At 50.1% G+C, this 230686-nt stretch carries 192 protein-coding genes and 1 tRNA gene (2 of these 193 running past the window's edge); 73 read left to right on the top strand and 120 right to left on the bottom strand.

Annotated features, from left to right (window positions below):
- Positions 1-22 carry the start of a SixA phosphatase family protein gene (locus ACNA05_RS00790; RefSeq protein WP_415809462.1) on the bottom strand. Its footprint begins 521 nt before the window's first position, so 22 of the gene's 543 nt are visible here — the first part of the coding sequence; it begins with the start codon at positions 20-22; its stop codon lies off the left edge, out of view.
- A 288-nt stretch (positions 23-310) separates the two neighbouring features.
- Here ACNA05_RS00790 and ACNA05_RS00795 point away from each other — a divergent pair, with 288 nt between their 5' ends.
- Entirely contained in the window at positions 311-730 is a 420-nt protein-coding gene (locus ACNA05_RS00795) for a BLUF domain-containing protein (protein ID WP_415809463.1), read from the top strand.
- 16 nt (positions 731-746) lie between these two features.
- Here ACNA05_RS00795 and ACNA05_RS00800 read toward each other — a convergent pair whose 3' ends face one another.
- From ACNA05_RS00800 to ACNA05_RS00815, 4 genes are all read right to left on the bottom strand, one after another.
- Complete coding sequence (locus ACNA05_RS00800) at positions 747-1613, bottom strand: alpha/beta hydrolase (RefSeq protein WP_415809464.1); 867 nt, start codon at positions 1611-1613, stop codon at positions 747-749.
- A 362-nt stretch (positions 1614-1975) separates the two neighbouring features.
- On the bottom strand, positions 1976-2320 hold the full coding sequence (locus ACNA05_RS00805) for a gamma-glutamylcyclotransferase family protein (protein WP_415809465.1): 345 nt from the start codon (positions 2318-2320) through the stop codon (positions 1976-1978).
- A gap of 67 nt (positions 2321-2387) precedes the next feature.
- Complete coding sequence (locus ACNA05_RS00810; protein ID WP_415809466.1) at positions 2388-2945, bottom strand: hypothetical protein; 558 nt, start codon at positions 2943-2945, stop codon at positions 2388-2390.
- Between the two features lie 19 nt (positions 2946-2964).
- Entirely contained in the window at positions 2965-4614 is a 1650-nt protein-coding gene (locus ACNA05_RS00815; RefSeq protein WP_415809467.1) for a hypothetical protein, read from the bottom strand.
- A 278-nt stretch (positions 4615-4892) separates the two neighbouring features.
- Here ACNA05_RS00815 and ACNA05_RS00820 point away from each other — a divergent pair, with 278 nt between their 5' ends.
- The 4 genes from ACNA05_RS00820 to ACNA05_RS00835 all read left to right on the top strand — a co-directional run bounded on the left by ACNA05_RS00820 (position 4893) and on the right by ACNA05_RS00835 (position 9729).
- On the top strand, positions 4893-6056 hold the full coding sequence (locus tag ACNA05_RS00820; protein ID WP_415809468.1) for a phosphoserine transaminase: 1164 nt from the start codon (positions 4893-4895) through the stop codon (positions 6054-6056).
- A 3-nt stretch (positions 6057-6059) separates the two neighbouring features.
- The gene (serA, locus tag ACNA05_RS00825; protein ID WP_415809469.1) at positions 6060-7634 is read left to right on the top strand and encodes a phosphoglycerate dehydrogenase; all 1575 of its coding nucleotides are present in this window, start codon (positions 6060-6062) and stop codon (positions 7632-7634) included.
- A gap of 86 nt (positions 7635-7720) precedes the next feature.
- Positions 7721-8320 (top strand): acyloxyacyl hydrolase, encoded by a 600-nt coding sequence (locus ACNA05_RS00830; protein WP_415809470.1) that lies wholly within the window; start codon positions 7721-7723, stop codon positions 8318-8320.
- A 116-nt stretch (positions 8321-8436) separates the two neighbouring features.
- Entirely contained in the window at positions 8437-9729 is a 1293-nt protein-coding gene (locus ACNA05_RS00835) for an adenylosuccinate synthase (RefSeq protein ID WP_415809471.1), read from the top strand.
- 20 nt (positions 9730-9749) lie between these two features.
- Here the strand turns inward: ACNA05_RS00835 and thiD are convergent, their stop codons facing one another.
- The 11 genes from thiD to tolQ all read right to left on the bottom strand — a co-directional run bounded on the left by thiD (position 9750) and on the right by tolQ (position 20284).
- Positions 9750-10628 carry a bifunctional hydroxymethylpyrimidine kinase/phosphomethylpyrimidine kinase gene (thiD, locus tag ACNA05_RS00840; protein WP_415809472.1) on the bottom strand — a complete coding sequence of 293 codons (879 nt, stop codon included), beginning with the start codon at positions 10626-10628 and terminating at the stop codon, positions 9750-9752.
- Entirely contained in the window at positions 10621-10962 is a 342-nt protein-coding gene (locus ACNA05_RS00845) for a TM2 domain-containing protein (protein WP_415809473.1), read from the bottom strand. The genes thiD and ACNA05_RS00845 overlap by 8 nt, the downstream gene beginning before the upstream one ends.
- Positions 10955-11779 (bottom strand): dihydropteroate synthase, encoded by an 825-nt coding sequence (folP, locus tag ACNA05_RS00850; RefSeq protein ID WP_415809474.1) that lies wholly within the window; start codon positions 11777-11779, stop codon positions 10955-10957. Before folP ends, ACNA05_RS00845 begins: the two co-directional genes overlap by 8 nt.
- A gap of 50 nt (positions 11780-11829) precedes the next feature.
- A complete protein-coding gene (gene ftsH, locus ACNA05_RS00855) occupies positions 11830-13761 on the bottom strand; it encodes an ATP-dependent zinc metalloprotease FtsH (RefSeq protein WP_415809475.1) in 1932 nt (643 codons plus the stop codon).
- Between the two features lie 81 nt (positions 13762-13842).
- Positions 13843-15117 (bottom strand): tRNA lysidine(34) synthetase TilS, encoded by a 1275-nt coding sequence (gene tilS / locus ACNA05_RS00860; protein ID WP_415809476.1) that lies wholly within the window; start codon positions 15115-15117, stop codon positions 13843-13845.
- 29 nt (positions 15118-15146) lie between these two features.
- A complete protein-coding gene (locus ACNA05_RS00865) occupies positions 15147-16058 on the bottom strand; it encodes a tetratricopeptide repeat protein (RefSeq protein WP_415809477.1) in 912 nt (303 codons plus the stop codon).
- A 109-nt stretch (positions 16059-16167) separates the two neighbouring features.
- Positions 16168-16731, bottom strand: a complete 564-nt coding sequence (pal, locus tag ACNA05_RS00870; protein WP_415809478.1) for a peptidoglycan-associated lipoprotein Pal — start codon at positions 16729-16731, stop codon at positions 16168-16170.
- A gap of 155 nt (positions 16732-16886) precedes the next feature.
- Positions 16887-18218 carry a Tol-Pal system beta propeller repeat protein TolB gene (tolB, locus tag ACNA05_RS00875; protein ID WP_415809479.1) on the bottom strand — a complete coding sequence of 444 codons (1332 nt, stop codon included), beginning with the start codon at positions 18216-18218 and terminating at the stop codon, positions 16887-16889.
- 42 nt (positions 18219-18260) lie between these two features.
- Positions 18261-19094 carry a hypothetical protein gene (locus ACNA05_RS00880; RefSeq protein WP_415809480.1) on the bottom strand — a complete coding sequence of 278 codons (834 nt, stop codon included), beginning with the start codon at positions 19092-19094 and terminating at the stop codon, positions 18261-18263.
- 4 nt (positions 19095-19098) lie between these two features.
- Positions 19099-19554 (bottom strand): ExbD/TolR family protein, encoded by a 456-nt coding sequence (locus ACNA05_RS00885; RefSeq protein WP_415809481.1) that lies wholly within the window; start codon positions 19552-19554, stop codon positions 19099-19101.
- Between the two features lies 1 nt (position 19555).
- Positions 19556-20284: a protein TolQ gene (gene tolQ / locus ACNA05_RS00890; protein ID WP_415809482.1), complete on the bottom strand. Its 729-nt coding sequence runs from the start codon at positions 20282-20284 to the stop codon at positions 19556-19558.
- A 316-nt stretch (positions 20285-20600) separates the two neighbouring features.
- Here tolQ and ACNA05_RS00895 point away from each other — a divergent pair, with 316 nt between their 5' ends.
- Positions 20601-20966: a hypothetical protein gene (locus ACNA05_RS00895; protein WP_415809483.1), complete on the top strand. Its 366-nt coding sequence runs from the start codon at positions 20601-20603 to the stop codon at positions 20964-20966.
- A gap of 11 nt (positions 20967-20977) precedes the next feature.
- On the opposite strand, the gene ACNA05_RS00900 is transcribed toward ACNA05_RS00895, so the two are convergent.
- The 4 genes from ACNA05_RS00900 to ACNA05_RS00915 are packed head-to-tail and all read right to left on the bottom strand — an operon-like array spanning position 20978 to position 25055.
- Positions 20978-21292 carry a hypothetical protein gene (locus ACNA05_RS00900; protein WP_415809484.1) on the bottom strand — a complete coding sequence of 105 codons (315 nt, stop codon included), beginning with the start codon at positions 21290-21292 and terminating at the stop codon, positions 20978-20980.
- Positions 21293-21300: 8 nt separating this feature from the next.
- Positions 21301-22380 carry a peptide chain release factor 1 gene (prfA, locus tag ACNA05_RS00905; RefSeq protein WP_415809485.1) on the bottom strand — a complete coding sequence of 360 codons (1080 nt, stop codon included), beginning with the start codon at positions 22378-22380 and terminating at the stop codon, positions 21301-21303.
- A 38-nt stretch (positions 22381-22418) separates the two neighbouring features.
- On the bottom strand, positions 22419-24449 hold the full coding sequence (locus ACNA05_RS00910) for a TonB-dependent receptor (RefSeq protein WP_415809486.1): 2031 nt from the start codon (positions 24447-24449) through the stop codon (positions 22419-22421).
- A 39-nt stretch (positions 24450-24488) separates the two neighbouring features.
- Positions 24489-25055 carry a TetR/AcrR family transcriptional regulator gene (locus tag ACNA05_RS00915; RefSeq protein WP_415809487.1) on the bottom strand — a complete coding sequence of 189 codons (567 nt, stop codon included), beginning with the start codon at positions 25053-25055 and terminating at the stop codon, positions 24489-24491.
- Positions 25056-25170: 115 nt separating this feature from the next.
- On the opposite strand from ACNA05_RS00915, the gene ACNA05_RS00920 reads away from it, so the two are divergent.
- Positions 25171-26367: an alkane 1-monooxygenase gene (locus ACNA05_RS00920; RefSeq protein WP_415809488.1), complete on the top strand. Its 1197-nt coding sequence runs from the start codon at positions 25171-25173 to the stop codon at positions 26365-26367.
- Positions 26368-26382: 15 nt separating this feature from the next.
- On the opposite strand, the gene ACNA05_RS00925 is transcribed toward ACNA05_RS00920, so the two are convergent.
- Positions 26383-29976 (bottom strand): mechanosensitive ion channel domain-containing protein, encoded by a 3594-nt coding sequence (locus tag ACNA05_RS00925; protein ID WP_415809489.1) that lies wholly within the window; start codon positions 29974-29976, stop codon positions 26383-26385.
- Between the two features lie 250 nt (positions 29977-30226).
- Between ACNA05_RS00925 and ACNA05_RS00930 the strand changes: the two genes are divergently transcribed.
- Complete coding sequence (locus ACNA05_RS00930) at positions 30227-32053, top strand: ABC-F family ATP-binding cassette domain-containing protein (protein WP_415809490.1); 1827 nt, start codon at positions 30227-30229, stop codon at positions 32051-32053.
- An 8-nt stretch (positions 32054-32061) separates the two neighbouring features.
- On the opposite strand, the gene ACNA05_RS00935 is transcribed toward ACNA05_RS00930, so the two are convergent.
- Together ACNA05_RS00935 and ACNA05_RS00940 are read right to left on the bottom strand one after the other, a co-directional pair.
- On the bottom strand, positions 32062-33447 hold the full coding sequence (locus ACNA05_RS00935; RefSeq protein ID WP_415809491.1) for a TadE/TadG family type IV pilus assembly protein: 1386 nt from the start codon (positions 33445-33447) through the stop codon (positions 32062-32064).
- Between the two features lie 80 nt (positions 33448-33527).
- Positions 33528-34145, bottom strand: coding sequence for a YceI family protein (locus ACNA05_RS00940; RefSeq protein ID WP_415809492.1), 618 nt, complete (start codon positions 34143-34145; stop codon positions 33528-33530).
- A 69-nt stretch (positions 34146-34214) separates the two neighbouring features.
- Here ACNA05_RS00940 and ACNA05_RS00945 point away from each other — a divergent pair, with 69 nt between their 5' ends.
- The 6 genes from ACNA05_RS00945 to ACNA05_RS00970 all read left to right on the top strand — a co-directional run bounded on the left by ACNA05_RS00945 (position 34215) and on the right by ACNA05_RS00970 (position 40427).
- Complete coding sequence (locus ACNA05_RS00945) at positions 34215-35021, top strand: PPK2 family polyphosphate kinase (protein WP_415809493.1); 807 nt, start codon at positions 34215-34217, stop codon at positions 35019-35021.
- 1 nt (position 35022) lies between these two features.
- A complete protein-coding gene (gene pgi, locus ACNA05_RS00950) occupies positions 35023-36594 on the top strand; it encodes a glucose-6-phosphate isomerase (RefSeq protein ID WP_415809494.1) in 1572 nt (523 codons plus the stop codon).
- A 30-nt stretch (positions 36595-36624) separates the two neighbouring features.
- Positions 36625-37230: a peptidylprolyl isomerase gene (locus ACNA05_RS00955; RefSeq protein ID WP_415809495.1), complete on the top strand. Its 606-nt coding sequence runs from the start codon at positions 36625-36627 to the stop codon at positions 37228-37230.
- Positions 37231-37268: 38 nt separating this feature from the next.
- On the top strand, positions 37269-38750 hold the full coding sequence (hisS, locus tag ACNA05_RS00960) for a histidine--tRNA ligase (RefSeq protein WP_415809496.1): 1482 nt from the start codon (positions 37269-37271) through the stop codon (positions 38748-38750).
- 179 nt (positions 38751-38929) lie between these two features.
- Positions 38930-39475 (top strand): peroxiredoxin, encoded by a 546-nt coding sequence (locus tag ACNA05_RS00965; RefSeq protein WP_415809497.1) that lies wholly within the window; start codon positions 38930-38932, stop codon positions 39473-39475.
- Positions 39476-39716: 241 nt separating this feature from the next.
- Positions 39717-40427 (top strand): MBL fold metallo-hydrolase, encoded by a 711-nt coding sequence (locus tag ACNA05_RS00970; protein WP_415809498.1) that lies wholly within the window; start codon positions 39717-39719, stop codon positions 40425-40427.
- A gap of 18 nt (positions 40428-40445) precedes the next feature.
- Here ACNA05_RS00970 and ACNA05_RS00975 read toward each other — a convergent pair whose 3' ends face one another.
- A complete protein-coding gene (locus tag ACNA05_RS00975) occupies positions 40446-43640 on the bottom strand; it encodes an intermembrane phospholipid transport protein YdbH family protein (RefSeq protein ID WP_415809499.1) in 3195 nt (1064 codons plus the stop codon).
- Between the two features lie 192 nt (positions 43641-43832).
- Here ACNA05_RS00975 and ACNA05_RS00980 point away from each other — a divergent pair, with 192 nt between their 5' ends.
- Positions 43833-45245, top strand: a complete 1413-nt coding sequence (locus ACNA05_RS00980) for a M23 family metallopeptidase (protein ID WP_415809500.1) — start codon at positions 43833-43835, stop codon at positions 45243-45245.
- An 89-nt stretch (positions 45246-45334) separates the two neighbouring features.
- Positions 45335-46081 carry a DUF4282 domain-containing protein gene (locus tag ACNA05_RS00985; RefSeq protein WP_415809501.1) on the top strand — a complete coding sequence of 249 codons (747 nt, stop codon included), beginning with the start codon at positions 45335-45337 and terminating at the stop codon, positions 46079-46081.
- A 41-nt stretch (positions 46082-46122) separates the two neighbouring features.
- Here the strand turns inward: ACNA05_RS00985 and clpB are convergent, their stop codons facing one another.
- The 4 genes from clpB to ACNA05_RS01005 form a co-directional block, all read right to left on the bottom strand.
- Positions 46123-48702, bottom strand: a complete 2580-nt coding sequence (gene clpB / locus ACNA05_RS00990) for an ATP-dependent chaperone ClpB (protein ID WP_415809502.1) — start codon at positions 48700-48702, stop codon at positions 46123-46125.
- Positions 48703-48859: 157 nt separating this feature from the next.
- Positions 48860-49510, bottom strand: a complete 651-nt coding sequence (locus ACNA05_RS00995; protein ID WP_415809503.1) for a DUF4167 domain-containing protein — start codon at positions 49508-49510, stop codon at positions 48860-48862.
- A 231-nt stretch (positions 49511-49741) separates the two neighbouring features.
- Complete coding sequence (gene prmC, locus ACNA05_RS01000; RefSeq protein WP_415809504.1) at positions 49742-50563, bottom strand: peptide chain release factor N(5)-glutamine methyltransferase; 822 nt, start codon at positions 50561-50563, stop codon at positions 49742-49744.
- A 59-nt stretch (positions 50564-50622) separates the two neighbouring features.
- Entirely contained in the window at positions 50623-51369 is a 747-nt protein-coding gene (locus ACNA05_RS01005; RefSeq protein ID WP_415809505.1) for an alpha/beta hydrolase, read from the bottom strand.
- Between the two features lie 24 nt (positions 51370-51393).
- Here ACNA05_RS01005 and ACNA05_RS01010 point away from each other — a divergent pair, with 24 nt between their 5' ends.
- The 4 genes from ACNA05_RS01010 (at position 51394) to rplT (ending at position 53967) form a co-directional block, all read left to right on the top strand.
- The gene (locus tag ACNA05_RS01010; protein ID WP_415809506.1) at positions 51394-52539 is read left to right on the top strand and encodes a glycosyltransferase family 4 protein; all 1146 of its coding nucleotides are present in this window, start codon (positions 51394-51396) and stop codon (positions 52537-52539) included.
- Between the two features lie 81 nt (positions 52540-52620).
- Positions 52621-53160 carry a translation initiation factor IF-3 gene (gene infC, locus ACNA05_RS01015; RefSeq protein ID WP_415810099.1) on the top strand — a complete coding sequence of 180 codons (540 nt, stop codon included), beginning with the start codon at positions 52621-52623 and terminating at the stop codon, positions 53158-53160.
- Positions 53161-53361: 201 nt separating this feature from the next.
- A complete protein-coding gene (gene rpmI / locus ACNA05_RS01020) occupies positions 53362-53562 on the top strand; it encodes a 50S ribosomal protein L35 (RefSeq protein WP_121099558.1) in 201 nt (66 codons plus the stop codon).
- Positions 53563-53592: 30 nt separating this feature from the next.
- Positions 53593-53967 (top strand): 50S ribosomal protein L20, encoded by a 375-nt coding sequence (rplT, locus tag ACNA05_RS01025; RefSeq protein ID WP_415809507.1) that lies wholly within the window; start codon positions 53593-53595, stop codon positions 53965-53967.
- Between the two features lie 82 nt (positions 53968-54049).
- On the opposite strand, the gene ACNA05_RS01030 is transcribed toward rplT, so the two are convergent.
- The gene (locus ACNA05_RS01030; protein WP_415809508.1) at positions 54050-56128 is read right to left on the bottom strand and encodes a TonB-dependent receptor; all 2079 of its coding nucleotides are present in this window, start codon (positions 56126-56128) and stop codon (positions 54050-54052) included.
- Between the two features lie 1028 nt (positions 56129-57156).
- Positions 57157-58050 (bottom strand): AraC family transcriptional regulator, encoded by an 894-nt coding sequence (locus ACNA05_RS01035; RefSeq protein ID WP_415809509.1) that lies wholly within the window; start codon positions 58048-58050, stop codon positions 57157-57159.
- Positions 58051-58218: 168 nt separating this feature from the next.
- On the opposite strand from ACNA05_RS01035, the gene ACNA05_RS01040 reads away from it, so the two are divergent.
- The 4 genes from ACNA05_RS01040 (at position 58219) to rpsP (ending at position 62517) form a co-directional block, all read left to right on the top strand.
- Positions 58219-59169: an SDR family oxidoreductase gene (locus ACNA05_RS01040; protein ID WP_415810100.1), complete on the top strand. Its 951-nt coding sequence runs from the start codon at positions 58219-58221 to the stop codon at positions 59167-59169.
- Positions 59170-59186: 17 nt separating this feature from the next.
- Entirely contained in the window at positions 59187-59999 is an 813-nt protein-coding gene (locus ACNA05_RS01045; RefSeq protein ID WP_415809510.1) for an SDR family NAD(P)-dependent oxidoreductase, read from the top strand.
- Positions 60000-60359: 360 nt separating this feature from the next.
- On the top strand, positions 60360-61967 hold the full coding sequence (ffh, locus tag ACNA05_RS01050; protein ID WP_415809511.1) for a signal recognition particle protein: 1608 nt from the start codon (positions 60360-60362) through the stop codon (positions 61965-61967).
- Between the two features lie 43 nt (positions 61968-62010).
- The gene (gene rpsP / locus ACNA05_RS01055) at positions 62011-62517 is read left to right on the top strand and encodes a 30S ribosomal protein S16 (protein ID WP_415809512.1); all 507 of its coding nucleotides are present in this window, start codon (positions 62011-62013) and stop codon (positions 62515-62517) included.
- 105 nt (positions 62518-62622) lie between these two features.
- On the opposite strand, the gene egtD is transcribed toward rpsP, so the two are convergent.
- Together egtD and egtB are read right to left on the bottom strand one after the other, a co-directional pair.
- Positions 62623-63570 (bottom strand): L-histidine N(alpha)-methyltransferase, encoded by a 948-nt coding sequence (gene egtD, locus ACNA05_RS01060; RefSeq protein WP_415809513.1) that lies wholly within the window; start codon positions 63568-63570, stop codon positions 62623-62625.
- A complete protein-coding gene (gene egtB / locus ACNA05_RS01065; protein WP_415809514.1) occupies positions 63571-64842 on the bottom strand; it encodes an ergothioneine biosynthesis protein EgtB in 1272 nt (423 codons plus the stop codon). It lies immediately after the preceding gene.
- A gap of 137 nt (positions 64843-64979) precedes the next feature.
- On the opposite strand from egtB, the gene ACNA05_RS01070 reads away from it, so the two are divergent.
- Positions 64980-65708 carry a flavodoxin family protein gene (locus tag ACNA05_RS01070; protein WP_415809515.1) on the top strand — a complete coding sequence of 243 codons (729 nt, stop codon included), beginning with the start codon at positions 64980-64982 and terminating at the stop codon, positions 65706-65708.
- A 19-nt stretch (positions 65709-65727) separates the two neighbouring features.
- Here ACNA05_RS01070 and ACNA05_RS01075 read toward each other — a convergent pair whose 3' ends face one another.
- Positions 65728-66690, bottom strand: coding sequence for an alpha/beta hydrolase (locus ACNA05_RS01075; RefSeq protein ID WP_415809516.1), 963 nt, complete (start codon positions 66688-66690; stop codon positions 65728-65730).
- A 73-nt stretch (positions 66691-66763) separates the two neighbouring features.
- On the opposite strand from ACNA05_RS01075, the gene ACNA05_RS01080 reads away from it, so the two are divergent.
- Complete coding sequence (locus tag ACNA05_RS01080; RefSeq protein ID WP_415809517.1) at positions 66764-67987, top strand: kynureninase; 1224 nt, start codon at positions 66764-66766, stop codon at positions 67985-67987.
- 25 nt (positions 67988-68012) lie between these two features.
- Here the strand turns inward: ACNA05_RS01080 and ACNA05_RS01085 are convergent, their stop codons facing one another.
- The 4 genes from ACNA05_RS01085 to ACNA05_RS01100 form a co-directional block, all read right to left on the bottom strand.
- Positions 68013-68789 (bottom strand): hypothetical protein, encoded by a 777-nt coding sequence (locus tag ACNA05_RS01085; RefSeq protein WP_415809519.1) that lies wholly within the window; start codon positions 68787-68789, stop codon positions 68013-68015.
- A gap of 140 nt (positions 68790-68929) precedes the next feature.
- Entirely contained in the window at positions 68930-69553 is a 624-nt protein-coding gene (locus ACNA05_RS01090) for a thioredoxin family protein (RefSeq protein ID WP_415809520.1), read from the bottom strand.
- A gap of 49 nt (positions 69554-69602) precedes the next feature.
- Complete coding sequence (locus ACNA05_RS01095; RefSeq protein WP_415809521.1) at positions 69603-71693, bottom strand: protein-disulfide reductase DsbD family protein; 2091 nt, start codon at positions 71691-71693, stop codon at positions 69603-69605.
- 142 nt (positions 71694-71835) lie between these two features.
- Entirely contained in the window at positions 71836-72636 is an 801-nt protein-coding gene (locus ACNA05_RS01100) for a SapC family protein (protein ID WP_415809522.1), read from the bottom strand.
- A 178-nt stretch (positions 72637-72814) separates the two neighbouring features.
- Here ACNA05_RS01100 and ACNA05_RS01105 point away from each other — a divergent pair, with 178 nt between their 5' ends.
- Together ACNA05_RS01105 and ACNA05_RS01110 are read left to right on the top strand one after the other, a co-directional pair.
- Positions 72815-73255 carry a transcriptional repressor gene (locus tag ACNA05_RS01105; protein WP_415809523.1) on the top strand — a complete coding sequence of 147 codons (441 nt, stop codon included), beginning with the start codon at positions 72815-72817 and terminating at the stop codon, positions 73253-73255.
- Positions 73256-73263: 8 nt separating this feature from the next.
- Positions 73264-74184 carry a thioesterase family protein gene (locus tag ACNA05_RS01110; RefSeq protein WP_415809524.1) on the top strand — a complete coding sequence of 307 codons (921 nt, stop codon included), beginning with the start codon at positions 73264-73266 and terminating at the stop codon, positions 74182-74184.
- On the opposite strand, the gene ACNA05_RS01115 is transcribed toward ACNA05_RS01110, so the two are convergent.
- From ACNA05_RS01115 to ACNA05_RS01140, 6 genes are all read right to left on the bottom strand, one after another.
- A complete protein-coding gene (locus ACNA05_RS01115) occupies positions 74173-75075 on the bottom strand; it encodes an alpha/beta fold hydrolase (RefSeq protein WP_415809525.1) in 903 nt (300 codons plus the stop codon). The two genes, ACNA05_RS01110 and ACNA05_RS01115, sit on opposite strands and share 12 nt — an antisense overlap.
- Positions 75072-75740 carry a metallophosphoesterase gene (locus tag ACNA05_RS01120; RefSeq protein WP_415809526.1) on the bottom strand — a complete coding sequence of 223 codons (669 nt, stop codon included), beginning with the start codon at positions 75738-75740 and terminating at the stop codon, positions 75072-75074. The genes ACNA05_RS01115 and ACNA05_RS01120 overlap by 4 nt, the downstream gene beginning before the upstream one ends.
- Positions 75741-75761: 21 nt before the next feature.
- On the bottom strand, positions 75762-76463 hold the full coding sequence (locus ACNA05_RS01125; protein WP_415809527.1) for a crotonase/enoyl-CoA hydratase family protein: 702 nt from the start codon (positions 76461-76463) through the stop codon (positions 75762-75764).
- Positions 76464-76619: 156 nt separating this feature from the next.
- Positions 76620-77783: an acyl-CoA dehydrogenase family protein gene (locus tag ACNA05_RS01130; RefSeq protein WP_415809528.1), complete on the bottom strand. Its 1164-nt coding sequence runs from the start codon at positions 77781-77783 to the stop codon at positions 76620-76622.
- Between the two features lie 67 nt (positions 77784-77850).
- Positions 77851-79641: an acyl-CoA dehydrogenase C-terminal domain-containing protein gene (locus ACNA05_RS01135; protein WP_415809529.1), complete on the bottom strand. Its 1791-nt coding sequence runs from the start codon at positions 79639-79641 to the stop codon at positions 77851-77853.
- 32 nt (positions 79642-79673) lie between these two features.
- Entirely contained in the window at positions 79674-80210 is a 537-nt protein-coding gene (locus ACNA05_RS01140) for a MerR family transcriptional regulator (protein WP_415809530.1), read from the bottom strand.
- A gap of 197 nt (positions 80211-80407) precedes the next feature.
- On the opposite strand from ACNA05_RS01140, the gene ACNA05_RS01145 reads away from it, so the two are divergent.
- Positions 80408-83263, top strand: a complete 2856-nt coding sequence (locus ACNA05_RS01145; protein WP_415809531.1) for a peptidoglycan-binding protein — start codon at positions 80408-80410, stop codon at positions 83261-83263.
- Complete coding sequence (locus tag ACNA05_RS01150; RefSeq protein ID WP_415809532.1) at positions 83247-83735, top strand: GNAT family N-acetyltransferase; 489 nt, start codon at positions 83247-83249, stop codon at positions 83733-83735. Before ACNA05_RS01145 ends, ACNA05_RS01150 begins: the two co-directional genes overlap by 17 nt.
- Before the next feature lie 164 nt (positions 83736-83899).
- Here ACNA05_RS01150 and ACNA05_RS01155 read toward each other — a convergent pair whose 3' ends face one another.
- Positions 83900-84178, bottom strand: coding sequence for an EF-hand domain-containing protein (locus ACNA05_RS01155; protein ID WP_415809533.1), 279 nt, complete (start codon positions 84176-84178; stop codon positions 83900-83902).
- A gap of 279 nt (positions 84179-84457) precedes the next feature.
- The gene (argF, locus tag ACNA05_RS01160; RefSeq protein WP_415809534.1) at positions 84458-85384 is read right to left on the bottom strand and encodes an ornithine carbamoyltransferase; all 927 of its coding nucleotides are present in this window, start codon (positions 85382-85384) and stop codon (positions 84458-84460) included.
- A gap of 485 nt (positions 85385-85869) precedes the next feature.
- Here argF and ACNA05_RS01165 point away from each other — a divergent pair, with 485 nt between their 5' ends.
- Entirely contained in the window at positions 85870-86241 is a 372-nt protein-coding gene (locus ACNA05_RS01165) for a UrcA family protein (protein WP_415809535.1), read from the top strand.
- 80 nt (positions 86242-86321) lie between these two features.
- Here the strand turns inward: ACNA05_RS01165 and ACNA05_RS01170 are convergent, their stop codons facing one another.
- The 4 genes from ACNA05_RS01170 to ACNA05_RS01185 all read right to left on the bottom strand — a co-directional run bounded on the left by ACNA05_RS01170 (position 86322) and on the right by ACNA05_RS01185 (position 93437).
- The gene (locus ACNA05_RS01170) at positions 86322-87527 is read right to left on the bottom strand and encodes an aspartate aminotransferase family protein (RefSeq protein ID WP_415809536.1); all 1206 of its coding nucleotides are present in this window, start codon (positions 87525-87527) and stop codon (positions 86322-86324) included.
- A gap of 14 nt (positions 87528-87541) precedes the next feature.
- Positions 87542-88357, bottom strand: coding sequence for an ABC transporter permease (locus tag ACNA05_RS01175; RefSeq protein ID WP_415809537.1), 816 nt, complete (start codon positions 88355-88357; stop codon positions 87542-87544).
- A gap of 127 nt (positions 88358-88484) precedes the next feature.
- The gene (locus ACNA05_RS01180; protein ID WP_415809539.1) at positions 88485-89597 is read right to left on the bottom strand and encodes a helix-turn-helix transcriptional regulator; all 1113 of its coding nucleotides are present in this window, start codon (positions 89595-89597) and stop codon (positions 88485-88487) included.
- A gap of 525 nt (positions 89598-90122) precedes the next feature.
- Positions 90123-93437, bottom strand: a complete 3315-nt coding sequence (locus tag ACNA05_RS01185) for a mechanosensitive ion channel domain-containing protein (RefSeq protein ID WP_415809540.1) — start codon at positions 93435-93437, stop codon at positions 90123-90125.
- Between the two features lie 364 nt (positions 93438-93801).
- Between ACNA05_RS01185 and ACNA05_RS01190 the strand changes: the two genes are divergently transcribed.
- Complete coding sequence (locus ACNA05_RS01190) at positions 93802-94344, top strand: GcrA family cell cycle regulator (RefSeq protein ID WP_415809541.1); 543 nt, start codon at positions 93802-93804, stop codon at positions 94342-94344.
- 63 nt (positions 94345-94407) lie between these two features.
- Here the strand turns inward: ACNA05_RS01190 and ACNA05_RS01195 are convergent, their stop codons facing one another.
- Positions 94408-94866: a VOC family protein gene (locus ACNA05_RS01195; protein ID WP_415809542.1), complete on the bottom strand. Its 459-nt coding sequence runs from the start codon at positions 94864-94866 to the stop codon at positions 94408-94410.
- 74 nt (positions 94867-94940) lie between these two features.
- Between ACNA05_RS01195 and soxR the strand changes: the two genes are divergently transcribed.
- Positions 94941-95414, top strand: coding sequence for a redox-sensitive transcriptional activator SoxR (soxR, locus tag ACNA05_RS01200; RefSeq protein WP_415809543.1), 474 nt, complete (start codon positions 94941-94943; stop codon positions 95412-95414).
- A gap of 73 nt (positions 95415-95487) precedes the next feature.
- Entirely contained in the window at positions 95488-95652 is a 165-nt protein-coding gene (locus ACNA05_RS01205) for a hypothetical protein (protein ID WP_415809544.1), read from the top strand.
- An 11-nt stretch (positions 95653-95663) separates the two neighbouring features.
- Here the strand turns inward: ACNA05_RS01205 and recQ are convergent, their stop codons facing one another.
- On the bottom strand, positions 95664-97472 hold the full coding sequence (recQ, locus tag ACNA05_RS01210; protein ID WP_415809545.1) for a DNA helicase RecQ: 1809 nt from the start codon (positions 97470-97472) through the stop codon (positions 95664-95666).
- Positions 97473-97635: 163 nt separating this feature from the next.
- Here recQ and ACNA05_RS01215 point away from each other — a divergent pair, with 163 nt between their 5' ends.
- Complete coding sequence (locus ACNA05_RS01215; protein WP_415809546.1) at positions 97636-99513, top strand: ABC transporter transmembrane domain-containing protein; 1878 nt, start codon at positions 97636-97638, stop codon at positions 99511-99513.
- An 11-nt stretch (positions 99514-99524) separates the two neighbouring features.
- Here the strand turns inward: ACNA05_RS01215 and ACNA05_RS01220 are convergent, their stop codons facing one another.
- From ACNA05_RS01220 to ACNA05_RS01245, 6 genes are all read right to left on the bottom strand, one after another.
- Positions 99525-100595 carry an SMP-30/gluconolactonase/LRE family protein gene (locus ACNA05_RS01220; RefSeq protein ID WP_415809547.1) on the bottom strand — a complete coding sequence of 357 codons (1071 nt, stop codon included), beginning with the start codon at positions 100593-100595 and terminating at the stop codon, positions 99525-99527.
- Entirely contained in the window at positions 100592-101548 is a 957-nt protein-coding gene (gene glk / locus ACNA05_RS01225) for a glucokinase (RefSeq protein WP_415809548.1), read from the bottom strand. The genes ACNA05_RS01220 and glk overlap by 4 nt, the downstream gene beginning before the upstream one ends.
- Positions 101545-103404 (bottom strand): phosphogluconate dehydratase, encoded by a 1860-nt coding sequence (edd, locus tag ACNA05_RS01230; protein ID WP_415809549.1) that lies wholly within the window; start codon positions 103402-103404, stop codon positions 101545-101547. Before edd ends, glk begins: the two co-directional genes overlap by 4 nt.
- Positions 103405-103407: 3 nt before the next feature.
- Positions 103408-104133, bottom strand: a complete 726-nt coding sequence (gene pgl, locus ACNA05_RS01235) for a 6-phosphogluconolactonase (RefSeq protein WP_415809550.1) — start codon at positions 104131-104133, stop codon at positions 103408-103410.
- 2 nt (positions 104134-104135) lie between these two features.
- Positions 104136-105569 carry a glucose-6-phosphate dehydrogenase gene (gene zwf, locus ACNA05_RS01240; RefSeq protein WP_415810101.1) on the bottom strand — a complete coding sequence of 478 codons (1434 nt, stop codon included), beginning with the start codon at positions 105567-105569 and terminating at the stop codon, positions 104136-104138.
- A gap of 166 nt (positions 105570-105735) precedes the next feature.
- Positions 105736-106761 carry a LacI family DNA-binding transcriptional regulator gene (locus ACNA05_RS01245; RefSeq protein ID WP_415809551.1) on the bottom strand — a complete coding sequence of 342 codons (1026 nt, stop codon included), beginning with the start codon at positions 106759-106761 and terminating at the stop codon, positions 105736-105738.
- A 238-nt stretch (positions 106762-106999) separates the two neighbouring features.
- Here ACNA05_RS01245 and eda point away from each other — a divergent pair, with 238 nt between their 5' ends.
- Complete coding sequence (eda, locus tag ACNA05_RS01250) at positions 107000-107620, top strand: bifunctional 4-hydroxy-2-oxoglutarate aldolase/2-dehydro-3-deoxy-phosphogluconate aldolase (protein WP_415809552.1); 621 nt, start codon at positions 107000-107002, stop codon at positions 107618-107620.
- A gap of 86 nt (positions 107621-107706) precedes the next feature.
- Here eda and ACNA05_RS01255 read toward each other — a convergent pair whose 3' ends face one another.
- On the bottom strand, positions 107707-110250 hold the full coding sequence (locus ACNA05_RS01255) for a glycoside hydrolase family 3 protein (protein WP_415809553.1): 2544 nt from the start codon (positions 110248-110250) through the stop codon (positions 107707-107709).
- Between the two features lie 141 nt (positions 110251-110391).
- Positions 110392-113415 (bottom strand): TonB-dependent receptor, encoded by a 3024-nt coding sequence (locus ACNA05_RS01260; RefSeq protein ID WP_462937952.1) that lies wholly within the window; start codon positions 113413-113415, stop codon positions 110392-110394.
- 346 nt (positions 113416-113761) lie between these two features.
- Here ACNA05_RS01260 and ACNA05_RS01265 point away from each other — a divergent pair, with 346 nt between their 5' ends.
- From ACNA05_RS01265 to ACNA05_RS01280, 4 genes are read left to right on the top strand one after another with little or no spacing between them, the layout of a single operon-like run.
- A complete protein-coding gene (locus tag ACNA05_RS01265; RefSeq protein ID WP_415809555.1) occupies positions 113762-115297 on the top strand; it encodes a tryptophan halogenase family protein in 1536 nt (511 codons plus the stop codon).
- Positions 115294-116613: a tryptophan 7-halogenase gene (locus tag ACNA05_RS01270; protein WP_415809556.1), complete on the top strand. Its 1320-nt coding sequence runs from the start codon at positions 115294-115296 to the stop codon at positions 116611-116613. Before ACNA05_RS01265 ends, ACNA05_RS01270 begins: the two co-directional genes overlap by 4 nt.
- Positions 116603-118120: a tryptophan halogenase family protein gene (locus tag ACNA05_RS01275; protein WP_415809557.1), complete on the top strand. Its 1518-nt coding sequence runs from the start codon at positions 116603-116605 to the stop codon at positions 118118-118120. Before ACNA05_RS01270 ends, ACNA05_RS01275 begins: the two co-directional genes overlap by 11 nt.
- A 10-nt stretch (positions 118121-118130) precedes the next feature.
- Complete coding sequence (locus tag ACNA05_RS01280; RefSeq protein WP_415809558.1) at positions 118131-119669, top strand: tryptophan halogenase family protein; 1539 nt, start codon at positions 118131-118133, stop codon at positions 119667-119669.
- 153 nt (positions 119670-119822) lie between these two features.
- Here ACNA05_RS01280 and ACNA05_RS01285 read toward each other — a convergent pair whose 3' ends face one another.
- On the bottom strand, positions 119823-121544 hold the full coding sequence (locus tag ACNA05_RS01285; protein ID WP_415809559.1) for a GDSL-type esterase/lipase family protein: 1722 nt from the start codon (positions 121542-121544) through the stop codon (positions 119823-119825).
- 38 nt (positions 121545-121582) lie between these two features.
- The gene (locus tag ACNA05_RS01290) at positions 121583-122674 is read right to left on the bottom strand and encodes an NADH:flavin oxidoreductase (protein ID WP_415809560.1); all 1092 of its coding nucleotides are present in this window, start codon (positions 122672-122674) and stop codon (positions 121583-121585) included.
- Between the two features lie 129 nt (positions 122675-122803).
- Here ACNA05_RS01290 and ACNA05_RS01295 point away from each other — a divergent pair, with 129 nt between their 5' ends.
- Together ACNA05_RS01295 and ACNA05_RS01300 are read left to right on the top strand one after the other, a co-directional pair.
- Positions 122804-124006 (top strand): FAD-dependent monooxygenase, encoded by a 1203-nt coding sequence (locus ACNA05_RS01295; protein ID WP_415809561.1) that lies wholly within the window; start codon positions 122804-122806, stop codon positions 124004-124006.
- Positions 124007-124080: 74 nt separating this feature from the next.
- Positions 124081-124171: transfer RNA gene (locus ACNA05_RS01300), tRNA-Ser, on the top strand.
- A gap of 446 nt (positions 124172-124617) precedes the next feature.
- Here the strand turns inward: ACNA05_RS01300 and ACNA05_RS01305 are convergent.
- The 10 genes from ACNA05_RS01305 to ACNA05_RS01350 form a co-directional block, all read right to left on the bottom strand.
- Positions 124618-125550, bottom strand: a complete 933-nt coding sequence (locus ACNA05_RS01305) for a sugar kinase (RefSeq protein ID WP_415809562.1) — start codon at positions 125548-125550, stop codon at positions 124618-124620.
- Positions 125551-125552: 2 nt separating this feature from the next.
- On the bottom strand, positions 125553-126191 hold the full coding sequence (locus tag ACNA05_RS01310; protein WP_415809563.1) for a bifunctional 4-hydroxy-2-oxoglutarate aldolase/2-dehydro-3-deoxy-phosphogluconate aldolase: 639 nt from the start codon (positions 126189-126191) through the stop codon (positions 125553-125555).
- A gap of 4 nt (positions 126192-126195) precedes the next feature.
- Positions 126196-126951 (bottom strand): SDR family NAD(P)-dependent oxidoreductase, encoded by a 756-nt coding sequence (locus ACNA05_RS01315; protein WP_415809564.1) that lies wholly within the window; start codon positions 126949-126951, stop codon positions 126196-126198.
- A gap of 41 nt (positions 126952-126992) precedes the next feature.
- Positions 126993-128309, bottom strand: coding sequence for an MFS transporter (locus ACNA05_RS01320; protein WP_415809565.1), 1317 nt, complete (start codon positions 128307-128309; stop codon positions 126993-126995).
- The gene (locus ACNA05_RS01325) at positions 128306-128665 is read right to left on the bottom strand and encodes a cupin domain-containing protein (RefSeq protein WP_415809566.1); all 360 of its coding nucleotides are present in this window, start codon (positions 128663-128665) and stop codon (positions 128306-128308) included. Before ACNA05_RS01325 ends, ACNA05_RS01320 begins: the two co-directional genes overlap by 4 nt.
- Before the next feature lie 2 nt (positions 128666-128667).
- Positions 128668-130845, bottom strand: a complete 2178-nt coding sequence (locus tag ACNA05_RS01330) for a heparinase II/III domain-containing protein (protein WP_415809567.1) — start codon at positions 130843-130845, stop codon at positions 128668-128670.
- Positions 130842-133097 (bottom strand): chondroitinase-B domain-containing protein, encoded by a 2256-nt coding sequence (locus tag ACNA05_RS01335; protein ID WP_415809568.1) that lies wholly within the window; start codon positions 133095-133097, stop codon positions 130842-130844. The genes ACNA05_RS01330 and ACNA05_RS01335 overlap by 4 nt, the downstream gene beginning before the upstream one ends.
- 120 nt (positions 133098-133217) lie before the next feature.
- Entirely contained in the window at positions 133218-133964 is a 747-nt protein-coding gene (locus ACNA05_RS01340) for a FadR/GntR family transcriptional regulator (RefSeq protein ID WP_415809569.1), read from the bottom strand.
- 168 nt (positions 133965-134132) lie between these two features.
- On the bottom strand, positions 134133-137222 hold the full coding sequence (locus ACNA05_RS01345; protein ID WP_415809570.1) for a TonB-dependent receptor: 3090 nt from the start codon (positions 137220-137222) through the stop codon (positions 134133-134135).
- A gap of 551 nt (positions 137223-137773) precedes the next feature.
- Positions 137774-140929, bottom strand: a complete 3156-nt coding sequence (locus ACNA05_RS01350) for a TonB-dependent receptor (protein ID WP_415809571.1) — start codon at positions 140927-140929, stop codon at positions 137774-137776.
- A gap of 371 nt (positions 140930-141300) precedes the next feature.
- Here ACNA05_RS01350 and ACNA05_RS01355 point away from each other — a divergent pair, with 371 nt between their 5' ends.
- On the top strand, positions 141301-142437 hold the full coding sequence (locus tag ACNA05_RS01355; RefSeq protein WP_415809572.1) for an iron-containing alcohol dehydrogenase: 1137 nt from the start codon (positions 141301-141303) through the stop codon (positions 142435-142437).
- Positions 142437-142868 carry an acyl-CoA thioesterase gene (locus ACNA05_RS01360; RefSeq protein WP_415809573.1) on the top strand — a complete coding sequence of 144 codons (432 nt, stop codon included), beginning with the start codon at positions 142437-142439 and terminating at the stop codon, positions 142866-142868. The genes ACNA05_RS01355 and ACNA05_RS01360 overlap by 1 nt, the downstream gene beginning before the upstream one ends.
- A 6-nt stretch (positions 142869-142874) precedes the next feature.
- Here the strand turns inward: ACNA05_RS01360 and ACNA05_RS01365 are convergent, their stop codons facing one another.
- The 3 genes from ACNA05_RS01365 to ACNA05_RS01375 are packed head-to-tail and all read right to left on the bottom strand — an operon-like array spanning position 142875 to position 145469.
- Positions 142875-143333, bottom strand: a complete 459-nt coding sequence (locus tag ACNA05_RS01365; protein ID WP_415809574.1) for a MaoC family dehydratase — start codon at positions 143331-143333, stop codon at positions 142875-142877.
- Between the two features lie 27 nt (positions 143334-143360).
- Entirely contained in the window at positions 143361-144272 is a 912-nt protein-coding gene (locus ACNA05_RS01370; protein ID WP_415809575.1) for an SDR family NAD(P)-dependent oxidoreductase, read from the bottom strand.
- Between the two features lie 21 nt (positions 144273-144293).
- Positions 144294-145469 (bottom strand): acetyl-CoA C-acyltransferase, encoded by a 1176-nt coding sequence (locus tag ACNA05_RS01375; protein ID WP_415809576.1) that lies wholly within the window; start codon positions 145467-145469, stop codon positions 144294-144296.
- A 220-nt stretch (positions 145470-145689) separates the two neighbouring features.
- Between ACNA05_RS01375 and ACNA05_RS01380 the strand changes: the two genes are divergently transcribed.
- Together ACNA05_RS01380 and ACNA05_RS01385 are read left to right on the top strand one after the other, a co-directional pair.
- A complete protein-coding gene (locus ACNA05_RS01380) occupies positions 145690-146898 on the top strand; it encodes an acetyl-CoA C-acetyltransferase (RefSeq protein WP_415809577.1) in 1209 nt (402 codons plus the stop codon).
- Between the two features lie 25 nt (positions 146899-146923).
- Positions 146924-149146 (top strand): 3-hydroxyacyl-CoA dehydrogenase NAD-binding domain-containing protein, encoded by a 2223-nt coding sequence (locus tag ACNA05_RS01385; RefSeq protein ID WP_415809578.1) that lies wholly within the window; start codon positions 146924-146926, stop codon positions 149144-149146.
- A gap of 73 nt (positions 149147-149219) precedes the next feature.
- Here ACNA05_RS01385 and ACNA05_RS01390 read toward each other — a convergent pair whose 3' ends face one another.
- Positions 149220-150671 (bottom strand): MFS transporter, encoded by a 1452-nt coding sequence (locus ACNA05_RS01390; protein WP_415809579.1) that lies wholly within the window; start codon positions 150669-150671, stop codon positions 149220-149222.
- Between the two features lie 66 nt (positions 150672-150737).
- Here ACNA05_RS01390 and ACNA05_RS01395 point away from each other — a divergent pair, with 66 nt between their 5' ends.
- The 3 genes from ACNA05_RS01395 to ACNA05_RS01405 all read left to right on the top strand — a co-directional run bounded on the left by ACNA05_RS01395 (position 150738) and on the right by ACNA05_RS01405 (position 153501).
- The gene (locus tag ACNA05_RS01395) at positions 150738-152144 is read left to right on the top strand and encodes a flavin monoamine oxidase family protein (RefSeq protein ID WP_415809581.1); all 1407 of its coding nucleotides are present in this window, start codon (positions 150738-150740) and stop codon (positions 152142-152144) included.
- Between the two features lie 32 nt (positions 152145-152176).
- The gene (locus tag ACNA05_RS01400; protein ID WP_415809582.1) at positions 152177-152896 is read left to right on the top strand and encodes a Crp/Fnr family transcriptional regulator; all 720 of its coding nucleotides are present in this window, start codon (positions 152177-152179) and stop codon (positions 152894-152896) included.
- 104 nt (positions 152897-153000) lie between these two features.
- Positions 153001-153501, top strand: a complete 501-nt coding sequence (locus ACNA05_RS01405) for a DUF3598 domain-containing protein (RefSeq protein ID WP_415809583.1) — start codon at positions 153001-153003, stop codon at positions 153499-153501.
- Between the two features lie 269 nt (positions 153502-153770).
- On the opposite strand, the gene ACNA05_RS01410 is transcribed toward ACNA05_RS01405, so the two are convergent.
- From ACNA05_RS01410 to ACNA05_RS01435, 6 genes are all read right to left on the bottom strand, one after another.
- Positions 153771-154673, bottom strand: a complete 903-nt coding sequence (locus ACNA05_RS01410; protein WP_415809584.1) for a DUF1838 family protein — start codon at positions 154671-154673, stop codon at positions 153771-153773.
- A complete protein-coding gene (locus ACNA05_RS01415) occupies positions 154660-155718 on the bottom strand; it encodes a chromophore lyase CpcT/CpeT (RefSeq protein ID WP_415809585.1) in 1059 nt (352 codons plus the stop codon). Before ACNA05_RS01415 ends, ACNA05_RS01410 begins: the two co-directional genes overlap by 14 nt.
- Positions 155718-156032: a DUF1330 domain-containing protein gene (locus tag ACNA05_RS01420; RefSeq protein ID WP_415809586.1), complete on the bottom strand. Its 315-nt coding sequence runs from the start codon at positions 156030-156032 to the stop codon at positions 155718-155720. The genes ACNA05_RS01415 and ACNA05_RS01420 overlap by 1 nt, the downstream gene beginning before the upstream one ends.
- A gap of 66 nt (positions 156033-156098) precedes the next feature.
- Positions 156099-156893: an alpha/beta hydrolase gene (locus ACNA05_RS01425; RefSeq protein ID WP_415809587.1), complete on the bottom strand. Its 795-nt coding sequence runs from the start codon at positions 156891-156893 to the stop codon at positions 156099-156101.
- A complete protein-coding gene (locus ACNA05_RS01430; protein WP_415809589.1) occupies positions 156893-157369 on the bottom strand; it encodes a VOC family protein in 477 nt (158 codons plus the stop codon). The genes ACNA05_RS01425 and ACNA05_RS01430 overlap by 1 nt, the downstream gene beginning before the upstream one ends.
- Complete coding sequence (locus tag ACNA05_RS01435; RefSeq protein WP_415809590.1) at positions 157353-158780, bottom strand: sodium/proline symporter; 1428 nt, start codon at positions 158778-158780, stop codon at positions 157353-157355. The genes ACNA05_RS01430 and ACNA05_RS01435 overlap by 17 nt, the downstream gene beginning before the upstream one ends.
- A 112-nt stretch (positions 158781-158892) precedes the next feature.
- Between ACNA05_RS01435 and ACNA05_RS01440 the strand changes: the two genes are divergently transcribed.
- Positions 158893-159270, top strand: coding sequence for a YciI family protein (locus tag ACNA05_RS01440; protein WP_415809591.1), 378 nt, complete (start codon positions 158893-158895; stop codon positions 159268-159270).
- Positions 159271-159311: 41 nt separating this feature from the next.
- Here the strand turns inward: ACNA05_RS01440 and ACNA05_RS01445 are convergent, their stop codons facing one another.
- Entirely contained in the window at positions 159312-159713 is a 402-nt protein-coding gene (locus ACNA05_RS01445) for a host attachment family protein (protein ID WP_415809592.1), read from the bottom strand.
- An 86-nt stretch (positions 159714-159799) separates the two neighbouring features.
- The gene (locus tag ACNA05_RS01450; protein WP_415809593.1) at positions 159800-160846 is read right to left on the bottom strand and encodes a nitrilase-related carbon-nitrogen hydrolase; all 1047 of its coding nucleotides are present in this window, start codon (positions 160844-160846) and stop codon (positions 159800-159802) included.
- Positions 160847-160927: 81 nt separating this feature from the next.
- Between ACNA05_RS01450 and ACNA05_RS01455 the strand changes: the two genes are divergently transcribed.
- The gene (locus ACNA05_RS01455; protein WP_415809594.1) at positions 160928-162352 is read left to right on the top strand and encodes an aldehyde dehydrogenase family protein; all 1425 of its coding nucleotides are present in this window, start codon (positions 160928-160930) and stop codon (positions 162350-162352) included.
- Between the two features lie 2 nt (positions 162353-162354).
- Positions 162355-163134: an enoyl-CoA hydratase/isomerase family protein gene (locus tag ACNA05_RS01460; protein ID WP_415809595.1), complete on the top strand. Its 780-nt coding sequence runs from the start codon at positions 162355-162357 to the stop codon at positions 163132-163134.
- Here ACNA05_RS01460 and ACNA05_RS01465 read toward each other — a convergent pair whose 3' ends face one another.
- From ACNA05_RS01465 to ACNA05_RS01525, 13 genes are all read right to left on the bottom strand, one after another.
- Positions 163135-164238 (bottom strand): amidase, encoded by a 1104-nt coding sequence (locus ACNA05_RS01465; protein WP_415809596.1) that lies wholly within the window; start codon positions 164236-164238, stop codon positions 163135-163137. It abuts the gene before it with no gap.
- A complete protein-coding gene (locus tag ACNA05_RS01470) occupies positions 164235-165626 on the bottom strand; it encodes a phenylacetate--CoA ligase family protein (protein ID WP_415809597.1) in 1392 nt (463 codons plus the stop codon). The genes ACNA05_RS01465 and ACNA05_RS01470 overlap by 4 nt, the downstream gene beginning before the upstream one ends.
- A gap of 3 nt (positions 165627-165629) precedes the next feature.
- Positions 165630-166991, bottom strand: a complete 1362-nt coding sequence (locus ACNA05_RS01475) for an MmgE/PrpD family protein (protein WP_415809598.1) — start codon at positions 166989-166991, stop codon at positions 165630-165632.
- Positions 166988-168277, bottom strand: a complete 1290-nt coding sequence (locus ACNA05_RS01480) for an MmgE/PrpD family protein (RefSeq protein WP_415809599.1) — start codon at positions 168275-168277, stop codon at positions 166988-166990. The genes ACNA05_RS01475 and ACNA05_RS01480 overlap by 4 nt, the downstream gene beginning before the upstream one ends.
- Before the next feature lie 73 nt (positions 168278-168350).
- Entirely contained in the window at positions 168351-169547 is a 1197-nt protein-coding gene (locus ACNA05_RS01485; RefSeq protein ID WP_415809600.1) for a multidrug effflux MFS transporter, read from the bottom strand.
- Positions 169544-170125: a carboxymuconolactone decarboxylase family protein gene (locus ACNA05_RS01490; protein ID WP_415809601.1), complete on the bottom strand. Its 582-nt coding sequence runs from the start codon at positions 170123-170125 to the stop codon at positions 169544-169546. Before ACNA05_RS01490 ends, ACNA05_RS01485 begins: the two co-directional genes overlap by 4 nt.
- On the bottom strand, positions 170125-171228 hold the full coding sequence (locus tag ACNA05_RS01495; RefSeq protein WP_415809602.1) for a CaiB/BaiF CoA transferase family protein: 1104 nt from the start codon (positions 171226-171228) through the stop codon (positions 170125-170127). The genes ACNA05_RS01490 and ACNA05_RS01495 overlap by 1 nt, the downstream gene beginning before the upstream one ends.
- A complete protein-coding gene (locus ACNA05_RS01500; protein ID WP_415809603.1) occupies positions 171218-172372 on the bottom strand; it encodes a CaiB/BaiF CoA transferase family protein in 1155 nt (384 codons plus the stop codon). Before ACNA05_RS01500 ends, ACNA05_RS01495 begins: the two co-directional genes overlap by 11 nt.
- A gap of 104 nt (positions 172373-172476) precedes the next feature.
- Positions 172477-173676: an acyl-CoA dehydrogenase family protein gene (locus ACNA05_RS01505; protein ID WP_415809604.1), complete on the bottom strand. Its 1200-nt coding sequence runs from the start codon at positions 173674-173676 to the stop codon at positions 172477-172479.
- A 43-nt stretch (positions 173677-173719) separates the two neighbouring features.
- The gene (locus tag ACNA05_RS01510) at positions 173720-174241 is read right to left on the bottom strand and encodes a MaoC family dehydratase (protein ID WP_415809605.1); all 522 of its coding nucleotides are present in this window, start codon (positions 174239-174241) and stop codon (positions 173720-173722) included.
- Positions 174242-174406: 165 nt separating this feature from the next.
- A complete protein-coding gene (locus tag ACNA05_RS01515) occupies positions 174407-175291 on the bottom strand; it encodes a polysaccharide deacetylase family protein (protein ID WP_415809606.1) in 885 nt (294 codons plus the stop codon).
- Positions 175292-175475: 184 nt separating this feature from the next.
- Positions 175476-176309, bottom strand: a complete 834-nt coding sequence (locus tag ACNA05_RS01520) for an SDR family NAD(P)-dependent oxidoreductase (RefSeq protein ID WP_415809607.1) — start codon at positions 176307-176309, stop codon at positions 175476-175478.
- Positions 176309-176620 (bottom strand): REDY-like protein HapK, encoded by a 312-nt coding sequence (locus ACNA05_RS01525; protein WP_415809608.1) that lies wholly within the window; start codon positions 176618-176620, stop codon positions 176309-176311. The genes ACNA05_RS01520 and ACNA05_RS01525 overlap by 1 nt, the downstream gene beginning before the upstream one ends.
- Positions 176621-176751: 131 nt before the next feature.
- On the opposite strand from ACNA05_RS01525, the gene ACNA05_RS01530 reads away from it, so the two are divergent.
- From ACNA05_RS01530 to ACNA05_RS01540, 3 genes are read left to right on the top strand one after another with little or no spacing between them, the layout of a single operon-like run.
- A complete protein-coding gene (locus ACNA05_RS01530) occupies positions 176752-177936 on the top strand; it encodes a class I SAM-dependent methyltransferase (RefSeq protein WP_415809609.1) in 1185 nt (394 codons plus the stop codon).
- Complete coding sequence (locus ACNA05_RS01535) at positions 177933-178295, top strand: hypothetical protein (protein WP_415809610.1); 363 nt, start codon at positions 177933-177935, stop codon at positions 178293-178295. Before ACNA05_RS01530 ends, ACNA05_RS01535 begins: the two co-directional genes overlap by 4 nt.
- A 23-nt stretch (positions 178296-178318) precedes the next feature.
- Positions 178319-179098: an alpha/beta fold hydrolase gene (locus tag ACNA05_RS01540; RefSeq protein WP_415809611.1), complete on the top strand. Its 780-nt coding sequence runs from the start codon at positions 178319-178321 to the stop codon at positions 179096-179098.
- A 20-nt stretch (positions 179099-179118) separates the two neighbouring features.
- Here ACNA05_RS01540 and ACNA05_RS01545 read toward each other — a convergent pair whose 3' ends face one another.
- A complete protein-coding gene (locus ACNA05_RS01545; protein WP_415809612.1) occupies positions 179119-180669 on the bottom strand; it encodes a cryptochrome/photolyase family protein in 1551 nt (516 codons plus the stop codon).
- A 77-nt stretch (positions 180670-180746) separates the two neighbouring features.
- On the opposite strand from ACNA05_RS01545, the gene nadC reads away from it, so the two are divergent.
- Positions 180747-181610, top strand: coding sequence for a carboxylating nicotinate-nucleotide diphosphorylase (nadC, locus tag ACNA05_RS01550; RefSeq protein ID WP_415809613.1), 864 nt, complete (start codon positions 180747-180749; stop codon positions 181608-181610).
- A 67-nt stretch (positions 181611-181677) separates the two neighbouring features.
- On the opposite strand, the gene ACNA05_RS01555 is transcribed toward nadC, so the two are convergent.
- Positions 181678-182442 carry a cell wall hydrolase gene (locus ACNA05_RS01555; protein ID WP_415809614.1) on the bottom strand — a complete coding sequence of 255 codons (765 nt, stop codon included), beginning with the start codon at positions 182440-182442 and terminating at the stop codon, positions 181678-181680.
- 370 nt (positions 182443-182812) lie between these two features.
- Between ACNA05_RS01555 and ACNA05_RS01560 the strand changes: the two genes are divergently transcribed.
- Positions 182813-183562 (top strand): TSUP family transporter, encoded by a 750-nt coding sequence (locus ACNA05_RS01560; protein WP_415809615.1) that lies wholly within the window; start codon positions 182813-182815, stop codon positions 183560-183562.
- Here ACNA05_RS01560 and ACNA05_RS01565 read toward each other — a convergent pair.
- A complete protein-coding gene (locus tag ACNA05_RS01565) occupies positions 183523-184539 on the bottom strand; it encodes a DMT family transporter (RefSeq protein WP_415809616.1) in 1017 nt (338 codons plus the stop codon). The two genes, ACNA05_RS01560 and ACNA05_RS01565, sit on opposite strands and share 40 nt — an antisense overlap.
- A complete protein-coding gene (gene tadA / locus ACNA05_RS01570) occupies positions 184536-185006 on the bottom strand; it encodes a tRNA adenosine(34) deaminase TadA (RefSeq protein ID WP_415809617.1) in 471 nt (156 codons plus the stop codon). The genes ACNA05_RS01565 and tadA overlap by 4 nt, the downstream gene beginning before the upstream one ends.
- A 38-nt stretch (positions 185007-185044) precedes the next feature.
- On the opposite strand from tadA, the gene ACNA05_RS01575 reads away from it, so the two are divergent.
- Positions 185045-186100 carry a pseudouridine synthase gene (locus tag ACNA05_RS01575; protein ID WP_415809618.1) on the top strand — a complete coding sequence of 352 codons (1056 nt, stop codon included), beginning with the start codon at positions 185045-185047 and terminating at the stop codon, positions 186098-186100.
- A complete protein-coding gene (gene rsmD / locus ACNA05_RS01580; protein ID WP_415809619.1) occupies positions 186100-186672 on the top strand; it encodes a 16S rRNA (guanine(966)-N(2))-methyltransferase RsmD in 573 nt (190 codons plus the stop codon). The genes ACNA05_RS01575 and rsmD overlap by 1 nt, the downstream gene beginning before the upstream one ends.
- Before the next feature lie 27 nt (positions 186673-186699).
- Here the strand turns inward: rsmD and ACNA05_RS01585 are convergent, their stop codons facing one another.
- The 4 genes from ACNA05_RS01585 to lspA form a co-directional block, all read right to left on the bottom strand.
- Positions 186700-187140, bottom strand: coding sequence for a hypothetical protein (locus ACNA05_RS01585; protein WP_415809620.1), 441 nt, complete (start codon positions 187138-187140; stop codon positions 186700-186702).
- A 125-nt stretch (positions 187141-187265) separates the two neighbouring features.
- A complete protein-coding gene (gene mutL, locus ACNA05_RS01590; protein ID WP_415809621.1) occupies positions 187266-189161 on the bottom strand; it encodes a DNA mismatch repair endonuclease MutL in 1896 nt (631 codons plus the stop codon).
- A gap of 63 nt (positions 189162-189224) precedes the next feature.
- Positions 189225-189767 carry a DUF3035 domain-containing protein gene (locus tag ACNA05_RS01595; protein WP_415809622.1) on the bottom strand — a complete coding sequence of 181 codons (543 nt, stop codon included), beginning with the start codon at positions 189765-189767 and terminating at the stop codon, positions 189225-189227.
- A gap of 70 nt (positions 189768-189837) precedes the next feature.
- Entirely contained in the window at positions 189838-190404 is a 567-nt protein-coding gene (lspA, locus tag ACNA05_RS01600; RefSeq protein WP_415809623.1) for a signal peptidase II, read from the bottom strand.
- A gap of 192 nt (positions 190405-190596) precedes the next feature.
- Between lspA and ACNA05_RS01605 the strand changes: the two genes are divergently transcribed.
- The 3 genes from ACNA05_RS01605 to parE all read left to right on the top strand — a co-directional run bounded on the left by ACNA05_RS01605 (position 190597) and on the right by parE (position 198671).
- Entirely contained in the window at positions 190597-193968 is a 3372-nt protein-coding gene (locus ACNA05_RS01605; RefSeq protein ID WP_415809624.1) for an autotransporter domain-containing protein, read from the top strand.
- An 11-nt stretch (positions 193969-193979) separates the two neighbouring features.
- Positions 193980-196571 carry a [protein-PII] uridylyltransferase family protein gene (locus tag ACNA05_RS01610; RefSeq protein ID WP_415809625.1) on the top strand — a complete coding sequence of 864 codons (2592 nt, stop codon included), beginning with the start codon at positions 193980-193982 and terminating at the stop codon, positions 196569-196571.
- Positions 196572-196670: 99 nt separating this feature from the next.
- Entirely contained in the window at positions 196671-198671 is a 2001-nt protein-coding gene (gene parE, locus ACNA05_RS01615; protein ID WP_415809626.1) for a DNA topoisomerase IV subunit B, read from the top strand.
- A 499-nt stretch (positions 198672-199170) separates the two neighbouring features.
- Here the strand turns inward: parE and ACNA05_RS01620 are convergent, their stop codons facing one another.
- Together ACNA05_RS01620 and ACNA05_RS01625 are read right to left on the bottom strand one after the other, a co-directional pair.
- Positions 199171-199668 (bottom strand): DUF2155 domain-containing protein, encoded by a 498-nt coding sequence (locus ACNA05_RS01620; protein WP_415809627.1) that lies wholly within the window; start codon positions 199666-199668, stop codon positions 199171-199173.
- Entirely contained in the window at positions 199661-200059 is a 399-nt protein-coding gene (locus ACNA05_RS01625; protein WP_415809628.1) for an NADH:ubiquinone oxidoreductase subunit NDUFA12, read from the bottom strand. Before ACNA05_RS01625 ends, ACNA05_RS01620 begins: the two co-directional genes overlap by 8 nt.
- Positions 200060-200279: 220 nt before the next feature.
- Between ACNA05_RS01625 and ACNA05_RS01630 the strand changes: the two genes are divergently transcribed.
- The gene (locus tag ACNA05_RS01630; protein WP_415809629.1) at positions 200280-201188 is read left to right on the top strand and encodes a pentapeptide repeat-containing protein; all 909 of its coding nucleotides are present in this window, start codon (positions 200280-200282) and stop codon (positions 201186-201188) included.
- Positions 201189-201245: 57 nt separating this feature from the next.
- Here ACNA05_RS01630 and aspS read toward each other — a convergent pair whose 3' ends face one another.
- Positions 201246-203069 carry an aspartate--tRNA ligase gene (aspS, locus tag ACNA05_RS01635; protein WP_415809630.1) on the bottom strand — a complete coding sequence of 608 codons (1824 nt, stop codon included), beginning with the start codon at positions 203067-203069 and terminating at the stop codon, positions 201246-201248.
- Between the two features lie 270 nt (positions 203070-203339).
- Here aspS and ACNA05_RS01640 point away from each other — a divergent pair, with 270 nt between their 5' ends.
- The 3 genes from ACNA05_RS01640 to ACNA05_RS01650 all read left to right on the top strand — a co-directional run bounded on the left by ACNA05_RS01640 (position 203340) and on the right by ACNA05_RS01650 (position 205105).
- Entirely contained in the window at positions 203340-203738 is a 399-nt protein-coding gene (locus ACNA05_RS01640) for a YgiW/YdeI family stress tolerance OB fold protein (protein ID WP_415809631.1), read from the top strand.
- 126 nt (positions 203739-203864) lie between these two features.
- On the top strand, positions 203865-204440 hold the full coding sequence (locus tag ACNA05_RS01645) for a DUF6438 domain-containing protein (protein WP_415809632.1): 576 nt from the start codon (positions 203865-203867) through the stop codon (positions 204438-204440).
- Positions 204441-204703: 263 nt separating this feature from the next.
- Positions 204704-205105 (top strand): hypothetical protein, encoded by a 402-nt coding sequence (locus ACNA05_RS01650; protein WP_415809633.1) that lies wholly within the window; start codon positions 204704-204706, stop codon positions 205103-205105.
- A gap of 156 nt (positions 205106-205261) precedes the next feature.
- On the opposite strand, the gene clpA is transcribed toward ACNA05_RS01650, so the two are convergent.
- From clpA to ACNA05_RS01665, 3 genes are all read right to left on the bottom strand, one after another.
- The gene (gene clpA, locus ACNA05_RS01655; RefSeq protein ID WP_415809634.1) at positions 205262-207598 is read right to left on the bottom strand and encodes an ATP-dependent Clp protease ATP-binding subunit ClpA; all 2337 of its coding nucleotides are present in this window, start codon (positions 207596-207598) and stop codon (positions 205262-205264) included.
- A gap of 122 nt (positions 207599-207720) precedes the next feature.
- Positions 207721-208077, bottom strand: a complete 357-nt coding sequence (gene clpS / locus ACNA05_RS01660) for an ATP-dependent Clp protease adapter ClpS (RefSeq protein WP_415810102.1) — start codon at positions 208075-208077, stop codon at positions 207721-207723.
- 73 nt (positions 208078-208150) lie between these two features.
- Positions 208151-209497: an amidohydrolase family protein gene (locus tag ACNA05_RS01665; protein WP_415809635.1), complete on the bottom strand. Its 1347-nt coding sequence runs from the start codon at positions 209495-209497 to the stop codon at positions 208151-208153.
- 841 nt (positions 209498-210338) lie between these two features.
- Here ACNA05_RS01665 and ACNA05_RS01670 point away from each other — a divergent pair.
- The 3 genes from ACNA05_RS01670 (at position 210339) to ACNA05_RS01680 (ending at position 213228) form a co-directional block, all read left to right on the top strand.
- The gene (locus ACNA05_RS01670) at positions 210339-211595 is read left to right on the top strand and encodes a D-alanyl-D-alanine carboxypeptidase family protein (RefSeq protein WP_415809636.1); all 1257 of its coding nucleotides are present in this window, start codon (positions 210339-210341) and stop codon (positions 211593-211595) included.
- A gap of 21 nt (positions 211596-211616) precedes the next feature.
- Positions 211617-212483 carry a pantoate--beta-alanine ligase gene (gene panC, locus ACNA05_RS01675; RefSeq protein WP_415809638.1) on the top strand — a complete coding sequence of 289 codons (867 nt, stop codon included), beginning with the start codon at positions 211617-211619 and terminating at the stop codon, positions 212481-212483.
- 76 nt (positions 212484-212559) lie between these two features.
- A complete protein-coding gene (locus tag ACNA05_RS01680; protein ID WP_415809639.1) occupies positions 212560-213228 on the top strand; it encodes a glutathione S-transferase family protein in 669 nt (222 codons plus the stop codon).
- Between the two features lie 10 nt (positions 213229-213238).
- Here the strand turns inward: ACNA05_RS01680 and ACNA05_RS01685 are convergent, their stop codons facing one another.
- The 4 genes from ACNA05_RS01685 to mgtE all read right to left on the bottom strand — a co-directional run bounded on the left by ACNA05_RS01685 (position 213239) and on the right by mgtE (position 217830).
- Positions 213239-213670 (bottom strand): DUF1489 family protein, encoded by a 432-nt coding sequence (locus tag ACNA05_RS01685; protein ID WP_415809640.1) that lies wholly within the window; start codon positions 213668-213670, stop codon positions 213239-213241.
- Between the two features lie 64 nt (positions 213671-213734).
- On the bottom strand, positions 213735-214613 hold the full coding sequence (locus ACNA05_RS01690; RefSeq protein ID WP_415809641.1) for a hypothetical protein: 879 nt from the start codon (positions 214611-214613) through the stop codon (positions 213735-213737).
- A gap of 187 nt (positions 214614-214800) precedes the next feature.
- On the bottom strand, positions 214801-216342 hold the full coding sequence (locus tag ACNA05_RS01695; protein ID WP_415809642.1) for a lysozyme: 1542 nt from the start codon (positions 216340-216342) through the stop codon (positions 214801-214803).
- A gap of 102 nt (positions 216343-216444) precedes the next feature.
- Positions 216445-217830 (bottom strand): magnesium transporter, encoded by a 1386-nt coding sequence (gene mgtE, locus ACNA05_RS01700; protein ID WP_415809643.1) that lies wholly within the window; start codon positions 217828-217830, stop codon positions 216445-216447.
- Between the two features lie 145 nt (positions 217831-217975).
- On the opposite strand from mgtE, the gene ACNA05_RS01705 reads away from it, so the two are divergent.
- A complete protein-coding gene (locus ACNA05_RS01705) occupies positions 217976-218449 on the top strand; it encodes a prepilin peptidase (protein ID WP_415809644.1) in 474 nt (157 codons plus the stop codon).
- On the opposite strand, the gene ACNA05_RS01710 is transcribed toward ACNA05_RS01705, so the two are convergent.
- From ACNA05_RS01710 to ACNA05_RS01730, 5 genes are all read right to left on the bottom strand, one after another.
- Positions 218436-218900, bottom strand: coding sequence for a hypothetical protein (locus ACNA05_RS01710; RefSeq protein ID WP_415809645.1), 465 nt, complete (start codon positions 218898-218900; stop codon positions 218436-218438). The two genes, ACNA05_RS01705 and ACNA05_RS01710, sit on opposite strands and share 14 nt — an antisense overlap.
- A gap of 9 nt (positions 218901-218909) precedes the next feature.
- Positions 218910-219635, bottom strand: a complete 726-nt coding sequence (gene gspN, locus ACNA05_RS01715) for a type II secretion system protein N (RefSeq protein ID WP_415809646.1) — start codon at positions 219633-219635, stop codon at positions 218910-218912.
- A complete protein-coding gene (gspD, locus tag ACNA05_RS01720) occupies positions 219635-221530 on the bottom strand; it encodes a type II secretion system secretin GspD (protein WP_415809647.1) in 1896 nt (631 codons plus the stop codon). The genes gspN and gspD overlap by 1 nt, the downstream gene beginning before the upstream one ends.
- 3 nt (positions 221531-221533) lie before the next feature.
- Positions 221534-222421, bottom strand: a complete 888-nt coding sequence (locus ACNA05_RS01725; RefSeq protein ID WP_415809648.1) for a type II secretion system protein N — start codon at positions 222419-222421, stop codon at positions 221534-221536.
- An 84-nt stretch (positions 222422-222505) separates the two neighbouring features.
- Positions 222506-224110, bottom strand: coding sequence for an amidase (locus ACNA05_RS01730; RefSeq protein WP_415809649.1), 1605 nt, complete (start codon positions 224108-224110; stop codon positions 222506-222508).
- Positions 224111-224310: 200 nt separating this feature from the next.
- Between ACNA05_RS01730 and folD the strand changes: the two genes are divergently transcribed.
- The 3 genes from folD (at position 224311) to ACNA05_RS01745 (ending at position 227828) form a co-directional block, all read left to right on the top strand.
- Entirely contained in the window at positions 224311-225198 is an 888-nt protein-coding gene (gene folD, locus ACNA05_RS01735; RefSeq protein ID WP_415809650.1) for a bifunctional methylenetetrahydrofolate dehydrogenase/methenyltetrahydrofolate cyclohydrolase FolD, read from the top strand.
- Positions 225199-225276: 78 nt separating this feature from the next.
- Positions 225277-226467 carry a 2-oxoadipate dioxygenase/decarboxylase family protein gene (locus tag ACNA05_RS01740; protein WP_415809651.1) on the top strand — a complete coding sequence of 397 codons (1191 nt, stop codon included), beginning with the start codon at positions 225277-225279 and terminating at the stop codon, positions 226465-226467.
- Positions 226468-226631: 164 nt separating this feature from the next.
- Complete coding sequence (locus ACNA05_RS01745; protein ID WP_415809652.1) at positions 226632-227828, top strand: M14 family metallopeptidase; 1197 nt, start codon at positions 226632-226634, stop codon at positions 227826-227828.
- Between the two features lie 76 nt (positions 227829-227904).
- Here the strand turns inward: ACNA05_RS01745 and ACNA05_RS01750 are convergent, their stop codons facing one another.
- Positions 227905-230686: the 3' portion of a TonB-dependent receptor domain-containing protein gene (locus ACNA05_RS01750; protein ID WP_415809653.1), read on the bottom strand. 329 nt of this gene lie beyond the right edge of the window; only the last 2782 of its 3111 coding nucleotides appear in the window; its start codon lies off the right edge, out of view — the gene reads right to left on this strand; the stop codon is at positions 227905-227907.

Consider the following 230686-nt stretch of genomic DNA (forward strand, 5'->3'; position numbering starts at 1 on the left):
TAAACCTTAACTTTGGAAACATTTTTATACCCCTGATTGTTTTCTTTGTTTATCCGACAAATAAACGCTCCCAGTGTCAACCTATTCTTGAGCCGCCCCAGCCCATCGGACCGTTTTGGGTAGGGTTTCGGGCCCGATTTCCGGCACAGAAAGGCCAGAGACTTAACTCAGGTTTACAGAATAATTGAAACTTCAATAACCTTCGATTTTATTGGCACTGACAGCGCTATCGTTACACTTTATTCATTCTTCTATGCGACCCAAGGTGTGTGTGGGATTGATAAAGATAAGAAGCCCATAGGACCACATAGTGCTATATCAATTAATTTATACCAGCTACGCAACAGAGGCGTTGACGCCTTCTGTGTTGAACGAAATTGCCGAAGTCTCGCGTACGAATAATCGCGAGGCCGGTATAACTGGCGTTATGCTTTATCATGACGGTTCAATTTTACAGGTTCTTGAGGGCGAAAAAGAGGCCGTTGAAACTCTCTTTGCCAAAATCGAAAACGATAACCGCCACATCCAAATTATGGTTTTGATGAGACGGATATCAAAAAGCCGTGAGTTTGACGGCTGGCGCATGGGCTTCAAACATGCCGCAAACAATGAAGGGGATTCTTCCCTTTTCAAGCTCACTCATAATACGCTCAGACGCGTTATCCCAGCGAACAGCAGCACTGAACTTCAAACTATTAGTCGGACTTATGCTCGGGTAAACGGATTATAAGAACGTTAGCGCATTCCTAACGGCAATATCCCTTTTCCCCTTTGGGCGGTAATGTCGTTATGAACTCCAAAATATCAGTTTTGAGAGTGGAATCACCGTCAAATAGACGGGAAAGATACTTGACCATATCTGTGTGATTATCACCCTCATATATTTTGACGGTCGCCATACCGCCCTTCTCTAAGATCTTCGCCCCCAAATCTTCGGAATTTTTAGGATGAACCGTCTCATCTTCAGATCCGTGAGCCAAAAAGAGAGGCGGCCGCGGGCCTGTTAAATTGTTGATTGGGGCATCTGTGCTGGTAAAACGGTCTGGAAAGATGCTAATATAAGGTTCTTCTTTGAGCTTTACGGCACCCGTTGGGCCGGCCAAGCTAACGAGTCCCGATATATCGGTACAGAGATCGCCGCCTGCCGCTTCCAGATACTCAGGGGCCAGACCGACCATGAGCATATTATAAGCTCCGGCTGAATGACCCATCAAAACAATCTCGCGATCCGGAAATCGTTTCACAGCAAAGTCTACCGCTTTGGCGCTATCTTCTATCATCAAAGGGTAAATGACTTCGGGGTAGAGACGGTAATTCGGCACGACAACGTCAAAACCTTCCGAGGTAAAACCTTCGGCTAGAAACTTGTACAGGTTTTTATCTCCGTGATCCCAACTTCCGCCATGTATAAAAACTAAAACAGGGCTCTCCGCGCGGGGGGTTTCAGATATGTAAATGTCTAGTTTTTGACGTTCTAAAGGGCCATAAGAAATATTCTTGGTTTTTTCAAAACTTCCCGACGGCGTAATCCCGTTGAGGATTTTGACAGGTGCACAAGAAACTGTCCCCATCAGCGCCGCCATAGCGGTTGCCATTAATCCAGTTCGAAACATAATCCTAAGCTCCTGTGAGTTTTTTCAGGTGTGGACGGCAATTCATCCTCCCGTCAACCCTCACTTTATCAGTTCACAAACTGGTTACGAATTACGAACGAAAAAAGTTGCTGAACGAGGTGAAGTTTCGAAGACAGTTTAGACCGTAACAGAAAGGCCGCACCTCGGAAGCGTGCGGCCTTTCGTACTAACCGTGGGAACGGTAAGGGGCTGGGTTTTCAAGTCATTGAAAGGTTCAAACGGCGGAAAATCGTTTGAAAGTAATAATTGAAAATCCGTTAGAAAATAGAGACTTACCAATCGCAAACTGGCCTTACGATTTTGTTAAGACCTGCCCTTAAAAATATATGAATCACCTGTTTTCAGACAGATTTTTCTGATTTGACATAAAGCCAAGCCGCCCGCCCTGACGCGAGATCAACCCGCTCGCGGACATAGTCAGAAACTTCGTAAGAATCCGCCCGTATCAATTCATCTTCGCTTACTTCAAAAACCCTACCGTCTACTCTATCCGAAGCGTTATTCGAACGTCGTGCAATCGGATGAAACCGTTCACCGCTACTGGCTAACACGTCCGGATCAGTAATTTCTATCATTGTGTGAGAAAACCCAACGAGCGCATCCTCCTCCCCGTCAAGCAGCCGACCAAATGTATCTTTCTGAACCTGCGGAAATTGAAGTGTCCCATAGGAAAAAAGAAGCGGCATGTCTGTCCCTCAAGGCTAGCTTAGAAAATATTAAAACCACAAAATGAAGGCAACAAATAAGATAGCTTTATTGTATGGTTTCTTCAGCTTCCATAGAAATTGTTTTGCCGTCCTCAGAGAGAGAGCCGTTTTTTTTCATTGAGTTTTGAATATCGGCCTCGGTGACATCCCCAATTAAAATTCGAGCCGCGTAACTCCGCATCATTTCGGGCCCCTCTGGCAGTTTGGCCGTCGCAAAAATATTTAAATAATACACTCCGCTTGTTTCGGACGTCACATCTAATTCCCATTCATGGGCGTCATCTCCGGAAAAAGGGAAAGTCGTTTCAGCTGTTTCTGTGACCAATCTTAAACCTTCCTCCGGCTGAGCTGTCAAAACTAGCGTGCCTGCCTCATAACTATCGGTCACTTTCACCGTTACAACGCCGTATTGTCCGGGCCGCAAATCTTTGGGCCCCTCATGACTTAAAGTTATAGCGGCGCCTGGTTTAACCGTTTTATTGACCGAGGTATCTGACGTCGTTGCGGTATGGGAGTCGTGGGATGAGACACATCCCAATAGGAAAGCCCCGCTTCCTAATAAAACAGCGCTTCGCAATGCTTTCGAAGCTTGAAGAGTTTTCATTCCCAAAGTCCTCTTACAATTATTGAACTGTAAAATCATAACAGCTGTCCTGACCCGGATCGCTTAAATTATTGAAATCAAATGCTGAGATGAAATAATTCCTGCTTTCTAAGTTAAGTGTGACAGTCTCCACATTATTATCTCCGCTATTACTGCCAGAAAAGAATGTATTGCTCTCGTCAAAGACCCTGAAATCCGGGTCGGTGTTTGCCGCGCCGGACACACGCGACATTTCGAGTGTGTAGCTTCCAGCCGTTGGAACACTCAAAAACAAAAAGTCTCTGTTATTGAGTTTATTAGAAACACCTGCATCGTTTACAGAACAAATTCTTACAGGATTGCCATCGGTGGTCACGGGTTTGTAAACAGGTAATGAGCTCGGAATTGAACCATTATTTGTTTCGCCAATTCCTAAAGGCCCTGTCCCATTAATGGTCTGTCCGGTTTTTAGAGCCGTAATAGCTGCAGACGGAACGCCGGATTGTTGTTCAAGTGAATCGAGCCAAGAGAAAATAGTCGTAGTGGCTATAGAGCTTGTATATTCTGCATCAATGAAAGCCTCATATATTGGCTCCAGTCCCAATGAAACGGAATCAGTCCCGTCGTCTGCGCTATCCCAGATATCGTAAATAATCGACTGAACGGAAAACTCGCTGAACCATCCCGGATTAGTGACATTATTATTTTCTATATCAATCTGGAAGCCGCGGGCTTGCATGGACGTACTACTGTCACGATAGAACTGGTCTTCCAAAATAATGGCAGACATGGCGTTACCCCAGCCTTCTCCCATGGCCACTCTTGGATCTAGACGATCCCCACCTCCATGGGCGCCGCCGATAGAGTCCGATCTAGAAATCTGATCCTCAAAATAATGCGCCGCTTCATGCACGATAACATGAGAGTCATATTCGTCAGTATCGTTATTCTCGTCCCCCAGGATGGAAAGCGTCGGGACACCATTGAACCGTGTGTAATTCGAAGTTCCTATTTCACCAGCCGTAACGTCACCGCTCGCGGCACGGTTATTGACGCTCCAATATACATTGAGCATGGGGAAATCTATATCCGGATCAACAGCCTGATAGGTAGTAACAAATTCGTAGAGATTATCCAGAATGGCGAAAGGCGCAGCCGCACGTGTAGAGGTGTAGGATGTCCCACCCCATCCTGAAGACGCATTGAGGTTACGGGTCGAGTCAGCCGTTCCAGACGACACAAGCGACCCGTTTAGAGTGTAGAGCGCATTGCTGGACGTGTTGTCGACAACTTGAATATCATATTCGGAACCAGTTGTGCTGAGCAGTTGCGCTTTGGTACTGACCCTTACATCTGTATCGGCATCTATATCTGCAAAAGAATAACTCCCGTCGTCGCCCGTAACAGAACTAGCAACAACCGCATTTGAGGCATCCAATAGCTCAATGATAGCGCCTCTCACTGGCTCTTGCCGCGTGGAACTGTAATCCAGTCCATTTGTCGACGTGTTAAACGGGACCCGATCATACGTGATGGTACCGGAAATTGTTACCGAAGACGCTGGAGGCGGTGGTGTGACCACACTGGATCCCCCGCCGCCACCGCCGCAAGCGACAAGACCTGTACTCATAACAAGCGCCAATGCGCTTGCGGCCAATAATTTCCCTGAAATCTGTGTGTATTTGTTCATGAATAACGTCTCGTTTTTTAATCAGTATGTTTTTTCTAGCCTGAATAAGACCTGAATACGACTGAATTTATTACGACAGACAAATTCATTCTGGCAAAACGAGACTTTGATCATACGACCGTTATCGTTTTACTTTTCGACCTTTTCAGAGCCAAGGGGTGCACAAGAGCTATATTGACATCTCCCCCAAATTCATTGCATAGCGCGCTTGGGTCACGTTCCCCCACTGGAACGCACTTTGACGTCTGTACAAAAACTCAGACGATGGAGACAGTCTTATGGCAATCGCCACCGAACCGGCTCAGAAGCCGGCCAAAAAACCTGCATGTCCGCATTTTTCTAGCGGGCCGACAGCTAAACGTCCCGGATGGGACATTTCCAATTTAAACTTAGACGTTCTGGGCCGCTCGCACCGCTCTGCCTTGGGCAAAGAGCGCTTGAAGCTTGCTATCGATCTGACCAGAGAAGTCCTCGAGGTTCCAGAAGATTACCGCATCGGGATCGTTCCGGCTTCTGACACTGGCGCCGTCGAAATGGCGATGTGGTCCCTTCTCGGGCCGCGCGGTGTTGACGTCGCCGCTTGGGAAAGCTTTGGAGCTGGCTGGATTACAGATGCCCAGACACAGCTTCCGCTCGACGACTTAACTATTCTGAAAGGCGATTACGGCCACCTCCCTGATTTCTCCGGTTATGACGGAACGCGTGACCTGGTCTTTACGTGGAACGGCACAACCTCCGGGGTAAAAATTCCAAATGCGGATTTCATTCCAACGGATCGAGAAGCCCTTACGATTTGCGACGCAACCTCTGCTGCTTTCGCGCAGCCACTCGATTGGGATAAACTCGATGTGGTCACTTTTTCTTGGCAGAAAGTCATGGGCAGCGAAGCGGGTCACGGCATGCTCATCCTGTCTCCGCGCGCTGTCGAGCGTTTGGAAAGTTACAATCCGCCTTGGCCGCTCCCGAAAATATTCCGGATGAAAAAAGGCGATAAAATCAATGAAGGCATTTTCGAAGGCGCGACAATCAACACGCCGTCCATGCTAGCCGTTGAGGATTATATCGACTCCTTAAGCTGGGCTAAATCAATCGGCGGTCTTCCAACCCTCCTAAAACGCGCTGATGAAAATGCGAAAGTTATTTGGGATTGGGTAGAGACGACGCCATGGATTAAAAACCTCGCCGCGAACAAAGACGAGTGGTCCAATACTGGCGTTTGCTTGGTCTTTGACGACAAACGAATCGAAGATAATGCAGCCTTTTCAAAGGCTTTTGTAAAACTCCTCGCGCAAGAGAATGTAGCATTGGATTTTGGCAGCTATCGCGACGCGCCTGCAGGATTACGAATTTGGTGTGGTTCAGCCGTTGAAAAATCTAATCTCGAAGCCCTCGTCCCATGGCTTGATTGGGCGTTTGAAACTCTTATTCAGAAGGAGGGCTAATTCATGCCTAAAGTTCTAATTGCTGATAAAATGTCCTCTGCGGCAACTCAGGTTTTCAAAAATCGCGGTGTTGATGTCGATGTTATTACGGGTCTTTCCAAGGAAGAGCTAATTGACATCATCGGAGAATATGACGGACTTGCGGTTCGATCTACAACACGTCCTGATGCTGAAATCATTAAGGCCGCCAAGAACCTGAAAGTGATTGGCCGCGCGGGTATTGGGGTCGATAATGTCGATATCAAAGCCGCCACCGATCAAGGTGTCGTCGTTATGAACACGCCGTTCGGAAATGCTGTCACAACGGCTGAACACGCTATAGCCATGCTCTTTTCCGCTGCTCGCCAGATACCGTCCGCCTCTACCCGTACCCAAAACGGCGAATGGCCCAAAAGTGACTTCAAAGGTGTTGAGCTGTTTAATAAAACCCTTGGCATTATCGGTTGCGGTAATATTGGGGCTCTAGTCGCCGAACGCGCGCTTGGTCTCAAAATGAAAGTCATTGCTTTTGACCCTTATCTGACGGCTGAACGGGCTGTAAAACTCGGCGCAGAGAAGGTTGAATTAGACGCCCTCTTCCAACGCGCTGACGCCATCACATTACACACTCCCTTAGTGGATAGCACGAAAGGCATTGTATCTCGTGAACGTCTTGGCATGACCAAAAAAGGCATCATTATTGTGAACTGCGCCCGGGGTGGACTGGTTGATGAAGAAGCGTTGAAAGACGCTTTAGACGCCGGTCACGTGCGAGCGGCAGCGTTGGATGTGTTTGCTGTCGAACCTGCAAAAGAGCATCCCCTGTTCGGCACACCAAACTTTATTGCGACCCCTCACCTCGGCGCTTCTACACTAGAAGCGCAAGAAAATGTGGCCGTGCAGGTTGCAGAGCAAATGGCGGACTACCTTTTGACCGGCGCGGTAAGCAATGCACTCAACACACCGTCTATTACGGCTGAAGAAGCCCCTCGCCTGAAGCCTTTTGTCAATCTGGCAGATAACCTTGGCGCCATGACAGGCCAACTTCTGCACGCACCGATTAAATCTGTGGAATTTACTTATAAAGGAGCTGTGACGCAGCTGAATACCAATCCGGTAACAGCCGCCGCTCTTGCGGGACTCCTTAAGGCCGCTATGCCGGATGTGAATATGGTCTCCGCTCCGGTTCTTGCAAAAGAACGCGGGATAGAGGTCAAGGAGTCCTATGTTGATGAAGCGGAGCGCGCTGAGTCACTCATTCGCCTAACGGTGACGACAACGGAACGCAAATATGTAGTTGTCGGCACGATCTATCGCGGCGAACCTCGCATTGTTCGTCTTTTTGGGGTACCAATGGACGCCGCGTTCTCTCCGAATATGGTGTACGTCCGAAATGAAGACAAACCTGGATTTATAGGACGTCTCGGGGCCGTCTTGGGAGATAACAAAGTCAATATCGCGACATTCTCTCTAGGGCGGATGAAAAAGGGTGATGAAGCTGTTTGCCTCGTAAGCGTTGATGAACCGATATCGGAGTCCGTCGCCCAACAGATTAAATCTCTCGACGCCGTAAAAATTGTCGACGTTGTCTCTTTATAATCGCTGAATTCACAGCTAAGACTTCAAATGGGGCTCGCGCCCCGTTTTTAATATGAAACAATGATTTTGATATTCAGGGCCGTTTAATGTTACTTCCGCTTCGCATTGTCTCGGCTGTGGTTTTTATTATATCACTTTTCTTTGTTTATTCCGCGGCAGAAGCGCAGACGGCAGAAATGCGCGTCGGCGCAAACATCCATGACATTGAAATACTTGGTTTTGGAACAAATAAAGAGAAAGAAAACAGTGTCGCCATTAATGCCGAACTGGTTTTCGAAGAACCCCAGTTTCTCAAATGGGCGCTCAGCCCGCAACCTTATATCGGAGGCACGTATAATCTCGAAGGTAATACGTCCTATGGCGGCGGTGGACTTTTGTGGCGTCAGGGATTTGGGAATAAATTCTACGGCGACTTTTCTTTTGGCTTGGTCATTCACAATGGAAATTTAGAGTTTGATCGTCCAACCACTCCGGCTGAATCCCTTGTTTTCCAAGAACAAACTCGCGAAAATATAGAATTCGGTTCCCGGATTTTATTCCGTCAACAGATTGCCCTTGGCTACCGCTTCAACAAAACTTACTCGGCGGAGTTTTTCATCGAACACCTAAGCCATGGAAGAATCCTTTCGTCTCGAAGTAATGAGGGGTTAGACGTCATCGGCGGAAGAGTCGCAAAACGCTTCTAAATTGGAGATAACTCCCGACAGAGACTCGCATTGAGAGACTTTTTCAGTTACTCACGCGAGGAATAATTGCCGGCGCAGCTATTCTATAGTGGGCGCCTTTTTTATGCGAGTATGATATGGCCAATGTAGTTGTTGTCGGGTCCCAATGGGGTGATGAAGGAAAAGGCAAGATTGTCGATTGGCTTTCAAGTCGCGCCGATGTCGTCGTCCGCTTCCAAGGGGGGCATAATGCCGGACATACGCTTGTGGTCGACGGGACGGTTTATAAGCTTTCTCTGCTTCCTTCCGGTATTGTTCGCGGGGGCAAGCTCTCTGTCATCGGAAATGGCGTCGTCCTCGACCCTTGGGCCTTTCTGGACGAAGTAAAGCGCATCAAGGAACAAGGCGTTAAAATCACGCCTGAAGACTTACTGATTTCCGAATCTACCGCCCTCATTCTTCCAATCCATTCCGAGCTGGACGGCATTCGCGAAAATCGTGTCGACGGCGTTAAAATTGGGACAACCAAGCGCGGCATTGGCCCCGCTTACGAAGATAAAGTCGCCCGGCGAGCTATTCGAGTTTGCGACTTGGCGGATAAAGAGCATCTATTGGCTCGCGTTAAAAACCTCCTCCACCACCATAATGCGCTTCGCGTAGGACTGGGAAAGCCGGAAACGAACGCCAACGAATTGACGGAGAAGCTGCTCGAAATTGCTCCGGAAATTCTACCTTATTCCGCCCCTGTTTGGCACGCCCTTCACGAGGCTCAACAAGCTGAAAAACGAATTTTATTTGAAGGCGCACAAGGCGCCATGCTTGATATTGACCACGGTACCTACCCTTTTGTCACAAGCTCCAATACCATTGCCGGCCAAGCTGCGGCGGGATCGGGCATGGGCCCAGGCGCGCTGAATTATGTTTTGGGCATTACCAAAGCCTACACGACACGCGTCGGCGAAGGCCCTTTCCCAACAGAGCTAAACGACGACGTTGGGCAACGTTTAGGCGAACGCGGTCACGAATTCGGTACAGTCACAGGGCGGCAACGCCGTTGTGGGTGGTTTGACGCTATTATGGTGCGTCAGGCTGTCATTACAGGCGGGATAACAGGCATTGCGTTGACCAAACTCGATGTACTGGACGGATTGGAAGAGTTAAAAATTTGCATTGGCTATAAACTTGACAGCAAAGAGATTAAACGCCTCCCTGCTGGAGCTGCCAATCAAGCCAATGTCGAACCGATTTATGAAACCATGCCGGGATGGCAAGGCAGTACACAAGGCGCCCGAAGCTGGGCCGACCTGCCGGCCGAAGCCGTCAAATATGTTCGCCACATAGAAGAACTGATCGGGTGTCCGGTCTCTATGGTTTCAACGTCTCCGGAACGCGAAGACGTTATCCTCATGCGGGATCCGTTTAAGTCTTGAGCGAGGACATTTAATTTCGCTTATTTAAGTGACTTGAGCGCGGCAAAAGGATTGTCCGATTTAGGGCTTTCCTCTTCCGCGCTTTCTTCGTTTGCCAAGCCGTGATTGAGCGGGCCATGCCCGTCTTTCGACCCTAATCCAGGAGCGGTGCGAATAGCCTCAAACACAAACTCTCGGGCCACCATGACAGCCGCGTCCAAGGAAAGCCCCTGGGCCATATTGGCCGCTACAGCGCTTGCCAATGTGCATCCTGTGCCATGCGTGTGCCGCGTACGAATGCGCGGGCCGGACATTACGTTCGCCCCCTCTTCGCTCACCAGAACATCAACGACAGACTTGGTCGACAAATGCCCCCCTTTCATCAGCGCTGCGTAAACACCTCGCTCAAGAAGTGCGTCGCCAGCTTTGGTCAAATCATCGACATCTTCAATTTTCACGCCTGAGAGCCATTCACCCTCCGGGACGTTGGGCGTCACGAGGTCAGCCAGAGGCAGCAGTCTCGTCTTCAGAGCCTCCATTGCATTGTCTTTAAGTAATGTGTCCCCCGAGGTCGCCACAGCAACGGGATCGAGAACAATAAAGGCGTCGAGAGGTTCAACCTCTTCGGCAACAACCTCAATAATCTCTTTCGTGCCGAGCATACCAATCTTAACGACATCGACGCCAATATCAGACACGCAGGCTTTAATCTGCGCCCGCACAAGCTCTGCGTCCAAGAATTCGACCTGCTCCACCCCTAAAGTATTTTGAACGGTAATCGCTGTAATTGCCGTCATGGAATAGGCGCCAAACGCGGCGCAAGTTTTGATATCCGCCTGTATCCCCGCCCCGCCAGAGGAGTCGGAGCCAGCGATGATAAGAACGCGGCCTTGGGGCTTGTTTTCTACGTTTTCAGTCATCACATCCCAATTCGGTATTTCTAAGTTTTACCTGTTTGTCCAGGCTTCCCACTTCCAAAAGGAAAACCAGCAGAAAGTAAACACCAATTACAAAAGCCGGATTAGAATCAAAAGCGATCCTATAAAAGATAAAAAGCAAGTGATAGATTACGAATAGCCACCAGCCTTGCTTCATTCTTCCCAAATAGAATTTATGGCCGCCAACACCTCCGGTAAATACGAGGAAAAATAATGCGAGCCGAACTGTTCGGCGCTTTGGTTTTACTGAATGGTATTCTCGTGCAGGCTTCTCCGGATTTTTATACTTCAACCAGGGCTTTCGGCTATTACCCATTCGCCATAGCCTCCCATACCTTTATCGCCTGCACCGTCTCACTCACATCATGCACTCGCACAATATTGGCGCCAGCTTGGGCTGACCAGAGCGCGGCGGCAAGGCTCCCACCTAATCGGTCATCTGCGCTGCTCCCGTCAATGCGCCCGATGAAGCTTTTGCGAGACGCCCCCATTAATAGTGGACACCCTAGCGACTTAAATTCGGAAAGATTGTGTAAGATAGCAAGGTTATCTTCCTGACGTTTTCCAAATCCGATCCCGGGGTCGAGCGTTATATTTTTCTGTTCTACCCCCGCAAAATCGAGCGCGTCTATACGTTTCGCCAGGTAATCTTTTACCTCCGCTACAGCGTTTCCGTAATGCGGATTATGCTGCATGGTTTCCGGTGATCCCTGCATATGCATTAGGATAACGGGACAGCCAAGTTCCGCCGCAATCTTTTCTGATGAGGCGTCGAAAGTCAGCGCCGTCACGTCATTCCAAATATCAGCGCCTGCGAGTATAGCGGCCTGAGCTACCTCGGGTTTGCGGGTATCTATGGAAATTATCGGACCTACTTCTTTGTCTTTTGTCCCTTCGCGCAAGGCCACAATGACGGGAACCGTTCTCATTATTTCTTCAGCAACAGACACTTCTTCCGCGCCCGGACGTGTGCTTTCGCCGCCTATGTCAATAATATCGGCGCCTTGCTCCCAGAGCCGCATGGCGCCTTTTACCGCCAGTTCCAACCCGTCATAAAGTCCGCCGTCTGAGAAGCTGTCCGGCGTGGCATTTAATATGCCCATGATTTTTGGTCGGGAGAATTTAGGGGTCATAGTAATCAAGTCACGAATGAAAAACCCCGCCGAGGCGGGGTGATTTGTAATTAAGCTTCTGCGGCCCCGCCTAACCCCTTGGGCTTTTTGGTCGTTGGGACCGCGGACACAGCCGGCTTGGTTTTCCCGCCATCGGGGCGTTTCGGCTTTATGCCGTCAGAGAGAAGAACTTTGATTTCATCACCGGAAAGCGTTTCATATTCCAGAAGCGCCTCGGCCAAGGTTTTCCAGTCCTTCTTTTTCTTTTTCAGGATATCAAGTGCCTTTTCGTGAGCTTCTGTCACAAAACGCTTAATCTCTGTTTCAATCAACTTCGCCGTTTCCGGAGAAATCGCAGAACCGCGCCCAATGCCGGGCACAAAACTGCCCTGATCGTTGTCTTTATAGGCAATTGGGCCGATCGCGTCAGACAGTCCATATTCTGTCACCATCGCTGTGGCGATTTTGGTAACGTGTTCGATATCCGAACTCGCACCGGAGGTCACTTTGTCATAGCCAAATTTGATCTCCTCAGCCGCGCGTCCGCCCATCGCCATAGCCATGGAAGCGATCATTTCCTGTCGGCTTTGGGAAATCTGATCCCGCTCTGGCAGGTATTGAACCATCCCTAGGGCCCGGCCGCGCGGGATAATGGTTGCTTTGTGGATCGGCAGGCTGCCTGGCATATTCAGACCAACAATAGCATGGCCCGCTTCGTGATAGGCCGTCATTTGTTTTTCCTCATCCGACATGGCAAGTGTGCGACGCTCGGCGCCCATCATAACTTTGTCACGCGCGTCTTCAAACTCGCGCATCGTGATTTTAAGCTTGTTGCGACGGGCCGACAAAAGAGCCGCCTCATTGACGAGGTTGGCAAGGTCCGCGCCCGAGAAACCGGGGGTTCCGCGCGCAATATATTTGACATCCAAATCAGCAGAAATCGGTTTGCCCTTCATGTGGACTTCGAGAATCTTCTCCCGTCCAGAGATATCGGGGTATGGGACTTCGATCTGACGGTCGAAACGACCCGGACGCAGAAGCGCTTTGTCCAAAACATCAGGACGGTTGGTCGCGGCGATAATAATAACGCCTTCCTGACCATCAAATCCATCCATTTCGACCAAGAGCTGGTTCAAAGTCTGCTCGCGCTCTTCATGTCCTCCGGAGGTGCCGACACCGCGGTGGCGGCCGACAGCATCAATCTCGTCAATAAAAATGATACATGGGGCGTGTTTGCGCGCATCGGCAAACATTTCCCGAACACGGGACGCGCCGACGCCCACAAACATTTCAACAAAGTCTGAACCTGAAATGGTAAAGAACGGCACTTCGGCTTCGCCGGCTACCGCGCGGGCCAATAGCGTTTTACCTGTCCCGGGAGGGCCCACCAAGAGTGCGCCCGTCGGAATGCGCGCCCCAAGACGCGTAAAACGGGACGGATCGCGTAAAAACTCCACAACTTCGTTCAAATCTTCTTTAGCGGATTCAACACCCGCAACATCTTCGAATGTCTTTTTCTGGGTATTTTCCGTAAGCATTTTCGCCTTGGATTTCCCAAAGCTCATGGCGCCTCCGCGTCCTCCGCCTTGCATGGACCGGAAGAAAAGGAAGAAGATACCTACGATTAAAAGCAGAGGCAAAACGCTCATCAACAATCCAACGAGAACACTTTGCTCTTTTTTCTCTGCATACTCGTAAGGGATATCTGTTGTAGCGAGGAGGTCTCCGGCCTTGTCGTCGAAAAAGGGAATATTGGCGACGTAATCGCTGCCATCACTGCGTTCACCTGTGACGATACGGGCGTCCTGGTCAATTTTAGCGCTGGCGATATTGCCATGTTGAACTTGTTGAGAAAACTGGCTGAAATTTAGCTCGTTTTCCTCTGGGACGGAATTAAAATTTCCCTGAGTCACTGTAATCATAACGAGAAACATCGCAATGATTAGCCCCCAAACGGCAACATTGCGCATATTGAAATTAGGGGGTGGGTTTTCGTTTTTCATCTGATTGCCTTGTGCATAATCTAGCTATCCTACCACATAAGAAACCCTGCGCCAAAAAAAAGCCTGCGCAAGCTTAATTCTTCATACGTTTTTGTTCATTTTCGGGACTGATTTTCCAAACATTGCTTCGAGACGCTCCCGCGCGAGACACTCAACGGAAAGCCCGTCAAATTTTCCGACTCCGATTCCTAAAACATTGGGACCCGCCCTCCAGACAGGTAAGGTCATTCTGACCTTCGGAGGATGCCGCTTAACTTCTCTCACGAGTTCGTTTGGCAGTTTCGACATTTGCCCGAAAAGAGGCGAAACCATGATGTCCTCTTTCCTTGTTCGCGCCAAAAAACGCCCGTCCCAGATAAAGGGCGAATTTACAGCTACAGCCAAGGAAGTATGTGTTGTCTGTTCTTTATTTCTCCGTCCCTTCGCAGCGACGGGATCCCGGCATAAAAGATACTTATTTTCAAATTTGGATATCTGCGCGCCCGCCAGAGTAACGGCTTTGAAGTCGGGACGCCGCAACTTTTTCAGGACGCGCCGGATTTGTGCGCCGTCAATAGGTCCGCCAGTACCGCTAACCAGACGCAATAAATGCGTTAAAAGTTCAGGATAAGGGACATCTGAGAGTAAAGCATATCCATTTTCATCAACTCTCAAAATATTGGACGCTTGGTTTGCAAGAATTTCCTGTTCTAAAGACTTTGCCTGACGTAAGTCTTGCGCTGTTTCCAAAGTAGCCCCGAGATAGATTGACGATACAGCCAATCGCTGACGTATTCTGACCCGCGTGAAATCACGATTTGTGTTGCTGGGGTCCTCCACCCACTCCAAACTATTCTTTTTCAAATATTTCAGAATTTCGTTTTTTGGGACGGATAACAGCGGACGGCACACGGTAACACAGGCAAGCTCTGGCCAGATTGGAGCATACTTTTCAGAACTCATTCCGGCGGCGCCGCGCCAATCCGTCCCTTTATCATATCGCATAACAAGGGTCTCCGCTTGGTCCCCCAAATGATGCGCTGTCAATAGGGATGAAATTCCGTGCTGGCGACAATAGGCCCCCATCAGCCCATATCTAGCCTGCCGAGCTTTTTTCTGCAGACCTGCCTGTAACGGTTCAGGGACCCATGTCAGGATGTGGGCTTCAACGCCTAATTTCTCAGCCCGCGATTTAGTTTGCCTGGCTTCTTCGGCTGATTCCTTCCTTAAGCCGTGATCCACGATTAAAGCGCAGCGTAATTGCGGAGCGTCTTTTAAGGCATGAAGCAAAGCCATGCTATCCCCGCCGCCCGATAGAGCAACAGCGAAAGCGTCTTTTGTCTTAGAATAATAAGGAGCTACAGCCTCATACAACATGAGGCTGACTTAAGACAAAACTGGAGAGTTTAACATCCTGTACGGGCAGCTTCGATACGGGCCTTTTCTTTCACGGCGTCCCGAGCATTGGGAAATTGTTCCGGGAAGCTCGCCAAAGTCTGACAAGATTCTGATGTATTTCCAAGTTCCCGCAGTGCAGCCGCGAGTCGAACCATAGCGTCAGGTGCTTTGGCGCCGTCTGGATTCTTCCGCATAGAGGTGATGTAAGCATCCGCAGCATCTGCGTAGCCACCCCGAACAAAATAGCTCTCACCCAGCCAGAAACTCATTTCCCCAGCATCAGAAGCTTCGGGGTTGAACTCAAGATATTGGCTGAGAGATATTTGCGCTCCGGCAAAGTCCCCTTCAGCCAGTTTCGTTTTTCCTATCTCACCAAGTTGGCTTACATCTTGCCCCAAGGGCACATCCGGTTCATTCCCAGTAGGTTCTGAAGCATCTGAACCGCTTCCGACCACTAGGTCTCTTTCTTTAAAAACTGGGGCGCCGGGCACAGCGGAGGGCTGCCCCTCCATTTCCGGGCCGTATTCATAGGCTTCCGAACGGCCTTGTGTTTCTTGAGCAACCAAGTCGACTGCGTCCAAATGTATTCTGATGCGGTTGGAGAGCTCTTGCATGGCGCGGATATCCCCCTCCAGCGCGTCGAGTTCTGAGACGAGATTGTCCCGCTCATAACGGAGACGCTCAATTTCGCCCGTAAGGCTACGTTGAGAGGTTTCAAGTGTGTCCATACGCGCCATGAGACGCTCTGCCGCTGGATCTCCGGTCAAGAGGCGTTGTTCTAAGATACTAATGCGTTGCGCCAATTGTGCGTTCTGCGCCGCTAGTTCTCTCTTTGATTGGGCCTGCGCGGACGATGCGGTCAGCATTGCCGTCACGACGCATAAAAAAGCAAAAGATTTTACGGGCAAATATTTAAACATGTGAGTCTCCGATCGCGGTCATCAAATAGACTTAACGCCCATCCAAGAAGAATGAGCGTTAAGAATCAGCCATAATTATTAATCCGTCATGAACGGATTTGGAGGTCGCCTAGGAGACGCCGCCAGATGTCAAATTCGTAAAGCCATTACGATTACGGGCCCAACCTTCTTCATTGGAACGAGCGTCAATTGGACGTTCTTTTCCGTAAGATACGGTGCTGAGACGGTTTGGAGCGATACCTTGAGCCACCAAGAACGCACGAACTGCCTCCGCACGGCGCGCGCCAAGAGCCAAGTTATATTCGCGGGTTCCGCGCTCATCGGCGTGGCCTTCGATAATCGCATTCATGTTGGAGTAATTTGAGAGCCAGTTCGCTTGTTGCATCAATTTATTCCGGGCTTCGTTGCTCAGTGTATATTGGTCATAGCCGAAATAAACACGTGGCTCACCGCCGGATTGATACGCAAAGTCTTCAATTGACCCGGGTGCAGGTTGATCGGGCGCAACATACTGTTCGGTTGGCGCGGGCGCCTGCTCAACAGTCTGAGGCTCAGCAGGTTGCGGGGCCTGCGTAACAGGGCGTTCCTGTACTGGGGCGGGTTTCGGTTTACTTGCACAGGCAGTCAGGCCAAGCACAACGCCGCCTAACAGTAGTAGTTTAAGAGGTTTCATCAGAGTCTCCATATGTATTCCGTGAGGCTGACAATAAAACATGGCCAACACATGACGGTGATTAAGAACGAGATTGCGGCAAAATCAAGGTCGCAGTTCGATTAAACGCTATTCTTACGACAAAGTTACCAAATTTCTCGGCAATTTAGGTTAAGTTATGGCAATAATGGTGACCAAGCAGGGTCTGAAGCCTCTCCGGGCGTCTCAACACGGCGAAGGTTTTGTCCCGTCAGGTCAACGGACCATATCTCGCTACGAGCGCCCCGTCCGCGGGTTTCACGGGTGAAGGCGATGACACGGCCATTCGGCGACCATGTCGGACTTTCATCCAAATAGCTTTCGGTCAAAATGCGTTCGTTTTTACCATCTGGGTCCATGACGCCGATAGAAAATTTCCCTCTTAAAGTTCTAACAAAGGCAATCTTGTCGCCTCTAGGAGACCAAACAGGCGCGTTGTAACGCCCTTCACCGAAGCTGATGCGTTTCTGACCACTCCCATCCGCATTCATGACATAAAGCTGAGGCGAGCCGCCTCTGTCAGAATTAAACACGATACGGCGTCCATCCGGAGAAAAACTTCCCGACACATCAATGGCCGGATCATTCGTCAGGCGGCTCGTTGAGCGGGAGTTAAGATCCATTACGTAAATATCAGAATCTCCGCGTCGCTCCATAGACATAACTAGTTTGTTGCCATCCGGCGAAAATGTTGGCGAATAGGTCATTCCCGGGAAATCACCTAAGAGCTCCCGGCGGCCAGATTCGATGTCGAGAATGTAAAGACGCGGATAGGTATTTTCATATGACAGGAAAACAATTTTCTGGCTGCTGGGGGAAAACCTTGGCGTCAAGACCAAGTCTGACCCGGCCAAGAGATATTGAGGGTTTGCGCCGTCCTGATCCATGATTCCAAGGCGTCTCACCCGATCAACCTTAGAGCCCTTTTCATCAATGAAGACGAGACGACTATCAAAATACCCCTCCTCGCCTGTCAAAGCCTTATAAATTGCATCCGAAGCTTTATGAGCCGTACGGCGCCAATTCTGAGGGGTCGCAGCCAAGCGAATTCCAGCCAGTTGTTTGCCCGCAAAGACATCCCAAAGACGGAACTCAACGCGTATTCTATTGGCGTTTTCTTCGACTACACGACCAGAAACGAGCGCCTCAGCCTTGATAATTCGCCAGTCTGCATAAGTCGGCTCATAATCAATATTGGTTTGAACTTCCAAAAAGCTCGCCGGATTGAGTGATTCAAAAAGCCCTGACCGTTCCAAATCAGCTCGAATAACCTCTGCCACCTGCGCCCCCATTGCGCGGCCGCTATCGGATTGAGAAATAAAATCCGGCACCGCAATCGGGGTCGGTTCTAAATTGCCTTTGGTAATATCAATTTCCAATTGAGCCTGAGCCGCAAGAGGCCAGGCAAAAATCGAGACAGCTAAGGTAAGTAATAATCGGAAAAACAATTTCACAGAGACATCCTTCATAGGTTTGCTTCTTAGGGTTTGGCTATCAGTTTTAGCGTTATCTTACAATTGAGGGGCAAAATTCAATGTGAGGTTTCGCCAATTAGCGTATTTATCATCCGGTAAAAAATCATAAGGCGCGCATTGCGATACGGCCCGAACCGCGCGTTGTTCCGCAACCTCCCAAAAAGGGTTTCCGGGATCATTACGGCGGGCCGCCATACGGTTTTTGACTTTCACATCTTCGACAAAGCCGCCCGGTAAGAGTTTTACATCTAACTTGACGATTAATTTTTCCGGATTTTGAGCATCGGCCGGGATACGCCAGCATTTATACATCGCCGACTGCAGAGCATCTAGTTCCGAAAGAGTCATATCCGTGCCCTCACCTGTTCCGGCGCGGGCAGCATCGGCAAAGCGGTAGGTATTCTGCTCTGATTCAAGAGTTTTTTGTTTGTTCTTCTCCGGAGACGTATCTCGCGTTTTATTGACAAGTCCCGAGAGCTTATCGAGGTCAAATGCAGGTTCATCCGGCTCTTTTGGCTCTTCTTTCGGTTTATCCGGCGTTTCAGTGGGTTCTTTGGCTGGTTCCGGTATGACGGCTTCCGCGGTCTTTTCGACCGGCTCTTCCGTGCGCTCATTTATTTCAGGGGACTCTTCCTCGGAATTTTCCATGGGCGTTTCCAGCATCATGGGCTCTTCCGGTTCAGGTTCCGGCAATGCCTCCTTGGGCTTACGAATGGCCGCAGAAATGTTTGTCGTCTCACTGACTGAAATCAGGTCAATCGGAATGATCCGCGTTTCCTCAAACGGCGTCACATCACCGGAAAAGGTGACGAGTCCCACCGTCACGGCCGCAACATGAAGGCCAATGGATATTGGGAGACCGAGCTTCATAACTCTATTGCGACACCGGATCTGTTACCAAGCCCAGGTTAGAAAAGCCCGAAGCGTTGACCCGCGCCATGACTTTCATCACTGCGCCATAATCAGAGTTCTCATCTGCGCGCAAATAAATGCGTTCTTCATAGCCATTGGCGGCCACGGCAGAGAGCTTGGATGCCAAGTCGTCAAGGCTAACCTCAGCTTCCTGAATGAATATACCGCCATCTTTGTCGACAGAAATTGTAATCGGCTCCGTCTGGCTCGGCAGGCTTTTCGCATCAGTTTTTGGCAGTTCCAATGGAACGCCAACCGAGAGCAACGGCGCCGCGACCATGAACACAATGAGCAAGACCAACATGACATCGACAAGCGGCGTCACATTGATATCTGAATTCAGACGCCCACCGCGATTGCGGCGGCGTCCACTTCCGCGCCCGGTTCGTCCGGCGCGGGATGAAACGGAAGCCCCCATATTACTGCCCCTTGCTTATTTTACGTGAAAGGATGGCAGACAGCTCGTCAGCATAACCTTCAATACGGCCGCCATAGCTGTCCAAATCATTGCTGTATTTGTTATAGAAAACCAGCGCAGGGATCGCTGCAATTAGACCCAAAGCCGTCGCAAACAAGGCTTCGGCAATACCCGGGGCGACAACAGAGAGGTTAGTGTTCTGACTCGCCGCAATCGCGCGGAACGCATTCATAATGCCCCAAACCGTCCCGAACAAACCCACGAAAACAGACGCTGAAGATACCGTTGCCAGTACCGCCATGCCGCGTTCCGCCTTGGCCATTTCGCGGTTGATAATCAGGTTCATGACTGAATCAATGCGTTGGCGAGTGTTTTGCAGGGCGCCTTCGGTGCGAGGAGACGTCCGGCCCTCATTATATTCGCGCATTGCGGCTGAAAAAATTCGTGCCATCGGATCGCGGGTATCATTGCCGAGCGATGCCGACAGATCTTCAAGAGTACGTCCAGACCAGAAGGTATCCTCGAAATCCGTTGCGCGCCGCTTCAGGACAAAGAACATAATCGCCTTGTCTATCGCGACGCCCCAAGACCAAAGGGAGGCAATAGCGAGCAGGACCATTACACCCTTTACCACCCAATCGGCGCGTAAAAACAGTGACCAAAAAGAAAACTCGGTGCTCGAGATGGGTTCCAGAGCCGTTGTCGTCTGAAAGATAAGGTCGATCATCATAATATTGGCCTTCAATTGCCGGGATTCGCGTAGGGGCGACCCATTATAAAAATTTATGTCAATTCAAGGGCAGAATAGGCAGAGCGACACCACTCTTCCAATTAACAGGCTGTAACATCCCATTCCACGCCTTTTTTCGCCTTTACACATAGATTTACGCTTGGAAAGAAAGTCTTAACCTTAACCGCAATTCCTCGGAAAACTGCTTTCCGGGTGTAAAAGGCTTGCTCTTCGCCACCAAATTGGCGCAGACTTGTCATGGTTTTGTCCTGTCAGAGCTGATAACAAGGGCAACAAATCTTTATGGGAGGCCGATATGCGCCGCTTTACTCTACTAGCTTTACTCTGCGGAACTGCTTTTTCCGCCTGTCAAACGACTCAACCAGAAGCTCGGACAACAATTATTGCGCCCGAGCCGGTTCAAACTTGCGTCTCGGTTGAAGGCTTGACCAAAAAAGTCATTCCGGCTGAGACAAAAGTTCAATACGCCATTACACAAATAGAAAACCCGCCTTACGAGCCAATTCAGACTAAGGTGAAACAAATCAAAGTCGTCAAGCCTGCCGAAGTCATTTATGTCAATGAACAAGGGAGCGAAATCGTTGATATTTGCGAGACAAATATTGAAATTGGCGAAGTGGGCCCGGGCGTCGGCGAAATTATTCCTGACCCGGACGCATAATTAAGCCTGTTTTAAGATTTGAGGAGGTCAGCTACGACCTCCCCGGCCCATAATATCTCGCTTGGTTCACATATTTCAGCCCAAACGAGGCGGGTTTTAACGAAGTCTTCTGTCGGTAAAACCTGTTGTGAGGCTTCAAAAGTCGCCTTATCTGGCCACTCTGCATAGGCGTAGAACGCGCCGTCTTCGCCTTTGTGAAGGCGGCTTCCCAGAGCACCGGCATTATTTTGAAAAAACTGGGTAACGCCTTTCCAACACTCGGCAAATTTCTTTTCGTTTTCAGGGGTTGGGGTGCTCAGAGCGAATTTATAACTTATAGCAAACATGCTCTGCCCTAGCCTTGCATTTCCATTTGGGCAAGACGAGCGGCCTGATCTTCAGCCAAAAGTGAGTCGACCACGTCGTTCAATGCGTCGCCAGCAACGATTTTATCCAGATTATATAAAGTTAATCCAATACGATGATCCGTGACACGGCCCTGAGGGTAGTTATAAGTCCGTATCCGTTCTGAACGATCTCCGGATCCTACCTGACCCGCACGTTCTTCGGCGCGTTCGGAATCAAGGCGCTGCTTTTCCATATCATAGAGCTTCATTTTCAGGAGACGCTCGGCATTTGCCCGGTTCATATGCTGGGATTTCGCATCACACACTACGACAACACCTGTTGGGACGTGTGTCATCCGAACGGCTGAGTCAGTTTTATTGACGTGTTGACCGCCTGCGCCTGAGGCGCGCATTGTGTCGACACGAACGTCACTCATGGAGAAGCCAATATCAATATCCTCGGGTTCAGGCAAAACGGCGACAGTTGCGGCAGACGTATGAATTCGGCCCTGCGTTTCAGTCACCGGAACCCGTTGCACCCGGTGAACGCCGGATTCAAATTTCATTTTCCCATAAGCGCCTGCGCCGGAAATAGAGGCAACGATTTCCTTGTATCCCCCCATATCGGCCTCGGCTGCGCTCTCGATTTCGACCTTCCATCCCTGAATGGAAGCATAACGGGCATACATGGAAAAAAGATCGCCAGCAAAAATTGCGGCTTCGTCCCCGCCTGTTCCGGCCCGAATTTCCAAAACGATAGAGGCGTTGTCATCTTTGTCTTTAGGCAAGAGTAAAAGCGAGACTTCTTTTTCCAAACCTGGAAGCGTTTCTTTGAGCGTCTGAATTTCTTCGCGCGCCATGGACTTCATCTCAGCTCCGTTATCCGGATCCGCAACCATAGCTTCGAGGTCAGCCATCTCGGAACGAACGTCGCGAAGTTTTCGAACGCCGTCCGCCACAGGCTTTAGCTCGGCATAGTCTTTACCAAGTTGGACGATTTCATCACTGTCCATAGTTGCACTCATCCGCGCTTCGATTTGTTCGAAACGGTCAAGAACTTGGGCGAGTTTAATATCTGGGATGTGCATCAGGGCGGGTTAGTCCGTTAAAGTGGGTTGGTCAATTCTTAGAAATCAGCGCTCACGCCTAAAAACAGCGTGCGGGGCCGTCCGGGGAAATAACGCTCATTCCCGAAAGCGAAGTCAGCCCTGTCTGCATATCGTGTATCAAAGACATTATCAATTCGGCCCTGAAGTTTAAGAGCCGCTGTCAGGTTATAATCCCCGCGAAGAACGAAAATATCATGTCCGGGATAGTCTTCTGTATTGCCCGGATTCGTAAAATAGCTTCCGACATGGCGCCATTCACCTTCTATGGTAGAAAGGTCATTTGGACGGGCTGTCGCGCGTATTGTCCAAAGCGTATCCGGCGCTGTGTCAACGCGGTCGCCTTGCGTAATATTATTCGCCGGAGACCCTTCGTCTAACGAGAAATCATAAGTGTGTCGCGCTAATGTTCCGTCACCAGACACGGACAACCAATCCGTTAGCTCCGCTGAAAAACTTGCCTCCAGCCCAGTATGCTGCGTTTTGCCGTCCACCACATTAAACCCATTTGCGTTCCGGAAAAAGAAATTGTCCTTCCATTGGGTAAAAGCAGCAAATTCAACTTGCGCTTTCCCGAAGTCCCGTTTGAATCCTGCCTCCAGACTATCAAGCGTTTCTACATCTGCTTCGCCCGCAACTTGGTTAAGCTGAACGGAATACAGATCCGTCACTTGCGGCGCGCGGGAGCCTCTGGCAGCCCGTATGTAAACTAGGGAGCGATCATCCAGATGGTGTCTCAGACTGACTTTTGGGGTCACGGTCAGGAAATCATCATTTCGGTCAGCTACTCGGATGAAACGTCCGCTCTGGCCCGTGTTTGCTTGGTTATTATACTCATAATTTGTGTATTCCGCCCGGACGCCGAGATCCAGTGTCGTTGAAGCCCCCAGTTCAATGTCCCGCTGCGCGTAAGCCGCGCCGACAAGCGCCTTCACTTCGTAATCATAATGAAGCCCCTGAGTGAATGAGAATTGGTCAGGATTGTCCTGGAATTCGAATAAGAAGCCGTCAGTATACTCAATATCGGCCCCGACATTGAAGTCCTCCCCGAAAAATGCAGTTTGCAAACCAAAGGAACTATGCCCGTTCTTCTCCAGAGCTTGGCCGGGGACAAAATGGCGAAGAAAACGTAATTCAACACGGCGCGCATAAGGCGTCATTGTAAGCGTGTTCCCCCCAAAACCTCGAGTAAAACGGGCTTGAGTACGATAGCTTTTACCGTCGCGAAACGCTTCCGGATTAGGGTTGGTAAAGCGGATGGCGTCATCTTTATATGCGGCATTTCCTTCGATGAATCCGGCTGTTTCCTGATTAAGGTTATTAAAAGAGCTTAGCCAATCGACAGACCAAGGTCCCAATTCCCCTTGGTATTTAAGCTGGACTTTCTGTTGATCAAACCCGCTATCGTTACGAAAACCGTCATCATGGGCAAGAGACGTAGAGAGACGAAACGCTCCGTTCGACGCACTTGCAAGACCCGAAATAAAGCCATCCTCGCCGCCCAATACCTTTAATGTGTTTTTACCTTCGACGCCTTTAGAAGTGATATTAATGAGCCCATGTACGGCATTCGAGCCATATTGCGCTGGGCCAGGCCCTTTAAAAATTTCAAGGCTTTGCGCGAATTCGGTACCGCCCTCAAACAATCCATTTACATTTGCAAAACCTGCAGCCCGCAGCGGCACGCCGTCTTCGAGGTACAGAAAACTACCGGCCCCGGCCCCCCCGGTTAAAACCGGAGAACGAATAGCGGTCAAATGCTCCTGACCGCTCCCGCGATGAATATTCACGCCCGCAACTCGGTTCAGTGCCTCGGCTGGATGTACGGCGGATATGCGCTCCAAGCTTTCAGCACCTAAAACGTCTACGCTTGCCGGGACGTCCCAGATAGCAAAATCAGCGTCATAAATGCCCCTAACGATGATTTCGTTGATCTCACCGGAAGAATCAGATTCTTTCGGCGTTGGCGTAGTTTGGGAGTCCTGCGCCCACACGGCAGAAGAAAGAGCCGAAAGCGAAAGACATAAAAAGAGAGAGGTTTTGATTTTCATAACCGCCCTATGGCCAGAGAGGCTCAATGTATCAAGTGACTATTTCGGCTCAGCCAAGAGCGCATCAATCAAACGTAGAATAAATTTCACCATGACGTCGCGAGGCGTTTTGTCAAATTTCATAACCGCCATCATATTGGCAGCATTATAAATTATCAGAGCATCGGTCTCATTATCGAGCGGAGCCGGCATAGATGTCTTTATCAATTCAAGAATATGGCTCCGCGTAGCCAAATATTGAGGCCGAAGGTCGGGATTAAATGACACCGACCAACTAAGATAGGCTTTCAAAGTCGCGGGGCGCTCCTCAATCATTTCTTCATAGGCAACGGACATCGACAAAACCCGGTCTTTCGCTGCTGATCCAGTCTCCGGTAGGTTTTTAAACATCTCGACAACGTGAGCCTCAATTTCATTCAGCACGTCTTGTGTCAGCTCTTCCCGCGTCGGAAAATAATTAAAGACCGTCGCAGTCGAAACCCCTGCCCGTTTTGCTATGTCGCCATGCCCTGTTCGCTCTATGCCTATATCTGCAAAGGTCGCGATCGCTGTTTCCACTAATTGATGGCGCCGGGCTTCCGGGCTTAATCGATTTCGGCTGCGCATGGTGAGGCCTAATTAAAGTAAGTTGAGAACCAAGATGTTCGTTTAGACCGTTGCGACGACCTTGACAATTCCTCCCTCCCAATTAATGATAAATTTATCAATAGGGGAGAAGTGAATGGCGTTTATTGAAACTCTTAGGACGAAACCGGAATGGAAACGTCACCTCTGGCTTATATCTCTTACGTTTCCAACCACGCCTTTGTTGGGAATTGCGTTAGCTCTTGCGACGGGCAATCCACACTGGGTTTGGCTACCTGTCGCAATATTTTATGTGCTCGTCCCAGCGCTGGATTACTTTGTCGGAGATGACAAATATGACCTCCTGGGCCTCATTCAGGACGAAGTAAGTCGTTCGAAATTTTATAAATTCATGGTCCACGCCATGTTACCTGCCATCTATTTGACGTGGGTTGGTGGAGCATGGTTTTTCACTAAACAGTCGTGGCCTTGGGATGTTTATCTGGCTTTAGGCTTAAGCCATGGCTGGGGCCTGGCCTTTGCAATCAATGCCGGACATGAAACCGGGCACAAAACGGATAAAGTCTCGAAGTGGTTCGCGCTTTTCATGCTTCTACCAAGCTTTTACGGCCATTTCCGAGTCGAACATAACATGGGGCACCATTCCGATGTCGCCACACCGCGCGATCATGCGACCTCGAGATTTGGTGAAAGCTATTATCAGTTTATGAGTCGCGAATATCCAGGTGCATGGAAACGATCCTGGAAAATTGAGAAACGGCGCGCCGACCGAAAAGGCTATTCCCGCTTTTCTCTAAAGAATGAAGTCGTTCTCGCCACAGATATGGCTCTGATCCTCTGGAGCGTAATGATCGTTATTTTCGGTGTCTCCGTCCTTGCCTATATGCTCTTGGCTTGGTTTGTTTCTGCCACAGCCCTGACTTCGCAGAATTACATTGCCCATTATGGCCTGCTACGTGATCGACGTCCGGACGGAAAATTCCTTCCTTGCGAACCTCACCATAGCTGGAATTGCAATCTGCTCGTCACTAATTTGACAAGTTTCAACTTGGCCCGTCATTCAGACCATCACGCTAACCCCTCTCGGCATTATCAATATCTGCGGCAGTTTCAGGAGGTTCCTGCTCTGCCTTTTGGTTATATGCTGATGTTCCTGATTGGATATGTTCCGCCGCTCTTTCGCAGGGTTATGGACCCGCTTGTCCTCAAAGGCGTAAACGGTGATATGAACAAGGTTCTAACGAAAGACCTCGTCTGCCAATGGGAAGCTGAACAATCCGTCGTTAAGCCCGAAGCAAATAAAGCATCCACACGCAATTCTGCCTCGGTCTGATCGCTTAGGCTCTTCTTAGGTTTCCGATTTAGGAGAAGAGCCTGTCTTCGATTTTGATGAAGTTGCCGTCTTAGTTTTAGGCTTAAGCGCAGATTTGGACTTAGGGGCTGTTTTGGCTGCCTTCCCCGTCTTGCCTTTGGCCTTTGACGTTGATGCTTTCTTAGCCTGACTCTGAGCCGATTTTGATTTCTGTAAAAATTCTAACGGTACATTTTGCGTAACAATATTGAGGTCGCGTTGCGGGAACGGGATCGGGATGCCTGCTTTCTCGAGTGTTTTATTGATTTCAGTATGAATGGTGTGTGTCATTGGCACGCGTTCATCAAAAGTACGCAGAAATACGCGGACTTCGAAATCTAGTGAACTGTCCCCAAACCCCATGAACAAGACCGACGGGGGCGGCGTATCTAAAACTTTAGGCAATTTCTTGACCGTATCTAACATCAACTCCCGCGCCTTGTCCGTGTTTGACCCATAGGCAATGCCAACCTTGACGATCAGTCGTGTTACGGAATTTGAAAGCGTCCAATTAGTCACCCTTTCACTGATAAGGGCTTCGTTCGGAATCAGAATTTCACGATGATCCAAATCATTTAGAGTCGTCGCCCGAATTTTAATTCGAGAAACAAATCCGCTTTCCTCTCCGATTGTGACGTAGTCACCAATGCGAATAGGCCGTTCAAACAAAATTACGAGGCCGGAAACGAAGTTCGCGATAATCTTTTGCAAACCGAAACCGATACCAACCGACAAACCGGCCGCCACAAATTTCAACTGCGACCACTGCAAACCTAACCTGTTAACCCCAACGATCAGGCCAAGCGCAATGATTATGTAACCCAAAATTGTGACAACAGCGTAGCGTGTGCCTGGATCAACCCCGAGGCGGTTTAAAACGAAAATCTCCAGAAAGCCCGGCAAGTTACGGGCTGCAATAAATGTTAGTCCCAATATGACGAGTGATTGAAGCACGTTCCAAAGGGTAACCGCCGTCTCAATCGGATTATTCAATTCATCCAATTCGCCGGTTTTGTATGTCCAGACATCAATACCATCGAAAATAGATAATGCTGGCAATAAAGAGGACCAGTTCGCCCACATAAGAACCGCAAAAGCAATAATAATAAGCGTATTAAGTAATTGAGCAGATTGACGCGTCAATGACGAAACATCGATTTCTTTCGTATCGACTTTCGGCGGCGGAGACATTTCCTCTCCGCGTTCTTCGGCTTCTTCTTTCTCGCGGCGGGCCTTGATGGCAGCATCGCGACGCTCAACCGCTTGACGATAACGAAGCTGGCGCTGAGCCACGACAATTACCCGGCGAATAGTTCCCCACACTAAATAAGTTAGGAACAGAAGCAGGGCGGACATGAAAAACCGCCACAGCAATTCGTCTGCAGTTTCATAATATCCTGCCGCGGCAAGAGCCGCTGCGCCTATCGGGATACCGATAATAAATACAGAGATAAGTCCATTATACCGAACAAACCAGCCCGGGTCGTTTGACGTATTTGAAAACTTATTTTTTTCCAACAATGTGATCTTGAAACCGAAAACGCCGAGCACAAGACAGGTTAAAATAAATAGTAGTAGAGACAGGCCTTCATAGATGCCAGCGCTAGTCATATCTGTCGTCAGGGCCAATAACCCTGAGGTCACGCCGACGACGGGCACGAACCACCTAAGTTGTTTATTGACGGTCTGACGAACAATTGCCGCCATTTTAAAATGGGTCCCGAATAGGGATTTATCTCGGTCCCAAACTCGCCAAGTCAGAACGATAAAGAGGAAAATGGCTAAAAAATAACAGGCGTTTTCGACGCCGTCGACAACAGGGTCGGCGAGATCAACAAGATCGAACAGAATTCCCGATAATAAAAATAATAGTGGTAGCGGTAATGCTATGAGACACCCCGCCACAAGAACCGCCGGTGTATGCCAAGCGCTATCGACTTTTACCCGGCCGACTTCAGTCGAACGCTTTTGAATATTTGCATAGAGCCAAGGCCGCGTCCGATACAAACCGATAATTACAACGCCGAAAATAAAAGCGAGAGGCCAATATTTTTGAAGCTGTGAGGTTAGAGTCTCAAAAACTAAAACGATGTGTTCAGGCGCAAATAACTCCAGACTCCCATTAACAATTTTTGGCAGCCAACTGACGCCGATTGCCGGCACACTAGGAATCCACAATAGCTTTTCATCAAGTAAGGACTGTAAGTCTTGGGTGGTCTCTAGCAACTTTTCCTGTGCGGCTTGAAGCTGGCGAATATCCGTAACACGGTCAGTTCCTTCTGTCGAAATGCGCAAAAGAAGCGAACGTTGAGAATCGTTGAGGATTTGAAGCGCCGCAATTTCTTCAGAGTTGAAAGCGGGCAAGGTTGGGTTGATGCGTCTTGCCGCGTTCAGAACCGTCTCTGGGTTTACGCGCCCGACCGGCAAATCGCGCAGAGCTTCCTGCGCCACTAATCTCTGACGGGTCGCATTGACCAACAGGGTTTGCGTCTCATTTAAATCCGCTCGAATTGCCTGCGGGGAAACAAGTTGATTGCCCAATCGTCGTAATGTTGCGCCAGCATCCCGGTCCAAACTTTCAAGATTGGCAAGGTCTCTGGCGACTTCCAAATCTTCCAATACATCATCCTGGCGGGACCGGGCTGACGCCGTGTTTCGGGAAATAGCAGCTTCACTTGCAGCCAAGCCTATAACCTGTTTTGCCAATTCCTTGTTTCGCTCTGCCATTTTGGATAGCACCGGATGTAAATCGCTGTAGCGATCCGCCTCCGCCAAGACAGTGCTTTGAAATTGCAAAGCCTCGTTCAACCGCCGCTGACCAGTTCTTTCTTGAAGAACCTGAACTTCGCGGGATAATTCACGCGATTGTAGTTCAGCGAGCATTTGTCGGGCATTAATAATTTCATTCCGGCGGGGTAGGCTGGCAACTTCACGCTCCAAGGTCGCAATTTGCTGACGGCGGTATTTAGCTTTCACCCTCAGATTTACGCGGCGCGCCCTCCCCAGCACATCTGACGCCGTTTCTACCTCTCCTAAATCGGCAAGGCCTGACGTGATTGTTCCCAGCTCGGCCCTAACTTCTATGAGTTCTTTTGGAGCATTTACCTGACGTGTACTCAGCGCCTGTAAACTAGCCCGATAGCCATCAATCTCAGAGCGCAGGCCTCGAAGTTCGGATTCTCGGGAAGCCAGTTCCTGCTCAAGCTCAAGCAGATCCTCTTCCCGCATGGGCTCTTCCCCCAACTCCATCTCCGTGAGGGGGGGTGTATCAAGTTGCTCTTTCGCTAGTTCGATCTCTTCATTCAGACCTCTAAGTACTGCAGCAGAATTTGTTAAGTCGGATTGGTATTGCGTTTCCTGCTCTTGAGCCAAGGCAATATCCCGCAAGCGCTGAAGCGCTTCTTTGTATAAATCCGTTGCTGTCTGAATTTGCTCTTCGGAAAGCTCTGAATTATCTTCCAAATCCGCTATACTCGCTTCGATAGCAGAGCTGGACGGAACGGATGTATTTTGGGTCGTTTGAGCGAACGAAAATGATGCCTGAACCAGACTGAACAGGATCACTGATATTGTAATCAGAAAATGACGCATCAAAAGAGTCGGCCTTTATCAACAAAGTTCATTTTCATTGATAAACAAACATCAACGCCGTGCAAGTCCGTTCACCGATTTGGCACTGTCATTTCAATAAGATAGACAAAAAAGAGCGAAAGCCTTTGCTATCCCTTCCTTTCACTCTTCAAACGACATCCTCTGAAGGGCAATAGTCAGATGCGTTTGATATACGCCTTAAGCATAAAGACTGTTTCCTTTCGGCTGCACCTTGCCTAAACCACGCCACATGGCTCCACCCCTCTTAACGCTTTCCAATATCGCCCTGACCTTTGGTAGCACGCCTTTGCTGGAGGATGGCAACCTCATGGTTTATCCTCGAGAGCGTCTCTGTCTGGTCGGACGCAATGGTTCCGGTAAATCGACTTTGATGAAAATCGCTGCTGGGTTGGTAGAAGCCGACACGGGAGAGCGGTTTGTCAAACCCGGCGTTAGTTGGAGATATCTACCACAGGAGCCAGACTTATCTGCCTTCCAAACATCTTACGATTATATAGCAGATGGGTTAATCGGGGCGGATGATGGTAGCCGAATTCCTTATCTATTGGACGCTCTGGGATTAAGCGGCGAAGAAAACCCTTCCGTCATGAGCGGAGGGGAAATGCGGCGCGCCGCTCTTGCGCGCACTTTGGCACCTGACCCTGACATTTTAATGTTGGATGAACCCACCAACCATCTCGATTTGCCCGCTATTGAATGGCTTGAGAAAGAACTCGGAAGAAGTCAGAGCGCAATCGTTTTGATTTCACATGACCGTCGCTTTCTCGATAATTTATCTAAACGAACCGTCTGGATGGACCGCGGCGAAACCCGTGATCTAGATGAAGGTTTCGGGGCTTTTGAAGATTGGCGGGATGAGTTTCTGGAACAGGAAGAACTCGAACGTCACAAAATGAACCGTAAGGTTCATCGTGAGCAACGCTGGGTCGTTCACGGCGTTTCGGGACGCCGGAAACGCAATGTCCGGCGCCTGAAGGAGCTTGGAGATCTGCGTAAGACTATAAAAAATCAGCGCCAAGTCACAGGCAGCGCTAAAATAACTGTGACGGAGGCAGACCGTTCTTCCAAGCAGATCGTGAAATTAACTGATGTCAGCCACAGCTTCGATAAGAGACCGATCGTGAAAGATCTCTCCCTGCGTATTAACCGCGGAGAACGCCTAGGTTTAATCGGCCCGAACGGCGCCGGTAAAACAACACTTCTTCGGATTATCATGGGCGATATTCATCCCGATGAAGGTCAGGTTGAGCTTGGTTTGAATTTAGAATCCTTGGTGATTGATCAAAAACGGGAAAGTCTAAATCCTGACTGGACGTTGAAAGACGCACTGACAGACGGAGCGAATGACACCGTCATAGTCGGCGGCAATTCCGTTCATGTCATGCGGTATATGAAAGATTTTCTTTTCTTGCCTGAACAGGCCCGAACGCCCCTCCACGCTTTATCAGGCGGTGAGCGCGGTCGATTGCAGCTGGCCCGGGGCCTACGTCTCCCCAGCAATTTTCTTATATTGGATGAGCCTACCAACGACCTAGACCTGGAGACTTTGGATTTGCTCCAAGAAATGGTTTCGGAATATAACGGCACGGTTATCGTCGTGAGCCATGATCGTGACTTCTTAGATAGAACTGTGACCCGCACGCTTGCTTACGAAGGACCGGGTCAATGGCAAGTCTATCCCGGGGGATACTCCGATATGGTCTCCCAAAGAGGCGCTGGGGTTCAATCGAGAGATTTGACGAAAACCAATTCGCAGCAGTCTCCGACGAAATCATCATCGTCTCCAAGCACCACAGATTCCAGCCCCAAACAGTCGCCCCCTAAATTGTCCTATAAACATAAGTTTCGATTAGAGAAACTGCCACAGGAAATGGCAAAGTTTGAATCCTTGATTGCCGAACTAGAGCAAGAAATGGCAGACCCCGAACTCTACAGCAAAGACCCCAGCGCCTTTGCAAAAGTGAATGCGGCGCTCCAAAAGACTCGCTCGGCACTGAATGCGGCAGAAGAAGAGTGGCTAGAGTTAGAAATGATCCGAGAAGAGTCAGAGAGATAAAGGCACAATTACTCTATCAAAATCGCTCCATTTTCAGCTCTGGGGAGAATAGGAGGTAAATTTGCGGCGCGGTGATTTACATTCACCTGCACGCGGGAACCCGCCGAACCATCTAAATCAATCGTATGAGCAATGAAACTTGTCGCGGGAGCCTTGGCGCCCATCCGGCTGCCTTCACCCTCTACAACGAGCGCTTGGGTAGGAAAATAAACCGTCCCTAAGACTTCGAGCCGCCCTCCACTGGAAATCGTATTCGCAATTGATTTCTTCTCTTTCTTCTTGCCCTTTTTATCTTTCTTCTTTTTGCGCAAGTCGGCCATTTCCATAAACGCCAAACCTTTGCGCGGACCTGATGCCGGAGCTTTCACGCGAACATTCGAACCGCTTTCGATTTTCAAGCGTGACTTTTCGCCGGAGAAGGCAAATGTCACTCCGTCCGCCATAGCCTGCGCGCCGTTCTTAAATGTAAGCGCGCCGTCAAGCATGATATAATCCCCCGGAAGGAACGTCACGCTTCGGCCGTCAACTGTCAGACCACCGCAATACGTTCCTGGCAGCAGGGTCGCATAGCTTCCGGTCCCGTTTTCGGACTCTTCAATCTCACTTCCGGCTTCGGATGATCCCCCACCATATGGCGACGAATCGTCATCGTCATCGTCGTCATCATCGTCGTCGTCGTCGCGTCCCTTTTTCTTAGGTTTTTTGAATTTTAATTCAGAAACACAACTTCCGATCTCAGGTAGCTGCGTGTTCAGATAAGGATCCTCGACGAGTAGACATTCCCCTTTCGCATAGGGACTAAACGCACCGTCAACACCGCCTGTCGCGCAGAAAGATTTCGCAATCGGCATGGTGTCCGTTTTTGACATTAGAGCTTTGTGAGAAACGGAATTCGTATGAACCGAACATTCGGGAGCTAAAAACTCGAGACCGCCAGAAAACTTTATGGATTCATCTTCATTTTCTGCCAAAGCGAGAACGCAAATTATATTTTGTTCAGAACGTAGTGCGGCGCTCTTGGTCTTGATCTTTATACCATCTTTGCCAAATGCTCTTGAAACGGAAAATGGAACGATACCGGAGGCGACCATCGAAACCATCCCGTCTTTGGCGTAAGGATCAAGTGAGACATCAGCGCGTCCGGAATAATTGCCTCGAAAGTGCTTTCTTGCCAATTCCTCTTTTTGATCATTTGACACGCTATTGTTCGTTGCGGCCGCCAGAACAGCGTTATCCAAAGCGTTTTTTACCGCTTTATGCTCGCTTGTTGCACTCGTGAAATCCAGTACGGCACTCGAAGCCGCAAGAAGAGGCAACGATAAAATCGCCGTCATTATAGCATATTGCCCGTTTTCATCTTTTCGGAAACGGGTAAATGTTGTTTTGTTAAACACATTAATCCTTCTCCTTCCCCAAAACTATAAGTAAGAAACAAGAATGAATGTGTGCTTTTAAAACACGGTTAAATAAGGGTTTATTTTCGTGTAGCGGTAATTTGAATATTTAGCTTTATACCTTTACTGACCCATTCACCCGTATTCCAAGGGTCTTCTCCGATTTTCCATTGCGTCCGATCGAGGCTGGTCATTCCGGTCATAACTGTCGTTTCCCCGATAGCGGGCGTTGCGGGAGAGAGTGTGAAAGGCAGCTCAATGTCGTGGGTCATGCCTTTTATAGAAAGAGAGCCATTTGCAACGTAAGAGCCTTGCCCCACCTCGGCAATCTGGTCCGACCGGAATGTTGCGACAGGGAACTCTTTTGCCGAAAACCAAGCTTTGCTTGGTAAAGTATCGTTCCTTTCCTTATCCCCCGCATCTATGCCTTGCAGGGGGATCGTAACAGTGACTTCAGAGTCTGCCAGATTATCAGGATCAAACAGGATAGATGCATTGAATTCTGTGAATTCCCCTTCAAATTCCTTCCCCTGCTGCTGGGCAGTAAACCGGATGAAACTTCCGTCCGGATTGACCATCCAGTTCGTCTCCTGCTCGGCGGCGGGAGGCGAGCTCTGTACCAATGTCTCTGCGGACTGGCCGCAGGAGACTAGAAGAATTCCTCCTAGTAAGAGTGATAAATATCTCAGACTCAACATGTTACACCTTTTAATTTATCAATAGCCTGTCTACGACACATCTACGAAGCTTTAGACGGGAATTATGACATGGCAAATGTGAATGCCAATGACTTTATCGTCACAGACAAAAACATCCGCCTTTCTGAGAGGCCGACACGGATTGATCTTTTTGACGATAAGGATGACGCAAAAGACACGATCAAGGACAATGCCAAGGAGATAGCAGATCTAGCTCATAAGCTCTATGCTGAGGCGGGACGCTCCGTTCTAATTGTTCTGCAAGGGATGGATACATCAGGTAAAGACGGTACGACTGAAGCGCTCTTTCATCGAACTCCGCCCTTGAATGTGAATGTGGCGAGTTTCAAAGCCCCCACAAAAAAAGAAATTGCCCATGACTATCTTTGGCGGGTGCACAATGTCTGCCCCGGGGCAGGACAGATTACCGTTTTCAATCGCAGTCATTACGAAGATGTCCTTGTTGTCAAAGTCAAAAACTTTGTCTCTGCGGCAACCATTGAACAACGATATGACCAAATCAACGATTTCGAACGTCTATTAGTTGAAAACGGCACGACAATCTTGAAATTTATGCTAAATATCAGCCATGAGACACAAGGCGAGCGTCTCCGCGAAAGGTTGGTTGAATCCCATAAACTCTGGAAGTTTAATCCCGGTGACCTGGAAGATCGCGCGCTTTGGCCCGAGTTTATGGACGCGTATCAAACAATGCTGCGCCGCACATCTACGCATCATGCGCCTTGGTATGTGATCCCCTCCGACTGCCGGAAGACCCGCGGCGCTATAGTGAGCTCTATCGTTCGCGAAAGCCTTGAAAAAATGGATCCGCAATATCCGGACCCTGGATTCAAACCCGAAGATTTTGAGATTTAAAATGACGACAAAATCGCGATTTAACGTTTTAGAAGCCCTCGCTGAAGACGAGGTCTCCATAAGTGAGCTTTTTGAAAAAGAGCCAGATAGGCTAAATCGCTTCGTCATGCGCGAAGGCCCTTTGAGAGTGGATTTTTCGAAACAGGCTATACCTAATACGGCGCTAGATGCGCTTCTTAGTATGGCCGCACAATGTGACCTAGAGGAATGGCGCGCCAAACTTTTTGCCGGAGAGGCTGTAAATACGTCAGAAGATCGGGCTGTGTTACACATGGCTTTGCGCGGCGTCGGCGGCGCTAAGGATGTGCAGAGAGACGTGAGTCAAATGCGTCAGCATATGGCGGCCTATGCGGATGAAATCCGTAGCGATGGCAAATTTAAAAACATCGTCCATATCGGTATTGGCGGATCAGACTTGGGCCCTCGACTTGTCTCTGACGGGTTCGAAGCCTGCGCCGAGCAGAGCCTGACATTACGATTTGCAGAAAATGTTGACGGCGCATCTATTAACGATGCTGTTAAAGGTCTCGATCCAGCAGAAACTCTAGTCATTATTGTCTCAAAAAGTTTCGGCACGCAGGAAACAAAAATGAACGGCGAATCTGCCCGGGCTTGGTTGACGGCCGGGGTCGGCGCGGCGGCGGGGGATCATATGCTCGCCGTGACAGCCAACCGTACCCGCGCAATTGATTTCGGTATTCGCGAAGAAAACATCTTTGATTTCTGGGACTGGGTTGGGGGACGTTATTCCGTTTGGAGCGCCGTCGGTTTATCCCTTCAAATCGCTTATGGTCCGGACGTCTTTTCCGACTTCCTCGAAGGCGCCGCCGCAATGGACAAGCATTTTAGGGATCAACCTTTGCAAGAAAATCTTCCTGTGATGATGGCGCTGACAGGAATTTGGAATAGGAATTGCCTTAATTACTCCAGCCTCGCCGTCATTCCTTATTCCCGCCGCCTCCGCAAATTGTCGGCCTTTCTTCAACAGCTGGAAATGGAAAGTAATGGCAAACGCATAACGCGTGACGGCAACGAAGCAGGTCTCACCTGCCCCATCATCTGGGGAGACGAAGGCACAAATGGTCAACATGCCTTCTTCCAATGGCTACACCAGGGGCCTAGCGAAGGGAAATATGGCGGCGCGCCGGTTGATTTCGTCGCTATATTGAAAGATCACGAAAACCGCCCTGACCACCACAAAGCCTTGCTGGCAAATTGTTTTGCCCAGTCTGAGGCGCTCATGCTGGGTAAATCAGAGGACGCTGTTCGGCAGGAGCTCGGAGACAGAGACGATATAGACGCGCTCGCCCCGCAAAAAACTTTCCCCGGCAACCGTCCGTCTACTACGATCACATTAGATGAATTATCCCCATTTGCCCTCGGTCATCTCATCGCTCTCTATGAACATAAGGTGTTTGTTCAAGGCGTTATCTGGAATGTGAACAGTTTCGACCAATGGGGCGTAGAGCTTGGAAAAGTTCTTGCCACAACGATTTTGGAAGAAATGAACACGGACGATCCGGGAAACCATGACGCGAGCACAACGGCGCTCATGGGTTTAGCCAAGACTTAGCCTACCCGGTGCACAGAAAGGCCAACTATTATGTTCCGCTTGCCTTTAATATTTTCGCTTTTATTCGCAGCCTTTCTGTCCGCCTGTTCAGGGCAGCAAGAACGCCCCATAGCGGTTCTCGAAACCACTCAGGGTAATATTGAAATAGAGGTATATACCGACAAAGCGCCGGTTTCAGGCGGCGACTTTCTCCGCTATGTTGAGAATGGGTATTACAACGGCGAAGGTTTTTACCGGGTTGTCCGGGCCGATAATGACCCGTTAAAAATGGGTATGAGCCTCATACAGGGCGGACGTCTTGATAGTGAACCCATCCCTCCTTTCATTAAACATGAACTCACAACAGAAACAGGACTGTCCAATACAGAGGGCGTGGTGTCCATAGCTCGGTCTGAGCCCGGCACAGGTAGCGCCGCCTATTTCTTCATCAATATCGGCGATAATTCTTTTCTTGATTTTGGCGGCGAGAGAAATCCTGACGGTCAGGGCTACGCGACATTTGGAAAAGTTATTTCAGGGATGGACACGGTGCGTAAAATACAAGCAATGGACGCAAAGGGTTTATCCGGTGATAACGTTACGACGGGACAAATTCTGACTGTCCCAGTGAAAATCAACGTCGCGTACCGTAAATAAAGGTTCACCCCGCCGTTTTACCCCGCTAAAGCCCGCACATGAGTAAGAAGCAAAAACAATTCCGGCCCAAGCCCCGTCGTCCTCGTGGATTTGAAGATAAGCCTGCCGAGCTATTGCGCGCAGAGCGCAAACTTATAGACGCGGCTTTTTCCGTTTACGATATGAACGGATTTGAACCTCTTCAAACACCGGCGTTTGAATTTGCTGATGTGCTCGGAAAATTCCTGCCCGATGATGACCGTCCAAATACGGGGATATTCGCGCTCCAAGACGATGATGAACAATGGTTGTCGCTTCGCTATGATTTGACGGCCCCCCTCGCCCGTTTTGTGGCCGAAAATTACGACGCCCTCGCCAAACCTTATCGCCGTTACCAAGCCGGGAGCGTTTTTAGGAATGAGAAACCCGGTCCAGGTCGGTTCCGCGAATTCGTCCAATGTGACGCCGACTCCGTCGGCGCGGCAGGCCCGGCCGCCGATGCCGAGATGATCATGCTCGCTGCGGAAGTCATGCGCGCAGCCGGACTCAAAGATGGCCAATATGCTGTGCGGGTCAATAACCGGAAATTGCTCGACGGTATTTTGGAAAGTTCAGGTGTCCCAAATACGGATGAAGGGGCTATTCAACGGCTTCAAGTGCTTCGAGCCATCGACAAGCTTGACCGTCTCGGTGAAGACGGAGTTGAAGCTTTGCTCGGCGAAGGGCGCGAGGATGAGAGCGGCGACTATACGGACGGCGCGAAACTCAACGCGGCAGGTATCAAAGCTGTGCTTGGTTTTACCACAGCGTCGAATGAGGATCGTGGAAAAACAATAGCGACTTTAGAAGGACTGGTCGGACAATCTAAACGCGGCCTGGAAGGCTGCGCGGAACTCGCCACGATTGATAAAATCCTGACCTCTACTGGGTTCGGGCCGGATCGGGTCAGCTTCGACACCTCAATTGTTCGCGGCCTCGGCTATTATACCGGCCCTGTATTCGAGGCCGAACTCCTCGCGGAAATTCACGACCGCAAAGGCCGCCCTGTTCGCATTGGCTCGATCGGCGGGGGTGGCCGTTACGACGACTTAGTCTCTCGTTTTCGAGGACAACAAGTACCAGCAACCGGGTTCAGTTTCGGTGTCTCGCGTTTCCTATCCGCCTTGGACCGCATGGACGCGCTCGAACAGAGCGTGAAACCGCCTGTCATTATCTGCGCCTTTGATAAGTCGTTAATGGGGGAATATTTCAAAATGGCTGCTGAACTTCGCGCTGCAAATGTTCGGGCCGAAGTCTTTGTCGGGTCTGGCAATGTTACCAAGCAAATGAAATATGCGGATCGTCGAAATTCACAGATTGCTGTGTTGGTCGGGAGTGATGAAATGGCCAAAGGCGAAGTCACTTTGAAAGATCTCTATGAGGGCGCAAAAGCGGCGAAGGCGATTGAGTCCAATGAAGAATGGAAATCTTCCCGCCCGGCTCAGGAAACGGTGAAACGGGATAATTTCGTCTCGGCTGTTAGAGCAATGATGGAAGAATAGTTCCCGGGTTCGTTCGAAATGATCCAATGGGCGTCTGATCGTAATTTGGGCAAAGAGTCCGAACTTTGCCTCAAAAAGGCCTGCGACATTCCTTCGCACACATATCCCACGCCTTCCCTCTTGAAGGCAAACTTTACCCACTTATATGACGTTTGAAATTCAAGAAAAGAGGAAACCATATGCGAAATCGTATCCCTAATGTCACCCTGAAAACCCGCGTGAGAAACGACGCCCTCGATGGCCCGAACCCATTTGAATGGAAAGATCTCGAAACAGCTGAATTTTTTGCTGGCAAAAACATCGTGCTTTTTGCTCTTCCCGGTGCGTTCACACCAACTTGCTCGACATCCCACTTGCCTCGCTATGATGAACTTTATGAGGAGTTTAAAGCTCAAGGCGTTGACGAAGTTGTTTGCCTTTCCGTGAACGACGCCTTCGTTATGTATAAATGGGGTCAAGATCAGGACAACAAAAACATCTTTTTGATGCCTGACGGATCCGGCGATTTCACCCGCAAAATGGGCATGTTGGTTAAGAAAGACAATCTCGGCTTTGGGATGCGCAGCTGGCGCTACTCCATGTATGTCGAAGATGGCGAGATCAAAAAAATGTTCGTAGAAGACAGCTTTGGCGATGATTGCCCAACGGATCCATACGAAGTCTCCGATGCGGACACTATGATGGATTGGCTGAAAAACGGCGAAGAGCGCAAGAAAGCCGCTTAAAACAAAAAAATAGGCGGTGCGCTTTGCACCGCCAGTTCGAAGGGATGTTTAGCTATACACCCCTTCACCTAACAGCTTTGTGTCTAAAAGATGACAAGCTTGTAAAATTAAGAGATCTTAAAAAAGGACCCGCTTGAAAGCATCAGGCGGGTCTAAGTTTTTAGAGAGAGAGGATCATTGATCCTATGACCTTTTAGAGGTCTTTCTCTGAACCTAAGCTGAACCAAGCCTTGACCTAGTTATGCTGAACGCACACATGAAGCGTATGGCCCGTCTCGATCTAAAACTGCTCCCCGTCACCCCTTTTTCCCAAAACTGCTCCCTTCTCTATGACGTGGATACAAAAGACGGCGTCTTGATCGATCCAGGCGGCGAACCTGAAAAACTGAAAGCCGCTATGGAAGAGATCGGCGTTTCCTTGAAAGAGATTTGGCTCACCCATGGTCATCTGGATCATGCCGGCGGCGCGCAAACCTTACGTGAAGATTTCGGCATTGAAGTGATTGGCCCTCACAAAGATGACCAATTCTGGATGGATGATATTGAGCAGCACTGGGCGCGCTACGGCCACGCGGGAATGGGACGCAATGTCGTACCCGATCGTTATCTCAATGACGGAGACGAGTTGGAACTGAGCGGCGTGACTTTTAAAGTGGCACATACCCCAGGTCACACCCCCGGGCACGTTGTCATTTACAATCAGGATATGAAAATTGCTTTCGTCGGCGATGTATTATTTCGCGGCTCGATCGGCCGCACCGATTTCCCGAAAGGCGATCACGCCCAACTAATCAACAGCATTACATCCAAGCTCTGGCCACTCGGCTCTGACATGCGTTTTGTGCCAGGTCATGGCCCAATGGGAACCTTCGGGGCTGAGCGCGCAGATAATCCTTATGTCGCGGATGACGTCGTCAAACATTCAAAAGCTAATACCAGCGGGCCGGGATAAGTCAGTAAAACTAATATTTTAGTTCCCAGTGACGTTTTCTTTCTTCAAAAGTTCAGATTTTATCTGAGCGTTGGAATTAAAGCTCCGCAAAATATTAAGGAGTTCGCCTTGCACTTCGATATCAAACTCGAAGGGTTGCCCGTTCAGAACCTTCTTATTAGCTCCGTTAAACACAACGCCAAGCTCAACATCTCCGTCCAGAGGACCGTCTATAGACGCCGTAAGCTCGCGGTAATTAAACTCTCTCAAAGCTTCTTTGGCGAGGTCATTGTAGACGCCCTCATCGCCAGACGACCAAGTCTCCAGAATATTGTCCCCTTGAAAACGATCGTCCGGTGCCGTTTCATCTGCGACGAACCGGATGACGCCGCCGTCTTTTGCCTCTAAATACCCATCATCTACGAGAACGTTTAATCCTCGAATAACGATTGGGAATACACCTCTCACTGTCCCTGTCGCTTCTAGCTTTTCATTTCCGAATGTTTGAAGAAGTTCATTAATAGAGATATCATCAAGTCGCATGACAACTCTGTTTTCATCAGCTCCATAAATCCATGTGAAAGGGTCAAGCTCAAACGCCCCAAGATTGAGCGGCCAGCGCGCATTGTAAATTTTAACCCCTTCTGGAACCAACTCATATTCGATAGTGCCGTCATCCAATGGAATTCCTGGATCAAAATTCTCCATTGTCAGAATTTGCCGTCCTTTAGTTTGGAATGGCATCAAAGATGAAAACTCAATCTGAGTATTCAGCCCGGTCACAGGCCCCGGCGCAGTACCAAAATTCATGTCCAGAATGTTTAAAACCCCTCCGGACTCCAGCGGGGTGTCAGGAGCAAACTTAAACTGCATATCGGCAGAAACATTTCCCTCAACAGCCGCAACTTTACCTGCCAGAGCAGGAGCCAATGTTTGCGGTTGCAAACCAGATGGTTTGAAAGTGAGACTCTCTAGGACAATATGTGCCGTTCCCTCGCCATCGGAGAAATTATAACTTATATTTACGGGTGTATTATTGGCTTTTGGGACCCGAGCGACAGCCTCTCCGGTAAATACGCCGTCCTCGAATTCTACCGTCCCGGTAACTGGCCAGTCTGGAACGTCCATGGCATCAGAGGTGAAGTCACCGCCCTCATGTTCAACAGCGTAATCCTCCGGGGTCCCCGCGGCGGCAACCGTCATGCCTTTAACAGACCCTTGTGAAACGGTGATATCGATAGATTCTGAATTGAAGTCGAATGTAAGAGCCTCATTCGTGCGGAGAACGTTAAGAGTTCCTTTTGGGGCGCTTCCGCGTGTTCCCTCGACAGGAAAACTATCAGATTGCAGTGTCGCCTGTTCAAATAGGAGCGTCCAATTCTGAGTTTCTGTTCTTGAATTCAACAGCCCTTTCGCTCGCGTGTTACCGAGGGTCATATCAAAATCACGCCCGTCTAGTTTGTTCACTGCGGTGAACTCCACATTTTCCAATCCGGCATTGATTGTCGCACGGGGTTCATTGAGCGCAAAAATATTTTTTCCATCCGTTAAATCGAGTGCGATGTCTTTTAAATTCCAGTCCGTTTCTGTTTGCAAAGTCTCCACAATGACCTTTTTAACTTTCGGAAAGTAGGACATTGACAAGCCTTCCTCTCCCGGCGACGGCAGTCTGAGATTCAACTCCCCTCCTGTTTTAAAACCTTCGACATATCCGCCCGGCACGCGGCCATCAAAGTCAACGCCTCCAGTAATATTTAGCAGGCGCGAAACGCCTACTCGATAATCGATAGTCGCATTGAAAGGGGCTAGACGTGCAAGTTCATTACTTGAAGTCACCTGCCAAGGGCGAGACGTCGACATGCTCCCTGAAAATAAAGTTATATCCGATAATTGCCATCCATTTTCCGAGGCAGCCTCTATCCGCGTTTCTTTTAGAGTCATGGGAATGGGCCGATTAAGCGCAGCATCAAAACTGGCTGTGACCCTGTCATTCACACGGTCCCAAATATAAACGGGTTCTCCTGGTGTTGACGTTATCAAAAGTTCAGTTTGATCTCGAACCACATCCATTGGGGAGAGTAGCGAGATCACGGCTTTATCATTTTGAAAATCGACATCAGCTGTCGCTTTAATCTCTGATTGTTCTAGAACGCCTTCTAGGGCTTCCGTCAGAGAAGGCGCAAAATGCTGAGCAATAGGTGTTTTCGAGAGGGCGTCAGATAATGTCAGCATACTAGCCAAATCTTGGGCCCGGCTCTTGTCGGCAAATGTGAACTGCTCTGTTAAAAGCTCAATCTGACCCTTCAGACCAATTGGAGATGAAAGCGAGGTCTGCCGCGTTATGTCCCCCGTCCAATTGAACAGGCTGCCGTCCAGAGTGAAAGGCTCTGTTTCCAACCGATCCGCCGTACCGTTAACCTGCCCATTAAACGACATGTCGAGCGCCTCAAGATCAACGGGCAGGGTCGTATCCGCTATTAAAACGCCATTCACCTCCAATGTGGCTTCACTCAGGCGGAGGGTTTCGCGTGCAAGAGACCTCACACGGATCAAAGAGTCGATATTTTTTGTATTCCCGTTCACATCCAGGTCGAGCCGCGCACTCCCTTTCAGAGCCCAGTCGTTGTAATTAAGATCGGTTTCATCGATCACTAATGTCGCTTCAAACTCGTCTGTCTGATGAATAGTGGCGCTCACATCAATTTCAGGGGATCCATACGGCGTTTCCAAATCAAACGTCGCATCTTCCAGAAAGAATCCGTTTTCAGGAATTGAAAGACCGCCAGGGGAACTCTCACTTTTCGGGGGAAGCCAGCCATCAACAATTTTGAAGTTTTCGTCGAGCGTAATCCGCGCCTCTGGCTCAACGATACGAAGACGCTTTACTTTGCCCTGCATCGCCTCCTTCCAAAGATAATCAGCCTCAATCCGTCGGGCGGTAAAGAATGGATCTCTGTCCGATTGATAGGTCAGCTTGACGTCGTCGATAGTGACTGTCTCAAGGTTAGCGGTTTTGATAGACAGTTCAGCCTCGATGCCTTGGTCGTGCAAGACAGACACGACATATCTTTCCAAAACAGAGTATCTGTTCGACCAAGTCCAAACCACCACAATGGCAATGACAAGCAATGCACAAAGCAGAGCTACGCCTAGCCATCTCCAGACAGACCATTTTTTGCGCAAATGACGCTCAGATTTTGACTTTTGGGATGTGGTATCCGTCTGGAGTGACATTCGCGTTTGCTTGACCCTTTCCAATTTGGTTTAACCTCCTTACGCTGTGGCGAGACGCAGGACTATAAAAACTTCGTAAGTTTACGAACTGTCTGCATTCGGTTAACCATAGATTAGGGATAAACGGGGAGTATCTGAACCTATCCGTTAACATCGGATAAAAGAGTTCGGTCTCATAAAAGGGTTTTACATATGTCTGATTCTGATCACCAAGCTGGCACGCCTAGCAAGCTGCACGCATTTAAATCAGGTTTATTGATCAGGGCCTCTGCCTTTAAAGACTTTTCCAACACTGCAATTCCTCGTCAGAATCATTTAAAATTTCTTGGTGTCGCAGGTCTTGTTGCATTGGCAGGTCTATTTGCGTTGCCGAATAATGAGGTCCCAACAGTCCAAGCCGCCGAAACCGTCAAATTGCCGACACCTAATATTGATTTAACCCGTTACGATCTTGCTCTGGATGAAAGTTTTGCCATTGCACCTGTCGATCAAACAACCCTCACCGTCAAATCAGGCGATAGCCTGGGCCCCCTTCTTCAAGAAAACGGGTTGAGCGGCACAGAAGCCTATAGAGTGACACAAGCTTTTGCCGAAGTCTTCCCACCCAGAAAAGTTCGCGTCGGGCAAAAATTTGACCTCTATTTTCAGGACGGCGAACTTCAAAACCTAACATTCCGCCCGACCGTAGAGAAAACCGTTTTCGTGGACCGCCACGACGATAATTTTAGCGCCCGTGAAATCTCAGCCGAATTCAAATATGAGACGATTGGTGTAAAGGCGAGAGTTGACAATTCACTTTATCTTGACGCGACCCGTCTCGGCGCTCCGGACAAAGTGGTCGCTCAATTTGCCAATATTTATGAATATTCCGTCGACTTCCAACGCGACATCCAGCCCGGCGATGAATTTGAAATGTTCTTCGAAGTCGCCCTCGACCATAAAGGCGAGATCATTAAAGCCGGCGACCTGCTTTACACAAGCTTTTCTCCGCGCGGTAAAACCTCCAGTTATTGGCTCTATGAAGACTCCGAAGGCTTGGAAAATTTCTACGATCTAGAAGGCAAAACCGCCAAACGAAAATTACGGACAACGCCCATTAATGGCGCGCGCCTCTCCTCTAGCTTCGGACGGCGTAAACACCCTATTCTAGGCTATACAAAAATGCACAGTGGCACTGATTTTGCTGCCCCTCGTGGAACACCAATTATGGCCGCCGGTTCCGGAACAGTTGAACGCGCGAACCGATATGGCAGCTTTGGGAATTACATTCGCATCCGCCATACGGACGGATACAAAACGGCTTATGCACATATGAGCAAATTCGCCAGTGGCATTCGCGCCGGTAGCCGCGTCACCCAAGATCAAATCATCGGATATGTCGGAACAACGGGTCGTTCAACCGGACCTCACCTCCATTATGAAGTGATACACCACGGCAAAAAAATCAATCCGAGCCGTCTTTCTCAGCTTGATGGAAAACCGCTCGCTAAATCTGAAATGGCTGCCTTTGCTAATCGGCGCGGCGAGATCGAAACTCTTAGAGCCTCTTCTACGATTTTAACGCCTGAGCCGGAACTTTCCGTCATGGCGGATGTGGCCCCTTAAAGAGCGATCAAGAACGAGCCTAGTGCTCTATTGATTAAATCCAGTCACGCGTTAAACTTGGCCGATAACATTATAAGGGGTCAGCTGACGTGAAGAATTTTCTCAATTTCTTTTTCTCATTCGATAAGCTTTTAAAAGAAAAGCTTATCATCCCATTTTTTTGGCTTGCGATTATTGTCGGAGGCCTTTCTTTTTTCTCAACCGCCTTAGACGGGATTCAATTAGACCCTCTTGCGGCTTTTGTGAGTTTCATCAACTTTTTCGCCTCCATTTTACTCGCACTGGTGACTATCCGGTTGCTGTCAGAGCTGGCCGTCGCGATTTTTCGAATTAATGATAATTTGTCTCCTGATGGCGGAACTTCGGAATCTGCTAATATTGATATTATGGCGGAAACGCGAAGAGCCGCAGAAGCGGCCTCGCTACGCGCTAAAGAATTCACCCATACAGCCACTGAAAGAACCCGTTCATCTTTCGAAGAGGCGAAGGATAGCTTTGACGATCTCTCGGAAAATGTCCGAAGTAAGCGTAAATCTACTTCAAAATCCGATGATACAAAATCTGAAGATGTAATGGGCAAAGGCTCCGTTCCGACTGAGTCAAAAGACCCGACACCGGTCAAAACGCTCCAGCCCTCGGCTAAACCCAAAACCCGATCGACCACACCGACTGCTAAGAAGGCCCCGGCGAAGAAAAAATCAACAACTTCATCTAAGGGTGCCGCCAAAAAGCGCGGGCCAAAGCCTGGATCGAAAGCGCCGCGTGATAAAGACGGAAACCTTTTGAAAAAAGACGGCACACCCCGAAAGAAACCGGGACCAAAATCTAAATCGTAAGATCAAAAACTATAAAACCCCGCCGTGAGCGGGGTTTTTCATTAAGCCCTAGCGATTTGAATTTTTCCACCGGCCATATCTACTTTTATCTTGTCTCCATCCGCAATCTGCCCAGACAATAGTTCCCGGGCAAGGGCATCTTGAACGTTCTTTTGAATGACCCGCTTCAACGGACGAGCACCGTAAGACGGATCATACCCTTGTTCGCCAATCCAAGTCCGGGCCGCATCGCTTAATTCCAAGGTGATGGATTTGTCTTTCAACCAGCCTTGAAGACGCTTGATCTGAATATCAACAATTGCGCCCATATGTTCAGGCTTGAGCCTTTCGAAGAGTAAAATCTCATCCAAACGATTTAGAAATTCAGGACGAAAATGCGCGTTCACTTCGGCCATAACTCCGACACGGGCGGAATTCACATTCTCACCCTCGCCCAAATTGAGCAAATGTTGAGACCCGATATTTGACGTCATGATGATAAGCGTATTTCGAAAATCCACTGTCCGGCCCTGCCCGTCCGTCAAACGGCCATCGTCCAGCACCTGCAATAATACGTTGAACACATCAGGGTGCGCTTTTTCAATCTCGTCAAATAGCACGACCTGATAGGGGCGTCGCCGCACGGCCTCCGTCAAAGCGCCGCCTTCATCATAGCCTACATATCCCGGAGGCGCTCCAATCAATCGAGCGACCGAATGCTTCTCCATATACTCCGACATATCCATGCGGGTAATCGCCTGATCATCATCAAACATGAATCCGGCTAGAGCTTTGGTCAGTTCTGTTTTCCCGACACCCGTAGGCCCAAGAAACATAAAGCTGCCTATGGGCCGGGCCGGGTCGCGGAGACCTGCTCGGGCGCGGCGCACGGCATCAGACACAGCCGCAACAGCTCGGTCTTGTCCCACGACCCGCGCGCCAAGAATATCCTCCATAGAAAGGAGTTTCTCACGCTCACCCTCAAGCATTTTCTCAACCGGGACTCCGGTCCACCGCGACACAACCGCGGCAATAGTTTCGGAGGTCACAGTTTCCGATGACAGAGCGGACGCATTCGTATTCTGACTTTCCAAATCCCGAACTTGATCTTCCAGAGCCGGAATATCTTCGTGTTGAAGCCTCCCGGCCGTTTCATAGTCTCCGCGTCGTACAGCGTCTTGTAGTTGGAATCTGGCCTGCTCCAAATGCTCTTTCACATCCGTGGCAGACGCGAGTTTAGATTTCTCAGATTGCCAAGCGGATGTAAGCTCATCTGACTGGGCTTCTAGATCCTCAATCTCTGCCTGTCGTTTCTTCAACCTATCTTTCGACGCTTTGTCGTTTTCCTTTTTCAAGGCTTCGACCTCGATTTTCAGCTGTACTAAACGGCGGTCAATTTCATCAAGTGCTTCAGGCTTACTATCCACTTGCATACGCAGGCGAGAGGCGGCTTCGTCCATAAGGTCAATAGCCTTATCCGGCAGAAAACGATCGGTAATATACCGGTTGGAGAGTTGGGCCGCGGAAACAATCGCCGCATCAGAAATTCGAATGCCGTGATGCACTTCGTATTTCTCTTTCAATCCTCGCAAGATAGAAACTGTATCCTCTACAGTGGGTTCTGAGACAAAAATAGTTAGGAATCGGCGCGCAAGAGCCGCGTCTTTCTCAAGATGTTTCCGGTATTCATCAAGCGTGGTCGCGCCCACGCAGTGCAGTTCCCCCCGGGCAAGGGCAGGTTTAAGTAAGTTGGCCGCGTCCATTGCGCCGTCGGTTTTGCCTGCCCCAACTAGCGTATGAATTTCGTCAATAAATAGAATGATCTGGCCGTCTGCCTGCTCAACTTCTTTTAGAACGGATTTCAAACGTTCCTCAAATTCTCCGCGATATTTCGCCCCCGCAATGAGGGACCCCATATCAAGCGCGAGCAAGCGTTTGTCTCGAATACTTTCCGGAACATCGCCAGACACAATCCGATTAGCCAAGCCTTCGGCAATGGCGGTCTTCCCTACACCCGGTTCGCCAATCAACAGTGGGTTGTTTTTAGAACGGCGGGAGAGGACTTGAATCGTGCGGCGAATTTCTTCGTCCCGCCCAATTACTGGATCAAGTTTACCGTCTCGAGCCGCTTGAGTCAGGTCGCGAGCATATTTGGACAGGGCATCATATTGATCTTCCGCCGCATCAGATGTCACAGGATCGTCCGATTTTCTCACTGATTTTATAGCCTCTTGTAGACGGGTGTTATCAATATTGGCGATGTCGAGCGCTTGGCGCAAATCTTTATCCGCATTTAAAATCACCGCGAGCAAAAGCCTCTCAACTGTTACAAAAGCGTCCCCGGCTGCTTTTGCCGATTTTTCGGCATTGGCAAATATCTTAGCGCTGTCTTTAGATAAAGATAACCCCCGTCCGCCCTCGACCTGCGGCAGTTTCCCTAACCCTGTGGACACCGCATTATCCAGCGCGCTCACTTGTGCCCCGGACATTTGTATAAGGTTGCGCGGCAATCCGCCTTCCTCATGAAGCAAGGCCGACATTATATGCAGCGGCACCAGCTGCTGATGGTCACGGGTAATGGCTTCCGTTTGAGCGCTTTGAATAACGCTACGCCCTCTTTGAGTGTATGCCTGAATATCCATTTTTAATCCTGTGCAATTCTTTCATAGTCAAAAATTGACAACTTAACTTATGCGTCATGTAGGATTTTATTCCTGAACTACAAGTACCTAGATATTATAAGACATAAAAAAACCCGACGAAACCGCCGGGCAAATTCGATTTATATTTTGAAGCGCCTTATTCAGCTGCGACAACGCTTTCCTTGTCATCATTATCGCGCGTCGGCGCCTTCCGGCGCCGTTTAGGCTTTTCACCAGAATCAGACTCATCACCCGCCGTCGCCTCCTCTTTTTTCGGACTACGCTTACGCTTAGGTTTTTCAGCTTCCGGTGTGACAACTTCCAAACCCTCAGGCGTATTTTGGGAGTCACCTTTATCGGATTTATTCTTTTTCTTTGGCTCGTTTTTCTTGCTTTTCTCGTCAGAATTTCGAGGTGTATTGTTCTGGTCAGAAATGTTCTGATCATTACTTTGATTGCGGCGCGAGTTCGATGAACGTCCACGTGAATTTCTGCGGGAATTACTATCCTCGCTATTTTCACTCTCATCATCTTTAGCCTCATTGCGTGCCGCACGAGCTTCCTGAGCCGCTTGTTTCGCCGCTTCTTGCGCATTTACCAGACGAAGGTAGTGCTCGGCATGTTGACGGTAATTTTCCGCTTTTACCCGGTTGCCCGCACTGGCGGCGTCACGCGCCAAAGTAGTGTATTTATCGTATATGGTGCTGGCACTGCCGCGAACTTTTACGTCCGGACCATTGCTGTCCATAGACCGATTACTATTATTATTGTTGTTCTTATTACGATTACGACCGCGCTGACGCTTCATGATCTTTTCCTATACGGATATTTTCATCGTTCACACTCTGATCACCCAAAATGAATGTGTCAGGCAAACGACAGGGCCTAATCTTTAAAAAAGGCAATTCTAATGGGGCAATGAGCGGTGTTCCCTTTTCTTCGAACGTTATTGTCGAATCTTTTACTGGAATGGGCCTCGCCTTGCCCATTCGGCGTAGCAAAGTCAGGGGCAAGCGCAAAGCTTTTTTTACGTTTAATTTCAGCTAGGTTTTTTTCCTCCAACGCAACGGGTCTGCCCGGACAAGTCCTTTCTTATTTCAATATCGGCGAAATTGCTTTGAACAAAAAGGTCCTGAACTGTTTCGGCTTGATCATATCCAATCTCGACCCATAGATATCCGCCGGATTTGAGATACCTACCGGCTCCCGACAAAATGGCTCGATACGCTTCTAGGCCGTCAGGGCCGCCCCGCAGAGATATATCCGGGTCAAATTGAACGACTTCAGCTTCCAATTCTTCCATCGCGGCATCCGTTATATAGGGAGGGTTAGAAAGTATCAGGTCATATCTACCAACCACAGCTTCATACCACTCACTTCGAATGAATTCGGCTCGGTTCGAAACCTCTAAATCAGATGCGTTTTCTCGCGCTATTGATAGAGCTTCCTCAGAAATGTCGACTCCGACACCTGCCGCATTTGTACACTCCGAAAGTATCGATATCAGCACTGCACCGGAGCCTGTACCCAGATCGAGGCAGGTCGGCGCCGTTTTCTTCCCTGCAAGAGCTTTTAGTCCGCACCGGATAAGCAATTCTGTATCCGCTCGAGGTGAAAGCACATCCTTAGTCACTTTAAAGCGACGACCATAAAATTCTCGCCACCCTAAAATTGAGTCAACAGGTTCTCCCGATAGGCGGCGGGACGCATAGACAGCGGCAGTATTTGCAACCTCCGGCTCCAACAGTGACGGCCCTTCTAAAGCAATTTCGGTTCGGTTCATTCCGGTCGCAGCGAGGACTAACTCTAAGGCGTCCTCTTCAGGAAAGGAAACCCCCGCCTTCCGAAACTGCTCTGTCATAAAGCGTTTGGCAGACCGCGCGCTGAGTCCTGAATATGAACCATTGTCACTAATACACATTAACCGAGCAACTCGTTCAAAGTGTGGGCTAAGAGTTTCAAATCTTGCTCTCTTGACAGGCTATGGTCGGCGCCTTTGACTAATGTATAAGTTACATCCTGACTTTCCACCGCCTCAACAATTTTCTGGCTATGCTTCGGAGGAACGACAGAATCTTCCGCGCCTTGCAAAATCCGAATAGGACATTTTAGGGCGATGGAGGCATCCAGTATTTGCCGCGCCCTTCCGTCGTCGATAAACGCTTTTGAATAGGCATAAGGTTCTTCATAGCCGGACGGTTCATAAACCACTCCTTGTTCCTCAAGCTCCGTTTTTTGGGCCTCTGTCCAAGCGGCATAGGTTAACTTTTCAGTAAAATCAGGGGCCGGGTTGATAAGAACCATCCCCTCAACACAGTCGACTCTTTCCAAGCCGGCCAATAAGGCGGCCCAGCCCCCCATTGAAGACCCAACAAAAACACATTTTCCGTCACAAAGCGCGTCAATAACCGCAATCGTGTCTGACGCCCATCGGCTGATCGTTCCGTCCGGGAATTCCCCATCGCTTGCGCCGTGGCCGAAGTAATCAAAGCGAATGAAAGCCTGCCCTCTTTCCTGTGCCCAATCTTCCAAGAAAGTAGCTTTCGACCCTTCCATATCGGATTTAAGCCCGCCGCACCAAACAACAGTCGGGCTGCGCCCTTCAGTTTTACGATAGGCTAGTCTCGTTCCGTCAGAAAGGTCTAGAAAGTCAGGTGCGTTAGTCATCAATTTCCTTTATTGATTCTAAATATGAGTCTGAACCAGACCGATAAACCCGCCATGCGCGTTCTGCAAATCCTTCCTGCTCTGGAGACAGGAGGCGTGGAACGAACCTCCGTGGACATCGTGGAAGCCCTCTGCTCTCGAGGACATGTTGCGCATGTATTGTCCGCTGGTGGAAGGTTAGAAAGCGAGATTAAAAGCCTGGGCGGACATCTCCACCTATCCCACATCGGCAGTAAGAATATTCTGACCCTAATCCCCCGAATTTTCGAAATCAGGTCGCTCATTAAAGAACATGACATCAATATTGTTCACGTCCGCTCTCGCGCCCCCGCCTGGCCGGCATATTTTGCGGCTAAATGGACTCGGACGCCTCTCGTCACTACATATCATGGCATTTACAATGCAAAAGGAAGCCTGAAACGATTTTACAACTCCATCATGTCGAAAGGCGATGCTGTCATTGCCAATTCGACGTTTACCCGAGATCACATTCTCAAAACCCATCATATCCCGACAGAAAAAATTACGGTGATCCCGCGCGGCGTTGATATGAATCTCTTTGACCCTTCTAAGGTTAGCCATGACGCGGTTACGGACCAACGAAATATTTGGGGAGGACCGCAAGACAAATTTATAGTGCTCCCCGGCCGGTTAACGCGTTGGAAAGGGCAGTTGGACGCTTTGGAAGCTTTTGCAAAACTCCCTCAATCCTGTCGGCTCATTCTGGTAGGAGACGATCAGGGCCGCGACAATTACGTCTCGGAGATTAAAGAGCGTATTCAAGCCCTGAACCTAAACGGCAGAGTCATTCTTGAAGGCCACAGATCCGATATGCCTCTCGTTCTAGCTAGCGGGCATGTCGTTCTAAGCGCTTCCAATGAACCAGAAGCCTTTGGCCGGATAGCTACAGAAGCCCAAGCCATGGGCCGCACTGTTGTCGCTACGGCATTGGGTGGTGCTCTAGAGACTGTCGAAGACGGAAAGACGGGATGGCTCGTTCCCGTAGGAGATTCGGACGCTATGGCCAGGGCGATTAAGCGAGCCTTGGCTTGGCCGGATTATGATTCAAAACGCTCCAGAACCCGAATTATGCGTTATTTCTCCCGAAAATCGCTTCAGGCGCGTGTTTTAGCTGTATATTCGGAACTTCTCACAGCAAAAAACCGTTAAGTCAGCTAAGCATAGCCCTTGAATATATTGGATGATACGGCCATATTCTTGTCCGACTCTAATAATCTTAGGAGAATTCACATCGCCAGACGCCCATTAGCTGCCCCACCGTCCAAGAAGCCAAAGGGGCCGCGCATTAACAGGGACATTACCGCCAATAACGTCTTACTCATTATGGAAGACGGAGAGAAACGTGGTGTCGTTCCTTTGGAAGAAGCCCTCGCCGCTGCCAGCGCCGCCGGATTAGACCTCGTTGAAGTCGCTCCGAATGAGACTCCGGTCTGTAAAGTTCTCGACTACGGGAAAATGCGCTTTGAGAACCAAAAAAAGAAAGCCGCAAACCGTAAAAATCAGCGGACCCAAGCCCTCAAAGAAATCAAAATGCGTCCAAATATCGACACGCATGACTATGAAGTCAAAACCAAAGCCATGAACAAATTTTTTGATCGCGGCGACAAAGTAAAAGTGACTATCCGCTTCCGGGGCCGCGAAATGGCGCATATGGATCGCGGTATGGATTTGCTGGCGCGTGTCAAAGAAGATTTTGCCGAAATGGCAAAGGTTGAATTCGAGCCTAAAACCGAAGGCCGGATGATGACCATGGTGCTAGCTCCAAGGTAAAATTTACACTCTTTATATACTCCAAACATTGAGATTGCTCTGCACGGCAGAGCTTGACCTATAGATGGGAGTGTCTATAAAGCGCGACTTCCGGTGAGAGCCGGAAACATTGCAGCAGTTTGGGCTAAAGGCATGCCTAACTGCTCTAAAGGCAGCGCCGACCTCCGGGTCTGGAGAACGGCGCAGATCAAGGAGACCGAAATGCCAAAAATGAAGACCAAATCAGGCGCCAAAAAGCGCTTCAAAATCACCTCCAGTGGTAAAGTGAAAGCTGGCCAGGCCGGTAAACGTCACGGAATGATCAAACGTACGAATGACCAAATTCGTAAATTGCGCGGCACAACAGTCCTTAAAGACTGCGATGCCAAGCGTATCAAAAAATCATTCATGCCAAACGGCTAATCGCCGCCCTTTCTATTCTGGAGTAATATTATGTCACGAGTAAAACGCGGCGTCACTAAACACGCACGTCACAAAAAAATCATTGATGCGGCTTCCGGCTATCGCGGCCGCCGTAAAAACACCTTCCGTATTGCGAACCAGGCTGTCGAAAAAGCCGGTCAGTACGCCTATATCGGCCGTAAGCTGAAGAAGCGCCAATTCCGCGCCCTTTGGATCCAGCGGATCAACGCGGCGGCCCGCCTTCACGGGATGACTTATGGTCGTTTCATGGATGGTCTGAAAAAAGCCGGCATTTCTCTGGACCGTAAAGTCCTTGCCGATATGGCCGGAAACGAGCCAGAAAGCTTCAAAGCTTTGGTTGAAACCGCCAAGAAAAATGCGAGCCAACCGCACACTGTTAAATAAATTTTTTAACAGACCAAGAATTTCAAAAGCTCCCGCAAGGGAGCTTTTTTATGGGAGAGAGCCCCCCTAAAATGCTCCTCGATTAGAATCTATATCGTATAGAGGCTCTCACTTGTCTCGGCTCAACTGGATGGAAGTGAATATCTTCGATTGGGGATGCCTCCGATGAAAGTTGCGATTCAAACAAATAACTGATGTCGGAGTCTTCCGCGTCAAAAGCGTTCAACAGTTCCAGACCAAAAGTGATATTTTGAATGTCATAATGAGCTGAGAGGTTCACGAGGGTCGTCGGCTCGGAGCGAACGCTATTATCTTCGATGAGCGGCGCAGATCCGAAATGACGTAATCTTGCGTTTACAGCCAGCCTGTCGAATTTCATAAGAGCCCCGCCCGATAACACGCTCTCAACGGCTCCGGGAATTTTATCATCCGGCCCGACACCGACAAAATTGGCGTCCGTATAAGCGCCGCCCAAATCCAAAACGAGCCAATCGGTAGGGAGCCAGAACAGGCTTCCTTCTACGCCAAGCCGCTCCGATGCATCATTTGCCTCTGTCGTTCCGGCGTCGCCGACAAAAACCAATTCGGAATCCAGCTCCAAGTAAAAAGCCGCGAGGCTTGCCCGGAACGGCCCTTTTTCAAACCGCAAACCAACTTCCTGACCTTCAGATTTCACCAAAAGCGGAACCTGTTCCACATCTTCTAAACTTACAGGGTCGACCGAGATTGTCGTTCCCCTGACGTCATTAGAATGAAAGCCTTGCCCATAATTTGCGTAAAGCTCCAGTTCCGGCCTGACCTGCCACGCGAGGCCCAAACTCGGAGAGACCAATGTGTCATCGCTCTCTCCGCTATTTTGCGGCAATGATACCGCGTCCACATCCGCCTCAAAATAATCGCCGCGCAGCCCTCCATTCACCCGAAAAGTCTCTGTCAGAGAATATTCAAGCTCGCCCCAGAGGGCCCCGCTTCTCTCTGTGACATCGTCGCGCCGGACGGTCGATAAACGGTTCCGATCTGCTGTGTTGAAAAGACCGACATCATTGATGTTGTCCTGCCTGAATTCGACACCTGTTCTGAAGTCCAGCTTGGACGCCAAATTCCGAGAATGTTTCACCGACCCGCCAAAATATTGCCGACTGTCCAATTGCTCAAATTCATCGCCGTTCACGGGATCGTTTAAGAAATATGTAAAGTTAGAAAAGAGCGATAAATCATAATCTACGAAGTAAAGGTTTATGTCCGTCTCGGAGCCATCATTTTCATAAATGCTTGTCTGAAAAGCCAAGGAGGCGCGTTGAGTGTCTCCGCCGAGGTCATCATCAATAAACCCGAACCGATCAATCATATTGCTTTCAACCGCTCGGAGAGGAACTTGGTCAGTCGCCGTCCACTCGCTCTCGTAATATGTTGCGGTCAGCTCTGAACGACTTTTGCTGCCGATATGGATGAGCTTGGCCAGACCATTAAATTTTTCAAGGTCCTGATCCAATACCCAAGGCCCGTCATAGCTTTGAAATTCACCGCCCAATAAGAGGGAGGTCGTATCTGACAGTTTCTGACTAACCCCGACAACACCGCGAAAGTAATCAAACTCACCGCCTGTAAGCTCGATAAAATTCTCATCCAACTCGTCTCGTGTTTGATAACGCGCTGATCCGGCGGAGGAGAAGTCCCCGTCTTGAGCAGAATAAGGCCCTTTTCGGTAATCGACACGTTCTACTAATTCGGGAATCACAAAGTTCAAATCCAGATAACCTTGTCCATGACCGTGCGTTCTCAAGTTCACGGGGACGCCGTCCACACTGGCAGAGAAGTCCGTGCCGTGGTCCAAATTGAACCCTCTGAGGAAATATTGATTGGCCTTCCCTTCTCCGGAATGCTGCGTTGCCACAGCCCCGGGAATGACTTCGACCAATTCCCCGGAACGGCTGAGCGGGCGGTCCTCAAAATCGGAATAGCCGACTGTGCCTTCCGAAGCTGTTTTCGCCTCACCGATTTTATCGAGCGCCCGGCCGTAAACAATAATTTCATCTGCCGACTGGCCTAATGGTTCATGGGCCGCCGCCAGTTGGGGCTGCAATGCCAGAGCAAGGTAGCAGGCCGTAGAGCCGAGCATGACGGATTGGCAGGAAAAACGAAGGAAATTTGGGAAGGACATAATTCTCTTTGAAAAACTGAAGGTCTATTAGAACTCAAATGGAATAACTTAGATACGTAAAGGAATGAGTTGTAGTTGCCTTATATTATCATTTTTTGTTTGTCAGTTCGGTTCCTAGTTTTTCGTAAACGTCTTAATGTCACACTGGCGCAGACGAAATATGCCCAGTGTTGGGCCTTAAAACTGTCTGCTCCAAATAAGAATGACATTTTACGCCGAACCGACAAGATACTTTACGGGGCAACCCAAGAGTTGGGTCGGTATGACGAGTTGAGAGCTTCGTTCTCTTTTCCTGTCATTCTGCACAAGCCCGAAGGGCGCCGATGCGGAAGGTCGAGAGTGCTTTAAAATGGTAAATTGCTCACGGCTTTCGTCCTACTGCCCATCTTGGGGTCAGCTTTAACTTTCAACGCCCATCCCAACGCAGGTTGGGTTGGTGGGCGGCAACCTGCCACAAAAAAAGGTGGACAGCCCGCAGAGCGTGACGCCTTATCGGAGCAACCGAAAAAGACGTCAAAAAGTTATTTTCACAAAGCGTCACGCTCTGCAGCAGCGATTTTATACCCGAGCGGCCTCTTGTTTCTCCGACAGTCGCGCTCACCGGGTTTATCTCAGCCCGACACTGCACGGTACGGCAGGCTCACACTCGTAGCAGGCCCGGCACAGTCGGATGTGTCACAACACGATGCTCAACCTCGCTGTCTCCTGAACCAGAACCTGACGCGTTCCTGTCCGTGTTCAAAAGAACATCTTAAACATACGGGCAAAATGCAAAGTGAGGATCTTTCTCTTGACCTTTATAATAGACGATTGAAACGGTTGGGTTTTTTAAAACGATAAACACGGATTAAGTTTCAAAAACTGAATCTGCATCCCTATTTTTCGAGAGTTGATAATAGACTGAGAACTCTCACGAGGTAGTTTTAAAAATTCAATACGGCAAAAAAGTTTTGATGACGAATTTTGAGCTAAATCCCCAATGCGGACATTTAAGTACTGCAAATATTACCTCTGGACTAAGCAGTCATCTACACCATTTCCGAGGGAAGTTGACTGGATTGGCTCCACTGTTTCGGGGACTGTCCGTAGAGCCGTTTGAATTCACGGCTGAATTGAGAAGAACTTAGACAGCCGACACCCATGGCCGCTTCGTTGACCTGCATTCCATTGGCTATATTCATCGCAGCGTCGTTCAATCGCATAGACTTCATGAATTGAATAGGAGACATCGTCGTGGCTTGCTTGAACTTACGGTGAAAGACCGCTCGGCTCATACCAACCCTTGCCGCTAAATCCTCTATGGTGACGGCTTGGTCTAGCTTGGAAGATAGATACTCAATTGATCGGGCAATCTCATTACCCACTCCATAAGCACGACGTATCGAATGCCCCGCACCCCCTGTAAGTATTGCATAATAAAGTTCGCGAAGCCGCCCTTCCCCTAAGACCATCGTATCTTCCGGGCTTTCCAACAATTGAAGTAAGCGCAAGAGGGCCTCGGTAAATGCGCCGTCCCATGGGGCGAGCGCGATGCCTTGCGGCACCGGGCCGCCACTCGGCTTTCTGATTACGTTTCCGGCACTTTCTATGCCAATGACCAGTTCGGTCATCACTTTTGTGCTCAGAGAGATATATACACCTAGCAGAGGGTTGTCTTTTGACGCCTTTGGTGTCCCTGCCTCCACCGGCATCGACATTGAGCAGCACATATATTTACTGCTGTCATATTCGTACCTTTCTCCATCCAGAATCGCTTCTTTGACCCCGGTTACAATCGCAATGACGGAAGGCTCATAAACGGCCGGAGCGCAACGCACAGGGTCGGTCACTCGAAAAAGTCGCACGCCGCTCACCCCTGTGTCGAACATGCCATCCTCTGGAACACAGGTCTCTATCAGCTGTTTTATTTGTTCTTGTCTCATATTGAAGCCTTAACGGCTCAAAAGCCGCCTCACAACTATTGTGATACAATTAGGCAAGTATTAGCGAGCATTTCACCTACTTATGCCAAATTTCGATCATTATATGTTACCGTGATGCAGCAACTGATTTGTCTGCAAACGAAACATCAGTACGATGACGAGGATGACATGACAGACAGAAATTTTGGACCGCAAGGCTGGACCCCGGCTCGCTTGGGCTCTCTGGCAGGCAAGACCTATCTTATCACCGGCGCGAACTCTGGCGCGGGGTTTGAGGCTGCACGCGCGCTACTGAACAAAGACGCCGAGGTGGTCATGCTCAACCGGTCGGTAGAGAAATCACAAGCTGCTATTACAAAGCTGAAGAAAGAATTTGGCAACAAAACCGAGGTGAGTTTTATACGCATGGATCTGGCTTCATTAGCGAGTGTTCGCGAAGCGGCTGATGAGGTCATGAAGACGGTTCCGCGCATAGACGCTCTCATCTGCAATGCCGCTATTGCTCAGGTGCCGAAACAAAGGCTGACTGTCGACGGCTTTGAGAGTATGCTTGGTACCAACCACTACGGCCACTTTCTTCTAAGCGGCTTGCTTTTTGAGCGAATTGAAAAATCTAAGGGCCGTATCGTGGTTGTCGCAAGTCTGGGGTATAAGATGGGCCTCAAAACCATCCAGTTCGACGACATGAACTGGGACAATAACTACCACCAGAACAGTACCTACTCGCAGAGCAAACTGGCGCAGATGATGTTTGCCTACGAATTGCAGGACAAGCTGGCGGCCGCGGGCAAGATAGACGTCAAGGTTTACGTCTGCCACCCAGGCTCGTCGGCCACGTCGCTGATCACCACCAGCGGCAACCTGATCTCGCGGATACTGTTCCGTCTGATGGTCATGACGCCTTTGGTGCAATCCGCCGAGAAGGGCTCCTGGCCAGAGGTGATGTGCGCGACAGAAAAGGGCCTGGAACAGCGCGCGCTCTACGGCCCCACGGGCCGCCTGGAGGTCGTTGGCCCCGTCGACAAGGGCACGTTGCACCCCCACGCCTATGACAAACCGGTCATGGAACGGCTTTGGGACGTGTCGGAAAAGGCAACCGGTTTCCAGTGGAACATTTAGCAAATCAGGAGAAAGTCATGAAGAATTTCAAAGATAAAGTCGTCGTCATTACAGGTGGAGCAACCGGTATTGGCAAGGCAATGGCCAACAGGTTTGGTGCCGAAAGCGCGAAAGTGATCATCGCTGCCCGGCGCGAAGCCAGGCTTCGGGAGGCGGTAAAGGATCTCAGGGATAAAGGCGTGGATGCACGTTACAAGGTTTGCGACGTATCAAATCTTGAAGACACCAAGGCCCTGGCAGATTTCGCATGGGCTGAGTTCGGACAAGTCGATGTTCTCGTCAACAATGCCGGTATCGCGGGGATCCCCGAGATGCTCTTGGATTCGTCCCGTGAGTCCTATCAGCGCGTGTTCGATGTCAATGTGTTCGGCCAGCTCAACGGTATCTGGGCCTTCGGCAATCGCATGATCGCGCAGGGCACGCCGGCGATGATCCTGAACGTCATTTCAGAGACGGGACTGTTTGTGGCGGGTCCGATGATGGGCGGCTACGCTGCGTCAAAATATGCAGGCCGCGCGATCAGTGAAGTTCTGAGGCTGGAAATGCCGAAGCATGTCCAGGTCGGTGCGATCTATCCGGGTGGCGTTCAATCGGAACTGGGTGGCAGCAAGGAGATGACCCAGATCGGGATGCCTGCCGACGAGTTCATCGACATCATCTGGCCGCAGATCGAGAACGGCGAGTTCCACATCGTTTCGCACCCGTGGGCCAAGGACTATGTCGTCGAAGACACCGCCGAGCTTACGCAGGCATTCGACCGCTACGCCCCCCACTTCGACGGCGACCGTAAATACGACTCGAAGTGGCTTGCCAAGCAGATGGTCGGCTGACGGGCCGACAACCGGGGGGCACCTCCAGGCGCGCGCCTGTCTCCAAAGAGACTCCCGCCAAGATCGATTGTCTACCACTCACTGCTGAAAGCAGCTTTTCCCTACCGAGAAAGGCTTATAGTCTAAGGTCCGCAATGCCCCCAAAGTAGACATGCTACCCTATGTGAGTGTTTCCAGAACGATACGATAGCTCCCACCTCTCACTTGACTATCCCCCCAACTTCCCGTAAACGCCGCGCAATTCTGCGCAGATTTACTCCTGCGCTCCGCGCTGTGCATGATGCAGACGGGGTCCCGTGGTCGACGTGTTACGTTCACCGCGGCTCTTCTGCTTTGGGCCAACGAGATTGAGGTAAAGATTTGTTTGAGACGCTTGGTGATAAGCTCGGAAACGTATTTGACAATTTGACAGGCCGCGGGGCTTTGTCGGAAAAAGACGTTAATACCGCCATGCGCGAGATTCGCGTCGCGCTTCTCGAAGCCGATGTCGCCCTGCCCGTGGTTAAGGATTTTGTCGAAAAAGTCCGCCGCGAAGCCGTGGGCGAGAAAGTTATCAAATCCATCAAACCCGGCCAGATGGTCGTCAAGATCGTTAATGACGCGCTTATCGACATGCTCGGCGGGACGCTGTCCGATGAAGACGCGGACAAAGAAGAAGCCGCCAAGGCGAACCTCTTAAACCTTCAGGCGCGCCCGCCCATTGCCATTTTGATGGCCGGCCTCCAGGGCTCCGGTAAGACAACGACCTCTGGTAAGCTAGCGCTTTACCTGCGCAAGTCTCTCAAGAAAAAAGTTCTCCTCGCCTCGCTCGATACGAATCGTCCGGCGGCTATGGAGCAGCTTGGCATGCTTGCCAAACAGGCGGATGTCGGCTTCCTTCCTATCGTTCAAGGCCAAAGCGCGCTCGACATTGCCAAGCGGGCCATGAAAGAAGGCGCCAAGGGCGGTTATGACGTTGTCTTCCTCGATACGGCGGGCCGGACGACCATTAATGACGAATTGATGGACGAGGTCGAGGCCATTGCGAAAGAAACCAAGCCGACCGAAACCCTTTTGGTGGCCGACAGCCTGACCGGACAAGACGCCGTCGAAACAGCTAAACGCTTTAACGAACGCCTGCCCCTTACCGGACTTGTCCTCACCCGGATTGACGGCGACGGACGCGGCGGCGCGGCCCTGTCCATGCGGGCGGTTACAGGCCTTCCGATTAAATTCCTCGGCACAGGCGAGAAGCTCGACGGTTTGGAAGCGTTTGACGCGGAACGTCTCGCGGGCCGTATTCTGGGGCAAGGCGATATTGTCTCCCTCGTTGAAAAAGCGTCTGAGTTTATCAACGAAAAGGAAGCCGCGGCCTCTGCCGAGAAAATGCGTAAGGGTCAATTTGACCTCGATGATCTGGCTAAACAGCTCGGCCAGATGCAAAAAATGGGCGGCATGGGCGGCCTGATGAAAATGCTGCCCGGTATGGGCAAAATGAAAAAGCAGCTCGACGCCGCAGGCGGGGTGGATGACCAGCTGCTCAAACAGCAGCAAGCCATAATCTATTCCATGACAATGGAAGAGCGCCGAAATCCCGGATTGATGAAGGCCTCTCGTAAAAAGCGTATCGCGGCCGGGTCAGGCATGAGCGTGCAGGAAGTCAACAAGCTACTTAAAATGCACCGCCAGATGTCCGATATGATGAAAAAGATGGGCAAAGGCGGCATGGCCGGATTGATGCAGCAAATGGGCGGAATGCCCGGCATGCCGAAAATGCCCGGTGGGATGATGCCCGGCTCTAAAGGCGGAATGGGCGGCATGCCCGACCCGTCCAAAATGGATCCAGAACAGCTTGAAGAACTCAAGAAACAACTCCCCGGCGGGCTTGGCAAATTGCCCGGTCTTGGTGGCGGCTCCAAGCTTCCAGGCTTGGGCGGCGGCCTGCCCGGTCTCGGCGGGGGCGGAAATCCCTTTGGGAAGAAAAAGTAACACTAGAATTTCAAACGATTGCTAGATTAAAAAGGAAAACATCATGGCTCTCAAACTTCGTCTGGCCCGTCACGGCGCCAAAAAACGTCCTTATTATCGTATCGTGGCGGCGGATTCCCGCTCTCCGCGCGATGGCCGCTTCATCGAAATTGTAGGACGTTATAACCCAATGCTTCCGAAAGATTCCGAAGACCGCGTCCAGCTTGACGTTGAAAAATGTAAAGCCTGGCTCGAAAAAGGCGCCCGCCCGACAGAGCGCGTGGCTCGTTTCCTCGGCGCGGCGGGTCTCTGGGACTGGAAACACGGCAACAACCCGCAAAAAGGGAAGCCGGGTCAAAAAGCTGTAGAGCGCGAAGAAGAGCGCGCTGAAAAAGCCGAAGCTCGCAAAGCGGCTGAAGCCGAAGCCAAAGAAGCCGCAGCAGAAGCGAAAAAGGCCGCTGAAGAAGCCGCAAAAGCGGAAGCTGAAGCACCCAAAGAAGAAGCCCCTGCGGAAGACGCTGCGCCGGCTGAAGAAGCGGCAACAGAAGAAGAAAAGAAATCAGAAGAGTAGTCTTCGCTTCATTTCGAATTTGAAAAGCCCGGTCATTTGGCCGGGCTTTTTATTTGAGGTTCACACGTTGAAACATGGAATTATCTAACGTCGATTGCTCGAACATTAGTCACGCAAAAGGACAATATCCAAGTAAAGATCTTGAGAATCCTTAAAAACGGTTTCAATTTCAAACGGCGTATCTGCGATAATTTTGCGAATAATCGGGAGGTCGTATTTTCGGGAAATTTCGACTTTAATTTTCTCGCCTTTGGTAAAGTTAAATGTGCGGTCTAACGCTCCGATTATTATGTCTTGGTCGACCAGGCTTTCCAGATAGCTGATCGCAATCCCGTTCTCTTCGTCATATTCCGGGGCGTGCCGAAATTGCTCCAATTTAAACTCACCGCCCAAATCCCGGTTGATGCGCGTCAGAAGATTCAGATTGAAAGCCGCTGTCACGCCTTTGGAATCATTATAGGCCGGCAGCACAATATCCGCCGATTTTTTCTTATCTACGCCCAGAACAAGTCGATCCCCGGGCGTCAGGCGGCGGGAGAGCTTTTCCATGAAGGCTTTGGATTTTTCATCCGTCAGATTTCCGAGATTTGATCCCAGATAGAGTATGACTCTCGGCTGTGCGGTTTCCTGCAGCCCCTTCAGACGTTTGAAATAATCCCCTTGTTCTATCCTAATTTTCAGATCAGGAAGCTCTTTCTTCAGAAAGTTTTTCAAATGCTCCAAGACATTCGCCGAAATGTCGACGGGAACATAAGTGAAATCATATCCATCGGAGAGAAGTTTTTTTAAAAGGTGAAACGTCTTCTGGCCATCCCCTGCCCCGAGTTCAACTAATTCGAAAGGCTTTTCCGGTCTCTGGCCAAGGGCTTTGATCAAAGAGTCCGTCTGCTCTCTGAATATCTCCATTTCGGCCCGGGTCAGGTAATATTCCGGCAAGTCCATAATCTGGATAAAGAGGTCATCTCCCGCCGCGTCGTAAAAATACTTGGAGGGCAAGGTTTTCGGTGTGGCCGATAAGCCTTCGGCTACATCATTCGCAAAATCATCAGACATCTATTTCGCTAACCTCAAGCCAGAGAACTGCCACCGTTTATCCGGGTGGAAAAAGTTTCGATAACTTGCTCGAATATGCCGATCCGGCGTGAGGCAAGACCCGCCCTTTAACACCATAACATTGCTCATAAATTTTCCATTATATTCACCAATCGTGCCCTCGGACGGCGTGAATCCCGGATAGGGGGTAAACGGACTGGCTGTCCATTCCCATACATCGCCGAAAAGCCCGCTTAACTGCCCGCCAGCGGTGATTTGCGGCTGTGGTCGTAATCGCTCCGAGCCTAAAAAGTTTCCTTCCAGCGCATAATCTTTCGCCGCAAATTCCCATTCAGCTTCTGTGGGCAGGCGAGCTCCAACCCAAGTGGCATACGCGTCGGCTTCGTAATAGCTTATATTTTGCACGGGGGCATCGGGATCAATCGGTTGCGGCCCGCGCAAGGTCATGCTCCACCACTCCCCGTCATTCTGATACCAATAGAGCGGCGCCTCCCAATTTTCGCGTTCGCACACGGCAAACCCATCAGACAACCAAGGAGCGGGGTCTTGATAGCCCTTTGCTTCCATAAAGGTCATCCACTCAGCATTGTTCACGGTTCGATTTGCCAGCTCAAAGGGGCGCACAATCACTTGATGACGCGGCGCTTCGCAATCAAAGTGAAACCCGTCTCCGTCATGGCCAATTTCTTCAATGCCGCCGTCAAACGTCGTCCATCCAATCTCCGTCGTGTCTCTGTCATAAGACACTGGCCGCGTGGGGCGGTAATTGGGGCGAAGCGGATTTAGTGAAAACAAGTGTAGGATATCGGTAAGCGCCAATTCCTGATGCTGTTCTTCATGAGCTCTGCCGAGCTCGAGCAGTTCAAGACAACGAGGATTTCCGCTCAAGATGAGCGACTTCATATGTGACGTGACATGACGGCGATATTCTAAAACCTTCTCCAACGCAGGACGGGTAAGCATGCCGCGGCGATCTCTTGCATGGCGCTCCCCTACCCCGTCATAATAGGAGTTAAATAGATAGGAGAAATTTGTATCGAAACGTGCGTCTTCACCGCATTCCGGGGCAATAATAAATTCTTCGTAGAACCAGCTTGTGTGCGCCAAATGCCATTTCATCGGACTTGCATCCGGCATGGATTGTACGGTGGCGTCCGCATCGCTTAAGTTTTCTGCCAAACTTTCGGTAAGCGATCGGACTTTTTCAAAACTTTCCCACTTTGACTCGAGTTGGTCAGCGCCAATTTTGTCCAAGCTTGGGGAAGCAGTCATAATCAGTCCTTCTTAGCAGAGCTATTTTACGAACACATGAACAAGCGAGATGGTTCCTTTGTCGTCCCGCAGCCATTCGGAACCATATTCAGTATTGGGTCTTTACTCTTACATAACCCCTCGCTGGAGACGCATCCATGAGTAACTTTCCCAAATTGCCTGATTTAAAAGCCGTTATTTTTAATACGTCTCTTAAACTCAAACCAGGGCAATCCCATACGCAAATACTTTTAGACGCGATTTCCAATCTGATGGAAAAAGCAGAAGTCGATGTCACGACCGTTCACCTGGTCAATCATATCGTTCCGCCTGGGATTTATCCGGACATGACTGAACACGGTTATGACAAGGACGAATGGCCTGAGATTTGGAAAACCGTCAAAGAGGCAGATATCCTGATTATCGGCACCCCTCTTTGGCTTGGGGAAGAAAGTTCGGTCTGCCGAATCCTTATCGAGCGGCTCTACGCGATGAGCGGTGAATTAAACGATGACGGACAAAGTATTTTCTATGGGAAAACAGGCGGCGCGGTCATTACGGGGAATGAAGACGGCGTCAAACACACGGCTATGAGCCTCCTGTTCGCTTTGCAGCATCTGGGCTATACGATCCCGCCGCAAGCCGATTGTGGCTGGATTGGAGAAATAGGCCCCGGACCATCATTCGGAGATCAGCAAGAAAATGGGCCAGTTGGATTCGACAGCGAGTTCACCCAAAGAAACACGACGATAATGACTTGGAATTTAATGCAACTGGCTCACCTTCTCAAATCTAATGGGGGCTTTCCCAAATATGGAAATGACCGAAATGCATGGGGAAACGGCGAAAGATTTGGGTTTGAACTGCCAGACCGTTCGATTGACTAATCCCGCGCAGTTCAGAGATTTAATTTACGTCCAGCATCATTTTTAACAAGCTCACCTGCTTTTTAAATGCGTCGGAGCCCGGCGCAATGAGTTCCACATGGCCTTCACCCGGTATGATAAACGCTTTGGCTTTATCGCCTGCCTGTTCGGCTATGACCGTAAAGTCATCCCCCAAAGCGGGCGGCGCAATGCGGTCTCTTTCGCCGTTGACGCTGTAGAGTGTAACGCCCGTCGGCAGGAGGCGATCGCTCGATGTATCGGAGAGCGGGTCAGGCCGGTTTTCTGACGCTGGGCCTATTAAGCTATCTTTGATATCGGCGAGGCAAGACTTCAGCGTGAGCGGCTCGGACGCTTGTAAATCTGCCAGACCTCCAGAGTTTACGACGCCCACCATCGGCAAAGGTGTTCCGCCCGCTAGAGCGCTTGTATCAGGAAGATTTTTCCGTCCTGCCAGCCACGTTACGAGATGCCCTCCGGCGGAATGCCCAAACCCGGCCACACGGTTGAGGTCAAGGTCAAATTGCTCGGCATAGTCCCGCATTGCGTCCGCCGCTTGGGCCACGTCTTGAAACGTACCGGGATATCCGCCGCCCATTTCATCAACGCCGCGATATTCAATATTCCAGACGGCAAGTCCCTCTTGGCGCATCGCTTCGGCGGCGTAATTCATCAGAGTGCGATCAGCGATGGATTTCTGCCAGCACCCGCCATGCACCATAAGAACGACCGGATGCGGCCCCGGACCATCCGGAAGCCAAACATCCACGATATCGGTTTCGCCGTTCCCGGTACGAACCGTTTTCGTTGGCTCTGCTTTCGGTCGGTCAGTCAGATCTGGCCAGCTCATCAGGGGGGCAGGCTCGTTCATAACAATCTCCTTTTCGGCCATTGAAGCTTCGGACATTTGGATTGGGGTCGTTTCGCACGCCGCCAGAGTAAGTGCGGTAAAACCAAGCAGGACAGGCAAGCTGCATTTAGTCATGACATCAGGTCTCATTTAAAGTGTGTGTGAAACTCTACTGGTCAATCCAAGGTATGTCATGCAAAACAATTTTATGAAAATTGCAACCACGAGAGATGAGGCTTTAGCCCTCGATGCCCAAGACCCTTTGGCCCATGCCAGAGCCCAATTTAAATTGCCGGACAATGTCACTTACCTTGTCGGGCATTCTCTCGGGCCGCCGCACAGCGCGGCACTAGAGAAACTGAATCATTGCGCGACAGACTCTTGGGCTAAAGGTCTTGTTGGGTCATGGAACAGTGCCGGATGGTTCGATCTCGCGGCAAAACTCGGCGGAAAACTTTCCGGCCTCATCGGGGCACACCCGGATGAGGTGATGGTAACGGATACGGTCTCCGTCAACCTCTTCAAACTTGCGGCTAGCGCCCTGCCCCTGACGCAAGGCAAGCGGCAGATTTGCGTCGACGCCGAAGAATTTCCAACGGATCAATATATTGCTGAGGCGTTTGCGGATTTGACAGGCGTGGCGTGTCGGCGCGTTAAGCCCGGCGAAGATTTCGACGCCCTGTCTGACGGCGGCATTTATATCAAAAGTGCCGTGAATTACCGCTCCGGCGAACGGGTCGATATGAAAGCCTATGAAGCAAAGGCGCGCGAGGCGGACGCCTTGCTCCTCTGGGACCTTAGCCATGCAACGGGCGTCATCAACCTTGATATGAAAGCCGCAGGCGCGAAACTCGCGACAGGCTGCACCTATAAATATCTGAATGGCGGCCCCGGTGCGCCGTCTTTTTTATACGCCGAAAAAAACCTGCTGCCGAAGTTACATACGCCCCTCCCCGGCTGGATGGGACACGCCGCCCCATTTGAATTTAATGGGCAATACGTCCCCAGAGAAGACGCCGCGCGGTTTGCCTCAGGCACACCTCCAATATTATCGCTCTCGGCTCTCGAGGGCGCTTTGGAGGCCTTTGACGACATTGATATGAAGGCCCTAGACGCCAAAGCTGGCGCGTTGGGTGATTTGTGTATCGCTCGCGCTGAGGAGATCGGGCTTAAAGTCATATCCCCTCGCGAAGCCTCCAAACGTGGGGGTCATGTCAGTTTGAAAGTCAAGAACGGCTACCCCGTCACGCGCGCGCTTCACGCACAAGGCTTTCAAAGCGATTTCCGAAGCCCTGACACGATACGGTTCGGTTTTTCACCTTTATATCTGCGCTATGTTGATGTCTGGGATTTGATGGAGGCCCTGAAAGAAATATTGGACACGAAAAGCTGGGACGCCCCAGAGTTTCATGCCCGTTCTAAAGTCACTTAAACCTCATCAAGCCAATTCTGAGGATTTATTCCTCTGAGAACTCATCGAAATGATCATTGTCTGTCTCTTCAATGACCGCGAGGATTTGTCGACCATTTGACTCCGGCGTTTGGGTCCAATCGTAAAAAATACTCCTAGGATATGGAGTCGGTATTGTGTCATCGAGCCAATCATAACTAACAAGCACGCCTTCATTCAAATGCGGCTCGACACTAACGCGAACCGGGCCGTTCGCGTGCGGCAAATCTAGTGCTGTATAAAGCTCCCCGGTTTCATAGTCTGTGGCCAATACTCGAATATGACGACCAATATGCTCAAACCCGGCCCATTGTTCGACGATGAAACGCCCAGACATGGCATCCGCATAGGGGTCTGGTTTGATATCCGTGACAAAGATGTCTGTTTCGCCCTCGTCGTAACCAACCGTCCAGCCATAGCTCGCCCCCTCCGGCCCTCGACCCTCCAGCTCTTCTTCGGAAATGGCGCGCGGGAACCAATCATCCCCAGCATATAATCTGCCTTCATAGGCCAAGGGCTCGCTAATGGAGGTTGAGCCGCCCCATTTCGTTTTCATTTTTATGGTGCAGACATTCTCTTCGCAGTCCACAACCGGGCGAAGGCTAATAGGCGCCGGATCGCGCGGTGTTGCCGAAATAGTGTCTCCTGAGGGAGCGGGTACAGGGTCGTAAAAAGCGCTTGAAGGCTCCATTTGCGCGGAAGCGGAAACACCAACGCCAAGCGATAGGGAACCGACCAATAACATCGTCTTGAATTTGTTTCCTTGCCTGTATTCATTTATCATTTCTTCTAACACCTTTCATAGTGAGACGCTTCCAAGTCTCTTTGGCTTAGCTCTAACTATATGGCGTAGAAAATCTGAATTTAAACTGAATAAAAAAGCCCGCATGAAGCGGGCTAAATTATTAGATATGTGAATCGGGTCTAGCTCTTATATTTCACGCTACAGCCATAAGGCGCAGATTCTGGCGTGGCGACGGGGCGTCCGGCGTCCAAATCCGCCAAGGCTGAGGCCACATAGTTTTCAGCTCCCTCAATTGTCGCGGGATTTGAAGAACGGTTATCATCGATTGCGCCTTGATAGACCAAAGTCTGATCCGGTGTGATAACATACATATGCGGTGTCGTTTTAGCGCTAAAGGCTTTGCCCATATCTCCTTCTGGGTCGAGTATAACGGCCGTAGGCGCCGCGTCCCATTCCGCCATCAATGCGTTTGCGCTTTCTCCGGTTTCATAGCCTTGCTTACCTGGGGCACTGGAAATGACAGTCAGCCAGACGGTGTCGCCGTCAGCAGTCGCTGATTTTTGCAATTCCTGCATGTTGTTGGAGTCATAATGTTTTTGCACATAAGGGCATCCCTTATTCGTCCACTCCAGAACAACGCGCTTACCTTCGAAATCGGACAGGTTATGCGTTTCGCCGTTGGAATCTGTGACGGTCATATCCGGCACCTGACTTCCGGTGGCCACTTCGGCCAAAGCAGTTGTAGAGAGAGTTAATGCTGCGACGCTGAGAGTTGCGGCAGCAAGTTTTGTCATAATACGCATGAAACTGTCCTCACATTTTGTTTTAAATCCGGCTCACTTATACTGAGAGTCAGGATGCTGAGCCACTTTTGGCTCTTTCAATGGCTTCTTTTACCACATCATATGTCAAAACTTGAGGCAAAACTTCTGCGCTCACGGAATTGTCACCGGATGGAAAGACCAAGTATAGAGGAACGCCGGCTCGGCCATAGCGTTCCAGTTCCTGCGCAATTTCATCGTTTTTATTGGTCCAATCCGCGACGAGAAACGCGGTGTCCGTATCGAGGAAAAGCTGCTTGGTTTTGTCTTTGTCCAAGACGAGGGTTTCGTTAACTTTGCAGGTCACGCACCAGGCCGCCGTGAAATCGACGAAGACCGGACGGCCCTCGCCCCGTAATTCTGCTACCCGCTCTGTAGACCAAGCCTCTTGTGTCAAATCTATCGTAGATGGTGTACCGGGCCGGATGGAAGCTATGACAAAGATAGCGATTACACCGATAAAAGTAGCAACACCCTTCACTAGCGTTTTAGGGCTTTTGAACGCCCAAACTGCTAGAGCGATAAGCAACATGGCGCTCAAGACCTTCAATAGACCCGCCGAACCGGCCTGAAGGCTCACGACCCAAACCAACCATATTGCGGCGGCGAACATAGGAAAAGCAAGTAGCTCCTTGAACCGCACCATCCAAGGACCGGGCTTGGGCAAAATCTTCAAAAGACGGGGTACATATGCAATCAAGAGAAACGGCAAGGCGAACCCGACGGCCAGTGCGAGGAAAACAGCGACTGTCACGGCAACGGGTTGAGCCACTGCATAGCCTACCGCCCCAGCCATGAAAGGCGCTGTACACGGCGTGGCCACGATGACGGCCAAGAGGCCCGTGAAAAACGATCCCCGAACGCCTCCCTTGGTGGTCAGGGCTGAGCCGGCATTTTGAAAAGACGTGCCAAATTCAAATACGCCCAGAAGATTGAGGCCAACCGTGAAAATTAAAAGCGCGAGACCGGCCACGACCAAAGGCGACTGCAATTGAAATCCCCAACCGATTTCGCTGCCTGCGGCTTTCAAGGCGATAAGAAGGACCGTTAGTACGAGAAAAGTCGCTATAACCCCAGCCGTATAGGCCCAAGCTTCGCGGCGGATAACGGCCCGCTCTCCATGCGCCGTTTTGGCAATACTCAACGCTTTCATCGATATGACCGGAAAAACGCAAGGCATGAGGTTCAGAATAAGCCCGCCGAGCAAAGCAGCGAAAATGGCGCCCAGTAGCGTAAAAGACGTCGCGCTAGCTGCCCCGGCGCCGGCAGCATTCTCGCCAAGCGCAACGTCCAGAGCGGCGCCAACCTCAACGGTTACTTCAGAGCCCGTCCGCGTTCCATTTTCCACATAGGACAGCACGCCGACAATTTCGTCCGGAAGCCCGTCGGTCCAGGCAAAATCAGAGGCCGCCCGAATTTCGACCCCCTCTTCGCCTATCGCAGCTCTCTGCGGCGCAGAGTGCTGAACGACGCCTTGGTCGAAAGGAAAGAAATAAGCGTCAGAGAAATCAGCCTCCGGCAGATCTTTTAATGTCAGAACAGCCTCTTCGCCTTCTAGTCTGATTGCCGCAGGGAACGAAGCGGGCTTTGGCGCCCTATTCAGCGCGTCCTGAATTAAGGGGTCCCAACGTGCGTCCTTCATGGTTTCGCCAATTGCAACGTCTATGGAGGCGCTTCCGTTCTCCGGAATGCAAATATCTGCACAAACCAGATAATAAAAATCGAGCGTCAGAGTTTGAATTGTTCTAGGCTCTGCTGCCTCCGGCACGGTCACTGAAACCGGAAAGAGCGGCGCTCCTTCAAATCCGTAATTGATAATCGGCCCTGTCGGCAGGGTCATGGGCAGCGGCCAGGTTATTTCCCCGGCTTCCCAGCCTTCCGGCAATTGCCAATCGAGCTGAACTGGTTCCCCGCTATCGCCGGGGTTGCGCCAATAGGTGTGCCAGCCTGTGTCCAATATCGTTCTAAGGGCGACCTCTATTGTTTCGCCAGGCGCAGCGCTGTCATTTGAGCTGACCAGAGAGGCAACAACTTTGCCTGTATCCACGGATTCACTTTCGGCCGCGTAGCTTGGAACGAGCGCAGCAAAGAACAAAAAGAGGCTAAGAAAAAAGACTTTCATATCGATTTCCTACTTTATATCCGCCGTTATTGAAACGGTATAAACCGCCAGATAACGCAGAGGTGAAGTGAGCTCAGCGGCGCAGACAAAGAAAAACCCGAATTGTTTCCAATCCGGGTTTCAATTTCGTGAGGCTGAGAAATTAAGCCGCTGATTTTGCCGCCTGACGACGCAATGTCATATTGACCAAACGCTGCCAGTTCCCAAGTGAAACGAGGTGAGCGTGAGCCACAGCCAGATAACCTTTGTCTGAGAACTCTTTTAGCTTTTCAGCAGGCAAGGCCTTCATTTTCTCTTCGCTGACGGCGAAGTAATCCGCGATTTTTTGAAGTGGCGCTTCGGAACCATCGGGATTATTTCCGCGGAAATTCATAACCTTGGATTCAAACAAATCGGCGGCTTTGAAGTCTTCGATCATTTTCGCGGTCGCCTGACGGTCGCGCTCATAATTTTGCAAGAACTGGAAAGCTTCCTTAGTGAACGCTGATGTGTCGTCCTTATCAAAGAAAGTCTCTTTAGGCGACTTGTCCGTTACGCATTCTGCTTCGGTGTCAACACAGACAATGAATCGATCATTGGCTTTGTCGCCAGCAAGAACGAAAGGATAGCGGCGGGCAAAAGCCGGCATGTAATAATCCTGGTTATACTGGCCTTCCTGTACGAAGAGGTTCTCTTCCTGACGGATGCCCATCACAGCCAGAGGAGCTTTTTCTTCGCCAGCAAAAATAATCGGCATGGAAGCTGCTGCAGACCCGAATTCAGGGGCAGTCATAGGCAGAAAATGCTGATCCGCCATAAATTCGAAGGGCCGGTCAACGGCTTTCACACCAAATTTGGAATGGTTTTCTTTGGTCAGGGGCTGCGGGTTCTTATAGAACATTACATTCCCGCTAATAGCAGGTGCCTGATTACCCGTATTTTGGGCGACTGGTTTCTTGGCCATGGTGGTCCTTCCCCTAATGGCAGTTTCATATTTTCCGGTGGTCAAAACGACACCGGCCCCACCCGTTCAAATTGGCGGAGCTTCAATCTGTGCAAGGCTTTAGACAATTTAAATGCCGCGTTCAATAATGGATTGATTCCTTTCACAGCGACGCAAAACAGTCTAAAGACCTTTGACTATGAACGAAGATGGCACAGCAAATACCCTAGAAGACCGACTAGAATCGGCCAGAGGAATTGTTCTGGACAAGGGTGAGAGATTTACGCCCCTTCGCGAGCACGTTCTGGAACTGATTATAACTGACGGCGGCGCGGTGAAGGCTTATGACCTTCTAGATCGCCTCAGCCCCGAACTTGGCTCCCCTAAACCGCCCACCGTCTATCGGGCGTTGGACTTTCTTTCTAAACATGGCCTGATCCATCGCGTCGAAGCTTTGAACGCCTTTATCGCCTGTGATCATAGCCATGAGGGCCATCTTGCCGAGTTTTTCATTTGCGAAAAGTGCCAATCTGTAGAGGAGCGGCACGCGCATGATCATGCCGACTGTAAACCTGACGGATTTAATATCCGCCGCAGTGTGGTTGAGCATTACGGCCAATGCGCGAAATGCGCTGCCTAACCTGAAATATGGCTTTTACTTTGACATGGGCGGGTGAGTGTTCCGCTTGGGAGTGTGATGAGCTTGGCCACCTCAATATGCGTCATTACGTTTACAAAACAGCACAGGCCAGAGCGGGGTTAATTATCCGGATGGGATTAACCGAAGCATTCAAAGCCGGAACGTCAAGTTCGATTCGCGTAAAAGACTTTCATATAAAATATCAGGGCGAAGCACGGCCCGGCGATCCTCTGAAAATCGAAAGTGCCGTGATTGCCCTCAATGAAGACACCGCACAGCTCTGTCACATTATGTATCACGCAAATGGGCGTATCGCGTCTACGGTTGTGGAAACGGTAGAGCATATTTACCTTCGTGAGAGACGAAAATTTGCGTGGCCGTCCCGCGTGCGCAATAATGTCGAGGCTTTTTCAGTCGATCTGCCAAGCCCGGCAAAACCGCGCAATATTGACCTAACCGATCCGCAAACCGGTATGAGCCTTTCTGAGTTGCATGCGGTTGGGTCTAAAACAGCTGGCGCGGGCGTCTTTGGCCCCGAAGAAACAGATAGTACGGGCAGCGTCACGCCGCAGGCCTTTTTTGGACGCACCACCTCCTCCATTGGGTGGTTCAATGATGGTTGGCCCGAAATCCATGACGCAGACTACCGCAAAGGCGGCGGGATGGCAGCTTTATTGGAGGCGCGTGCAGTCTTCCATGGCTGGCCCGAAGCGGGCGACGCCTATGTCTACGTGCCCGGCTTTTTGGGAGCGAATACGTATACGAGAACGATTTTGCATAACCTGTTAAGCCCGCTCACCGGGCAGAGCTATATGAGCATGGTCGCTGTCGGTTGTCTGTTTAACACCAATACTCGGAGCTTGGTCAAAACGACGCCGGAACAGGTGAAGCAAGTCAACAGAGCCATGATCGACGGCTTACACGCCTAAGCGGGCCGTCTCTATTGCCTGCCGTAGGGCCGCTTCGGCGAATTGCGGATTATTTAACGGAAACATGTGGTCAAACCCGTCTTGTCTTTGAACATTATTCTTTCCAACGATGGCTTTCATTCTCTCCCGCGAGAGAAGAGTGTTGGGAGCATCAATCGTCGCAAAAATAATTTGTGTGTTGTCTTTTGGAAGGCTCCGCGCCGCTTTGAAAAGATTGTGTCCATGCGCCGGGTAAATGGCTTGTTCCCATTTCGGATCACAGGCCAGACGCCACCCCTGCCCGTCTTGCCTTAATCCGCCGAGCACATAATCCATTAAAACTTCATCAGAAAATTTCTTGAAGATGCCTCGCTTGTGGTAACGTTCATAAGCCTGCTTGATTGAGTCAAACTCAGATCGCCGCCGCCCTGCCTTGGACGCAATTGCCAAGCGGTTTTGCATCATCTCGACCCAACCGGGGATGTGAAAGAAAGGCCTCATCCAAAACGGCATGATAGGGGAATCAAACCCGACAAAACCCTTCAGTTTTCCTTTAAGCGCGGGGGCGCACAACGCGCCGACAGAAGCGCCAAGGGAATGGCCAGCAATAACAACGTCTCCGTCGACGTAGCGGTCAATAAAATCCAGAACATCATCGCGGAATTGATAAAATGTCCTGAGCTTTTCGGGATTATACGGCAAGGTGGAAAAGCCATGACCGCGCAAGTCCAGAGAGACGCTATGGATTGGAAGATTCTCTAAAATCACACGATAGCTTCTGGCATTAAACCCGTTGGCGTGAAGCATGATGAGCCGGATGGGCTCTTCCGTCGGGCCGAAATGCACGGCAGATAAAACGCCGTCTTTCACCGCGTGGTCGCGGCGGTCAACTTTTGAAATAGGGGGCATCATTTTTCTGATCGCTGTTGGTATTCTGCGTAAACCTCATCCAAAGGGCGGAAGGTCAAATTGTCAGAATACCAAGCCCCTGTATCAAGGAAGTAACGATTACCAAGCCAGCGGGCCGAATCCAGCGGGGTATGACCGTGGACGGTAAAATCGACGCCTTTAACTTTTGTCTTTTTGCGATTTCGGAGAACGCGGCGTCCCCAAAGCATAGTAGTCCGGCTTTTTTCCTTATCCCGCGTCTTTCGCCAGGAGGTTCCGTCGGGTTCGGCGTGGCAAATACCGACGCGGTAAGCATCTGATTTAACCGTCAGAGAGACAGGTTGTTTGGCAAGTGTCTTCGCCCATTTCTTTTGGTCTTTACGAGGTATTTTGCCGAGCCACTTTCCATTATTCCGAGCCCAGTCTTTGAGACTTCCTGACTGAACCGCCTCGACCATCATTTCTTCATGATTGCCGAGCACCATGAAGAACCACTTTTTTTTCAAAAGATTCAGACATTTGAGACTGTCCGGGCCGCGATTGATTATATCGCCGACAGAAAATAGACGGTCGGACTTCTTATCAAAGCTGTGCGCTTTCATCTCGGCCTTCAGCAAATCATAGCGGCCATGAATGTCGCCCACGACAAAGTCTCGGCCCTTTTTATTTTTGGCGATCAGTTTGTGCATGAAGGATGGGTTGGCTTATTCCTAAACGGCGTGAATTTTCTCCGGGTCAAGATCATCCTTAATCGCCTGATCCAGAACCGCAAAGACTTCTTTACGAGACCGCTTCTTTGTATTGGCAAAAGCCGTCATATTCAGCTGTGAGAACATTTGCCCCGCGAGTTGTCCCGCCATTGGCATTTGATCGGCCGGGACGATACGGTCAATGAAGCCCGCATGCATAGCGCCCTTAGGATTGAATATTTCGGCATTGATAACGCACCGGTTGAAATAATTCTTCGCCAAGCGATAGCGGCCCAATTCGATGCCAAAATTATGCATGGTCATACCGATAAGGGTTTCGTTCAAACCGACTTTATACTCACCATCTGCAATCATGCGGTAATCACAAGCCAGAAGGAGGAATGCCCCCATCGCAATTGTGTGGCCTGTGGAGAGCGCAATAACAGGGCGCGGAAATTCCAGAATACGCCGCGCCAATTTTGAGCCGAGCGACGTCAAAGTCATCGCCTCTTTCGGCCCAGCCTGCATTTCCTTGAGGTTAAACCCGCCAGAAAACATCCCGTCGCGACCCGTCAAAATAACAATCGCTTCGTCCTTTTCGGCTTTATCAAAGGCATCATTCAATTCACCGATCATAGCGGTGGAGAGGACATTGGCTTTGCCGTCATCCATGGCGATTGTGGCGACATTTCCGTCGAGGGTATAGGTTACGAGATCAGTCATTTCATATTTCCTTTTTAATCCTTCTCCCATGGGGAGAAGGTGGCCCCGAATGGGGGCGGATAAGGGGCTCCGAATTTAACGACAGCATTCCCTAAAGAGTATGGACCCCCTCACCCACCCTTCGGGCCTCCTCTCCCCATAGGAGAGGGAAATTATTTACAAACTCCGGCCAATCAAGACTTTCATGATTTCGTTTGTGCCGCCGTAAATCCGCTGGACGCGGCTGTCGCGATACATGCGGCCAATGCGGTATTCATTCATGAAGCCGTAGCCGCCATGGAGTTGGAGACAGCGGTCAATGACTTCGCATTCTTTGTCCGTGACCCAATATTTCGCCATGGACGCTGTCACCGTGTCGAGTTCCCCTTTGAGATGTTTCGCGGCGCAGTCATAGACAAATGTCTTGGCGATTTTGACGATGGTTTTGCACTCGGCCAATTCGAACTGCGTGTTCTGGAAATTGATAATCGGCTTTCCGAAGGCCTGTCGCTCTTTGCAATATTCAATGGTAAGGCGAAGCGCCTCTTCCATCTGCGCCACGCCTTGAACGGCAATGTTAAGGCGCTCTTGCGGTAGCTCTTTCATGAGCTGGATGAAGCCGTGTCCCGGCTCCGGGCCGAGAAGCGCGTCAGCGGGGACCTTCATATCATCAAAGAACAGCTCGGCTGTGTCTTGCGCGTCCATCCCGACCTTGTCGAGAATGCGGCCGCGGCGGAAACCTTCGAGGTCATCCGTTTCAACAACGAAGAGCGATTTGGACATTTTGCCTTCGCCGCCCGTATCGGCGACGATGACAACCAAGTTCGACGTGCCGCCATTGGTGATGAAGGTTTTTGAGCCATTGATAACCCAGCCATTGCCGTCTTTTTTGGCGGTGGTTTTGACGTTTTGAAGATCTGACCCTGTGCCCGGTTCGGTCATGGCGATAGACCCGACCAGTTCGCCGGAGGCCATACGCGGAAGCCATTTTTGTTTCTGCTCTTCCGTGCCGTAATGCAGGATATAAGGCGCAACGATCGCGTTATGGAGCGACAAGCCAAAGCCGTCCACATCGGCGCGGGGCAGCTCTTCCATGATAATCATTTCGTGGCGATAATCTCCGCCGCCCCCGCCGTATTCTTCGGGAATAGCCGCGTTTAAGAGACCCATCTGGCCAGCCATATTCCAATATTTCCGGTCCACTTTTTTATTCTTGCGGAAACTTTCGGAATGCGGCGCCATTTCACGCGCGTAGAAACCGTGAACGGCCTCGCGGAAGATGTTGATATCCTCCTCGTCATACCAATCGGGGTTTTTGAAATCGAGTACGTTGTCGGCCATGTGGTCTTTCCCTTTTTTATATTTTCACCCGGCCACGCGGCCGGGCGAGTTATTCTTATATTTTAATTTAAAACGCCGCTTCTTCGAGGGCCATAACAGGCTCAGCGCCTGTTTTGATTTTCGCGAGGTGGGCATCGAGCATTGGCAGCATACGGAGCATGAAGAAACGCCCTGTAATGAGTTTGTTCGGATAAAACTTCTCATTCGACCCTTCATCGATTTTCGCTTGGGCGACGACGGCCATTCGCGCCCACATGTAAGCCAATGTCGCCAGACCCATCATGTGCATGTAATCGACAGAGCCAGCGCCCGCATTATTCGGATCGGACATACCGTTTTGCATCAACCACATGGTGGCTTCGGTCAGTTTTTTCTGGGCCCCGCCAAGACCGTCCATGAATTCGGACAGATTTTCATTATCTTTGTTCTCTTTCAGGAATTCGCCAATTTCAGAGTTGAGCGCCATCAGAGCGCGTCCACCATTGCGGGCCAGTTTCCGGCCCACAAGGTCGAGAGCCTGCACGCCGTTGGCGCCTTCATAGATCAAGGCGATACGGTTATCGCGAACAAACTGGCTCATGCCCCACTCTTCAATAAAGCCGTGACCGCCAAAGATTTGCTGGCAATCAATCGTCGTCTTCATCGACACATCTGTGAGATAGCCTTTTATAACCGGGGTCAGAAGACCGAGATAATCATCGGATTTTTCAACAAGTTTTTCATCGTCTGAATGCTTCTCGATGTCCTCTTGCTTAGCGGCCCAGTAAAGGAGCGCGCGGCCCGCTTCGTTAAAGGCTTTGGTTTCCATCAACATACGGCGGACATCAGGGTGAACGATAATAGGGTCGGCGGGCTTATCTTCTTCTTGCGGTCCAGCCAAGGAGCGGCCTTGCAGACGGTCTTTAGCGTAGATAGCGGCATTTTGATAAGCGACTTCGGATTGGCCAAGACCTTGGAGGCCAACGCCAATACGGGCTTCGTTCATCATCACGAACATGACCCGAAGGCCCTTGTTCTCTTCCCCAATCAGATAACCTTCGGCGTCGTCGTAGTTCATCACGCAAGTTGAATTGCCGTGAATGCCCATTTTCTCTTCAATAGAGCCACAGGACACAGCGTTTCGCTCTCCCGGATTTTCATTCTCGTCGAGTTTGAACTTCGGTACGATAAAGAGTGAAATACCTTTGGTGCCCGCAGGGGCACCTTCGATACGGGCCAGCACAAGGTGGACAATATTTTCAGACATATCATGTTCGCCAGCAGAGATGAAAATCTTCTGACCGGAAATTTTATAAGTGCCGTCACCATTTGGAACAGCTTTTGTTTTAAGCAGCCCCAAATCCGTGCCGCAATGCGGCTCGGTCAAGTTCATCGTCCCGGTCCAATCCCCGGCGATCATTTTCGGCAGATAAGTCTGCTTCTGCTCTGGCGTTCCGCTGCTCATAATGGCTTTGATCGCGCCGCCAGTCAGGCCCGGATACATAGCAAACGCCATATTGGAGGACGTCCACATTTCAGACGCGGCAATGCCCAACATACCCGGCATACCTTGCCCGCCAAATTCCGGATCGAGAGACAATCCAGTCCAGCCATTTTCGGTCATTTGCTTAAACGCGTCTTTGAAACCGGTTGGGGTTGTGACAGACCCGTCTTCGTGACGTGTACACCCTTCGTGGTCGCCCACAGCATTGAGCGGCGTTAGGACTTCTTCGGCGAATTTCGCACTCTGCTCCAGCACAGCGTCTGCAAGGTCGCGATCTACTTCGGAAAAAGCTTCATAGGATTGCAGATCTTCGAAGCCTAGAACCTCGTGCAAGAGGAACTGCATATCGCGAATGGGGGCTTTATAACTTGGCATTGGTTTTCCTTTTAATGTCTACGTAACGGAATCTAAGTGTGTTTGGGAGCGGCAAAATCGTCGGCCTGGTAGTCAAAGCTGTAGCCCTGCCCGCCGTCTGAATGGGCAAAGCTCTTTTTAAAAGCCGCTTCGTATCTGGCGGCAAGGTTCTCTACGCTTGGTTCTTCTTCGGTTTGGGCGAGATGCTCGTCAATAATTTCTACAATTTCGGAAAGGTCGCGCGCCATAATATCAATATCTTCACGTCGACGTTTTAGACCGCGTAATACAGCCTGGAAGTTGGACTTTCGGTTTTCCAGCTCCTCTCGATCCGAGACCTTACCTTCGGTGACATCCAGAACAGCTTTAATATCGTCGAGGGAGAAGCCCATTCTCTTGGCCCGCATAATGCGTTCGAAGCGCGCCCTATCAGCCGCGCTATAAAGCCTTGTCCCGGCCTCATCGCGATCCGGGCTGAGAAGACCTTTACTCTCATAAAACCGCAGAGTTCGAGCTGTAACATCAAACATATCGGCAAATTGGCGAATACCCCAATTGGCGCTTTTTGCTGGATGTGTATCGGTTGTCATAATGGCCCTATAGTTTACGTTGACGTAAACGTCAATAACATATTTTTCCTGATTAAATACGACGACCAATAGCTTTTGACGCAAAAGGTTAACGCCTTAACCACGTGTTAACTACGTTGGGGCCATTTTGACCTAGAGGGCATGGGTGATTCTAAATTTCTCATGGCATGTGGGACACACAAAATTTTGAGTACTTAATGAGCCAGTCATCAGGAGAGAGCCAAAAGAACAAAGCGCCCGACAAATCGGCGTCTAAAGCGGCTGCCTCACCCTCACCTGAAAAATCAAAAGCCAAAACCAAAAAACCGTCTTCACGCAAAAAAACAGTATCAAAGACAGCGCCTAAGAAATCGTCGCCGAAAAAGATGACCATGGCAGAAATGCAGTCCTCTTTGAAATCGCTTGAGACTCGAATGAAGCGCGCCGACACGCTCACCCGTAAAAGCGTTAAGACACTGGAAGGCGTTGTAGAAAGTTTAGACGCCCGCACCCAAAAAGATAACGAAACACAAAAATCTGCCTTGTCACGCCGGGTTGGCCGCCTTTCCAACGATTTGGAGGAAGGCCTCGCCACGACCCGAGTCGAAATCAAAGCGGCGCTCGCCTCTGCTCTGGCCAATCCCAACCCTTCTGACGTTGAAGCGGCGGTTGCTCGGGCCATATCTCGCTTGAATGATACAGAGACATCCCAAGCTCAGGCAATAGCCAAAATCAATCGACATTTGGCCAATTTGGCGAAAGCCGTCGAAGATCGAATTGTCACAGACCAAATCGCGGCGACCGAAGCGCTTCACCGTGTTCAAACCCAGCTTTCAGACCAAATAGAGTCTGTGGAATCAGAATCTGCCAAAGCCATAGGGACTATTGGCGGAAAGGTTGCCACGCTATCCGAAGCCTTGGAAGCGCGCCAGTCCCGCATGGATGCCTCTCTGGCTGAAAAAGTGTCCGACCTCGCCGCTCAAACACAAGCTGAGTTTGATAAAAAAACAAATTCCATGGAAGAGCGGATCAAATCGCTCGAAGCCGCTGAACGCGAAGCTGCCTTGCAACGCCCGGATGGAATGTCTGCAGAGATATCTGCCAATGTCTCAGCCCTATCAGGACAAATCGAAACGCTTCAAACCCGGCTTGACGAGATAGATGCCAGCTTTACCGCTTTGCAGGCCCAGACAGACATTATGGGGCAGGATTTAGTCAAAACCCAAGCCCAGTTGCAAGACGCGCAATCTCATAATCAAAACGTGCCTCAAAATTCCGGTGGAGCGCAGGCTCAAACGCCGCCTCCCCCTTATCCGTCCGAACAGGCGACGCAAACGCCCCGCCCCCACGCAGCGCCTAGTCCGTCCCGCGTGAGCAATGTCGTCAATATGGTTCCAGCGTCTCAGCCTTCGGCAAACCCTTACAGTCAAAGCGCCTCTGGTGAACAGTCGGCGCTAGCGGCACATGAGCCCGTTGAGTTCGATCCCTCCAGCTACCACCAAGCCAATCCCTACGCTCAACCGAACATGCCGCAAATGATGCAGCAATCCGCGGCGACGGCTTTTACCCAGCCTGAATTCGCGCCTGAATTAACGCCAGAAGCCGAAGAATACCCTGTAAATGAACCCCCAGCCTATATGGCGGAGGCTTACTCAGAAGAAGGCTGTTCTCAGGAAGCGTATACTCAAGATTCTTATTCGGGCGAAAACTACCGCAATGTTGAATCTATGCCGGCAGGCGATCCTCTTTTGCCCTATGCCGACCCGGCCTATGCTGAAAACGGATCTCAACCCGGTCACGAACCGTTAGAGACCGTTCGCATTGGCGAGACTGGCAAGAGCCGGAAAAGCCGCCGTAAAGAGAGAAAAGCTAAAAACACTGAGTCCGCATCGGGAGGGTCTTCTCTTTTGACAGCCCGAAACTTGCGCGTTGCAGCGCTGGCCACCGGCCTGACCCTTGTCACGCTATTTATCGTCAAATCTTTTTTGACGGATGACTCTGATAATCCGGTTGCCTTGCAACCAAAAGCTCCAAGCTCGTCTGTCGAACAATCATTAAATCAGGCTCCTACTCCGCCTGACCTTATGACAGAGGAGCCCCTCTCGACGGAATCGATGGTTCCAGGAACTCCAGCTTTAGAGACCTCACCACAAGAAACTTCGGCGCCTAATAGTCAGGGCGCCCCTCAAGCGGAACCGACAGCCCCTATCGGAACTTATGAAGACACCGCGATGCCGGCAATTTCTGAAGGCGGCATTAGCACTCTGGAATCCGCGGCTCAAAACGGTGACGCCGTGGCTCAGCTCCAGCTTGGCCTATCTTACCTCGAGCAAAACCGCGTCACTGACGGCGTAGACCTTATTCGTTCAGCCTCACAAACTCTACCTGCCGCGCAGTACCGTCTTGCCAAGCTATATGAAAACGGGATTGGAGTTGAAAAAGATACATCCCTCGCTCGCGACCTAACCGAACGCGCCGCCCGGGCCGGTAATCGCATCGCAATGCATGATCTTGCCATCTTTTACGCTTACGGAAACGGAGATGTCTCTGTCGATATGGAAACCGCCGCCGGGTGGTTCGCCAAAGCCGCAGAACGCGGCGTTGTCGATTCACAATTTAATCTCGCTATTTTGTTTGAAAATGGACAAGGCGTCGAGCAAAGCCTCCCTGACGCTTACTTCTGGTACTCTGTTGCTGGTAAGCAAGGTGATCAAACAGCCGCCGCCCGAATTTCTGCCCTAGAAGGGCAAATGTCCCAAAGCGATGTTGAGGCCGCCAAAACCCGCGTTGCGAGCTTTAGTCCTGTTCAAATCAATGCTGCCGCGAACGGAATTTTTAAAGATCTACCCTGGTCCAAAACTGGCCCCACAGCCGCCGCGCAAAGCAAAGCAGAAATCACAGAAGCTCAAACCCTATTAACAGACATGGGTTTTGATATTGGTCCGGCAGACGGCATAATGGGAGAAAGAACCCGCAGCGCCATTCTAAGCTTTCAGCGCGCCAACAACCTTTCTGAAACCGGACAAGTCAACAGCGCACTCATCGAGCGTCTGGAAAATGCCAGTAGAGCCTGAAGACACGTTAGAAATTTTGCGGGCAGAAACAGCGGAGGATATCGCCGCCGTAAAATCGCTTTTCCTATACTATCTGACCTTCGTCACAGAGTATTTGGGACAAGATCTGTCCTTTCAAGGCACAGAGAAAGAATTCGCCAAATTTCCGGAAACCTACACGGCGCTTTATTTAGCGAAAAAAGGCCCCGTGCCAGTCGGGGCCGTCGGTCTCAAACTACTGCGCCCGGAGGTGATAGAACTTAAACGCCTTTACGTCTCGCCGGCAGGACGCGGACTTAATCTTGGCGTCAAGCTTAGCCAAGCCGTTATCAATGAAGCGCGCCAACTCGGCTATGATCACCTTTATCTCGACACCGACCCTGGCCTCATCCATGCCAATGCGATTTATGAGAAATTGGGGTTTGAGGATATTCCTCAATATTATGAAAACCCGCTAGCAGATCAGAGCCGGTATATGCGTCTGGCGCTCTAAGACTTTTCTTGAAGGGCATGACGCCCCGAACCGCGCTTGGGGAGAAGACTTCTACCACTTCCTTATAAGCACAAAAAAACCCCGGCCTTTCGGACGGGGCTCTTTATCGCCAAAATACAGGAAATGATTTTGGCGACAGATTTTAGTGCGTCAGCACCTGAATCTTAGTAGTCAGAATTTGTTTCTGTTTCAGTATCAGAGTCTTTTTTCTGATCCATTTTCCAAGCTTCAAATTCTACTTCTGAGAGCATAGAATCAGCGTCGGCGTCATAAGCCGCAACTTCTTCTTCTGTGACTTCAGGAGCAACTGCTTGGATTTCTGAAACACTCAAGAAACCGTCTGCGTTTGTGTCGATGTCTGCAAAGGCAGGACCGGTACCGGCGAATGCGGCGGGGGCCATTGCAAAAGCGGCGATTGTTGTGATTGTAGCTAATTTTTTCATTTGGACTTCTCCATTTGATATCGAGACAACAGCGTCTCGATTGCTTGTCCTATTCCCAATTAGGACCGAACGTTCCAGTGAAAAATGCCGTTTTAAACGCATTGTAAGAGACGTGGCAGAAATGTGTCAGAGACCGTGGCAAGAGCAAGGCAGCGCCGCATTTTAGATGACACAAAAGTCATAAAACTGCGACAATCAAGAGCAAACCTTACAAACCGGACAGACGAGAACGCGAGCAAAAAGCTCCCGATTCTGATTTGACGCGCATTAAATCAGCCCTTATTCGGCGAAACACCATTTGATAATGGCTTTTTGGGCATGAAGGCGGTTTTCAGCTTCGTCCCAAACGGCGCTTTGCGGCCCGTCTATGACGCCTGCGGTCATTTCCTGCCCCCGATAGGCCGGAAGACAATGAAGGAATGTTGCGTCTGGAGCGGCCTTTGCCAGAAGAGCTTCATCAATTTGATAGGGGGGGAACGCGGCCAAACGCTCGTCCTTATCTGTATCGCCCATGGAGACCCAACAATCCGTAATAAGGGCGTCTGCATCCTTGGCGGCTTCCTCACTGGACAAACCCATTTCGATTTTCGCGCCCTGCACGCGCGCGGCATTTAACTTCGCATCTTTTAAGCGATAACCGGGCGGACTCGAAATCCGAAGATTATAGCCGAGCTGCGCTGCCGCGTTCACGAAGCTCATCAGCACATTATTCCCGTCCCCAATCCAGGCGAGAGTCATATCTTCCAAAAGTTTCTCCGAACGTTCCTCGAGAGTCATGAGGTCGGCCATGATCTGGCAAGGGTGATTATAATCTGTCAGGCCATTAACAATCGGCACATCAGAATGAGCGGCCAGCTCGCTCATAGTTTCATGGCTATTCGCCCGCAACATGATGCCGTCCACGAAACGAGATAAAACACGGGCCGTGTCGGATATACTCTCCCCCCGCCCGAGCTGCATGTCGCTACTAGTAGCGGTAATAGAGCTGCCGCCGAGTTGGCGCATCGCCATATCAAAAGAGAACCGGGTGCGAGTTGAAGACTTTTCAAAAATAAGCGCCAGAGTATGACCGTATAAAGCAGGCTTTGAGTCTACGGCGCCCTTGGGCTGTCCTTTACGAGCCTTTTTCATGGCATGCGCATCATCCAGAATAGCGCGCAGATCGCCTTTGGTCAGGTCAGCAAGTGTCAGAAAATGTTTTGGCATTATAGTGTCTACCGATAAAAGCTCATGTTTAACGGGCTTCCCCCATCATGAAAACAAAAAATATTGCTCAAAAATTGTTCGTTTTCTTCATCCGCCAGAAGAGAAAAAGCTTCGCCCTGCATATAATCAGAGGCGCCTTGCATATTTGGAAGCGAGTTGCCGGAAAACAATATGGATCGTCATTAGATTTTTAAATTCGCGATGGCGCTTAATTTTCTAAGGGCGAAAACTCACATTTTGAGCAATAAAATGCCGACCGTCTGTGTAAAAATTGGACATTTGTTGAATTAGAGCCGCATTATTTGACCATCCGAGCCCCATTCGGCCGTAGCGGCGCCTTTTCGCTCCCTAAAATTCCATTGCTTGATAAAGAGGGAGTGCGGAAGGCGATGTTGTCATTCGCATAACAAGACGGCCTGTAAAAAAACGGCGGGGCTACCACCCCGCCATTACAAGCCTAAAGCATTAGACGAAAGGAACCGACAATGCTGTATAGACTACACAAACTTTTGAGCCTTAAATCACGTTCTGTCAAGACAGGCGTCGCCCTTCCCCTTCTCCTTGGGGGCTTAGCGTTTACGCCTATGTCTGCATTCGCGCTGGACGTTACTGTAACAGAGTACAATGTCAGGTTTGATCGGGCCTCCATGCAAACAGCTGACGGTATTGCGAGCGCATATCAAAAGCTTGAAAAAAAGGCTAAGCGGGCGTGTTATTTCGGGCGAAACGTCAATGATGAGGGCGAGCTCATTTCGAAAGAAGACTGTGCCTCTGATCTTTTGGAACAGTTCGTCCAAAGCGCCTCTCTTGAAGCTTTAAGCGAGTATCATATCGCCAAGACAGAAAGCAAAGAGTAAACCCTCTTTCCTTTCGTAAGAATAAAAAGAGCCGCCCGCAGGCGGCTCTGTTTTTTTAAAGTAGTCTTCGCGTAAAAGAATTACGCCGGAACGAAGTCTTCCATCTCCCGCGCTTCTTCAAAAGCCTCACGCATAATCGCTATCGCTTCGCGAACATGATCTTCGGTAATTATAAGCGGCGGAGCCAAGCGCAGAACATTATCACCGGCAGACCCTCCTAGCATGCCTCTATCGAGCAAGAGGCCGCGAACTTCTTTGGCGGGCTTTTTAAGCTTCATACCGCAAAGCAAGCCTTTGCCGCGAAGCTCTTCCACAACATCAGGGAACTCATCCTTAAGCCCCTCAAATTGTTGCTTGAGGAAGTTAGACACTCGAACAACTTGATCCAAAAATTCCGGCTTGGAGATTTCGTCCCAAACCGCAATACCAACAGCCGTTGCCAGTGGGTTGCCGCCATAGGTCGAGCCGTGCGTACCCGGGACCATGCCGGCCGCAACGTCTTCGCGCGCGATACAGGCGCCAAGCGGGAAACCGCCGCCCACGCCTTTGGCCACGGCCATAATGTCGGGTTCTGCGCCTTCGGCCCATTGATGCGCGAACAGCTTGCCCGTCCGTCCCGCGCCGCATTGCACTTCATCATAGATAAGCAGAATGCCGTGTTCGTCGCACAATTCGCGTAAACCGCGCAAGCAAACCTCTGGAAGCGGGCGCAATCCGCCCTCCCCTTGGACCGGCTCCACCAAAATGGCGGCCGTCGTCTCGGAAATGGCAGCTTTGAAAGCCTCATGGTCTCCAAATGGCAGATGGACAAAACCGGGCAAGGACGGGCCGAAGCCTTTTAGATAATTTGGATTGCCGCCCGCATTGATCGTTGCGAAAGTTCGCCCATGAAAAGCGCCAGAGAAAGTGATGATATCATAGCGGTCTTCGTCGCCGCGGTCGAAATGATATTTGCGCGCCGTTTTCATCGCGCACTCCAGAGCTTCTGCGCCGGAGTTTGTAAAAAAGACTTTGTCTGCGAAAGGAAGCGCCGCGCAATATTTCGCGGCGAGCTCTTTGGCATTCGTTAACTGAAACATGCCTGAGAGATGCCAGACTTTGTCGGCTTGTTCTTTCAGCGCCGCTTTCGGGGCGGGATGATTGTGCCCAAGACAATTGACGGAAATCCCGGCAATGAAATCCAGATATTTCTTGTCGTCGGCTGTGTAAAGATAGGCGCCCTCTCCGCGGACAAATTCTTGCGGGGGTGGGGCGTATGTATTGTAGAGGTGGTCACCTTTGGCCATTTTATGCTCTTAAATTATGACTTGATCCGCCAGCCTGCGCGAAGCACCAACAGGACGGTAATGAACAGCACGATATTGATTGCGGAAATAAAGGCAACACCGATTGCAATATTGCTGTCAGCCTCGCCCAGAAATCCATAACGAAATCCATCAATGACGTAGAATAATGGATTGCCTAAAATCAAAGTCTGAAAAGTCTCGGGCAGAACGTCAATCCGGTAAAATGTTCCCGACAGGAAAGAAAGCGGTAAGATGATGAACTGGTTTACCACGGCAAGTTGGTCGAACTTTTCTGCCCACATGCCGGATAACACGCCGACCATAGACATCATGAGCGCCGCGGAAACACTAAAGAATATCACGGCCCAGAAATGGATCGGCATCAGCGGCGCGAAGAAAGCCAAAGCTATGCCCGTAGAAATTGCCACCAAAATCCCGCGAGTCGCCGCTCCGGTTATCCAGCCAATGGCCAATTCGTAAAAGGAAAGCGGCGTCACGAGCAAGTCGGTCAAATTGCCCATAATCTTGCCCTGCATGACCGAAGAAGAGCTGTTCGCCGACGCGTTGTTTAGCACGCCCAGCATGATCAGTCCTGGCGCCAAGAAAGCAATAAAGGCATCTGGGTCGTCTCGTAATGCGGCGAACGCAAGAACAAACACGGTCATGTAAAGCAGATTGGAAATAATAGGCGCCAGCAAGGTCTGCGGCGCAATCCGCAAAAACCGGAGGCACTCTTTTTTATAGAGCGTCCAAAGCCCCATCCAATTTATGAACCCGAATTTCCGAGCGGACGGAGCAGACGACGTGTGGAGAGAGGACATATCAGACATGGGTGGGGTCTAGGCGGGAATGGCAGCAAGGGCAATCAAGGATTCGCGGGAAGACGCAGGTTTGAAGCGATTGCTCCCTAACGTAAGCTAGGGAATACTTAGAAATGCGCCTCTCAGCGCTAGCGACTTAATTTGAATTGGATAAATCCATTTCCTTAACCGCTTTCAACAAGGTTTCCTGGGTGTTGTACCCCGTTTTCTGGAATATATTTTTAAGGTGCCACCTGACGGTCTCATAGGTCACCTGCGATTGCAGAGCGGCCTTTTTGAGATCACTGGTCTCCAGCAGCGCTATCAGAGTGCGGCATTCTGATTTGGTGAGTTGGTAGATTGCAGAAAAGATTTCACAATTGGAAGTGTCGATATTTTCTTCCAGCCGGGAGGCATAAAGCATGACTGTGTCCTGCGCATCGGACAGCCAGTCTATCAGTTTGGGCCGAGGAGAAATAGTAATTTGAATGAATGGGTTTCTTTCAATGTCAGAAGGAGAATCTACTCGAATACGGCATTGCGAAGATATGCCATTTCTAGCGCGCTTTATTGTTAAATCGAGAAACTTTACCAAGGCTTCGCTTCGAGGTCTTAAATACTCCCCGTTCCAGCCCAGAAAGTCATTTCCCAGTAATACGTCCAGCGGGTCGCCGCTCAGGGGTTTAGTCTTTAAATCCGGTTTGATTAGCAACGCGCAATCTCGCCTCCCGATATCAGCGCTGAGCTTACCTGAAACTTTGACCGCGTATTGATAGGCTTCTGTTAAGTGCGGAAGCAAGGCGCCCATGTTTTCAATATCTGACGTTTCGAAAAGTTGATTTTTGAAACTCCGATGGATGCTTATTGCCTGGCGCCCTGAACCAGGTGTATCCATAATAACGGAATGAAGACTATCCAATTGGTCTCCTGCGCGGGAAATAACGTTAAAATACTCTGTGTGCTTTATATCCTCATTCCGAACATATTGCTGTCCTGTTCTCGTTTGTCCGGGCAAGGTCAGTTTCGAAAAGGGCATACGGGGATCGCTTCCATTAAACCCTTTATTATATTTCATTACTTTCGATAGGTCGTGATTATAAGAAACGGTGGAACTGTAGGGCTTCCCATGATGGGCCGAGAGCATCATGGCGCGGTCGCCTTCCAGCCAATCGCAAATATTGCCCAATAGTATGTCCCACGGAAGCTCCCCCATCGCCGCATCGCGGCATTGAGACTTCAAATATTGGAGGGTTAAACGTTTTCTTTTCATCGACCGTTATAGATGTTTTCCGACCCAAGTCATAAATGTAGTGCCGTGTGCGTCCCTATTTACCGAAATCGATAAGTTTTGTCGAACTTCGGGCCCGAAAATTACAATGTTTTGCTTTCTAAAAAAGACTTTTGCACGCAATTTAAGATATAAAACAGCTATATTCGTAATTTTGGCTGTTTTAAGTGCCTAACGCCACCCGAACGGGTAGGGTTTCGCGGTGTAACTCCTTTAAGACAGCCTAACGGGGCAAGTTGGTTCTGCGGAGTTTCTATTCTGTAGAACCAACACATTTTGTCGCAACAGAGAAAAGCCCGGTTCCGTCTACAGCGAGTTCGACCATTTCTCGACAACCATTTGGCAAAATTCAATCCCCCTCAGTTCTGATGCAACAGTTCCCAGCGGTGAAAATTATCTAGCACCATTAATTTCCTAAACTTAAAATCAAGCATTTTGGCGGATAATCTCAACTTTCATCGACCTCCCGACAAAGGGGGCCGATAAAGGCTCGCCCCTCCAACCTATTCATGTCTCACGCTTGATATTAATATCTCTCTGCGGGAACGGGATTTCGATGTTGTTTGCCGTGAGAGCCGCGTTGATTTCTGAGTTGACGTCATGCGTGGCCGGCAAACGCTGAAAGACCGCCGAAACGAACATCCGAATTTCAAAGTTAAGTGAACTGTCTCCGTGAGCCATAAAAAAGACCGTCGGAGGAGGATCGCTTAAAACATCCGGATGCGCCTCCAATACGTTTGTCAAAATTTGCGTAACCTGCTGAATATCCGAACCGTAAGCGACACCAATATTGATGATGATGCGTGTGACCGCGTTGTTCAGCGTCCAGTTGGTCACCTCCCCTGTAATAATCGCCTTATTCGGTAGTAAAACCTCGCGATTGTCAAAGTCTGTGATCGTCGTCGCACGAATTTTTACGTTATTGACGGTTCCGGTGAGATTGTTGATGGTTACTACGTCGCCCACCCGCACTGGACGTTCAAAAAGAATAATGATGCCCGAGATGAAATTGGCTATAATTTCCTGTAGACCAAACCCGATACCAACGCCGAGCGCGGCGACGATCCATTGTAGCTTTGACCAATCAAGGCCGAGCAATGCCAAAGAAACAACGGCGCCAGTCCCAATTAATATATAGCCCGCAATTGTCACCGTGGCGTAACGCGTGCCAGAATCTAAGTTTAAACGGTCAAAGGCCAGAAGTTCTAAGATCGCTTTTACATTTCTCGCCGCAATGAGCGAGCCGACTAAGATCAAAGTCGAAACGAGAACGTGCGAAAGAGTAACAGAACGAGTTACGTCTTCGCCGTTGACGGTCCGGCTTTGTTGCCAGAGCGTGATGTCTTCTGCGATCCCTAGCGCAGGGAGAAGCGGGCCCCATAATTTCCAGAGCCCGTAAAGAAACACCAGAATAGATAGGGTGAACAAGGTTTTTCGAATTTGCATGGAAAGCGAGACAGAATCCACGGGTTCGGGCGTAGAAGGTCTTGCTTCGCCGCTTTGGTCCGCTTCGGATTTAGCCTGATGTTCCACAAGGCGTTGATGTCTCCGCCGAGCAGCCCTTGAGAGCAAATATCTGTCATGTGCCACGTTAATTGTTCGAAGTAACAATCCGTATAAAATAGAAATTGTTAGCCCTAAAATTCCGGTTCTGAAAATTCGGATCTGGAGTTCAATAGCGGTATCAAAATACCCGATTAAAGGGGCTAGCCCGACCACTAAGGGGATAAGAACAAGTATAGGGAAAATGGACGTGATGCGCGGAGAAGCAGAAGTCTCCATAACAATAGAAGCTGCGACGCCGCCTTTTGGCCGAAAGAACAAATACGCCATCACAGAAATAGCCACGGAAACGCAAACGAAAGCTATAAGTGCGAGGCCATACCTTAAGCTTGGTTCGTTCTCATATAACCCCATAGCCAACAGAAATGTCATGACCGAAACAACGGGCGTGAACCACGCTAAGTGTTTGGACAATGAATTTCTCGCTTGGTCGCTCCACCCTAAATGCGCGCCCAAAAGACCGTCATCCCCACATATTACTTTGAAGGTGAAAAGGATAAAGAAGAGCGATCCAGTCGACGTCAAAGCGGCGCTTAGGGCTTGAGTGAAATTCGGTGGGGAGTCAGAAATGAATAATATTGACCCTGCACTCACTAAGATAAGAGCCAGCGGGGCGGCGATAAGGAAAGAAAGAATAAGCGCAAAGGGGGTCACCAAAAACCCATCGGACCTTTCACCTTTTGTACTTTTACCGACACGCTCGGCAAGGGACGATAGCTGCCTTTTCATTGAAGATCGCAACACCCATAGGAGCAAGGGGAAACCCAACAAGTAAAAAAATGATAAGGGCGATTTTATAAGTTCATTTTTAAAAACTGTTCCGGCTGATTTCCAGTTAGATGGACTTCCAATATAGACCAAACCCGTTGGTATGTTTTTCAACGCCATCAAGGGCGATGAGTCATTTGTTCGCAACCAAATAAGGCGTCGATCCAAACGCGTTTCGACGCTCTCGGTTAATTGGATCGTTTCTCGCGTTACAACCACTGTTTTCGCACGGCGTTCCAAATCAATCCGCGCAGCGTCAATAAGGTTGACGAGTAATTCCCGGCGCAATGCCTGTAAGTCTTGAACAAGGTCAGGATATTTTTCAGAGAGTATAAAAGCGGAGTTGGCATCTGGGAGCTGAGTCATAAGGAACTCCCCACCTGGCTGCATTGAACGCCCGATAAGTTGCAATCGATCTTCCCAAAGTATTGTTCTAAGTTGCAAGTCCGTCCGAGTCGCCTCGCTCTTTTCCAAGGACAGTTCCATGGCATCCGTATCCGCTAAACCGGATTTGACTCGGCGCAAAAGCCCGGCCGTTTCATCTGATAATTCTTCTGCCGCTAGAACGCGTTCAACTGTTGAGCTAGAGGTAGAAACTCGCTGATAAACTTCATTCATCTGAGAAGATATATTTCCCAATGTCGCCGTATTCTGGGTAATCTCCAAGAGCTTATCCGCCAAACGACTAGACTCTTCTGCAATGGCTATAAGGCCAGGTGAAGTTGATTGCGCTCTCTCGACTTGTTCTTTTGCCCTGATCGCAATTTGCTGGGAGGATAAAACTCTATTTTCGCTCACCGATAGCTTCAATCTCGCAACATAGGTTTGAAGTCGGTCATATTTGGCATTGGTTAGTTCAATTTGGGCTTCCGTTATACGTTGTCTTGCCGGAAGGGTGGAAAGCTCAGTCTGCAGCGTCAGGATTTTTTGCCGCAACTCAGTGTTCTTAGCTTGTGTCGCCAGAGTTTTGACGGTGTCTTCACTCTCAGGAACATTTGCAGTTTCATCCCGCTGAGCTTGCAGTCGAAAAAGTTCCGTCGAAATAAGGTTTGCGCGGTTTCCCTGAAACGTTTTTTTGGCGTCCAATTGATCCAAGGTGTTGCGTGTTTCCAACAGCTCACTCTCAGACTGATTAAGCTGCTGGGGACGCTCATCAATATTGGCTGGCAGTAATTGAACCGGTGCCCCTTCCAGCTCTTTTAGTTGTTGATTTATACTCGCCAGTGTCGCTTCTTCGCCCTCCGCAGCTTGTTTATAAGACTGGGCCTCTGCCTCGAGTTCCCTTGCATTTTCCAAAAGCTGCTGAGCAGCCCGAAGCTCTTGTTCCCGGGCGGTTTTAGAAGGAGAATCCGCTTGGGTTTCTAGAGCCGTAAGGGCCGTCTCAATCTCGGAGCGCAAGCTATTGTTAGAGTGAGAAAATGCAGGTAAATTCGCACATATGCTGAGCGCAAAGCAGAGTATAAAAATAGAGAAATGAACAGACTTTTTCATAACTTAGCTTTTGGAACGTCAGAGCGTTGAAAGCAAAATATATATTGTCAGCTCTCGTTCAACTCTTTGAAGTTTAAACCTAATTTATCTGTGACTGTTTTTAGAATTTCTATGCGCCGACTTACAGTTTCGGGAATTCCAAGCTTTGCGCGTCTGTAACCAGATACCTCTGCTTCCAAATCCATCCACAGCTTATCGCAATACTATATATTGAATCTTGTGGAGAACTACCTCCCCCATCTTGTGGTCTAGCTCTCAGTAGATACGATATATTGAGGATAAGGCGTAAAAACCTTAAGAAGAACACTATATATAGTGTCAGCGGCCTTTCGGCTGGCACATAGGCTAATAAGGGACCTGAATTATGGCTTGGACTGAGGACCGCGTTGCGACTTTGACAAAATTATGGGCCGAAGGATTATCGGCCAGCCAGATCGCCAAGGAGCTTGGCGAAGTGACACGTAACGCTGTAATTGGCAAGGTTCACCGCCTTGGTCTATCTGGCCGCGCAAAACCGTCTCGGCCTAAACGTAAAACGACGAAAAAAGCAGCGACGGGAACGACGCCTGCGCCAAAGCCGCGCGCGCCGCGCACGCCGTCGGCGCCCCGCACACCCGAGCAGATCGTGGCCGCTGCCGCCGTTCCGGCCCCGCCTCCCCTAGAAGCCAAGAAAATGTCTAATGGGGAATTTGCGACAATTCTCACCATTACAGATCATATGTGCAAGTGGCCAATTGGTGACCCCTCCAAATCCGAATTTCGTTTCTGTGGCCGGAAAACAGAGGAAGATGAGCCTTATTGCGTGGCCCACTCTCGTGTAGCTTATCAACCGAGCCGCCGCCGAGGGTCGTCCAGTAATACCAAGGCCATTGGCCCGAACCCAACCTCTCGAAAACGCCTGCGTTAGACCATAAGAATATTGGAAAAGGCGCCTCAACGGCGCCTTTTTTATACCTGCTCCTCAAGGTATTCATCGAGCCAAAGCCCCAAAACGCGACATTTTTCCAAGCTCTCTGATCACTTGGTTTTTGAAAGCCTTTTTCTGAGTGATATAGCTGACAACTTCATATTCTACCTGATCCGCATCATAAAAATAAAAGCGCCGCCCCGGTTCATAATCTCCGTAATTTCTTGGTATGAGGCCTTCTGCAACAACACGTTTTTCAACGGCGTTCAAATCTTCAACGACCAAAGCGATATGGTTAAGCCCTCCTCGTAAATTGTATGTCTCTATAGCCCCCTCTTGAATGCCGCCCGGGCTATAGAGGGCAAGGTAACTATGATCATTACCGACATGGACGGTATAACCACTGCCGAGGCTAGGCCCCTCCCACCTTATATCCCACCCAAATAATCGGTGGAGCATAGACGCCGTTTTTTTAGGGTCCTCGACTGTTATATTTACATGTTCCAATGTTGCTTTTTCCATGGCGTTTTTCCTTCTCTTGTCATTAACGCCGTTTAAAGCTACGACCTCAAGTTAAGTTGAGGTCAAGCGCAAAAATGAAAAAAGCCAAAAAAGTCATTTCGATCGGCAAAATAGCGAAAAGGACAGGGGTCGCCGTCTCCGCCATTCGGTTTTACGAAGAAGCTGGGCTCGTAACGCCCGAACGGAATAAAAGCGGACAACGCGTATTTGAATCGTCTGACATACGCCGTATATCCTTTATCATCATTGCACAAAAACTAGGGTTTTCGTTAAAGCAAATAAAAGCCCAGATGGATATTTTACCAGACGGGCGAACACCTTCACTCAAAGACTGGGAAAAGATTAGTCAAAGTTTCAGCATTGACATTGAAGACCGTATTCTTGCTCTCACGCGCCTCAAGGAAAAGCTAACAGGCTGTATGGGGTGCGGGTGTTTGTCCCTGTCGCACTGCGCCTTGTACAATACTGACGATATGGCCGCACAAAGCGGGACCGGGCCACGTTACCTTTTGCAAAAGAAACAAGCGAAACAAATTAAAGTGGATTAAAGGGAACAGAATGCTATAGGTAGCGTATAAACTTCACCCAATGAGGGGTGAATTAAAAATAAGGGGACACTCAATGTCTGATAATAACGGATCCGGAAAAGGGATATATTTCATCGTCGGCGCACTTGTCATCGCCGTACTTGGTTTAGGCTATATGTATATTAGTGGCCAATCTGCAGACGAGCCTGATTTGGCGATTGAAGTCGATGAAAATGGTATTGATGTCGACTCTAACTAGGTCGACCCTCTCTAAGATTTAGAAATAACTTCTAGAAACGCTTCGCCAAACCTGTCGAATTTCGTTTCTCCAACGCCCGATACCTCTAGCATATTATGTCGGTGGGTCGGGCGTTTTGCTACCATATCCATTAAAGTTGCATCTGAAAATACGACAAAGGCCGGTTTCCCGAGTGCCCGCGCTATCTCCGATCGAAGCGCCTTAAGCTGAATGAGCAAAGATTGATCCTTATCAGACAAATCAGTCTGTTTCTTGGCTTGCGCCGTACGCTCGGCGCGGCGGGTGGATTTGATCGGTGGTCTCATGTGAAACTCGCCCTGCCCCTCAATCATTGCCTCCGCCTCGGGGGAGAGTGTCAGAGCACCGTAACGGGAAATATCCATGCCCAGTAGACCCCGCGCTACCGCTTGGCGAATAAGCGCTTGCAAAAAAGCCTTCCCGCTCGATTCCGCCCGCCCAAAGCTCGGCAAATTATCATGATTGAATTGTTTGATGCGGTCGGTGTCTTCACCGCGGGCGACCGCCACGATATGGGTCGTCCCAAAACGTTGACCCGTCTGAGCAATGGACGCGAAAATGGCCCGCGCCGCAGCCGTGGCTTCAACCTGTTCCGGCGGGTTAAGACAGTTATCGCAATTCCCACAGGGCGCGGTTGTTTCGCCAAAGTAATTCAGCAGGGCCTGACGGCGACAGCCGGACGTTTCGCAATATCCAATAAGCGCATCCAGACGCTTAAATTCGCGCATTTGATGATCCCGATCACTCCCGTCATTGGTAATAAACTGACGGCGCAAACGAATGTCATCCAAACCAAATAGAAGCGCCGTCTCCGCTGGGAGGCCATCCCGACCTGCGCGACCGATCTCTTGGTAATAAGCTTCCATCGAAGACGGCAAATTTGTATGATAAACGAAACGAATATCCGGCTTGTCTATACCCATTCCGAAAGCGATTGTTGCGACCATTATAATGCCGGGCTCGGCCATAAACCGGTCAAGGTTTTCGAACCGATCTTCGGAAGTCATACCCGCATGATAAGGCAAGGCCGTATAGCCCGCATCATTTAAAGACTTTGCGTAAGTCTCTGTATTCTTACGGGAAAGGCAATAGACAATTCCCGAATTACCTTTTTGATTGATCAAAAGATTATTTAATTGCCGAGGCCGATTATCCACGGGAAGGACAGTCAGAGACAGATTGGGACGATCAAACCCGTGCACGATAATTTTGCCACGTCGGCTGAATAATTGCTGCGCGATGTCTTCGCGCGTAGCGTCGTCCGCCGTCGCTGTGAAGGCGGCAAAATTACTCTCGGGAAACAAGTTATGGAGTCGGGTCAAGTCGGCATACTCGGGACGAAAAGCGGGGCCCCATTTAGACACGCAGTGCGCTTCGTCCACGACAAACAAGGAAGGGTTCAAGGCTTTCATTGCGGATAACATCCGCCCGGTCATAAGCCGCTCAGGCGAGACATACAGTATCTTGCTCCTGCCGTTTGTGACGTCTCGCCACTGAGCAATATTCTCTTCGCGGCTTTGGCTAGAGTGAAGACAGGAGGCTGCAATGCCGTTCGCTCGTAGGCCTGCGACCTGATTATCCATCAGCGCCACAAGGGGTGAGACAACAATGGTCGGGCGCGGCAAAATTTGCGACGGCACTTGATAGCAAAGTGACTTCCCGGCCCCGGTCGGCATAACGGCCAGAACGGGTTCTCCTTTCAAAACGCCTTGAATTATATCCTCCTGTCCGGGACGAAAGTCGTCGAATCCGAATGTGGATTGCAAGATATCAAGAGGAGTCGGCATGGCTTGCGTGGTCATAGATTTATGCGCCGGTCTTGCAAGAGCCTTTTCTCATCTTCAGCTCCCCTCTGGCCCTAGACTAAGGTGCAAACTGCGCTGATTTAACCCTCGCCCGAGCGTCTCGTTCGCGTTAAAGCCCCCCTTAAATTATTTGACCCCGTTATTGAAAGGTCAGGCAAACGTGTCAGACGAACAGGATATCGATATATCCCGCAGCAGCGGGGCCGCTCTTACCGCGCAAATCGAAGACGACAAGACTAAGAGGGGTAAAGCCAAGAGCATAAAGCCGCTGCGGCAGCTCTGGCCGTTCATTGCCCGCTATCCCCTCACCCTTACCTTGTTCTTGATCGCTCTATTGATTGCAGCCGGACTAAACCTCGCCTTGCCGTTGGCAGCCAAAGTGATAATTGATTGTGGCTTTATTGGTGATACAGAGCCCTTGGCATATTGTAGCACCTACGCCTTGGGTGGTAATGTTGAAAGTCTGACACCCTATTTCGGGTTCGCTATTGTTATCGCAATCACCTTAGCCATTTTCAGTTCAGCACGATTTTATTTCATTAGCATGTTGGGCCAGCGCGTTATTGCTGACATCCGCAAAGCGGTCTTCGGCAAACTTACCCGCCTTGATCTCACCTTCTTTGAAACCTTGCGAACAGGGGAAGTTCTGTCCCGTCTGACGACTGACACCACGCTGATCGAAACCGTTATTGGGTCTTCGGTGTCATTTGCTCTCCGTTCGGCTGCGGTGACCATTGGGGCCATTTTGTGGATGTTCTTTGTCAGTTGGGAGCTAACCTTGCTGGTTCTCCTTATTGGCCCCATAATACTTGTTCCGGCTATATTTATCGGCAGGTCTATCCGAAAGCTCTCCATGACTAGCCAAAACAATCTGGCACACGCCTCTGCCCGGGCCGGAGAAGCTATCGGCGCGATTGCGACCGTGCAGGCCTTTACGAGAGAGGCTTATGAGCGGAAGTCTTTTGATGTCGCAGTCGAAGACACCTTCAGCGCAAATAGAAAACGGATATTTGTTCGATCAATTATGACACTCGTTATATTTGGGGTTGGCCTGACAGGCATGGTAGGCGTTCTCTGGTACGGTGCCAAGCTTGTCAGCCAGCCTGGCTCAGACATGACTGGTGGCTCAATTGCCCAATTCATATTTTTGGCTATTACGGCGGTCTCAAATGTCGGGTTTCTCACAGGAACATGGACGGAGCTCCTCCGTGCGTCAGGCGCAACAGAACGGGTCATGGAGTTATTGGGAGAAGACCCCGCTATACTGGCACCATCCGAATCCAGTGACTTCAATTCTGCAACGGGCGCAATCGCTTTTGAGAATGTCACCTTTGTGTACCCGTCCCGTCCGACCGAGAGAGCATTGCAAAATGTTCAATTCAACATTCAGGCCGGAGAAACCGTCGCTCTGGTCGGCCCGTCCGGGGCAGGAAAATCCACCGTCTTCCAGCTCTTGTTACGCTTTTACGATGTTCAATCCGGCGAGATTAAGTTAGACGATCTGCCAATCACCCAAATGTCCCCGCAAAATCTGCGTGAGCAATTTGCTATTGTGCAACAAAACACGCCTCTCTTTTCCGGGACTGCTTTGGAAAATATTCGCTATGGTCGAGAAGGCGCGACAGATAACGAAGTTATTGCCGCCGCTAAGGCTGCCTTTGCGCATGAGTTTATCGAAAAACTGCCTGAGGGTTATAAAACCGACCTCGGCGAGTCTGCGGTCACTCTTTCGGGCGGACAAAGACAGCGTCTCGCCATTGCAAGAGCGATTTTACGCGACGCGCCTATATTGCTTCTAGACGAGGCGACCAGCGCTCTTGACGCCGAAAGTGAGCGCGCCGTTCAATCCGCTTTTGAAGCCATGTCCAAGACCAAAACGACATTAGTTATCGCCCACCGTTTGGCAACTGTGTTAAAGGCCGACCGGATTATTGTCATGGATGAAGGCAAAATTGTCGAAATCGGCACACATGAAAGCCTATTGGCCCAAGACGGCCTTTACGCACGTCTCGCCGCGCTACAATTTACGTCAAGCTAGAGCTTTAAAACCTAAAGGCCGTGACCTTTTACGAGCGTTGGCACGCGCGCCAATATGTCAGCAGATGTCATGTAAAGGACGTTCCCGTCAGGGCCGCCAAAAGTTACGTTGGCAACGGGCTTCCCTGTCTGGATGAGGCCTAAACGTTCACCTTCGGGCGAGATCATTAAAACGCCGCCAGGCCCCGTAGCATAAAGGCGGCCTTCTATATCAACCGCCATACCATCGGCATTACCGCGCACTCCGGCCGCAATGTCCTCTGTGGCGTCCAACAAGACTGCGCCGTCTCCAACCGTGCCGTCATCCGCAACAGGGTATGTTTTCCATATTGTATCTTCGGGGTCAGAGTTGGCAACATAAAGCGTTGAACCGTTCGGTGACAAAATAATTCCATTAGGGCGAGTTAGCTTATCATCAATCAGCGTGACGTCTCCGCCGGGCGTGTAAGCATAGACCCCATTGAAAGAGATCTCTTTCGCTTCAGAGTCGTTCCCTTCAGCCAATCCATAAGGCGGGTCCGTGAAAAATATCGCTCCGGACTTATGAACAACCGCGTCATTCGGACTATTAAACTTTTTGCATTCATACTTATCCACGATCAGGCGCTTGTCTTTTGTGTCGAGGTCCATTGCATAAAGACCGCGTTCGCCGTGGCTGGGCAGCAAAATTTCATTTTCGCCGTACCGGATTAGGCCATTCGCCCCGGGCGACCCCATCCAATTTGGTTTCTCACCCGCAAAGCCGGAAGGCTCTAAAAACTTGGTTAGCCCCTCACCGTCCTTATAGCTCCAGATGATATTTCCAGGAACGTCTGTGAACAATAAACGCTCGTCTTCAGCGATCCAGACCGGGCCTTCTGACCATCCAAAAGACCCGCCAAGGTTTTCAATTTTAGCGTCCTCGGCAATGATACCCGGCGCGTTCATTTCGATAGAACCGATATAATTTTCAGAATTTGATTGCTCCGTCTCGAATGCCTGCCCCTCGGTCGAAGCAGGCGGTTCAGGAGGCTGGTTGTGTTCCTCATTACTACAAGATGCTAGGATAAGAGTTGAAGCGGCGAGCAGGAAGAGTTGTTTCATTTTTTCAGTACCATGGCGGCGGCGCCGTAAAGAGCGACAAAATGTGCTTTAATAAGCCTTACCGGAATCTCTTTCACAAACCAAGATCCATGGCCTCTCTCCCGAAAACGGGTTTTGAATTCTGATTCATCCAGAAATGGAGAGACGTGCCTAGAGACACCGCCACCAACCACGATCCCTCCGGACGCCCCCATTGTCAGCGCCGCGTTTCCGGCAAATCCGCCGAGAATATTGCAAAAGGTAATGACGGCTAAACGGGAAACGGATTTGGGATTGGCTTCGGCAGAGGCGACGATTTCGTCCGGCTTGCGGCAGAGACAATCTTCTCCGCGAATTGAGCAAATTGCTTTGTAGAGACGCAGAAGGCCGGGCCCGGAAACAAGACTCTCGACGGACACATAAGGCATTTCTTTTAGCTGATGAAGCAATACTTCGCGTTCGAGATCGCTTTGCGGAGAAAAGCTGACATGCCCTCCTTCGGTTGGCAAAATGCGCAGCGGGTTTCCCGGAACAATCAAAGAGATGCCAAGTCCGGTTCCCGGGCCAAGGACAGCTACCGGTTTGTTATAATTGACCTTTCCAGGCATAAGAATATCAAACCCATCATCTGGCACTACGGTCGCCCCATTGGCCATCGCGACAAAGTCATTAAGAACGACCACAGTTTCAAACCCGAATGTCCTGCGCAAATCGTTTTCCGAAACGATCCAATCAATATTGGTCATTTTGATTTCATCATCGAATTTCGGGCCAGCAAAAGCAAAAGCAGCCTTAGTCGGTTTTACGCTCTGGTTCTCCAGATAAAACTTCACAGCCGTATTGAAATCAGGGAAATCTTTGACAGAAAAACGCTCTGAATGATGAAGGTCTATTGTGCCTTGAGCGCTAAGCTCTGCGAAGGCAAACCGACAATTCGTCCCCCCAACGTCTCCGACAAGTATCGCATTACTCATCCGTTAGGGTTCCTCAGATTTTGCGCCCAATGCGGATCCCCCAGGACTGACGCTCCGGCTTCGGCATTATCTGCACGAGACCTCATGGGTTCGAACATATTCATGCCCAGACCAGAAAGGTTTTCCGCTTTCGGCATGATAGCAGGCTCCCGGTCTCGTAGATTGTCCTCTGTGATGACTTCGACTTTTCCATTGGCGGCATCCAGGCGAACAATATCCCCCGTCCGAACTTTCGAAATTGGGCCTCCATGGAGAGCCTCAGGATGGATATGAATGGCAGAAGGTACTTTACCTGACGCGCCGGACATACGCCCGTCCGTTACCAGAGCAACATTGAAGCCTTTATCCTGAAGAGCGCCTAAAATCGGCGTCAACTTATGAAGCTCTGGCATGCCATTGGCCGCAGGTCCTTGAAATTGTAAAACAGCAACGAAGTCGCGTTCCAACTCTCCAGCCTTATGCATTTTGACCAATTCATTTTGATTGCAAATGACGATTGCCGGAGCTTCGACCAAATGATGCTCTTCTTCCACGGCTGAAATCTTGATCACGCCGCGCCCGATATTTCCTTCCAGCAAGCGCAGCCCGCCATCTTTGCGGAATGGTTTATCAACTGAAGAGACGATTTCGTGGTTCAGACTTTCTTTGGGGCCCTGACGATAAACAACCGGGTCCGGGTCAGCATGGGCATTTTTGATGGGCTCGCGCGTGTATTCATGCAAGCCGTCCCCTCCCGCCACAGTCGTGACATCCGTATTTAATAGCCCGGCCTCAATCAATTCATTGACCAGATAGGCCATCCCGCCCGCCGCATGGAAATGATTCACATCTGAAATACCATTCGGGTAAATCTTACAAATCAGCGGCACAGCGTGCGAGACTTCGGCGTAATCATCCCAGTTGATTATAATCCCGGCAGAGCGCGCAATTGCGGACAAATGAATGGTAAGGTTGGTAGACCCTCCGGTTGCCATCAACCCGACTAGACCGTTCACAATCGCTTTTTCATCAATGATGTTACAAGCGGGCGTAAACTCTTCCCCCATATTTGTAATCGCGACGAGACGGCGGGTCGTTTGCGCCGTAATCGCGTCTCGTAAAGGCGTGTTCGGATGAACAAAAGATGCGCCGGGCAATTGCATCCCCATGATTTCCATCAGCATCTGATTGGTATTTGCCGTGCCGTAAAACGTGCAGGTTCCTGGAGCGTGATAAGACGCGGATTCAGCTGCGAGCAATTCTTCGCGTCCCACTTTACCCTCAGCAAAGAGCTGTCTAACTTTGGCCTTTTCGGGATTGGTTATGCCCGACGGCATTGGGCCTGCCGGAGCAAAGATATGCGGAAGATATCCGTAACGTAAGGCCGCAATCAGCAGCCCCGGGACGATCTTATCGCAAACCCCAAGATGCATAACCCCGTCAAACATGTCATGCGAGAGGGCAATTGCGGTTGAATAGGCAATAACATCGCGTGAAAAGAGCGATAATTCCATTCCGTCTTGGCCTTGGGTGACCCCATCACACATGGCTGGAACGCCGCCCGCGACTTGGGCTGTCGCCCCGGCGCGGCGCGCGGCATGTTTAATTATAGACGGAAATGTCTCAAAAGGCTGATGCGCAGACAGCATATCATTATAAGCGGTGACGATGCCGATATTAGCCCATTTCGCGCCTAATATTTCTGTTTTCTCCAAGACTGGGCAAGCGGCGCTCGCATGGGCTACATTGCCTTCGGATAGACGCTTGCGGCGCGGACCGGGCCGCATATTTTGCTCGCAATCGCGTAGATAAGCAGCGCGAGTTTTTTTTGACCGCTCGATAATTCGGTCCGTTACTTTTTTGATCGTCGGGTTCATAATCTATGCTCCCTCATGAGTGAAAACATGGAGGCGGGCCTCGGCGGCGCGCAAAGTCGTAACAGGGGTTTCGTGGATTTCTTTATCCGCGCTCTTTTCCCAGACGGCCTTTTTTGCCCGCCCTGGAATTAATAAAAACACGTTATGAGCACGCATGACAACGGGAAGGCTCACCGTAATCCGATCATCAAAACCACTGCCTCCGCCCTGTCCCGAGGCGTCTTGCCAAACGAGTGAGTCAACGCCGCCAATTTCCAAGGCGGCATCAAGTGTTTCTGATCCCGGAAACCATGAGGCAGTATGGCCATCGGTTCCCATACCCATGACACAAACATCCAATGGCCCAGGAAAGGTGCTATCAAATATTTTCGCGATATCCGGAGCGGCGTTTTTGGCCTTTGGCGCGTCATTGACGAGCGGCACAAATGTAGCTGCAGCGGCGAAGTTTTGTAGCAATGATTCTTTGATAAAACTGGCATTGGAGCCGTCTGCCCCTTCTGGAACCCAGCGTTCATCCACCAGACTTACTGTTACATTTTTCCAATCCAACGGTGCGCGGCTCAATGCTTCATAAACAGGTTTGGGACTAGAACCGCCGGAGACTAGGAGACTCGCTTTTCCGCGTTTCAGTAGAGCGTCTTCTAACCGCACCCGAATGGCTTCTGCGGCCTCGCTTACATAATCCTCGGCATTGCTTGCGACGTGATAATTATATCCTGATGTTGGCATGTCTAAGCCTCCGACCAAGAATCGCCCAAGTCCATCAACATCTCGCTTGCGGCTTCAGGGCCGTCTGTCCCGGCAAAATAAGGGCGGGTAATCTGACCTGTTTCATCCCAAGCCTCTAAAACGCTGTCCACCCAACGCCACGCGGCTTCCACTTCGTCGCGGCGCATAAACAGGCTCAAATTGCCTCGTACCACATCCATCAAAAGACGCTCATAGGCATCCGGATATCGCACAGTAAAATTATCAGCATAGGAAAGGTTGAGCGGAAGCGTTTTCAACCGAAGTCCCCCTGCCCCCGGCTCTTTAATTTCCATGAACAAGCGCACAGCCTCATCTGGCTGCAACCGAATAACCAGCTTGTTGGCGTTTATTTTTGTGTCTCCCCCGAAAATAGAATGGGGAACAGATTTAAACTGTATAACTATTTCGGAACGGCGACTGCTCATGCGTTTGCCTGTCCGCAAGTAGATCGGCACCCCGGCCCAGCGCCAGTTTTTAATTTCGGCATGTATGGCCACAAAAGTTTCCGTCTTGCTTTCTTCTACATCTACATCGACAAGATAGCCGTTCACAGCTTTGCCGTGGACACGCCCATTCGTGTATTGCCCTCGAACTGTTTTCTCTTTGACATTCTCAACGGTAATACGCTCAAGCGCCCGTAATACCTTGATTTTTTCAGTACGCACATCATCTGCCCCCAAAGAAGACGGGGCTTCCATCGTTGAGAGGCATAAAAGTTGCAGCAGGTGGTTTTGAACCATATCTCGCAAGGCTCCAGCAGAGTCGTAATAAGCTCCGCGGCCGCTCACGCCGATATCTTCGGCCACTGTAATTTCGATATGTTCAATGGCGTTGCTGTTCCACAGAGGCTCCAGAAGGATATTTCCAAACCTTAAAACGAGTAGGTTCTGAACTGTTTCCTTGCCCAGATAATGGTCGATCCGGTAAATTCGATTTTCATCAAAAACCTGCGCAACCCCCTCATTAATTTCATGGGCAGAGTCAAAATCCGTTCCGATAGGCTTTTCTAAAACGACCCGGGATTTTTTATGCGCGAGCCCGGCTTTTTTCAGACCCTGACAAATCCCCGCGAACATAGAGGGCGGCATAGCGAGATAGAAAACCCGGATCAGTGAATTTTCATCATCAACAGCTTGGTCCAAATTCGACCAATCTGAATCTTTCAGCACATCAATCGATACATACTCAATTAGATTCGTGAATTGCTTCCAACTTTCCGGATCGAGCTTGTCGTCCTTTTCGAACTCGCAGTAATTTTCATGGATAATCTCAATAAATTCTTCTCGGCTGTGCTCACTACGCGACACTCCAATGATGCGGGAATTAGCGGGAACCTGTCCGTCTACAAATCGGTGATAAAGCGCCGGAAAAATCTTTCGACGCGCCAAATCTCCGGTCGCGCCAAAAATGATCATCTCAAACGGTTTTACAGGTACGAAGGTAGAACGCGGCGTTTCAGCCTCACTTTCCGTTTCCGTGTTGGACCGCTGGCTTTTCTTCTCAGTCACTGACATCTTCCCCTTATGTTATATACACAGAGATAAATCGAGTATGACAGCGCTGTCAAACCATTTGAAAGAATTAGCTGCCTTGAATAAGGGCGGAATCCCTAACCACAAGCTTAAAATCAAGGTTGTGCGTCGAGGCTGGTTTGTTTTTCAAGGCTGGATCCACCAAAACTTTTACGGCCTGATACCCCATCTCATAGATTGGTTGCTGAACCGTCGTGAGTTGGGGGAAAAGGATTTTTGCGAGAGGCGTATCGTCAAACCCGCAAACCGAGAGGTCATCGGGTACAGCTATTCCGAGTCGAGAAGCCACCGAAACAACGCCTGCGGCCATGTCGTCATTTGACGCGAAAATTGCCGTGGGGCAAGCGCTACGATTTCTCAAAAGTTCTTCAGCCGCCGTGACCCCTGAGCGAAAAGAGAAGTCGCCTTGTTTGACCTCATTGCGACCCACCGGCAAATCAGCGTTAGCCATCGCTTTGCGATACCCTTCGTAACGAAGTGCCGTGGCGCTATGTTCTATGTGGCCTTTTATAAATCCGATGGATTTGTGACCCTGCGCAATGAGAAACTCCGTCATTTCCTGAGCGGCTTGGATATCATCCATTTTAACCGAACTAATTCCGTTTTCCCTTCCAGACGGCGCGACCAAAACAAACGGAATTTTCATCGTTTCCAGAGCTTTCACAACCCCCGGGGAATCGCTAAGCGGTGGTGTTAAAATCACACCGTCGACTGGCAAGCGATGTAAGAGATGGCGAACCGCTTCTTCTTGGCTGGCCTCATCTGCCTCGTCGGTAAGATCTAAGGGTTCAGGAACCAAATGGTATCCGAATTTGCGGCACGCATCGATGGCGCCTGACTGAATTTTTGCAATGTAGTAAGGGCTAGGATTGTCATAGACGAGAGCCACAAGGTATGACCTTGAACTCGCCAGTCCCTTTGCCGCCAAATTCGGCGAGTAACGGAGCTCGGTGGCAACCGCGAGAACTTTTTCCCGCGTTTTTGTCGCCACATTAGGCTCGTTGTTGAGGACGCGGGATACCGTTTTCATCGAAACGCCAGCCACTTTAGCTACATCGGTAATAGTTGCTTTCATGGCCCTCTCATCTGCGTTCTTTCGCATAAGTAAAACGCAGCCTCGCTTTTCTTTAGAGTGAAACAGATTCGTCAAAAAATCAATAAAATGCGATTATATTCTCTACTAAAACGCCTAATTTCTGTATTTCTCCAATACCTAAAACGTAGATTTACTTTATCCTTGTTTGACAGCGCAAAAACGACTGCGTAGCTATTTTTCGAACACAGTTTTCAAAATGAAATAAGAGCTAACAATCATGACCAACCTCCTTAAAAAGCTTGAAGGCATCAATGTCGTGCCAGTGGTCACTCTGGACAACGCAAAAGATGCTGTCCCGCTTGCCATAGCGCTGCAAGCCGGCGGTATAAACGCTATTGAATTGACTCTTCGTACCGAAGCCGCGCTTGACGGAATAAGAGCCATCAAAGATGCAAACCTTGGTATTTTGCTAGGCGTTGGAACTGTCATTAATAAAGGTCATGTTAAGGCCTGCGCCGAAATTGGTGTCGACTTCATTGTCACTCCCGGGACCACCCCCACCCTGATTAAGGCCATAGCCGAAGCTGGAGTACCAGCCATACCCGGTATCAGCACAACCGGGGAAGCCGTTGCTATGATTGAGGCAGGCTATGATTTTGTGAAGTTTTTCCCGGCAGAAGCGAACGGTGGAATTAAGGCCCTGAGAGCAATTGGCGGTCCGTTAACACAATTAAAGTTCATGCCAACAGGCGGTATTAATCAAGGTCTAGTTCGCTCATATCTTGACGTTTCATCGGTGGTCACAGTTGGCGGATCTTGGGTCGCAGACAAGGGCAATCTGGCCGATAAGAATTGGGACGCAATTACAGAAAACGCAAAAATTGCTCAATCTCTATAAGCGAAATTTCATCTGCGTTTTTGGTATGATCAAATCAAAAAGCCCGGCCAATTGACCGGGCTTCTTTGCAACAAAATTTGAAACATTTAATTCAAGCAAACTGCCTGCCCTTCATTAGAGACCAATCTGACGTCAGAGATAGAAACCTTAATCGGATCGTCGCTTTCTAAAATGAATGGCGCCGCGACATATTCCATTTCCGACCCATCGGCAAAACAGGACAGCTTCACGGAGACATCAGTCCATTCGCCTTCCTTTAGAAATGAGGTCAGGTTTTGTGTCTCTTGACAGGTTCCCCCGCAGTCTGTTCCGAGCATAAGCTCTCCATTTATTGGCTCTTCAGCTCGCATCCGGATGTATACAGCCATATCTCCGGTATTCTGGCGTGAAAGATCAACAGGCGTTCCGCGAAGTTCAAATCGTGCATTGCTGTTTCCGGACCATGTCAGTGTCCGTATATTTTCCTGAACACCGTCATCAGCCGAGATAATAGACACTCCCTGCGCTGGAGATGTAGCTTTGGTTGTTTTGACCGTCGTTTTCCCGGTCTCATCGCTCAACACAATTGTCCATGGGAACACCGCTTTACCGGCTTTGAAAAATTCGGAATCATTTTTCGCAGAAAGCTCAATTCCCGCTTCTTCAGAAAGCTGCCCGACCTCTCCGGGCTGAGCGTAGGACAATCCGTAACCATAGGCAAAAAGCGGGTCATACGATTCGCCGTCATAATTCAGCGGAGTTTGAAGAGGCGTACGCGGCCACGAATAGGGTAAGACCCCTTTAAAGTCATAAGCTATATTCCCACTGCTTTCGCTAAAGAGAACATCTGCGGCATAGCCACCTTCAGAGCCCGGCAACCAAGCGGCAACGAATGCGTCAGAGGCATTGATTTCGCGGTTCATCCAAAGCGGGCGACCGGAGAGGAATATAGCAACAACAGGAATACCTTCTGCTTTATATTTCAACAGTCTGTTAAGGTCGGTGTCATCGCCCGGTTTGTAAGCAAGGGTATCAATGTCACCTTTAAATTCGGCATAAGGTTCCTCCCCGAAAACAACCATCGCGACGTCGGGTTTATCTGTATAGCTTCCGTCTCCTGACAGAGTTACGCTTCCTCCCGCAGCAACAACATGGCGTTTCACACCGTCGTAAATTGAGCTCCCCCCGGGGAAATCGGAATTCTCATTTCCGGTGCCCTGCCATGACAGTGTCCATCCTCCGGATTGTTTTCCGATATTATCAGCCCCATCCCCTGTCATAAGAACATTCAATGTAGGAGATAAAGGCAGAACACCGTCATTTTTTAAAAGAACCAAAGATTCACGCACGGCTTGACGCGCAACTTCTTTACTCTCCGGATCTTGCAAAAGATCATACTGGCCTGCCACGCCTCGGCTGCTTGGCTTACCGGCCTCGAAAAGTCCGGAGCGCAGTTTGACCCGCAAAATACGGCGGACGGCGTCATCCAACCTCGCCAGGTCAAGCAAGCCATTTTCAGCCTGTTTTAAAGTGTTTTCGAAAAGACCTTTCCAGCTATCCGGCGCCATATACATATCCAAGCCGGCATGAAGCGCGGCGGGGCAATCCTCTGTCGTGCAAGAGTCGATTTGCCCATGAGCGTTCCAATCTCCGACCACAAATCCGTCAAAGCCCATTCGCCCTTTCAGAACATCTGTTATTAGGCCTTTATGGCCCGTTAATTTTTCACCTTGCCAGCTTGAGAATGAAATCATTACAGATTGCACGCCGGCTTCCAGGGCAGCCGGATAGCCTGCATTGTGAATGTCACGAAGGTCTTCTTCAGTATCAACATTATCGCCCTGATCACGGCCTTGGATAGTACCACCATCGCCAATAAAATGTTTCGCAGTGGCAATTACGTGATCGCCCTTCAACCAATCATCGCTGCCGACCGGGCCTTGAATACCCTCAATTAATTCGCCCGCATAAGAAGCTGTTACCTCGGGATTTTCGGAATAACCTTCGTAAGTGCGGCCCCAACGGTCGTCTCGCACCACAGCAAGCGTAGGAGCGAAAGTCCATTCCTGAGCGCCGATTCGAATTTCCCGAGCCGTAATCTCGCCTATTTTACCGAGAAGTGACGGGTTTCGTGTCGCGCCCAATCCGATATTATGCGGGAAAACAGTGGCGCCGGGAATATTATTATGTCCGTGAACAGCGTCCGTTCCCCAGATCATCGGAATAAACGGCGTGTCGCCCTGATATGCATTTTTAGAGGCTTCATAAAATTCATCTGCGAGGGCAACCCAATCCGAAGCAGGCGAGCGATTATCTCCGTTCGGTGCCGAATTTCCGCCATTCAGAATGGAGCCCAGAGGGTATTTTTGGATATCTTCCGGAGTAATAGACCCAACATCAGCTTGGATCACCTGCCCGACTTTGTGACGTAGTGTCATTCGGGACATGATATCTGAGATCCGCTGCTCCATGGCCGGATCCAGACCTACCGGACTTTCAACCTTAGGCCAGATTCTGGGATTGACCTGCGCTGATTTATTGGATGCCGGCACCTGAACATCCGAATTGTCACTTCCCGTAGGAGTTTCGCATCCGGTTAAAACGAAAATTGCCAACAAACTGGCAGTAGTGTTGAGTAACAGGTGACGCATAATGGCCTCGAAATATAGAAAGCTTAAATAGCTAAGGTAGTTTCAAATTTTTCCAGCACATAAAAACTTTTTAGCGCGGATAACGATTATGAAAAAGGCCCGGGACGAGGTCGCGGGCCTTCAAATTTTTCTTGCGATGCCTTAAAAAGTAAAGCTACCAACAATCGAAACGCGGCGGTCATTTTCGAACCGCGAACGTAAGAAGCGATCCCCTTCCGGGTTAATCTGACTGGTTGTTTCCGTCACTTCCGACAGTAGGTTCACGCCCTGAACGCCCAATTGGAAATTATCCGTAAATTGATATTTAAACGAGGCATCCACCTGCCCAGTACTCTCGTTATAAATCGGCAAACGAGAAATTACGTCGAGTGTTGTGAGCAAGAAGTCTGATCGCCAGTTATAGGCGAGGCGCGCTTCTATTTTGTCGTTTTCATACAGACCCACAAGATTAACTGTGTGTTTGGAAAGGTTTTCCAAGCCTGACGGGGTAAAGGCGTCTGCGAAGTCTTGTTGTCCGCTAGCCCTGTTTATATCTGCCGTAGAGTTCGGGATCGCCGTTTGATCTACATAGGTATAGTTCGCCTGAAGTCCAAAGCCGCTGAAGAAGCCCGGCAGGAAGTCATAGAATTGCTGGTAAGCTAGCTCGAAACCTTTGATCTTACCATCTCCGTTGTTTTGTGGACCATTGTAACTTGCCCCTGCAACAACAGGTCCGCCAATAGAGCTACCGGGTGCGTCTGCCACAATGATAATATTTTCAATATCCTTGTAAAATGCACTGGCGGTGAATGATCCGACGTCGTTGAAGTAATATTCAAGAGACGCATCGAAATTATTAGACAGTGTAGGCGCTAAGGCCGGGTTCCCGCCTGAAACGACATAACGATTGAAAGTTACATCTGGTACGAACGTCGCCGGATCGGATCCAGGAGGCGGAGCTTCGACGGTGAATTCACCAGCTGTGTTCCGGAACGCCCTTAGCTGCCCAACGGAAGGCCGGCTAAGACCCCGCGCGGCGGCCAATCGAAGGACCAAATCATCTGTTAGTCCAAATTTAATATTAAAAGAGGGGAGAACATCTGTTCGATCTACTTCCGCTGTCACATCCGTAGATGGTTGAGAAAGAACCTGACAAGCCGCAACTGCATCCGGCAACAAATTGACATCCGCTTGAGAACAGACGCCATTTGGCTGGAATTGAGCCGCGCCCATTGTTTTTAGTTTTGTATTGATGACTCGCACGCCGTAATTGCCGTCTATCGAAATCCCGCCCAAGGCGTCGACTGAATCGTCTCCGAAATCGACACGTGCATAGATGGCGTGGGTTGTCTCAACCGCATCCGTAATTTCGCCTGGTGTGAAGCGGTCATCACCTTCTAGGTAGATTAGACCACCAGACGCATCTCTACCCCCATAACCTCTTAAATGATTTCCGGCGCTCGGGAAATTCGCATTTCCCTGGGTAAAGTCTACGAAAGAACGATAATCAGCGAGAAGGTCTGTTGAGATAAACAAAAACTCGTTGTTACCTTGCAAGACATCCCCCCGTCTGAAGTTATCATAAGTGAAGCTTTCGGTATTGGCTCCGACTTCAGAAAAATCAACTTCACCCCCGGCCCAGGCTTCGGACAAGTTGCCCCAGTTATAATTAGACCATTTAGTTAGCTGATCACGTTCGGCGAAGCGGTAACCGGCCCGTACGCTTTTAAAGAACCCGTCCGTATCGAAATCATATTGGACGTCCCCACGCAGCGCCAATTCATCGCCCTCGGAATCTTCGAAATGGTCCATCGCCGCACGCCAATAGGTGCTAGCCGGGTCTGTCAGACTGGAATATTGGCTTCCTGGGCGCAGAATATATTCAAGCGTCGGGTCGGGATAACTTCCCTGATTTATCTCTGCTCCATTTAGATTGACGATTTGATCAACCATTTGCGCCGCTAAACCTGTGATATCAGAGTTTTCGGTCGTGGCTTTCACATATTGCGCATCAAAATTGAACTTAAGACGATCTGTTGGTGTATACTTCAAGTTAAAGCTTAGATCATTTGTCACGGATTCCGTATCAGAAACACGTGAGAATTGAGTCATACGAATGCCCGGACGGCCATACCACCCTGCTGCGTCAGAGGTCAGTATTCCGCTTTGGAAAAGGCTGTCACCCGCCACTTGAACGCCGCATGTATCGCGGGTCTGGCAGACCGTTGTTGGACTTCCGATCGGCGATGCGGTGAAGTCACCCCGATTGAAAAAGCCGGAACGCTCGATCGGATCCTCTTCACTTTGTAGCGTATGCTCTGTCCAAGCGTTGGTAGTTTCTGACCGAATGAACTCGGCAGTTGCAACAGTTTTGCCGTCGTTCGAGCCCCACTGTCCAACAAGAGAAAGACCAACTCTATCGCGGTCAAAGTTTTGCGTCCGAATATTCACGCCTGACGGGGCTAACAAATTGTTCGAAGCGGCAGGGTCTCCCGGCCCTGTGAATGTTGGGTTATAAGGATATAGACCACCAAACTGCACCCCGTCAGAACGAGACTTCAGATTTGAATAAGAGCCTGACGCCAAAAATCCAAATTCGCCTGCCTTCGTATCAAACCGTTTTGTTACCAAACCGGAGACGGAAGGTGAAAACTCTTCGGCCAAGTCGGTATAGGTTCCATCGAGTGTGGCCGCGAACGTATCTTCAGAGCGATCAAACGGCTTGAGCGTTTTTAGATTTACGATGCCTGAAATGCCACCTTCAATCATGTCAGCCGTTTGGTTTTTGTAAACATCAACACCGCCTACGAGTTCAGGCGGAACGTCTTGGAAACCAAGGGCGCGGCCATTATTCGCTGTGAAAGCGTCACGACCATTAAACTCTGAACGAACATAAGAGAGCCCGCGAATAACGACACCGGAGCCTTCGACAGAGAAGTGATCCGGATCATCGCCCGCTGCGAAACGAGAAATAGAAACGCCCGGCACGCGTTGGATGGCTTCAAGTACTGACCGGTCCGGCAAGGCCCCGATATCCGAGGCCGTTATCGAGTCGACAAATGTGTCTGCATTACGTTTTATCGCTTGCGCATTTTCAAGTGACTGACGAATACCCGTTGCAACAACCTCATCGACGTCGTCCTCTTCTTCAATGCCTGAATCTTGTGCAAATGCGGTGGTGGTCATCATAGCCGCGACCAAAACTGCAGCAGAGCCTCCGCGAAGCATGCGACGCATCACGGCCTTATGGTCAAAATCATTATTCGGTTCTATTGTCACGGTGATCCCCTCGAACGTAATGTGGCGAGTCGTTGGCCGACTCTGTGAATTGCTTTATCAGAAACCAAAACTGACAGCGTTGTCAATTCCAAATATGAAAAGTCTTACAAAAAGGCCAAACTGTTGTTAAAATGTCACAATCCGACTGTTTTTATCGCATTTTTAGGTCAAAACCCTCTGTTTTAGGCCTTGTCGATCCGATTTCTCTCTGACATTGACGTCCAAAAGCGTGAATTGCGCATGGGGATAAATGATGTCGTCCAGTACGAATTCATTCAAAACAGACGATACGCCAGCGATAAAAAAGGTAGTAATTGTTGGCGGGGGTACCGCAGGTTGGATGACGGCCGCCGGACTATGTTCCGTGCTTGCCCCTCTGAATTTGGACATCACTTTGGTGGAATCAGAAGCGATTGGAACCGTCGGGGTCGGCGAAGCCACCCTGCCCCATATCCGGTTTTTTAACCGTAAGCTCGGTATTGATGAAAACGCACTGATGAAAGCGACAAAAGCAACCTATAAACTCGGCATTGAATTCAGAGATTGGGGTAAAATCGGCGACAGCTATATTCACCCTTTTGGTGATTTCGGATTTCCGATTAACCGCTGTGGTTTCCATCATTACCTAAGCAGGGCTCACAAAATGGGCCTACCGTCTCATCTTGACCAATATTCCGTGCCCGTAATGGCGGCTCGGAACGCGAAGTTCCAACCGCCCCACTCTGATACCGAAAATGTCCTGTCTACTTTCGGATATGCCTATCAGTTTGATGCAGGGCTTTACGCAAATTTCCTTCGTAAGTTTTGTGAGAACCGCGGTGTCACGCGGATTGAAGGGCGGATAAATGAGGTCTCACAAAACAAAGAAAGCGGCGAAATTGAATGTGTCATTTTGGAGAACGGTGAGAGCTTGACCGGAGACTTCTTCGTAGATTGTTCGGGTTTTCGAGGATTGTTGATTTCTCAAACCCTTAACGTGCCTTACCGGAATTGGACAGAGCACCTTCCCTGCGACCGCGCGGTCGTGGCGGCCTGCTCAGCGGCCGGTCCGGAGCTTCCCTATACGAGAGCCACAGCTAAATCCTCCGGTTGGCAATGGCGCATTCCCCTGCAACACCGCGTCGGAAACGGATATGTGTACTGCAGTGAGTTCATCAGTGATCAAGAGGCTGAGCGGTCAATGCTCGGCGACTTGGAGGCGCCGCCAAACAGCGAACCAAAGCGTCTGAGATTTACGACGGGGCAGCGTCAAAAAAGCTGGGTTAAAAACTGCGTCGCCATAGGCCTATCCGGCGGCTTTCTTGAACCCTTGGAATCTACAGGCATTTATTTAATCCAAGAAGCGATAACAAATCTGATCGAAATGTTTCCAACGCAAACAAGTTATGACGTTGACCGCAAGGAGTATAATCGGCTCATGGATATTGAGTTCGAAAGGGTAAGGGATTTCTTATTACTACACTATGTGGCCACCACTCGCAGTGATAGTCCATTTTGGCGACACCTGACGTCGATGGACCTGCCGGCGAGTCTGAAACATAAGATGGATCTTTTTAAATCCACTGGCCGAGTCGTGAGTTACGAAATCGGAGCCTTTAAAAAACCAAGCTGGCTATCAGTTTATTTTGGCCAAAACATTATTCCAAAAGGTGTCGACCCGCTTAGCCTTCATATGCCTGACTCGGTTCTACCCGAGCAATTGAACTCCGTCGCAAAAACCGTCTCCAACGCGGTCGCCCTTATGTCCGGTCACGGAGCCTATATAGATCAAGAGTGTCGGGCAGAATGAACGAGATTAAAAACATTCTTATAAAAGGTGTGGGCCTCGTTCCCGCGATGGCGGCGGCCTATCTCGGCCGAATGCTGCCGTCCCAATACTACCATGTTTCATGCTATAGCGACGCCAGCGATTTAGAGTCAGAAATTCATCTCGCGACGCTTCACCCGGACACGCGGGAGTTCAATCGTCTTCTCAAAATAAAAGAGGTCGATTTTCTTCGGTCTTGCGACGGTGTGTTTTCCCTGGGAGACAAAATTACGGATGAAATAGGGCATGACTATTTAAACACCTTCTGTCCCTATGGTTTGTCGATTGGCGGTGTAAGTTTTCGATCCGCGCTTCAAAAATTAGGAGCGTTTGAGAAACTCTCTGATTGGGAAGATTGCAATCTCGCCGCGAGAATGGCCCGTAAGGGCAAATTCCTCCCGCCTGACCCTCAGGGCCGGCCCGTTATTGGCGATTACACCTATGGATACCAAGTCAATCCCGCATCCTATAGGGAGCTATTATTAAAGCAGGCGATGGCTTTCGGGGTATTAATCAATCCAATATCGGAGTTTATTCCAGAACGCCATTCCGAGGCCTTTTTCATTATAGATTGCGAAAAGTCGCATTTTTGGGACACAGACCTTGCGCCTGAGAGTAGCGAAATGTTCAACCATGTCCGACATCATATTACGGGCGAATATGTGACGACCCAGATCAATTTCCAAAAAACACAATACGAGATGTCAATCAATGCGGATGAGTTTGTGCCTGCTATCCCTAAAGACGGGGGCAGGCTATGGAGAGAAAATACTCTGTATCTTTCTTATATGCCACGCTTACTTCCCTTTTTAGGGACTCCGTCTCGCCTAATTCAAATTTCACTGCATCACCTTCTCAGCCTGTTTCCTTCAGGTGAAACGATGGGGGCCGAGCGAGCTGAGTTTAACAGTATTATGGGCGAAATAATTTCACGGTTTGCAGATTTCCAATCCATATTATTGGCCAGCTCGAGCTTCAAAGCGCAGTCTTTTGAATCTCTCTCGGACGAAGCTCAATTTAAGCTCAGAGTTTTTTCGGCCCGGGGGCGATTATCCGTTTTAGACGGCGACACATTATTGCAAGATCAGTGGATATCCATGCTGCTTGGACAGGGTATTTGGCCAAACGGCCTGAATCTGATCTCCAAGGGCCTGTCAGACAATCAGATTGACGCCTTTCGCAAAGACTATGGAGACATCGTCGATCAGGCGCTTCGCCAAATGCCAGATACGGTCGATTTCATTCAAAACACCTGCCCGGCTTTAGGCTCCTATGAAAGCCGACGTAATGTCGATTAAGTCGCCCATAAAGTCCGTTGTTATTGCCGGAGGCGGAACGGCGGGATGGATGGCCGCCGCCGCCCTTTCCCGTATGTTGGACAGTTCCGAGGTCGATATTACCTTGGTAGAATCCGAAGCCATCGGCACAGTCGGCGTGGGGGAAGCCACTATCCCCAATATCGCTACATTCAACAAAATGCTGGGTATCGAAGAGCGCGATTTTATGGCGAACACCCACGCCACAATTAAATACGGAATTGAATTCGTCGGTTGGACGAAAGACGGTGAAAGTTATTTCCACCCGTTCGGCACCCATGGACGAGATATGATGGGAATGTCTTTTCACCAGTTTTGGCGAAAGATGCACGCTTTGGGCAAGGCGAGCAGGATTGAGACCTATTCGGCAACTGCCATGGCGGCAAAGCAAGGCAAAGCCTGTCTGCCCTCCCGGGATCGCAACTCCCTGATGTCGACATTGGCACACGCCTATCAGTTTGACGCCGGACGCTACGCCGCCTTCCTTCGGAAATATTCTGAAAATAATGGCGTGACGCGAGTGGAAGGAAAAATCACCAATGTTGATGTGAATTCGGAAAGCGGGTTTATTGAAACACTCTTACTCGACAATGGCAAAACCTTAAGCGGCGAGTTTTTTATTGATTGTACCGGGTTTCGGGCGTTGCTCACCGAAAAGGTGATGGAAACATCGTTTAGGGATTGGTCCCATTGGCTTCCCTGCAACAGCGCTTTGGCCGTCGGCAGTGAGAAACTGCCTGACTCCCCGCCCTACACCAGGGCAACAGCTAGAGAAGCAGGGTGGCAATGGCAAATCCCTCTGCAGCACCGTACGGGCAATGGACATGTGTATTGTTCCGATTTCATGTCGGATCAATTGGCCGACGAAATACTCCTTAAAACGCTCGCTTCCGCGCCTTTAGCATCTCCGAAACAGCTACGGTTCACAACGGGGCAGAGAGAGAAAATGTGGACAAAAAATTGTCTTGCTCTTGGTCTCTCCGGGGGTTTTTTGGAACCGCTGGAGTCTACCTCTATTTATCTGATTCAAGCAGGTATCAGCAGGCTTTTGGCGCTCTTCCCTGATACGGGGTTCAATGCAACTGAAATCGATGAGTATAACAAGCTCATGGATCTGGAATTTGCGCAGGTTCGAGACTTTTTAATTTTGCATTATGTCGCGAATGAGCGTCGAGGCGAGCCCTTCTGGGATTACGTGCGAAACATGTCTATCCCGGACAGTCTAAAACGAAAAATTGACTTATTCAAAGGTCGGGGTAGGTATTTTCGATACGATGGAGACTTGTTCACGGAAACAAGTTGGATCGCTGTTTTCCTGGGACAAAATATTGTGCCTGAAGGTTACAACCCTCTCGTAGACAGTCTACCAGAGAAGGAAGTTGAAAACCGCTTAAACGCCATGAGGGCGGAGCTGGCGCAAGCTGTGCCACAAATGCCGGAACATGACGTTTTTCTTTCGCGCTATTGCCCTGCGCCAAAGTCCGAATAGGATTCTCTCAATGAGCAACAACCAAATCGAAAATATTGTCATTATTGGCGGCGGCACAGCAGGCTGGATGGCGGCGTCCGCCCTCTCCTCCATCATGAAACGTGCCAATGTAAAAGTAACGCTCGTCGAGTCGGAAGCCATTGGCACCGTAGGGGTTGGAGAAGCGACCATACCACAAATCGCTCTGTTTAACGAACTTCTTGGCTTGGACGAAAATGACTTTATTAGACGCACACAGGCCACGTTTAAACTCGGCATCGAATTTGTGGATTGGGGCCAAAAAGGAGAGCGGTATATCCACCCATTTGGAGGCTACGGCATCGACATGGAAGGGGTTCACTTCCACCATTTTTGGCTCAAAGCAAAAGACATAAACCCAGACCTTCCTGATCTCGCCGACTTCAACTTGCAGGCCCTGGCGGCTAAAAACAACAAATTTACTCGGCCTTTGGATATCGCTCGCTCGCCCCTTTCCAAAATCCATTACGCCTTTCAATTCGATGCCGGCCTTTACGCTAAATATTTGCGGGAAATTGCTGAGGACGCCGGAACGAAACGAATAGAGGGCCGGGTCACATCCATTCAGCAGGAATCTGAAAAAGGCCATATCCAGTCTGTGACGCTGGAGAACGGGGAGGTTATTTCCGGAGATTTCTTTATCGATTGCACAGGTTTTATTGGGCTTTTAATCGAGAAGACTCTGCAAACCGGTTACGAAGATTGGTCGAAATGGCTCCCCGTCAATCGAGCCGTGGCGTGTGCCTGTGAGCCAACAGAAGACCCTGTTCCCTATACTCGCGCTACAGCAAAGGAAGCCGGGTGGCAGTGGCGTATCCCGCTACAGCACCGCCTAGGAAATGGATATGTCTATTGTGATAAATTCCTTTCCGGAGAGGAAGCGGAGGCCGAGCTATTGAACAACTTAGAGGGCAAGCCTCTAGCCGAGCCAAAACATCTGCGGTTTGTGACAGGACACCGAAAGAAATTCTGGGAGAAAAATTGCCTTTCACTAGGTCTCTCGGCAGGTTTTATGGAGCCTTTGGAATCGACGTCCATCCACTTGATTCAATCAGGACTGTCCCGCTTGATGGCGCAATTTCCCGATAAAGACTTCAATCAAAAAGATATAGATTATTATAATCTGCGCACCCGTCAGGAATATGAACGGGTCCGGGACTTCCTTGTTTTGCATTACAAAGCGACCAAGCGTGACGACACGCCTTTTTGGCAACACATTCAAGCCATGCCTTTCCCTGACAAACTTAAGGAAAAGATGGAGTTATATGAAGAAAATGGCCGAATTTTCCGGGAAGATCTTGAACTTTTCAATGAAACCAGCTGGCTCGCCGTGATGCACGGTCAGGGCTTAAAGCCAAAAAGCTATCACCCTGTAGTCAACGTACTGTCCGCCGAAGAAATAGAGATGCGGCTTAAAGATATTTATAATTCGGTGGTAAACTCAGCGGATTACATGCCGACCCACATGGAATTTATTCGTGAAAACTGCATAGCGGACAAGGAAAATTACCCTGAAAAGCTCTCCAGGTAATACAAAACGAAAACGCGTCGCGTCAGTCTTAATTAAAGGCCAAGAAGAATAGCCATTAGGGCAACAACAATGGCAAGTAGAATGTTTTTTAGTACTTCAATCATAAACCCACCCCTTTCAGAACCTCTTATAAACAGCTTAATCTTGGAATTGTCAATCTGGCTTGTGTGAAGAATTGATGATTGGGTTAAGAATATCTGCCCAGACTTTATACCCATCCTCATTTAAATGAAGGCCGTCCGTGCTGAGATCTTTCCGTAAAGTCCCATCTTGTGCCGCAAAATTCGCCGTCAGGTCCAGATACTCCACCCCCGTCTCCGCAGCTACACTTTTTAAGGCATCATTATATGTCTGCACCAAAGGTAGAGACCCGCTCTCCCTCGGGAGGATCGACTGGAGGTAAATTTTAGTTTCGGGGGTAACTTCCGAAGCCCTTTCAATAAAGGATTTCACAGGACCAGCCACCTGCTGCGCCGTATGTCCGTAACCGATGTCATTCGTGCCAATCAGGATAAACATTTGATCAGGCCTGTGGCGCAAAACCTCCGGGAGGCGGGCATGCAATCCAACGGCTGTGTCCCACCCTATGCCGTGATTAGAAATCTCGCCGTCCAAGAGGTTTTTCTGCCAGCGCCATCCTTGGGTGATGCTGTCCCCTGCCAGAAGTGTCCCTCCCCTCAATTCTGGAAGCTCTCTTATTTCCGAGAGCCTTTCGGTAAATACTTTTTTGCCATCATCAGCCAAGTCATGTTGAGGTTTGATGGGCATCTGAATGGCCGGGTAAGTCCAATCCATCTGGTCCGCTATGTGCGCGCCGAGCTGATTGGCCATGTTTTTCATACTGTCGCGACCGGGGTGATACTGGCATGCCCACTTTAAGCCCGTTTCTGATAGGGTTAGATCTACTGTCGATATTTCAGGATCACGAAGCTCGTTCATCGCCCAATTTATCCCATCTTTGGCGGCCTCTCGTTTCCCCCCTTCCAAGAGCGGTCCGCTCACCGTCACGATGTGGGCTCTTGGAAATTGCGCCCGTAAGTCTCTGAGCATATTTTTATATCCCAGACGGAACTTTTCCATTCCGGGATTTTGAACTGACCAGTCATTCGTCCCCAACGCCGCCACAATTACGTCCGGTCTGAACAGATTATCGTCCCACTGTTCTCCATTATCCGGCAATGCTGAATCGATTTGCAGCGGCATAACGGGGGCTGGATTGTCATCCCAATTATGGACCACGCCTCGGCCTGAAATAGCAATCAGTTGGACTTCTGCGCCGAACTGACCTGCTGCCAATTTAGCGTAACTTTGCAATGGAGCGTTTGTCTTTGGCGCGTACGCGCAATCTTTCGTATCGCCGTGCAGGCCAAAACCCGCCGTAATGGAGTCTCCTAAGAAAAGTATTTTCTTTTTTGGCGCGGGCGTGGGTAGGACCTCACCGTCCGATTGAACGGATTCAATTGTAAATAATCCGGTATCGTAAGATTCCGTCCGGCGGGTCAGCTTTACATCAAACGTCTGCTTTGTCGGACTCTCAATAAGAGTGTATCTATTGGTTCCGGCCCCTAATTCCAGTGTGGACATTTGTCCATTCACGGACAGGTCCATTATCCCCTCTCCGCTGTCTGTTATCGTCGACGTCAGGGTCTTTCCATGGAAGGTCAGAGCGAGGCCACTCGCCGGCCACCCCATTTGATACCCGCCGCTCTCAGTCAGAACATAGCGGCCAAGGGGACGAAAACTCCCGACAGCAGTCCTCTCGCTGCTATCGATTTCAGAAGGCTCTGCAGTAAGTGTTTGCGGTTGGCACGCCCATAAGAAAAGCCCTGCAAATGCTAAGAATGCAGCGGAGCTACTTTTCGAAACCACCGTCATATTATCTCCCTTTTTCGTATTAAGGGAAGGAATATGCCTTAGGTCAAGACCTTCAATGACTCCGCATTATACGCTTGCAAATCTTCCAAGCGACCCTCTTTGACTTTCGTCGCCCAATGCGGGTCTTGGATGAGAGCACGCCCGACAGCAATCAGGTCGAACTCATCGCGCTCCATACGCTCCAAGAGATTATCCAGACTCGCGACTTCCGAGCCCTCCCCTTGAAAGGCGCCAAAGAAATCGCCCTTCAAACCTACGGACCCGACAGAAATTGTAGGAACACCTGTCAGTTTCTTGGCCCATCCGGCAAAATTAAGATCAGATCCGTCAAACTCTGGCTCCCAGAAACGGCGCTGCGAGCAATGGAGCATATCGACCCCCGCGTCGGTCAGACTTGTCAGAAACGCTTCCAGCTCTTCAGGAGTATGAGCAAGCTTAGCCGTATATTCCTGTTGCTTCCACTGCGAGATACGAATGCAAAGCGGCATGTCCTCGCCAACTTCCGCGCGGCATTTTCGTATGACTTCGCGCGCAAATTCCGCCCGATCAATTAAAGTGCCGGAATATTTATCCTCGCGGCGGTTCATTACGTCCCAGAAAAACTGATCCACCAGATAACCATGCGCGCCGTGAATCTCGACCATATCGAAACCAAGCTTCTTGGCATTGCCCGCCGCAGAGGCGTATGCGTCTGTGATGTCAGTAATTTCCTCTTGCGTCGGAACGGGCTGAACAAGCTTCCCTGTATGGGTTATACCGGAAGGACTGTCGGAATAAGCCTCTGGGTAAGGCCCGGTTCCTGGCTTTCTCGCCATCCCCACATGCCAGATTTGCGGCCCCATTTTCCCGCCTGCCGAATGCACGGCGTCAATCACATTCTTCCACCCTGCCAAAGCTTCTTCCTGATGAAAGTTGGGGATTTTGGGATCAAATGATGCACCGGGCCGGTCAATCGTTGTGCCTTCGGACAGGATTAAACCGACATCCGCGGCCGCGCGTTTTTTGTAATACTCAACCACGCCTTCCGTTGGAATGCCGTCCGGCGACATGGAGCGGGTCATAGGCGCCATAACAATACGGTTTGGCAGGTCGAGAGACTTCAACGAAAAGGGTTTAAAAAGCGGGGACATAGTATTCCTTGTATTAATAGGCCTCAAAGTCTGGGCTCGACGCTGTTTGAGAACCTATCTATACCCGCTATACGTCATATCAAACCCGCATTCAGACATTGCGGTCATGCAAATTGAAAGTGGGCCAAGTTGAAAACGGGTGATTTCAAAGTTCTTATCATCGGCGCAGGAATTGGCGGTCTGACGACGGCTCTCGCGCTTGCCCAAAATGGCGTACACGTCGAAATATTTGAAAAAGCGGCAAAATTTAGTGATGTCGGGGCAGGTCTGCAACTCAGTCCAAACGCCAATGCGGTTCTTTCCTCTTTGGGTTTAAGTAAAGAGATTGAAGCCATTTGCTGTGAACCCAGAGCCGGAATTTTACGAGATTACAAATCCGGCAAGGCCTTACTCACGACGAAAATGAAGGACGTTTATGAACAGAGATACGGTCACAAATACCTCCATATACATCGCGCCGACCTGATAGATTGCCTGGCGAAGGCAGCGCAGGAGGCCGGCGTGAAAACCCATCTCGGCTCCGAAATTTCTTCCGTCAAAGAAATGGAAACGGGCGTGCAGATTGAGAACAACGGAAAAGTTTATGATGGGGGTGTACTGATCGCCGCTGACGGCGTGCGGTCTTCCTTACGTGAGAAAATCGCCGGAAAGAGCAGCCCTGTTTTTACCGGACAAGTCGCGTGGCGAGGACTGGTTCCGACCTCAGACCTTTCGCCGGACAAAATCCCCTTTGCGGCAAATAATTGGCTCGGCCCCGGACAGCATTTTGTCAGCTATTATGTCTGCGGTGGAGAGATGATTAATTTCGTTGCTGTCCAGGAACGAGCAGACTGGGTCGAAGAAAGCTGGGACATCCCAGCGGATATGGGCGAGTTGCAAAATGCGTTTACGGGCTGGGACCCGCGCGTTACCTCTTTGATCGAGGCGTGTGGAAGCGCTTATCTCTGGGGACTATTTGATCACCCACCTCTGGAGACATGGACAACGGAACGGATGGCACTTCTGGGCGATGCTGCCCACCCCATGCTCCCTTTTATGGCTCAGGGCGCCGCTATGGCGATAGAAGACGCTTGGGTTCTGACCCGTTGTTTGACCCAAAACACATCTAGTATCTCGCAAGCTCTCCAAGGTTATGAAGCCGTTAGGAAACCTCGCACCACTGAGCTACAAATGATTTCCAGAAACAATGCGGCTTTGTATCACCAAAGCAGCACAATAGGTCGCGCCCTACGCAAGGCTAAATTTAAAATTGCGACGAAAATCCCGGCGATCGCATTTTCCAGATTGGACAAAATCTACGGCGTGGACGTCACCAAAAACTTCCCGATATAGCTGCTTCAATATTCTCGCAGTTCCAGAGCAGTTATAGCTTGCCCCTGCCCCCGCAATTCGCTAGTCCCGCCGACGGAGACGTGGCCGAGTGGTCGAAGGCGCTCCCCTGCTAAGGGAGTATGGGCCAAAAGCCCATCGAGGGTTCGAATCCCTTCGTCTCCGCCAGTCCCCTCTGGCCCAAACCGACCAACCTCAACACTTGTAAGTTACGCCCTACTAATAACTGGTTAGCGACATTATGCGCCTTAAACGCGTTCCTGTTTCCTTTCTGTGGGAGGCTTTTAGGCCATTTTCGTGAAGTGTCTCAGACGTTGATTTTGGAGCGACGCGTTTGGTCACGAGATTGGAATGGCCTGATAAATTAGACCCCAAAAAAAGCATTATTGGGGATGGTACGAACACGAGAGAAATACCCTGCCTCGAAGAAGCGAGAGCTTCATTAGCCGCCCCTAATCACAAGCAGCCGGCGAAACCATTGGCGCGAAAAGCAGAATTGATATTTGAAAGCACGGAAAGGTTAGACGAGAGAATCTAACCGTCAGTTGCTATGCCCCTTCCGACCTCGTCATACCGGCGATAGTCTAGGGCCGCATGCTTAAGAGACTAACGCCCTATAAAGCCGTCGAAATATCTGGCATTTGAGAGATCGGCATAATCGCGCCCGGGTGGCGAATGACATGACTGGCAAGAAGATTGCCAGCTTGGGCGGCTTTTACATTGTCATAGCCGCAGCATTTTCCGAAAATAAATCCTGCGTTAAAACTGTCTCCGGCGCCCGTTGTATCAACAGGTTGTTCGCACACAGCGACAGGAACTTTTTGCGCCCCCAGTCCTTTTTCATAAATGATTGCGCCCCGCGGCCCACATTTCAAGACCACGGTATTGACGCCGAGCTCATGCCAGCGCGCAACATGTGCTTCGCCCGGCATTTGGCCGTAAAGAAGATTTTCATCGTCGATGGTTGCCAGCATCAAGGTTGCATGGGTCGCAAAATTTTCAATGGCTTTACGGGCCGTTTCATGGTCCGGCCATCCATTGGGGCGGTAATTCGGATCAAACGCAACCTGACCGCCTCTCGCTTTAACGTTTCTAGCAATCTCAGCCAGTTGCGCCCGCTCAGATTCATTGAAAATCGACAGGGTAATTCCAGAAATATAGAACCAGTCAACTTGCTTCATATACTCAACCGAAGAGTCGGAACCATCCAAGTTGAAAAAGTTTCGGGCAGCGCTATTCTGCCGCCAATAATAAAATGACCGCTCGCCCTGATGGTCCGTTTGCACGGCGTAAATTCCCGGCATGCGCTCCGGGTCCCTCAACACATGCGAAACCTGGACACATTCACGCTGCCAATCTTTTACCAAGCCATCTGAATATGGGTCACGCCCCAAGGCGGTTACCAATTGGGGGAGCACGCCCAGACGCGCCAGATAAATTGAGGTGTTTAAAACATCTCCGCCATAGGACAGTTTAGCGCCCTGCCCTGTCGGGTGCGTTAGTTCCAGCATCGCTTCGCCCATAAGAGCAATCTTTACGCCCGGCATAACTATTTCTCTCTGTTCTGGATATTCAGGGCTTGGCGAGACAACTCTTCAATGGCTTGAAAGTCCCGCTTTTGAATGGCTTCCATGGGAGTCAACCAGCTACCGCCGCAAGCAACGACGGCCGGAATATCAAGATAATCCATAAGGTTTTCGGCGTTCACTCCGCCTGTCGGCATAAAGCGAACATCTCGAAATACGGATGACAGAGCCTTCAGCATTTTAGGGCCGCCTGCGAGACCCGCCGGAAAAAACTTCACGGTACGCAGCCCCATATTCCAAGCCGTCTGGAGCTCGGTCGCGGTGGCAATCCCCGGAAGTATCGGCAGGTCATGTTTTTTGGCCATAGCAACAACGCCTTCGTTCAGTCCCGGCGAAACAATAAACTTAGCCCCGGCTTCTATCGCCTGTTCCGCGTGTTTTGCTGACAAGACCGTACCGGCTCCAACGAGGGCCTTTGGAAACGCATTGGTAATAGCGTTCAGGCAGTCAAAGGCCGCTTCAGTTCTGAGGACGACCTCCAATACTTGGAGACCGCCCCCCAATAAGGCCTTCGAAACGGCTACGGCTTCTTCAGGGTCATTGGACTGAACCAGAGGCACGATGGGCGCCTCTGATAGTCGAGTGAATAGTTTCTCGGTCATAATTCTATGAAAAGAACATGCCGCCGTTAATGTCGATATTTGCGCCTGTGATATAGCTGGAGGCATCAGAGGCGAGATAGACGACCGCATCGGCGCAATCATCTGGATGCCCTTGACGGCGCAGAGGAACAGAAGCTTCCACGTTTTTACGCGCGGCGTCCGGCGTAAATGTATCATGGAATGTCGTGTCGATCATGCCGGGGCAAAGCGCGTTGACGCGAATGCCTTGCGGACCGAGCTCTTTTGCCATTGACCGCGTGAAAGTCACAACGGCGCCTTTGGAAACAGAATAAGCAGACGCGCCGCCGCCGCCGCCGTCGCGGCCAGCCAGAGAGGCCAGATTAACGATAGCGCTTCCGGACGGCATATGCGGCACAGCGGCCTGTGTGGCAAGGAACGTCGAGTTCATGTTCAACGACATAACTTTGTTCAAAAACTCTTCGTCCATTTCCGCAAGTTTTTTACGAGCCACAAGACCGCCTACATTATTGACCAGAATATCAATATTGCCGCCAAAAGCCTTGCGGGCTTCGGCAACCAAGTTGTCGACATCCGCTTTTTTAGTCATGTCGCCTTTCACGAGAATGGCCTTGCCGCCGTTCTTTTCAATCGTGGCCACGGTCTCATCGCCCGCGTCTTTATTGCTGTGATAATTGACGACAACGTGCGCTCCGGCTTCGGCCAATTTGATGGAACAAGAGCGACCAATATCGCGTGTTCCACCTGTCACAATAGCGACTTTTCCTTTTAGATTTGTCATGATTTTTCCTGTTTCTTTTGAATTAAAGGTGAAAGTTAGTTTTATTTAGCCGGCCGATAGCCGAGGGGTTTAAGTGGACCGATATTGCCGCATAAGAACCAGACACTAGCAATTGCGGTCAGAGCCAAAGCGGCACCTAAAATAAAGACGGGTGCGTAGTTTGCGCCGAGTGTCAGCACCGGCACGAGATAGGTCAGCCCGGCCGCTGCAAATTTTGCGGCCATTCCCGCAAACCCAGACAAGGTGCCGACTGTTTTCCCGCCGTAGAAATCGCTCGGCAAAGTTTGGACATTGCCGATGGCGGTTTGAAAGCCGAACAAGATAATGAACATTAGGGTCAGAGCCAGTACAGGTGTAACGGCAACAGACATGGCTAACAATGCGGGGAGCATAATCAAGCACCCCAATGTGATGGTAAATTTGCGTGTTTTGTTGACACTCCAACCCGCTTTGAATCGGTTCTGCGCCAAAAGACCGCCGAACCAAGCTCCAAGCATAGCGCCCACATATGGAAGCCAGCCGGACGCGGCGAGTTGTTTGATGTCGAACCCATGAACTTCAAAGAGGTAAGTTGGGATCCAGATAATGAACAACCACCAAATCGGATCAATCGCGGCAGAGGCAACAATGACGCCCCAGCTTTGTTTACGAGAGAGCAGCTCTGCGGTGGACGGATTATATCCGCCGTCAAGATTGCCGTCCTCATTAAGATCTTCATTGATTTGTCCGCTGAGGATATATTCCCGCTCTTCATCTGTAAGCCATGAATGATATCTGGGCGGAGCTTTCACAATCACCAACCACGGCACCAGCCAGACGAGGCCAACGCCGCCCACCAGGAGGAAGATTAGCTTCCAGTCCATAATAATGGCGAGATAAGCAATCAGCGGAATAGATATAATACCACCAATGGCGGCGCCGGAGTTAAATATCCCTTGCGCCAGAGCCCGTTCATTGACCGGGAACCATTCGGCATTGGCTTTTGCCGCGCCTGGCCAGTTTCCGGCCTCGGCCACACCCAGAAGCGCGCGGAAGAAGCTGAAGGTCAAAATGCCCTGCGCAAAGGCATGTAATGCTGTCGCGACAGACCACACACCAATAGAGAGAACGAAGCCAAGACGCGTTCCAATCCAATCAAAAATTTTTCCGAATACCGCCTGACCGATGGCATAGGAAAAAATAAAAACGACAGAGATAATACCCAGAATATGTTTATGCCCATCGGCGTCCATATCGGGAAATAAATCGGGCGCAATATGATTTGGCCACAAGACATTTAAGGTTTGGCGATCAATATAATTTATGATCGTCGCCAAGGCGACGAGACCGACAACAAACCAACGTAGATTCCCCTTCACGACGCTTCCCCTTTTTTATAATTTTCGAAAAAGTCCTCGCGAATGGGCGAAAACATGTCGAGCAATGCTCCCGCTTCGATACAGACAGCGCCGTGGCGCACATGCGGCGGAATGAAATAGCTATCGCCAGCGGTCTGGCGTTTGGTGACGCCCTCTATTGTAACGTCGAAAACTCCGCTCTCCACATAGGAAACCTGAGAATGATAATGCTCGTGCTGATAGCCTTCAGCGCCGGCTTCAAAAACCGCCTTCACCAGCATCAGCTCGTCATTATGGCCGAGAATCTGACGTTTAATACCGGGGTCGACGTCTTCAAACGGGACCTTGTCTCCAAATAGAAAGTTCGGACTTTGCATGATTAATTCCCCCCGGTTTTGTGTTTTTCAGAATGGAAGAGCTTATAGGGCCCTGTCCAGCTCATGGCAGTTCCGCCCACATCAACTGTATGAGCTGCGTCTTTCGCCATGTCGCCGGACACACCGAGTCCTACGACCTCGCCGTCTTTGGTCTCAATTCGAATATAATCGTCGGATCCGTTCTCGAAGTGATCTACGGATTTAACAATCGAATGACTATTTACGGTGAACTCGACTGTCGGATTATATTCGCCGTGCGGCTCAATGACGGACGCGATGGAAATGCCGTCTGCTGATTTGGCCCGGATTATAAAGGCCGGCTCGCGGCGTAAATTAAAGTTTGGATCTGTTGCGCCAATTTCGGCGAAGATAATTTCCGAGCTGTTTGGGACAGACGACATAACGGAGTAGAATTTTTTATCCAATAGCCACGTCACTTGCGAAGAGCCGTTGACCGCCTGCCCGCTACCGACACGCCATAAATGTTGATAGCCGTTTTTATCGCCTAAAGGCCGACGAGAGGTAGTCTCCGCCGCCAACTCGAAATTCGTTTCTGTGAGCTGACCATTGTAATAAAATGGCAAATCATATTGATGCGAACTTTCAGAATGTCCCTCTATGAGGTCGATAATGATGGGATTTGGAAACGCCGCATCCGTGACCATCGCCATTGTGCGGTCCATGGCTACATCGGCGTAGGCTGTGTTAATTTCGGCAGACGTAATTTTGAGCGTTTCGCCATTCGAAAAGGTCCCCAGAGCTGGCGCGTATTGATTGCCTGTCTCGGTATCACCCTCAAAGTGGCTGGTCTCATCTACGACCAGGGTATTATGGGCAATGGTTTGCTTTGCGAAGCTGTTATTCTCGGCGAGGTAATGTCCGCCATATTTTGCTTCAACATTTAGAAATCGGGCTGCACCATAGTCGCGTATGACTTCGTGGCCCGCATCATAAAGCAAGAAACCGAGCTTATCAAAGTGACCGTGGCCCAAACCTTGAGACGTGTTTTTAACAACTAGCGAAAGATCGTTAGGATCGCTTGACGCTCTTATAATATCCAAGGCCCCTTCTGTGCCGTTTTCGCCGTCTCTGAGTCGCATCGTTTTATAATCAAAAGGCTCTGCCATTCCTGCAGATATATCTTGTGAAACTTTTCGGCTCTCTGGTGTCAGGACAAATTTTCCCTGCGTTTCGGCAATTGAGAGGAGTCCCGCATCGCTCGTCAGGTCATAGGCAATCGCGACGCCGTGCAGCAGCTCTGCCGTCGCAATGCCCTTATCTTTCAAGGCGTCATTTATCGGAAAAAACAGACCGCCATAGCTTTGCTGAATGGTGGTATAGATGGCCTTCTTAAGAATTCCGTCGCGGCGCTCGAAAATTTTTCGTTCGGGATTATTCTGCTCTACGGCTTGAGCAAAAATGACGAACGGCATGAGCGCGTAACGCTGATAATATGGCCCCTCATTATAATATCCATCCGGAGAGAAAAGCTTTTCCATCTGCTTCAGAAAGCCGGCGTCTCCAGATTTATCCAAGCCCATCAAGGCCTGCTCTACATAGTCTTGATCGTCTATCGCATAGCCGGTTAGGCCGACAGCTGCCGTTGCCCATGTACCGTGATTATGAATCTTGTTGAAGGTTTTAGGAGATCCGTCGGAGAGGAAGTCCGCCATGTTGCGAAGCAAATCCGTTTCAATTAACTGGCGTTGCTCTTCGGAAAGTGTCTCTTTGACCGCATCATACCCTTGCGCCACATGAAGAAGCCACCAGCTTTCATTCAGGTTCTGCCAGAACATTCGGCCCGGTGACTGTTCTTTCTGAGCCGGATGAAGACCCCAACCCGGATAAACTTCGGCGTAAGCTTGCATCAGCTTTCCGGCGTAGTCGGCGTATTTTTCCTCATCCGTTAATTTATAGAGCTGCCCAGCATTATAAATAAGTTTGGCGCTCTCTTTATGTTTTTCGTGCGTAAAGCCTCCGCCTGCGTCCTTCGGAACAGGCAGTGATATTGGCAAGTTCATCTGCGCGTCCAGGCTCTGCTTAGCATTTGAAAGAGTTTGCTCGAACCCATCCGCCTGCGGCGTCTGGGCAATGGGGCGGGATTGGGCACGGCTTTCACAAGACGCCAGTACGATGCCCAGCGCCAAAGCTGAGGCCAGCTGCAGGACGGGGCGACTCATCGGTTTAACCCCTCATTATCTGTTATCAGAGCAGTGGGCTCTAATCCGCTATTTAATTCTACCACAACTGGCGCAGGTGTATCTTTGAAAGTATTTTCAAATATTTTGGTTTTGGGCTCGCCCACGGTGTGTTTAATCAAAAATGGCTCAACGCCATCGAATGTATTGTTGGAAATATTCGTCACCTGAACCCCTTGCAGATAAAGGGAGGAGTCTGTCTTGTTGCGTTTACCACTACCGACATTTGTAAGGCTAGAATTGACCAGGTTGAAATGCGGGCCAAATGTGCTCTCATCGGTACCACCCCGATAGTAATCCACAATCGAACCTTGGACGTTTTCGAAATCAGACTCTAAAATGGTGAGATATTCTGCATTATAGATTCCGTAGTCATCAGTCTCCTTATCCAGCTTTAGAATTGCCCCCGTTACATCTTTAAAGCTAGAATTACGTATTGCGATATTGTCTGCGAATGTGCCTTTGGAAACTGAGATGATATTGAAAGAGTGATTGACGTCCATCTCCGTGAAATTTGTATCGGTTATTTCCAGACGGTAGTTCTCGAGCATGGAGTAAGGGCTTGTCCTGATGACAGAATTTCCAGCATTGTCAGGCGCCGATTTGCCGGAGATATTTAATCCCTTTATCTGAAGGCTCCCGCCATTGAGGATCTCGAACAAAGTGGTTCGTTCAAATGTGAGATTAACCTCTCCCTCGGCTTGGAAGGTTAGCGGCTTGTCAATTTTCAAAAACTTGCGAACGACATAATTCCCGGAAGTCAGCGAAATAACGTCTCCGGCTTTGGCCTTCTCTACGGCGGAAGTTAAGCTCCCTTCTTCTGGTGTCACAGCTATCGTTTCACCAGAGCCAAACGCGATCACGGGCTCGGCTTTAGGATACCAAGAAACCCCGGTCTGATTTTTTTGTGTCACGGAAAGGTCGCGAGGCACCCCGGCAGAAATCTCGGATTGAGGATACATTAATCCGTTCTCGGCCCGTTCCATCTTGAGCCGCACGCGAGAAAACCCGGTCGTAAAGTCTGGCGGATCCATCGACCCCAATACATTCTGATTAAAGTCAATCCCAGACATGTCGTCATAGACGGTGAACACGTCCCGGCCGTCTTCGTTAAAGATCAAATTACTTTCAAACACGCTGTCCGAAGGCACAGCGGTTCGCTCTTCATCGCTTCCAGCTCCGAACTGAACATTATCGCTATTTATGAGGCTGTTGTTTTTGATGACCGCGTCTTTTACCGGGTCGTACCGATTGATAGGGCCGTTTGGCACGCCGTTCATCACGACGAATGCACCGCCAAAACGAGTGCCTTTAAGGCCCTCCATATAATTGTTCTGGATGGTTTGACCCGCATTGATAACGCGGATACCGCCAGTGTGGTCTGCGCCATTACCAAAAAACACGTTGTTTTCGACAAGATTATTATTTCCGTGGCGCATCGTTAAGGTGCCGCGGGATTGGAAGAAAGTATTATTCCGGAAAACATTCCGGCCAGATTTGTTGGAAATAATTTCCAACTCGCCGTCGCATCGGTCGAAATAATTATTTTCGACGACTGTAAGCGAATCCGTTCGTGAATAGTGGCTGGTCCCAATTCTCAGGGTTTCGCCGCCATTGGACCCGAGGATCTGACGAGGCCCAAAGTAATTATGATCAATGCGGTGATTGTTTTCCTGGCTGTCTTCGGTGTTGAGCCGCACAGCCATAGTCACGCCCTTATTGCGCTTTCCAACGATGTGATTGTGGTCGAAACGGTTGTTTTTTCCATACATCATCACCCAGAAATCGACTTCTTGGCGTTCAGGCTGATTATAATTATCAATGACGACTTCCGTCACCCGGGAGTTATTTGCGAGGTTCTTGGAATTCCGCCGAAAGGAGATGACCTCGCTGGTTGGGGTATAGCCGTCCTTAAACACGAGACCTGAGACCTCAAGATAATTTCCGGCAATTCTGAGATTGGATTGACCCGTTAGGAAAACCTCGCCAGAAGTTTCGGCGGTTAATCGGATCGGCTTGTCTTTTTCGCCTTCGCCGATGAAGAGGACTTCAAAATCCTCCCACTTTCCATTGGCGAGTTTAACGACGTCGCCCGGCTCCAGCTCTTTTACGATCTCTTTGAAGGACTTTTGGTCTTTAACGAGAAACTCTTCCGCCTGGGCGCTGTAAGAGGTCGCCCCCATAATCGCCGTCGTTGAGACGAACATACACAATAGGCGCGAAAAGCGTTTCATACCAAATTCCCCAATATTTTATTTATAGGGGAAATATCGACAATCCAGACAATATTGTCAACCAATATATTAAACCAATTTCAACGGATTGGTATAGTCACCTCGAAAAGCGTTTTGGGATTAGTCCAGCTGCGCGCTGAGCAAAAAGCGAGAGCGGCTTTCAGAGGTCTTTTTCTTGACCGCCCTGTAGGCTTCCTCTTCGGAGGCTACTAAAAGCGCCTCAATCATGCGCGTGAAGTGCGCGCGCATAGCGGTACGCGCGGCCGAGGAATCCCGGTTCTTAAGCGCATCCAGAATAGCTTGATGTTCATCTTCGCGATGACTTGGATCTTTGTCACATACCGAACGGTAGACCTTTTGCAATTGCGACGCCTCTTTACGCATCCCCCACATACTGCCGATGACATAAATGATAGCGGGGTTATTTGTCGCTTTGGCGATCGTTAGATGAAACTCCTCATCGGCCTCATCGGCTGTCATATCAGAGTCGATTTTCCCCATCATCACTTGGATTAACCGCTCAAGTTCTGCAATGGTCTCATCGGTTATCATTGGAGCAGCCAAAGCTGCGGACTCCGCCTCGAAAAGCGCTCTGGCTTCGGTCAATTCAAAGGGACCGACTTTTGGCAAGCCATGCGCCGTATACTCACTTCCGTCCAAAACATAAGCTCCGGACCCAACCTTAATTTCAAGCCGTCCTTGCGCCTGAAGGGCGATTTCGGCCTCGCGAATAGCGACGCGGCTCACCCCAAATTTTTCGGCTAGGTCCCGCTCCCCGGGCAGGCGACTTCCAGGCGGAAACACACCCGAGTCGATAAGCTCTAAAATCTGATTTGCTACTTTGTGGTATAAACGTTGTTCAGCCATGATTTTCCCAAATGTTATCTATACCAATATTAACATTTTTCTCCATTTGTCTATACCAATAGTCCGAATCTTTAATTTAATATCTAATTCGGTTCACCGGGATATTGACGCCTCGCCGTGGCGAGACGTCTGAATTTATATAAGGAGTGATGGCAAAAGCCGTCTTTACTAGAACGTGTAACTGGCTCCGAAGACGATACGCCGATCAGTGACGCCTTGGTAGCACAGCAGCCCGCCGTCGCTTACGCAGTAGACGTCTGACGACGCCTCCGTCAGATTAACCGCGTCAACTTGGACAGTGAATTGATCCGTAACATCGTAGGCGACCGACCCATTGAGCTGACCTCGAGTTTCTTGGATGCCGGTGAACCCAATTGGGGTTAGGACGTTACCCGTTCCCGGTAAATTAGTAGTCGCAAAAGAATCCCGCCACGTATAACGCAGTCTGGCTGACAAACCATATTTCTCGTAATATCCAGTCAAGTTGTAAGCATGGTTGGAAAGATTTGGTAAAGTTGCCGCCTCACGCGTTGGATTGTTAAACCCCTGCGCAGCCAAGATGGCAAGATTTCGACTTCCCGAAACCGGGACAAAACCGGTATTATTATCTTCATTTTGATATGTGTAGTTGGCAAGTAGACCAAAGCCAGATGCCCAAGCGAAACTACCAAGTCTATCCTCCCAATCTGCAAAGTTATATTGCAGCGCGACTTCAACACCTTCCTGCGTGGTAGAATTATCAGAGTTAAAAGTTGATTGGTTGCCGACACAAACGCCGACCTCGCCATTCCCGAAGATACCGGCCTCCGTTCCCGGAGAGAAAATTCCGCCATTTTCACAAGGCGCCGTCGTATCACGAACACCGCCCGTCTCATCCGGCGTATCAACGACGTTTCCGAAAAGGCCGCTTCGTTCTTTACGGAAAACGCCGACACTCAGCACGGCTTCTGGCGCAAAGTACCAGTCAACAGAGGCGTCCCAACTCTCAATTTCCTCTGGAACGAGGAACGGGTTACCACCAATAGAATTGCCATTAACACCACCAAAATCAGGGAATGTTCTTGCGGCTGTTACGTCATTGAAGTCGGGACGGCGAATATCTTCGGAATATGACCCACGCAAGATAATGTCGTCGGTCACATCAAACGCAAGGTTCACGCGCGGTAGGTAATGATCATAACTGCTGTCGATTGTGACCAATGTCGCGACGCCGTCGGTAAATTGGTTAGCCGTCGACTCTAGGTCCGTATCTATATAGCGCAGACCTGCATTGCCGCTGAGCCTCCCAAAGCCAAAATTTGCCTGGCCGTAAATCGCCGTCGTTTTTTCTTTAATATTAAAGAAAGCCGATTCATCCGAGCTTAAACCAGAAGTGAATATCGGTCCAAGACCTTGCGCCGCAGCGGCGGCATTGATCGTGGCGACAGCCGCCGAAGTGTCCCGCGTTAAATTCGGGCTTACCTGCAATACTCCGTCAACTGCCAGGGAATTTCCTGTTCCGGAAGCAAAATTGTCCGGGATTTCACTTAAAAGCTGAGTAATGCCTGAGGCATTCAAGCTCCCTGAAAGTGTGCTGCTGCCGCTGACGGAGGCGGACCGGTCATCTCTGATACTCGTACGCTCACCAAAGCGAGCCCCCACTTCGACTGAACTTACAAAGTCAGACAAGCTGGTCTGAGAGAAGTCGTAGATCCCGTCGAAACGCCACGCTCTATCAATATTTTCTCGAACGTCGGCACTGTAACCGGGATTCCCATCAAACACATAGTTAGCCGGGTCTAAAAGCTGGGCTTCAGTCGGCGCGAAAGGATCGTTGAAATTGATATCAAACCCGAAGCCATCCGTTAGGTCAAAGATGAACGGAGTGCCATTTTCATCTCGGAAATCACTGCCACTTGGGGCTATATAGGAGTTCGGGTTAATGAAATTGAGGTTGACGAATAGATTTGGATTTATGGTATCAGAACTTGATCTTGCGAACTCGGCCTTAAGCGTTAAGGCCTCCGTTGCCTCCCACTCTCCACCCAGCCTCAAGGTCGTCGTTTCGGTAAAACGCGATCCGGCATCTGAACCAATCCGAAGGAACGGAGCGCCGCGGCCATCATTAACTTGCGCATCAGCCTGAAGTGGCGTGAAAGTTCCCTGCGTCACAATCGCAATATCACCAAAGTTCTGAATACCATCTTCTCCCGGAGCAGACCCTAAGTCGACAGCATCAAAAGCCGTAAAATTGATATTACCGCCAGGAGTAACCGCACGATCGCCAGGCCCGTTAAGACGACTCACATTAGAGGCCTGCACGCGTGAGCCTGATAGACGGCGTTGTTGATCGTTAAAGACGACATCTGCAAAAAGTCTCAAATTCTCTGTAGGCTTGGCTTCGACAGAACCCGCAACATTCAAAGTCTCAAATTGCTGAGTTCTTTGAACTTGGTTCAAAAACTGCACCCCTAAAAAGCCATCTACGCCCGCTGGACATGCCGTAGAAGGCATATCGACTGTACAATCGGTATAATTATCTCTGTCCAGACGAGGACGGAATGCCGTGTTCTCAGATTCGGTATAACTCCCGCTCAAAACAAAGCCGATCTCTTGGCCTTTCGCGTTCTCCCAGTTCTTGCCCAGGGCCCCCGAAACTCTCGGCGAAATACCTTCTGTCAGGCTACTGTCTTCGCCCTGAATACGAACCGATGCCAGGGTATCTCTTAGATCAAGCGGACGGATTGTTCTCAGGTTGATTGTGCCGCCGACCGCGCCTTCAATGTGGTGCGCCTCAGGCGCTTTGATGACTTCAAGACCCGCGATGATAGCCGGATTAACATCTGTAAAATTGATACCGCCGCGGCCATTTCCGGCGCCGACCGTTGTGACACCGTTGAACTGAATAAGGTTTTGATCTGATCCGCGAATCTGAACGCCTGTTCCTACCCCTTCTGTTCGGGTAATTTGAATACCTGTTATGTTCTCTAGAACCTCGGCCAAGTTCTGGTCCGGCAGCTTACCGATATCTTCAGCGATAATAACTTCAACAAGGCTATCGGCCTGACGTTTTTCAACAAGCGCGTTTTCGAGCGATTGGCGAATGCCGGTAGCGACAACCTCATCTGTAGGATCATTTTGTTCTGCTTGGATGTCTTGCTCAACCTGCGCGTCTTGCGCCATCACCATTTGGGGCAAGGCTAGAGTCGAAACCCCGACGCTGAGTAAAAGAGACTTTTTGAAAAATGAGTGCCCGAAGGTGTCGCGTAGCTGCGTCATAATTATTCCCCTATATAGTGGTGGAACCGAATTTTTACGGATTCCGTTATTGTTGCCGCATAAAAACCAATATTTTGAAATCTGTCAACCTATTTGATTGACCAAATTTAGCTTTATTGGTCATACCAATTGTCAGGGGGCGGAGCGTAGTTCCGGTGACTTTCTGAAAATACAACGGTTAAATAGTGGCAAGATGAAACCTATCTTCTCGGTAGAAGCTTCGGATATCCGGCTTGAAAGTAGATTACTTACTTTTAAAAAATGTAGTCCCTGCATGCCCTTAACGCGCCAAGACGAATGTGTCTAAACTCTAGCGCAAGAAAGGGAATTGAGGCGGAAGTTAAATCTTTTCGCGCCTCATGAAGACGTAGCGCGAGTTGTTAAAACCAGGTCGATATCCAATAAAATATTTCACCATATTGATGCTTTTTGTTATGCAAATACAACCAATATGTTCATCTTGGGAAGCGCAGCCATACCAATTTCCATCAAAAAGCACGCTCCTCGAAGCCGAAAAGCGTGCAAGTGCAAGGAGTCTTGTAAGGAGGCTCTTAGAATTTTCCTCTTATTCCGAAGAATACACGCGGACCGTAAACATTCACCTCATAGAGGTCATCTTGTGTCCATTTGTATTGATTTTTTGGCTCGTCAAAGAGGTTGATCGCCTCAACAGATAGCCTGATATTATCATTCACTTTATAGGACGCTCTGGCTTCGAAGACACCTACATCTCCGACATAACGAATACGTGTGCTGTTGGAGGTGAAAGGCTGGAAATAATCGCTCCGGTATTTATAGATACCTTGGAGATCTAAGTCTCCAATCTGATAATAGAGCTGGGCTGAGAAAACATGTTTCGACAGGCCAGGGATACTGGCTGGCGCAACGATTCCTTCATTTGTTAAAACGAAGTCTCCATTCTCGTCTCTGAACCCAATATCGCCATATAAGCTATCTTCAAATTCAAAATCCGACTCTGCATAATTATAGCTGAGCTTAGTTCCCAACCCGCTTAGGAAACCAGGAAGGTATGAGAAGCGATGGGAAGCTGTAAGTTCAACACCGAAAAGCTGGCTGGTCTCTTGGTTGGACTGCGTCAAAGTCACAGGAACAGTAACGTCCCGCCCATCAATGACATAGTTTTCCGTAGACCGCGCAAACTCGAACCCGCCCTTAAAACGTTTGAAATAAGTACTGAGTGCAAAGATCGAGTCTGGGTTCGGATACCATTCTACCCCGACATCTAAATTCCAAGACGTTAGCGGCTGCGAGTTCGGGTTTCCGGATGCATTCACCCCCTGAATCAAACCGTCTATGGTCGTGATAGGGTCATCATCGTCTCCGTCATTCGTCGTAAACACACGGCTGAAATTCATATCCGCGGGGTCAGCGCGGGACAGGCCGCGGAATATGCCGGCACGGAAAAGAACCTCATCATTAATATCAACAATCATATTCGCGCTTGGAAGAATTTCCGTGTATCCGCCGCCGCCGACCACACGTTCTGCATCATTCTGTGAGGGGGTAATTTCTAACCCGCCATCCGTATTCGTTGAAATCGTGTAGCCTTGACGATAGCCGACAGAGTCAACCGATGTATCTACAACCCGGACCCCAAAATTACCGCGCCAAGGCAGGCCATCCAGTGTCGTATCATAGGTGGCCATGACATAACCCGCGAGCGTCTTCTCGGTTACATCTGTTGTGGAAGAAATTTCTTCCATCAAGTCGGGAATTTGGAAAGGTATTCCCGCGAACCCTAATACACCTTCCGCGATACAGTTTGGGTCAAAGGTCGCCCAAGAGTTTCTTTCACTTAAAACGGTGCCGTCGCTACCTACATTGGTCACGAGCGCACCCTCCCGAACAGAACTAAGGAAATTGTCCTCTGGGAAGCTTGTTTGGCAGCTAGAATTCAAATTTGCGATGACCGCATTGCCCGCATCAATTTGCGCTTGAATAGCGGCCGCCTCTTCCGGCGTATCGCCATCCCCTGCATCGTCGCCATCAGAATTTCGATCGTTTCGAATTTCAAATTCTAAACGACCCTGGCTATTATTTCCGCCGTCCAGCGCTAGATACTCCAACTCAGAATATCTCATACCTGCTTCAATGCTTTTGATAGCCCCGAAGTCAGCATCGTAAAGGAAATCCAGTCGGGCGGCTTTACTTGTATTTCTACGATCAAGGTCCTTATCAACCCGCACGCGGTACCGATCAATAAACATAGAGTGATCCGTCACATCAAATTCGTCATTGAACAAAGTATATTGCGGGACACCGGAATCGAGATCCCATTGAATAACCGGAGTCACATCCGATTGAGCCCGGAACTGAATGCCCTGCTCAGTTCGCTTTGTTTCAGAGAAGGAAACATCGGCCGACATGCTCAGGCGTTCTGTGACGTCATAAGCGACATTCAACCCGCCGCCGATATAGGTTTCTTCCCGCTCATAATTATCGCCCTGAACTTCGAGTGTGTTATCTGTCACAAAATTCGTAATGGCGCCAAGGTCCGTGAATTCAAGCTGATCAAATGTGCTGGTGTTTTCATTTCCCGGCAGATCGATATCCCGATCATTTCTCTTCTGACCGTTGAATGTCAGATTGTTTCGGGTTTCTGATTGGACACGCTTTGACCATTCCACGTCAAGATTGACATCCCAACGATCATTCGGCTGCCATTGTAGCGCCGAGAAAATAGCGTCGCGCTCGTCACGTGTATCGTTTTGGCGGTAATGTCGCTGTGACGGAACAACGGCAAAGGTTTCACCAGAATCGATTGCTACTCCGGTTTCAGGGTCGATAGCCGTATTATAACCGCCATTATTGCTGCTACCGGCCGGGTTATCCTCGCAATCATCATCTGTTGATGTGCTGTTCGAAAAGCCTTGGTTCTGAGTGCTGCCGACCAAACAGGCAAAAGAAGAACTCCCTGTGTTACTCGTAGATTGAATCTCCTGTTCGGGCTGCGAAATATCGCTACGCTGAACGCCTATGGAAAAACCAATATCGCCCCCATTTGCGAGTTCGAATTGGTCGACATAAGAGAGCGTGCCGCGATATCCGATATCCCCCGCGCGGGTATCCTCTTGGTTCAGCTGGTCAGGATTAACGTTACCTTTGAGGTCTACTTGGAAGCGTTGGTTGTCATAATCGAGCGGCTTGAGCGTTTCGATTTGTATCTGGCCCGCAACGCCGCCTTCAATTTGGCTGGCGTCTTGAGTCTTAAATACAGCCAGTTTGCTCATTAATTCCGAAGGAAATTGTGAGAAATTCACTGATCTGTCGCCAGAACCATTCGTCGCCTCACGACCATTGAAAACTGTCGAAGATAGATACGGCCCCAACCCCCGAATGGAAACTTCGGTCGCGCCGCCATTTTCGCGATGTGACGCGACGCCGGTAATTGTCTCAAGAGCTTCGCCGATTGACAAAGCCGGTAAATCGCCGATTTCAGACGCTGAGAGCCCGTCTACGATTTGATCCGAGTTGCGTTTTAGCGAAATGGAATCCTGAATGACTTGGCGAGTGCCCGTGGCGACCACTTCATCATCTACTAGGTCTTCATCCAAATAAGGGTCTTGCGCATAGGCAGCGCTCGCGACGCACAGCGTCGGCATCCCCACCCCCAAAAGCAATGATTTTTTAAAAAGGCCTGCCGTCAGACGGGCGAATACAGCTGCGCCAGAAGTTGATGAGTGCATATCGCAAATCCCCTATTCGATTATAAATTATATTATTACTTGGGTTTAATGAACCGACCCACATACGAGTGTCAACCCATTACAACTACCAATTAACCATATTTGGTATTACCAATTTGCTATCTTACTGGTATACCACATAATTTATCCGGTGAATGATTATCAAAAGTTGGAATCGAGCGTCATTTCGGAACGTTCCGAGTTCACATTGGTCGGTCTGTGTGAACGAAGCGTCCATATTTGATATGGGGCACCAAATTTTAACGAAGTTCTCCCCCCACCCTTTGCGGCGCCACGGTCGTAGAAAATCGCATGGACGTAACACGGGGGAGTTACATGACATCCCACGCAATTTCCGCCATACTGGAAACATGAAAGCACATTCCTTCCAGACGGTTTCCGATATTCGTATAGAAAATGGAGGCGCGTCGAAGCTCGACCAATATGTCGACGGACTTTGTTTGAACAAGCGTATCGCCGTTATCACGGATAAAGGCGTAGCTTCTCTTGGGTTAATGGATGCGGGCCTCGCCGCGCTCCAAGACGCCGGATATAAAGTCATGGTGTTCGATGAGGTTGTGGCCGACCCGCCCGAAGCCGTCGTCCTTAAAGGCGTTGAAGCCGTCAAAGAATTTCAGGCCGGCCTCGTCATTGGCTTTGGCGGCGGCAGCCCCATGGATACCGCCAAGGTCATTGCCTATATGGCGGCCCATGACCGCCCTATCCAAGAAGTGTATGGCGTCGGGAATGCAACAGGCAAACGGCTTCCACTCATGCTCATCCCAACCACATCAGGGACGGGATCAGAAGTTACCAATGTCGCTATTATTACGACAGGCGAGACCGAGAAAAGCGGCATTGTGGCAGACGCGCTTTATGCTGACCGGGTCTTGCTCGACAGCGCGCTCACGGTCGGCCTTCCGAAATCGATCACAGCAGCGACCGGGATTGACGCCATGGTTCACGCGATAGAGGCTTACACCTCTGTCAAACAAAAGAACCCGATTTCAGATGCTCTGGCCCTTACGGCTCTTGGCAAGCTTCGAAATTCAATTGTTCAAGCATGTAATCATCCGGACGATTTGGAGGCGCGGGAAACCATGCTTATTGGCGCTATGCTCGCGGGCCAGGCCTTTTCCAACGCCCCGGTCGGCGCGGTTCACGCCCTTGCCTACCCTCTCGGCGGATTCTTCCACGTCCCGCATGGCCTCTCCAATGCGCTCGTTCTGACCGAAGTCTTGAAATACAATCAGTCCAGAGCCGATGGATGGTATGGCGAAATCGCAGGGAGTCTTGGTCTTGGAACAAATAGCGGCGTGTTGATTGACGACCTTATTCGGATCAAAAACGAGACGGCCGTTCCCCTCACCCTGACTGAAGTCAATATTCCGGCGGACGCTATTCCGATAATGGCCGAAGATGCGATGACCAAAGACCGCGTTCTACAAAACAACCCACGCGCCATGACTTATGATGCCACGGTCAAAATTTATGAATCGATTTTATAATGCGCGCTCAACCTAACGCCCTAAAAGATTACACTCATTTTTTAGATATTCCGACACGTTGGTCAGACAATGACGTCTACGGCCATATAAATAACGCCGTGTATTATTTATATTTCGATACGGTCGTGAATGAGTACCTAATCCAAAAAGGCCTTCTTGATATTGAAACGTCAGACATCATTGGATTGGTGGTGAAAACAAATTGCGATTATTTCGCGCCCGCCGCTTTCCCGGATATTATCAAAGCCGGATTGCGCGTGGCAAATCTCGGCAATTCCAGCGTGACCTACGAGATTGGGTTATTCCGCAATGACGAGGAAGAGGCCTGTGCCCAAGGGCAGTTCACTCATGTCTATGTCGACAAGCGGTTCCGCCGCCCAGTGGAACTATCGGATAAAATGCGGGCGGCGCTAGAAATTCTCAAAAAGTAAATCGGTCTATCCGGTAAACTGCATCCCCATCCATTGGGCGATCAAAGCCGGTTTCTCGCCGCCTTCGATTTCCACAGTTACGTCATAAGTAATGAGCACTTGGCCGGGCCGTTTTTCTTCAACTGCCGCGACGACAAAACGTCCGCGAACCTTTGACCCGGACGGAACCGGGGCAAGAAAACGGACTTTATCAAAGCCGTAATTCACGCCCATTTTGACGCCTTCTAACGTGATGGAGGCTGTTTCCCCCATCTTCACGAGCATGGACAAGGTCAGAAATCCGTGAGCGACTGTCCCGCCGAAGGGCGTCATTTTCGCCATGTCCGGATTAATGTGAATGAACTGGTGATCTTCGGTCACATCCGCAAATTGATTGATGCGGTCCTGTTCAATCTTAAGCCAATCCGAAACACCGGATTCTTTGCCGACCATAGCTTTGGCTTCTTCAAGTGAGACTGTCTTCATTATATTCCCCGTTTCGGTTTTTTATTTTTATGATTTTAGAGCCGCAGCGCGCTTTAAGAGCTTTTCGCCCTGCATACCGCCCTGCGTCATTTCAACCATGTTATCTTCTGAAATGATCTTTGACCAGTTCGCCGCCACGTTTTCTGCCGTCTGCTCGCCGGGCGCAAAACTTACGCCGTCTGTTTCAAACACTTTCGTCGCCGCATAGCCGCCTGCGCCTGCCACCAGAATAGTCCGGTTCGGCGCATCGTCACAAACCAAATAAACAAGACCTTGGCTAACGCTTTCCACGTCCAGCATTGCCAGAATTTCCGGCGGCATCAGATCTTCGGTCATGCGCGTGGCCGCCACAGGAGACAGTGCATTAACCTTGATATTATATTTCGCGCCTTCGAGGCAGAGCGTTCGCATAAAGCCGGAAAGGCCCGCTTTAGCCGCGCCGTAATTGGACTGCCCGAAATTACCATACATGCCGGAGCTACTGGAGGTCATGGCGATACGGCCATATTCGCGTTCGCGCATATGCGCCCAGACGGCTTTGGTGCAAATCGCAGAGCCCATAACATGAACATCCAAAACAGAGCGGAAATCATCCATTGCCATTTTTGCAAAAGACTTATCCCGTAATATCCCCGCATTATTCACAAGGATATCCACATGGCCGAAGTGATCGATCGCTTCACCGACCATCGCTTCGACGTCTTCCTGATTAGTCACATTCGCGCCGTTCGCTATTGCATCGCCGCCCGCATCTTTAATTTCTTTGGCGACATTTTCCGCCATAGTCGCAGATGATCCGGAACCATCCACAGCCCCGCCCAAATCATTGACCACAATTTTAACGCCGCGTTTGGCCAGTGCCAAAGCATGGCTTTTGCCCAAACCGCCACCTGCACCAGTTACAATGGCAACGCGGTCTTTAAACTCAACTTCATTCATTTCGAATTCCTGTCTTTAGAGCTATGCAACTTCAAACAAACCGGCTGCGCCCATGCCGCCGCCGATACACATGGTCGAGACAACATATTTCGCACCGCGGCGTTTGCCTTCGATAAGCGCGTGAGCGACCATGCGGGCTCCGCTCATGCCGTAAGGATGACCGATTGAGATGGCGCCGCCATTGACGTTCATTTTTTCTGTCGGAATGCCGAGCTTCTTTTGGCAATAAAGAACCTGAACCGCGAAAGCCTCATTCAGCTCCCATAGATCGATATCTTCCATTTTGAGGCCAGTCTGCTGGAGCAGTTTCGGCACAGCATATACTGGCCCTATCCCCATTTCATCGGGCTCGAGACCCGCAACCGCCATACCGCGGTAGATACCGAGCGGAGAGAGGCCCCGGCGCTCAGCTTCTTTGCGTTCCATAAGAACAGAAACAGATGCCCCGTCAGAGAGCTGAGACGCATTCCCGGCGGTGATAGTTTTTTCGGGGCCGCGAACAGGCTTTAGCCCTTGAAGCCCTTCTAACGTCGTAGACGGACGATTTCCCTCATCCTTCTCAAGTTTTGTCTCGGATTTAGAGATTTCACCCGTTTCTTTATTCTTGACCATCATGGTCGAGGCAAGCGGGACAATCTCGTCGTCAAACTTTCCGGCTTCTTGCGCGGCGTGTGTGCGCTGCTGAGACAGAAGCGCATATTCGTCCATTTCGTCGCGCGTGACGCCATAGCGTTCTGCCACGATTTCGGCCGTATCAATCATCTGGATATAGGCTTGTGGATGCTTTTCCAAAACAGTGGGGTCGGGCGCAATCCGCATTTCGGGTGTCTGCACCATGGAAATGCTCTCCACACCGCCGCCGATTGTAATGGTCTGATTGTCGGCCATAATCTGTTTCGCGGCGACGCCAATCGCCATCATGCCAGAGGAACACTGACGGTCCAGGCTCATGCCCGGAACTGAAACGGGGAGATTAGAGGCGAGAACCGCATTGCGACCAATGGTGACCTGAACGCCCTGCTGCATAGCGCAGCCCATGATCACATCTTCGACTTCTGCGCCGTCGATTCCAGCGCGTTTAACGGCTTCATCAATGCAGTGACCCGCGAGGGTTGGAGACGGCGTCGCGTTGAAGGCGCCGCGATAGGCGCGCCCTATAGGAGTTCTGGCGGTAGAAATGAGGACGGCTTCACGCATAATTTTTCCAATCTGTGTTTGCAATGTCTTATGGGCGCTTCCCCACGCCCTCTCAACCTCTTTGTAACGTTAGGGATTGAGATGTCCACGGCCCCAAAAATGAACGGACCTCAACCATTTGTGAAGGTGCAAAAAAGGCCTGACGACCCTTTATTTTTGAACGCAAATACGGTCTAAGGAGGCAAATTCAATCAAGAATGAATAGAGGAAAGGTTCTCTCATGACTGAGGCTTATATTTATGACGCGGTCCGCACACCGCGCGGCAAAGGAAAATCCGACGGCAGCCTGCACGAAATCACGGCGCTTAATTTGTCTGTTCAGGTTCTCCAAGCCCTGCGTGACCGGAATAATATCGATACGGCCGAAGTTGAAGATGTCGCTTTTGGCTGCGTCTCACCGGTTGGCGAGCAAGGCGCGGTCATCACGCGGACGGCCGTGATGAATGCAGGCTACGCCCAAACAACTGGCGGCATTCAGGTCAATCGTTTCTGTGCCTCAGGCCTCGAAGCTTCAAATATCGCGGCGGCGAAAGTCATGTCGGGCGAATGCGACCTGACTATTGGCGGCGGCGTCGAGAGCATGTCTCGTGTCCCTATGGGCTCTGACGGCGGCGCTTGGCCATCCGACCCCGCCTCTGCCTTTCACAACTATTTCGTGCCGCAAGGCGTCTCAGCTGACTTAATCGCCACAAAATACGGGTTCTCCCGCGACGATGTAGATGCCTATGCCGTCGAAAGCCATAAACGGGCGAAGAAAGCCTGGGATGAAGGCCGATTCAAAAAATCGATTATGCCTGTCAAAGACGTCATGGGCGTCAATGTTCTTGACCATGATGAAACTATCCGTCCTGAAACAGATATGCAAAGCCTTGGCGCTCTGAACCCGTCCTTCAAAATGATGGGTGAAAATTTCGGCTTTAACGGCGTCGCTATTCAAAAATACCCTGAGGTTGAGAAAATCAACCATGTGCATCACGCCGGTAACTCTTCCGGTATCGTTGACGGCGCCGCTGGCCTGTTAATCGGCAACAAGGAAGTCGGTGAACGTCTCGGCCTGAAACCACGCGCGCGCATCCGCTCAATGGCGTCTATTGGCTCAGATCCAACCATTATGCTTACCGGTCCGGAATTTGCGGCTAAAAAAGCGCTGAAACGCGCCGGCATGAATGTGAATGACATTGACCTTTATGAACTGAACGAAGCTTTCGCCGCTGTTGTCCTGCGCTTCATGCAAGCCCTCGACATCGACCATAAAGATATCAACGTTAATGGCGGCGCAATTGCCATGGGCCACCCTCTCGGGGCGACAGGCGCCATGATCCTCGGCACGATGGTGGATGAGCTTGAACGGGCTGACAAAGAAACTTCTCTCGTCACGCTCTGTATCGGCGGCGGTATGGGAACAGCCACAATTATCGAGCGCGTTTAATCGCAGCTGACGAAAGGATAAAATTATGAGTGATTACAAAACAATTTCTATGGATCTGGACTCCGACGGAATCCTGACACTGACAATTGATGTGCCAAACCAAGGCATGAATGTCTGGGACGAACATTTGATGTCCGAATTCCCTGACTTCGTAGAACGCCTACTCACAGATGACGATGTCAAAGGCGCCGTTATCTGCTCAGGCCGCGAAAATGCCTTTATGGCTGGCGCGGACCTTCGCATGCTGGAGCAAAATTCCGGGGAGTTGAACAAAGACTCCTTTGAACAAGGCATGACGCTTAATCGCCTATTCCGCCGGATGGAAACGGGCGGACATACCGTCCGCCAGATGCAACGTGAAGGCAAAAAAGCCAAACCTGTGGCTGTGGCTGTCGAAGGCCTTGCGCTTGGCGGCGGACTGGAACTCGTCCTCGCCTGTCACCACCGCGTCGTCGCAGACAACCCAAAAATCAAGCTTGGCCTTCCCGAAGTGCTTGTCGGTCTTCTCCCGGGCGGCGGCGGAACCCAGCGTACCCCTCGCCTCGTAGGTCTGCAAAATGCAGCGATGATGTGCACACAAGGCAAAAATCTCGACCCGAAAAAAGCTTTGGCTCAAGGTCTTATCAATGAGGTCGTTGAGCCCGGCAAAACGGTTGAGGCCGCGAAAGCCTGGGTCAAGGATAACGCGAAAGGCGTGCTCCAACCTTGGGACGTCAAAGGCTTTAAAGTGCCTGGCGGCGCAGGCTCTATGAACCCGAAAGCGGTTCAGTTCTTTGTCGCGGCCAATGCCATGGCGCTGAAAGAAAGTAAGAATAACTATCCGGCCATTAAAGCCATCATGTCTTGCCTCTATGAGGGCACGGCGGTTCCAATGGACACGGCAATCGCTATTGAAGTGAAATACTTCTGCAAGCTCTTGGCCGATCCTGTTGCCAAAAACATGATCCGCACTTTGTTTGTAAACAAGCAAGCGGCTGAGAAAGGTGCGCAGCGCCCAGAAGGCATCCCCACCGTTGAAATCAAAAAAGTTGGTGTCTTGGGCGCAGGCCTGATGGGGTCGGGCATCGCTCATGTGACCGCCAAGGCTGGCATGGAAGTAATCTCTCTGGACCGCTCTATGGAAGAGGCGGAGAAATCTGTCGCCTATACGAAAAAGATTTTGGACAAGAGCGTTTCTCGCGGTCGGATGACGCAGGAAAAGGCCGACGCCTTCCTCGCCCGGATAACGCCAACAGATAATTACGACGACCTGAAAGACGTCGATCTGATTATCGAAGCGGTTTTTGAACGACCGGACGTCAAAGCCGATGTCATTAAAAAGACAGAGGCGGTGATTGGAAAAGACGTTGTTTTCGCGTCTAACACTTCCACGCTTCCTATTGGCGGATTGGCCAAGAACTCTTCCCGTCCGGATCAGTTTATAGGAATGCATTTCTTCTCACCTGTCGAGAAAATGCCGCTCTTGGAAATCATCCCGCATGAGGGCACAGGCGATCTCGCTTTGGCCGCCGCGTTTGATTATAATAAGAAAATCCGCAAAACGCCTATCGTTGTGAAAGACGTACGCGGATTCTTTACCAACCGCGTCTTCCCGCCTTATGCGAATGAAGCCAGTCTGATGGTCACAGAAGGCATCAGCATGGCGCTTATCGAGAATTGCGCTGCGAACCTTGGTTTGCCAATTGGCCCGCTCGCCGTCTCCGACGATACGACGCAAAAGCTCGGTTACGACATCATGACCTCCACCCGCGAGGAAATGGGTGATGATTATGTGCCGTCTGGAACCGAAGAGTTCATGGATAATATGGTCAATAAATGGGACCGCGCAGGTCGCCGTTTCGGGGCCGGATTCTATAACTACGACAAAGACGGCAAACGTCTGGGACTGTGGGAAGGCATGACCGACCACTACCCACTGAAGGAAGAGCAACCCTCGCCCGAAGAAGTTATGGAACGGCTTTTATATGCTCAACTCATCCCGACTGCGAATTGCTATGCTGAAGGCGTAGTTCCGGATCCGCAAAGCGCTGATCTCGGCGCTATCTTTGGGTGGGGCTTCCCGCCTTATACCGGCGGGCCGCTTTCCTATATCGACACAATCGGTTTAGAAGCATTTGTGACTACGGCCGATAATTTGGCGCAGCGTCACGGCGCGCGTTTCACGCCGCCGCAAATGTTCCGCGACAAGGCAAAGGCAGGCGAAACGATTTATGAGAAGAAATCGAAAAGCGGTAAAAAAGCCGCATAAATCAGTTTCCCTCTAAAGTAAAAGCGCTCCGGTTTGGAGCGCTTTTTTTTGCCTAAATTTACAAGATTAAAGTTTAAGGCAGAGGCACTTCTTCTTCAAAATTCCTATATCGCCCTAAGGTGAGCAGAATAGTCGCGCCTAAGATAAACCCAATCATCGAATAGGTTAGAACAGAATTATAATTTGGGGCATCACCTTTAATGGCGTTGAAAATTGCTCCCGCTGTTCCGGATCCGATCCCGAATGCCGCATAGACGAAACTATAAATCCGACCGTAAGCTTTCATTCCTAAGTAGCGAGAGACAAGAAATGCCATTAAGTCAAACTCAACGCCTGCCGCAACGCCAACAAGTATTATAGCGAGTGAATTGTAGCCTTGCGACATATCCTGCATTAATATCCAGCACCCAATCGCAGGCACACCCATGAAAATAAAGGCCACTAATGGGGCCCAAACATAATCCACGACGAGCCCGCCAAGCAGGCGTCCCACTACAACGGAGAACCCAATAAGGCCTAAACCCGCAAAACCCGAGGAGGCCAGTTGTGGGCTATACCCTTTATCCAGAAGAATATTTATGACGTTGATGATAATCCCGGAGACGCAAGCCCCGAGTAAAAGAAACGAAACTAGAATAACCCAAAAACGATAATCCCGAACGGTTTGTTTCAAAGTCAGTCCGGGCAGCGGCGAAGCATCACCAGGTTTTTCTCTAATGGTTTCAAAAGCAATGAATCCTAAAAGGAACACCGTCATTAGGACGGCGGCCCAGACAACGCCAACGGCTTCCAAGGATCCGGCGATCAAAGCCCAAACGCCAATGATCATTATGATTGGAACAATCCAATTCTTCGAATTTTTGTTACTTGTCTCGCGCGCTGCAATCGCAGCTTCTTCTTTTTTGTCCCGGAAAAGCCAAAACGCCAAAGGTAAAGAGAGCAAAAGCGGCAGGGAGCCGACAACGAAATAGGCCATTCGCCAATCCATGACATCTATCACAGAGCGTATAAAAGGCGGGGCTAAAAACCCAAAAACGCCGGTCCCCGTCAAAGCAAGACCCAGGGCCAACCCCCGGCTCTTGTCGAAATTATTTACGATTGCCTTTGACCAGGTCAGTGGCAAGGTCCCCGACCCAAACACGGCGGCTAGATAAAAAATAGTATAGAAAACAAGAGGGTTTTCATTGGTTAAACCCAGCGCCGCCGTTCCCAATCCCAGCATAATAATAGCCGGAATTAAAACACGGCGCGCGCCATATTTATCGGTCAGACTTCCAGCCAAGGGGGCGCCTACCAGAACGCCCGCCGTCATAAAGATAAAGGCCGAAGTCGTCGTAACCCGGTCCCATCCGAACACTTTCCCTAGCTCAGGGGATATTGTGATTGTGGCGTAATAGGGAAGCGGAGAGAGGCAGAGACCAATCCCCACAAAACTGGCCAGAACAATGGGCCATCCGACGGCCCACTCCCTCACCCAGTTATGCCAAGCCGAAGGTGCGGTAGCGCTTTGAGAAATCTCAGTCATTGTCGTCCCTGTCCTCTTATACTTTCCACATAGCCTTGATACGCCTCGCTAGGGAAGCTTTGACCTATGACAAAATTGATAAATAGACGCAGCCTTTTAGCAGGAGCGTCTGCCGCTCTGGCTCTTCCTGCCTGTCTTAGCTCTAAGAAAAAAATGGATGCAGATATTCTTGTTTTAGGCGCAGGGCTCGCTGGGCTGAATACTGCAAAGCTTTTAACCGAATTCGGAAAAGATGTTCTCGTCCTAGAGGCCAAGAGACGTGCAGGAGGACGACTTTATACAATCGAACATGAAAATGGTTACACAGAAGGTGGCGGCGAACAGGTGGGGGCAGGATATGCCCGTATTCTTGATTTGGCACGCCAGCTAAATGTCGGCCTCCTTCCCGAAAGCCGTACGCCTCGAACAACAGGTTATGTCCATCAGGGAAAGTGGCTTTCTGAAGAGGAATTTAAATCTCTTTCTCCTTTCCCGGAATCCTTCAAGAACAGCCCTCCTGGGGCGCCTTTGTTTCAAATAGCCGCAAGAGAAAATATTTTCGAAACAGCTGACGGATGGCTCACCCCGCCAAAAGGGGCCGACGAAAGTGTAAACTCTATCCTTTCAAAATATGGTTTCTCAGCAGGCGCTAAAGACATCATTGACCGCGCTTTAAATGGTAACGATATCGAAACCTACTCCATGTTGAACGTCCATCGGTCTCTACAGCTCTATACTCAGTCGAGGCAAATGGGCCCCAGCTATTCAATTGAAAAGGGCTCTCAAAGCCTGCCAGAGGCTATGGCAAAATCTTTGCCACGCCCCATTCAATATGATTCAAATATCTCCGGAATAAAAGTCGACGAGGAAGCCGTTGAAATTACGCTCGCTAATGGGCGCATTTTCCGCGCGGCCGAAGCAGTATGCTGCTTGCCTTTCGCGGCTTTGCGAAGGGTAAACATAGTGGCCCCTCTGTCGCAGGTGCAAAATCAGGCCATAAAGTCCCTACCCTACACACAAATTCTTCAATTTCATTTCAAAGCTAGCTCTGCTTTTTGGGAGAAGGACGGTCTGCCGGTAGATATGTGGTCTGACACACCGCTTGAAAGAATATTTTCCAATCTCGACCCGGACGGCAATCCTACTGGATTGTTCAGGTGTTGGATCAACGGCAAAGGAACAAAGCATTGGGCAAATCAAGATGCTAACTCCGCCAAAGCCGCGTTTCTGGAGAAACTAGGCGAAATTCGTCCTTCCACGAAAGGGAGCATAGAAGACGTCAAGATTGTGGACTGGACGAAAAACAACCCTTTAGCCGGCGGCTCATATATGCACTGGGCGCCCGGTCAAGTTGAGAAATGGGCCCAAACAATGGGGGCCCCGGCAGGGCGATTACATTTTGCGGGAGAGCATTTAGGAGTTTTACATACGGGCATGGAGGCCGCGATGGAAAGTAGCGAAAATACCGCCCTGAGAGTGATGAACGGCTCTTGAAGCTCTCCAAAAAGCGAAGTAATAAATTTGTCATGACGGAAAGACGCGGACATTTGGCCGAAATGGCCCGGGACGAAGACAGCCCTGAACTCAACCACTTGTTTGCCGAAGGACGCGAGCGCCATTATAGCCCCGGCGAACATTTGATTACTGAAGGCGAACGAACAGATTATTTTTACGACATATTGAGCGGTACAGTTGCCTTGGCCAGGAACGGGCGAGACGGCCGCCGCCAAATTCTTGCCTTCATGAGTGCTCGTCAGATTTTAGGAGCCTCCTCAACTCCGAGTTACCCAAACCTAGCGACGGCTCTGACCCCAGTAAGTGCCGTTTGCTATCCCCGCGCAGCTTTGGAGCGGGCCCTTGTAACAACGCCAAAGTTTGCATCGAATTTCCGCGTAGTTTTGACGCAAATCCTCGAAAGTGCCCACGATCATGTTTACACAATCGGGCAGCGATCTGCTGTTGAACGCCTCGCCTCATTTTTACTCTATTTACGAGCAAATCAGGCGCGTTTTTCGACAGGAGGGCCGCGAGAGAAAAGTGAGCATATTGAGCTTCCGATGACTCGTCTCGACATTGCCGACTTCCTGGGGTTGACAATTGAAACGGTCAGCCGCGCTTTTTCTGCCCTTAAAAAAGGAAATGTCATCGCCTTTCGCGATTCTCACTCTTGCGAGATTCTTAGAATTGATCGTATCCGCGAATTGGGCGGACGGGATGATTTCACCCAGCATCGTGGTAGCGCATAAACGCGTTTCAAACTCAATCACCGTTGAAAATATTGAGATTTCTCAACTCCGAATGACGCAGAGGCGCTAAAAGGCATTATCAGATTAGTGTTTAGGAGAACCTTATGGGTGCCGCAGAAAAGATGACAGTAAATCCGCTGAAAGAAGAAATGCCCGTCCTTGCCCGTCATGAAGGGATTTGGGAAGGGATGTATCGTCACTATGATAAGGATGGTAACAAAATTGACGAACATAAATCTAAATTGATTTGCCGATTCCCGACGGATGGCGGACCGCTTTACCATCAAACCAATATTTACACTTGGGACGACGGTCGGACCGAAACTCGTGACTTTCCCGCGACCGTTCGCGAGGGACGCCTCTGGTGGGATAATGACTTTATTCAGGGCTGGGCCGCGGATATGGATCTTGATACTAATGGCCGCACAACTGTTTTAAACTGGACCCGCACAGGCGAACCTGACCTTTATCTCTATGAAATGATTCAAATATCGGATGATGGGCAGAAACGATCTAGAACCTGGCATTGGTTCAAAAATGATGAATTATTCTCTCGTACACTCGTCGATGAACGGAAAATTAGTGACAGCTGGGAAGGTCACTAAACCTCCCTAACCCTAATTTTAAGCTTCCCTTAGACCCTGTCACCAAACGGTGGCGGGGTTTTTTATATTTAGTCTTCCGTTCCCGTCACTAAGGATGGACCAATTTGAACACAGAACTATAAGCAAGCGTAAGAGTGAGCCTTTTCAGCATGGCGATTAATTTATGATAAAGGTTGGACTTCACCGCCTATGAAGAGGGATCAGTCCATCTATGCCATTAAAAAAGGGACGCAAAACGCCCCTTAATTAAAATTTATCTCTGTTCAATTTTACCGTTCAGGGAGTTGAACCTTACCTTCTTTGACATCCTTAAAATACTGCCAGCTCGTCACGTTCTTACGAGGGTCATCTCCCGGAGGAGGAGAGGAATATTCCGGATAGTTATTTTTAATTTCAGCCTTCATAGTCTCGCTAAGATCGTCAAAACTTTCTAGCTTACGTCCTGCCGTATGCATATACATGATACCTTCGCGGCCTTGCATATTCATCCAAGGTAACCAGTCGCTGATCCGCTCCCAACCAACATGCACTATTGCTGAATCTTTTGTGTCGTCTTTCAATTCTGCAGTGTCGCCAAAGAAATTGAACATTTCGGTTGCATGATACGTGCCGCCAATTTCTTTTTGGTATTCGCTTGCCAATGGGTTTGGATAAAAAAGTGGAACGGTGAAACTCATGAAGAACTTATCGTCAAGGACTTCAGTGCCAAGTTTAAAATCTTCCCCTGAGCGGGTTTTAAGATACTGGCTGTGATTGACGGGATCATTCGCAACATGAAGCACTTCCACTTCTTCACCCGTCCACGGGTTTTCCCACATTTTAAGAACCTCATTTGTCTTGGGATCTTTATAAAGTAGAATTTCACGGCTGACGAGTTTGTAGCCGACTCCACGTTCAGCATCTTCAACTGTGCGGCAAGAACGAATATTCATGCCCTCGACGTTGAAGAGGTGTTTATCACGCTCGCCCATACGGCGGGAATATGCCCGACCATACCAATAAAATGTTTCTGGTTTGTCATCGACTGTGGAGCACTGAATTTTACGCATAGCAGAAAGCGCGTCTTGCGGATTATCGAGATTTAGCTCTGCTGCTTGGGCCGGCACGAATGTCCCCGCTAGACACGCCACGGCGGCCCCCAAAAGAACTTTTTTAAATTTAGTTGTACTCATTTCCGCCTCCAGTTGCGAGATTAATTCCAGGTGTAATTTCTTCATTGCCCAAAGTGCAACTCGCCTGAACCCATCTAAGATTCATGGCAAGCCGCTCCGAGTCCGGTGACGTCCAACTATAAGATACAGCGTGATTCTCGTCTTCCCCGCGATAAGCATATAGGACGAGTGAGTTTCTGTTACTCCCAGTCGGCCAAACAACATTTCTCATTTTCAATCCCACACGTTCATGGCCTTCACCCGTTACCCAGGCTCGACCGCCTTGGTCATGAAGTTGAATATCGTTGTAAAATGCGTATTCGCCGTTTTCTTTTTGCGGACTCACCCAACAGCTAAAGGGCCGGGCTTTCCGTAATTTATGCGGCACGCCGGCTTTATTCCCATAGACATAATTCCCCTCACTATCCTCGGCCTCATCCTGAATCCAGATACTGGTTTTGGAAAGTTGAAGATTGTCCGTTATAATCAGCGTTTTGCCGGAGCGTGAACTCTCGATCTGACACGCCCCCTCTTTCATATAACCCCGAAAACTTTCATTCTCATAGGTCCAATAAACTTCACAGCCTGGGTAGAGCGAGAAATCTGTTAGCTTTAATCCGTCTAGTTTGGAAAGATCAGAATAGGCCCCTTTAATAGCATCCGCATTTTTTGGTATATAGATATTTAGTTTTATTGCCTGTTCAGTGTAATCCGGCGTGAAGCTGTAAATACGCTGCCGGTAAACGTCCTCTGGGTTGTCATTCTGATACTGTTCAACATAGAAAGTTTTTCCGGGAAAACCGGGTAAGTCGACGGGCGTAAAAATACTGTGGATTCGATTATGGCGAATATCCTGATCAATCCCTAAATCTTCTTCGAAATAGACCTGTTCCATATTATCATAATGACCGGGAAACCACCGCATCATTCTGGCCATATCCCGATCAAGAATTTTGTCGGTTGGTGACTTAGCTGTCTCTTTTACCACTCCATCCTGTGCCAAGGCGGTCGGTGCGAAGCACATATATAGAGCGCCAATGGAAACAGAAATGAGCGGTTTGAGCATTATAAGTCGTCCTTTGTAAATTTAGGGGCTTCGATCAACAAAACCTGAACATCGGCGAGACCTTCGCGTAGTTTTTTTGCGTCTTGATATTCCGAGCTATTCCAAAAATTTAGAGCAGACTGTTTGTCCGGCCATTCAGAGACAGCAACCGATCCGCCGTCTCCAAAGTCACCTTCCAATAAAGATGCGCCCGGCCCACGCATTACATAACGACCTCCGAATTTTTCGACGAGAGGCTCAGTCGCCTTGCTGTAACCCTGAATGAATGCGTCGCGGTCTTTGATGATCGCAGAGATAAACATATAAGCTGCCATTTTTTTACCCTAAAATTTTAAAAAGAGGTGCAATTTGATAATTGTCATGACCTTTGGATTCATAAATTAAATTAAATCTGCAATGTCATTTGCATGAATTTCAAAAGTCGGTGGAAGAATGTCTAATCGTTCTATTAGGTTTGCCTTGGGTAACAACTCGGCCGCTTGCCGGGTCGCTTCCAACAAACCGGATTGCGTTGCTATAACCGTAACTAAGCGGTCAAAATCAGGAAATTCTTTTTCACAATCATAAGCGAAAGCTGCCCGGAACAAATCTGATTGAAACCGACCACTACGCAGGGTCTCAACCCAAAGCTCAAATGCACGATCTTCGTTTATTCCTGCGCGGCGTTGCGTAACAGCTCTGTCATAACTGCCCCCAATATCGCTCGGCAAGCCAGTTTTTAACTTGCTCGTCTGCGTGTCACGGACAGATTTATTAAAACATGGGATATCCACGAGCGTGATGTCGCCGACAATATTCGGAAATATTCGTGCCATCTCAATGGCAATTAAAGTCCCTGAATGAAAGCCAAAAAGGTCAACTTTGGAGAGGCCGTCAAAACAAATCGCGAGACGGTTTGCATAATCTGATATGGAAATATCCGGTTTTTCTATGCGGTCAGAGCCTCCATATCCGGGGCAATCAGGAACAATAACAGTACGTTTCTCTGCAATATCGCCTATAAAACTTTCAAAGAATGCGCCGCTATGAGGGGCCGGAGGCAGACAAAGAAGTGGCGTTTCGTTCCACTTCGCTTTCTCAGCTCCTATTTTTTTTGAGCCTGACCTGCGGAAATGCACCTGTCGACCTGACTCTCCAAAGTAGCCCTTTTCTATATTGTTCGGTCTCCCTGACATTACTCAGCAGGCTCTATTTTGGTGACCTGATTGCATTCAAAGAAATGCCCGTCATCATCCCAGAGAAAGGTAGAGAGGAAATGTTTCATTTCGCCTTTGGCGCCTTTAGTCGACCATGTTTTTGGTTCGCCGCGTGTTTTGAAACCGGCCTTAGTTGCCTTGTCATAAATATCCTGCGCGTCCTCGGCGACCACGACAAAAACCGATTTTCCATATCCTAATTCATGATCAACCTCTGGGGCCGGTATGACGGGGTCAAGAAATTCCATTAGTCCCAGCATTCCGATTTCGTCATGTGCAAATTTTACAATAACCAGGCGCAGCTTATCGCCTTTTTTACCAATGGGTAGGCCTCCCCCGTCCAGTGTGAACGGACGGTCAAACCAGATTGTCGCGCCCAAAACGTCGCGATAAAAAGTCAGAGACCTTTCCATATCGCGTACCATCATTGTGGTTCGTTTAATTATATTCCCCATTTTTTCTCCTCCCAAAGGTTAAAATCGTCAGTCCAAAAATCCAGGACAGCCATTTTTCAACCATATCGGCAAAAGATCCTTCGACATTGGCAAATATCACAGCGGTGAAAAATCCGACGAGAATCGCCGTTAAAACTGCCCCTCCTTTAACCTGCCATCCCAAACATTTCGTCAAAACCGCCGGCCCGAACGCTGCGCCAAGCGCGACCCAACTAAAAAGGACTCTCTTAAAAATTGTTTCATCGGCAAAAAGCGTGAGCAAAACAGCAAAGACCGCAACGGCGACCATCGCCACTCGTCCAAAGAAAAGTGCCCTTCGAGGGTGTGAATATTTAATTCCAACGTCATGCGACACGGCAGAGGCGGCCGCGAGAAGCAAACTATCCACGGTCGACATAACTGCCGACAATATCGCAGCGGTCACGATGCCAGCCAAGACGGCTGGGAGAAATTCTTTGGCCGCCGCAAAAAATAGGGCTTCTGTCCCCGTTTCAATTCCTGTGGCCCGCCCCGCAAATGCCAGGCAAATTAAACCGGAATAAATTACAGCGCCCCAAACAATGGTGATAGTTGCCCCTTTGAGACGTTCTCGATTAGAACGAACGGACATGATACGGTTAAGAAGTTGCGGTTGGCCGAGTGCGCCCAGTCCCGTTCCAAATAATCCCATAGCCAGACCGATACCAACCATACCGGGGGCTCCGCCTGTGAGACTAAAATAGCTTTCGACCTGAGTTGCTTGAAGAGTATTGAATAAGCTCCCGATCCCGCCAGCTGCGCTGACAGCCGCGATAGGGACTAACACGCAAGCGATCATCATCACGACAGCCTGCAAGGCATCCGTAACGCTTGCCGCCAAAAAACCGCCCAACAGACAATAGATCACTATAACGGCCGCGCCTAACAGAACTGCCTCAGTCACATTCATACCAAAGACTTCGGTCAAGGCATTCCCAGCCGCTTGAAACTGCGAAGAAATGTAAAAGATAAAACAAAACAAAATCATCGCGGCGCAGATAATCCCAATTCGTTTCTTCCAAACAGCGTTCACATCCGCCGTTATAAAATCCACGATTGTCAAATGCCCTCGCGAGGCTGTCTCAACGTTAAGTTTAGGTCCCATAACGAACCACGTCAGAATATAGCCCGCAAAAATTCCGGGTACCAACCAAATCCCGACCAGGCCTTGCGTGTAAACAACTCCGGTAAACCCAAGTAGCACCCAAGCCGAGGAGGTCGACGCTGCATAAGAGAGTCCCGCCGTCCAAGCCCCAAGACCGCCGCCAGCGCCCTTGCCTGCTAGAAAAAAATCATCTTCTGAACGGACTCGACGGGCCGCCCAAAACCCCACTCCCAAAAGTAAAATCTTATAGGCGATCAGTGTTATAAGTACGATTGTCGTTGATGACATGATGTCCCCCTCTCTTTTGGATAAGCCTTACGACCTTATATTTATTGATATAAATCAGCGGTTCCCTCATCGACAGGGCTTAATCAATATATTCCATAAAAAGGAGACACCTATGCCAAAAGCCGATCGCGTCGCCAGACTAGAAAAACCTACCTATATGTTCACCTGCCTTGATGGTGAAAAAACACCGCCCTTGAGAGAGAAACATCTTTTCGGTCATCTCGATCACATTGAAGCTAATAATGAACATTACCGCGTTGCCGGGCCGATACGCCGCAACGCAGACGGGGACATTTTCGGGAGTTTCTTTTTGGTAGCAGCCGATAGCGAAGAAAAAGCATGGGACATCATGCGCGGTGACCCATATATCAGCTCGGACATGTATGAAAGCGTAACGGTCTGCCACTTTGCTCCGGCTTGCGGACAGTGGTTAGGCGGCGTCATCTGGGATCAAGATGAAATCCGAGCTGATATCGAGAAATATACATAAAAAACCCGCCGAAAGCGGGCTTTTACTCATACAAACGAGCCTTATTTACGGGCGGCAACAATAGATTTTTCGATATCCGGCAAACTCGCATTTATCAGAGTCTTGTTCATTTCGAGAAGTATTTTATCCGTGACTTCTTTATGTAGAAGAGGACGGATTTCCCCGAGGGATTCCGGGTCTGCGGCCAGTATTAGATTTTCAAATTTTCCTGTATGCGCAAGCCCGTAAAGTCGCTCAGCCACTTGCTTGGAAAAAGTCGCTTCCATGGATTCTTGGCCTGTACGTTCTGGCGGAGATTTACCAGACGGACCCTCATCCGCGAGATTTTGCGGTGTCCAGTGCTCCTCCATTTTCAAATGCGCACCATCTTGACGGTAAAGTTTGGCCTCCTCGCCCGTTGCGGTCACAATCAAAGTGTCTTTAGGTAAATGCAGTTCAGTCATGGGGTCTCCTTTAGTAGCGTTGTGCAAAACTAACGCGGAGACCTCTTTAGGGTTTCGAATTGTCTACAGAGAAAACGAGTTTTAACTCACAGAAGGCCCGCGGCTTTCATGTTAGAAATTACTTTCTCCTGACGAGATTTATAGAAATCCTTGGCCGGAGGGTTTGTTCCGTCGTCTAGACTACCTTGTGGATGCAGGTTCAACTTAGCATATTGCGAGGCGTAAAGCGCCATGGGCTGACGAGCCAGCATATTGTCCATCCCGACCCGGCTGCGGCGATAACGCAGCGCCGAAATATCAATATCGGCGCAAGCCGTGATGCTTTCTCCGCCCGTCGTCTCGGCAAGAATAATCCCCCGGTCATCGACAATCTGGCTACGCCCATCCGTGCTGTAAGCCGACAGCGACGTCCCTGTGATACCCGCAGAATTAGCCGAAATGACATAGCATTGGTTTTCCTGCGCCCGCGCGAGCTTGGCGACATTTTTATAGGTCATTTGCGTGCTGGAAGCTTCGGAAGTGGGGTGAAGAATGATTTCCGCACCCCGGGCTGCTAAAATGCGGCTTATTTCCGGATAGCGAATCTCTTCGCTGGCCAGTGCCGCTATACGCCCGAGAGGGGTGTCCAAAACTGGGAAGAGATCCTCTTCGCTATAATGTTCCAGATATGTCTCCATCACATCATAAGGCGACGGGGCGTACATGGAAATCAGGCGGCGATAGCGGAGCGCCACGTCTCCGCTTGGGTTGATAACGAAACTTGTTTGAAAATAAAGGTCGGGGAAGTTCTTATCCGTTTCATACGCATTTCCGCCGATATAAAGATTACCGTCCACCGCGATTTTACCCAGAGCCGTATATTCAGGCCCATCCATTTCAAGCGCCGCTTTTCCTTGCCAGTCGCGCGCACTTTCTCCCATTGGAAATCCTGTCAGAAAATATTCTGGTAAACAGACCAGTTTTAAATCTTCGCCATGAAAGGCTTTGGCAGCAAATATCTGGCCGCGAATTCGAGCGATAGAACTTTGCATGATGAGGCGGCTCTCTTCGCGTGAAGCACAACGATTTACCGCTTTGCATTCCGTCTGTAGGGCGAGAGCTTTATAAATATCGGGTGTATTTGTATCAGTCATGAAAGCCTCTTGCGCTGTGGCAATCGCGAAGGTTTTGATTTAACGCATCTTATGGCGAGACAATCTCGCTAGAGCAAGAGTATGACCCAAACGAAACTAGATGTAATAAACCCGCGAACCGGGAAAGCCGACTATCAGATCACGCCGGTTCGTCGCGAACAGATTGAGCAATTCGCCAAGCAAATGCGCGTTGCCCAAAGAAACTGGCTATCGCAGGGATTGTCGGCACGGGTGAGAGCCATCTTGTCACTCGCTGACTCTCTAGAAAAAAACAAAGCCTCCGTTATCTCTGCCATGGAAATTGATACCGGCCGCCGCATGTTAGCAGAAGCTGAAGTCATGGGCGTTATTGGAAACTTACGGGCATGGGCAGGCCGCGCACCGCAACTCATGCCGAAAGAAGAATGGGTGCAAGGCCAAGCCAAGCCCAATTTCAAACATCAAACGGATTGGGTTCCCTACGCCCTTGTCGGCGTTATCAGCCCGTGGAACTTCCCGATTACTCTGTCCTTTATCGACGCGATCCCGGCTATGTTGGCCGGTGGGTGCGCCCTCATCAAGCCAAGCGAGGTGACGCCCCGTTTTGCAGACGCCCTCACCCCTGTAATTGCGGAGGCAGGGATGGAGAACGTCTTACGTTTCATCCAAGGCGGCGGCGAGACGGGCTCGGCTTTGATAGACCACGTCGATTGTGTTTGCTTTACCGGCTCAGTAGCAACAGGCCGAAAAGTCGCCATGAAAGCGGCCGAGAACCTTATTCCTGCCAATCTGGAACTCGGAGGAAAAGACCCCCTGATTATCACGGAAGATGCGGATATAGACGCCGCCGCGACGCTCGCGCTGCGTAGTTCTGTCTTGGCCACAGGGCAGGCTTGCCAATCCATAGAACGAGTGTATGTGCCGCACACAATCTATTCTGATTTCATAGAAAAACTTACGGAAAAAGCCAAGGCTGTCCGTTTGAACTATCCAGATATATCTCAAGGTGAAATTGGCCCGTTCATTTTCAACAAACAAGCCGATATCGTTGCGGCGCAAATTAAAGACGCGCTGTCCAAGGGAGCGACCCGTCTTTCCGGAGGTCATATTTTGGACCATGGCGGTGGACGATGGTTGGAGCCAACGGTTCTTGCCAATGGCACTCACGATATGGACGTTATGCGGGAAGAGACATTTGGCCCTGTAATTCCTGTCATGGCGTATGACACCATTGAGGAAGCCATTAATTTGGCCAATGATACAGAATTTGGTCTTTCCGGGGGAGTTTTTGCCGCCAATATTGACGCTGCCCATGTGATCGGGAAACATATTGACGCGGGCGCTATCAGCCTGATGGATGCGGCCTTAACCGGGCAGTATTTCGAAGCTGGAAAACAGAGCTTTAAAAACTCCGGCATGGGACCGTCACGTATGGGCGCCAACGGTTTCTTGCGGTTCTTCCGTCAAAAAGCCTATATTGCCAATACGATCGCCCCGTTGACGCTAGCAGATTTTTCCGAAGGATAAGCATGAAGGACGCTGACGTTAAATTTACAATGGTAACGGGCCGCATTGGCCGCATCCTCCTGTCTCAGCCCGCCAAACGAAATGCGCTCAGCGCGGTCATGTGGCAACAGCTTATCGATTGCTTGACAGGAGCGGCCGATACGCCTGCGTTGAAAGTTCTCATTATCACAGGGGACGGAGAGCATTTCGCCGCCGGAGCCGATATTTCCGAATTCAGTACGCTCTATGCGACACCAGAAAGTTCAAAAGAAATTTCCGCCACGATTGCTAAAGCCATGGATGCAATTGCAACTTTTCCAAAGCCGACTATCGCAAAAATTCGCGGGGCCTGTGTCGGGGGGGGATGCGGCATCGCGCTCGCCTGTGACATGCGTTTTGCTGACGGTACGTCCAAATTTGGAATTACGCCGGGCAAACTTGGACTGGTCTATCCTTTTTCCGATATAAAACGGCTTATCCAAGCTGTTGGAGTCAGCTACGCCAAAGACATTCTGTTTTCCGCCCGTCTGGTTTTGGCCGAAGAAGCCAAAGAAATCGGTCTCGTCAACCGTTTGGCCGATCAATATGAACTCGATCAGATTGTGCGCGATTACGCCCTATCCATTGCTGATACTTCAGGCGAATCCGTCAGCGTCACGAAACAAATGTTCATGGCCTTCGAGGCCGGGCAACGCGGCGAAACGAAGTCCACGAAAGATTTATTCCACGCAGGATTCTCCAGTGACGATTTTCAAGAGGGCTACAAAGCATTTTTGGAAAAGCGGAAGCCTGATTTTCCTTAGTTATATTGTCAAAGACTTTACCGACTCCACTAAATCTGCTTCCCTTCCACGCGGACCGACGAGTTGCGCGCCGACAGGGAGGCCATTTGCGGTTATCCCGATAGGAAACTGTATTGCTGGGCGGTCAGAGAGGTTGGCGAAAGCCGTAAAGTCAGCTTGATTGGCCGGAACGGGAGAGCCGAATTTAAACGCGGTTTGCGGCGCAGTCGGCATGAGTATGAAATCGGGGAAATCTGCCTCGCGCAGCTCTTTGACGTGGGCGTAGGCGGCCTTGACTTTTTCTTGAGGAAGATTTGACCCGTACTCCATCATCCCCCGAAAGAAATTGGAAAATCCTTCCGGGTCTTCCTCGAGTTTGGATTTATGAAATTTATACCCCTCGACTTCCGAGAGGATAAGTCCTGCGCGTCGGGATTTGCCGAAGGCATAAGGCCCGAGCTGGGTTGGTTCCATCCTACCTTGTTTGGCTAGAAAGGCTTCGAAAATTTCTTGGACACCTGCTTCGCAATCGACTTTTTTTTTGTAATTCAGCAGGTGAATTTTTCCGGCTTTGCCGCCGCCAAAGTGGCGCGAGCAGATAATTTCCGTTCCCCTAACAACATCTTCAAAAGAGTGCGCATGAACGCCCACTGTGTCCAGAGTTGGCGAGAGCGGCATAACGCCCGTGAGCATTTCGTCATCGTGTGAGGGTTTGAATCCCCAAAGCCCGCAATAAGCCGACGGAATTCGAACGCTGCCCATTGTATCGGTGCCGAGCGCAATATCGACTTGGTGGGCGGCGACGGCCGCAGCTGACCCCCCGGAAGAGCCGCCCGGAGTGTAGCCATACTTCAGGGGATTGTGTGTCTTTCCGAACCACGGATTATCTGTCTGTGCGCCGAGAGCGCCCTCTTCCATGTTCAGTATGGCGGTTGGATTTATTCCCGCGCCGCGCAATCTTTGGACTACGACCGCATCGCTTTTCGCAATATCTCTTTCGTAAGCTTTGATACCGCCGTGACAGGCATACCCTTTGACCGCAATATTAGCTTTCACTCCGACCGTTTTTCCCTTGGAGGCGGTTGGAATTTCCGTCAATACAGCGTTGATATCCTGCTCGGTCATTTAAACCGTGTGTCAACTAAGCGAATAGGCTTTTGCCGAACGTCCACCTGTGTGGTATCGCCCGTCATGCCCATCGAAACCAGTTTAACCGTCATGCCGAGGCCCAATTTTTCTTTCAGTAAAGCCTCGAATTTTGGCGTGTATTTTTCTGTGTCATCCGATTTACACTCTGCCACTACTGTCATTTCATCGCGCCCAGCTTTATCCCGATCCACCTGACAATAAAATTCGCCGCCAAATGCGTCAATTTCTTCCATTAACGGGCCAATCGCCTGCGGGAAGATATTTATGCCGCGGAGTTTGACCATATTGTCAGAGCGTCCCAAAAACCCTTCAATTCGTTTGTAATTGAGACCCAGAGAGGACTTTCCAGGCCGCACCGCAGAGACATCATGAGTATTAAAACGGATGATAGGGTAAATATCGTCTTTGAATAAGCAGGTGCAAATCATATCCCCCGTTTGACCGTCTTTGACTGGTTTGCCGGTATCAATGTCGCAAATTTCTAAATATTGCGCGTCTTCCATAACGTAGAGGCCGTCTTGATCCGGCCCTTCCCCGGCAATAGCGCCTGTATCGCCAACGCCGTACCAGTCATAGCATTTAGCGCCTCCCCACATTTCAGATACGCCTTGTTTGTCTTCGCGCCCCATATGACCGGAGATTGTCCGGATGGGAATATCCACGCCTGGCTCTAGACCAGCTTCTTTTGCCACCTTAGCTAATTTCTTGATATAATCTGCAAACCCGACAATCGCGGTGGCACCAAAATCCGCCATCATCTGGACCTGCTTGACCGAACGGGTTTCAACCCCTGTTCCGGCGGAGACAAAGATAGATTGTGTCCAATGAGTGACGGCCTCTCGGATGTAATGGCCGCCATTTATAGGCCCATGCCCATAAACAGAGTGAACCACATCGCCGCTCCCAATGCCTTGCAGGGTATAAAGACGACCAAGAATGAGGTTTTGCACCTCGCGTGATTTCGGACCAAAAAGTAGCACTTGCGGCTTGCCAGTGGTGCCGGACGTCGTATGAAATTTAACCGGGGGGCGCCCCTCTTTCGTATAGCTGTCAAAACCTGCGAAATCCCCAAAGGGAGGATTGAAGTCGATAGACGCCATAATATCCGATTTGTCATAAGTCGGAAGTTTGTCGATGTCTTTCAACCCATCAATATCGCCCGGCTCTATTCCTTGTGCGCCCCAAAGACGTTTATAAAAAGGAATTTTCCAAGCGCGAACGAGCATGCGGCGGAATAATTTATCCTGATGTGCGAAAAGTTCGTCGCGGGAAATATTTTGAGCAAAATTTAGAAATTCATCCCCGATAGGATGGTCTTTACGAAGCTCTTTCGCATCTACAAAATCAAAATAGGTCGCGTGCATATCTTATTTCAGGCCAGCAGCGAGTCTGAAGAGCTCACTGCAATTGTCGGACTGCTCCAAATTATCAACAGTCTCTATGAGCCCGTCTGCGACGACTTTCGCATTGACCTTACGCAATCCGAAAGCGACACAGTCGCGAAATTTCTGTAAATGCTGCTCTTGGGTCAGTGGAAAGACAGGGGCGCCGAAGAGACGATCAATCTTGGCACTTTCTTTATCTCCGTTTGCAAGGGCGGCTGTGACCGATTGCGGAACAAATTCTGCCGGATCTGTCACGTTGTTCGTCTCGACCGAGATTCTCGAAGCAATATCTAGGATTTCTAAGTTATTGAGATCACCTTCCGTAAAATCATTAAGACTGACCGTTCCGCGCAGGAGGGTAATCGCCCCTAAATAGGGAAAACAAAGTCGGGCATAATTTGCGCTCATTCCTACCTTAGCCGGACGATTGACAAGACGCGGAATAATAGGAGGCGCGGTCAGAGTTAAGGACTTTAATTTCTCCGCCGTAACACCTTGCTCTCTCAGAAGCTGAATAAGCGTAATACCGCCTTGCGCCGCGCGGCCTGTCGGGAATGGTTTCCAACTCACTTCTGTGATGCGGTGAACTTTACCGAGTCGGGACAAAAGCACTCCCGCTTCCGCTTCATCCTCAAACATATTGAAATATCCGAACGGCCCCTCAAGAGAGCTTTCAGGACCGTGAAGCCCGTTCTGGGCCAAATCACACGCCACAACAGCCGCTCGGGCCGCCCCTGCAATTTGAACAGGCAGTGTCGGTTTTCCTTCGACATGAGGCTGCATTACGCCAGCACATTGAGAAAGCGCGCAGCCCATAGCTGACATTGCAGTGTCTTCGTCAAAACCACGAAGTCGAGCTATTCCCAAAGTCGCCCCAAACAATCCGGCAGTCGCGGGGCGAAAAAACTTTAGAGGTGACGTGACCGCTACGCCGAGTTCTACCGCAATATCCACGGCAACAATTACAGCCTCAAGTAATGCTAATCCGCTCACCCCGCCCTGACGATCAGCTTCAGCTGAGAGGGCCGCAAAAATAGTGGCCATCGGATGAACAACGGCTGGTTCATGGACGCAATCATATTCCATGGAATGAATCTGAAACCCGTTGAGATACGCGGCAGACGCTGTTGGGGCTTTCTCTGCGCGGCCCCATAGGTGAGCTGCCTCACCTGCCCCAAAAGAACTTACCGTCGCATAAACGGCCTCATTGAACGGAGCTTTTGAGCCGGCTATTCCAACACCAAGGCTATCCAGAACAAATGTCTTAGCCTTGGCGTATGCGTCATCGGAGAAATCTGAATGGCTCAGCGCATAGTGTGCAACATGTCTAGAAATGGCACTCATGGGAGTAAAACCTTATAACTTTGAAAGTCATTCGCCAAAGTCGCATCAACCAAGGCTTTTGACTTTTTCTCTGATACGCCTCCCTCTTTCAGAAGCATCAAGGCTTTTTCAGTGACGTCTTTATTAGAGAGCGGGCATTCCGGGTCGCCATAAGCGTCATCTACGGAATAACGTTTACCCCCGGCTATGACGGCCGCGCCGTAATGCGCTGGATAGGCCTTATTAAATCCTTTTCCTTCCCTCACTTGCACCAAATCCCGAACACGCATAATTTGTAAGTGATTAATCACGTCAGCAGTAAAAGCGTCTAAGGTGAGCGGGTGGCCAGCAAAGATAAGCGCCACGCTGTGTTGGAGAGAAAACTTCGCTTCAGTCGTCGACTTTGGGTCTGGCCGGTCACAAAATTTCAGGGCATCAGCATAAGTCTCAACAATAATCGGGCTCTTCCCGTCCCAAGCCTCGACAAGTTTGGCCGCGTCTATGGCCGCATGGGCGTGACGACATGCCGGATAAGGCTTTAACGACGTCTGATGGATTAGCCATCCGTTGCCATAGTCTTTAAACACGTCCTGCGGGTCTGCTCCCGGGCAGGTCGCAGCAAAGAAGCCCTGCTCGCCTTCTAAAATGGAGCGCGGACCCTGAAACCCTTGCGCGGACAATAGTGCGGATTGAACGCCCGCCTGTGCGGCATGTCCGGCGTGGAGCTGCTTCGCCATAGAATCGGATTCATGCCGTGTTTGCCAGAAGCCCGAGGCCTGCGTGCCTGCCAACCCTAAAGCAGAAACTAAATCGCTTTTGTCTAATAAATAGCACGCCGCCGCAGTCGCCCCGAAAATACCGCATGTCGCCGTATTATGCCAAAACGCATAATGACCCGGCCCGACCGCACGGCCAATTCGGAGGGTGATTTCATAGCCAATAACAATCGCGTTTAAAAACTCTTCGGCGGTCGCACCTACATGCTCAGCCATAGCAAGCGCGGCAGGTATAACGGTCGGCCCCGCGTGAAGGATAGCCCGCTTATCAACATCATCCATTTCCAGGACGTTGCCGAGACAACCATTATGCAGCGCGGCCATCTGAGGAGACGCTTTGGACGCGCCAATACGGATGCAGTTACCGTCTTCATTCGGGAACGCGTTAGTAATTTTCTGTCCTGCTGGCTCTTGCCGTCCAGCAACCGCACACCCTGTCCAGTCGAGAAGCAATAATGAGGCCCTGTCCCGATCCAGTTTCGAGATTGGACGCGTCAGCATGGAGGCCAAGTCTTGGGTCAATGTCCTCATATTTGAACAAGCCTAGTATTAGTGTGAACAGACATTACTCCGCCCGAAACATCGCAGATCGGGGCGAAATAAATCACAGATCCTCTTTGGTTAGTCGGGTCAGTCCGACTCCGGCCAAATTACCGAAAATGGCAATCGCTACCAGTCCCATAAAGGGCCAAAGCGTTCCGTCATATATAACGCCGGAAATCACAGAAAACAGACCGCCGGTGACGAGGCCCAAGGCGCTCGACGTCCCCGCCGCTGTCGCCGCCAGTTTGGGATCGAAACTGATCGAACCTGCCAAAGCCAAGGGACATAACAATCCCGTTCCGAGCATAGCCAGCATGAGCGGAATTATAAGAGCCAATACGCCACCTCCGAACAATGAGAGACTCCCCACCATAGCAGCCAATGCAATAAACAACCAAAGTGACGCCACAAAAAGAGTTCGCCGCATTCCGAGAAAACCTGTCAAACGCGTACCGAGTAGCGACCCCGCCATGAAAGATAAAGACAGACCAATCCAAGCAGAAATGAACACGCCCGTATTTTGGTTCAAAATATTTTCAAAATAGTCCGGGGCGAACGGTAAAAATGCAAAGAAGATCCCCTGCCCGAACCCAAATATCAAAGTGTAGCCAATAAATTCTGGACTGCGAAATAAGCGGTTATAATCCCGGAGCAAGTTACGGGGTTCTTTATTCGCTGGACGGGTTTCGGGAAGGCTCCAAATGGCTAGGAATAAAATAACGGCCCCCGCAAAGGCGCATCCGGCGAAAATACTTCGCCATCCAAAAGTTGTGTCAAGAACGCCGCCAAAAACCGGAGCTAAAATGGGACCGAGTCCCATCGCAATGGAGATGTAGGACAGAGAAATGGCAGCTTCTTCGCGGGGTTGTAAATCATTAACGATAGCGCGGCTTGTAACCGTCCCAGCGCTAACGCCGACGGCCTGTAAAAAACGGCAAAGAACCAAAGCGGTCCAACTCGTCGTCAGAAAACTGGCGGCACTGGCAAGAAAAAAGATTGCAAACCCAAAGAGCAAAACAGGACGGCGTCCATACCGGTCTGCAAGCACCCCGTGAATAGGTTGGGCCACACCTAACCCAACCAAAAAAACCGATATCATGAGTTGAATATCCGCGACAGGTTTCAAAAACTCCAAACCAATGGCCGGAAAGGCAGGCACCGGGAAAGACATAGCAAAGGGCGACAGGCTGCACATTACCGACATGAAGAGAATAAATCCCCATCGGTTTTGCGTCAGGCGTAAGGCCCGGGCGTTCATTTTACCTCTCCGGATGTTTTCAAATCGACAGTTCGGGCAAAAGCGAGAGGCGTGCTCTCCAGCTCTGTGGCTAAGGTAGAATTCCATCGATTGAGAAACCCGAACATAGCGATCACCGAAACGATCTCGACTATTTCATCTTCTGAGAAATAATTCTTTAAGTCAGAAAACGCCTCATCTGTCACGTCATTTGGAGTGTGCCCGGCGGCTTGTGCCACCCTTAACGCCGCACGCTCGGCCTCTGAAAATAACTCTGAGGTTTCATACTCCCAAGCCGCCTGAATCTTTGCGGTTTCGACTCCATTATCATGCGCCCCATTCGCCGTATGCACTTGGCAGTAAACGCACCCGGCCGCCGTTGAGTTAATATAGCCAATTAAACGTTTCAGGCCCGGGTCAAGCGTTCCTTGTCCGTATACCGCTTGTACCAGGCTCAGCAGGGCTTTGGTCAATGCCGGATTGCGCGCCATAATAAGGGCGTCGTTCGGCGTAAATCCCATTAGCTGCTCACCGACTTCGATGAGAGAACGCACATCCGCAGGAAGGTCTTTCTTCTCGATTGGTGTCACGCGCCCCATCAGAGTTTTTTCTTTATCGCGGCGGTGTGTTCTCCGAATTCAGGTAAATCAAAAGAGAGTTGTGCAGGCTCGTCTGAGAACCGCATGGGGTTGTGAATATGTTTTCGGTTTTTGGAGTCTATGGAGACAGGTGCGCCGTCTTCACTCAAAGCCGTCTTAAGGGGACGAATTATTGACCAGCAACAGTCCACATTCGCCAGAAAAGTTTCCCATTCGCTTTGAGGTTTTGAAAGAAATTCCTTCGCCAGAAAGGCCTTGACCTCGCCTTGTTGCCCGACAGGTTTTTTCATTTCTTTAATTAAATGTTCCGCGTCTAAAGCCGTGAGGAGATTAGCGACAAATTTCGGCTCACTCCCGCCGAGGACAATATGCCCCCCATCGGACGTCCCATAAATATTGACGAAGGCATTGCCGCCGAAGCTACGCATCTCGGAGCGCTCCGGTTGACGGTTTTCAGCAAAGATCGCGCCCGTCACATTTGGAACCCAAGAGAGGAGGCTGTCATACATAGAAATGTCGAGATAATCGCCTTGCTTGGTCGTCTCCCGCCGATAAAGCGCCATTAGAACGCCGGACAGCGCATGAAGAGACGCCGTCATATCCGCACTCGGCATAGGCGTTAAGGCAGGCGCGCCGTCCATGCCGCGTGTCAAATCAGCCGTTCCGGCCATAGCCTGAACGATCAAATCGTGAGCAGGTTTATCCTTGTATCGTCCAGACTGTCCAAAGGCAGAAATCGAACAATAGACAATACCGGGGTTAACCGCTTTGATAGCATCGTAATCGACTCCCAAACGTTTCACCACGCCCGGGCGAAAAGCTTCAACAAAGACATCCGCCTCTGCCGCCAATTTAATGAACTCGGCATGTTCCGACGAGTCTTTCAGATTTACTTTATAACTTTTTTTGCCGCGGGCGATATTGGCAAACCAGACAGAATTTCCCTCTGAATACTTTTCCCCCATGGCCCGGGTCGGCTCTCCAAGACCATTATCCGGCTCGACCATAATGACTTCTGCCCCATGATCGGCCATCATCATAGTCATGTGCGGCCCTGGCAGAAACGCCGAGAGGTCCAGAACTTTGACGCCCTCAAGCTTCATTTGAAAACTCGTCCGTATTTGCGCCCAGCTCAGGCGAAATACCGCCTTTCAGACGCTTTCCGTTCAAGCGGTAAGGCGAGGACAAGAGGCGAATTTTCTGCCCTGGCATGTCGTCATGCTTGTCCTCATAAATCATTTCGACTTCGTGGACGTAGTCGTTTTCAAGCGCTTGCGCGATATCATAAACAGGGGCGGCGGGGACATAACCGCCGAATTTTTCCATCCAATGCTCAACCGTATTGGTTTTTAAAACGCCTTCGACTTCATCCTGGACGATTTTTCGGTTCTCACGTCGGTCTTCGACTTTAATGAAACGCGAATCCGTCACCCACTCAGGCCGACCTAAACACTCACAAAGACGTTCCCAGAATTTTTGCGTCTGACAACAAAACATAATCCATCCATCCCCAGCTTCCATTAACTGGCTTGGCACAATGGCCGGGTGCGCGCCGCGCGGTTGCCGCGTCACGACATCACCTGAATTCAAATACCACGTCGCGGGATAGGACAGTTGGTGCAGGGCCGTATCAAAAAGGGACACATCAATATCGCACCCCTCGCCTGTTCGATAAGCGCCGAAGACAGACGCCACCAAACCTGTCGCGAACATTGAGCCCGTCATAAAATCGACCATAGACAGACCGAAGCGTACAGGCGGTCCGTCTGGCTCGCCGGTCACAGAACAAAAACCCGCCTCCGCCTGCATAAGATAATCATATCCAGGCCAAGCCTCCCGGGAATTGCCGCGACCGTAAGCCGATAAATGGGCGCAAACAATTTTGGGGTTTATCTCTTTCAAGGCCGGATAATCTATTTTCAATTTTTTCGGGAGATCACCGCGTAGGTTATTCGACACGGCGTCAGCTTCTTTTACCAGTTCCTCAAAGGCCTTGCGTCCTTCTTCCGTTTTCAAGTTCAAAGAAAGCGATTTTTTGTTTCGGTTAAATGTCTGAAAAAACTGGCTGTCTTGCTCGCCTATCAAGTGCGGGGAGACAAAGCGGGACACATCCCCGCCCGTCTGCGGGTTTTCAATTTTAACGACTTCCGCGCCGAGATCGGCCAAAAGCTGCGTACCATAAGGCCCTGCGCCGTATTGTTCCACCGCGATAATGCGTATGCCTTTAAGGGGAAGATTTTGTGTCATTCTTGGCTACTCCGTGCCCCGTCGTTCGGGGCCTCCTTGTGTCATTCCGTGACCTTTTGAAGGAGGCTCTCAATCAAATCGGGGGCACGGAACAGATGAGAAAATTAAATCTTATTCCGTGCGATCTGTTGCTTGGCGATAATGATACGCTGCATTTCATTTGTGCCTTCGCCGATACACATGAGCGGAGCTTCGCGGTAGAGGCGTTCAACCGGGTATTCTTTGGAATAGGAATAGCCGCCGTGAATTCGCATGGCCTCCAGGGAGTTTTCTGTCGCACATTCAGACGCGAAATACTTCGCCATACCGGCTTCCATATCGCAGCGCTCGCCGCTGTCATAAGCGCGGGCGGCGTCAAGAGTCATAAGTTCAGCCGCTTTGGTTTTTGTCGCCATTTCGCCCAATTTCAGCTGGATTGCTTGATGCTCACAAATAGGTTTTCCGAAAGTCTTCCGTTCCTGAGCGTAGCGCGTGGATTCTTCCAACGCCCGGCGCGCGATACCGACCGCGCGAGAGGCAATATTGATCCGGCCCAATTCAAGACCTCCCACGGCCATGTAAAAACCTTTGCCCTCTTCGCCGCCAATCAAGTGACGCTTGGCATCTAGTTTGTAGTCATCAAAGAAAAGCTCGCAGGAATCGATACCTTTATAGGCTAGCTTTTGCATTTTATTGCCAGTGGTGAAGCCCTCATATTTCTCGCCGGAATCAGGGTCCACTTTGGGCGTGATGAGCATAGACATGCCTTTGTAACGCGGGTCCGCATCAGGGTTTGTTTTGACCATCAAGGCAACAGCACCGCCCATCAGACCATTTGAAATCCAGGTCTTGGAACCATTCACGACATAATCGTCGCCCTCGCGTTTGGCGATAGTTTTGATGGCCTGCAAATCCGTGCCCGCATTCGGTTCCGTCAGTCCTAGCCCGCCCCGGATCTCACCAGAGCAAAACTTCGGCAGCCAATACTCTTTTTGAAAATCCGTGCCGTATTTTTCAACAACTGTCGCCATCATCAAGTGAGAATTAAATATCCCCGTCAGGCTCATCCATTCCTGAGCGATCCGCATGACGATCTTGGCATAGGTGGAGGCCGATAGACCGAGCCCGCCATACTCCTGTGAAATCGTCGCGCCGAATAATCCAAACTCTTTCATATCCTCCACGAACTCGTGCGGATATTCATCGGCGTGTTCCATTTCCATGACCCGATCACGCACTTTCTCGCGGCACCAGCGGTCAATCGTGTCCAGCATCATATTTTCGTCTTCGGCGGTCCAGCCATTTTGATCTGTATCGGCGCTCATTTTCTTTCCTTCATCCTGGTTCCGAATAAAATCCGGACTCCAATTAGTAATTTTCGACTTTATCTTCGACAGCGTTCCCAGCACTTGGGATCAACATATTGCGAATAAAGGTACAGACCATAGTGCCGTCCTGGTTAAAGCCGCGCGTCACAATCGTTACGATCCCTTGCCCCGGTCGGGATTTACTCTCGCGCTTTTTGAGGACTTCGCTCTCCCCATAAATCGTGTCACCTGCAAACACCGGCGCCGTAAACTTAACTTCATCCATGCCAAGGTTCGCAATCGCCTTTTGGCTGCAATCGGTCACCGACATGCCGATAAGAAGCGCCAAAGTGTAAGGGCTAACGACCAAGCATTTCCCGAATTCCGACGCGGCCGCGAATTCATTATCGAAGTGCATGGGATGGGTATTCATAGTCATCAAGGTGAACATATGGTTGTCATATTCAGTGACTGTCTTGCCGGGCCTATGCTCATAAATATGACCGACTTCGAAATCGTCATAATACCGACCAAAGGTCTCCCGAAATCGGTTCGGGCCTACTTCTTTTACACTACCAGACATGTCGTTTTCCTATGCGTCTTATTTGCCCGCCCAAGGGCGGCCTACTGCTCTTGCTTCAGTTTATAACGCGAACTCGTGCCGCATCATTTGACACGGCGCAATCGGAGAGACCTTGGCTATACCTTACACTCGAAATAAAAATTTCTATTTTGCGGATATTAGCGATTATGGCTTTACCTGCTCCGCAAAATGGGTAGCAATATCTTCGCGTCGCGCAATCCAAACATCATCTCGGTTCGTCACATAATCAAGAAACTCTTCAAATGCCCAGATACGGCCGGGACGACCGATGATCCGAAGATGCAGCCCTAGGCTCATCATCCGCGCCCCTTCTTCTTCAGCTTCAGCCAAAAGTACGTCAAAAGTTCGCTTGGCGTAGTCCAGCCACATCTCGGCCGTAAAGCTCGGATCAATCCAGAATTTCATATCATTGGAATCAATGGCGTAAGGCAGAACAATGAGAGGCTTCGTCGTTCCATCGCCCATATCGACTTGATCCCAATAGGGGAAATCATCCGAATAATCGTCCATGTGATAAAGATAGTCTTCTTTCACAAGCGATCGCCGGATATTGTCGGTATGTAGATAACGCGAGAGATAGCCTACTGGGCGGCGCCCCGTTGTTTCTTTGATAGACTTTGTACCCTTAGCGATAAAATCGCGCTCTTCTTCCTCGCTCATAAACGCCGTGAAAAGCCAGCGATAACCATGCGAACACGGCTCATCCCCGCGTTCCGCAATCGCCTCGGCCAGCCAAGGCGCTTTTTCCAAAGCTTGCGCGCACGCCGTCCACGTCGCCGGGACTTTCGCCGAATTCAAGAGCTTTAAAATACGCGGCGCGCCGCGATTAATGCCGTATTGATAATTAGATTCATTCCCGTGAACGCGCATTTCCTTGCGCGGACTGGCTTTCAGCTCATCTACAGGTTCCGGCCCGCGATCGCCTTGGAGTATAGATTTTTCAGCGCCCTCCTCAACATTCACGACGAGAGAAAGCGCGAGCTTGGCCCCATTGGGCCACGTAAAGTTTTTGGGAGCAGGTTCGTTCATTTTTAGTCAGTGCCTGTAATTTCTCTATGGGTTTTGATGAGCAAATAAATAAGTAGAGGAAGAATAAAAAAGTAGAGGAAGTTTAATTTAGCTACAAAAGCAAAGAGACCCATCAAAACAATCAAGACATAGCCCAAAATGAAACCGGGAAGCATCTCTAAATATCTATTCCAACTCCACACCCCTAATGCGGCTCCTCGCCTCCACTCACATTCATGCTCTCGGCGGTGATATATTTCGCCTCATCCGAGCATAAAAAGGCGACGGCATTGGCCGTGTCTTCGGGCAGTCCGGGGCGGCCCATGGGGATGCGGGCGGCCATGGCTTTCATATAGTCTTCAACGCTATCCGCACCGGTGACTTCGGCGAAATATTCATTTTGCCACGCGCCGAGACCTGTTGTGACATGGTTCGGACAGACATTATTGACGGTGATATTATGCGCGCCGAGTTCCGTCGCGGCGGAACGCACCAAGCCGACCAGACCATGCTTGGAAGAGGTATAAGCCTGCGCATGCGGAAAGCCGGACTTAGCCGCCTGCGACGCCACATTAATGACGCGTCCGCCCGTGCCTTGCTGAACCATAATTTCGGCGGCCGATTTCACCCCGAAAAACGCGCCTGACAAATTCACATCAATGACAGCGCGCCAATCCTCCTCTGAGACCTCCAAAAGAGGCTTCATAATATAGCCAATACCGGCATTATTAATCCAGATATCAAGCGAGCCATGCGTCTCTTTGGCGTGTTTTGCCAACTTGCGGACTTCGTCGAGAGACCGAACGTCACATACACAGGTTGAGGCCTCTACGCCCTTTTCGCGCATTTCTTCTGCTATGCTTTCCATTTCGTCCGTCGTGCCGATATGTTCCTCTCCCGTTGACGCATCCCGGGACTGTCCGATGTCAGAAATGACGATATTTGCGCCGTCCTCGGCTAGACGTTTAGCAATAGCTTCTCCCAGACCGCCGCGGCGTCCGGAGCCAGTGATAACCGCCGTTTTTCCCTTAAGGCGCATTATAATTTCTCCGTCGTGATAAAGACTAGGTCAGACGTCATCTCCTGAAATTCGGCTGCAACTTTCTGCATAGATTCGCTGCCGGCATCCTCGCCGAATTGATCCATGTCTAGAATGTCGATCGTTTCGAAATATTGGTAAGGGGGTTTATCTTCGGAGAATAATAAACCCGTTGTCTTGAAAACTTCGAATTTTTCAATCGAACCAAGCCCGTTGACGGTCGGAATATCCACTGTCTTGGACCAGTTTTCATAATCCGAGACACTCACACCCTCTTTTAGATTAAACAAAGCCAGAATTTTTGCCGCCATGATCGTCTCCCGTTTCTACAGTTTTGTTCTTACACTGTTTTGTAAACCTCTGATGTCTTTCGCCTTGATATTACTCAACTCTTTTTCGGCTAATGTGTTTATCACAGGCAAACAAGACTGGAGATTTATTTATGGCCTATGACGGACCCCCTGATTACCGCAATGTTGGTGAGCACGGCATGTTTCCAAAAACGACGCATGACGAGAAAGCTCGCTTCAATTTTTTGGCACATCTGAATCGCCATTTGGCATCCAAAATTCTGCCCGGTGTAAAGACAGCGTATGATACCCGGATTGCCCCGAACGCGCCAAAACCGGAAACACGCCATGACGTTCGCAAGCAACTTGTGAACGATCCGCTCTTTCAACACTGGAGCGCCCTGCGCCGGGGAACCATGGAGCTTCGTCAACAAGCCGGGCGGTGGGTGACAATCCGGCAAGGGGAAGAGATGAACGCCCGCGCCAAGCAGTTGACGGAAGGCGACCCCCGCCTCGCATTGGACCCTAATTTAGAAATTCCGAACTATCTCTCTCAAATCGATCATCATTGTATGCCAGGTTCTTATCACGACGAGATCGTGCCCGGCGATGTCACGGGCGCCGCTAATTATGATTGCGGGATTTTTGTCACGACAGGAGGGGGGCTGGGCCGGTACAATGACGGAGGCGGTCACGCCGTCGTCGCTTGGATGAAAGAAAACCGGCCAGATTTTTCTCCTAAACGTATTCTCGATATTGGCGGAGGGCTTGGCCAGAACGTCTTACCGATTGCCGAGGCTTACCCGGAGGCTGAGGTCGTTTGTGTTGATACGGGCGCGCCTGTCCTTCGCTACGGTCTCGCCCGCGCCAAGCTGATGGGTGTTGAAAATGTGCGTTTCGTTCAAGCCAACGCCGAAGACCTGTCTATGTTTGAAGATGAGTCTTTCGACTGGGTGCAGTCGACCATGTTTCTTCACGAAACTTCTGTAAAAGCCATGCCTAAAATCATGGCGGAAAGCTATCGCCTCTTAGCCCAAGGCGGCATCGTGATGCATGTCGAACAACCGCAATATGGTGACGACATGCCTCTCTATGACCAAGCTATTCGAGATTGGGATGCTTATTATAACAATGAGCCATTTTGGACAAAAATGCACGAACTGGATCTGGATCAATGGATGATAGAGGCCGGTTTCAACAGAAAAGACCTCTTACATGGCGGCGTGGCCGCCGTGGTCGATAAAGATCTTTTTCCTGAACACGCCAAGGATGAGGTCGAAGATTTCGGCCGAAAAGCGGCTTGGCATATTGTCGGAGGTGAGAAAAAAGCCGCATGACCAATCCGCTTGATCCCCTAAGCCTGGCGGGCGCCAAGCCAAAAGGCAAACGTCCTTACTTCTTAAAAGATCCCGATGTCGAACGCGTTATGTCCGTGACGATGGCAATTGCGCAAGAGCTGGCCGTGATGCGCGAACGCCTTGATACAGTCGAGCGTCTGCTTTCTGAGAAAGGCATTACGCAGGACGATATTGAAAATTTCAAACCAACCAAAGATCAAGCTGAACAGCGCGGAGCTTGGACGCAAGAGTATCTCGCCCGTATCCTGAGAATATATCAGCAAGATATTGAGGCCCTTTCCAAACCCGAAGAACCGACGTCCGAAGAGGTCGGCCATGAGTTAGCAAAAGACGAATAACGATGAGAATTAAGAGACAGTTTGTGGACGGCCTTTTTGGACAAGTTCATATTAGACAGGCCGAAGCAGGCACTACCTCTGATAAGCTCCCACTGATTTGCCTTCACCAAAGTCCAAAATCGAGCCGCGAATTCAGAAAAATATTACCTTTTCTTGCAAAAGACCGACAGGTAATTGCCATAGACTCCCCTGGGCACGGGGAATCCGATTTACCGCCCTCAATAGACGAGGCCACGATTGAAAATTACGCTACATCCGCTTGGGAAGTCGTTAAAAGCCTTGGGTTGGAAAAGATTGATATATTAGGACATCATACAGGGGCTAAAGTCGCGACAGAAATGGCAGTGCAACAACCTGACCGAGTTCAGAATATTGTGATGGTCTCTGCTCTGGTTTTAAACGAACAGGAAATAAATGAATTTGAAAAACAGTTTGATCCAATTCCATTAGACCACGCGGGGACGAGATTTACAGAGCAGTGGAAACGAGCGATTGAATATAAAGATCCCGACAGATCACTTGAAGATTTAGCCGATAGTTTTGCCGAGAATCTAAGGGCCGGAAATGCTTATGAATGGGGTCATAAAGCCGCTTTTGAATATAGCAGAATTTTTGCAGAGCGGATCAAATCTCTTCCGCATAAAATAATTGTATTAAATCCTAAAGACATGCTCTTTGAGTTAACGCCGCGCGTCGAAACATATCTCCAAAATGGTGACGTTATCGACAAACCGGATTGGGGATTCGGATTTATGGATACGATACCGGAAGAGTCTGCTAAGGAAATCCTTTCCCATTTCTAACTCTCAAGCTCACGGCCAATTTAAAGATAATCCTTCGCCATTGAAGGCTTTAGGGATTCAATAAATTTATTTGCATTCTCTATTAATTCTTGGCGAACTTCTTTGTCCATGTTTTCAAGATTACGATAAGGCATCGCCAACCGGTTATTGCCCTGCAATTTTTCTTTGTTTCGATCTAAAAAATGCCAGTAAAGCGAGTTGTAAGGACAGGCTTTTTCTCCGACCCTGTCTTTCACATTATAGGCACAGTCTTTACAATAATTGCTCATACGATTGATGTAGGATCCGCTGCTCGCATAGGGCTTAGAGCCTAATAAACCGCCATCTCCATATTGGCTCATGCCTAATGTGTTCGGCAGTTCCACCCATTCAAACGCATCCAGATAGACGGACAAATACCATTCATGAACATCATAGGGATCCACTCCGATAAGCAGCGCAAAATTGCCCGTAATCATTAACCGCTGGATGTGGTGCGCATAGGCGTATTCCAGAGTTTGCGAAATCGTTTGGGAAAGGCAACGCATGTCAGTCTCACCTGTCCAGTAAAAATCGGGTAATTTGAGATCCGCTTCCAGATAGTTTTGCGTGTCGTAGCCTGGCATTTTCAACCAATAGATACCTCGAACATATTCACGCCAACCGATGATCTGGCGAATATAACCTTCGACGGAATTTATGGGCGCCTTCCCGTCCTGATAAGCGGCTTCAATTTGCTCGCAGACCTCCAAAGGGCTTAGCAAACCGGCATTGATATAAGGCGAAATCAGCGAGTGAAACATAAAGGGCTGATCTGACACCATTGCGTCCTGATAGTCACCAAATTTTTCAAGCTGGTTCTTGATGAAATATTCTAGGCTTTTGAGAGCACCCTCTCGCGTGACTGCATAGAAAAATCCGTTCACATCTCCCAATCGCGTCTCAAATTGGGACTTCACCATCTCGATAACGTCGTGCGTTATCGAATCCGGTTTAAATTTCAAGGCGTCAGGAAATTTCATTTTGTCTTTGGGCGGCATTCGGTTTTCCTTGTCGAAATTCCATTTCCCTTCAACAGGCTTATCACCCTCCATAAGCAGACCGGTTTTTCGGCGCATCTCGTGATAGAAATTCTCCATACGAAATGATTTCCGATCCTCAGCCCAGTCAAAGAACTCGTCTTTTGTTGCGATAAACCGATCATCAGGGGTAATAGAAACAGACACTCCCAAGGCGGCCTCCCATCCCTGAACATCCTTCAAAACTCGATAGACCGAAGGCTCACACACTCGAATTTGGTCAATGTCGTGACGCCCCAGCGCGCGTTGCACCTCTTTGCGAAACGTTCCCTCATTTTTTCCATCGCTTAGTTTGACATAATCGACATCCCACCCTTGCTGCCGGAGCTCCTCACAAAAATGACGCATGGCTGAAAAGAGAAATACTAATTTGGTGCGATGATGAGGCACCGTTGTCGCCTCATTCATTACTTCCATCATTAATATAACACTCTCTTCTGGCTCACTAACCGCTAGGGAGGAGAGCGTGTGTGAAAGTTGATCCGCAAAAATGGGTATTAGAACCTTAGACATATGATTATTACGAGCGATCAAAGACAAAGTGTCAAAATTTTCTCGTCTTTGGCCCGATTGGCCTTTAAGAAACCCTCATGAGATCTCTACCGCCCCTCCCCCAAATTGTTATCGAACCTATCGTCAGATTAGCCTTGGCGGAGGATTTCGGTGTGTCGGGGGATTTATCGGCCAACCTCCTTATCCCCGAAAATGCGCACGGGAAGCTTGTCATGCGGGCACGCGAGAACGGCGTAATTGCCGGGCTGCAAGTGGCCGCACTCACTTACGCGCTCGTTGACGCTGAGATGACCTTTACCCCGCAAATCAAAGACGGTGCTTTAGTCAAAGCCGGCGACCTAATCGCGACGATCGAAGGCCCTAGCCGTAGTTTACTATCTGCTGAGCGGATTGCTCTAAACTTTTTAGGGCGCCTATCCGGCGTTGCGACACTCACCCGGCAATATGTCGAACTCGTCAAAGGCACAAATGTCCGTATTGCGGCCACTCGGAAAACCACACCAGGGCTGCGCGCGCTAGAGAAACAGGCGGTTCTGGCCGGAGGGGGATTTGCCCACCGCGAAAGTCTCGCCTCTGCGATCATGATTAAAGATAATCATATCGCGCTCGCTGGCGGCGTCGAAGCCGCGCTCTCTACGCTTAAAAACAATGCGGATCATATGACACGGATCAGTGTCGAGGTGGATACGTTAGAGCAATTAGAGATCGTGCTGACCTTTGAGCCGGATGTCGTCCTTTTGGATAATATGGGTCCGGATAAATTGCGCGAGGCTGTGTCATTGGTCTCGGCCTCTAAGTACAATCGTCCCGTTCTAGAGGCCTCTGGCGGCGTAAACTTGGATACTGTCCGAAGCTTGGCAGAAGCGGGGATTGATGTCATTTCCATCGGCGCCCTCACGCATTCTGCGCCGAATTTCGATATCGGAATGGACGAGTCCTAAGAGAGGTTTAGGTACAAAAAAACGCGCTTTCGAACGAAGCGCGTCATTTCTTCAACAACATTGCGGCCTAAGTCGGAGGCGCAACGTTCATTGACGTGCTCTTGCGAACAGGTTGTTCCTGCCACTTAAAGCGATAAAATTTATGAACGCCGATTTGGCCGTTAAAACGAAGAGTTTTAGCCCAAGGCGGGTTCACCCAGATAGTGTGGTAATGCGTGGCATTATTCGTCAGCTTAGGGGCCGAACCTGTCATACTGAGGGCCGCAATCGCCTTTGACCGCTCCCACGCTTTACCCTTTGGTACGCGGTTGATATTGGGGTCACAGGTGAAGCTGAACTGGCATCCATGCTTACGTTCTGAACCTTGGAAAACAACGCCGCAGATTGAATTTGGATAGTGTTTGGACTTCACGCGGTTCTGGATCACTTCGGCAACGCCTATTTGGCCGGAACGCGTCTCACCGCGGGCTTCGAAATATATTGCCTCGGAAAGACAGTTGAACTCTTTCATGTCATATTTTGCAAGTTGACGAACAAGAGGTTGTGATTTTGTCAGCGTTTTAATCGCAGCATGATCGCGTTGCGCAGCTGTCGAAAGCTCTGCACTCGTGACAACTTTTGTCAGATCAGACGCCAAAGTGTCTGTTTCATAGAAATCTGAAACATCAGACGCTTGCACAACTTCCGTGAAGACATCTGCTTTCGCAGCCCATTCCGCAGCTACACGCTGAGACTCAGCTTTTTGTGCGATTGCCGGAAAGGCAACACTCGCTGCTCCCACAGCTACCAAGCCCAATGTCCAGCCCGCAAAGATATATCGTTTCTTACCCATTGGCGCGCTCAATAAAGGTCTCCAGGAAAACCCACAACAGTCAGTTCCATCCCGAATGCAGTTTTTTCTTAAAACAAGGTAAACTGTTGCAATCAGGTCACTCTTAAGCACTACATATAGTTTTTATGAATTTATATTACAACATATAGACCCATTTTTATCCACGAGTAACTGTTAATTAACACTCATAATTAGTTCAAAACGAGATTTGATTCTCTTTTTCGCGTTATTTCTCCTGGATTATAATTAATTTCCGCCTCTTTGCTCCGCAGGTCTCCCGATTTAATTTTCTAAGTTTTTCACGTAGAAATGGCTTATTTCCTTCAAGACACAAATTGAATTCGCGCCAGAACCGTTCATAAGGCGGTTCATGAAAATCGCTCTCCTTATCCTGGTCTCCGCGCTCTTTACCGCCGCCATATCTGGCGTTTTTGGTATGGGCGGCGGTTTGATCTTTATGGGCATCATCGCGACTTTTCTGACCGTTGCCGAGGCTATGGTGGTTCACGGTGCTGTGCAGAGCGTGAGTAACAGCTTTCGGGCCTATCTTTTAAAGGATGGAATATGTTGGAATATTCTGGGATGGCAGCTGCTCGGCGCTCTGCCCGCGATACTGCTTTTGGCTCTCGCCTCTGTCACATTGAACAAAGGACAGCTTTTTCTCGCCCTCGGCTTACTTCCGCTCTTGCTCTGGCTACCTAAAGGGTGGCTGCAAGGGGACGCCAAGAAACCCTCAAATGCTGTTCTTTGCGGGGCGATGGTTATGGGTCTGAACCTGACAGCGGGCGTCGCCGGCCCCGCTCTCGATTTCTTCTATGTCAAAACCACTCTGACCCGGCATCAAATAGTGTCGACAAAAGCCGTGACCATGTTTGCGTCTCACATGGTCAAAATTCTTTATTTTGGCCTTCCGCTGGCCGCCAGCGCCGGACTGGGCGGATTGCCGCCTTGGTGGGTATTCCTCCTCGCTATCCCCGCGGTTATGGCCGGAACCTATATGGGAACGCGCCTGTTAAAGCATTTCTCAGATGTCGGCTTTCGATCTATCAGCCGCTATCTCGTAACCTTCATAGGTTTTGTTTACGTACTCAGGGGTTTATCCCTTTTGGGTTTCCTCTGATTGAGCCACATATAAAGGCTTATTCCCGACAGGGTCACGACTGTGCCGACCCCATCCCAAAAGGAAAAGGGCTCGCCCAAAACGACAATCGCCGCCACAATCGTGGCCAAGGGCCCAATCATTCCCATTACGGCGACAGTCTGCGCGCCGATCCGCCCCATGGCGACGTTAATCAAAAAGCTCGGCAGTATAGTGGAGAAAAAAGCAATCGCGGCGCCGAGAAAATAAATCCTCGGCGGCAAGTTCAAAGCCTCGACAACGCCCTCTTGGCTTAGGCTATAGATAACGAAATGAGTCAGGATAGCCGCCCCGGCGCCAATCATGGCAAGACAGGTAAATATCTTTGACCCGACCTTATCAATCAGCCGCTTGGCCAGGAGTTGAAACAATCCAAACAGAACGGCGGCGCACAGAAGTAGCGCACTACCTAAAGGTACGTTCAGTCCGGTGGCGATATCACCGCCCAGAAAAACAACTCCCAATCCGCTATAGGCGAGAATGATGGCGGCAATTCCGCCTTTGGTTATCCGCCCTCCGAAAAAGAGCGCGCCGAGAATGACCACAAATACGGGATAGGTGAACAGCAGAAGCCGTTCCAACTGAGCCGTAATGTATTTCAGGCCTGAAAAATCCAGAAAAGTACAAACATAATATCCCATCACCCCCAAAAGCGCTGCCTGTAGGATGTGTTTGAACGGAATGGCCGCGCCGTCCTTTCGCAGGGAAAAAATCAAAATCCCTATATAAATCGGCAAGGCAAATCCCATTCGCAAAGCCATCAATGTAATCGCGTCCAGATCATTGGCATTTAATCCCCCAGTCGGAAGATAAGCCACCTTGACCAGGATTGCCTTCATGGAAAAGAGCATCGCCCCGAGAGCCGCAAAAACATACCCTGCCTTGGCTTTGTGCAAAGGCTCAGGGGAAGAGCCTCCTATAAGGGGCTGAACCGCTGTTTCCCGCCACGTGGTTCTCATGTCGGGCGGTCCTTTTTGCGGCGGGATTTGAAAAATGCTTTCAACAGATCTGCCGACTCTTCACCCAATATGCCTGCCTGAGTTTCAGGACGGTGATGACATGTTGGCTGTTCGAAAAAGCGGACGCCGCTTTCAACCGCGCCGCCTTTCATGTCGACTGCGCCGTATACCACTCGCCCAAGTCGCGCCTGCGATATCGCCCCCGCGCACATCGTGCAGGGCTCCAAAGTAACATATAGCGTCAATCCGCTCAGGCGGTAATTTCCGGATAATTGAGCGGCTTTTCGTAATGCCAGGATTTCCGCATGGGCCGTAGGGTCGCTTTCTGAAATCGGCGCATTGCCTGATTTCGCGACTATTTCCTGTGTGACAGGGTTGACCAGAACCGCCCCGACAGGCACTTCGCCCCGTAGAGATGAGGCTTGCGCTTCCTCCAGCGCTAGGCGCATATAGTCTTCATCCGTCATAGACGCTTCATCTGCGTCCAAACCCAAATGGTCAAGTCATGCCCGATATGCAAAAAAGAGACCCGTCCAAATCCAAAGGGCAAAGCAAGCCGAAACTTGCCGACAAACCCGGCGACCGGATTGCGAAGTTTCTCGCCCGGGTCGGCGTGGGGTCGCGGCGCGATGTCGAAAGAATGATTGATGATGGCCGGGTCAAGGTGAACGGCAAAGTCCTGACGACCCCGGCTTTCAAGGTAACAGGCAAAGAAAAAATTCTCGTCGACAATGCGCCTGTGGAAGCCCCGGACATCCCGCGTATGTGGAGATACCATAAACCTGACGGCTTGGTGACTTCTCACAAAGACGAACAAGGCCGGCGGACTATGTTTGAGGCCCTGCCCACCAATATGCCCCGCGTCATTTCTGTGGGACGTCTCGATTTGACCTCAGAGGGACTAATCCTGCTCACCAATGACGGCGAGCTTGCCCGCGCGCTAGAGCTCCCTAGCACAGGTTGGTCCCGCCGCTACCGGGCGCGCGCCTATGGTAAGGTGACACAAGAACAATTAGACACCCTCAAAAAAGGCGTTGTCATAGACGGTATTCCCACCGGCGAAATCATTGCCACGTTGGATCGGCAGCAAGGCGATAATGCCTGGATTAATGTAACCCTTCATGACGGCAAAAACAGGGAAGTCCGGCGCGCGCTTGAAACGCTCGATCTGAAAGTAAACCGCCTCATCCGTGTTTCTTTCGGTCCCTATATGCTCGGCGATCTTGGCAAAGGGGCGTGCGAGGAAATTAAAACGCGCGTTCTGCGCGATCAGGTCGGACACCTTATCGACATTCCCGAGGAAAAATCGCCCACGCGGAAGCCCAAACGCGGAAGTTATGCCAGCGCGAAACGCTTCCAAAAGAAGCCGAAGGACGAAAACGCCGCTAAAGGCCGAGGTAAATTCGCAAAGGGCAGCGCAAAACCCGCGTCAAAACCTAAATCGAAACGGCCTGCTAAAAAAATCGTTGGCAATGCATATGGTAAGCCCGGTGGCAAAACATCAGGCAAATATGCGCCCAGATCTCATGGGAAAAGCGGACAAAGAAAAGGGAAGACATAATGCGAATTGTCTCGGGGTCATTACGGGGCCGAAACATCATAACCCCTGACGGGCGAAAAACTCGCCCGACAAGCGATCAGACCCGAGAATCTATCTTTAACATCCTCACTCACGCCGAATGGGCGCCGTCATTAGAGGGCGCCATCGTCGCTGATATCTTTGCAGGATCAGGGGCTTTAGGCTTAGAAGCCATCTCTAGAGGCGCGGAATTCTGCCTTTTCGTCGAAACCGAGCCCAAAGCCCGCGGCGCCATTCGGGATAATATCGACAAGATGAACCTGTTCGGCTGCACCCGCATCCACCGCCACAATGCGGTGAAGCTCAAAATCGCACCAGGAAACCTCCGCGGCCCCTTCACCCATATCTTTATGGATCCGCCTTACAATAAGGGACTATGGCGCCCCGTCCTTTCCCGGCTGAGAGAATACGACCTCATCGCCGACAACGGCGTCATCATATTGGAAGACAGCGTCGAGGCTGAAATTGACATCAAAGGATACGAAATACTTGCCGATAAAAATTGGGGCGCGGCGAGGGTTTTGTTTTTAAGAGAGCATGAAGTCCGCCTCTAAGAATACTAGAACAGATTTCAACGCTAGTTATTTCTCATCAAGCAAAATGTCCAAAACCTCTATGAGATCTTTGGTGTAATAGGTGCGTTTGGGGATAAAGGCATCAGAAGACAAATATTCTATGTGACGCCGCATCTGACCTTTCGCGACACTCCTCCATTCTGAACCCGACGTATTTTCGAGAATTTCTTCCAGTGAGAATAACATATGCGCCACAAATAACTCATATTGAGTAAAGCGGCCTTCTTTTCTCAATTTTTCAAGGTCAGGGGTTACCAAGTCCGGTCGGCATACGCAATCTTCCAAATATTGTCGGTAAAGCTGCTTGGCGGTCGCTTCTCTTTGTGTCGTTCTAGAAGACCGAACTTGAAAAATTACAAGGGGAATACCAACAAGTGCAAAGGCAGTCGCTATAGCTGTAGCAAATCCACCAACAACCGTCGCTAAATTAACCCAATCTTCAGGCATATCCCTCTCCTAACTACTATGCATTATCCAAGTATAGCTTTTGCCGGAAATAATGAACCTCATTTTTAAATTTATTAGATCTCTCTAATAGACGGCACTTCATTTAAAACCCGTTTTCAGACGCCTTATCGACGCCCAAACAGTCTTTCAATGTCGGCCAGCTTTAATTCCACATAGGTCGGGCGGCCGTGATTGCACTGGCCGGAATGGGGCGTGGCCTCCATCTGGCGCAGCAGCGAATTCATTTCCGATCCATTCAGACGACGACCCGCGCGGACGGAGCCGTGGCACGCCATGGTGCCGCAGACATGTTCAAATTTTTCCTTGAGGCTCAATGCTTCGTCATATTCGGAAATATCATCGGCGAGGTCACGCAAAAGGCCCTGAACGTCCATCTCGCCGAGCAAGGCCGGGGTTTCGCGTACGGCCACGGCGCCTGCACCAAAGGGCTCAATATTCAGGCCCATTTCCGCCAGCTCATCCGCGCGCTCCAACAGGCGCGCCGCATCGGTTTCGCCTAATTCCACAATGTCTGGAATAAGAAGCGCTTGCCGCTCCACGCCCTTGCCGCGCATCGCGTCTTTCATCCGTTCATAGACGAGACGTTCATGGGCGGCATGTTGATCAACAATGACAATGCCGTCCAAAGTCTGCGCGACGACATAAGTTTCATGAAGCTGCGCGCGCGCCGCGCCGAGCGGTTTCGCCGTGAGGTCTTCCCCCTGCCCCTGCACGGGATAACCTTGTGGGTTATAGGCTTGCCCCCCTTCGTAAGAGGATGTGCCGTCAAACGCCTCGCCGCCTTCTTCAACCTTTGCGGAAAAACCGTCGACGAGAGGCTGCAAGGCCGAATCATTCCGATAAGGCGGCTGATAATTGGGCGCGTAACCGCCGCGCTGCGGACTATAATTCCCCTGAAGCGGCATATGGCTCTGCCCGGTCTGAATACGGCCCAAAGCATAGTCACTCACTGTTGTGCTGGCGCGGTGGCCGGCTTCCTGCAAAGCGTGGCGCAAGGATTTGACAATAAGACCGCGCACGAGGCCGGGGTTACGAAAGCGCACCTCTGTCTTTGCCGGATGAACGTTCACATCAACATGGTCTTGCGGCAGGTCGACATAAAGCGCGACCACCGCATGACGATCCCGCGCAAGGTAATCCTGATACGCCCCGCGCACGGCCCCGTGCAAGAGTTTGTCGCGCACTGGTCGTCCATTGACGAACAGATATTGATGTTGCGAATTTCCGCGAGAAAAGGTGGGAAGACCCGCAAACCCCGTCAGCGCAATATCTTCTCTAACCTGATTAATTGGCACAGCATTGGCGCTGAAATCCTCGCCCAGAATGCCGGCCAGACGCGCCAATCGACCGTCCATACCCTCGCTTTGACCTGCCAATTTAAGCGACACTCGTGATGTTGATCCCAGCGTCATTCCAACGATTGGATTGGCCATAGCCAGACGTTTCACTGTGTCGGAAATCGCCATAGCCTCGCTGCGTTCGGATTTTAGAAATTTTAACCGCGCCGGCGTGGCGTAAAACAGATCGCGCACTTCAACCCGCGTGCCGTGCAATCCGAACCGGGCGGCGGGTTTAGGCGGCGTGACCTTGCCGCCTTCGACGCGCAGATCCCAAGCGCTGTCCGAGTCCACCGTCTGGCTTAAAAGGGAAAGCCTCGCGACAGATCCGATGGACGGGAGCGCTTCGCCGCGAAACCCCATGGTCGAAATATTCAATAAATCCCAATCCCCTTGCGAATTAGGGGAAAGTTTAGAGGTGGCGTGACGTTCAACCGCAATAGGGAGCTCTTCGGAGCTCATGCCGCGCCCGTCATCCGTAATAGAGATGAGCGTCCGTCCGCCGTCTTCATAACGGATATCAACCTGACGCGCGCCAGCATCAATTGCGTTTTCGACAAGTTCTTTAATCACGCTAGCCGGGCGCTCAATCACCTCCCCGGCCGCTATCCGGTTGACGGTTTCATTGGGCAAGCGGCGAATCGATATTGGCAGAGCGCTCATTAAAAAAGCCTAGCGACTGAGAGGTCACTAGGCCATGATAAGCAGCAGGTTAAGCTGTGGACACTAAAGCCCGGGCAATTTTGGCCCGCCGGGGCGTTTTGAAATCTCGACTTCGCCTCCGCCAGTCGCGGCATTGACAGATTCGAGGCGCTGCGCTTCGCGTTCTGGATCGAGCGGGACAATTTCGCCTTGATCATTGACCAGCTGTCCATTTTTCCAGAACATAATACGGTCAGCAAACCCTTTTGTTTTGCGTTCGACAGAATTCTCTCCATCGATTTTTAATCGAATTTCCTGATCAGCGCGCCCAACATTGGCCTGGCTCATCAGTAACGCTTCGCCTTCACTCGGCTCGGCGGCGTCAATATCGCCGATTAGCGCTTCACGGGCGGCGCGTTGGGAGTAATTGTCATCTGCCGAACTTTCACCCACACGCGGGGGACGAAGATTATATTCCGGCGGAATAACCAATGGCGCTTTCGTGAGAATGTTAAATTCGTTCGGCGTATCCTTGCGAAGACCTAAGGCTTTCGACGTCGACGTGCATCCAATCAGGAAAGCCGAAGCGGTCGTTGCGAGAATAATCGGGGCAAAAATGCGGCGCATACTGTCCGTCCTTCATCAATTTTTTTATCGCCATAGCGTCTATCAAGGCATGCGCCAAGTGACCAAAGGTTTATTTCGCAGTTTTTGAGTCATCCCGGGTCAGGAATGCGCCGACAAAGAGCATCACGACGCCTACCGTGATGGCGCTGTCCGCGATGTTGAACGCATAATTAAAGCCAATATCACTGAAATCAATGAAATCAGTTACAGCCCCAAAAAAGAGACGATCAATCCCGTTGCCTATGGCGCCGCCAATAACCAGGCCCAACCCCCATTGAGACATCTTATCGCGCGTCTGTCCTAAAACCCAAAATAATAGTCCGCTCATGCCCAGAGCGAAAATTGTCAGAAGCCAGCGTTTCACCGGCGAATCGCCCTGCAATAACCCCCAACTGATTCCCTGATTGCAGACGAGAGAGAAATCCATGATGGGACTTAGGTCATAGGCGACGTTCGGCTTTGGATTGATCTCACAAATATTGAGCGGCATTTCAAAGAACCGGATAATGAGATATTTCGTTAATTGATCGAAAAAAATGATCAATGCCGGCAATAAAACACCAAAGCGCAGCCAAATTTGCTTGCGATTAGGGGCTGGCGCGCCCTCGGAGGCTGGAACGGGTGTCTTTTTAGTCATGGCGGCGCAATTGCCACGAAACCGCACAATTGGCAATCACCGACAGAATTATAAGAAACAAGGCTCTGCTTTCGCCTGTAATTGTAACCAATCTTTCATTGGCGAAGCGCGATGAAGTCGTTAGACAGTTTTCAAAGATGAACCGATAAACGGCTATTTGGGCCGCTTTTCGGCAAGAACGGGACTTTGCTCATGTCACTTTTTCACCCTTACTCAGTGAAGACTGCCTCACGCTACCTCGGGGGTGCGTGTAGTGCGGCAATCATTTTGGGGTGGGGTTCGCTCGCTTTTGCCCAGGTCACTATCGAAGACGACCTGACCGATCCCGTTGATACGGCCACAGCCGGCGCGGACGGTGGACCAAGTGATGTCACTATCACGTCAACAGGTAGCGTCACCGTCGAAGACGAAGGCCCGGCTGTCACCTTGAATTCGAATAATGACCTCATCAATGAGGGTGAAATCCAGATTTCCGACGTCAACGATGCAACAGCTGTTTCGCTTGAAGGCGGCGCGGATAGAAATTTCACGAATAGCGGTTCTATTACCCTCAACGAAGACTTCCCCGCGGAAGATACGAATGGCGACAATGTGGCCGACGGCCCACGCGCGCAAGGATCTGGCCGGACTGGTATATTGATTTCTGGGGCCTCCCCTTTCGAAGGCAACGTTACTCTTGAAGCCGGGTCAACTGTAACAGTCGAAGGCAATGATAGCTACGGCGTGAATATTACAGATAATATGATGACCGCCTCTCTGGACGGGAATTTGAGTAATGCAGGCCAGATATCTTTGATCGGCGACAACGGAGCCGGGGTCAATATCGCAGGCGACGTCACGGGCAACATCACGAATACTGGCTCTGTCTCGGCGCTCGGCGAAGGTTCAAACGCGTATAACATTAGCGGCGATGTCCAGGGTGGTTTTGTCAATTCCGGATCACTCGGATCCAATGGCTTCCGCCTGACGAGTCGTCCCGGTTTCCAGGGCAGTGACGGTATCGGCCGGGAAGACCTTACCGCTGACAACCTCCAAGATGCAGGCTCATCTGTGTCTGTTTCCGGCAATATCACAGGCGGCATGCACTTTGCAGTAGTTCAAGAACCCGTTTTGGATGAAGACGACAACGAAACCGGAGAGTTTCAAACGGTTCGGACGTCAAACGTTACTCATTTCGGCAGCGCCCCGGCCATCGTTATTGACGGGAACGGCGTCCCGATTTCTATCGGCCGCGTCAGCGCCGTCACAGACCCAACAGACGAAAACTTTGACGAGTCGCTTCAGTTCGCGTTTGTGAATGAAGGAAGCATCACCTCTCAGGGCTTATTTGACGATTTCGATGCCACTGTCCTGTCAATTCAGGATGCTGAGCTTGAAGGCGGATTAAGCAATAGTGGAACCCTGACCGTTTCTGCGTTTAGCGGCACAGGTTTACACACAGTTCCCGGCGTCTCGGCAGGTGACGGGTATGCTCGAGTCATTGTTTTAGGCGACGGGGCAATCGTTGAGCACATTAATAATACGGGCGTTGTTTCGGCAACGGCGTCGGAACCGGCGGATGAAATTTACGCCGATCAAGCAAACCCCATTACCAATACCATTAATTTGCGCGCCACCGCGATTGACATTTCCTCCGCTGCCACCACCGATTCCCTCTATAATAGAGGATCGATCACATCGGTTCTGGTCGGACGTTCCGGCGAAGCCTTCGCCATACGTGACGCCTCTGGGAGCCTATCAGAAATAACAAATGAAGGCTTGATTTCTGCCACAGGGCGAAATTCCGATACAACGGGAGTTGCTGAAACTAACTTTACCCTTGTCGCGCTGGATGCTTCTGCCAACACATCAGGATTTACCTATACACAGCAACTTCGTGAAGATGACGATCCGGATGACGATATTGATCCCGTTGAACCGCAAACTGTCGGGGATATCCGCCTCGGATCAGGCGATGACCTTATCGTCGCCTCAGCCGGTAGTATCACCGGCGACATTGATTTCGGCAGCGGGCAAGACACTCTAACCCTTTCCGGCGGCTCCACTTATACGGGCCTCATAGAATCAGCCGGAGAAGTGACATTAAATGTGTCCGAAGGCAGTACGCTGGCTCTGACAGAAGGGCAGCCTCTTTCGGTCGCAAATGCAAGTTTTGACGGAACATCTTCCTTTATCCCGACTTTGAACGGGGCAACAGGCAGCGCGTCCACTCTCAATGCGAGCGGGACAGTCAGCTTTGGCGAGGGCGCAACAATTTCGCCGCGCTTCAACACCATTACAAACAATGCCAGTCAAGACTTCACGATTGCCAATGCTGCGCTTCTGGACATTACCGAAGAAACTCTGAATTCCCTCAATAGCGGGATCGGGGAAAACCAACCTTTCCTATATAATTTTGATTATAGTCTGGATGGTAGCAATACCTTGATCGTGACGGTTGATCTTCGCGATCCGAATCTGTCCATCGAACAAGGTGGTTTGGGTCTGGATTCTGCACAAGCCGCCGCCTTCGCCCCTGCGCTTGAGGCTTTTACCGCCAATTCAGAGCTTGGAACGGCAATCGCCAATATTACGAACGGGACTGAATTTAATCAGGCCTTTAACCAGCTTCTGCCGGAATTCTCTGCAGCCGCGCGTGAATTTGTTCTCGCCAATGTGGACGGCGCGACAGGCGCTGTTGGCTCGCACCTCGACACGGCCAGACGCTCTCCGGAAAAACCCGGCGGCGCTTGGATTCAGGAATTTGCCTATTTTGCAGACCGGGATTTGGCCGGACTTTCCGAACAATATCGCGGCGAAGGATTTGGTTTTACCGGCGGACTTGATACCGCTTTTGGGCCTTTCCACGCCGTCGGGGTGAATTTCGGGTTTGCCAGCACAGAAATCGAAGATGTAGTCGGTCAGGATGAGCCGCTGGATGTCATCACCCTACAAACCGGCCTATACGCTGGGTATGCACAGGCGATGGGCAACGGCGAACTTGGCGTCGAGCTTTACGCAGGTGGCGGGTATAACAAATTCGAACAAGAGCGACGCGTTTTAATCAATAACTTCTTTGGCCGCGCGTCTGCCGATTATAGCGGTTATCACATTAATGGCTCGGCCCGTTTTGGTTACGATCTTCCTATATCTAGTAGATACTGGATGCGTCCGGCAGTCTCATTTGACTATCTGCGCCTCAGCGAAGACGGCTACACGGAAGACGGAACAGAAGGCGTGGCTCTTGACGTAGGCGCGCGAACGACAGACCGCGCGTCTGCCGCCGCAACCATGAATTTTGGCGCCGAATTCCAAGGCAAGCGTACATGGATCAGACCCTCTGTTCGATTTGGCTATCGTTACGCCTTCCTCAATGACCCGGCTCTGACAGAATTCGGATTTGCCGGTCTCAATGGACAGCGCACCACTCTGGACTCCTTTGGGTTCCCGGATAGCGGTTTCATTGTCGGGTTCTCTGTCGCCGCCGGATCGGAATATTCTTCCATCGGCTTTGATTTAGACAGTGATATCCGCGACGGATTTATCCGCCATACAGGCCGCGTGGTTGTCCGCCTGTTATTCTAAGACAGTTATCCGTGGAGCGTCTAAGTCATAGTCCCTATCTTTCGGGATTATGGGAACAACTTGGCGAGCCCACGGAAAGTCTCGAAGCTCTAACGTCTCTGACGCAGAGCGCCGCTTCTGCAGAAGACCTTCAAAACCTCAAAAACCGTTTCGCTCTTCGCTGGGCAATTGACAATTTTTCCGGCAACATCGATTTTGACGCGCTCGGTAAGTTTCAAAGCCGTTTTGCTGATGCAACCATAGAGGCGGCCCTTCGTCTTGCGTGGAAAGACACAGCCAAACGATTTAAATTGAAGTCAGAATATCCAAAAGGTTTATTTGTCTTGGGGCTTGGCAAGCTGGGCGGAGACGATCTCAACTTCTCCTCTGATATTGATCTCATCGGGTTTTACGATTCGGCCGTTCTGCCCGTCCCCGAAAATATGGGGCAAAACTTTGTCGTAAATCATTGCCTGAAAGGGCTGACGCAAATCCTGTTTCCGCGAAACGCTCCGCAGCATATCTGGCGCGTTGACTGGCGCCTTCGCCCGGAAAGCTCAGGAACAGGTCTGGCTCTCTCGACATCCAAAGCCGAAAAGTTTTATTTTTTCCGCGCCCTACCCTGGCACCGGCTTGCCTTGATGAAAGCCCGTATTGTCGCTGGCGACAAAGAGGTCGGAGACACCTTTATCGAAAGCCTAGCCCCGTTTATCTGGCGGCAAAATCTTGATTTCCGCGCTCTGGATGACCTTGCAGAACTTAAAACCCGCATTAACACCGAACATCCGGGATTGGCGCAGGAACGGCGCGCCGTCGCCCCGATTACCGAAGACGCGAGCGGATTTAATTTAAAACTGGGTGCAGGCGGCATACGCGAAATTGAATTCCTCGCCAATGCGAGGCAGCTTGTGTGGGGCGGGAAACAGGCTGAATTACAAACCACCAACACGCGCCAAGCCCTCCAAGAACTGGCCGCCTTGAACCATCTCAGCCAGAAAGAAGCCGATACCCTTTGCGCTCATTACGCGACTTTACGGCAAATAGAAAATGCGGTTCAGATGAGGCTCAATGAGCAAACACACAAAATCCCAAACTCGGAAGAAGATCAGGCAGCACTCCTGGCCTTATTGGATTACGCTAGTTTCTCCGACCTAAATGAAGAGATTTTCGACATCCGGTGTTTTGTAAATGAGCGCTTTAAAAAACTCTTCGAGGCTGAGACGACTTCCCCAACAACTCCGCTTGCAACATATCAAACCGAGTTAAGCACTGTCGGAAAGGGCATAGCGGAAAGCTGGTTAAGCGGATTTGACGATCATGGACTCCCGCAATCTCTTAAGGGCCGCTATCGAGGGCTCGGAAAACGACTCTTAAACCGAGTTATCCTGAGCATTGCCGATACAAATATGGCGTTGATACGCGTAGACGCCTTTTTGCGATCCATTTCCAGATCGGCTCAATATTTTGACCTTTTAGAACGGCATGAAGGTTTGTTGGATACGCTGATTACGCCTCTGCTTCACTCTCCGCATATGACGTCCATTTTGGAACAATCCCCGCATATTATTGATGTCTTCCTGACCCCTCGACAATCCCTCGAAGAGAACGCTCAAACAGTTCTGGCTGAACCAGATTACGGCCTACGTCTCGATCGTCTGAGGCGTTTTGTGAATGAGCATATCTTTGCCTATTATCACGGGTTTATGGAGAAATCAGATAGTCTGCAACAATTGCAGAAAAATCTGACCGCCCTGGCGCAGACGACACTGGAAACCTCCATTACCATTGTAAAAGACGAACTTGAGCTGGACCAAATAAATATGATGGTCTTGGGTCTTGGTAAAATGGGCACGTCTACCATGGCGCCGAAATCCGATCTGGATCTGGTCTTTATTTTTACCGACGAGACGGACAGTGAGCTAGCCTCCCAAGTTGTTCGGCGTCTTCGCACGACTTTGACCACACCGCTCAAAGAAGGCATTGCGTATGAGCTGGATATGCGCCTTCGGCCGTCCGGGCGGAGCGGACCTCCGGGCGTCAAATTCAGCAGTTTTGAAACCCACCACTTAACCCGCGCTCACACTTGGGAACATATTGCGCTGGCCCATGCGAGAGTCGTTGCCGGAAATGAGGCTTTGGGACGCGACGTCTCCGACCTCTGCCGCCGCATTCTGACCAAACCGAGAGACGAAACACAATTCCTACAAGACGCTCGGATAATGTGGCAGAGAATAGACGAGCAACGCATTATTGAAACGCCGCATGATCACTTCAACGCAAAGCTCCGCCCCGGCGGGTTGATGCAGGCCCAATATATCCAGGCCTGCCGAAAGGTGCTCGGCCAACCCAGCTACCCGCAATTAGAAGAAGCGATTAAATTCTGGCAGTATCAGCAAGTTTGGGAGAGACTACTCGGACTCAAATTAGAGTCTTTTGAAAGAGTGGCGGATCGGTTTAAAATTGGCGTCTTTAAAGAGAAAGGTGAAAGCCTCAGCCCAATTGAATATGCGGATCGAAGTGAAGTTCACGCCGCTTCAGTCCTGCGCGCCATGGACGATTTATTTAACGGCATTCCGCCACCGAAAAATGACGATAGCCAAGCTGTGCTGTGGCAATCGACTTAATACACAAACCATTTGCAAAAGCGCTTGCCAGACGGGCCAGAGACTCCATAGTAAGCCTGATTCACCGAATGTTCTGACAGAAATCTCTGACTAAAATTTATGAGCGACTCCAAAGACGAACCCCTATTTGGCGGCAAACAAGACGCCTCCAGTAAAAATTACTCCGCGAAAGACATTCAGGTCTTGGAGGGGTTGGAACCTGTGCGCTTGCGGCCCGGCATGTATATTGGCGGCACGGATGACCGGGCGCTGCATCACCTCTTTGCCGAAGTCATTGATAACTCCATGGACGAAGCTGTCGCTGGCCACGCCACCCGAATAGAGGTCGAACTCGAAGCTGATGGCTATCTGTCTATTTCCGATAATGGGCGCGGCATCCCCGTCGACCCTCACCCGAAATATCCTAAGAAGTCGGCTCTCGAAGTTATCATGACCGAGCTGCATTCAGGCGGGAAATTCTCTTCCAAAGCTTATGAGACCTCCGGCGGCCTTCACGGCGTCGGCGTGTCTGTTGTCAATGCCTTGTCCGATCATATGGAAGTGGAAGTTGCGAGAGACAAACAGCTTTACCGCATGACGTTCCGGCGCGGTAAACCCGACGGCAAGATAGAAAAACTTGGCGCTATAAATAACCGCCGCGGCACGAAAGTCCGTTTTCATCCTGACCCCGAGATCTTTGGCCCCAAAGCCCAGTTTAAAGCCCCTCGTCTCTTCCGGATGGCACGAGCAAAAGCCTATCTAGAGCCCGGGGTCGAAATCCGCTGGAAATGCGCCGAAGAACTGGTCAAACAAACAGACGACATCGAAGCCGAAGCCGTGTTTCACTTCCCCGGCGGTCTGGCAGACTTCTTGACGGAGACCATCGGCAGTAAAGCGACGATTACGTCAGAACTTTTTGCCGGGCGCTCTAAAAAGGTCGGCGGGCATGGACGTGTCGAATGGGCGATTACCTGGAGTCCCGAAGGCTTCGGCGAAGCCGACAGCTTTATCCGCTCCTACTGTAACACGGTCCCCACACCGGAAGGCGGCACTCATGTGGCGGGTCTTCGCGCCGCTATTACCAAAGGCCTCCGCGCCTATGCCGATATTGCGGGCATGGGCAAAAAGTTTAGCCATGTGCAGCCGGATGACGTCATGTTCGGCGCCGGGGCGCTCGTCTCTGTCTTTATTTCCGATCCTGATTTCGTCGGCCAGACAAAAGATAGACTCTCTAGTTCAGAGGCCACCAAACTCGTCGAGAGCGCCGTGCGCGACCCGTTTGACCATTGGCTGGCCAATTCGCCCAAAGACGCCAACTCTCTTATTGAATGGGCGATTGAGCGCGCGGATGAGCGCGTCAAACGGCGTAAGGCCCGCGACGTCAAACGCAAATCCGCCACGAAAAAACTTCGCCTCCCCGGCAAGCTCGCAGATTGCTCGAACAAAGGCGCGGACGATACCGAAATTTTCATTGTCGAGGGCGACTCTGCGGGCGGTTCAGCCAAACAGGCGCGCAACCGCAAGACACAAGCCATTCTACCGCTAAAGGGTAAAATCCTGAATGTCGAATCGGCAACGATGGATAAAATTCAGCGCAATGCAGAAATCACCGACCTCTGCGTCGCGCTCGGCGTTGGGCTTGGGAAGAAATTCGACACGGATGATTTGCGCTATGAACGCGTTGTTATCATGACCGATGCGGATGTGGACGGCGCGCATATTGCGGCGCTCCTCATCACCTTTTTCTATCGCTATACGCCTGGCCTGATTGAGGAAGGCCGTTTGTTTATGGCGATGCCGCCCCTTTATAAAATGACTGCCGGCGGAACGACTGTTTACGCCATTGACGACGCCGACCGCGAAGAACTGATGCGCACTGTTTTCAAAGGCAAAAGCAAAGTCGATATCGGACGGTTTAAAGGCCTCGGCGAGATGAACCCAAATCAGCTAAAGTCCACCACAATGGACCCAAGCACCCGCACCCTCGCCCGCATCACCATCGATCCAAGCGCCCTACCCACAACAGAAGCCCTCGTGGAGACGCTCATGGGCAAACGCGCCGATTTACGATTCCAATATATTCAGGATCACGCCCAGTTTATTGAGGACGTGGATGTTTAGGCGAAAGATTATTTGAGAAGTTAGACGCTTGCGAGCATCTACTTAGCTTAGAGTAAACCTCGAAAATGATAATCATATGGATAATCTAATAATTGAACTTTACGCTAATTACAGAAAGATCCTGATAGCTTCTACTTAAACGAAGAAATCTGGCTCGAGCTAGCAAAACAAGAGAATACTTCGGTTACTCAAGTCTTCGATTTATTTTTTTCTCGTCTCGCTTATTTATATAGCACGGGGTGTATAGATTATTACTTTAGCGACATTATAGCTAATGAAGCGTTTTCTCATTGGGTAATTTCCTTTGATGAAAATCACAAGAATACTGGCTTCCCTCCAAAATTTTGGCAAGTGTACTTAGCTTTTGATGATGGCGAGTATCATCGTAAAGACGACGAATCAGATGACCCTGTAGTTGAGCATACAAACCCGCAAATTTTCGATTTTTTGAAAGAACACAATATCAAAAATTAAAGTTCGCCTAGGAATAATTCCCCTCTTAACGCCGCAGGCTGCCTTCCATCGCGCTCTCAGGCACCTGACACTCGATCACCCAAACATCATAGACACGGTGGTCCAGCGCGCTGACGGCGGGTTTAGAGGCGTACATCCAACCGGAGAAAATCATGTTTTCGTCGTCGTCCTCGCTTGAGGCCTCGACGACATCGCCTTCGCCGTTTAGTCGGACGTCAGTAATTTGAAGAAAGGCATAGGTTTCCGGGATTTCCGTTGGGGGTCTTTTCTCGCAATGACGCGCCGTAATTGAGAGACTGCCGTAATCTAGCGTGTCCCCAATTTTGACGGTGTAATCCTTCGTCGTGGCGGTGACTTTATCGAGTGTGCGCAGCACGACCGCCGTGCCGACCAAATTCTTGTCTTCTTCGTCTTTTCTGTCGGTTTGAGAGGCAGCGGACACAGCTGTCAGCGTGCCCAGCGCGACCGCCAGACAGAGGGCGAAACCGCGCCGCAGTTGTTTCAAACCGTCGAGATTAGGCATCCGGAGACCAAGCCTCGTAATCCGCAGCGACCTTTTGGCGGTCTCCGCCCCGGTCCAAGCTGCCTTTAGGCTTATAGGCGTGAAGGGTCCCCGTCATATTCGGGATATGCTCTTTTTCCCACGCATGACCTTTATAGCCATCATCCGTCGGAGGCAGTTCGCTTGTATGAGTGAGCCAGCCTTGCCATGCGGCCGGAATACGGGACGCATCCGCATAGCCAGTATAGGTCACCCAGCGACGTTTACGCCCATCATAGGTCTCTTCTTTCTCTTCAAAATAGGTATTACCGAAATCGTCTTTGCCGATTTCCGCGCCGCGGCGGCCTATCATAAGGTTCGTCCCGAAAGTCGATCCGTTCCACCAGGTAAAAATACGTTTTAGGAAAGACATTTGCCCTGCTCTGTTAGTCGTTGCGACGCGGTTGCGTTTGAAGGCGTTATGCCCCTACGCAGCGCCAAGGTAAAGCCGAGATGTGACAGAATTAGGGCCATCTTACTGTGAAACAGGGGCGCGCCAACTGTGATTTGAATATCACAACCCGTAAAAAACTACAGCACCTTACGACTTATTTACTCTACCCGCGTTCTTGCGGGCCTTATACATACGGGTGATGACATATATACCGCATACCTTGATGGGCTCTGCCCTTCTGCTCACTGTCTTTGCTGTGCCCGCACAGGCACAAATTCGGGTGGATGCCCGAATGCACGCCTCGTCGGGGTCCTGCGCCCAATGTGACCTTTCCAATAAGCGTATGAATGGCGTGAAGCTCAAGAATGCTGATTTTACCGGGTCTATTTTTAATAACTCCAACCTGTCCGGGGGACAGTTTGACGGGTCGAACCTGACCGGCGCGCATTTCAAAAAGGCTCTCCTCTACCGTATTGAGGGACAAAAAGTAATGATGGACGACGCTGTCCTGGAAGACGCCACCCTGACCGAGGCGCATGTCACCGATTCTGTTCTGCGCAAAGCCAATTTGCGCCGGGCAGATCTATCGCGCGGAAAATTTCAGCATAATGATTTCAGCGGCGCAAACCTTGAGAGCGTCAAAGCGCCGGACGTCAATTTTGAAGGCTCTAATTTCGAAGGCGCGCAGCTCAATCATATGAATTTGGAAAAGGCGATCTTGGACGGCTCTACTCTAAAAGGCGCAACATTCGGTTACGCCTACATGACAGAAGCTTCTTTAAAAGGCGCTAATCTGTCCGACGCCAAAATGTCTAACGTTCAAGGCCTAAATCAAGCTCAGCTCGACGCGGCCTGCGGGAATGCGAAAACAGAGCTGCCCAAACAGCTTTCGGTCCCTTATTGTGAAGGAACATTGGAGAAAGTAGCCGATCACTCCCACGACAGAATGGACCCTGACCTTATTCAGGCGGCCGTGCGGTTAGATCGCGCGATAAAAGACGTGGAGTTCATTCTCGACGCGACTCCAAAAGAAAATCGCCCAATGCGGAAAAAATTGGAAAGCATCCATGCGGATCTAACCAATTCCAAACGCGTTATTGAGCGATAAGGCTTATCAGCCCCTCCCCCTACAAAAACCCCCGCGAATGCGGGGCTCTCTGAGATCTTATTTCTGCTCGACCACGGGGACGAGTTTTAAATTCAACTCTTTTAACTGAGCCGGATCGGCCTCGCCTGGTGCATTCATCATCAGATCTTGCGCTTGTCCGTTCATCGGGAAAAGAATGACGTCGCGGATTGTGTTTACCCCCGCCAGCAACATCACAATACGGTCAACGCCCGGCGCAATACCGCCATGGGGCGGCGCGCCATATTTAAACGCATTGATCATACCGGCGAATTTATCTTCAACCACTTCGGGGCCATATCCGGCCATCTCGAACGCCTTATACATGATTTCAGGTTTGTGGTTCCGGATCGCGCCGGAGGATAGCTCAACGCCGTTACAGACGATATCATATTGATAGGCCAGAATATCGAGCTGCTTTTCAACCGTATCGGCGGCTTCCAGCACCTCCATCCCGCCTTGCGGCATAGAGAACGGGTTGTGAGAGAAATCGACTTTTTTATTGTCTTCGTCCCATTCGAACATGGGGAAATCGACAATCCAACAGAATTTAAATCCGGCCTTTTCGTCAATCAGGTCGAGGTCAGCCGCGACCTTATTCCGGGCCGCACCGGCGAGCTTATAGGCGTCGCTTTTCTTGCCGGCTGAGAAGAAGATACCGTCGCCCGCGCCGAGCCCCATTTTCTCAAGCAGGGCTTTCAAATGGTCAGGCTCGAAATTTTTAAGCACTGGGTCTTGAGAGTCGACGCCGCCGCTTTCCGCCTCTTTCAAGCGGGCATAGCCGAGGCCCGGCGCCTGCATTTCTTTCTTTGCCCATTTATCGAGATTGTCGAAGAATTTGCGAGACTGGTTCGCTGCCGCTTGCGGCGCCGGAATAGCAATAACTTTGCCGCCGCCCTTAGTGATCTTAGCAAAGATACCAAATCCGGTCTTAGCCTCGTCCGTGAAAAATTCTGACACATCGGTCAGCTCGAACGGAATACGCAGGTCGGGTTTGTCAGAGCCGTATTTCTCCATGGATTCCTTATAGGGAATACGCGGGAACGGCGTCTGGACTTCGCGGCCATCGGCAAACTCTTCAAACACACCTGCCATAACCGGCTCAATCGCATTGAAGACGTCTTCTTGGGTCACAAAACTCATTTCGACATCGAGCTGGTAAAACTCGCCGGGAGAGCGGTCCGCGCGGGCGTCTTCGTCGCGGAAACATGGCGCAATCTGGAAATAACGGTCAAATCCCGCCACCATCAAAAGCTGTTTAAATTGCTGCGGCGCTTGTGGAAGCGCGTAAAATTTTCCGGGGTTTAAGCGGGACGGCACAAGAAAGTCGCGCGCGCCTTCGGGCGAGCTAGCCGTCAGAATCGGTGTTTGAAACTCGGTAAAGCCTTGATCAATCATGCGGCGGCGCAGCGAATTGATGACCTGACCCCGCAAGATAATATTCTTATGCAATGTCTCGCGGCGCAGATCCAGATAACGGTGCTTCAAACGGATGTCTTCGGGATATTCCTGCTCGCCGAAAACCGGCAAAGGCAGTGACTCGGCTTGGCTCTCGATGTGGAATGTCTCGGCGCGAAGCTCGACATCGCCCGTTGGGATTTCGGAGTTTACCGCCTCTTTATCACGGGCCAGAACTTCACCTGTGACGGTAATAACGGATTCGGACGGGCAACGTTTCGCCGCCTCGTAAAATTCGACGTTCGGATAAATAACAACTTGGGTCAGTCCGTAATGGTCCCGCAAGTCAATGAACAGGGCATTGGCGTGTTCGCGTTTCCGGTGAACCCACCCGGAGAGTTTCGCGGTTTCGCCGACATGGGATTGGCGTAATTCACCACAAGTATGGCTACGGAAAGCATGCATTTCAGACTCCTCAGCCCGTGATCTGGGCTCTTAAGGCGCGAGACGGAGAAACGGTCCGCCGCGCCGGGTTAATGTGTGCGGGGACATCGGGAAAATTGGCCGAAAAGTCAAGTGTTGGCATGCTTTCTCGCCGGACCTCACCAGCCAGATATTTTCGCGGGTGGAGGTCACCTTACAAGGGTTTAAGGGAACATGAATGAGACAAAGCCGTATGAAAAATATGGGAAAGCATCCCCACTGAATAAATTTTTTAAAGCAAAGAGGATAGCTATGTTAAAACGAATTCTACTCTCCGCCGCTCTTGTTGGATCGACAGCCGCCGCAGTCCCAACACTCGCCGCAGCTCAGTTCACTGGCCCCGGGGCAACAGAAACCCTCTCCACCGTCTCCGCTGTGAAAAACGCATATGACGACGCTTATGTAGAGCTGGACGGGTATATTGTGAACAAGGTTCGCGATGAGGAATATATGTTCCGCGACGATTCCGGCGAGATCATGATTGAAATCGACGATGAGGACTTTCGCGGCCAAGCCGTGACCCCTAAAACCGAGGTGACAATTAAAGGTGAAGTCGACAAAGACTGGAATGACGTAAAAATTGACGTCGATAGGATTGAGCTTAAATCTGCAGCGGACGTGAACGCACCTGATTCTCTCATCACAAACTAAGCTAAGGATGGGAGCGTATCTACTCCCTCTAACGATAGCCTCGCCTTCTCGGCGGGGTTTTTCTGTTTACGTATCATATAATTCGGAGCAAGCTGATTACGCCAATTGTCCGGAGCAATTAAATTCATGAACCGTAATCACCTCATCAATTTTCTTCGAAGCTTGGCGCTCACGACGACTTTAGCCAGTTGTGCAACCTACAACCCTCAAACAGAGAATGCCTCCATTTCCGAAGTCGAAACTTGGGACTCTGTGAGCATCAGTCTCAGCCGAAGCTTATGTTTTGGCGCGTGCCCCTCTTATTTTGTCGAAATTGAAGGCGATGGAACGGTCAATTATTGTGGCCGGAATTTCGTGAAAGAAATTGGCAAGAGAGAAGACAGCCTGCCTCAGACAGACGTTCAAACCTTGTTCAACCGTTTTAAAGAAGCCGATTTTGAAGCGCTTGATGACAAATACAAAGCTCCTGTTACCGACCTTCCAACCTACACGCTCCGGCTAGCTTACGATGACACAGTTAAAACTGTAATCGATTACGGAGGTGAAATGATTGACATGCCGGCCGTGGTGACAAAGTTGCAACAGGCCGTGGATGAGACGGCCACCACAAAGAAATGGGTTGGTGACTTCAGCCAAAGACGGCGAACAGATAATTCAGCGGAATGTGACGCGGCGTTTGAACCCCATAAATCAGTCCCGTAGAACGCATTTAGAAGCACAGTCTATAGTTTCGAGTCCGCATACTCCTCCATTTCACTAGGGACTGAACTTTTCTTAAAAAGATTCTAAATTATGCAGAAGATATTTTTGGCCTTAACAGGAATTGTGCTCGCTACGGGATGTAGCGGCGCCGAGCAAAATAGAATTCAGGAAGCCATTTCCACAGACTCGATAAATATTACATCCGCTGGATCCTGCTACTACAAAATTGATGGGGTTAGACAAGAAGACTTTAAAGTGGATTTGTGAACTTCAGAAAGACAAATTGGCACGAGGCGGATTTCCGGCAGCCTGATAACAAAACAGAATATGGAATGGAAAAGGGGTATTATGACCCCAAACCGGGCTCATGTTATTATCAGGTCGCTTTCATGGAAGCTGTAACGGGTGATCCGGTCGACCGCTCTAAAAGGTCGGCCGTCACAAGCGATCTCAATAGCGATGTGATTAAATCCACCTATATGGATCGCTCAATGCCTGGAAGGCTTCATGTCCAATCCTCCGAGCCTTGCGACGAGAGACACTCAGATTTAATTAAGGCCGTGGAGGCCTTGCCGAACGCATATAAGTCGATGCACGACACCGAAATTCGTATCGTCCAATTCGCCAAATCACTCGAAGCGAAATTTAATGCGGGTCAGAATTAGTAGTCTAGCCGATTTAAATTTCGTTAGCCTCATAGGCTCAAAACAATTTAGTAAACTAGCATAAAAAAACCCGCCTTGCGGCGGGCTCTTTTGTATCCATCCGAGGCGTTACCGACCCAGCGCTTCATTGAAATAAATCCGGATTGATTTCGCGCATTACGCGTCCTCTTTCGGGTTACCTTCCGGAGACGGCAGGCCCTTTGATTTATCGGGGCCGGACAGGCCCTGCTTGGCAGGCGGGACAATCTTGAAGGTAAGTTTCTCCTTTTTCTTGTCGACGCCGACCTTTACCAGGCCGCCTGACTTTAGCTTGCCGAACAAGATCTCATCCGCGAGCGGTTTTTTGATATGTTCCTGTATGGTGCGGGCCAGAGGACGGGCGCCGTAGCGCTTGTCATAGCCCTCATTGGCAAGCCAGAGATTGGCCGCTTTGGACAGGTCAAATTCGATTTTCCGGTCGGCAAGTTGTGCCTCAAGCTGAATAACGAATTTGTCCACGACCTTGGCAATATCTTCGGGCGTAAGCGCCGCGAAGGACACCACAGCGTCTAGGCGATTGCGGAATTCCGGCGTGAAACGGCGTTTGATCGCCTCTTCCTGCTCGTCATCCTTCAGGCCGCGTCCAAAGCCAATTTCAGCTTTCGCCGCATCCGCCGCACCCGCATTTGTCGTCATAATGACGATCACATTGCGGAAATCGACCTTGCGTCCATTGGTATCTGTCAGGAAGCCATTATCCATTACCTGCAACAGGATATTGTAGATATCCGGATGGGCTTTCTCGATCTCATCGAGCAGCAAAATGCTGTGCGGATTCTGGTTTACGGCATCGGTCAGAAGTCCGCCCTGATCATATCCGACATAGCCGGGAGGCGCTCCAATGAGGCGCGACACGGTATGCCGCTCCATATATTCGGACATGTCAAAGCGCAGCAGTTCCAGACCCTGCGTCATGGCAAGCTGTTTCGCGACTTCGGTTTTCCCGACGCCTGTTGGTCCAGCGAATAGATAAGCGCCAATCGGCTTGTCCGGTTCACGCAGTCCAGCGCGCGCGAGTTTGACCGCAGAGGTGACCTGCTCGATCGCTTTATCCTGACCAAAGACCATACGCTTTAGATCCATGGAGAGGGATTTGAGCGCTTTTTCGTCATCACGCGAAATCGATTTCGGCGGAATGCGGGCAATCTTGGCAATGACAGATTCGATTTCTTTTATATCGATCTTTTTCTTGCGCTTGGCCTCATCCACCAGACGCGTCCGCGCGCCGGCCTCGTCGATAATATCGATCGCCTTATCCGGCAATTTCCGGTCCGTAATATGACGCACAGAGAGATCCACCGCACCTTGAAGGGCGGCAGCGGTATATTTCACATTATGAAATTCCTCGAAATAGGATTTCAGCCCCTGAAGGATTTTCACGGCGTCTTCGGCGGTCGGCTCGGACACATCGATTTTAAGGAAACGGCGAGACAACGCCCGGTCTTTCTCGAAATGCTGACGATATTCCTTATAAGTCGTTGATCCCATGCAGCGCAGTTTTCCGCTTTGCAGAGCCGGCTTGAGCAGGTTGGAGGCGTCCATCGCCCCGCCGCTCGTCGCGCCCGCGCCGATAATGGTGTGAATTTCGTCGATGAACAGTACCGCGCCGGGGGTATCCTGCAACTTGTTCACCACCGCTTTCAGGCGTTCCTCGAAATCGCCGCGATAGCGCGTCCCGGCTAAAAGCGACCCCATATCGAGCGAGTAAATCGTGGCGTCCAAAAGGACATCCGGCACTTCTTCATTGACGATGCGGCGCGCAATACCCTCAGCGATGGCCGTTTTACCAACGCCGGGATCCCCCACGAGGAGCGGGTTGTTCTTGCGGCGGCGGGACAGCACCATAATGCAGCGTTCCACCTCTTCATCGCGGCCGATGAGCGGGTCAATATTGCCCTCTTTCGCCTTGGCATTGAGGTTGACCGTATATTCCTGCAACGGATCTTTCTGCTTGGCGTCCTCGCCGTCCATCTCTTGTCCGGCGCCCAAAATCGGCTTGGACACATTCGCGTCGCCGTTTTTGGAAATGCCGTGACTGATATAATTTACCGCATCATAGCGCGTCATATCCCGCTCTTGCAGGAAATAGACTGCGTGGGATTCGCGTTCCGCAAAAAGAGCGACCAAGGCATTGGCGCCCGTGACTTCTTCGCGGCCCGAAGATTGCACATGTATGACGGCGCGCTGAATCACCCGGTGGAATCCGGCTGTTGGGCGCGCTTCCTCGAAATCGTCCACGACGAGCGAGGCAAGATCTTCATCGAGATATTTTGCGACATCGGCCCGAAGCGGTTCGATATCAACGTCGCACGCTTTGATGACGGCGGCGGCGTCTTTGTCATCCAACAACGCAAGCAGCAAATGCTCAAGCGTGGCCAGCTCGTGTTTACGATCCGTGGCCAGCGTCAAGGCGCGGTGAATGGTGTCTTCCAAGACTGGAGAAAATGAAGCCATTTAATTTTCCTTCCTTCTGATAACCAGATTTGGGGAGGGTCAATCCGAAATCAAGGCATGTATATGTCGAAGCTGCTTTACATTTTTGTGAGCCAGTTTTGCTTTGCGGCTCATTGCACAGGTCAAACTTTTTCGAGCGTACACTGCAAAGGGTGCTGGTTACGTTTCGCCGCGTCCATGACTTGCGTCACTTTGGTCTCGGCGATCTCAAATGTATATACGCCGCAGGTTCCCATGCCGGATTGATGGACTTGCAACATAACCTGCGTTGCTTCTTCTTGGGTCTTCTTAAAAATGCCTATGAGAATAGAGACGACAAATTCCATGGGCGTATAATCATCATTCATCAACAGCACGCGGTACATGGACGGCTTTTTCGTCTTGGGCCTGACTTTGGTCGCCACACCCCGTTCAGGCGCGTCGCTGTCATCTTCATTGCCCGTGCCATCTTCGGGCCCAGAAAGCCATAATGGAATCATCTCTGTCATTCCGTCTAATGTAAGGCGTCTCTATGAATTTGAAAAGGGCCGGAGTGCGGAAGACATGGGGATGTTATGGGCGAGCGCGGGCTTCAATCTCCGCCAGTTCAGCCTCAATGTCTTCACGCGGAAGCCATATACCTCTGACCATGACGCCTGCGGGGGATTGCAAGTTATCAAGATCGTCCAGGGGATTGTTTTCCAGTAAAATCAGATCGGCGCGCATATTTGGCGCCACCGTCCCGAATCTATCAACGTCTTTGAAATACGCTCCGATAGCAGATGTTCCGCTTATCAAGATGTCTCTATTGGTCAGTCCGGCTTCCTCCATCGCATCGATTTCACGATGTATCGAAAAGCCCGGAACACTGAACAGCTGAGGCGCGTCCGTTCCAAACAGAATTTCGACGCCCTCCTCCTGAAGAATTTTTAGCAGTTTCAGGCGGTTCTGTTCGTGTATTTGCGGGTCGCCTTCGGTCAGAAACCCGATCCGGTCACGCCAGTTCTGCACAGTTTCGGCGCGGATATATTTCAACTCGTCATACTGATTTAAGATTTCTAGATTTCCGGCGCCAATCAGGGTTTTCCAAAGTGCAGAGGTTGGCACGACTCCTACACCCGCGTTTTTTGTTTTGCGGGCAATTTCGCGAAATTCATCATCGGAAATTAAATTTGAGAATCCATCAAGATAAGCAATAAAGCCGTCCAGATGATCCAGCGTTCTTTGTCCGGCGACCAGAGAATGGATTAACCCAACTTCCTCTGGAACATGGCCTCCAAAGTCGATTTCCAGCCTCTTTGCCTGCAGGGCCATAGCGTCATATTCCGCGCGGGTCAGACCGGGATGCACTTTCAACAAATCCCACCCTTCCATTACTTGAGTGGTCACGCTTTCTTCCGCCTCATTTGGCGAGGAAATGCTGTTTCCATTGAAACTTGGCCCGGCCAAATAAAGCGTGGGGGAAAGACGTTCGTCCGCCTTGGCATCTTCGCGTAATTGCAGCTGCCCCGGCGAGCCCAACATGCCCCGAACGGTCGTGACGCCATTGGAAAGATAAAGAAAAAGCGTGTCATTGACCTGCTGCTTACCTTGCGACAAGGGCGGGATATGGCCATGCATTTCCCCGAAACCGGGCATGAGGTACTGCCCTTCACCGTCAATCAGAATTGCGCCTTCGGGAATACCTGTCGTCTCGGTGTCCGAAACACTCAGAATCCTGTCACCTGAAACTAGAACCGTCTGGTTATTTAAAACGTTCAAACCGTTTGAGGTCTGACCATCCATAGGTAAAACGGATACATTCACAAAAGCCGTCATAGGACCGTCCTGAGCCAAAGCAGCAGCACTAAAAAGAAACAGCGCCGCCAATATGCTTTGGCTGATAATATTTAGTCGTGACATGATTTTGCGGCGCAGCATTCTGACCCCCGAGACATAAATTATTATCCGAACCTACCCATTCTCCATCTGGAAACCAGTGACATTTTCTTTAGGGAGTACGGAGTGTAGAAAAAGATCCGTGTTTATTTTCCCGTTATCTATTTGAATTATTTGAAAAAATAAAAACTCCATCCCCACTTCACAAAGTTAGGTTATATTAAACTCGTTCTTCTGAACACGGACAGGAACGCGTCAGGTTCTGGTTCAGGAGGCGGCGAGGTTGAGCATTCACCTGTGACAGGGTGAACTGTGCCGGGCCTGCCATGAGTGTGAGCCTGCCGTACCGTGCAGTGTCGGGCTGAGATAAACCCGGTGAGTGCGACCGTCGGAGAAACAAGAGGCCGCTCGGGTATAAAATCGCTGCCGCAGAGCTTTGGCTTTTGCGAAACACATATTCTCTTCGGTCTCCGGTAGGAGCCGAAGCTCTGCGGACTGTCCTTCTTATCAGGAAACCGTGAGACGCTCGACCCCAGATGGCGAGTTGAATAAAAGGCTTGGGCGATGCAAACTTCAGAAGTTAAGATCACATTCTCTTCACCCGTCATTACCCGGCTCGACCGGGTAATCCATATGGTGAAATGGCAACTAAATGAGGTCTATCATTGGTACTTTGAGGCTTTTGCTTACGCCCGACTTCAAAATCACACCTTTCGAAACAGAGTCGCATGGATTGCCCGATCAAGTCGGACAATGACGACTAGAAAAGCAAGGGCGGCTAAAACTGTTAAAGAAACTGCCGTCGCATCCTTACTAACCTCGCTTCGCGCTGCGTCGTTCGGATGGATATATTAACCCTCTCGAAAGATGTCCCTCCTATCCCATGACTATGCGCCGCGCTTTTCTTGTGACAGCCCTGATTTTGCTTGCCAATTTCTGGCCTGCCGTCGCCAATGCACAAAGCCTGGCCACCGAGAAGCCAACGGGGCGTTACGCCTCTATCATTGTGGATACGGATAATCTCGACATTCTTCACGCCCGGCAGATTGACGAGCTTCGCTATCCGGCCTCACTGACAAAGGTGATGACGCTTTATCTCGCCTTTGACGCTTTAAATAGCGGGGAGCTTCGACTGGAGGAAAAGGTTAAAGTCTCTGCTGTCGCCGCGCGGACACCGCCAGTCGATATCGGTCTTCGGACAGGACAGTCGGTCAGTATAGACACGCTCATGCAAGCCATCGCCGTGCGAAGCGCAAATGACGCCGCCGTCGTTCTTGCGGAACGCCTGGGGGGATCAGAGGCCGGGTTTGCCGAAATGATGACCGCCAAAGCGCGAAGCCTCGGGATGAGCCAGACGACTTTTAAAACGGCGAATGGCCTCCCCCATCCAGAACAAATCACCACAGCCCGGGACATGGCGAAACTGGCCAATGCTGTTCTGGTAAATCACCGTCGGCATTATCATTATTTCGGATTGAAGTCGTTTCGGTTTAACGGACGCACTTATTTGAATACCAACAGGCTCCTGCGCGAGCGCGAAGACGTGGACGGATTTAAAACAGGTTATACCAATGATAGCGGCTATAACCTCATCGTCTCGGCGCAACGGGACGGACGGCGTCTCATCGCGGTTGTTTTGGGCGGAGCCAGCGGCGCATCCCGTAACTCACATATGGCTGACCTGATTGACCGAGGCTTTGATGTCATGGGGGTGACGCCGCAAACAATCAAAGTCGCGCAGGCCCCGAAGGTTTCCCGTCCCGACAAACCGTCCCGCGCAAAAGCCAAGACACAAGGGTCAGAAAATTCAGATTCTCCCTCTACGCCGCCGAGCGTGCTTCGCCTTCGCGGACAAGACGCGCCTATCGTGCTGCCTGCTTCCAGCGGGCGCAATTTTCGCCTCCCAAACGGCAATTGGTCGGTACAACTTGGTCTATTTCAGACAGAAGCTTCCGCTAAAGCGCATCTCGACAGTCTTGGGCTTCTTCCGGAATTAGCCACCGCGAAACCCGTTTTAATACCCCGTGGAGCCATGATCGCCGCGCGTATGACGGGACTTTCCGCACAATCGGCGCGGGCGAGCTGTAAAGCGCTTGTCAAAACCCGCCATGGGTGCTTGATTATCGGACCTAATTCGTAACCTCTCAGGCTCTTCCGCTTTATGGCGTCATCTCCCCTCATTTCCCGAACGCAAAAAGACTTGCGCGGCCAGATTGCTGAGTGGCGGGGTTCAGGCGATCGCATCAGCTTTGTCCCGACAATGGGCGCTTTGCATGAAGGACACCTCACCCTGATAAGGCTAGCCCGGAAAAAGGCCGAACGGGTCGTCGTCTCTATTTTCGTCAACCCGACCCAATTCGCGCCTGGCGAGGATTTGGAAGCCTATCCCCGTACAGAAGCCGCTGATACAGAGAAGCTCGCCGCAGAAGGCGTTGACCTCATTTATATTCCCTACCCGGATTCTATGTATGACGTTCATCACGCCACCACGGTCAAAGTTGGCGGCGTTGCGCAAGGTCTTGAGACCGACCATCGCCCGACTTTTTTCGACGGCGTCTCTCTCGTCGTGACCAAACTCTTTAATCGTGTACAGCCCGACTCAGCGGTCTTCGGCGAGAAGGATTACCAACAACTCGCCACCATTCGGCGATTGGTAGAAGACCTCGACATGCCGATAAAAATCATCGGCGCGCCGATTGCCCGGGACGAATATGGTCTCGCCCTGTCTTCCAGAAATCAATATTTTGACGAAGACGGGCTCACAATTGCGCGTCGCCTCAATAAAATCATGTTTGCCTGCGCTGAGGAAATGGAAGGCGGTCGAAATGTGGACCGCGCCGCTGAGGACGCCGCCAAAGCCTTGTTAGAAGCTGGGTTTTCAAACGTGGATTATGTCGAAACACGGAGTAAAAACTCCCTCACCGTTTTGGAAGGCGGGGTATTAAACGCTCCGTCTCGCTTGCTTATAGCCGCCCATTGCAAAGGCGTGCGGCTCATTGATAATTGCGCCGTGAATGCGAAAGAATAGTGTGATAGTCTGCCGAGGCGCCGACATTTTACATACTAAATTTATTTCAAACCGGTTCAGCCCGAAAGGCTAATTCATGATTACGCTACACCATCTCGAAAATTCCCAATCCATCCGTATTCTTTGGCTGCTTGAGGAACTCGGTATGGAATATGATTTTAAAATGTATGACCGGGATCCGAAAACCATGTTGGCCCCTGCGGAATATAAAGCTATCTCCCCGCTTGGAACCGCGCCAGTGATCACCGACGGAGATGTGGCTCTTTCCGAGAGTAACGCGATTATTGATTATATTTTGGACAAAGCCAACGCAGAGACCTGGCGCCCCGGACCCACCTCGAAAAATCGTGAAAAATATTTGTTCTGGTTCCACGCCTCACAAGGCAGCCTCCAGTCCATACTGACTATGAGTCTGGTTTTAACAATTACGACGTCCAGATCGCCCGGCCTCATCCGCCCTCTCATAAAGAAAGTTTTGGGGATGACGCAGGCAGGTTTCGTTAAACCCCGATTAAAAGCTATTTTGACTGTTCTGGAGCAGGATTTATCCGAGTCGAAATATGTCGCTGGCGGCCGTATAACGGCGGCAGATATTGCACTCGGTTATACTCTGGAAATGGCCGGAATGAGGGGCTTATTGGACGATTATCCGAATTGTCTGGATTATGTTGAACGGATGACAACCAGACCGGCTTTTAAACGGGCCGTCGAAAAAGACGGGAAATATACAGGCATCCCAACTTAAATTTAGGAAATTACCAAGCCCCGAGATTGACTAGCTTCATACGAAGCGCCGGAGGCAGCTCTTCGCCGCTGCCCGGCCCGGTTAGATCATCCGGCGCGTCGCCTGCCTGTAGGTATCGCCACCCCTGAAAGGCGCGGCGTGGGGTCGGCACGACCGGAATGAGGTTTGGATCCATCACTATGGCGCAGGCCCGATGTCCATTTTTTGTCGTTTCTTCAAACCCAACAATTTTATTTCGGCATTGGATAATACCTTTGATAACCCAATAAAGGGAGCCCCCATCAAGCAATTCGTCTTTACGTTTAGGCGTCATCCGCGTGACATGAACGTGATTGGGGGATTGACCCTTACTTTTGCGGCGCTCCACAATGACCTTCTGCCAATCTCGCAATGTCGAAATTGACTCAGAACCAACAGAGAGTTTTTGCAAATGTAGGGTCACACACTTGCATAACGCGGCGGTTACGATTCTCTAAGGGGCGTTTACAGTTTCAGTCGAAAGGATCTTAAAATCTGCGTTCAAACGGCTCTGTATCTACAAGATAATCCGGCACGTCCGGGTCTATCCTAAATGTTACCATATCCGTCGGCGTCGTATCCGGAACCAACCCAGCTTTACTGATAATCCGGCCAAATGCTGATTTAATCTGACGGGTAACGGCGCCGTCTCTGCTGTAGCTCGGGTTCATCCCCAAACGATGGCGTAATGTAGCGTTTGTCAACATAGCGGCATTCTTCATGGCGCTTTGTTGCGTTGAATATTCTGTTGTTACGGACACGCAAAACGTCTGATTATCCACCCGGTGCGGCGAGTTCAATGGCCAGGTTGCCGCTTGATCGGTCTCTAATTCAATTATCTTCGCATGGTCTTCAAAATAATCTTTGTAGGGCAAATCATCATCGATGTAATTTGTTATTGAGTTTTCGTGGGCTTCGTCAGGAATAAACTCCGTCGTCATGGGGTATATATAAAGCACCTTCTTCCCGCGAACGTGCCACAATATCGTTTCTGTTTTGTCGAAATGATAGGGCACTCGAGCCACTGGCGAACTAATCAAAATACCGCCTTTGGCGTTATAAACGTTTGTTCCGCTCTGCTTGGACAAATCACCATACATATTATCCAGAACGGCCTTATATTCGGGATGGACAGTCATTGCCTGACGAACATTAATCCAGACTCTTCCCGCTTTGGCAGCCTCTATCAGCACTTTTCCTGGAACGTCGCGAAAATCGCCCGTTCGAAACTTATTCGGAAATTCAGGGTCATTTGATTCCCCCATCGTACAGACATCGAGCATATTTTGGGGATGTTTCTCCAGAAGCTCAATCAAAGCGTCATCCGTAAACAATCCCGTTTCAGAAAGTTTATGTCTGAAAGTCATAATCTCCTTCTGGAATTTATGTGTTTTCTCGTCAGTCCAATTTGTAATTATTTCAGCCATTTGAGGTCACCCATTCTTACTTAATACGCCCTAACATTGCGCCATTTGCGCCGGATATAAGGGGAAGTCCTTTATTTTTTGTATGTTTCGAGGCTTAAAATATGGGTATGGTTAAAAATGACTTATCTTACCGAAAAGCCCTTCGAAGCGCGTAATAAGCTGCGCCTAAAACCATAACCGCGCCGATGATTAATCCGGATAATATGAGCAGAGGCCCCCACTCCCCCAGAAGTCTCTCCGCGCCCCTCAAACTTGCAGCTAAAGAGCCCCCCAGCAAAATGAAGCCCGTCAGCATAATCATCCAGAAACCGAGATTTCCCGTTTCGTTCTCTTCTTCCTCAGGGGCGTGACGTTCAATATAACGCTCCGTACTGGTGATGTGATGGCGCATTGCGTCATCCTCACGAAGGTTATCAATAACGGTTACATCAGTCTTTTTAGTCTTTGCCTCGCTAAAGACTGCTGCCTCTATCTCGGCTTTTGATGGGACGCGCGTCTCATTATCATCACGCACAACTTGGAGCGCTTCGTTTCCCTCATCTTTTCTACCGGGAAACTCAACGAGGTTATTATTCTCTAATGGGGTGGTCAAAGTTTTGTCTTGAGCCGTGTCTTTAATATCGCCCGCGTCAATATTTTCACTCACGACTTCGGGACCGTCAGTGTCCTCTAACTTTGTAGAGCTTTCCATTTGTATTAAAGCCTCCGGCCAGTCTTCGGTTGTGGAGGTCTCTTCGTCGCTTACCTTATCTATAAGGGCATCTAGACGATCAGAAATATCGGCAGCAGCGTCAGCTATAACAGACCTATTGGGAGACCTTTGCCCATTATCTTCAATTTCGGCAGCGGCCTCAGTCTCTGTATCATCGATTTGTTCAGTATATCTATCATCTGGTGTTTCAGGTGTCTCAAATTCAGTGATCTCATCAAAGCTAGACACGCGCGAAAAGTCATCAACCGCATCTTCTTCGGTTTGATAGAGTGTCTCTGGTTCAACGACTTCGCTCAGCATCAAAATACCGGCTGGTCCGTCCTCGCGGCGGCGGGTTGGCGTCGTTTGAGCGTCATAAGGCGCTCTGGCAACGACACCCGAAGTTTCATCTTGGGTAAAGACAGGCAGCACGTCGTCGGTATATAACGCGGCCATATCCTCATCCTGAACGGGCGGCAGATCAACACTGGGGGCCGGACGAGGTTTCTTGTCTAGCCTTAAAAATAAAGCCTTTTCGGCGGTGCGGCGGCGCATTAAAGCATCAACGACATAGGTTTTGCCGTCGATGGTCGACTTTCGCCAGACATCTAGCCCGTTCGCGGCGTCCAGAGGCCGGCCATTATTAAGAGCACGCAAAGTATCGGATTTTAGAAAGGCTTTCGGGCCAATATTATAAGCGAAACTCACCAGCGCATCGAACTGACCTTGCGACAGGGGCGCATGTACATTTTCATTTATCATGTCTTCAAAAGCCTGAAGGTCAGATATTAATAGCTCTTCAGCTTCGGACTTAGACATCTGAATGGGGTCATCACTAAATAAACGATGCCCATAGCCTACAACCCTATGACCGGAAACAAGTGTGCGGTCCACAGGGCGATAACCCTCATAGGCCTTGATGAGTTTCAAGCCAGTCGATGACAGGGTTAGCCCGTGTGAAGCGGTCAAAGTGCTCATTTTTCGTCCCAAACTGTTACAAATCACGCATGGTTTCACGCGTAACTGTGCAAGTTTCAGGCCATTTTCGCTTTCAACGAGAGTTTTTGAAAGAAAATACGGTTAGAGCAACATCATGGCGGCAAATCCAAGAAAGGCGAAAAACCCGACTATATCTGTGACAGTTGTCACGAAGACAGAGGAGGCGACCGCCGGGTCTGCTCCGTAATGCTTCAGCGCCAAAGGCACGCTGACACCCGCAATGCCAGCAAATAAATGGTTTATTATCATAGCGATAAAGGCCACTAAGGCGAGTTCAGGATTCCCAAACCAGACAAAGGCAATCAGAGAAAGTACCACGGCAAAAATTATACCGATAATCAAAGCAGCCAAAGCCTCACGGCGCACAGCCCGCCACGCCGTTCGAGAAGTCAGGTCACGTTCTGTCAAAGCCCGCACGGCCACGGTGAGAGCCTGCGTGCCGGCATTACCGCCCATAGAGGCGACAATTGGCATCAAGACAGCCAAAGCTACGATTTGGGAAATGGCGTAATCAAATTGTGCAATAACAATAGAGGCCAGTACAGCTGTCAACAAATTGACGAACAACCACGGCGCCCGGGATTTAACGGTTTTGAACGCCGTATCGGTTAGGCCCGCATCATTTACCCCCGCAAGGGCCAGAATGTCTTCTTTGTTTTCATCCTGAATAATATGGAGGATATCATCCACCGTCATCATACCGACCATACGGCCGTCTTTATCGACAACCGGAGCGGAAATTAGGTGGTATTTTTCAAAATAATAGGCAGCTTCTTCCTGATCAACATCCTGGTCAATTGTCACGATCAAGTCTTCAATAACGCTTTCCAGCATCACTTTGCGCGGCAAGCGCATTAATTTGGAAACCGGGACATAGCCAAGGGGTTTAAAGTCCGCATCAATGACGTAGATGTTAAAGAACAGGTCAGGGAGCTCTTCTCCCGTAGTCCTCATATGATCAATTGTATCGCCGACAGTCCAAAAGCGCGGCGCAGCCACGAATTCTCGCTGCATCAACCGGCCAATGGTTTCATCATCAAAGGCAAGTGAAGCTTCTAATGCGGCGCGTTCAGTTGGCTCAAGAGCCTCCATCACATCTTCGCGCTGTGCGTCCTCCATCTCCTCAACGATCTGCGTCGCGTCGTCATTATCAATAAGAGTAAGGGCGTTCGCGATCTGAGAGGCAGGTAATAGGGGTAGAATATCTTCCACGACCTCATCTTTTAGCTCTGCCAGTAGATCGCCGGAAATCAACTGAGGCGCGCGAGAGATCAGCTCAACGCGCTCTTCAGACGTTAATTCTTCGAGCTGGTCAGCAAAGTCCGCCGGATGAAGGTCACTTAAAGACCCAAGCATGGCTTGATCATCTTCCATCTCAAGCGCCAGTTTAAGCTCTGTTCCGAGATCGTCTCCGGATAGATCAATCTCACCCTCATCCCGTTCCAGAGTTTGGTCTGTTGTATCCATTGCGCAACGCCTCCCTCTTGGTGATAGCGATAATTAAGTAAAAACCCGTGATTGTTGATACGTGGCCTTTGCTTCAAAAAGAAACGGGGGTCAAAGCGAAATCAGTTTCATCTGAACTTTACTCAGTTTAGCACAGGATATGAGCATGATAACAGGTTATATTTTATTCGGTTGCATTCTATTGCCGGCACTCACGGCTCTCGCCTGGATTGACGTCAGAACGTTCCGCTTGCCAAATTTATTGACATTGCCGCTTATTTTTATCGGTTTTCTGTTTGCTTATTATAATTCTTCGTTTTCTCTCATTGCGTCTATTCTCGGCGCTATAATTGGATATGCGGGATTTGTAAGCCTCGAATATGTCTTTCGCAGAATTTATAACAAAGACGGACTCGGCAGGGGTGATGCAAAACTACTCGCTGCCGGCGGGGCTTGGTGCGGTGGTCTCGGGCTGCCTTATATAATTTTGATCGCAAGTCTATGCGGCTTGGTCTTCACTCAAATGCCTTCTCAAAAGAAGAAAGCCAGAACCGGAAACTTCAACATCCCCTTCGGTCCGTTTTTATCTCTGGGGATTGCTGTAATCTGGCTCGGCCAAAGCTATATCACTTTGCACTAATTCGGGGCGCACAACTCGCTAGCGCAACAATGGGCGTGACACGATCCCAACCCTCTGACGTCTTGCTGGTCAACTGCCCTGAAAAACTTTCTCCGCCTTTTAGGTCCTTCCCCGGCTCTAGAGACAGCGGCACATTTTGCCCATCCGGTAATTTATATCGGCGTTCCAAGGCGTTTAACTCGCCCTCATCCTCACGAGTAACCGCCATTGGTTTCTCATCAAGGTAAAGTTTCGCAACATTAGAAGTTTCGAACCCAATAAAACTCCGGGCGTCATTCGCGGTCCAGATAAACAACCCGCATTCACCGGGAGACAATTTTTGCGGGGACAATCCTGTACGAACCGAAGCAGGTTCACTGACCTTATCTGCCGTCGATCCAGCTGTCGTCCCGCAAGCGTTTAAAACGCAGGCAAAAAAGAGGGCCGGGAATATAAATTTAGTATTTCTCACAGGAACAGCCTAACGCCACTTGCCTTGTTCAACCAAGCGAAATTCTACCCCCTCGGGCGTTTGGCTGCGTTCTTCAAATCCAAAAAGTGGCAACACCTGAGCGGCCTCCACGTCGCGGGATAGAACGCGAATATCAGAATTATATTGGCCGGACGCCGAAATTGAAACTGTTGCCGAAACGGATTGCAGATCATCCTTCCCAGCCATATTAAAAACAAAATTCCCCGTTTCATCGCAAGAAAGCGGTCCTGCCAAAGCTGGCCCCTCCCATGAAAACAAAGCCCGGTTACGCATTAAGACGTCTGTACGAGACGTCCCGTTCAGCACTTTACATTTAGCCTGCGTGTCCCATTCAATCTCTTGAATATTGACATTGATCTGCCCCGCCAGCCCTTGAAGCCGCGGATCAGGCATGGGCAAATTAGCCACATTAATCCGGAAGTTGATATCCTCGGCGGCGTATTGGCCAAAGGCACCGTCCACCTGCAAGCCTGTCCCCGTCACCTTAGCTTGCACTGGGGGTCCGCCCGCCAAAAACTTCGCAGGGTTAAGACGATATTGAACGGATTTGATATCCCTTAATGCAGTGATGTCACCTCGCCAAAGCGTTCCGCGATAAGTCGTTTCATCCTGCGTTAAAGTTGCAGGCAGAGCCATAGGCGCGACCCAAGACAAAGGCAGGAATATAATTAAACCGAGGATCACGCCCGGTAACAACCAAAACAGACGTTTCATTATTGTCCGCTACTTATGAAGTCATCAATTTTGGAAACGTCTCTTCCGGATTGATTAATGTCCTCCCGGCGCATCCTGTTCAGACGGCTTTGCGTGAGCGGTCTGGCATCATCGGCATCCCGAATAATCGTTGGGCGAAGGAAAACCATTAAATTGGTTTTGACGCGTGATTTATCTTTATTTCGGAAAAGTGAGCCAATTAACGGAGCGTCACCGAGCAACGGAATCTTTTCAACCGTTATTTGTTCATCGTCTTCCAATAGACCGCCCAGAACAATTATCTCGCCGTTATTGGCAAGGACAGTTGTCTCAATTTGACGTTTATTCGTGACAAAGTCCTGAGATATGGTGGTTACAGCCCCGGCAATTGAACTGACCTCTTGGGCAATTTCCAACCGGACAACATCGCCCTCGCTGATTTGCGGCAGAACATTGAGCTTAATACCGACTTCTTTGCGTTCAAACGTTCGGAATGGGTTGACGTTATTTGACCCCAGGCTTTCCCCTGTCGTAATCGGAATTTCTTGTCCAACCAAAAATGTCGCTGGTACATTGTCCAGCGTGGTCACAAACGGCGTGGAAAGAATGTTACTTTCTTCGTCCCGCTCCAGCGCATTGGCAATAACGCCAAAGAGCGTGTCATTGCTGATGCCGCCAATCCCGGCGGTTCCGCCGGTCAGCGCGCTAAGGGAATTTAATGCTGCGGTTTGCGCCGAAGGATCAATATTCAAGCCAATCTCATCCCCGGCTAAGGCGCCTGTCAGAGCCAAAATGTTTGGCGCGGCGCTAAAGTTAGACGAAATCAGAGGAACCGTATTCCCGTTAATGCCTCCAACAGCGAACTGGACGCCCAATTCCTTGGCCGCCGTATCAGAGATTTCGACAATTATCGCCTCTACGAGAACTTGTGGGCGGCGAACGTCAAGCCGGCGGATTATCCCCTCCAATGAGGCTTGGGTTTCAGCATCAGCACTGACAATAAGTGTATTTGAGAAACTATCATATGCCACGGTCGGGGCGGGATTTCCGTCAACGGCATAGGACGGCAAAAGGTTTGTTAAAACCTCTACCAAAGTGGCCCCATTTGCAAATCTTAGCGGGATAACGCTGACCGCACCGCGCGGGGCAATGGAACCCACATCCATGCTTTCTACAACAGGCCGAAGGCGGGCAACATCCTGCGGCGGGCCTTCAATCAATAATGAATTAGATCCCGATATAGCCACGACCTTTACGCGCGGTTTTTGGCCGGCAAGTTCTTTCAGAGCTTCTTCGGCGTCAATCGCGCTGAGCTGTCGGAGCTGAATGATCTCTGTAACGGAGCCATCCGTATCCATCGCGGCGACAATCTCGCGGGCCTTGCGGATGTTTTCAGGAAAGTCCGTAATGACGATTATATTCCCCTCAGGGTTGGCTGTCACCAATCCCTGACTATGCATTACAGGTTTAATAAGGCGCGCGGCCTCAGCTGCATCCTCATAATTTAATTTGATAACCGTTGTAGCAAGACGGCCATTAATACCGTTGCCATCCACAAAAGGAGACTCGCCAGCGGCGCCCTGCAACAAAGTGACACGATATTCCCCTGTCGCCGTACGAACCAGCGTATATCCATGCACTCGCATGACATCTTTAAACACTTCAAAGACTTCGGATTTAGACAGGGACTGCTCGGAGCTAATCGTCACGCGTCCTTGAACTCTCGGGTCAACAATAAACGTATTGCCCGTCACAGTGGCCACATCATTTATGAAAGAACGAATATCCACATCCTGCATAGTTATGACGTGCTCTCCAGCGTTCTGAGCTGACGCCGCCATTGGCACAAACGCCAAGGCCGTCGCAGTCAAAAAGCCTCCAAGGCAGGATTTCACTTGGGGTTTAAATTGCATCATAAGTTAAGATCCGATTTGTACAGTAACGGGACGACCGTCGCGAATAATATCGAGCTGTACCTGAGTCGCATTGCTGAATTTCCTTACAAGCCCTTGCAAGTCAGGCGCGCCCTCTAACAGACTATCACCATTAACGGCTGTAATAACATCTCCGGATTGAAGTCCAAATTGTTTCAGCACTGCGTCGTCATTTCGCCCTTTTATAGAAAATCCGGCAAATTGCCCCTGATCAAAGTTTGGATTGATTTGCACCAATTGGATCAGCTTAGATAAATCAGCGTTCTGCCCCGGGATTGTTGAAATTGTGTCAGTGTCCGTAGCCTGCGCCGAGGTATCTCCAACAGAGACAGATTGAGAAGCTGTATCGGTTTCCACATTGGACAATCCCGTTCGACTGTCGCGTTGAAACGTTAAACGTTGAACTTCTCCGTTAACATTGAGCACGACAAAATCTGAATAGACATTTTGTAAGGTCACGCCGTTCATCACCTCATCACCAACGCTATAAGACTTTTCTCGGTTATCCGGCGTTTTCAGGGTTGCAATCTGAGCTCCTCCAGCGAACCGTCCGAGCAAGACAATTTTCAAGGTTGTTTCGGGCGCATCGAACCCTTCCGCGACGACCGCGGGACCCGTTCCGTCAGAGGGGGGCAACCGAAAGGGATCCGTTGAAAAATCATAAAGCCGCTCCGCCGTTGAAGAGCCGTTTGCGGCAACCGGAGACACATTTGGCAGAGCCGTCCAGATACTCTCCGGGTTCGTGAATAGAAGAATGGCCCGAATCAATACCCAGCCCAAAGCAATAAGCAAAAAGATTTGAAGCAAGCGCAAGAACGTCAAGGCCAAGCCGCTCGCCTCTTTAGCTCGTGTTTTTGTCGCTAATACCGTCATATGGCGAGCTAATTCCCTTTTCGGCCTTCCAAAATGGCCGCCTCAACATGCATATTTAAAACGTGCGGTTAACAAGTCTACGTGTCAATTCCGTGACACAGTCCCGGTCTTCGGCAATTGTTCAATTGCATTGATAAATCCGGGGGTTATGCGATCTCCGCCTGCCTGCTCAAATGCATATCCGATGGCCATGATCGCTTTGTCATCGCCGCCTTGCCCCATGAATGATACGCCCACCGGCAGATCTTTGACCGATCCCATCGGAACCGTGATATGAGGATAGCCAGCAATCGCCGCAATCCACCCCGCCCCAGTCCCACCGGGATAATTATCCCCGTAAACATGATCGATGAGAAAGGTCGGCGCCGTGCTCGGCGCGACTAAAGCGTCCAGTTCATTTTCGGACATCATTTTGTCGATACCGTCATCCCGAGTTGTTTTTAAAACGAGCGCCAGAGCGGCTTTATACTCCTCGCCCTCTAAATCACCGAGCTCTTCCGACATTTCCAAAATGTCCTGATCGAAGACAGCCATTTCGGCCGGAGTCGCGGCGTTCTCGGAAATAATGTCGGCCAGTGTCCTGGACTTCACATCAGGAGACGTTTCCGCAAGGTACTCATTCAGCGTCGCCTTAAATTCATATTTAAGTACATCAAAAGAAGCCTTGTTAAATTCCTCCGGCGGCTCAAATTCATTAATCTCAATCAAGGTCGCGCCCTGAGAGTTGAGCGTTTCCAGCACCATATCAAAATTGGTATTTACGCCCTCGACATCTCCTCGCGCAAAATTCAATACGCCTATGCGTTTGCCTTGTAACGTACCCGCCATAGCGGCGTCTCTCCAAGCAGACCCCTCCCCTGTCAGGGCGTCCATCATAATGGCGGCATCTTCCACTGTTAAAGTCATTGGCCCCGCCGTGTCTTGCGTTGACGAAATCGGGACAATCAAATCTTGGGAAATGAGTCCCACAGTCGGTTTGAAACCAACTATGCCGTTCATCGCGGCGGGACAAATGATAGAACCATTAGTTTCCGTCCCGATAGCCGCAGGTACTAGTCCTGCAGCGACCGCAGCGCCGCTACCAGAACTGGAACCGCAAGGGCTGCGGTTTAGCGCGTGTGGGTTTTTAGTTTGCGCGCCAAGAGCGCTCCACCCGCTCGTCGAATTTGTAGACCTAAAATTCGCCCATTGAGAGAGATTGCTCTTACCCAGAATAACGGCTCCGGCCTCACGCAAAGCTTCGACCAGCGGCGCATCCCGCCCGGTATCATTTTTCTGGAGAGTATAGCTTCCGGCAGTCGTCGGCATGTCTTTTGTTTCAACATTATCCTTTATCAGGACAGGAACGCCGTGAAGTAGACCCCGCTCTGTTTCTTCTGCATCCAAGGATTTTGCAATATTCAGAGCTTCGGGGTTTAGCGTTAAAACGCTCTGCACATGAGGTCCTGCCTTATCAATCTTCGAAATTCGATCGAGGGAAAATTCAACACGCTCGACCGAAGTTTGCTCTGACGCCGGATTTATCCCGCGATAAGCTTCAGGGTCATTATAGGCCATCGCTAAATCTGTTTGAGTTTCAGCAGGCTCGTTTTCCACCACTTTTTCAACAGGTTCAGGAGGATGAGGCTCACACCCAGCCAGCACTACTGCGGTCAGTCCCGTACATATTATCAAATTCTTAACGGACATAAAATCTTTCCCAGTTAAACCTCACGAGCTATGATAATTCTGATAGAAGGAAAACTCTTTAACGCCAAGTCGTCATGAATTGGGATTTCTAACAATCGCGTGTGCAGGTGTCTCGCTATTTACGCCTCGAAGCGTTAAGACCGCTCGAAGATTGGGATTAGACTACCCTGTTATAGGTGAAACGTAAGATAGAGATGAATATGACGTCCAATATTATTGATGGAAGGGCCATCGCCGCAGAGCTACGGGGTAAGGTAAAAGACGCCGTTTCAAAACTCGAAAGCCAGCCTAGACTTGCCGTGGTTTTAGTGGGCGAAGACCCTGCTAGTCAGGTTTATGTCAGGTCTAAAATAAAATTTACCCAAGAATGCGGCATGCAATCTGTTGAGCGCCGCCTGCCCGCAACAGCGACACAAGAAGAAATTGTTGAAACCGTTCGCGCTTTAAATAATGACGACTCCGTTGACGGTATTTTAGTTCAACTTCCTCTGCCAGAGGGGATCAATAGCGACGCTGTAATCGAACAAATCGATCCGTCAAAAGATGTAGACGGCCTGACGGAAACTTCTGCCGGGAGGTTGATGCTAGGCAAATCCGGGCTGCGCCCCTGCACACCTACAGGCTGCGTAGTTCTGGCAAAGTCTGCACTCGGCGATCTGAGCGGAAAGCACTGCGTCGTACTCGGGCGTTCTATCTTGGTCGGCAAACCTGCTGCGCTTTTATTTCTTGAACAAAACTGCACGGTGACAATAGCCCACTCTAAGACAGATAACCTCCCCAATGTGTGCCGCAGTGCAGATATATTGATCCCGGCCGTCGGGCGGCCCGAGATGGTCAAAGGCGATTGGGTCAAAGCCGGCGCCTGCGTCATTGACGTTGGCATCAATCGCGTTCCCCATCCCAACAAGCCCGAAAAAACGCGTCTCGTAGGCGACGTGGCCTATAATGAGGCGGCTTCCGTGGCGGGCGCAATTACCCCTGTTCCCGGCGGCGTTGGACCGATGACCATTGCTTGTTTGTTGCGAAACACCGTCCTTGCGGCTTGCGCCCGGCGAGGGTGGAAGACACCTGAAACATTGAACGTTTAGAGCTGATTTATTCGTCAAAGTTTAGAATCTCTATCAGAAGGGGTTCTCACCTCAAAATAATTCCTTCAAAAGGCGGTTATGAAAAACCATATATCCAAATCGGCTCTTCGGCAGCGTTTCTCTGACGCTCTTTCAACCCTTTACCGCGAAGAAGTGCCTGCTTACGGGACATTGCTAGAAATTGTTGCCGAAGTGAATGAAAGTGTTGACCCGGATCAGGCTGTAGATGCAGCTCGATTGGGACAGGAACGCCACGGCGCCATTAGAGTCGGAACGGCCAAAGACCTTTCAATCATTGCCCGTGTTTTCAACCAACTCGGCATGGAGCCTGTCGGATATTATGATTTGTCAGTTGCAGGACTGCCGATTCATTCAACGGCGTTCCGGCCCGTGACGACTGAGGGATTAGAAAAAAGTCCCTTTCGAATGTTTACTTCTCTATTGAGACCCGAATTAATTGATGACGAAGGGTTACGAAAGAAAGCTGAAGCGGCCCTCTCGGAACGAAATATATTTGCACCTGAGCTTTTAACACAATTAGAAAAAATAGAATCTAATGGCGGCCTTGATGAAGATGAGGCGGAGGCTTTCATCCTCTCTTTCTTAAAGACATTCCAATGGCACGAAAAAGCACAAGTGACGTGGGAAGCCTATAAGGGATTTAAAGAACACCATCCTTTGCTCGCAGATATTGTGAGTTTTCAGGGGCCGCACATTAATCACTTAACGCCGCGAACTTTGGACATCGACTTAGCGCAAGAAAGAATGCGTGAGAGAGGGCTTGAGGCCAAAGATGTGATTGAAGGCCCGCCCAAGAGAAAGTGCCCGATCCTCCTTCGCCAAACCGCTTTTAAAGCCCTTAGCGAAGATATTTTATTTGAAGACTCTGGCGAGTGGAAAGAAGGCTCCCATACCGCGCGGTTTGGGGAAATTGAGCAAAGGGGCGCGGCCCTGACTCCTAAAGGTCGTGAGCTCTATGATCAATGCCTCGCCAATAAGGATTTTTCGGATTTCCCGGACGATTGGGATTTAATGAGAGAACAGGGTTTGGCCTACTTCCGAAAAACGAAGACTGGGTTTGCGGCTTTAACTTACGAAGATTTTTTACCTGTCAGCGCGGCCGGAATTTTTCGGTCTAATCTCGGCGAAGACGGCGAGGCACACGCCCTAAAAGCCACAGCAAATCAAGAAGCATTTGAGGCCGCTCTTGGACGCCCTGTCCACGACATGTTTGCCCTGTACTCAGACCAAGCCAAGAAAAACCAATAGATTTTAAGTCTTCTTTTGCGGCATGCAAATAAGGGAATTTATCTCAATATACTCATCCTACTAATTAATTACTTTCATTGCTTGAGCGCCATTTAGAATATACAGTTATTCTGAGTAGCAGGTTTAAGAAAATTTCAGTTTTTATATAAGTTAGGATTCAAATTATGCGCGTATTATTCTGGGGACTTTTGAGTGGTTCCGCATTAGCTTTAACGGCCTGTACTCACAGTCCTGAAAAAGCAAAATTTGATGCTAATTGTGACTTTGGAGATACAAAGTTTTCTGCCGCGTTTGAGGCCGCCCGCCTCAACGGATGTCGTGAAACGGCTCCCAATAGCTATGAATTGCTCATTGAGCCAGAAAACACACCTATCAATCAGAGTGCTTGGTATGCGTTCGATATCTCGGCCCCTGCAGATAAGATGTTAAATCTCACTTTAGTTTATTCCGAAGGCTATCATAGATATCCGATTAAAAAACGCATCGGCGCTGGAGAGTGGCAACAAATAGAAACACGCCCTGATCCGAAAGCCAAATCAGACCGACATGACTTTACAATTCAAACGGATGGAAATCCTGTCCGGATAGCGGCGCAACCTATTTTCGATACGGCTAAGCACCTCAAATGGATTGAGGCTATGTCCACGCTTGAATATGTAGATCAGACCACGATTGGCCAATCAGTCGAAAGCAGACCCATTATAAAACTAGAGGAAGTTGACGATCCGACTAAACCCTATGTCTTAATTGTAGGGAGACAACACCCTCCGGAGACGACCGGGGCGGATGCGCTAACCCCTTTTGTTGAAGCCATTTGGGGAGACACGGAGCAAGCTAAAAACTTCCGCTCTCAATACAATCTCATTGTCGTCCCGCTTTTAAATCCGGATGGAGTCTTTCATGGGAATTGGCGGCATAATATGAACGGTATCGATTTAAATCGTGATTGGGGCCCCTTCACCCAACCAGAAACTCAAGCCATTGAAGCAGAGTTGCAGCGCTTTGAAGCGGGTTCAGATCGCATTGTCGCTTTTGTGGATTTTCATTCCACTTGGCGGAACCTTCTTTATACTCAAACTGAAGAAGAATCTGCATCACCAGACGGGTTTACGAAAAAATGGGTAAATATCGTCGATGAAAAACTGGATGATGATGTTTATGCGTTTACCCGCGAACAAAGTCCAAATGAAGGCAAACCAACTTCAAAAAATTATATGAATAGTCAGTTTGGGATTACGGCGGTGACCTATGAGGTAGGGGATCATACCGAAATCAATGCGACACAACTCGCTTCTAAACAGTTTGCTGAAACTTTTATGGAATTGTTTTTGCGGCAGTCAGAAATGACGAACGATAAATAATATCGTTCTCTCATACAAAAAGACCGGAGCGGTAGCCGCTCCGGTCTTAAAAACTTTCATTTCTTTATGACTCTGATCAGAACGATTTACTGATATCAAAATAGATGAAGCGTCCACGGGACGAATGATACGATCCGAAATATCCGAAGGTCTCGTCCGCAAGCGGCGGAGCAACATCGAATGCATTGTTCATTCCGACCTTTAGACGTGTATCACTAAAAATATTATCAGAATTAAACTCATACTGGGCGTAGATATTCGTCGTACCATAATCCTCGATGACATAAACATTGCCGTCCGGATCTAGACCAGGGCTGGTCTCATAAAATTCACCGACATAGGTGTATCTTGCGCCTGCTCCAAAACCACCAGGATGACGCCAAGTGACGCTCGCGGCCGCTTGCCATTCAGGCTGGCCGTTTTGACCAATGATGTCCCCCTCTTGAGAAACAGTGATTTCATCAGAGATTTGCCCACTTTCTACAGCGTCTCTAATAGCCAGAGATCCTGGAGACAAATCAATGAAATAATCCGTCATCTGAGTAGCATTAATTTTGAATTTGAAATCCCCAAATTTGGTGCCATTGAGGTCATAATAAGCCGCGTAATCGATACCTTTGACTTCCTGAGTTTCATTATTGTCATAAGTATCTTGGACGAAAAGGATTTCTCCGAACGGATTGCTCTCAAAAGCTGTCCCTTCGAGAAAGGCAATATCGTCTTCATCCGGGTCTTCGCGGACAACATTTTCATTGAATGAGCCGTTCAAACGCTGAACCAAGTCCAGATCAATCTGGTTGGCTCCGCCGAACACACCCACCACATTCTCACGTTCGATTTCCCAGCGGTCCACGGTTAAAGTCAAGCCATCCAGAAAACGGAGCGGACCATCAAAGCCGCGGGGCTCAAAGACCGCGCCAAATGTAATATTGGTATCTTCTTCCGGTCCGATATCTTCGGCAACGATACGCCGCTCTTGGGTGAATGTGGTGAAACCTTCGCAATCCCCATATTCAGCAAATGTTCCGTTCTGAACGCCAGCTTCACAGAACGAAGAGTCTTGGCGTGTATTCGAGCGGCCAACCTGCTGGTTAATCACCAATAGGTTCGGAGCTCGGAATCCTTTGGAGTAAGCACCGCGTACTTTTACACTATCAAAGGGCTTCCAAGCTGCGGCGATACGCGGCTTGATACCAGATCCGCCGAAATCGGAATAATCTTCATAACGGGCCGCCACTTGAAGGTCCAAAGTCTGCACCAGAGGTAAGTTCATTTCCGGTCCGACGAGCGGGACAGATGCTTCTACAAAAGCGCCCAAGACAGTACGCGCCCCATCCGAGTCAGGAGTCGCGGATGAGTTTAAGACATCGGATTCTGAAAAACTGCCGGTCACAGCGTCCGTAAATGTGATGGAACCGTCGAGGCGATCATCACGATTTTCATCGTAAGTTTCTCGGCGAGCTTCGACGCCTGCCGCAATACCTACATCTCCGCCGGGGAGCGAAAAGAGGTTGCCATTTGTGACTTTAAAGTCGGCCAAAGCCAAAGAGGTCGTTGTCACACGTTCTACTGAAATTAGAAACGGATCAATGAGATCCTGTGTATTCCCCGGACCGTCACCCAGAGACGGGTTATTTGGATCTCCTCCATTAAAGATATTGTAGACGTTCGGCGTTTCGTTGAACAAAGACTGTTGGAACAGTGTCGATGAAATCCGATTGGATGTTGTATCATCAGTTTTAGCCGTAGAATACAAAACGGCTCCGTCCCAGTTCCAATTCGAGGCTCCAAAGTCACCTTTAAAGCCCGTTAGTGCCCGGAAGGAAGTATTCACGACATTTGCATTTCGGGTTCCAACATCGACAAAACGAAAGCGTCCGCCATCAACGAAGACCGGCAAACCTTCATCCGGTACATTTTCTAGCCCGGGGAGACGGTTGGGGTTTAAGGAACCATCTGAGAAACGGACTGGGCCGAATGGATTGTAATAATAATTGGCAGGAATAACGATGTCACCAGATCCGATCGGGGAGTTTTCCGAATTGATTGGGTTCGTTTCAGCATAATAGAATCCAAGTTCGCTGTAATGGCGAATACCATTATCAAGATCGCGGTTCATAAACGCAAAGACGTTAAACCTGTCACGGTCAGAGATAACCGTACGGTTGGAATCGTCATTATAGCGCAAATCCCGATCCATCGAATTGTCATCTAGACATAAATTGAGATCGGAAAGATTGCCCACAGCCGTTCCGCGGCACCCAGCAAACGTATTGGGTTGAATGTGGAATCTTCCGCCTGATGTCGTCAGGTTTTCACCGTTTTGACTCACGCGCGTGCTGGATGTTGTGTCTAGGGTGAACTGGCCCCAAGGAGAACCGGTCGAACGGTTATCAAAAGACGTGTCCCCCTCAAAGCTTGTGCCTACGAGGAAAGGACGTTGGTCAACATTAAATGTCTGTTCTTGCTCATCCGCGAATTGAGCGCCGCGCTTGGAATATTCGGCAAAAAACGAAACGTTAGTTTTACCGTCCTTAAAATCTTTGCCGCCTTTGACCCGTATGGTGCTTTCATCAAGTCCCGTATTTGTCGCAAAACCTGTTCGGGCAGAAACATTCAGCCCCTCATAATCATCCTGCAAGATCATATTTACGACGCCGGCAACCGCGTCAGACCCGTAAATCGCGGAGGCCCCGTCATTAAGCACTTCCATCCGTCTTACGCCGCCGACGGGAAGTGCGTTAGTATTGACTGTGACGACAGGCGTTGAAAGTTCAACCTGCGTTCCTGGGTGACTTACGACCCGTCTGCCGTTGAGCAAAACCAACGTGCCGCTTGATCCGATAGACCGTAAGTTC

This window comes from Litorimonas haliclonae, assembly GCF_965138505.1.
In the GTDB taxonomy this organism is placed as follows: domain Bacteria; phylum Pseudomonadota; class Alphaproteobacteria; order Caulobacterales; family Maricaulaceae; genus Litorimonas; species Litorimonas haliclonae.

Excerpts from the sequence above, each read along its gene's own strand:
- ACNA05_RS01205 (WP_415809544.1), top strand. The coding sequence starts at position 95,488 with ATGTCTGATAATAACGGATCCGGAAAAGGGATATATTTCATCGTCGGC.
- ACNA05_RS01035 (WP_415809509.1), bottom strand. The coding sequence starts at position 58,050 with ATGAGACAAGAACAAATAAAACAGCTGATAGAGACCTGTGTTCCAGAG.
- ACNA05_RS01505 (WP_415809604.1), bottom strand. The coding sequence starts at position 173,676 with ATGAGCGCCGATACAGATCAAAATGGCTGGACCGCCGAAGACGAAAAT.
- ACNA05_RS01405 (WP_415809583.1), top strand. The coding sequence starts at position 153,001 with ATGGGTGCCGCAGAAAAGATGACAGTAAATCCGCTGAAAGAAGAAATG.
- ACNA05_RS01330 (WP_415809567.1), bottom strand. The coding sequence starts at position 130,845 with ATGAGTCGCCCCGTCCTGCAGCTGGCCTCAGCTTTGGCGCTGGGCATC.
- ACNA05_RS01510 (WP_415809605.1), bottom strand. The coding sequence starts at position 174,241 with ATGTCTGGTAGTGTAAAAGAAGTAGGCCCGAACCGATTTCGGGAGACC.
- ACNA05_RS01010 (WP_415809506.1), top strand. The coding sequence starts at position 51,394 with ATGAGTCTGAACCAGACCGATAAACCCGCCATGCGCGTTCTGCAAATC.
- rpsP (WP_415809512.1), top strand. The coding sequence starts at position 62,011 with ATGGCTCTCAAACTTCGTCTGGCCCGTCACGGCGCCAAAAAACGTCCT.
- ACNA05_RS01740 (WP_415809651.1), top strand. The coding sequence starts at position 225,277 with ATGAAAAACCATATATCCAAATCGGCTCTTCGGCAGCGTTTCTCTGAC.
- ACNA05_RS01385 (WP_415809578.1), top strand. The coding sequence starts at position 146,924 with ATGAGTGATTACAAAACAATTTCTATGGATCTGGACTCCGACGGAATC.
- ACNA05_RS01245 (WP_415809551.1), bottom strand. The coding sequence starts at position 106,761 with ATGAAAGCAACTATTACCGATGTAGCTAAAGTGGCTGGCGTTTCGATG.
- ACNA05_RS01175 (WP_415809537.1), bottom strand. The coding sequence starts at position 88,357 with ATGTCTGATATGTCCTCTCTCCACACGTCGTCTGCTCCGTCCGCTCGG.
- tolQ (WP_415809482.1), bottom strand. The coding sequence starts at position 20,284 with ATGATGATCGACCTTATCTTTCAGACGACAACGGCTCTGGAACCCATC.
- ACNA05_RS01075 (WP_415809516.1), bottom strand. The coding sequence starts at position 66,690 with ATGACTAAATGCAGCTTGCCTGTCCTGCTTGGTTTTACCGCACTTACT.
- ACNA05_RS01475 (WP_415809598.1), bottom strand. The coding sequence starts at position 166,991 with ATGAGTGCCATTTCTAGACATGTTGCACACTATGCGCTGAGCCATTCA.
- ACNA05_RS01515 (WP_415809606.1), bottom strand. The coding sequence starts at position 175,291 with ATGAACGAACCTGCTCCCAAAAACTTTACGTGGCCCAATGGGGCCAAG.
- pgi (WP_415809494.1), top strand. The coding sequence starts at position 35,023 with ATGACGACAAAATCGCGATTTAACGTTTTAGAAGCCCTCGCTGAAGAC.
- ACNA05_RS01270 (WP_415809556.1), top strand. The coding sequence starts at position 115,294 with ATGAACGAGATTAAAAACATTCTTATAAAAGGTGTGGGCCTCGTTCCC.
- ACNA05_RS00980 (WP_415809500.1), top strand. The coding sequence starts at position 43,833 with ATGTCTGATTCTGATCACCAAGCTGGCACGCCTAGCAAGCTGCACGCA.
- ACNA05_RS01695 (WP_415809642.1), bottom strand. The coding sequence starts at position 216,342 with ATGAGCACTTTGACCGCTTCACACGGGCTAACCCTGTCATCGACTGGC.
- ACNA05_RS01690 (WP_415809641.1), bottom strand. The coding sequence starts at position 214,613 with ATGACTTTCAGACATAAACTTTCTGAAACGGGATTGTTTACGGATGAC.
- ACNA05_RS00910 (WP_415809486.1), bottom strand. The coding sequence starts at position 24,449 with ATGAAAATCAAAACCTCTCTCTTTTTATGTCTTTCGCTTTCGGCTCTT.
- parE (WP_415809626.1), top strand. The coding sequence starts at position 196,671 with ATGAGCGACTCCAAAGACGAACCCCTATTTGGCGGCAAACAAGACGCC.
- ACNA05_RS01465 (WP_415809596.1), bottom strand. The coding sequence starts at position 164,238 with ATGACCGAGCAGGATATCAACGCTGTATTGACGGAAATTCCAACCGCC.
- ACNA05_RS01120 (WP_415809526.1), bottom strand. The coding sequence starts at position 75,740 with ATGCACAAACTGATCGCCAAAAATAAAAAGGGCCGAGACTTTGTCGTG.
- ACNA05_RS01130 (WP_415809528.1), bottom strand. The coding sequence starts at position 77,783 with ATGGCCGACAACGTACTCGATTTCAAAAACCCCGATTGGTATGACGAG.
- tolB (WP_415809479.1), bottom strand. The coding sequence starts at position 18,218 with ATGAAGGATGTCTCTGTGAAATTGTTTTTCCGATTATTACTTACCTTA.
- ACNA05_RS01380 (WP_415809577.1), top strand. The coding sequence starts at position 145,690 with ATGACTGAGGCTTATATTTATGACGCGGTCCGCACACCGCGCGGCAAA.
- ACNA05_RS01325 (WP_415809566.1), bottom strand. The coding sequence starts at position 128,665 with ATGCAAAGTCCGAACTTTCTATTTGGAGACAAGGTCCCGTTTGAAGAC.
- ACNA05_RS00965 (WP_415809497.1), top strand. The coding sequence starts at position 38,930 with ATGCGAAATCGTATCCCTAATGTCACCCTGAAAACCCGCGTGAGAAAC.
- ACNA05_RS01005 (WP_415809505.1), bottom strand. The coding sequence starts at position 51,369 with ATGACTAACGCACCTGACTTTCTAGACCTTTCTGACGGAACGAGACTA.
- ACNA05_RS01140 (WP_415809530.1), bottom strand. The coding sequence starts at position 80,210 with ATGACAACCGATACACATCCAGCAAAAAGCGCCAATTGGGGTATTCGC.
- eda (WP_415809552.1), top strand. The coding sequence starts at position 107,000 with ATGACCAACCTCCTTAAAAAGCTTGAAGGCATCAATGTCGTGCCAGTG.
- ACNA05_RS01355 (WP_415809572.1), top strand. The coding sequence starts at position 141,301 with ATGAAAGCACATTCCTTCCAGACGGTTTCCGATATTCGTATAGAAAAT.
- ACNA05_RS01275 (WP_415809557.1), top strand. The coding sequence starts at position 116,603 with ATGTCGATTAAGTCGCCCATAAAGTCCGTTGTTATTGCCGGAGGCGGA.
- ACNA05_RS01125 (WP_415809527.1), bottom strand. The coding sequence starts at position 76,463 with ATGACTGATCTCGTAACCTATACCCTCGACGGAAATGTCGCCACAATC.
- pal (WP_415809478.1), bottom strand. The coding sequence starts at position 16,731 with ATGAAACCTCTTAAACTACTACTGTTAGGCGGCGTTGTGCTTGGCCTG.
- ACNA05_RS01705 (WP_415809644.1), top strand. The coding sequence starts at position 217,976 with ATGATAACAGGTTATATTTTATTCGGTTGCATTCTATTGCCGGCACTC.
- serA (WP_415809469.1), top strand. The coding sequence starts at position 6,060 with ATGCCTAAAGTTCTAATTGCTGATAAAATGTCCTCTGCGGCAACTCAG.
- ACNA05_RS01545 (WP_415809612.1), bottom strand. The coding sequence starts at position 180,669 with ATGTCTAAGGTTCTAATACCCATTTTTGCGGATCAACTTTCACACACG.
- ACNA05_RS00885 (WP_415809481.1), bottom strand. The coding sequence starts at position 19,554 with ATGGGGGCTTCCGTTTCATCCCGCGCCGGACGAACCGGGCGCGGAAGT.
- ACNA05_RS00865 (WP_415809477.1), bottom strand. The coding sequence starts at position 16,058 with ATGTTTAAATATTTGCCCGTAAAATCTTTTGCTTTTTTATGCGTCGTG.
- ACNA05_RS01525 (WP_415809608.1), bottom strand. The coding sequence starts at position 176,620 with ATGGCGGCAAAAATTCTGGCTTTGTTTAATCTAAAAGAGGGTGTGAGT.
- ACNA05_RS01310 (WP_415809563.1), bottom strand. The coding sequence starts at position 126,191 with ATGACCGAGAAACTATTCACTCGACTATCAGAGGCGCCCATCGTGCCT.
- ACNA05_RS01150 (WP_415809532.1), top strand. The coding sequence starts at position 83,247 with ATGCCAGTAGAGCCTGAAGACACGTTAGAAATTTTGCGGGCAGAAACA.
- folP (WP_415809474.1), bottom strand. The coding sequence starts at position 11,779 with ATGACCCCTAAATTCTCCCGACCAAAAATCATGGGCATATTAAATGCC.
- ACNA05_RS01745 (WP_415809652.1), top strand. The coding sequence starts at position 226,632 with ATGCGCGTATTATTCTGGGGACTTTTGAGTGGTTCCGCATTAGCTTTA.
- ACNA05_RS00915 (WP_415809487.1), bottom strand. The coding sequence starts at position 25,055 with ATGCGCAGCCGAAATCGATTAAGCCCGGAAGCCCGGCGCCATCAATTA.
- ACNA05_RS01730 (WP_415809649.1), bottom strand. The coding sequence starts at position 224,110 with ATGTCCGTTAAGAATTTGATAATATGTACGGGACTGACCGCAGTAGTG.
- ACNA05_RS01645 (WP_415809632.1), top strand. The coding sequence starts at position 203,865 with ATGAACCGTAATCACCTCATCAATTTTCTTCGAAGCTTGGCGCTCACG.
- ACNA05_RS00835 (WP_415809471.1), top strand. The coding sequence starts at position 8,437 with ATGGCCAATGTAGTTGTTGTCGGGTCCCAATGGGGTGATGAAGGAAAA.
- prmC (WP_415809504.1), bottom strand. The coding sequence starts at position 50,563 with ATGACAGAGCAGTTTCGGAAGGCGGGGGTTTCCTTTCCTGAAGAGGAC.
- prfA (WP_415809485.1), bottom strand. The coding sequence starts at position 22,380 with ATGCACATCCCAGATATTAAACTCGCCCAAGTTCTTGACCGTTTCGAA.
- ACNA05_RS01285 (WP_415809559.1), bottom strand. The coding sequence starts at position 121,544 with ATGACGGTGGTTTCGAAAAGTAGCTCCGCTGCATTCTTAGCATTTGCA.
- ACNA05_RS01180 (WP_415809539.1), bottom strand. The coding sequence starts at position 89,597 with ATGAAAAGAAAACGTTTAACCCTCCAATATTTGAAGTCTCAATGCCGC.
- ACNA05_RS01445 (WP_415809592.1), bottom strand. The coding sequence starts at position 159,713 with ATGACTGAACTGCATTTACCTAAAGACACTTTGATTGTGACCGCAACG.
- ACNA05_RS01390 (WP_415809579.1), bottom strand. The coding sequence starts at position 150,671 with ATGACTGAGATTTCTCAAAGCGCTACCGCACCTTCGGCTTGGCATAAC.
- ACNA05_RS01315 (WP_415809564.1), bottom strand. The coding sequence starts at position 126,951 with ATGACAAATCTAAAAGGAAAAGTCGCTATTGTGACAGGTGGAACACGC.
- ACNA05_RS00995 (WP_415809503.1), bottom strand. The coding sequence starts at position 49,510 with ATGAAGCGTCAGCGCGGTCGTAATCGTAATAAGAACAACAATAATAAT.
- gspN (WP_415809646.1), bottom strand. The coding sequence starts at position 219,635 with ATGAAACGTCTGTTTTGGTTGTTACCGGGCGTGATCCTCGGTTTAATT.
- soxR (WP_415809543.1), top strand. The coding sequence starts at position 94,941 with ATGAAAAAAGCCAAAAAAGTCATTTCGATCGGCAAAATAGCGAAAAGG.
- ACNA05_RS01410 (WP_415809584.1), bottom strand. The coding sequence starts at position 154,673 with ATGAGTACAACTAAATTTAAAAAAGTTCTTTTGGGGGCCGCCGTGGCG.
- ACNA05_RS01290 (WP_415809560.1), bottom strand. The coding sequence starts at position 122,674 with ATGTCCCCGCTTTTTAAACCCTTTTCGTTGAAGTCTCTCGACCTGCCA.
- ACNA05_RS01170 (WP_415809536.1), bottom strand. The coding sequence starts at position 87,527 with ATGGCCAAAGGTGACCACCTCTACAATACATACGCCCCACCCCCGCAA.
- gspD (WP_415809647.1), bottom strand. The coding sequence starts at position 221,530 with ATGATGCAATTTAAACCCCAAGTGAAATCCTGCCTTGGAGGCTTTTTG.
- ACNA05_RS01165 (WP_415809535.1), top strand. The coding sequence starts at position 85,870 with ATGCTGTATAGACTACACAAACTTTTGAGCCTTAAATCACGTTCTGTC.
- rpmI (WP_121099558.1), top strand. The coding sequence starts at position 53,362 with ATGCCAAAAATGAAGACCAAATCAGGCGCCAAAAAGCGCTTCAAAATC.
- ACNA05_RS00920 (WP_415809488.1), top strand. The coding sequence starts at position 25,171 with ATGGCGTTTATTGAAACTCTTAGGACGAAACCGGAATGGAAACGTCAC.
- ACNA05_RS01535 (WP_415809610.1), top strand. The coding sequence starts at position 177,933 with ATGACCAATCCGCTTGATCCCCTAAGCCTGGCGGGCGCCAAGCCAAAA.
- ACNA05_RS01115 (WP_415809525.1), bottom strand. The coding sequence starts at position 75,075 with ATGATGCCCCCTATTTCAAAAGTTGACCGCCGCGACCACGCGGTGAAA.
- ACNA05_RS01350 (WP_415809571.1), bottom strand. The coding sequence starts at position 140,929 with ATGCACTCATCAACTTCTGGCGCAGCTGTATTCGCCCGTCTGACGGCA.
- ACNA05_RS00945 (WP_415809493.1), top strand. The coding sequence starts at position 34,215 with ATGGCAAATGTGAATGCCAATGACTTTATCGTCACAGACAAAAACATC.
- egtB (WP_415809514.1), bottom strand. The coding sequence starts at position 64,842 with ATGACTGCTTCCCCAAGCTTGGACAAAATTGGCGCTGACCAACTCGAG.
- ACNA05_RS01095 (WP_415809521.1), bottom strand. The coding sequence starts at position 71,693 with ATGAAAGTCTTTTTTCTTAGCCTCTTTTTGTTCTTTGCTGCGCTCGTT.
- ACNA05_RS01265 (WP_415809555.1), top strand. The coding sequence starts at position 113,762 with ATGTCGTCCAGTACGAATTCATTCAAAACAGACGATACGCCAGCGATA.
- ACNA05_RS01470 (WP_415809597.1), bottom strand. The coding sequence starts at position 165,626 with ATGCACGCGACCTATTTTGATTTTGTAGATGCGAAAGAGCTTCGTAAA.
- ACNA05_RS01260 (WP_462937952.1), bottom strand. The coding sequence starts at position 113,415 with ATGACCACCACCGCATTTGCACAAGATTCAGGCATTGAAGAAGAGGAC.
- ACNA05_RS01045 (WP_415809510.1), top strand. The coding sequence starts at position 59,187 with ATGAAGAATTTCAAAGATAAAGTCGTCGTCATTACAGGTGGAGCAACC.
- folD (WP_415809650.1), top strand. The coding sequence starts at position 224,311 with ATGACGTCCAATATTATTGATGGAAGGGCCATCGCCGCAGAGCTACGG.
- recQ (WP_415809545.1), bottom strand. The coding sequence starts at position 97,472 with ATGACCACGCAAGCCATGCCGACTCCTCTTGATATCTTGCAATCCACA.
- ACNA05_RS01680 (WP_415809639.1), top strand. The coding sequence starts at position 212,560 with ATGATTACGCTACACCATCTCGAAAATTCCCAATCCATCCGTATTCTT.
- ACNA05_RS01375 (WP_415809576.1), bottom strand. The coding sequence starts at position 145,469 with ATGCGTGAAGCCGTCCTCATTTCTACCGCCAGAACTCCTATAGGGCGC.
- ACNA05_RS00940 (WP_415809492.1), bottom strand. The coding sequence starts at position 34,145 with ATGTTGAGTCTGAGATATTTATCACTCTTACTAGGAGGAATTCTTCTA.
- ACNA05_RS00930 (WP_415809490.1), top strand. The coding sequence starts at position 30,227 with ATGGCTCCACCCCTCTTAACGCTTTCCAATATCGCCCTGACCTTTGGT.
- ACNA05_RS01575 (WP_415809618.1), top strand. The coding sequence starts at position 185,045 with ATGCCCGATATGCAAAAAAGAGACCCGTCCAAATCCAAAGGGCAAAGC.
- ACNA05_RS01480 (WP_415809599.1), bottom strand. The coding sequence starts at position 168,277 with ATGAGGACATTGACCCAAGACTTGGCCTCCATGCTGACGCGTCCAATC.
- ACNA05_RS00800 (WP_415809464.1), bottom strand. The coding sequence starts at position 1,613 with ATGTTTCGAACTGGATTAATGGCAACCGCTATGGCGGCGCTGATGGGG.
- ACNA05_RS01490 (WP_415809601.1), bottom strand. The coding sequence starts at position 170,125 with ATGGGGCGCGTGACACCAATCGAGAAGAAAGACCTTCCTGCGGATGTG.
- ACNA05_RS00895 (WP_415809483.1), top strand. The coding sequence starts at position 20,601 with ATGCGCCGCTTTACTCTACTAGCTTTACTCTGCGGAACTGCTTTTTCC.
- ACNA05_RS01430 (WP_415809589.1), bottom strand. The coding sequence starts at position 157,369 with ATGGGGAATATAATTAAACGAACCACAATGATGGTACGCGATATGGAA.
- hisS (WP_415809496.1), top strand. The coding sequence starts at position 37,269 with ATGAGTAAGAAGCAAAAACAATTCCGGCCCAAGCCCCGTCGTCCTCGT.
- ACNA05_RS01105 (WP_415809523.1), top strand. The coding sequence starts at position 72,815 with ATGAACGAAGATGGCACAGCAAATACCCTAGAAGACCGACTAGAATCG.
- ACNA05_RS01620 (WP_415809627.1), bottom strand. The coding sequence starts at position 199,668 with ATGCCTAATCTCGACGGTTTGAAACAACTGCGGCGCGGTTTCGCCCTC.
- ACNA05_RS01460 (WP_415809595.1), top strand. The coding sequence starts at position 162,355 with ATGAAGGACGCTGACGTTAAATTTACAATGGTAACGGGCCGCATTGGC.
- ACNA05_RS01450 (WP_415809593.1), bottom strand. The coding sequence starts at position 160,846 with ATGACTGATACAAATACACCCGATATTTATAAAGCTCTCGCCCTACAG.
- clpB (WP_415809502.1), bottom strand. The coding sequence starts at position 48,702 with ATGGATATTCAGGCATACACTCAAAGAGGGCGTAGCGTTATTCAAAGC.
- mutL (WP_415809621.1), bottom strand. The coding sequence starts at position 189,161 with ATGAGCGCTCTGCCAATATCGATTCGCCGCTTGCCCAATGAAACCGTC.
- ACNA05_RS01630 (WP_415809629.1), top strand. The coding sequence starts at position 200,280 with ATGACATATATACCGCATACCTTGATGGGCTCTGCCCTTCTGCTCACT.
- ACNA05_RS01530 (WP_415809609.1), top strand. The coding sequence starts at position 176,752 with ATGGCCTATGACGGACCCCCTGATTACCGCAATGTTGGTGAGCACGGC.
- ACNA05_RS01195 (WP_415809542.1), bottom strand. The coding sequence starts at position 94,866 with ATGGAAAAAGCAACATTGGAACATGTAAATATAACAGTCGAGGACCCT.
- ACNA05_RS00880 (WP_415809480.1), bottom strand. The coding sequence starts at position 19,094 with ATGAAGCTCGGTCTCCCAATATCCATTGGCCTTCATGTTGCGGCCGTG.
- glk (WP_415809548.1), bottom strand. The coding sequence starts at position 101,548 with ATGAGTAATGCGATACTTGTCGGAGACGTTGGGGGGACGAATTGTCGG.
- ACNA05_RS01345 (WP_415809570.1), bottom strand. The coding sequence starts at position 137,222 with ATGACGCAGCTACGCGACACCTTCGGGCACTCATTTTTCAAAAAGTCT.
- ACNA05_RS00810 (WP_415809466.1), bottom strand. The coding sequence starts at position 2,945 with ATGAAAACTCTTCAAGCTTCGAAAGCATTGCGAAGCGCTGTTTTATTA.
- ACNA05_RS01485 (WP_415809600.1), bottom strand. The coding sequence starts at position 169,547 with ATGAACGCCCGGGCCTTACGCCTGACGCAAAACCGATGGGGATTTATT.
- ACNA05_RS01420 (WP_415809586.1), bottom strand. The coding sequence starts at position 156,032 with ATGGCAGCTTATATGTTTATCTCTGCGATCATCAAAGACCGCGACGCA.
- pgl (WP_415809550.1), bottom strand. The coding sequence starts at position 104,133 with ATGCCAACATCAGGATATAATTATCACGTCGCAAGCAATGCCGAGGAT.
- ACNA05_RS01090 (WP_415809520.1), bottom strand. The coding sequence starts at position 69,553 with ATGCGTATTATGACAAAACTTGCTGCCGCAACTCTCAGCGTCGCAGCA.
- ACNA05_RS01155 (WP_415809533.1), bottom strand. The coding sequence starts at position 84,178 with ATGAAAAAATTAGCTACAATCACAACAATCGCCGCTTTTGCAATGGCC.
- ACNA05_RS01415 (WP_415809585.1), bottom strand. The coding sequence starts at position 155,718 with ATGCTCAAACCGCTCATTTCTGTTTCCATTGGCGCTCTATATATGTGC.
- ACNA05_RS01135 (WP_415809529.1), bottom strand. The coding sequence starts at position 79,641 with ATGCCAAGTTATAAAGCCCCCATTCGCGATATGCAGTTCCTCTTGCAC.
- rplT (WP_415809507.1), top strand. The coding sequence starts at position 53,593 with ATGTCACGAGTAAAACGCGGCGTCACTAAACACGCACGTCACAAAAAA.
- ACNA05_RS00820 (WP_415809468.1), top strand. The coding sequence starts at position 4,893 with ATGGCAATCGCCACCGAACCGGCTCAGAAGCCGGCCAAAAAACCTGCA.
- lspA (WP_415809623.1), bottom strand. The coding sequence starts at position 190,404 with ATGACTAAAAAGACACCCGTTCCAGCCTCCGAGGGCGCGCCAGCCCCT.
- thiD (WP_415809472.1), bottom strand. The coding sequence starts at position 10,628 with ATGACTGAAAACGTAGAAAACAAGCCCCAAGGCCGCGTTCTTATCATC.
- ACNA05_RS01080 (WP_415809517.1), top strand. The coding sequence starts at position 66,764 with ATGAAAATTGCAACCACGAGAGATGAGGCTTTAGCCCTCGATGCCCAA.
- ACNA05_RS01725 (WP_415809648.1), bottom strand. The coding sequence starts at position 222,421 with ATGACGGTATTAGCGACAAAAACACGAGCTAAAGAGGCGAGCGGCTTG.
- ACNA05_RS01360 (WP_415809573.1), top strand. The coding sequence starts at position 142,437 with ATGCGCGCTCAACCTAACGCCCTAAAAGATTACACTCATTTTTTAGAT.
- ACNA05_RS01110 (WP_415809524.1), top strand. The coding sequence starts at position 73,264 with ATGGCTTTTACTTTGACATGGGCGGGTGAGTGTTCCGCTTGGGAGTGT.
- ACNA05_RS01340 (WP_415809569.1), bottom strand. The coding sequence starts at position 133,964 with ATGGCTGAACAACGTTTATACCACAAAGTAGCAAATCAGATTTTAGAG.
- ACNA05_RS01425 (WP_415809587.1), bottom strand. The coding sequence starts at position 156,893 with ATGTCAGGGAGACCGAACAATATAGAAAAGGGCTACTTTGGAGAGTCA.
- ACNA05_RS00830 (WP_415809470.1), top strand. The coding sequence starts at position 7,721 with ATGTTACTTCCGCTTCGCATTGTCTCGGCTGTGGTTTTTATTATATCA.
- ACNA05_RS00970 (WP_415809498.1), top strand. The coding sequence starts at position 39,717 with ATGCTGAACGCACACATGAAGCGTATGGCCCGTCTCGATCTAAAACTG.
- ACNA05_RS01395 (WP_415809581.1), top strand. The coding sequence starts at position 150,738 with ATGACAAAATTGATAAATAGACGCAGCCTTTTAGCAGGAGCGTCTGCC.
- ACNA05_RS01255 (WP_415809553.1), bottom strand. The coding sequence starts at position 110,250 with ATGCGTCACCTGTTACTCAACACTACTGCCAGTTTGTTGGCAATTTTC.
- ACNA05_RS01145 (WP_415809531.1), top strand. The coding sequence starts at position 80,408 with ATGAGCCAGTCATCAGGAGAGAGCCAAAAGAACAAAGCGCCCGACAAA.
- ACNA05_RS01335 (WP_415809568.1), bottom strand. The coding sequence starts at position 133,097 with ATGAAACGCTTTTCGCGCCTATTGTGTATGTTCGTCTCAACGACGGCG.
- ACNA05_RS00955 (WP_415809495.1), top strand. The coding sequence starts at position 36,625 with ATGTTCCGCTTGCCTTTAATATTTTCGCTTTTATTCGCAGCCTTTCTG.
- ACNA05_RS01070 (WP_415809515.1), top strand. The coding sequence starts at position 64,980 with ATGAGTAACTTTCCCAAATTGCCTGATTTAAAAGCCGTTATTTTTAAT.
- aspS (WP_415809630.1), bottom strand. The coding sequence starts at position 203,069 with ATGCATGCTTTCCGTAGCCATACTTGTGGTGAATTACGCCAATCCCAT.
- clpA (WP_415809634.1), bottom strand. The coding sequence starts at position 207,598 with ATGGCTTCATTTTCTCCAGTCTTGGAAGACACCATTCACCGCGCCTTG.
- ACNA05_RS01085 (WP_415809519.1), bottom strand. The coding sequence starts at position 68,789 with ATGATAAATGAATACAGGCAAGGAAACAAATTCAAGACGATGTTATTG.
- ACNA05_RS01665 (WP_415809635.1), bottom strand. The coding sequence starts at position 209,497 with ATGCTGCGCCGCAAAATCATGTCACGACTAAATATTATCAGCCAAAGC.
- clpS (WP_415810102.1), bottom strand. The coding sequence starts at position 208,077 with ATGATTCCATTATGGCTTTCTGGGCCCGAAGATGGCACGGGCAATGAA.
- ACNA05_RS01595 (WP_415809622.1), bottom strand. The coding sequence starts at position 189,767 with ATGCGCCGCATTTTTGCCCCGATTATTCTCGCAACGACCGCTTCGGCT.
- ACNA05_RS00805 (WP_415809465.1), bottom strand. The coding sequence starts at position 2,320 with ATGCCGCTTCTTTTTTCCTATGGGACACTTCAATTTCCGCAGGTTCAG.
- ACNA05_RS01370 (WP_415809575.1), bottom strand. The coding sequence starts at position 144,272 with ATGAATGAAGTTGAGTTTAAAGACCGCGTTGCCATTGTAACTGGTGCA.
- edd (WP_415809549.1), bottom strand. The coding sequence starts at position 103,404 with ATGAACCCGACGATCAAAAAAGTAACGGACCGAATTATCGAGCGGTCA.
- ACNA05_RS01670 (WP_415809636.1), top strand. The coding sequence starts at position 210,339 with ATGACTATGCGCCGCGCTTTTCTTGTGACAGCCCTGATTTTGCTTGCC.
- ACNA05_RS01040 (WP_415810100.1), top strand. The coding sequence starts at position 58,219 with ATGACAGACAGAAATTTTGGACCGCAAGGCTGGACCCCGGCTCGCTTG.
- ACNA05_RS01555 (WP_415809614.1), bottom strand. The coding sequence starts at position 182,442 with ATGGGTAAGAAACGATATATCTTTGCGGGCTGGACATTGGGCTTGGTA.
- tadA (WP_415809617.1), bottom strand. The coding sequence starts at position 185,006 with ATGACGGATGAAGACTATATGCGCCTAGCGCTGGAGGAAGCGCAAGCC.
- ACNA05_RS01605 (WP_415809624.1), top strand. The coding sequence starts at position 190,597 with ATGTCACTTTTTCACCCTTACTCAGTGAAGACTGCCTCACGCTACCTC.
- ACNA05_RS01220 (WP_415809547.1), bottom strand. The coding sequence starts at position 100,595 with ATGAAACAACTCTTCCTGCTCGCCGCTTCAACTCTTATCCTAGCATCT.
- ACNA05_RS01030 (WP_415809508.1), bottom strand. The coding sequence starts at position 56,128 with ATGTCCTTCCCAAATTTCCTTCGTTTTTCCTGCCAATCCGTCATGCTC.
- ACNA05_RS01100 (WP_415809522.1), bottom strand. The coding sequence starts at position 72,636 with ATGGCCAAGAAACCAGTCGCCCAAAATACGGGTAATCAGGCACCTGCT.
- ACNA05_RS01190 (WP_415809541.1), top strand. The coding sequence starts at position 93,802 with ATGGCTTGGACTGAGGACCGCGTTGCGACTTTGACAAAATTATGGGCC.
- ACNA05_RS01305 (WP_415809562.1), bottom strand. The coding sequence starts at position 125,550 with ATGCCGGGCGTAAAGATTGCTCTTATGGGCGAAGCGATGCTGGAACTA.
- ACNA05_RS01280 (WP_415809558.1), top strand. The coding sequence starts at position 118,131 with ATGAGCAACAACCAAATCGAAAATATTGTCATTATTGGCGGCGGCACA.
- rsmD (WP_415809619.1), top strand. The coding sequence starts at position 186,100 with ATGCGAATTGTCTCGGGGTCATTACGGGGCCGAAACATCATAACCCCT.
- ACNA05_RS01440 (WP_415809591.1), top strand. The coding sequence starts at position 158,893 with ATGCCAAAAGCCGATCGCGTCGCCAGACTAGAAAAACCTACCTATATG.
- ACNA05_RS01625 (WP_415809628.1), bottom strand. The coding sequence starts at position 200,059 with ATGTCTTTCCTAAAACGTATTTTTACCTGGTGGAACGGATCGACTTTC.
- ACNA05_RS01185 (WP_415809540.1), bottom strand. The coding sequence starts at position 93,437 with ATGAAAAAGTCTGTTCATTTCTCTATTTTTATACTCTGCTTTGCGCTC.
- ACNA05_RS01400 (WP_415809582.1), top strand. The coding sequence starts at position 152,177 with ATGACGGAAAGACGCGGACATTTGGCCGAAATGGCCCGGGACGAAGAC.
- ACNA05_RS00845 (WP_415809473.1), bottom strand. The coding sequence starts at position 10,962 with ATGGGTAATAGCCGAAAGCCCTGGTTGAAGTATAAAAATCCGGAGAAG.
- ACNA05_RS00815 (WP_415809467.1), bottom strand. The coding sequence starts at position 4,614 with ATGAACAAATACACACAGATTTCAGGGAAATTATTGGCCGCAAGCGCA.
- ACNA05_RS01500 (WP_415809603.1), bottom strand. The coding sequence starts at position 172,372 with ATGACACAAAATCTTCCCCTTAAAGGCATACGCATTATCGCGGTGGAA.
- ACNA05_RS01435 (WP_415809590.1), bottom strand. The coding sequence starts at position 158,780 with ATGTCATCAACGACAATCGTACTTATAACACTGATCGCCTATAAGATT.
- ACNA05_RS01365 (WP_415809574.1), bottom strand. The coding sequence starts at position 143,333 with ATGAAGACAGTCTCACTTGAAGAAGCCAAAGCTATGGTCGGCAAAGAA.
- argF (WP_415809534.1), bottom strand. The coding sequence starts at position 85,384 with ATGCCAAAACATTTTCTGACACTTGCTGACCTGACCAAAGGCGATCTG.
- egtD (WP_415809513.1), bottom strand. The coding sequence starts at position 63,570 with ATGTCTGATGATTTTGCGAATGATGTAGCCGAAGGCTTATCGGCCACA.
- ACNA05_RS00900 (WP_415809484.1), bottom strand. The coding sequence starts at position 21,292 with ATGTTTGCTATAAGTTATAAATTCGCTCTGAGCACCCCAACCCCTGAA.
- ACNA05_RS00975 (WP_415809499.1), bottom strand. The coding sequence starts at position 43,640 with ATGTCACTCCAGACGGATACCACATCCCAAAAGTCAAAATCTGAGCGT.
- ACNA05_RS01560 (WP_415809615.1), top strand. The coding sequence starts at position 182,813 with ATGAAAATCGCTCTCCTTATCCTGGTCTCCGCGCTCTTTACCGCCGCC.
- ACNA05_RS00925 (WP_415809489.1), bottom strand. The coding sequence starts at position 29,976 with ATGCGTCATTTTCTGATTACAATATCAGTGATCCTGTTCAGTCTGGTT.
- ACNA05_RS01585 (WP_415809620.1), bottom strand. The coding sequence starts at position 187,140 with ATGCCTGAAGATTGGGTTAATTTAGCGACGGTTGTTGGTGGATTTGCT.
- ftsH (WP_415809475.1), bottom strand. The coding sequence starts at position 13,761 with ATGAAAAACGAAAACCCACCCCCTAATTTCAATATGCGCAATGTTGCC.
- zwf (WP_415810101.1), bottom strand. The coding sequence starts at position 105,569 with ATGATCATTTTTGGCGCGACCGGAGATTTGGCGCGTCGAAAGATTTTT.
- mgtE (WP_415809643.1), bottom strand. The coding sequence starts at position 217,830 with ATGGATACAACAGACCAAACTCTGGAACGGGATGAGGGTGAGATTGAT.
- ACNA05_RS01495 (WP_415809602.1), bottom strand. The coding sequence starts at position 171,228 with ATGAAGCTTGAGGGCGTCAAAGTTCTGGACCTCTCGGCGTTTCTGCCA.
- panC (WP_415809638.1), top strand. The coding sequence starts at position 211,617 with ATGGCGTCATCTCCCCTCATTTCCCGAACGCAAAAAGACTTGCGCGGC.
- ACNA05_RS01640 (WP_415809631.1), top strand. The coding sequence starts at position 203,340 with ATGTTAAAACGAATTCTACTCTCCGCCGCTCTTGTTGGATCGACAGCC.
- tilS (WP_415809476.1), bottom strand. The coding sequence starts at position 15,117 with ATGTTGTATGAGGCTGTAGCTCCTTATTATTCTAAGACAAAAGACGCT.
- ACNA05_RS01455 (WP_415809594.1), top strand. The coding sequence starts at position 160,928 with ATGACCCAAACGAAACTAGATGTAATAAACCCGCGAACCGGGAAAGCC.
- nadC (WP_415809613.1), top strand. The coding sequence starts at position 180,747 with ATGAGATCTCTACCGCCCCTCCCCCAAATTGTTATCGAACCTATCGTC.
- ACNA05_RS01565 (WP_415809616.1), bottom strand. The coding sequence starts at position 184,539 with ATGAGAACCACGTGGCGGGAAACAGCGGTTCAGCCCCTTATAGGAGGC.
- ACNA05_RS01520 (WP_415809607.1), bottom strand. The coding sequence starts at position 176,309 with ATGCGCCTTAAGGGAAAAACGGCGGTTATCACTGGCTCCGGACGCCGC.